Annotated in this window: 199 protein-coding genes, 1 tRNA gene and 1 riboswitch (2 of these 201 running past the window's edge); of the genes, 96 read left to right on the forward strand and 104 right to left on the reverse strand. The window is 34.6% G+C overall.

Annotated features, from left to right (window positions below):
* The 6 genes from HM983_RS11445 to HM983_RS11470 all read left to right on the forward strand — a co-directional run.
* Positions 1-599, forward strand: the 3' portion of a protein-coding gene (locus HM983_RS11445; protein ID WP_179345573.1) for a BT_3928 family protein. Its footprint begins 496 nt before the window's first position; only the last 599 of its 1095 coding nucleotides appear in the window; its start codon lies beyond the left edge, outside the window; the stop codon is at positions 597-599.
* A 47-nt stretch (positions 600-646) separates the two neighbouring features.
* Complete coding sequence (locus HM983_RS11450; protein WP_179345942.1) at positions 647-1723, forward strand: ABC transporter permease; 1077 nt, start codon at positions 647-649, stop codon at positions 1721-1723.
* 130 nt (positions 1724-1853) lie between these two features.
* Positions 1854-2603, forward strand: coding sequence for a triose-phosphate isomerase (gene tpiA, locus HM983_RS11455; RefSeq protein WP_179345574.1), 750 nt, complete (start codon positions 1854-1856; stop codon positions 2601-2603).
* A gap of 207 nt (positions 2604-2810) precedes the next feature.
* Complete coding sequence (gene prmA / locus HM983_RS11460; RefSeq protein ID WP_179345575.1) at positions 2811-3647, forward strand: 50S ribosomal protein L11 methyltransferase; 837 nt, start codon at positions 2811-2813, stop codon at positions 3645-3647.
* A 254-nt stretch (positions 3648-3901) separates the two neighbouring features.
* Positions 3902-4939, forward strand: a complete 1038-nt coding sequence (locus HM983_RS11465; protein ID WP_179345576.1) for a M57 family metalloprotease — start codon at positions 3902-3904, stop codon at positions 4937-4939.
* Between the two features lie 187 nt (positions 4940-5126).
* Complete coding sequence (locus HM983_RS11470; RefSeq protein ID WP_179345577.1) at positions 5127-5402, forward strand: ATP-dependent Clp protease adaptor ClpS; 276 nt, start codon at positions 5127-5129, stop codon at positions 5400-5402.
* A 60-nt stretch (positions 5403-5462) separates the two neighbouring features.
* Here HM983_RS11470 and HM983_RS11475 read toward each other — a convergent pair whose 3' ends face one another.
* The 5 genes from HM983_RS11475 to HM983_RS11495 form a co-directional block, all read right to left on the reverse strand.
* Positions 5463-6869: an MBL fold metallo-hydrolase gene (locus HM983_RS11475; protein ID WP_179345578.1), complete on the reverse strand. Its 1407-nt coding sequence runs from the start codon at positions 6867-6869 to the stop codon at positions 5463-5465.
* 66 nt (positions 6870-6935) lie between these two features.
* A complete protein-coding gene (locus HM983_RS11480; protein ID WP_179345579.1) occupies positions 6936-7739 on the reverse strand; it encodes a sulfite exporter TauE/SafE family protein in 804 nt (267 codons plus the stop codon).
* Entirely contained in the window at positions 7740-8156 is a 417-nt protein-coding gene (locus HM983_RS11485; protein WP_179345580.1) for a DUF6691 family protein, read from the reverse strand.
* 1 nt (position 8157) lies between these two features.
* The gene (locus HM983_RS11490; protein ID WP_179345581.1) at positions 8158-8715 is read right to left on the reverse strand and encodes a YeeE/YedE family protein; all 558 of its coding nucleotides are present in this window, start codon (positions 8713-8715) and stop codon (positions 8158-8160) included.
* Between the two features lie 58 nt (positions 8716-8773).
* On the reverse strand, positions 8774-9409 hold the full coding sequence (locus HM983_RS11495) for a Crp/Fnr family transcriptional regulator (RefSeq protein WP_179345582.1): 636 nt from the start codon (positions 9407-9409) through the stop codon (positions 8774-8776).
* 85 nt (positions 9410-9494) lie between these two features.
* Between HM983_RS11495 and HM983_RS11500 the strand changes: the two genes are divergently transcribed.
* Positions 9495-9568 (forward strand) — tRNA-Arg (locus tag HM983_RS11500).
* Between the two features lie 205 nt (positions 9569-9773).
* On the opposite strand, the gene manA is transcribed toward HM983_RS11500, so the two are convergent.
* The gene (gene manA, locus HM983_RS11505; protein ID WP_179345583.1) at positions 9774-10985 is read right to left on the reverse strand and encodes a mannose-6-phosphate isomerase, class I; all 1212 of its coding nucleotides are present in this window, start codon (positions 10983-10985) and stop codon (positions 9774-9776) included.
* A gap of 407 nt (positions 10986-11392) precedes the next feature.
* Here manA and HM983_RS11510 point away from each other — a divergent pair, with 407 nt between their 5' ends.
* Together HM983_RS11510 and HM983_RS11515 are read left to right on the forward strand one after the other, a co-directional pair.
* Positions 11393-12292, forward strand: a complete 900-nt coding sequence (locus tag HM983_RS11510; protein ID WP_179345584.1) for a hypothetical protein — start codon at positions 11393-11395, stop codon at positions 12290-12292.
* An 8-nt stretch (positions 12293-12300) separates the two neighbouring features.
* Positions 12301-15504, forward strand: a complete 3204-nt coding sequence (locus tag HM983_RS11515) for a caspase family protein (protein WP_179345585.1) — start codon at positions 12301-12303, stop codon at positions 15502-15504.
* Here the strand turns inward: HM983_RS11515 and HM983_RS11520 are convergent, their stop codons facing one another.
* The 8 genes from HM983_RS11520 to HM983_RS11555 form a co-directional block, all read right to left on the reverse strand.
* The gene (locus tag HM983_RS11520; protein WP_179345586.1) at positions 15505-18495 is read right to left on the reverse strand and encodes a caspase family protein; all 2991 of its coding nucleotides are present in this window, start codon (positions 18493-18495) and stop codon (positions 15505-15507) included. It abuts the gene before it with no gap.
* A gap of 16 nt (positions 18496-18511) precedes the next feature.
* Positions 18512-22384, reverse strand: a complete 3873-nt coding sequence (locus HM983_RS11525; protein WP_179345587.1) for a CHAT domain-containing protein — start codon at positions 22382-22384, stop codon at positions 18512-18514.
* 3 nt (positions 22385-22387) lie between these two features.
* Entirely contained in the window at positions 22388-24454 is a 2067-nt protein-coding gene (locus HM983_RS11530; RefSeq protein ID WP_179345588.1) for a caspase family protein, read from the reverse strand.
* A gap of 3 nt (positions 24455-24457) precedes the next feature.
* Positions 24458-26437, reverse strand: a complete 1980-nt coding sequence (locus tag HM983_RS11535) for a caspase family protein (protein WP_179345589.1) — start codon at positions 26435-26437, stop codon at positions 24458-24460.
* 14 nt (positions 26438-26451) lie between these two features.
* Positions 26452-27888, reverse strand: a complete 1437-nt coding sequence (locus HM983_RS11540) for a hypothetical protein (protein WP_179345590.1) — start codon at positions 27886-27888, stop codon at positions 26452-26454.
* A gap of 25 nt (positions 27889-27913) precedes the next feature.
* Positions 27914-29377: an alpha/beta hydrolase gene (locus HM983_RS11545; RefSeq protein ID WP_179345591.1), complete on the reverse strand. Its 1464-nt coding sequence runs from the start codon at positions 29375-29377 to the stop codon at positions 27914-27916.
* 42 nt (positions 29378-29419) lie between these two features.
* A complete protein-coding gene (locus tag HM983_RS11550) occupies positions 29420-30946 on the reverse strand; it encodes a trypsin-like peptidase domain-containing protein (RefSeq protein ID WP_179345592.1) in 1527 nt (508 codons plus the stop codon).
* A 160-nt stretch (positions 30947-31106) separates the two neighbouring features.
* Positions 31107-31259 carry an SsrA-binding protein gene (locus tag HM983_RS11555; protein ID WP_179345593.1) on the reverse strand — a complete coding sequence of 51 codons (153 nt, stop codon included), beginning with the start codon at positions 31257-31259 and terminating at the stop codon, positions 31107-31109.
* A 648-nt stretch (positions 31260-31907) separates the two neighbouring features.
* On the opposite strand from HM983_RS11555, the gene HM983_RS11560 reads away from it, so the two are divergent.
* Positions 31908-33908: an endonuclease gene (locus tag HM983_RS11560; protein ID WP_179345594.1), complete on the forward strand. Its 2001-nt coding sequence runs from the start codon at positions 31908-31910 to the stop codon at positions 33906-33908.
* A gap of 59 nt (positions 33909-33967) precedes the next feature.
* On the opposite strand, the gene HM983_RS11565 is transcribed toward HM983_RS11560, so the two are convergent.
* Genes HM983_RS11565 through HM983_RS11575 form a run of 3 tightly spaced genes read right to left on the reverse strand, consistent with a single transcriptional unit; the run spans position 33968 to position 37804 of the window.
* Complete coding sequence (locus HM983_RS11565) at positions 33968-36427, reverse strand: M56 family metallopeptidase (RefSeq protein ID WP_179345595.1); 2460 nt, start codon at positions 36425-36427, stop codon at positions 33968-33970.
* A gap of 1 nt (position 36428) precedes the next feature.
* On the reverse strand, positions 36429-36788 hold the full coding sequence (locus tag HM983_RS11570; RefSeq protein WP_179345596.1) for a BlaI/MecI/CopY family transcriptional regulator: 360 nt from the start codon (positions 36786-36788) through the stop codon (positions 36429-36431).
* 8 nt (positions 36789-36796) lie between these two features.
* The gene (locus tag HM983_RS11575) at positions 36797-37804 is read right to left on the reverse strand and encodes an AhpC/TSA family protein (RefSeq protein ID WP_179345597.1); all 1008 of its coding nucleotides are present in this window, start codon (positions 37802-37804) and stop codon (positions 36797-36799) included.
* Between the two features lie 143 nt (positions 37805-37947).
* Here HM983_RS11575 and HM983_RS11580 point away from each other — a divergent pair, with 143 nt between their 5' ends.
* Positions 37948-38898 (forward strand): calcium/sodium antiporter, encoded by a 951-nt coding sequence (locus HM983_RS11580; protein ID WP_179345598.1) that lies wholly within the window; start codon positions 37948-37950, stop codon positions 38896-38898.
* A gap of 50 nt (positions 38899-38948) precedes the next feature.
* Here HM983_RS11580 and HM983_RS11585 read toward each other — a convergent pair whose 3' ends face one another.
* A complete protein-coding gene (locus tag HM983_RS11585; protein WP_179345599.1) occupies positions 38949-39971 on the reverse strand; it encodes a glutamine synthetase beta-grasp domain-containing protein in 1023 nt (340 codons plus the stop codon).
* Between the two features lie 173 nt (positions 39972-40144).
* On the opposite strand from HM983_RS11585, the gene HM983_RS11590 reads away from it, so the two are divergent.
* The 10 genes from HM983_RS11590 (at position 40145) to HM983_RS11635 (ending at position 50920) form a co-directional block, all read left to right on the forward strand.
* Positions 40145-42331: a glutamine synthetase III family protein gene (locus tag HM983_RS11590; protein ID WP_179345600.1), complete on the forward strand. Its 2187-nt coding sequence runs from the start codon at positions 40145-40147 to the stop codon at positions 42329-42331.
* Positions 42332-42562: 231 nt separating this feature from the next.
* Positions 42563-42700: a hypothetical protein gene (locus HM983_RS11595; RefSeq protein ID WP_179345601.1), complete on the forward strand. Its 138-nt coding sequence runs from the start codon at positions 42563-42565 to the stop codon at positions 42698-42700.
* Between the two features lie 224 nt (positions 42701-42924).
* Positions 42925-43548, forward strand: a complete 624-nt coding sequence (locus HM983_RS11600) for a Curli production assembly/transport component CsgG (protein ID WP_179345602.1) — start codon at positions 42925-42927, stop codon at positions 43546-43548.
* Positions 43549-43589: 41 nt separating this feature from the next.
* On the forward strand, positions 43590-44768 hold the full coding sequence (locus HM983_RS11605) for an AIR synthase related protein (RefSeq protein ID WP_179345603.1): 1179 nt from the start codon (positions 43590-43592) through the stop codon (positions 44766-44768).
* 15 nt (positions 44769-44783) lie between these two features.
* A complete protein-coding gene (locus HM983_RS11610; protein ID WP_179345604.1) occupies positions 44784-45791 on the forward strand; it encodes a DUF3078 domain-containing protein in 1008 nt (335 codons plus the stop codon).
* Between the two features lie 303 nt (positions 45792-46094).
* Positions 46095-46637 (forward strand): hypothetical protein, encoded by a 543-nt coding sequence (locus HM983_RS11615; protein WP_179345605.1) that lies wholly within the window; start codon positions 46095-46097, stop codon positions 46635-46637.
* Positions 46638-46652: 15 nt separating this feature from the next.
* Complete coding sequence (locus HM983_RS11620) at positions 46653-47402, forward strand: CsgE family curli-type amyloid fiber assembly protein (protein ID WP_179345606.1); 750 nt, start codon at positions 46653-46655, stop codon at positions 47400-47402.
* 12 nt (positions 47403-47414) lie between these two features.
* Positions 47415-47828: a curli assembly protein CsgF gene (locus HM983_RS11625; RefSeq protein ID WP_179345607.1), complete on the forward strand. Its 414-nt coding sequence runs from the start codon at positions 47415-47417 to the stop codon at positions 47826-47828.
* Between the two features lie 38 nt (positions 47829-47866).
* Positions 47867-49321 (forward strand): CsgG/HfaB family protein, encoded by a 1455-nt coding sequence (locus tag HM983_RS11630; RefSeq protein WP_179345608.1) that lies wholly within the window; start codon positions 47867-47869, stop codon positions 49319-49321.
* Between the two features lie 93 nt (positions 49322-49414).
* A complete protein-coding gene (locus tag HM983_RS11635; protein ID WP_179345609.1) occupies positions 49415-50920 on the forward strand; it encodes a carboxypeptidase regulatory-like domain-containing protein in 1506 nt (501 codons plus the stop codon).
* Positions 50921-51237: 317 nt separating this feature from the next.
* Here the strand turns inward: HM983_RS11635 and HM983_RS11640 are convergent, their stop codons facing one another.
* Positions 51238-53742 (reverse strand): hypothetical protein, encoded by a 2505-nt coding sequence (locus HM983_RS11640; protein WP_179345610.1) that lies wholly within the window; start codon positions 53740-53742, stop codon positions 51238-51240.
* A gap of 502 nt (positions 53743-54244) precedes the next feature.
* Complete coding sequence (locus HM983_RS11645; RefSeq protein ID WP_179345611.1) at positions 54245-55390, reverse strand: hypothetical protein; 1146 nt, start codon at positions 55388-55390, stop codon at positions 54245-54247.
* 560 nt (positions 55391-55950) lie between these two features.
* On the opposite strand from HM983_RS11645, the gene HM983_RS11650 reads away from it, so the two are divergent.
* The 5 genes from HM983_RS11650 (at position 55951) to HM983_RS11670 (ending at position 60579) form a co-directional block, all read left to right on the forward strand.
* Positions 55951-56649, forward strand: a complete 699-nt coding sequence (locus HM983_RS11650; protein ID WP_179345612.1) for a hypothetical protein — start codon at positions 55951-55953, stop codon at positions 56647-56649.
* Positions 56650-57089: 440 nt separating this feature from the next.
* On the forward strand, positions 57090-58166 hold the full coding sequence (prfA, locus tag HM983_RS11655) for a peptide chain release factor 1 (protein WP_179345944.1): 1077 nt from the start codon (positions 57090-57092) through the stop codon (positions 58164-58166).
* A gap of 36 nt (positions 58167-58202) precedes the next feature.
* The gene (pyrF, locus tag HM983_RS11660) at positions 58203-59030 is read left to right on the forward strand and encodes an orotidine-5'-phosphate decarboxylase (RefSeq protein ID WP_179345613.1); all 828 of its coding nucleotides are present in this window, start codon (positions 58203-58205) and stop codon (positions 59028-59030) included.
* Positions 59031-59101: 71 nt separating this feature from the next.
* Positions 59102-59896, forward strand: coding sequence for an ABC transporter substrate-binding protein (locus HM983_RS11665; RefSeq protein WP_179345614.1), 795 nt, complete (start codon positions 59102-59104; stop codon positions 59894-59896).
* Between the two features lie 173 nt (positions 59897-60069).
* Positions 60070-60579 (forward strand): hypothetical protein, encoded by a 510-nt coding sequence (locus HM983_RS11670; RefSeq protein ID WP_179345615.1) that lies wholly within the window; start codon positions 60070-60072, stop codon positions 60577-60579.
* 4 nt (positions 60580-60583) lie between these two features.
* Here the strand turns inward: HM983_RS11670 and HM983_RS11675 are convergent, their stop codons facing one another.
* Positions 60584-60793, reverse strand: coding sequence for a Lacal_2735 family protein (locus tag HM983_RS11675; RefSeq protein WP_179345616.1), 210 nt, complete (start codon positions 60791-60793; stop codon positions 60584-60586).
* Between the two features lie 102 nt (positions 60794-60895).
* Positions 60896-61600 carry a DUF4197 domain-containing protein gene (locus tag HM983_RS11680; RefSeq protein ID WP_179345617.1) on the reverse strand — a complete coding sequence of 235 codons (705 nt, stop codon included), beginning with the start codon at positions 61598-61600 and terminating at the stop codon, positions 60896-60898.
* Positions 61601-61642: 42 nt separating this feature from the next.
* On the opposite strand from HM983_RS11680, the gene HM983_RS11685 reads away from it, so the two are divergent.
* The 3 genes from HM983_RS11685 to HM983_RS11695 all read left to right on the forward strand — a co-directional run bounded on the left by HM983_RS11685 (position 61643) and on the right by HM983_RS11695 (position 66965).
* Positions 61643-62611, forward strand: coding sequence for an MBL fold metallo-hydrolase (locus HM983_RS11685; RefSeq protein ID WP_179345618.1), 969 nt, complete (start codon positions 61643-61645; stop codon positions 62609-62611).
* Positions 62612-62693: 82 nt separating this feature from the next.
* Entirely contained in the window at positions 62694-66128 is a 3435-nt protein-coding gene (locus HM983_RS11690) for a methylmalonyl-CoA mutase family protein (protein WP_179345619.1), read from the forward strand.
* A 222-nt stretch (positions 66129-66350) separates the two neighbouring features.
* Entirely contained in the window at positions 66351-66965 is a 615-nt protein-coding gene (locus HM983_RS11695) for a DEAD/DEAH box helicase (protein ID WP_179345620.1), read from the forward strand.
* A gap of 4 nt (positions 66966-66969) precedes the next feature.
* Here HM983_RS11695 and HM983_RS11700 read toward each other — a convergent pair whose 3' ends face one another.
* Entirely contained in the window at positions 66970-67365 is a 396-nt protein-coding gene (locus tag HM983_RS11700; RefSeq protein ID WP_179345621.1) for a hypothetical protein, read from the reverse strand.
* Positions 67366-67486: 121 nt separating this feature from the next.
* On the opposite strand from HM983_RS11700, the gene HM983_RS11705 reads away from it, so the two are divergent.
* Positions 67487-67933 (forward strand): Lrp/AsnC family transcriptional regulator, encoded by a 447-nt coding sequence (locus HM983_RS11705; protein ID WP_218841858.1) that lies wholly within the window; start codon positions 67487-67489, stop codon positions 67931-67933.
* Here the strand turns inward: HM983_RS11705 and HM983_RS11710 are convergent.
* The 4 genes from HM983_RS11710 to HM983_RS11725 are packed head-to-tail and all read right to left on the reverse strand — an operon-like array spanning position 67930 to position 72559.
* Positions 67930-69489 carry an amidohydrolase family protein gene (locus HM983_RS11710; RefSeq protein ID WP_394366250.1) on the reverse strand — a complete coding sequence of 520 codons (1560 nt, stop codon included), beginning with the start codon at positions 69487-69489 and terminating at the stop codon, positions 67930-67932. The two genes, HM983_RS11705 and HM983_RS11710, sit on opposite strands and share 4 nt — an antisense overlap.
* Before the next feature lie 54 nt (positions 69490-69543).
* Complete coding sequence (locus tag HM983_RS11715; protein WP_179345623.1) at positions 69544-70311, reverse strand: DJ-1/PfpI family protein; 768 nt, start codon at positions 70309-70311, stop codon at positions 69544-69546.
* A 15-nt stretch (positions 70312-70326) separates the two neighbouring features.
* Positions 70327-71298 carry a YpdA family putative bacillithiol disulfide reductase gene (locus tag HM983_RS11720; protein ID WP_179345624.1) on the reverse strand — a complete coding sequence of 324 codons (972 nt, stop codon included), beginning with the start codon at positions 71296-71298 and terminating at the stop codon, positions 70327-70329.
* A gap of 37 nt (positions 71299-71335) precedes the next feature.
* Positions 71336-72559: an MFS transporter gene (locus tag HM983_RS11725; RefSeq protein ID WP_179345625.1), complete on the reverse strand. Its 1224-nt coding sequence runs from the start codon at positions 72557-72559 to the stop codon at positions 71336-71338.
* Between the two features lie 324 nt (positions 72560-72883).
* Here HM983_RS11725 and HM983_RS11730 point away from each other — a divergent pair, with 324 nt between their 5' ends.
* Entirely contained in the window at positions 72884-73483 is a 600-nt protein-coding gene (locus tag HM983_RS11730; RefSeq protein WP_179345626.1) for a DUF1684 domain-containing protein, read from the forward strand.
* 129 nt (positions 73484-73612) lie between these two features.
* Here the strand turns inward: HM983_RS11730 and crcB are convergent, their stop codons facing one another.
* Entirely contained in the window at positions 73613-73978 is a 366-nt protein-coding gene (gene crcB / locus HM983_RS11735; protein ID WP_179345627.1) for a fluoride efflux transporter CrcB, read from the reverse strand.
* A 33-nt stretch (positions 73979-74011) separates the two neighbouring features.
* On the reverse strand, positions 74012-75031 hold the full coding sequence (locus tag HM983_RS11740; protein WP_179345628.1) for an SRPBCC family protein: 1020 nt from the start codon (positions 75029-75031) through the stop codon (positions 74012-74014).
* A 99-nt stretch (positions 75032-75130) separates the two neighbouring features.
* Between HM983_RS11740 and HM983_RS11745 the strand changes: the two genes are divergently transcribed.
* On the forward strand, positions 75131-77158 hold the full coding sequence (locus HM983_RS11745; RefSeq protein ID WP_179345629.1) for a dipeptidyl-peptidase 3 family protein: 2028 nt from the start codon (positions 75131-75133) through the stop codon (positions 77156-77158).
* A gap of 180 nt (positions 77159-77338) precedes the next feature.
* Here the strand turns inward: HM983_RS11745 and HM983_RS11750 are convergent, their stop codons facing one another.
* From HM983_RS11750 to HM983_RS11780, 7 genes are all read right to left on the reverse strand, one after another.
* Complete coding sequence (locus HM983_RS11750; protein ID WP_179345630.1) at positions 77339-77746, reverse strand: response regulator transcription factor; 408 nt, start codon at positions 77744-77746, stop codon at positions 77339-77341.
* Between the two features lie 118 nt (positions 77747-77864).
* A complete protein-coding gene (locus HM983_RS11755) occupies positions 77865-81932 on the reverse strand; it encodes a T9SS type A sorting domain-containing protein (RefSeq protein ID WP_179345631.1) in 4068 nt (1355 codons plus the stop codon).
* Positions 81933-82068: 136 nt separating this feature from the next.
* Positions 82069-84078, reverse strand: a complete 2010-nt coding sequence (locus HM983_RS11760; protein WP_179345632.1) for a T9SS type A sorting domain-containing protein — start codon at positions 84076-84078, stop codon at positions 82069-82071.
* A gap of 101 nt (positions 84079-84179) precedes the next feature.
* On the reverse strand, positions 84180-85007 hold the full coding sequence (locus HM983_RS11765; protein ID WP_179345633.1) for a hypothetical protein: 828 nt from the start codon (positions 85005-85007) through the stop codon (positions 84180-84182).
* A 19-nt stretch (positions 85008-85026) separates the two neighbouring features.
* Positions 85027-85647 (reverse strand): response regulator transcription factor, encoded by a 621-nt coding sequence (locus tag HM983_RS11770; protein ID WP_179345634.1) that lies wholly within the window; start codon positions 85645-85647, stop codon positions 85027-85029.
* A complete protein-coding gene (locus HM983_RS11775) occupies positions 85644-87479 on the reverse strand; it encodes a sensor histidine kinase (RefSeq protein WP_179345635.1) in 1836 nt (611 codons plus the stop codon). Before HM983_RS11775 ends, HM983_RS11770 begins: the two co-directional genes overlap by 4 nt.
* Complete coding sequence (locus HM983_RS11780; RefSeq protein WP_179345636.1) at positions 87476-88009, reverse strand: hypothetical protein; 534 nt, start codon at positions 88007-88009, stop codon at positions 87476-87478. Before HM983_RS11780 ends, HM983_RS11775 begins: the two co-directional genes overlap by 4 nt.
* Before the next feature lie 484 nt (positions 88010-88493).
* Here HM983_RS11780 and HM983_RS11785 point away from each other — a divergent pair, with 484 nt between their 5' ends.
* Entirely contained in the window at positions 88494-88880 is a 387-nt protein-coding gene (locus tag HM983_RS11785; protein WP_179345637.1) for a pyrophosphohydrolase domain-containing protein, read from the forward strand.
* Positions 88881-88941: 61 nt separating this feature from the next.
* Here the strand turns inward: HM983_RS11785 and HM983_RS11790 are convergent, their stop codons facing one another.
* On the reverse strand, positions 88942-90009 hold the full coding sequence (locus HM983_RS11790; RefSeq protein WP_179345638.1) for a branched-chain amino acid aminotransferase: 1068 nt from the start codon (positions 90007-90009) through the stop codon (positions 88942-88944).
* A 115-nt stretch (positions 90010-90124) separates the two neighbouring features.
* Between HM983_RS11790 and HM983_RS11795 the strand changes: the two genes are divergently transcribed.
* The 9 genes from HM983_RS11795 to HM983_RS11835 all read left to right on the forward strand — a co-directional run bounded on the left by HM983_RS11795 (position 90125) and on the right by HM983_RS11835 (position 101066).
* The gene (locus HM983_RS11795; protein ID WP_179345639.1) at positions 90125-90628 is read left to right on the forward strand and encodes a DUF4920 domain-containing protein; all 504 of its coding nucleotides are present in this window, start codon (positions 90125-90127) and stop codon (positions 90626-90628) included.
* 3 nt (positions 90629-90631) lie between these two features.
* Positions 90632-91330: a tRNA (5-methylaminomethyl-2-thiouridine)(34)-methyltransferase MnmD gene (gene mnmD, locus HM983_RS11800; RefSeq protein ID WP_179345640.1), complete on the forward strand. Its 699-nt coding sequence runs from the start codon at positions 90632-90634 to the stop codon at positions 91328-91330.
* Positions 91331-91456: 126 nt separating this feature from the next.
* Positions 91457-92362, forward strand: a complete 906-nt coding sequence (locus HM983_RS11805) for a TIGR01777 family oxidoreductase (protein ID WP_179345641.1) — start codon at positions 91457-91459, stop codon at positions 92360-92362.
* A 51-nt stretch (positions 92363-92413) separates the two neighbouring features.
* Positions 92414-94039 (forward strand): CTP synthase, encoded by a 1626-nt coding sequence (locus HM983_RS11810; RefSeq protein ID WP_179345642.1) that lies wholly within the window; start codon positions 92414-92416, stop codon positions 94037-94039.
* Positions 94040-94198: 159 nt separating this feature from the next.
* Positions 94199-96103, forward strand: a complete 1905-nt coding sequence (yidC, locus tag HM983_RS11815) for a membrane protein insertase YidC (RefSeq protein WP_179345643.1) — start codon at positions 94199-94201, stop codon at positions 96101-96103.
* Positions 96104-96316: 213 nt separating this feature from the next.
* Positions 96317-96994, forward strand: a complete 678-nt coding sequence (locus HM983_RS11820; RefSeq protein WP_179345644.1) for a toxin-antitoxin system YwqK family antitoxin — start codon at positions 96317-96319, stop codon at positions 96992-96994.
* A gap of 191 nt (positions 96995-97185) precedes the next feature.
* Positions 97186-98373, forward strand: coding sequence for a tRNA 2-thiouridine(34) synthase MnmA (mnmA, locus tag HM983_RS11825; RefSeq protein ID WP_179345645.1), 1188 nt, complete (start codon positions 97186-97188; stop codon positions 98371-98373).
* Positions 98374-98783: 410 nt separating this feature from the next.
* Entirely contained in the window at positions 98784-99725 is a 942-nt protein-coding gene (locus tag HM983_RS11830; RefSeq protein WP_179345646.1) for an NAD(P)H-dependent flavin oxidoreductase, read from the forward strand.
* Positions 99726-99758: 33 nt separating this feature from the next.
* The gene (locus HM983_RS11835; protein ID WP_179345647.1) at positions 99759-101066 is read left to right on the forward strand and encodes an MFS transporter; all 1308 of its coding nucleotides are present in this window, start codon (positions 99759-99761) and stop codon (positions 101064-101066) included.
* Between the two features lie 98 nt (positions 101067-101164).
* Here the strand turns inward: HM983_RS11835 and HM983_RS11840 are convergent, their stop codons facing one another.
* Entirely contained in the window at positions 101165-101662 is a 498-nt protein-coding gene (locus HM983_RS11840; RefSeq protein ID WP_179345648.1) for a hypothetical protein, read from the reverse strand.
* A 129-nt stretch (positions 101663-101791) separates the two neighbouring features.
* Here HM983_RS11840 and HM983_RS11845 point away from each other — a divergent pair, with 129 nt between their 5' ends.
* The 4 genes from HM983_RS11845 (at position 101792) to HM983_RS11860 (ending at position 104643) form a co-directional block, all read left to right on the forward strand.
* The gene (locus HM983_RS11845) at positions 101792-102298 is read left to right on the forward strand and encodes a DUF3124 domain-containing protein (protein ID WP_179345649.1); all 507 of its coding nucleotides are present in this window, start codon (positions 101792-101794) and stop codon (positions 102296-102298) included.
* 37 nt (positions 102299-102335) lie between these two features.
* Positions 102336-103721, forward strand: a complete 1386-nt coding sequence (locus HM983_RS11850; protein ID WP_179345650.1) for an MATE family efflux transporter — start codon at positions 102336-102338, stop codon at positions 103719-103721.
* Positions 103722-103805: 84 nt separating this feature from the next.
* Complete coding sequence (locus HM983_RS11855) at positions 103806-104033, forward strand: hypothetical protein (RefSeq protein ID WP_179345651.1); 228 nt, start codon at positions 103806-103808, stop codon at positions 104031-104033.
* Positions 104034-104043: 10 nt separating this feature from the next.
* Complete coding sequence (locus tag HM983_RS11860; RefSeq protein ID WP_179345652.1) at positions 104044-104643, forward strand: phosphatase PAP2 family protein; 600 nt, start codon at positions 104044-104046, stop codon at positions 104641-104643.
* A 4-nt stretch (positions 104644-104647) separates the two neighbouring features.
* Here the strand turns inward: HM983_RS11860 and HM983_RS11865 are convergent, their stop codons facing one another.
* The 5 genes from HM983_RS11865 to HM983_RS11885 form a co-directional block, all read right to left on the reverse strand.
* The gene (locus tag HM983_RS11865) at positions 104648-106264 is read right to left on the reverse strand and encodes an ArnT family glycosyltransferase (protein WP_179345653.1); all 1617 of its coding nucleotides are present in this window, start codon (positions 106262-106264) and stop codon (positions 104648-104650) included.
* Positions 106257-106880 (reverse strand): lipid-A-disaccharide synthase N-terminal domain-containing protein, encoded by a 624-nt coding sequence (locus HM983_RS11870; RefSeq protein ID WP_179345654.1) that lies wholly within the window; start codon positions 106878-106880, stop codon positions 106257-106259. The genes HM983_RS11865 and HM983_RS11870 overlap by 8 nt, the downstream gene beginning before the upstream one ends.
* Positions 106877-107593, reverse strand: a complete 717-nt coding sequence (locus tag HM983_RS11875) for a glycosyltransferase family 2 protein (RefSeq protein ID WP_179345655.1) — start codon at positions 107591-107593, stop codon at positions 106877-106879. Before HM983_RS11875 ends, HM983_RS11870 begins: the two co-directional genes overlap by 4 nt.
* A gap of 78 nt (positions 107594-107671) precedes the next feature.
* Positions 107672-108757 (reverse strand): methylmalonyl Co-A mutase-associated GTPase MeaB, encoded by a 1086-nt coding sequence (gene meaB / locus HM983_RS11880; RefSeq protein ID WP_179345656.1) that lies wholly within the window; start codon positions 108755-108757, stop codon positions 107672-107674.
* A 13-nt stretch (positions 108758-108770) separates the two neighbouring features.
* On the reverse strand, positions 108771-109346 hold the full coding sequence (locus HM983_RS11885) for a DUF2911 domain-containing protein (RefSeq protein ID WP_179345657.1): 576 nt from the start codon (positions 109344-109346) through the stop codon (positions 108771-108773).
* Positions 109347-109606: 260 nt separating this feature from the next.
* On the opposite strand from HM983_RS11885, the gene HM983_RS11890 reads away from it, so the two are divergent.
* The 5 genes from HM983_RS11890 to HM983_RS11910 all read left to right on the forward strand — a co-directional run bounded on the left by HM983_RS11890 (position 109607) and on the right by HM983_RS11910 (position 114212).
* Complete coding sequence (locus HM983_RS11890; RefSeq protein WP_246277512.1) at positions 109607-110104, forward strand: RNA polymerase sigma factor; 498 nt, start codon at positions 109607-109609, stop codon at positions 110102-110104.
* Positions 110088-110666 carry a hypothetical protein gene (locus HM983_RS11895; RefSeq protein ID WP_179345658.1) on the forward strand — a complete coding sequence of 193 codons (579 nt, stop codon included), beginning with the start codon at positions 110088-110090 and terminating at the stop codon, positions 110664-110666. Before HM983_RS11890 ends, HM983_RS11895 begins: the two co-directional genes overlap by 17 nt.
* A 195-nt stretch (positions 110667-110861) precedes the next feature.
* Entirely contained in the window at positions 110862-112430 is a 1569-nt protein-coding gene (locus tag HM983_RS11900; protein WP_179345659.1) for a YggN family protein, read from the forward strand.
* A 100-nt stretch (positions 112431-112530) separates the two neighbouring features.
* Positions 112531-113217 (forward strand): peptidoglycan DD-metalloendopeptidase family protein, encoded by a 687-nt coding sequence (locus tag HM983_RS11905; RefSeq protein WP_179345660.1) that lies wholly within the window; start codon positions 112531-112533, stop codon positions 113215-113217.
* Positions 113218-113282: 65 nt separating this feature from the next.
* Positions 113283-114212, forward strand: coding sequence for a lipid A deacylase LpxR family protein (locus HM983_RS11910; protein WP_246277509.1), 930 nt, complete (start codon positions 113283-113285; stop codon positions 114210-114212).
* 91 nt (positions 114213-114303) lie between these two features.
* Here HM983_RS11910 and HM983_RS11915 read toward each other — a convergent pair whose 3' ends face one another.
* The 4 genes from HM983_RS11915 to HM983_RS11930 all read right to left on the reverse strand — a co-directional run bounded on the left by HM983_RS11915 (position 114304) and on the right by HM983_RS11930 (position 117912).
* Positions 114304-114912, reverse strand: coding sequence for a porin family protein (locus HM983_RS11915; RefSeq protein WP_179345662.1), 609 nt, complete (start codon positions 114910-114912; stop codon positions 114304-114306).
* Positions 114913-114965: 53 nt separating this feature from the next.
* Positions 114966-115493: a nuclear transport factor 2 family protein gene (locus tag HM983_RS11920; RefSeq protein WP_179345663.1), complete on the reverse strand. Its 528-nt coding sequence runs from the start codon at positions 115491-115493 to the stop codon at positions 114966-114968.
* Between the two features lie 2 nt (positions 115494-115495).
* Positions 115496-115912, reverse strand: coding sequence for a hypothetical protein (locus HM983_RS11925; RefSeq protein WP_179345664.1), 417 nt, complete (start codon positions 115910-115912; stop codon positions 115496-115498).
* A gap of 191 nt (positions 115913-116103) precedes the next feature.
* Positions 116104-117912, reverse strand: a complete 1809-nt coding sequence (locus HM983_RS11930) for a serine hydrolase (RefSeq protein ID WP_179345665.1) — start codon at positions 117910-117912, stop codon at positions 116104-116106.
* 187 nt (positions 117913-118099) lie between these two features.
* Between HM983_RS11930 and HM983_RS11935 the strand changes: the two genes are divergently transcribed.
* Genes HM983_RS11935 through HM983_RS11960 form a run of 6 tightly spaced genes read left to right on the forward strand, consistent with a single transcriptional unit; the run spans position 118100 to position 121957 of the window.
* Positions 118100-118732 (forward strand): tetratricopeptide repeat protein, encoded by a 633-nt coding sequence (locus HM983_RS11935; RefSeq protein ID WP_179345666.1) that lies wholly within the window; start codon positions 118100-118102, stop codon positions 118730-118732.
* An 18-nt stretch (positions 118733-118750) separates the two neighbouring features.
* The gene (locus HM983_RS11940) at positions 118751-120100 is read left to right on the forward strand and encodes a histidine kinase (RefSeq protein ID WP_179345667.1); all 1350 of its coding nucleotides are present in this window, start codon (positions 118751-118753) and stop codon (positions 120098-120100) included.
* 11 nt (positions 120101-120111) lie between these two features.
* Positions 120112-120441: a 2TM domain-containing protein gene (locus HM983_RS11945; RefSeq protein WP_179345668.1), complete on the forward strand. Its 330-nt coding sequence runs from the start codon at positions 120112-120114 to the stop codon at positions 120439-120441.
* Positions 120442-120444: 3 nt separating this feature from the next.
* The gene (locus tag HM983_RS11950; RefSeq protein ID WP_179345669.1) at positions 120445-120789 is read left to right on the forward strand and encodes a 2TM domain-containing protein; all 345 of its coding nucleotides are present in this window, start codon (positions 120445-120447) and stop codon (positions 120787-120789) included.
* A gap of 50 nt (positions 120790-120839) precedes the next feature.
* Positions 120840-121181, forward strand: a complete 342-nt coding sequence (locus tag HM983_RS11955) for a 2TM domain-containing protein (protein WP_179345670.1) — start codon at positions 120840-120842, stop codon at positions 121179-121181.
* Positions 121182-121201: 20 nt separating this feature from the next.
* Positions 121202-121957, forward strand: a complete 756-nt coding sequence (locus tag HM983_RS11960; protein WP_179345671.1) for a LytR/AlgR family response regulator transcription factor — start codon at positions 121202-121204, stop codon at positions 121955-121957.
* A 39-nt stretch (positions 121958-121996) separates the two neighbouring features.
* Here the strand turns inward: HM983_RS11960 and HM983_RS11965 are convergent, their stop codons facing one another.
* Complete coding sequence (locus HM983_RS11965; RefSeq protein WP_179345672.1) at positions 121997-123172, reverse strand: LETM1-related biofilm-associated protein; 1176 nt, start codon at positions 123170-123172, stop codon at positions 121997-121999.
* Between the two features lie 142 nt (positions 123173-123314).
* On the opposite strand from HM983_RS11965, the gene HM983_RS15960 reads away from it, so the two are divergent.
* From HM983_RS15960 to HM983_RS11985, 4 genes are all read left to right on the forward strand, one after another.
* Entirely contained in the window at positions 123315-123968 is a 654-nt protein-coding gene (locus tag HM983_RS15960; RefSeq protein WP_179345673.1) for a DUF4331 family protein, read from the forward strand.
* 32 nt (positions 123969-124000) lie between these two features.
* A complete protein-coding gene (locus HM983_RS15965; RefSeq protein WP_179345674.1) occupies positions 124001-124555 on the forward strand; it encodes a DUF4331 family protein in 555 nt (184 codons plus the stop codon).
* 148 nt (positions 124556-124703) lie between these two features.
* Positions 124704-125984, forward strand: a complete 1281-nt coding sequence (locus tag HM983_RS11980) for a tetratricopeptide repeat protein (RefSeq protein ID WP_179345675.1) — start codon at positions 124704-124706, stop codon at positions 125982-125984.
* A 1-nt stretch (position 125985) separates the two neighbouring features.
* Positions 125986-128208 carry a TonB-dependent receptor gene (locus HM983_RS11985; protein ID WP_179345676.1) on the forward strand — a complete coding sequence of 741 codons (2223 nt, stop codon included), beginning with the start codon at positions 125986-125988 and terminating at the stop codon, positions 128206-128208.
* 315 nt (positions 128209-128523) lie between these two features.
* Here the strand turns inward: HM983_RS11985 and HM983_RS11990 are convergent, their stop codons facing one another.
* The 6 genes from HM983_RS11990 to HM983_RS12015 all read right to left on the reverse strand — a co-directional run bounded on the left by HM983_RS11990 (position 128524) and on the right by HM983_RS12015 (position 135003).
* Positions 128524-129054: an RNA polymerase sigma factor gene (locus HM983_RS11990; protein ID WP_179345677.1), complete on the reverse strand. Its 531-nt coding sequence runs from the start codon at positions 129052-129054 to the stop codon at positions 128524-128526.
* A gap of 173 nt (positions 129055-129227) precedes the next feature.
* The gene (locus HM983_RS11995; RefSeq protein WP_179345678.1) at positions 129228-130031 is read right to left on the reverse strand and encodes an anti-sigma factor; all 804 of its coding nucleotides are present in this window, start codon (positions 130029-130031) and stop codon (positions 129228-129230) included.
* Between the two features lies 1 nt (position 130032).
* Positions 130033-130563, reverse strand: a complete 531-nt coding sequence (locus HM983_RS12000) for an RNA polymerase sigma factor (RefSeq protein ID WP_179345679.1) — start codon at positions 130561-130563, stop codon at positions 130033-130035.
* A gap of 95 nt (positions 130564-130658) precedes the next feature.
* On the reverse strand, positions 130659-131246 hold the full coding sequence (locus HM983_RS12005) for a superoxide dismutase family protein (RefSeq protein ID WP_179345680.1): 588 nt from the start codon (positions 131244-131246) through the stop codon (positions 130659-130661).
* Positions 131247-131304: 58 nt separating this feature from the next.
* Entirely contained in the window at positions 131305-131793 is a 489-nt protein-coding gene (locus tag HM983_RS12010; RefSeq protein WP_179345681.1) for a YdeI/OmpD-associated family protein, read from the reverse strand.
* 9 nt (positions 131794-131802) lie between these two features.
* The gene (locus HM983_RS12015) at positions 131803-135003 is read right to left on the reverse strand and encodes a WD40/YVTN/BNR-like repeat-containing protein (RefSeq protein WP_179345682.1); all 3201 of its coding nucleotides are present in this window, start codon (positions 135001-135003) and stop codon (positions 131803-131805) included.
* A 273-nt stretch (positions 135004-135276) separates the two neighbouring features.
* On the opposite strand from HM983_RS12015, the gene HM983_RS12020 reads away from it, so the two are divergent.
* The 6 genes from HM983_RS12020 to HM983_RS12045 all read left to right on the forward strand — a co-directional run bounded on the left by HM983_RS12020 (position 135277) and on the right by HM983_RS12045 (position 147664).
* Positions 135277-136083: an acetoacetate decarboxylase family protein gene (locus tag HM983_RS12020; RefSeq protein WP_179345683.1), complete on the forward strand. Its 807-nt coding sequence runs from the start codon at positions 135277-135279 to the stop codon at positions 136081-136083.
* A 3-nt stretch (positions 136084-136086) separates the two neighbouring features.
* The gene (locus HM983_RS12025) at positions 136087-138213 is read left to right on the forward strand and encodes an NAD(P)-binding protein (RefSeq protein ID WP_179345684.1); all 2127 of its coding nucleotides are present in this window, start codon (positions 136087-136089) and stop codon (positions 138211-138213) included.
* Positions 138214-138228: 15 nt separating this feature from the next.
* A complete protein-coding gene (locus HM983_RS12030) occupies positions 138229-143328 on the forward strand; it encodes an adenylate/guanylate cyclase domain-containing protein (RefSeq protein ID WP_179345685.1) in 5100 nt (1699 codons plus the stop codon).
* Positions 143329-143375: 47 nt separating this feature from the next.
* Positions 143376-144698, forward strand: a complete 1323-nt coding sequence (locus tag HM983_RS12035; protein ID WP_179345686.1) for an OmpP1/FadL family transporter — start codon at positions 143376-143378, stop codon at positions 144696-144698.
* A 280-nt stretch (positions 144699-144978) separates the two neighbouring features.
* Positions 144979-146121: a vWA domain-containing protein gene (locus HM983_RS12040; RefSeq protein ID WP_179345950.1), complete on the forward strand. Its 1143-nt coding sequence runs from the start codon at positions 144979-144981 to the stop codon at positions 146119-146121.
* An 85-nt stretch (positions 146122-146206) separates the two neighbouring features.
* Positions 146207-147664: a MoxR family ATPase gene (locus tag HM983_RS12045; protein WP_179345687.1), complete on the forward strand. Its 1458-nt coding sequence runs from the start codon at positions 146207-146209 to the stop codon at positions 147662-147664.
* Between the two features lies 1 nt (position 147665).
* On the opposite strand, the gene HM983_RS12050 is transcribed toward HM983_RS12045, so the two are convergent.
* From HM983_RS12050 to HM983_RS12065, 4 genes are read right to left on the reverse strand one after another with little or no spacing between them, the layout of a single operon-like run.
* Positions 147666-148238 carry a YdeI/OmpD-associated family protein gene (locus HM983_RS12050; RefSeq protein WP_179345688.1) on the reverse strand — a complete coding sequence of 191 codons (573 nt, stop codon included), beginning with the start codon at positions 148236-148238 and terminating at the stop codon, positions 147666-147668.
* A 58-nt stretch (positions 148239-148296) separates the two neighbouring features.
* Positions 148297-149931, reverse strand: a complete 1635-nt coding sequence (locus HM983_RS12055; RefSeq protein WP_179345689.1) for a M1 family metallopeptidase — start codon at positions 149929-149931, stop codon at positions 148297-148299.
* 47 nt (positions 149932-149978) lie between these two features.
* Positions 149979-151325 carry a M28 family metallopeptidase gene (locus HM983_RS12060; RefSeq protein WP_179345690.1) on the reverse strand — a complete coding sequence of 449 codons (1347 nt, stop codon included), beginning with the start codon at positions 151323-151325 and terminating at the stop codon, positions 149979-149981.
* A gap of 13 nt (positions 151326-151338) precedes the next feature.
* Positions 151339-153543, reverse strand: a complete 2205-nt coding sequence (locus tag HM983_RS12065) for a bifunctional alpha,alpha-trehalose-phosphate synthase (UDP-forming)/trehalose-phosphatase (RefSeq protein WP_179345691.1) — start codon at positions 153541-153543, stop codon at positions 151339-151341.
* Positions 153544-153600: 57 nt separating this feature from the next.
* On the opposite strand from HM983_RS12065, the gene HM983_RS12070 reads away from it, so the two are divergent.
* The 3 genes from HM983_RS12070 to gntA all read left to right on the forward strand — a co-directional run bounded on the left by HM983_RS12070 (position 153601) and on the right by gntA (position 156919).
* On the forward strand, positions 153601-155421 hold the full coding sequence (locus HM983_RS12070) for a glycoside hydrolase family 15 protein (protein ID WP_179345692.1): 1821 nt from the start codon (positions 153601-153603) through the stop codon (positions 155419-155421).
* A 128-nt stretch (positions 155422-155549) separates the two neighbouring features.
* Positions 155550-156041, forward strand: a complete 492-nt coding sequence (locus HM983_RS12075; protein ID WP_179345693.1) for a YciE/YciF ferroxidase family protein — start codon at positions 155550-155552, stop codon at positions 156039-156041.
* Between the two features lie 191 nt (positions 156042-156232).
* Positions 156233-156919 (forward strand): guanitoxin biosynthesis heme-dependent pre-guanitoxin N-hydroxylase GntA, encoded by a 687-nt coding sequence (gntA, locus tag HM983_RS12080; protein ID WP_317166966.1) that lies wholly within the window; start codon positions 156233-156235, stop codon positions 156917-156919.
* A 40-nt stretch (positions 156920-156959) separates the two neighbouring features.
* Here the strand turns inward: gntA and HM983_RS12085 are convergent, their stop codons facing one another.
* The 13 genes from HM983_RS12085 to HM983_RS12145 all read right to left on the reverse strand — a co-directional run bounded on the left by HM983_RS12085 (position 156960) and on the right by HM983_RS12145 (position 175606).
* Positions 156960-157154: a hypothetical protein gene (locus HM983_RS12085; protein ID WP_179345695.1), complete on the reverse strand. Its 195-nt coding sequence runs from the start codon at positions 157152-157154 to the stop codon at positions 156960-156962.
* Between the two features lie 9 nt (positions 157155-157163).
* Entirely contained in the window at positions 157164-158741 is a 1578-nt protein-coding gene (locus HM983_RS12090; RefSeq protein WP_179345696.1) for a nuclear transport factor 2 family protein, read from the reverse strand.
* Between the two features lie 93 nt (positions 158742-158834).
* A complete protein-coding gene (locus HM983_RS12095; RefSeq protein WP_179345697.1) occupies positions 158835-160643 on the reverse strand; it encodes an acyl-CoA dehydrogenase family protein in 1809 nt (602 codons plus the stop codon).
* Between the two features lie 27 nt (positions 160644-160670).
* Positions 160671-161861 carry an acetyl-CoA C-acyltransferase gene (locus HM983_RS12100; RefSeq protein WP_179345698.1) on the reverse strand — a complete coding sequence of 397 codons (1191 nt, stop codon included), beginning with the start codon at positions 161859-161861 and terminating at the stop codon, positions 160671-160673.
* 84 nt (positions 161862-161945) lie between these two features.
* Positions 161946-164354, reverse strand: coding sequence for a 3-hydroxyacyl-CoA dehydrogenase/enoyl-CoA hydratase family protein (locus tag HM983_RS12105; protein WP_179345699.1), 2409 nt, complete (start codon positions 164352-164354; stop codon positions 161946-161948).
* A 1-nt stretch (position 164355) separates the two neighbouring features.
* Entirely contained in the window at positions 164356-164811 is a 456-nt protein-coding gene (locus tag HM983_RS12110) for a MarR family winged helix-turn-helix transcriptional regulator (protein WP_179345700.1), read from the reverse strand.
* A 108-nt stretch (positions 164812-164919) separates the two neighbouring features.
* Positions 164920-165951 carry a response regulator transcription factor gene (locus tag HM983_RS12115; RefSeq protein WP_179345701.1) on the reverse strand — a complete coding sequence of 344 codons (1032 nt, stop codon included), beginning with the start codon at positions 165949-165951 and terminating at the stop codon, positions 164920-164922.
* Positions 165952-165992: 41 nt separating this feature from the next.
* A complete protein-coding gene (locus HM983_RS12120) occupies positions 165993-166430 on the reverse strand; it encodes a hypothetical protein (RefSeq protein ID WP_179345702.1) in 438 nt (145 codons plus the stop codon).
* Positions 166431-166547: 117 nt separating this feature from the next.
* Positions 166548-168320, reverse strand: a complete 1773-nt coding sequence (locus HM983_RS12125) for an AMP-dependent synthetase/ligase (protein WP_179345703.1) — start codon at positions 168318-168320, stop codon at positions 166548-166550.
* 319 nt (positions 168321-168639) lie between these two features.
* On the reverse strand, positions 168640-169446 hold the full coding sequence (locus tag HM983_RS12130; RefSeq protein WP_179345704.1) for a helix-turn-helix domain-containing protein: 807 nt from the start codon (positions 169444-169446) through the stop codon (positions 168640-168642).
* Between the two features lie 59 nt (positions 169447-169505).
* The gene (purL, locus tag HM983_RS12135; protein ID WP_179345705.1) at positions 169506-173189 is read right to left on the reverse strand and encodes a phosphoribosylformylglycinamidine synthase; all 3684 of its coding nucleotides are present in this window, start codon (positions 173187-173189) and stop codon (positions 169506-169508) included.
* A gap of 138 nt (positions 173190-173327) precedes the next feature.
* Positions 173328-174386: an endonuclease gene (locus tag HM983_RS12140; protein WP_179345706.1), complete on the reverse strand. Its 1059-nt coding sequence runs from the start codon at positions 174384-174386 to the stop codon at positions 173328-173330.
* A 5-nt stretch (positions 174387-174391) separates the two neighbouring features.
* On the reverse strand, positions 174392-175606 hold the full coding sequence (locus tag HM983_RS12145; RefSeq protein WP_179345707.1) for an RsmB/NOP family class I SAM-dependent RNA methyltransferase: 1215 nt from the start codon (positions 175604-175606) through the stop codon (positions 174392-174394).
* A gap of 706 nt (positions 175607-176312) precedes the next feature.
* Here HM983_RS12145 and HM983_RS12150 point away from each other — a divergent pair.
* Together HM983_RS12150 and HM983_RS12155 are read left to right on the forward strand one after the other, a co-directional pair.
* Positions 176313-177689 (forward strand): vanadium-dependent haloperoxidase, encoded by a 1377-nt coding sequence (locus tag HM983_RS12150; RefSeq protein ID WP_179345708.1) that lies wholly within the window; start codon positions 176313-176315, stop codon positions 177687-177689.
* Positions 177690-177775: 86 nt separating this feature from the next.
* Positions 177776-178861, forward strand: a complete 1086-nt coding sequence (locus HM983_RS12155; RefSeq protein ID WP_179345709.1) for a WD40/YVTN/BNR-like repeat-containing protein — start codon at positions 177776-177778, stop codon at positions 178859-178861.
* A gap of 31 nt (positions 178862-178892) precedes the next feature.
* Here the strand turns inward: HM983_RS12155 and HM983_RS12160 are convergent, their stop codons facing one another.
* The 7 genes from HM983_RS12160 to HM983_RS12190 form a co-directional block, all read right to left on the reverse strand.
* Entirely contained in the window at positions 178893-179333 is a 441-nt protein-coding gene (locus HM983_RS12160; RefSeq protein WP_179345710.1) for a hypothetical protein, read from the reverse strand.
* A gap of 6 nt (positions 179334-179339) precedes the next feature.
* Positions 179340-179900: a hypothetical protein gene (locus HM983_RS12165; protein WP_179345711.1), complete on the reverse strand. Its 561-nt coding sequence runs from the start codon at positions 179898-179900 to the stop codon at positions 179340-179342.
* A 14-nt stretch (positions 179901-179914) separates the two neighbouring features.
* Positions 179915-180457, reverse strand: a complete 543-nt coding sequence (locus HM983_RS12170; protein WP_179345712.1) for an RNA polymerase sigma factor — start codon at positions 180455-180457, stop codon at positions 179915-179917.
* 373 nt (positions 180458-180830) lie between these two features.
* Positions 180831-182657, reverse strand: coding sequence for an ABC transporter ATP-binding protein (locus HM983_RS12175; protein ID WP_179345713.1), 1827 nt, complete (start codon positions 182655-182657; stop codon positions 180831-180833).
* A 3-nt stretch (positions 182658-182660) separates the two neighbouring features.
* Positions 182661-184388, reverse strand: coding sequence for a phospho-sugar mutase (locus tag HM983_RS12180; RefSeq protein ID WP_179345714.1), 1728 nt, complete (start codon positions 184386-184388; stop codon positions 182661-182663).
* Between the two features lie 76 nt (positions 184389-184464).
* Positions 184465-185415: a glycosyltransferase family 2 protein gene (locus HM983_RS12185; protein ID WP_179345715.1), complete on the reverse strand. Its 951-nt coding sequence runs from the start codon at positions 185413-185415 to the stop codon at positions 184465-184467.
* Positions 185416-185459: 44 nt separating this feature from the next.
* The gene (locus HM983_RS12190; protein WP_179345717.1) at positions 185460-185990 is read right to left on the reverse strand and encodes a DUF4199 domain-containing protein; all 531 of its coding nucleotides are present in this window, start codon (positions 185988-185990) and stop codon (positions 185460-185462) included.
* A gap of 160 nt (positions 185991-186150) precedes the next feature.
* On the opposite strand from HM983_RS12190, the gene HM983_RS12195 reads away from it, so the two are divergent.
* From HM983_RS12195 to HM983_RS16045, 4 genes are all read left to right on the forward strand, one after another.
* Complete coding sequence (locus HM983_RS12195; protein ID WP_179345719.1) at positions 186151-186402, forward strand: type B 50S ribosomal protein L31; 252 nt, start codon at positions 186151-186153, stop codon at positions 186400-186402.
* Between the two features lie 148 nt (positions 186403-186550).
* Positions 186551-187726, forward strand: a complete 1176-nt coding sequence (locus HM983_RS12200; protein ID WP_179345721.1) for a GlmU family protein — start codon at positions 186551-186553, stop codon at positions 187724-187726.
* Positions 187695-187853 (forward strand): hypothetical protein, encoded by a 159-nt coding sequence (locus HM983_RS12205; protein WP_179345723.1) that lies wholly within the window; start codon positions 187695-187697, stop codon positions 187851-187853. Before HM983_RS12200 ends, HM983_RS12205 begins: the two co-directional genes overlap by 32 nt.
* A gap of 241 nt (positions 187854-188094) precedes the next feature.
* Positions 188095-188793, forward strand: coding sequence for a lysoplasmalogenase family protein (locus tag HM983_RS16045; protein WP_179345725.1), 699 nt, complete (start codon positions 188095-188097; stop codon positions 188791-188793).
* Positions 188794-188820: 27 nt separating this feature from the next.
* On the opposite strand, the gene HM983_RS12215 is transcribed toward HM983_RS16045, so the two are convergent.
* Positions 188821-190437: an ABC transporter substrate-binding protein gene (locus HM983_RS12215; protein WP_179345727.1), complete on the reverse strand. Its 1617-nt coding sequence runs from the start codon at positions 190435-190437 to the stop codon at positions 188821-188823.
* 45 nt (positions 190438-190482) lie between these two features.
* Between HM983_RS12215 and mtaB the strand changes: the two genes are divergently transcribed.
* The gene (mtaB, locus tag HM983_RS12220; protein ID WP_179345729.1) at positions 190483-191814 is read left to right on the forward strand and encodes a tRNA (N(6)-L-threonylcarbamoyladenosine(37)-C(2))-methylthiotransferase MtaB; all 1332 of its coding nucleotides are present in this window, start codon (positions 190483-190485) and stop codon (positions 191812-191814) included.
* 54 nt (positions 191815-191868) lie between these two features.
* Here mtaB and HM983_RS12225 read toward each other — a convergent pair whose 3' ends face one another.
* Positions 191869-192165, reverse strand: coding sequence for an N-acetyltransferase (locus HM983_RS12225; RefSeq protein WP_179345731.1), 297 nt, complete (start codon positions 192163-192165; stop codon positions 191869-191871).
* A 182-nt stretch (positions 192166-192347) separates the two neighbouring features.
* Between HM983_RS12225 and HM983_RS12230 the strand changes: the two genes are divergently transcribed.
* Genes HM983_RS12230 through cls form a run of 3 tightly spaced genes read left to right on the forward strand, consistent with a single transcriptional unit; the run spans position 192348 to position 195463 of the window.
* Positions 192348-193010, forward strand: coding sequence for an alpha/beta hydrolase family protein (locus HM983_RS12230; RefSeq protein ID WP_179345733.1), 663 nt, complete (start codon positions 192348-192350; stop codon positions 193008-193010).
* A gap of 50 nt (positions 193011-193060) precedes the next feature.
* A complete protein-coding gene (locus HM983_RS12235) occupies positions 193061-194011 on the forward strand; it encodes a lytic transglycosylase domain-containing protein (protein ID WP_179345735.1) in 951 nt (316 codons plus the stop codon).
* A 3-nt stretch (positions 194012-194014) separates the two neighbouring features.
* On the forward strand, positions 194015-195463 hold the full coding sequence (gene cls / locus HM983_RS12240) for a cardiolipin synthase (RefSeq protein ID WP_179345737.1): 1449 nt from the start codon (positions 194015-194017) through the stop codon (positions 195461-195463).
* 4 nt (positions 195464-195467) lie between these two features.
* On the opposite strand, the gene HM983_RS12245 is transcribed toward cls, so the two are convergent.
* Positions 195468-196046, reverse strand: a complete 579-nt coding sequence (locus HM983_RS12245; protein WP_179345739.1) for a tetratricopeptide repeat protein — start codon at positions 196044-196046, stop codon at positions 195468-195470.
* Between the two features lie 162 nt (positions 196047-196208).
* Between HM983_RS12245 and rpmH the strand changes: the two genes are divergently transcribed.
* The 3 genes from rpmH to HM983_RS12260 all read left to right on the forward strand — a co-directional run bounded on the left by rpmH (position 196209) and on the right by HM983_RS12260 (position 200079).
* A complete protein-coding gene (gene rpmH, locus HM983_RS12250; RefSeq protein WP_091426250.1) occupies positions 196209-196370 on the forward strand; it encodes a 50S ribosomal protein L34 in 162 nt (53 codons plus the stop codon).
* A gap of 98 nt (positions 196371-196468) precedes the next feature.
* Positions 196469-199321 carry a carbamoyl-phosphate synthase large subunit gene (gene carB / locus HM983_RS12255; protein WP_179345741.1) on the forward strand — a complete coding sequence of 951 codons (2853 nt, stop codon included), beginning with the start codon at positions 196469-196471 and terminating at the stop codon, positions 199319-199321.
* A 122-nt stretch (positions 199322-199443) separates the two neighbouring features.
* Entirely contained in the window at positions 199444-200079 is a 636-nt protein-coding gene (locus tag HM983_RS12260) for a T9SS type A sorting domain-containing protein (RefSeq protein ID WP_179345743.1), read from the forward strand.
* Positions 200080-200145: 66 nt separating this feature from the next.
* Here the strand turns inward: HM983_RS12260 and HM983_RS12265 are convergent, their stop codons facing one another.
* The 8 genes from HM983_RS12265 to HM983_RS12300 form a co-directional block, all read right to left on the reverse strand.
* Complete coding sequence (locus tag HM983_RS12265) at positions 200146-200691, reverse strand: acyl-CoA thioesterase (protein WP_179345745.1); 546 nt, start codon at positions 200689-200691, stop codon at positions 200146-200148.
* Positions 200684-201400 carry a DUF3307 domain-containing protein gene (locus HM983_RS12270; protein WP_179345747.1) on the reverse strand — a complete coding sequence of 239 codons (717 nt, stop codon included), beginning with the start codon at positions 201398-201400 and terminating at the stop codon, positions 200684-200686. The genes HM983_RS12265 and HM983_RS12270 overlap by 8 nt, the downstream gene beginning before the upstream one ends.
* Entirely contained in the window at positions 201397-202008 is a 612-nt protein-coding gene (locus HM983_RS12275; protein WP_179345749.1) for a SatD family protein, read from the reverse strand. Before HM983_RS12275 ends, HM983_RS12270 begins: the two co-directional genes overlap by 4 nt.
* 105 nt (positions 202009-202113) lie before the next feature.
* The gene (locus tag HM983_RS12280) at positions 202114-202380 is read right to left on the reverse strand and encodes a hypothetical protein (RefSeq protein ID WP_179345751.1); all 267 of its coding nucleotides are present in this window, start codon (positions 202378-202380) and stop codon (positions 202114-202116) included.
* On the reverse strand, positions 202373-203695 hold the full coding sequence (gene rmuC / locus HM983_RS12285; RefSeq protein ID WP_179345752.1) for a DNA recombination protein RmuC: 1323 nt from the start codon (positions 203693-203695) through the stop codon (positions 202373-202375). Before rmuC ends, HM983_RS12280 begins: the two co-directional genes overlap by 8 nt.
* A 71-nt stretch (positions 203696-203766) precedes the next feature.
* Positions 203767-204561 (reverse strand): ABC transporter ATP-binding protein, encoded by a 795-nt coding sequence (locus HM983_RS12290; protein WP_179345754.1) that lies wholly within the window; start codon positions 204559-204561, stop codon positions 203767-203769.
* 104 nt (positions 204562-204665) lie between these two features.
* Positions 204666-205688 carry a FecCD family ABC transporter permease gene (locus HM983_RS12295; protein ID WP_179345757.1) on the reverse strand — a complete coding sequence of 341 codons (1023 nt, stop codon included), beginning with the start codon at positions 205686-205688 and terminating at the stop codon, positions 204666-204668.
* A gap of 65 nt (positions 205689-205753) precedes the next feature.
* The gene (locus tag HM983_RS12300; RefSeq protein WP_179345759.1) at positions 205754-206908 is read right to left on the reverse strand and encodes an ABC transporter substrate-binding protein; all 1155 of its coding nucleotides are present in this window, start codon (positions 206906-206908) and stop codon (positions 205754-205756) included.
* 78 nt (positions 206909-206986) lie between these two features.
* Positions 206987-207247: riboswitch (cobalamin riboswitch) on the forward strand.
* A gap of 68 nt (positions 207248-207315) precedes the next feature.
* Here HM983_RS12300 and HM983_RS12305 point away from each other — a divergent pair.
* Positions 207316-209247: a TonB-dependent receptor plug domain-containing protein gene (locus HM983_RS12305; protein WP_179345760.1), complete on the forward strand. Its 1932-nt coding sequence runs from the start codon at positions 207316-207318 to the stop codon at positions 209245-209247.
* A gap of 30 nt (positions 209248-209277) precedes the next feature.
* On the opposite strand, the gene HM983_RS12310 is transcribed toward HM983_RS12305, so the two are convergent.
* Positions 209278-210708 (reverse strand): S41 family peptidase, encoded by a 1431-nt coding sequence (locus HM983_RS12310; RefSeq protein ID WP_179345762.1) that lies wholly within the window; start codon positions 210706-210708, stop codon positions 209278-209280.
* Between the two features lie 165 nt (positions 210709-210873).
* On the opposite strand from HM983_RS12310, the gene HM983_RS12315 reads away from it, so the two are divergent.
* Genes HM983_RS12315 through HM983_RS12330 form a run of 4 tightly spaced genes read left to right on the forward strand, consistent with a single transcriptional unit; the run spans position 210874 to position 213035 of the window.
* Entirely contained in the window at positions 210874-211383 is a 510-nt protein-coding gene (locus tag HM983_RS12315) for an RNA polymerase sigma factor (RefSeq protein WP_179345764.1), read from the forward strand.
* A complete protein-coding gene (locus HM983_RS12320; protein ID WP_179345766.1) occupies positions 211370-211867 on the forward strand; it encodes a hypothetical protein in 498 nt (165 codons plus the stop codon). The genes HM983_RS12315 and HM983_RS12320 overlap by 14 nt, the downstream gene beginning before the upstream one ends.
* 32 nt (positions 211868-211899) lie before the next feature.
* A complete protein-coding gene (locus HM983_RS12325) occupies positions 211900-212487 on the forward strand; it encodes a DUF4252 domain-containing protein (protein WP_179345768.1) in 588 nt (195 codons plus the stop codon).
* 2 nt (positions 212488-212489) lie between these two features.
* Positions 212490-213035: a DUF4252 domain-containing protein gene (locus HM983_RS12330; RefSeq protein WP_179345770.1), complete on the forward strand. Its 546-nt coding sequence runs from the start codon at positions 212490-212492 to the stop codon at positions 213033-213035.
* 21 nt (positions 213036-213056) lie between these two features.
* Here HM983_RS12330 and HM983_RS12335 read toward each other — a convergent pair whose 3' ends face one another.
* The 3 genes from HM983_RS12335 to HM983_RS12345 form a co-directional block, all read right to left on the reverse strand.
* Complete coding sequence (locus HM983_RS12335; RefSeq protein ID WP_179345772.1) at positions 213057-213287, reverse strand: hypothetical protein; 231 nt, start codon at positions 213285-213287, stop codon at positions 213057-213059.
* Complete coding sequence (gene purB, locus HM983_RS12340; RefSeq protein WP_179345774.1) at positions 213284-214627, reverse strand: adenylosuccinate lyase; 1344 nt, start codon at positions 214625-214627, stop codon at positions 213284-213286. The genes HM983_RS12335 and purB overlap by 4 nt, the downstream gene beginning before the upstream one ends.
* Positions 214628-214732: 105 nt before the next feature.
* Complete coding sequence (locus HM983_RS12345; protein ID WP_179345776.1) at positions 214733-215299, reverse strand: adenylosuccinate lyase; 567 nt, start codon at positions 215297-215299, stop codon at positions 214733-214735.
* A gap of 207 nt (positions 215300-215506) precedes the next feature.
* Between HM983_RS12345 and HM983_RS12350 the strand changes: the two genes are divergently transcribed.
* The 3 genes from HM983_RS12350 to HM983_RS12360 all read left to right on the forward strand — a co-directional run bounded on the left by HM983_RS12350 (position 215507) and on the right by HM983_RS12360 (position 217882).
* A complete protein-coding gene (locus tag HM983_RS12350) occupies positions 215507-215893 on the forward strand; it encodes a hypothetical protein (RefSeq protein ID WP_179345777.1) in 387 nt (128 codons plus the stop codon).
* On the forward strand, positions 215890-216582 hold the full coding sequence (locus tag HM983_RS12355) for a helix-hairpin-helix domain-containing protein (RefSeq protein WP_179345779.1): 693 nt from the start codon (positions 215890-215892) through the stop codon (positions 216580-216582). The genes HM983_RS12350 and HM983_RS12355 overlap by 4 nt, the downstream gene beginning before the upstream one ends.
* Before the next feature lie 64 nt (positions 216583-216646).
* Positions 216647-217882, forward strand: a complete 1236-nt coding sequence (locus tag HM983_RS12360; protein WP_179345781.1) for a glycosyltransferase — start codon at positions 216647-216649, stop codon at positions 217880-217882.
* 525 nt (positions 217883-218407) lie between these two features.
* Here the strand turns inward: HM983_RS12360 and HM983_RS12365 are convergent.
* The gene (locus HM983_RS12365; RefSeq protein WP_179345783.1) at positions 218408-218779 is read right to left on the reverse strand and encodes a hypothetical protein; all 372 of its coding nucleotides are present in this window, start codon (positions 218777-218779) and stop codon (positions 218408-218410) included.
* A 208-nt stretch (positions 218780-218987) separates the two neighbouring features.
* Here HM983_RS12365 and HM983_RS12370 point away from each other — a divergent pair, with 208 nt between their 5' ends.
* Together HM983_RS12370 and HM983_RS12375 are read left to right on the forward strand one after the other, a co-directional pair.
* Positions 218988-219431 carry a hypothetical protein gene (locus tag HM983_RS12370; protein ID WP_179345785.1) on the forward strand — a complete coding sequence of 148 codons (444 nt, stop codon included), beginning with the start codon at positions 218988-218990 and terminating at the stop codon, positions 219429-219431.
* Complete coding sequence (locus HM983_RS12375; protein WP_179345787.1) at positions 219431-219631, forward strand: helix-turn-helix transcriptional regulator; 201 nt, start codon at positions 219431-219433, stop codon at positions 219629-219631. Before HM983_RS12370 ends, HM983_RS12375 begins: the two co-directional genes overlap by 1 nt.
* Before the next feature lie 23 nt (positions 219632-219654).
* Here HM983_RS12375 and HM983_RS12380 read toward each other — a convergent pair whose 3' ends face one another.
* Positions 219655-220332, reverse strand: coding sequence for an SIR2 family NAD-dependent protein deacylase (locus HM983_RS12380; protein ID WP_179345789.1), 678 nt, complete (start codon positions 220330-220332; stop codon positions 219655-219657).
* 152 nt (positions 220333-220484) lie between these two features.
* On the opposite strand from HM983_RS12380, the gene HM983_RS12385 reads away from it, so the two are divergent.
* The 3 genes from HM983_RS12385 to HM983_RS12395 are packed head-to-tail and all read left to right on the forward strand — an operon-like array spanning position 220485 to position 222113.
* Positions 220485-221141, forward strand: a complete 657-nt coding sequence (locus HM983_RS12385; RefSeq protein ID WP_179345791.1) for a TrmH family RNA methyltransferase — start codon at positions 220485-220487, stop codon at positions 221139-221141.
* 43 nt (positions 221142-221184) lie between these two features.
* The gene (locus HM983_RS12390) at positions 221185-221715 is read left to right on the forward strand and encodes an SRPBCC family protein (RefSeq protein ID WP_179345793.1); all 531 of its coding nucleotides are present in this window, start codon (positions 221185-221187) and stop codon (positions 221713-221715) included.
* Positions 221716-221750: 35 nt separating this feature from the next.
* Positions 221751-222113, forward strand: coding sequence for a VOC family protein (locus HM983_RS12395; protein WP_179345795.1), 363 nt, complete (start codon positions 221751-221753; stop codon positions 222111-222113).
* An 11-nt stretch (positions 222114-222124) separates the two neighbouring features.
* On the opposite strand, the gene HM983_RS12400 is transcribed toward HM983_RS12395, so the two are convergent.
* The 9 genes from HM983_RS12400 to HM983_RS12440 all read right to left on the reverse strand — a co-directional run.
* The gene (locus tag HM983_RS12400; RefSeq protein WP_179345797.1) at positions 222125-222946 is read right to left on the reverse strand and encodes a carboxypeptidase-like regulatory domain-containing protein; all 822 of its coding nucleotides are present in this window, start codon (positions 222944-222946) and stop codon (positions 222125-222127) included.
* A gap of 164 nt (positions 222947-223110) precedes the next feature.
* Positions 223111-224982, reverse strand: coding sequence for a DEAD/DEAH box helicase (locus tag HM983_RS12405; protein ID WP_179345799.1), 1872 nt, complete (start codon positions 224980-224982; stop codon positions 223111-223113).
* Between the two features lie 220 nt (positions 224983-225202).
* Entirely contained in the window at positions 225203-226411 is a 1209-nt protein-coding gene (locus tag HM983_RS12410) for a porin family protein (RefSeq protein WP_179345801.1), read from the reverse strand.
* Positions 226412-226711: 300 nt separating this feature from the next.
* On the reverse strand, positions 226712-227095 hold the full coding sequence (locus tag HM983_RS12415; protein WP_179345803.1) for a VOC family protein: 384 nt from the start codon (positions 227093-227095) through the stop codon (positions 226712-226714).
* A 32-nt stretch (positions 227096-227127) separates the two neighbouring features.
* A complete protein-coding gene (locus HM983_RS12420) occupies positions 227128-227964 on the reverse strand; it encodes an alpha/beta hydrolase (protein WP_179345810.1) in 837 nt (278 codons plus the stop codon).
* An 83-nt stretch (positions 227965-228047) separates the two neighbouring features.
* Positions 228048-228554 carry a YlmC/YmxH family sporulation protein gene (locus tag HM983_RS12425; RefSeq protein ID WP_179345812.1) on the reverse strand — a complete coding sequence of 169 codons (507 nt, stop codon included), beginning with the start codon at positions 228552-228554 and terminating at the stop codon, positions 228048-228050.
* 4 nt (positions 228555-228558) lie between these two features.
* Positions 228559-229176: a hypothetical protein gene (locus HM983_RS12430; protein ID WP_179345814.1), complete on the reverse strand. Its 618-nt coding sequence runs from the start codon at positions 229174-229176 to the stop codon at positions 228559-228561.
* A 155-nt stretch (positions 229177-229331) separates the two neighbouring features.
* Entirely contained in the window at positions 229332-229910 is a 579-nt protein-coding gene (locus HM983_RS12435) for a non-canonical purine NTP diphosphatase (RefSeq protein ID WP_179345816.1), read from the reverse strand.
* 83 nt (positions 229911-229993) lie between these two features.
* A protein-coding gene (locus tag HM983_RS12440; protein ID WP_179345818.1) for a hypothetical protein crosses the window boundary here: on the reverse strand, positions 229994-230686 show its 3' portion. The gene runs 90 nt beyond the window's last position; only the last 693 of its 783 coding nucleotides appear in the window; its start codon lies beyond the right edge, outside the window; its stop codon occupies positions 229994-229996.

A 230686-nucleotide genomic window follows, 5' to 3' on the forward strand; every position in this document is an offset into this window, starting at 1 on the left:
ATCATGTGCTTATGCATTTGCCGGTAATAGATTTTAGAGCTTATGCTATTGGCAAGAATATTCAAAAACAGATGGAAGTTCCAGAAAATGCTCAAAAACCTGTTCTAGAATACACATGGACTTTTAATGTCAATGGAGAAGAGAAGGAATTTGTAACCAATGGTAGTTATCCAAATGTTGATGGTGAATATGTGGGTGTAGAGACCAAAACTATTGATGAGGGATATATTCCACCTATCCAAGATTTTTCCATTGAATCTGATGATGAGGACTTAACTAATTATTTTTTAGAGAAAGAAAACTTGGTAATCATTGCAATGTACGACATCAATAAAGCTGAATTAGAAGGCTTAAAAATGTTAAAATCCTTTTCTGAAAGAGCGTTGAAAAAAGGCTATACGGTAATTGGATTAACATCGTCTGGAGCGCAAGACAAGCAACAATTAAAAGAAGATTTCAACCTTAATTTCGATTTTTATCTTTGTGACGAAAAGGTGATTAAAACTATTGTACGCTCAAATCCAGGTATTGTAATTTTAAATAAAGGTACAATAGAACAAAAAGCTCATTGGAATGACATTGAAGATGTAGAATTATAATTTTGCATAAATAGAAAAAAGAATTAATTCTCAAGAACCCATAAACTCTGATCAACTATCTTCTAAATAAAATTTTTTACGCTTTTATCACATTATTGGGTGTAGTTACTGTCATTTTCTTTTTGTTTACCATTCTGCCAGGTGATCCGGCCAAAATGATGTTGGGTCAGAATCAAAATTCAGAACAAGTCGAAGCTGTAAAGAAAAAATATGGTTTTGATAAGCCAATTAGCACACAGTATTTGTACTATTTAAACGATTTGTCGCCAATTTCATTTCATTCTAACTCAACAGAAGATTATACCTATCTGCGAGACAATAAATATACAGCTACAGAATTGTTTACCATTGGAAATACCACAACAGTAATCAAAACTCCTTATTTACGTGAGTCATTCACTAAACAGGGCAAAAAAGTAACCGAAGTCATTGGAGAAACCATTCCGAATACATTCGTTTTGGCGGTTTCAGCTATTGTCATAGCTATAAGTCTTGGGATTATATTCGGTATCATTTCGGCATTATTTAAAGACACATGGATCGATAAATTAATTCAAGTGCTGAGTACTTTTGGCATGAGCGTACCTTCATTTTTCAGTGCCATATTATTCGCTTGGCTGTTTGGTTTTGTATTGCATGAATACACCAATCTAGAAATGACAGGCAGTCTTTACGAGCTTGACGATTTTGGCGAAAAAATGACTATCCAGTGGAAAAATTTAATACTTCCTGCCATAGTCTTGGGTATTCGTCCATTGGCTGTAATTATTCAATTGATGCGTAATTCTTTATTGGATGTCATGAATCAAGATTACATCCGGACTGCTAGAGCAAAAGGCCTGAGCGAATTTCAGGTTATTAAAAACCATGCTGTTAAGAACGCCTTAAATCCAGTTGTTACTGCTATTTCAGGATGGTTTGCGTCTATGTTGGCTGGAGCCGTTTTTGTGGAATATATTTTTGGGTGGAACGGTCTTGGAAAAGAAATCGTAAACGCACTCAACACTTTAGATCTACCAGTAATAATGGGAGCCGTTTTAGTCATTGCTATCGTATTTATCACCATTAATATTCTGGTAGACTTTATTTACGCTTGGTTGGACCCAAGAGTTAAGTTGTCCTAGTAATTTAGTTTTTTGAAATTTTGAGTTCCTCATTCTTAGAAAGCTTAGGATAGGAATAATATCTTATTTTTGTTATTCAAGTTTAATGTTAACCAAAAAAATCCCTTCATTCAAAGAGGTACCTATAATAATGAGAAAGAAAATTGTAGCAGGAAACTGGAAAATGAATAACGATTTGGCCCAAACCGAACGGCTAATTACTGATTTAAGAAAACAGAGCAAAACCTCAAAAGCAGAGGTGATGATTGCGCCAGCATTCACTAATTTGTGGCAAGCCTACCAAACCTTAAAAGAAAGTAGTATAGAAGTCATTGCACAGAATATGCATTTTGCTGAAAATGGTGCTTACACAGGAGAGGTCAGTGCTAGTATGCTTAAAAGTATAGGTATCCAAACCGTTATATTGGGACATAGCGAACGTCGCGCGTATTATAATGAAACCGATGAGTCACTCACCAAAAAAGTAGATGCAGCATTGGCTAATGATATGCGGATTATTTTCTGTTTTGGCGAGGAATTGGAAGACCGCAAGTCGGGTAATGAGGAAAAGATTGTCGGTGACCAAATCAAAAATGCACTCTTTCATCTCAAGGATTCTGCATTCAAAAATATTATTTTGGCATACGAACCAGTTTGGGCCATCGGAACCGGAGAAACTGCGAGCCCGGAACAGGCACAGGATATGCACAAATTTATTCGAAAAACACTAACCGACGAATACGGTAGTGACGTATCGGATGCTGTATCCATTCTTTACGGAGGCAGTGTAAAACCAAATAACGCTAAGGAGATTTTCGGAAAACCAGACGTGGATGGTGGCCTAATCGGTGGAGCATCCCTAAATGCCGAAGACTTTTTTGCTATCGTTAACGCATTTTAAAAAAAATATATGGGCGTTTCCCAGATGACGCAGCGTCATCTGGGTCGCGCTATTCACTATATCTTTTTTTCTTTAAAGCTCTCAAACGTCGAGGTATATTAAAATATTTAATTCAAAATTGATAGTTAATTCATTCCAAGCCACTAAAAAAAAGGATATCGTTTCTATCGCTAACGCACTAATCAGCTCAATAAAAGTTAAACATCCATGTCCAATCCAATTTATTTAGGTTACCACTTTAAAGTTTCGCCATTACAGCCAGCAACAGAAATCTTAATTGCCGAACTGGGTTATGCGGGTTTTGAGAGTTTTGTAGAAACTGAAGATGGTGTTACGGCATACATTCAGAAAGAAGAGTGGTATGATGAAATTCTTAATGATATTCAGATTTTAAAATCGGACGAATTTGAAATTACTTATAGTTCAGAAGAAATAAAACAAACCAACTGGAATGAGGAATGGGAAAAAAACTTCACACCTATTGAAGTAGACAATCTGGTAACTGTACGAGCACCTTTTCATAAAAAACCTACTACGAAGTACGATCTTATCATAGAACCAAAAATGAGCTTTGGTACTGGTCATCATGAAACAACGCATATGATGATTCAGCATATTTTAAAAAATGATTTTAAAAACAAATCGGTTTTAGATATGGGTTGTGGCACTGGCGTTCTCGCTATCCTGGCCGAAAAAGTAGGAGCAACAAAACTAGACGCTATTGATATAGATAATTGGTGCTATTTGAATAGTTTAGAAAATGTGGAGCGTAATCATTGTGAACATATATCAGTTTTTGAAGGTGATGCGTCCGTAATTAAAAATTCTTATGATGTTATTATTGCAAACATTAATAGAAATATTCTCTTACAGGACATTTCGACCTATGTAAATCACTTAAACAATAACGGAATATTGTTCTTAAGCGGTTTTTATGATGATGATTTTGAAATTATTAATAGAAAATGTCAGGCAAACGGACTTAATTTTATCGATAAACTGCATAAAAATAAATGGAATGCCGTAAAATTTGTTAAAATTTAAGTATTTCTCAATATATATTCTAATTAATTGTGTTATTGTCAATAAGTTAAGATAAATTAACATAAAAACCGAAAAAATGTGCGGTTTTTCCGTAATCCAAAACCACCTCCGATCCGTACCTTTATATAGATAATATTATTCAGTCTTAGTGTATTTTTTAGTCGATGTTTCACAATATGTCGACCGTGGAAATCCTATATCCAAGTTTATATAAACGACTTAATCAAAGTATTAACAATTTAAATTTTTCTAAAATGAAAAAAATAATAAAATATTTCGCATTTGCCATACCTGTGTTCGCACTGTTGTTTACAGCATGTGAAAAAGAAGAGGCAATTGAAGATGTTTCAAACTTTAGTGAGGAGATCATCATCAATATGAACCAACTGGAAAACAGAACGCTCGTTGACGATAAGGAATTATTAGATGCAATTAAGACTTTAGATATTGATGTCGGAATCGTTTCTAAAGGCGAATTTCACTTACCAGATGGAACAACTGAAGAAAGGATTTTTATTGGTAGCGATATTACCTTTACCAGAGCAGAGTTAGATCAACTTATTGATGGAACTGATCCCAATAGCCGTCAGTACAGAACCTTTAATTTAGTAGAAGGAAACAACCGTACTATTGATATACTAGGTTATACCGGTGGAAGCCAGGCATTGTCCACAAAAGCTCGAACAGCTTTACAAATGGCGGTGGATAATTTTAATAATTTAAATATCACTTTACAATTTAATCTCACTTTTGGTACCAACTATCAAGCGGCCGATATGGTTGTTTATGATAATTCTGTAAATAATCCGAATGGTACAGGTGGTGTTGCTGGATTCCCAAATTCAAGTGGACAAGCCAATAAGTTTGTGCAGATTTATGGGATTGAGCAATTTTCAACAAATGTAAACGAACATGTGATTACTCATGAAATTGGTCACTCTGTTGGTTTTCGTCATACAGACTGGTTTGACCGTTTGAGTTGTCCGTCTTCATCTCAAGGAAATGAAGGCTCTGGATCGGATGGAGCTGTTCACATTGCTGGTACTCCAACGGGTAGGGATGTGTCTTCGGTAATGCAAGCATGCTTTTCGACGAGTGCAAATGGAGAATTTAACGGCAACGATGTTACAGCATTGCTGGCAATGTACCCTCAAAGTACAGCTGGTCCTTGTGATGGAGTAGACGAGTGGCAAAGTGGTAGAAGCTATAATATTGGTGACCGTGTTACATATTTTGGGAATTTATACGAGCGCGTGTCAGGTGGATGGAGTAATTTGGGTCCTTGTAATTAATAACGAGCTAGATTAATATACCAATCAATTAAAATGGATTGTTTGATTTTACTCAAACAATCCATTTTCTTATGTTTTAATTTCAGGATTATATAAATAAAAAAATGATTTTTTTAAAGATTTGTATATACTGCTCTTTTTTATATTTACTTAATATTTTTTAACTTTACATAAATTCCGATATATTATGAGCACTAAAGAAAAAGTTGAATCTGATGTTTTGCTTGCAGAGGAAATTGTAGAGCAGAATGAAATTGTTTTGTTCAATGATGATGTCAATACGTTTGATCACGTTATTGATACCTTAATTTACGCTTGCGATCATATGCCGGAACAAGCAGAACAGTGTGCTTTATTGGTGCATTATAAAGGCAAGTGTACGGTTAAAACTGGTGAATATGATGATTTAAAGCCAAGATGCTCCAAGCTATTGCAAGCTGGATTAAGTGCAGAAATTGTTTAATCAATATAATTTATAACATACAAAACCTCACAGGTATTTCACTTGTGAGGTTTTTCTTTTTTATAATGTTGACGGACAAACAAAATCCGTAGTGGGCAAATCTGTTTTTTTTATGGCGCCAAAACCACCTGCAATATCTACTAATTTATCATAACCTCTAGCTTTTAGAATAGATGCTGCAATAACCGAACGATAACCGCCTGCACAATGTATGTGGTAGGTTTTGTTTTTATCGATTTCATTCATTTTCTCATTGATAAAATCCAAAGAAAAATGTTGTGCATTTTCCAAGTGCATAGATTTATATTCGCCATCTTTTCTAACATCGAGGACGTTTAGGTCATTAGACTTTGCGCGATGTGCAAATTCGTTAGCCGAAATAGATTCAAGTGTGTCAATGTCTTTTCCAGCGGCTTTCCAAGCTTCAATTCCGCCATCCAGATACCCTAAAGTGTTGTCATATCCCACTCGTGATAATCTTGTTACAGCTTCTTTCGATTTTCCTTCTGGAGCCACTAATATAATGGGCTGCTTAATATCTGTAATCAATGCTCCAACCCAAGGAGCAAACGAACCATTTAATCCAATAAATATAGAATTTGGTATATGACCTTTAATATATTCAGATTGTGGTCGTACGTCTAATACCAAAGCTGATTCATGGTTTGCCATTGCTTCAAACTCCTCTGGGTTTAATGGTACGTTGCCTGTTTTCAGAACATTATCAAAAGTATCATATCCCATCTTGTTCATCATTGCATTTTTTGCGAAGTATTGTGGAGGAGGAGCAATTCCATCCAAAACTTCTTTTACAAATTCTTCTTTGGTCATATCCTCTCTAAGCGCGTAGTTGGTTCTCTTTTGTTCTCCCAAGATACCGACCGTTTCTTTACTTAGGTTTTTTCCGCAGGCAGAACCTGCACCATGAGCAGGATAAACAATTACATCATCTGCCAAAGGCATTATTTTGTTTCTAAGGGAATCGTAAAGCATTTCTGCTAAATCTTCTTTGGTCAAATCAGACTTAATGGCCAAATCAGGTCTACCTACATCTCCTAAAAACAAAGTGTCTCCAGAAAAAATAGCGTGATCCTTTCCGTTTTCATCTCTTAATAAATAAGTGGTAGATTCCAAAGTGTGGCCTGGAGTATGAAGTACTTTCAAAGTGACTTTTCCGAGTTTTAATTCTTCACCATCCTTAGCGGAATAAATATCATAATCTGTAGAGGCGCCAGGACCGTAAACAATCTTAGCTCCAGTTTTGTTGGCTAAGTCTACATGGCCTGAAACAAAATCTGCATGAAAATGAGTCTCTAAGATATATTTTATTTTAGCATTGTTTGACTGCGATTGGTCAACATATTGCTCAATTTCACGAAGTGGATCAATTATAGCAACTTCACCTTCGGATTCAATGTAGTAAGCACCTTGTGCCAAACATCCTGTATATAATTGTTCAATTTTCATCTTAATATGTTTTATACGAAGTTACAAAACTTCAATTTTTTGGTCTGTTACAATTGTCACAAACTGTTAAATCAGTTCTTTATAAATGATATAGATAGCCATAACTAGGGTAAAATATCCAAATCCTGTCTTTAATTTTTTGCCACTGAAATATTTTGAGACATATCCACCGATAATTATTCCAATAATCGAAATTGACGTAAAAATCACTAAAAAAGTCCAATCGATATCTAGATTTGAAACATCTCCTAAAAATCCGATTAGTGATTTTATAGCAATAATTAATAATGATGTGCCAACGGCTTTTTTCATTGGTAACTTTGCCAATAGTACCAAAGCAGGAATAATTAAAAAACCTCCTCCAGCACCAACAATACCAGTTAAAACACCAACTATAAAGCCTTCAGCGGCTATCAAGAGGTAATTAAATTTGGGTTTAATATCTTTAGAATTTTCAATATCTGTACGCTTATCTCTGATCATTGAGAAACTGGCCAATAACATAATAATGGCAAAAAGCACCATGATAAATATGCTATTGGTTACCTCAAAATCACCTATGCTAAAAACCACATCGGGAATCATGTGTACCAAAAACCGTCGCGTCACATAAACTGCGATAAATGCAGGAATAGAGAAAATAATGGCTGTCCTTAAATCTACCAACCCTTTTTTAAAATTTTGAAATGCGCCAATAATCGCCGTGATACCCACAACAAAAAGGGAATATGCTGTCGCAACTATTGGGTTAAGGCCAATAAAATAAACTAAAATAGGAACAGTTAAAATTGAACCACCACCACCAATGAGTCCTAGTACCAAACCAACAACTAGCGCACCTAAATATCCTAAGATTTCAGTCATTTCCATTTAATGAGGTAATTTATTTTTAAATATTCCATATACAAAGGTGCCTAATAGAGCTGCTGCAATAACAATTAGTATTGAAAATGCGCCAGTGCCTAATAAAATGTACATAGGTCCAGGGCAAGCGCCACAAAGTGCCCAGCCCAAACCGAAAATTGTACCTCCCAATATATATCGTGTAAAACTTCTGTCTTTTAATGGGACATTAAGTTCTGAACCTTCTATTGTTTTTATGTTTTTCAGTTTTGATACCTGAAGCAGTACAACACCTGTTAAGATTGCTGTACCAATAATCCCATACATATGGAAGGATTGAAATTTAAACATTTCAAAAATGCGATACCAGGATACGGCTTCGGATTTTACTAAAACTATTCCGAATAAAATACCAACTAAAAAGAATTTTATATACTTGCCCATATTAAAATAGAATTGGATAAATTAAATGAATCATAATAAGGCCACCTAAGAAAAAGCCAATTACGGCAATAAATGACGGTATTTGCAAACTACTTAATCCGGTTATGGCATGGCCAGAAGTACAACCACCTGCGTAGCGTGTACCGAAACCAACAAGAAATCCTCCAATAATAAGAATCAATAGCCCTTTTAAGCTAAGCACATTGTCCCAACTAAATAATTCTGGTGGTAAAAGACTTTGACCTGCATTTTCAAAACCTAAAGCGTCCAAATCCTTTACGGTATTTTGGTTTAAATCAATGTTAATAGGATTTGATAACAGAAAATACGCGATAAACCCTCCAACAATTGCTCCGAGAACAACAATTAGGTTCCAACGTTGTGATTTCCAATCGAATTTAAAAAAATCAGAATGCTTGCCTGCACCACCAATGGCACATAGTGTCCTTAAGTTAGAGGACATGCCGAATGTTCTTCCAAAATAGAGTAGAAGATACATAACGATAGCTATCAAAGGCCCAGAAACGTACCATGGCCATGGCTGTAAAATATAATCCATAAGTTTAATTTGACACAAAAGTATGATTCTAGAGTTAAATCTATGTGACTAAAGTTACTTAGAAGTCTACAACTGTAATTTTATTTCTTCCCAATTCTATTTTTGCTTCATTTTCTAATTGCTTAAGAAGCCGTGAAATTACAACACGTGAAGTATGAAGATCTTCGGCAATTTCTTGATGGGTAACAGTTAAAACGGTAGAACCTGATAATTTTACGAGGTCGGTTAAATGCTTAAATAAACGTTGGTCCATTTTCATAAAAGCAAGAGTATCTATGGTTTCCAGCATTTCATCAAAGCGAATCTGATAACTTTGCAAAATGAAATTTCTCCAGCTCTCATTAGTATCAAACCAAAGTTTCATATTTTCTATTGGAATCATTATTACCGTAGCATCTATATCTGCAACCGCACGTATTTTGCTCATAGAGTTTGCCATACAACACGTAAGAGACATAGCGCAAGTGTCACCAGATTCCAAAACGTACAGTAAAAGTTCGTCGCCATTATTGTCCTCTCTTAAAACCTTTATATTTCCTTTTATTAAAAGTGGAATGAAATTTAAGTCCTGTCCAATATCTATAATAATATCATTTTTCTGAAAAGATTTAAGAAAAGCAACATGAGTGATGTTGTCAATAATTTCTGAATCAAATAGATAGTGAAAAGGTTGAAGCGTTTCTGTAGAAATCATACTTCAAAAATAATCATTTACAAATTTGAAATAAATAGTTTGGTAGATTTTTAATTTATGTAGTATATTTGCATCCCAATAAAAAGGCCTCGTGGCGCAACTGAATAGCGCACTTGATTACGGCTCAAGAGGTTACAGGTTTGAATCCTGTCGAGGTCACGAATAATTAGTTTCAAAAAGAAAAACGCCAAGCTAGCTTGAGCGTTTTTTTTGTTGAAACTATTTTTAAAGCGGAGCGCAATGGATGCGATAGCAATCCTGGGTGCTCCGCTTTGTTTTGAATACAGGTCTTGCTATAATCTAAAATAGTTATAACACTGTGCTTTCTGTGATTAACTGTTTTAGTTTTTAACAGTATCTATTTTTAGGTGATCGGTGCGCTAGCTTTATAAATAACGGCAGAATTGGGTGTTGATATGCTATATCGGCTTCCTGCAATTAAAAATGCAGATTGGCCTTTGTGCAAACTCAATGATGTAGTTCCCTCAATAATTTCTACCGTACCTTCAATAACGATTAGTATCTCAGCTGTCTTGGTTTTAGTTTGATATACATCTATTGCGGAAATAACTATTTGGCTAAGTTCAAAGTCTGGAACAGGGCTTTTATAAATACGCTCTAAATGATTCTTTTGTATTTGCCCAGACAAAATATGTGGTTTAGTTTCTTCAAATTTAATATGCTTTAATAGCTCAGGTACATCAACATGTTTTGGTGTTAAACCTCCACGCAATACATTGTCTGAATTGGCCATTAACTCCATGTTCTGACCTTCTAAATAAGCATGCGGAATTCCTGCATCCTGAAAAAGAGCTTCACCTTCATCCACTTTCACGATATTAAAAAAGTAAATGGAATAGATTCCTTTGTCTAAAATAGTTTTGTCTTCTGAAGTATCTACCGCTTTGGCTGACCAATAATCTGCACTCGATTTTTCTAGTTTTCCAGATAAATAAAGTGGCATTATTCGATCAACTAACGGTTGCAATATTTTATTGCTTTCCTCTTGGGATTGTTCCATCACATGTTTATAAAGACCCAAATATCCTTTTTCTTCAAAAACAGTTAAAAAATGATTGAACTCTGGCGTGCTTCTTAATACTTGTACCAACTTTTCTTTGGGCAAAAAACCATGTAATAACCAAAACTCACTAAGTGCCACCATAATTTCTGGCTTATGGTTATCGTCTTTATAATTTCTATGTGGTGCAGTTAAAGGTATTCCCTCTTCGTTTTCGCGTTTATATCCTTTTTCAGCCTCTTTTTTTGAGGGATGTACTTGTATCGATAGCATGTCATTGACATCCAAAACCTTGAATAAAAACGGCAATCTCCCAAATTTCATCGCGATTTGATCTCCCAAAGTTTGATGGAGATTTGAATTTATATAATCATTTAAGGGTTGATCCCCTTTTGATGTTTTTAAGATTGAAGGCGCATTCACGTGAGCACCAAGCCAATATTCCGCTTTTGGTTCTACGTTTGATTGTAGTCCTAACAACTCAGGTATAAAGTCAGTTCCTCCCCAAGCATAATTTTGTATTACTCCCTTTACTTCAAATAATCTTTGAGTCATATTTGTCCTTCTTTCTGCGATATTAATAATTTATTTATAAATGGTAATTATTTCTTTCAACCTAATATTTTCGCTTGTAATCCCAATCTAAATGCAAAATCTTTTAGATTTCAAGATATATTGGAGAAATGCATCAACATAAATAGTTCCGGATTTTGCTTCACCTTGTTCGATATTGACAAAGTTACCAAATGCACAAAACGATAGCTCATTTAAACCTATCTAGTTTTAGTTAATTTGAATTCTCAGTTTAAATCACTCAATACTCAATAGGAAGTAGCTTTCTTAGACTTCAATTTTAATGACACATGTCTTAATATGTTTTTAATTGCTGAATTAGGGCACTCGACTTATTTATTTCGCTATTAAATTAATAAATGATATTTTTCAACATTAAAATTTTGAAAATGAAAAAATGTTTACTACTACTTGCATTAATAATATTAAATTCATGTGCAGTACACCAACGCTCAAACATCCAATCTAACGAAGAGTTTGTTGTGGAAATGAAACGCGCCAATACCAGAGGTGGACTCGTAGAAGCAGTGCTACAAGGTGTGTTTTTTGGTGCATCTTATTTGGCAGAAAAATCGTCAAAATCCTTAACGAGTACTTACTCACAATCCATATCGATCAATAACTATTATAACACAGATTTAGGCGACGTAGAAAAGACCTATAACGAAATTCATATTAAAAAATTCTCAAAACCGACAGACCTGAACGAAAAAGAAAATATGAAAACTCTTATTACGGAAGAAGTGAGTAACATGCCAAAATCCCGTGGTAATAATGCAGCTTTAAGCCTTAATGATGTTATTAGGATTGAACAAGATGATTTATTGAATTTTCATGCCGTAATTGAATTAATCAGCGATCCTCAAAATCCAGGAATTACAAGATTGAGTTTTAATCAGCTGCGTGTGTTTTTCTCAAAGACAAAAGTTTATAGTGATGAGGATCTAAATGCAAAAATTTCAATTGCTATAGAGGGACAGTGGCGTGGTGAGGACGGAACTCCAAAAAATGCCACCTTAATTGAACAGGAATACGATTTTAAGAAACTAAAATACGGGGTTAAAAATCTTATAGAAACACCAATTTTATCTCCATGGTACTACGATATTCCAATTACAACTCAATTGGATAAAAACGATAAATATGGAGTTGTAAAGGTAAATGTAAGATTAGAAGAGTACGAAGGTAATAAGAGCAAATACATCAATAAACTGCCAAGTATGCTCAGTGATAACAAAGATGCTATTATAAGCGATGGTGCTTCCGCAATTGAGAAAATCGCAAATTAATTTGCCTTATGAGATATTCTGTTTTATTAGTATTTTCTTTAATATGTAGCCTAGTCTCTTCGCAGCAGAATGAAACAATAAAGTTAGAGTTCACAAAACTTAATTCTACAGACCGAAGTATTTCTGCACCCCAAACCGAAAAATACATTCAACTTTCAAAAGCTACTTTTTTACCAAAGGATCATTGGATGGTTTTTAATACTGCTATCGGAAAAAATGGTCTTGCAGGATACAACCATCAAATAAAACTATATAGTCCAGGTACGTTTCAAAATCGATTTTCAAAATTGGGCTATAAAGGATATTTGGAGGCCAATCACCGAATAGTTGATTTTGGATCTTCCACTTTTAAATACAATAAAACTAATGGAATCCATCCGTTTTATGGTTATAAAATCGCAAAAAGCAATGAGTTTGTCTACGGATTTTATGCTTACGATTTGGTGGAGGATAAAATTAGAGCCATCAGTAACTTTGAAACTTCCCAACGTCAAATATTAGACTATAATGCAAGCGATAATCAATTGCTTCTGAGCTTGAAAGAATTTTATAATTCAGGTTATACCGAACCTCAGGAATTTGTTTTGCTCAAAGGAAATGAAATCACCAAAATCGAAGGTAAATACAAATTCGGAAAATTTTCAAATGATGGTGATTACCTGCTATTGATTTCGGATAAAAATGAATTGCTTTTAAAAAAATTGGATAGTTTAAAAACGATTCTAAAAGAACAATTGGTAGATGGAGAATACTACATTAACAGTTTTGGAGAGAATGAATTTTCCGTTGGAGTCGATTTTTATACCATAGATTTCGGTAAATGTAATCAGGAATCCATTATTATATTCAAAAATGAAAAAGGTGAACACCAAGCACAAAAAACAGATTGTGCCTTAATCACAGATATTGCAACAAAAGGTGAAGATAAGGTTTCAATGATTTCTAAAGGTCTAGGTCTCTTTTTGGAAAATAAAGTGATGCCTTACGAGCTGACCGAATTCCCCGAACAGATTTCTTACAATAGTGATGGCTCAAGGTTGATACTCAGCTTCAATAATGGTAAAATTGAGGTGTTTAATCCACAAACAAAAACTGTTTTGGGAGCTATGCAACATCCTACTCCAGACAGTCACGTCTATTACGATGCTCAAGGTAATTATTTTAGCAACGTTGACCCTGAAGATTATCTAAAAGCCATCAAGAATGACAAATCGATATCATTTAAAACTATTGAAAACACTTATTTCAGACCAGAAAAAATACTAAAAATTTTTGGCCATCCAAACCCTGAATATGTTGCTTTATTAGAACGAGCAATGGCATTAAAAGCCAAAAACAAATTTGAAATTGCCAATGTAGAATCTAATGAAAGTAAACAAATACCTGAAGATAAAAAGGGAGATTTGTATTTGCTTTCGGTCGGAGTTTCGGAGTATGAACAATCTGATTATAATCTCACTTTTGCAGACAAAGACGCATTGGATATGGCTAAAATATATGGTAAGTTATCCGAAGATGATTTAGCTGAATACAAAACCAAGTTTTATGGTAATCAATTCATTTTACATAACACCAATGATGCTATCGCAGAATTAAGAAAGTACTCTGGCAAGTATAATAGTTTACATGAGTTACATCCTTTAACAACTGACGGCAACTATTGGCTTGAGGCATCGAATGACTCATTCTTAATTTGGAATTTTAAGTCAGAAAGCATCCAACCTATTGCAATGCCAAAGGATTTTAGTATGGGTGTTTATAATTTTGAACCTGTGCTTTTTGCCAATCCAGATAATGATGGATTTTATCTGAAGACTAATAATAATGAGTTTTTTGAATATTCGTTTTCAAAAGAAAGATTCAATAAAATAGAAATCCCAAAATCTTTGGCCGATCAGGATATTTCCACAAATGATTTGGTGCTGCTAAAAAACAATAGATGGGCACATTTTGCATCCAATTTTGATGGAAGTAAAAATGAAATTCTAATAACATTTGGAGAAATTGATAAAGAGGATGTAAAATATCAAGCATTTAATCCTAATGTATATAAGTTAAATCCACAAGATAATAGCAAAGTCATTGATTCGGCCGATATATATTCTACACAAATTAAAGCACTCTCAACAAATGGCGCACATTTGGTTTATGGGGATTTAGAAGGGCATTTGTTCTATAAGGATTTAAGAATAGAAAATGAATTACCTCAAAAACTAAATATAGAAAATCTGGAATCTTCGGATGAGGTTTCAATTTCTGATGATGGTCAAACCCTTTCAGTTATAAGAAGAAACTCAAAAGTCTCTGGATTCAAAATTGAGAATTATGATAGAAAGGGCGATTTGCTCGATACTAGTATAATAAAGGAAAATGTAGTTGGTTTTTCCAATTTTGATAATAATCCGAAGTGGATTTCTATGACGGATGCTTTGGTGAAAGAAGAATTTATAAATCCCGATGATTTACTGGAAAAGGCGCAGCCAGTTTCATTTACTAGTGTAACTGTGAGGCATTTAGTTAATGAGGGGGCAACTTCAAAATCTATAGTAAAAGAAATTAAAGAGGTTTTTAAAAATGCAAAACCTGAAGATCAAATAGTTCTATTTTTGGCTGGGCACGGTGTCTTGGATCGAGAATTAAATTACTACTATGCAGCTCACGATATGGATTTTAACGATGTAAATTCTAATGGTTTGGGTTTTAGAGCTATAATCGAAAGCCTTAATAGTTCCAAGGCCAACAATAAATTATTGCTTATGGATACTTGCCATTCGGGTAATACTCTAGATATGGAATCTGGTCAGGAAATTTCGGCAACTGGAAATAATGGAATAGGGCAAAGAGGTTCTAAATCCAGAAGTACTGAAGATCCAAAACCTGAATTTAAATTATCGGATATTGTGTCGGATGTTTTTGAAGATTTCTTGTCTAAAAGCGGTATTACCGTAATTTCCGCATCATCGGGAGAAGATGTGGCCTATGAGAATAAGGCCTTAGGCAATGGAGCGTTTACAAGTGCATACATTGGTTTGTTAAAAACTAAACTTAAAGCTGGCGGTTTTGTGATTACTAAGGAAGAATTAAACAATCCAATAACACTGACCGATACCGATATTACTGAGCTTTTAAAACGGGTCAATATTTTAACTAACGGCAAACAAACACCAGATTTGCGTGAATTAAATAGTGAGAGTACGCTAAAAATGTGGTAGTTATTGGGATAGTATATATTTGTCAATTGTATTTTGGGTGTAAAAATCCTTAAGTTTGTTTGAGCGTAGTAAATTTTGGTCAACTCGCCTTCGGTAATTTTCACTGCTATTTAAATCGCCAATAAATTGTGCATAAACAGCAGCTAAAAGCATATCAGGATTGTTATCTAATTTCGTAAGATTTTGATAATAATAATTGGCATTATCTCCAGCGTCTGCATCAATGGCGGCTTTCACCATAGTTTCTAAAAGAGCAATATTCAATTTATTGGAATTGTCTTTGTGCAGTGCTGGTAATGCAACCTCCAATGCTCTTATAGGTTCGCCTTGTAAGTACAGAAAATTAGAATAGACTACAGCAGTTTCCGCTGAGTTGTCAATCGTAAATGCTATGCCGTAGAGTTTTTTTGCTTCTGCAGGAGTACCAAATTTTAATTTGTTTTTTGCCATGGTTAAGACAAATTCAGAAATTTCTTTTTGGCGCTTACCAAAGACGTCAGAATTTGATGAACGTACTAAATTATGTTGTGCATCTTCAATTTGATTAGTTTCCAGTTGGCTGTAACCAAGGTTTTGAGAACTCTTTACGTAGGTAGGATCAATTTCAGCTACTTTTTTATAGGCCTTTATAGCTTCAGAATAATTGCTTTTAGAAAAATAGGTTTGTCCTAAAAGATGATAAAAATCTGGAACATCATTAGTCTTTGCAATAGCCTTGTTTAAAAGGGCTATTGTTTTTTCCTGCTGGTTTTCGGAGTTGTAAAGATTGACCAAAGCTTCGTAAGCCGGAATGAAATAATCGTTTTTTTCTATAGCTTTAAGATAAAATGCTTGCGATTTTTCAGCATCATTAAGTTGTTCCTTGTTATAGTTGGCGTAATGAAAGTAAGGTTCTGGACTATCTTCATTAGCGTCTATGGCTGCTTCAAAAGACTTCTTAGCACCCAAAGGCTTACGCATTGAAGATAGTAGCCAACCACGACCAGCATAAGCTTTAGCATTAAAAGGATCTATGCTTATTGCTTTTCTGTAAAGTGAATCCGCAAGACGTAATCGAGATAGTTTAGATTTTTTCAACCTTAAAAAATCAGCATATTCAAAATATACTATGGCATTTTCAGGTTCATAATCTATGGCGTTGAGTAATAATAACTCTGCTTTGTCTTCTGGTATTTGGTTGTCGGTGATATAATTTAATAGACCATACCCAATAAAAGTATTTATGGAGTCTGTCTTTACCGCTTTGTTGTAATATTCTAAAGATGCTTTTGTATTACCTTTTAATTTTTGGATGTTGCTCAGTCTTTGTAACGTTTGTGTGTTATCCTTATCCAATGCTAAGGCCTTTTGGTAGTAAGTTTCTGCAATGGCATATTTGCCTTGTTTTTCGTTGATTTCTCCTAGTTTTAAATTGGAGTTTAAACCCTTTTCACCTAAAGCTATATTGAGGGTGTTTTTAGCATCTTCAAACTGATATTGATCCATAAAATTGTCGCTGATACTAGTAACAGGTTTCTCCCATGTACCAATTAAATTTTTCGCTTTGTTGTAATGGTAATATGCACTGTCGTAAACTTTTAGTTGATTGTAAACTTCACCTAGCGCATTGTGGATATAAGCTGCTCTAGGTTCTAGCTTTATGGCTTGCTGAAGCTGACGTTTTGCCCTTGGAAATTTTGAATAATTCTTGGTGCGAATAATAGCATAAGCTTCTAATAGCAATTGTGAAGCTTTAATCCGTTCTGTTAAAAAACCATCTTCACCCATCAGTTCCAAACAAATTTCAAGATGTTTGGATTGTTTTGTAAACTCCTTGCTAGAGGGTAAATTTTTGGTTCCATCTATATATAAGTTGATTAACTCTTGCGCTTCACTAGATAATAACTTTAGTAACGTACTTTTCATTTTGTCGGTAACCGTCTCTGGAACTGAGGCATCATTTACCGAGGATTTATAAATTTCATAAGAGCTAGAGCTTTTTCCATAGTAAGATTTTCGTTCAATGGCATCTTTAAATTTTTTAATGGTTGTACCAGCGGTTTTATCTTTTAAATCTGTTTCTGTAATGCCTCTGGCAGCCAGTTTCTTGGTGTTTTCTATAGCCTCGCTCAAGGTTTCAAAAGCGATGATGTTATCACTTGGTTGAACAGTTTTAAAAACGGCCCTATCATTTTTGGTTCTTACAACAGGTGTTTGGGTTTTATTGTGTTTTTGAGCCACTGTTGTATTGACGTTGTCATAGAGATAATCATCAATTTCCCTAAAAATAATGGTGTTGTCTGTATTGGCATCTGCATTTCCAGCCAATCCTTTGACCAGATAATAGGTGAAATATCCATGTTTTAAATCGCCACTTTCGTAAGACAGTTCATTAGAACCACAACTTAAGAATTTTGAAGAATTCTCAAACATCGCCTGTATCGTTCCCATATTTTTTTGGGTTCCGTCTTCAAAAACAAAACCAGATCTACAAGCATCTAGAATAAGATAAACCTTAACGCCTTTTGTAGAAAGATTGTTAATCACGGTATTGAGTAAATTGAGCGTAAGCACACCACCAGAATAATACTCTTGGTGCGCGTTGGCATCTGATGCTAAAAGAAAACCTTCCTTTTGCCCAAAGTCGTCAACCACATCACCATGACCTGCAAAATAGAGGTAAAGCACATCATTTTTTTGTGAACTATTGAAAAGCTGCTTGAGCTCTTGTACAATATTTAGTGCAACGGCATCTTCATTAATAAGGAGTGTGATGTTGTCATCTTTTATGCCTTCTACATCACTTAAATAATTTTTAAAAAGAGCGGCATCGTTGTCTGCATACTTAAGTTTTAGGGCATCTTCCTTGTAATCTGAAACACCAATAACCAAAGCTCGTTTAGTGCCTACAACATCAATTTCTGTTGAGGTCGCTTTAGAACCGCGAGAATCTTCTTGGGAAAAAACTGCGGTTGCGAGAAATAAAAATGTATAAAGTAGGGCTTGTTTCATTAGTTAAATATAGATATTATTCAAATAGTACAAAAGCAGCCCATTTCTCTGGGTTGTTTTTGTATTTGGTTGACATTTCTAGTTGTGTATTTCTAAACGCAGTTCTTATGTCTTGTCCGCTAAGCCAATTGCTGTAAAACTGTTGCATAAACTCTGAGGTTTCTTCATCTGGTACTTCCCAGAGGCTCATGATTATGATATCCACACCAGCCATTTTAAACGCACGTTGTAGGCCATAAACCCCTTCGCTACCATCTATATCGCCAAGACCAGTCTCACAGGCACTTAAAACCACTACATCCGTTTTGGATAAATTTAGATTAGAAATTTCTAAAGCGGTTAAAATACCATCATCATCGGTATATGGGTTGTTTCCATTTTTCCATGCATAATTTGCCCCAGCAAACAATAATCCTGAACGTAGTAATGGGTCTTCGGATACTTTATAAAGATTGTTTTGTGAAGAAATTATAACATCGTCTAAATCATTTTTTGGATTCTCAAAAAAGAAACCATGAGTCGCAATATGAATAATATTCGGGCTATTGCCACTTAGTGCTTTAAAAGCTGTTTCGGTGGCATCTTTACCAATTAGATTTGAATAGATTTTTCCACTTTTTGAGAACAGGTTCTCTACGGATTTTACTTCTTCAAGTGTACCTTGTAAGTACGACCAATTAGAACCTAAACTCCGTGTGCCTGACGTATTTCTAAACGCAGGTATATTAGACGTACTTTTTGTGTTATCTATTTTTTGATTGGTCGGTACAAAATCGTAATCTACGCCACCGATAAATATCGTGTTTTCTGGTGTTGGTTCAACCATTTTTTCAGTGAGATGATACGTGTTACTTAACTGTATCAGATTATATTGGCTTGCCAAAATCGGTTGCTCTTCGGTATCTAAAGCTGCAAATGGAATTTGATTCAGCAAACCGCTTGGTGAATAATAGATGGTTTCAATACCAACTAAATGCTCCTCAATCGGCGCCCAAATAAGTTCGTATAATCCTTTAGTAGTTGAGGTGCTTTTGGCTTTTGATCCTCTGGTTTGGTAGAGAATGTTGGGATTTTTACTTTTTAATATGGCTTTTAAATCTTCTTCTTTAAAGAGTTCTACCACCTTTGGCTGGTCCCAATTTTTATGAATAAGGTAGACACTATAAACTATTTTATTAGTTATATTTTTACCATCACGTTCTTTATAATTCACAAATTCCAGAGCAATTTCTTTTTCAGATAAATTGGATTGAATCGATTTCCAATCTTTATCAAAATTGTCAACATCACCTTTTCCCTCCTTGCTATAAATTTTTACCAATTCTGTTTCCAGATTATTGATTTGGTTTTGTATTTGACTTAGATTTTTGTCTTCTTTTTCGGGACTTCTATTTAATAATTGATCCCTTTGCAGTCTTAAAAGCCTATAATTTTCAACTTTTTTTTGAATGTTTTTATCGGTGCTTTTGGATAATTCAGTTAAAACGTCTTTAGTGGAATTTAAAAGCAATCCTTTAAATAATAATTGATTGTTTAAACCCAGCGAAATTAAGTTGGGATTCCTAAAATTTTCGTTGAATACTGAGTTATTTAACCATGAAAGTGTGGTTTCGTAACGTTTTATAAAATCCTTCTTTTCTTTTTCGCTTCTATAGGTGAAGATGTCTTTTAATTCTACTATAAAGCCAGAATAATAGGCGTTATAATACTCTGTGGCTAATTTTTCGTCTTTCAACAATTCATAATTAACGGCTAAATGAAATAATAGCTGATTGTATATGTCGCTATTTTTTTTGTTGAATTTTAACAAAATTGGCTCAGCTGTTTTCAACAAAGTCAACGCTTTTTGAAAATTTCCACTTCGCATCAGAGCCACTCCTTGTTGTATCAGTGTAGTAGAGTAATAGTAGCTTTCAATACCATAATTATTCTTAAAATTATCCAAGGCAACATTTAAATTGTCGATTGCGGCTTCATTTTCTCCCAGATAAATTTGTGCTTCGGCAATATTGGTTAGCAAATTACCATAGAGATAGTGTCCGTCTTTTAAGGATAATTTATATGATTCTAAAGCTTTTTCAAAATATGCTAAGGCAGTACTGATATTATTTTTCATGTAGTAACTCAGTCCAATATTGGTGGCTATTTTTCCGTAATCAATATGGCCTTTTCCTACTGTGTTTTCAAGTATTTTAAAACTCTGTAATTGAATTTCTAAAGCGTTATCTACTTCGCCTAAAAACTGTAACGTAAGACCTTTACCAGCTAAAGCCAGTGCCATCCCGTAAGTTGTGTTTGCATTGTTGATGTTGTATATATCTATGGCCTTATTGAATACATCCAAACTTTTTTTAGATTGTCTTGTGGTATAATAAAATTGGCCAAGGTTTAGTAATTGTTTCGCATAGGCTAAACTTGTTGGGCCTAATGTGTTTTCAAAAACATTCAAAGAAGCATTGAAGATATCTTCTGCTTTAAAATAGTTGCCCAATTCAATTTGCAGATTACCATAATTCATTAACGTCATGGCATAATCGGGATGGTTTTCACCAAGAATTTCCTTTTTTCTATCGAGGATATTTTCATAGATTTTTTCTGCTTTTTGATAATCGTCGCCTCCTGTGTTTTGATAGACCAATGCGAGATTATTTTCTACATTTATTGCATTTATCGGCATTTGATCAGGTAGGGTTGAGTGCAGGTTAATGGCTTCTAAGTAATAATTTTCAGCTTCTTCGTAATTTCCTGTAAAATAGCTGAGTTGGCCTAAATTATTTAATAGTTGAAAGTAATTAAGCGTGTTTTTGCTATTGATATTGTCAAATGTGTTTTTCGCAATATCCAGATGGTGCTTCGCATCTTTTAAATTTTCACTTTCCAAATAAAACAGACCAAAATTATTCTGCTGGTTGGCGTAAATCTCATTGTTTGTTCCTAAGGTTTTAGAAATAACTTCAATATTTTCAATATAAAGTTTTTTTGCTTTTTCTGGTTGATTGGTTTTGAGCAAGGCATTGCTATAATAATCAATTAAGGTGGCGTAGAGTTGTAAATTTTCAGGTTGCTTGTAATAAGGTTTTTCAACAATGGTTTTCAATTGAGAAACGGCATCTTTGTAGTTTCCAAGCCTTACTAAAGCTACGCTGTTTAAGTATATAATGTCCGGAAGATTTATGCTTTTATCGTTTTTTAAATAATCAATGAGTGCCGTGGCTTTAGTTAAATATTTACTGGCCAATTCGTGATTGTTAATGTCAAAATAGTAGTTGCCCAAATGATAGCTTATGTAAGCATAGTAGTCATTTTCGGTGCTGTTTATATTACTGAAAACAAGAGCGGTATTAACAAGTGTATTGTAAAATTTATCTTCTAATCCTGAATTTCTATAGTGAAACGCCAGGCTAAAAAGCTGTTGACCATAGGTTAGGCTTTGTGTTTGTCCGTAAGTTTTTAGCTTGTCGATTAACTCTATACGAATATTAATAGCTTCTTGCAAATCAAAAAAAGCGAGACTTGTCGCCAGATTAGCTGTTGCTTCAGTGATAAATTCTTCATAATCACCATTGAGCTGTTTTATTTGTTCGATGGCACCTGTAAAATGAATAGATGCTTCTTTGTATAGGTTCAGATTAAAAAGCACCAAAGCCAAATAATACTCATTATCTACGGGATAAAGTTGGGTTTCTGCATCAGTGCTAAAATCAATTTGGTCTATAACCTCAAAAGCCTTTTTAAAGTGAATTGCGGCATTAGTATAATCTTCGGCTTCCATTAGATTATAGCCTGAGTTGTATTCTTCTAGCCAATAATCAAAAATATTTTTTTCTTGTGCTTGAAGGTTGCAAACACTTAGAATTAAAATGAATATGATTTGAGAGAGCCATTTCATAATTTAGTCACGTTTTAAGAAGATGAATTCTCCTCCCTCATGATTGGCATTTTTTATGACACCATATTGCGGAATGTTGTCCGTGTTTGAAAGTACTACTTCTTGTATGATATTAAATAGGTCACTGGCCTTAATATAGCCTTCTATATTTTCAGAAAGTGCTTTTAAAATATATTTAATAAATACACTTTCATCAGGTACTGGTTTATCTAAACCGCTGGTCATAGCATTTCGACCATTTTTGGTCAATAATTTTTTTATAACGGGAGAGGTTTGATCAAGAGTTACATCTCTGTTGTATTCAAAAATTGAACCGCTAAAACACGCATCGCTAATTAATAAAGTGTGTTTTGTCTTTATGTTGGTGATGTAGTCTTTAATGTCCAAATTGGACATCCATGAACTTTTATTATCCATTTCTGCATCAGATGGTAACCAATAACCACGTTTAAAGCCAGCATCGTAAACACCATGACCTGCGTAGAATATGAGCAAATGATCAGTAGGTGAGCTAATTTCGTATAAATTATGTAAGGCTTTAAAAATTTCCTTTCGTGTAGGATTTTCAAGAAATGTTACGTTTTTTTGGTCAAATGCGTAGTTTGAAGTCAAGATAGTTTCCAGTTTTTTTGCGTCTGCAATAGGGAAACTTAAATCTTTAATCGCATCGTCATTATAGTCTTGCTCTGCGATAATCAATGCACGATAAGTAAACTCAGATAATGGATTTTTTTTAATCAACTTCGGTTCTGAGCCTCGTAAGCCTTTACCAAAACTACTGTTTGAGTTTTGGTTTTTAAGTTGTGCCTTTAGTTCTAAAATTTCAGTTTTTAAAGCATTGATTTCAAGCGTTTTTTCTGTGTTTTCTTTTCTAAGAAATGCGATTTTTTCTGCATCGGTCATTCGTGCAAACCGTTTAGCTTTTTCTGCTGCCTCATCTCTTTTTTTAAATCCGCTTAATTTCAGGCTTTCGTCGCTTTTTTCTTTATTTATGAAACTTGAACGTAATAATTTCTTGTATTGTTCTAGAAATTCTTCCGCTTCATCATCATTGCCTAAAGCAATATGTAAGTCTGCAACTTCTTTGAGCTTGTTCATGTATTCCTCATTGAGCGGATCGTTTTGGGACATTAAAACTTTTAGTTCTGAATAAGCGGACTTTAACTCTGGTGAAGTTTTTGGTTGATAATGGTCTATAGAAACATCGTAGGGCATATGTTGATTTGAGTCAACAATATTATAGGTGAATTGATAAGTGAACATTTCCGTATAATAGTCCTTTACAAAATCGAGAGAAGCATCATCTTCGTTTTGTATAATAGGATTAAAATTAATAGGCTCTGCGGAAGCAAAACCTTTAAGTATAAGTGTTTCATAAGGTGGGCCAAATTGAAAAAGGCAGGATTCAACAGTTAGTGTTTCACCGGCTTCAATGCGTCGTTCGCTGCCCAATAGTGCACAGTTCACGTTGGGTACAAAAGAGCTGATTTCACCTCTGGAATTAATCTCGATAATACTGAAATATATAGGATGATCGGATAAATTAGAAACTTCAAGAATGGCAGCGTCTCCATTGGTGTTAAAATTGATATTTCCGTTGGTTTGTGAAAAATTCTCAATAGGAATTTCGCCGCCCATATCACCATTTTCATAATATATGGGTTTGATCCTGAAGCTGAATTGATAATCCGTATTTTTTAAATTGAGTTTTTTAATTTTGAAACCATTGGCAAATTGCGAAATGCTCTCGTTAATGAGCTGTGCTGTTTTTTCAGGTTTAGAATTATCTAATTTATAAATAACTTGATTTTCTGGCAGCTTGGTCAATGCGTAGTAAGAATTCTCAAAAGATAAGGACAAGTGGCTTCCATTAGGTTCATCTTTTAACCCTCCTAAGTAATTGCTTCTTAAATGTTTTTTGATGTCAGACTTTAATATTGGATCTTTAACGGACTCACTAAGATGCACTTTTAAACCTACTGAATTGTATGATGGTGCAGGGGCAGCTACATCCTGACCATAACATATTACTCCTAAAAATATTAAAAAGTAGGCTACTGTATTTTTCATGATTTAATCTTTTGTTTTTACAATTTCATAAACAAATTCAGTGCTAAATCCATCAATTGGACCACTGACCGAACTGCCGCTACTGCCGCGGGTTTTGGTATAAGTTTGCCCTATAAAACCTTCAAGCGGGTCTTTTGTGCCACGAGTTCCAGAATCTGCACCTCTAGATTGTACCGTTGGTCTAAAATTAATCGGTGAGGTGGTTGCAAAGCCCTTTAAAATCAAAGTTTCATAAGGATCTCCAAAAGTATAAATACAATTATTGAAAGTCATTGTCTTTCCTGCAGGAATAAGACGTTCATTATCATTAAGTGGGCACTTGTCATTTGGCATAAATGGAGCAATTTCCCCTTTTGAGTTGATTTCTATTATACTAAAATACAATGGTCGATCACTTTTGTTGGTGACTTGCAAAATAACTCCATCGGTAGTCGTATTCACCTGGAATTTTCCAGCTTCGTTAATAAAGGCGCCTCCTTCTAACATTGTAATTTCTTCAGTATACTCATCTACTTTTGCTGGTAATAATTTGAATTCAAATTCATAATCCAAATTATCCAATTTTAGTTTTTTGAGATAGCTTCCTTGAGCATAGTTAAAAATAGCCTCCGTTACCGATTGAGAGCTATAATCGTTATCTGCCTGCGATTGTTTATAGATTTGATTACCACCGTTTTTGGTGATAATAGAAAGTTCAGAATTGGTATTAACTTCTTCAATAATTAAATCGGCCTGAGTCGAATCTTTTACAATTTCTCCTAATTTGTTTTCTTCCAAAAACTGGCTAACGTTGTCCTTGACACCTTTTGATTTTAAAGATTTGTCGAAGTAAATATTTATAGACAAATCACCGTAAGCGGCTTGGTCTATAAATACCCAAAATTCCTTTTCGTTTGTTGAGGGTAGGGGTGTATCGAGTTTTATAATAGATTCATTAAACGTTGCTCTGGTAATAGTACCCTTAGAAATCACATCTGCCGATTCAACATTGGTAGTACCTGCAGGTAAAATACTAACCGTTGTACCATCGAATAAGCGTTGCAGTTTTCCTGCGTTTATTTTTACGATGTCTGCTCGCGGGACTTGTGAAACTTCAAAGTAAGGTTGCTGTTTTACATATTCACCTTTAAATAGTTTATAATCGGCATCACCTTCAATGGTTGGATTTTGTTTGGGCGAAATCACATTCATATTAGCAGCAATGGCTGAGAATAATTTTCGATAAGTGAAGTCACTTCCCAATTCATTCATTGCTTTTGAGAAAGCAAAGCTTAGTGAGCCATAACCTTCGTACTCATAATTTAATTCATTGGCAGATGCACCAGAAAGCATTACAAAGGATGAAGCATCTGTGTTAACTTTAACATTTTCAACTAGTCCACTACCATGTGTATCCTTGTCTGATGTTGGCGTCCAATTAGGTGGTGCAAAAGTACCTTCTCCACCACGAGCTTTTCCACCACGAGTCGATGAACCAGAATGGCAACTGTCCAAAAGCATTAATAGCTGACCGTCCTTTCCTAGAGTGTTTCTGAAATTTGCAATAATGTTTCCCAATTCGTCATCACGAATATGGTTTTCACCTTTATAGTTAGAAGTGTAGCGCACCAATGCATCGTAAGGCACAATTGCCTCGTCTTTACCATCGATTTCATCTCCGTTGTTGTCAAAAATTTGTTGACCATGACCTGAATAATGAATTACGACAATATCTCCTTTATTCAATTTGGCTTGTAAAGCTTCAATAGCGCTTAAAATACCTATTCTTGTAGCTTGCTCGTTTAAAAGAACAGTTATGTTTTCAGATTTAAAATTTTGATTTAATAAGGCATCTTGAATAATAGATACATCATTGGCCGAACTTATGGAAGACCAACCTGTCCTTGCAGGATAGTCGCCAACAGCAATGATTAAACCATATTTTTCTGCCGCAGCAGTGAGACTAAATGTTAGAGCAAGCGTCAGTAGGATAATACGTTTCATGAGGTGTTATTTTTTTAATTTAAATCGAATAAACTGAAGGAAATACCAAAGTAATATCCAAAATCATAGACATTTTTGGTAAAACTGTCCACATCGTTAAACGAAGTGTTATCGCCAACTTCAAAGCCATTGGTCAATTTTTTTACAGGACCGTAAGCAACTCCGCCAGACAAAGCCAATCTACTTTTGCTGCCAAAAAACAGGGAAGGGCCAAAAAGAAAATTGATGCCATTTACGCTATCGTTTCCGGAAATGGGAATAGACAGCCCAAAACTTCCGCCAACGTTAAAGTTCTCACCCATATAAGGATAAAAATTAATCATGGTACTTAGGTTGGGCACAAAGAAATCATTTTCGTCTGCTCCAATGACTCCGTCTTCATCAATAAAGTAATCGTTGGATTTAGACCCAAAATTATTCAACGTCATGGCCACGCTTGTGTTAATTTTAAAACCACCTTTTGAAAACATTTTAATATTTCTGGTTTTTAAGGTGTTTTGTGAACCGTCGTTTTCCAATTCGTTTGAAAAATCGCTTTGTACAAATTTTAATTCAATATTCACCTTGTCGGCAGACAGCTCATAGTCATAGGTCTGTTCAAAATTTGATGCTTCTAAAATTGTATATAACGAGCGTAACTCTTCTAAATTAGATAAACTTTGATTGGTAGATTGGTTAAGGTTGGCCATTAACCGTTGTAAATCGCCAAGTGCCATATTTCTTGAAACCAATTGGCCACGTGAAAGCTCTTGGTCGGTGATATTGGTACTCTCAATTTCATTAGACATTGTTTTGAGATTGCCCTCTAATTGCGACCGGCTTTCTTTTATGGATTTTTCGACCTTTGCCAGATAGACATAAAAATTATCTTGAGCACTCGGCAAGCGCACGTCTTGTTCTGCATCTGCAGTTTCCATTAAATTCTGAAGAATGGTTTCCTTATCTAAATTTGGATTAAGCAAGTTAGAAACCAATGTAGTTTTTAAAGCTGAAACATTGGTAATTGTATTGTTCAAATCTTGAAAATTACTTGTTGCGGAAGCGCTTCCTCTAGTGCCAGCTTCAGATTGAAACATATCGGATTCTGGTAAATTTGAGGTGTTTAAATCTATGTTATCTCCTGAAAACGAATTGATGCCACCCAGTAGAGAACTAAAGTTGAAACCCTGTCCGGAAGAAATTAAATCTTCTTCCTTGACATCTGTTTGTACCTGAACTGCAAAGGGATTTACATTTTGAAGCTTGAGTTCAACAAGACTGTTTCTTTTCAGTTTTGGATTTTCGAGCGTGTCTACGACTTTATTGTTTTTGTCCAGTTTCAGGTAATTTACCTTTTCTGTTTTATAGTCATAAACAATACGATAACGCTCTTGTGCAGTTGCCACAATTCCGAAAAATAAGAATCCAAAGAGGCTTAAGGTTTTAAGTTTAATATGGTAATTTTTTTTCATGATTGTAAATTTGAGTTGATAGCATTTATTTTTTTACCTTCCAGTAAATATCACTTTCATTCTTAATAATTAATAGTCTTTTTCTATTTAGTGCGCGCTGTCCTGTTTGTATAATATCAAACATATCAGAAATAATAGAAGTGGTATCCGCAAAATAAGAATGGCTTAAAAAACTAGTATCAATACCAGTTGCATCAATGGTCTCAACTCCATTGAGCAGTACCATTTTTTCACCTGCATCGCCAGCTCTTGGATTACCGTGCAATAATTTTGAAGCTTTTAAAGCCAAATCATCTGAGGATACATAAAGTGTAATTGGTTTTTTGGTTTTAGATACCATTTGTGGAGCAATTTCGTTTTTAAAAACATCAGCATCGATATCTGGCGCGGCAAGAATGATTTCTTTTATTTTTGATCTTAGATAAGGTTTGTCATTCATAACTTCCACAATAGCTCTTGTTAAACCTCTGTTGCCCATACTGTGAGCTACTAGATAAATATCCTCAGCACCTGATTTTGAGAGGTAGTCTTCTAAAAAGACTCTCATGTTTTTTCTGGACCATTCTATGTTTTCTTCGTCTGTTCCATATCTAAATGTTGAAGCTTGCGAAGGCCAACTGTAAAAAACGGCTTTACCATCAAATTTTAAATCATAAGAGATTTGAGCTGTTCTCTTTGCAGCCTCACTAAAGGAGGTATTGTAGCCATGAACAAAAAGAAAGGTGCTTTTCTTTTTAGATTTCTTGATGTCAGAAGCCAATTTGTTAAAGAATTCACCTTTGTCCAATAGGTTGATATCTTGGAGCATTACATGTTTTGAAGGGTCTTCGGAAAATTCAAATTTCCAAATAGATGGACTTTCGATTTCTCCAACTCTGTGGTCGTGTGGTATGCTGACCTCCACGATGCCATATTTTAAGGCGGAACGTTCAACGCCAAAAGCGTCGTTGAGGTCAGAAGATTTGGTATAATTTCTATCGGTTCCAAAATATATGGGCAATTTTACATAGTCCGGATTTTTTCTTTCGCCTCTGCTTTTTTCTTCTTTTTTGTCATTTGCATTTATAAGCTCAATAAAAGCTTTGCAAATGCTGTAGTTTTGTTCTTGTGCAACACCATTGATTAGATAGGTAATTTTAATGGTTAAATCACCTTGTTTTTTAAAACCGTTGTTGGAAAGCAGCCAGAATTTAAAATTGAAGAGGTTAAAACGTTCTATTGAGTTGAATTCTTCAGCTTTATAACCAGATTCAACTTGAATTTTTAAATTATCTAAAACAGTAGATTCCGATAATTTTTTCAGTTTAAACTTGTCGAAATCACTTTTGTTTGTGACACAAGAGTCACGTTTTGCATAAGCTTCATTTTCAAAGATGACGTATTCATTGTTCTGTGCAAAAAGGTTTGTCGAAACCATAAATAAGCACAGAAATAAAATCTGAAAACAGATTTTTGATTTGGTCTGTAAAGATTTTTGAAAAGGAAGCATAATGTTTTGTTTTGAGGTTAAACGACTCTTTTTTTAGTCAAACTATAATCTTCCCTTTCTAGCATTTTTTAGATACTTAGCTAAATCTTTATGGCCTGCTTTTTTAGCTATTTTTTCAGGATAATTTTTATCATTGTTTTTGTCACCAGCACCAACTCCTTTTTCAACAAACAACTTAGCCATGGTCTTGTTGCCTTTTTTGGCGGCAAGATGCAGCAAGTTATCGCCAGATTTTGTTTTTATTTTGGCATCCGCACCATGATACAATAGCAATTCGGCCATGTTTGTTTTGTTCTTGATTACGGCATTTTGTAGTGCAGTGTTGGTTGAATTTAACCCAGCATCTGCCAATACATTATTTTCCAAAAGTATTTTAAGCGCATCGCCATTGTTATTACTCATCGTAAGATCAATAAAATGTCGTCCTTCATCATCAGAAATTTCATTAGACGTATGTCTTAGAATGTCGGCTAATACTTCATTGCTTTTGTGTTTAATGGCTAGTGGCTCGAGTCTTCCTTTTTCCTTGGTATATTTATGATTGAATATCCAATTGTAAATGCTCCAAGACTTGAACCTATCCATTAAATTATTTTTAATGGCATATTCCATATTTTCATAAACGGCCATGATCAAAGCATTCGAGGGCACAGAAGTAATTTTATGTGCTTGGCAGCCCGCTGTAAAGGCAACACTGTTCCATTGCACCGTTTTTACACAGTCGCAATCTTCATCGTATTTGTAGTCGCCAGTATATGATCCATCAGAATATTCTACGGCACCTCTCACCAAAATGCCTTCAATAAAACCATTTTGGTCAAAAACTGGTCCGCCAGAATTACCAGGAAATGAATCGATATTGCTTTTAAACCAATTGTTTGGTGATGTGTCTACCACGACAGCATTTGTAGAAAATTTTAAGGGCAAACCCGTTGGGCTGCCTATCGTATTGATGGCTCCATTTTTTAAAACTCCTCCGCTGGTCCTAAAACGATAAGGTGCTCTCTCTGATGCTCTTGTTAGTTTTAAAACTGCATAATCATCTTTAGATTCATCATCTAATTTGGAAGCGATAATACTTTCGACCTCATAAATGTTTTTAGGATCAAATTTGAGGTACATTCCGTCTATAAATTTAGATTCGCTTGTATAATCAAAAACCCATACGTAACTATTAGCATCTTCCATTGAGTTGATGCAATGGCCAGCAGTAACCATCATATCGGGTGCTATTAAAAATCCTGTGCACGATCCGATAGCTGGTTGGTCTAGGTATTTAACATTGTCATCAAATTTATCTGTTCCAAATTGTGATTTTAATCGATCGCTAAGAGACCAACCGTAAACTTCGTCACCATAGATTTTATCTTTTGGTATCATCACTGCGGTGGCTCTTACAAAATCCTCGTAGCCGTGGGCATCTTTAACTTCTTTACGATCGTCTGCACCGAAGACGCCTCTAGAGACTTTTGTGCCAGGTTCGGCAAAAGGATATTCAATTTCCTTGTCTTGTGCAGTAACGGAATAACTAAATATTCCTAATAGCAATAATAGATAGTTTATTTTCATGTTGAGTGTTAATTAATAGCGAGTTAAAGTTATTCATTTTTATGATTTTAACAAGTAATGTGCCAAAATGATAAAATTATTTCTGCTATTTTAATCTTTATATGAAAAATTATCAAGAGGATTAATAGGCTAGATTATGGTGTTCTGTTAGCCATTAAGGCTAATCAAGCGCATTTTTTGTCACATAAACACGCCAACCGACAATAGCCTTTTGAAAATTGGAAGCCTTGCTAAGGTCTAGTTGTTTTTTTGTGTAAGAAGGGAGAAGGGCCTTATTGATTTTGGCTAAAGCTTTAAAAAATGCTTTTTTCATTTGCCTTAAGTTAAACAATAGGCTTTTTTGCCTAATGCTGGTTACATACAAAAATAGTAAAAGTTACGAGTAAAGTTGTGATGTAAAAAAAATCTATACCTAGAGGTCGAAAATTGGATAAAAAACAATCCCGCTATTTTAGCGGGAATTTAATTGTATCGATTTTTTGATTGATTTTAAGCTATTGAAAAGATTGTATCAATAATTAGTTGTACTAATGTCATCATAGTTTTCTGGTTTTAAAAGGTTAATATAATTCTCAGTTTTTTGATTGAGTTTTCAATATATAGGCTTAGCCATTTATTCTCCAAGAAAATTTATAGATTTCAGCGAATCTGCATTTAAATTCATAACTAAAATGATAGATTATATTTCGGTATAATATAAACTTCCTATACTAATGTTTTAAATTAATATTAATATTTAAAATTTTGTTTCAATATGAAATTATTCAAGAGGGTTTTTGTATGTTTTTTTTAAACGTAGGGGCAATTCGTCATAAAAGTGACCATTTTTAGATAATCCGTTGTCAAATAAAAAAAATACACCTTTAAAAATTATAACAGAGGCTGTGTTGATTATAGTATCACTTTTATATTTTTAAGTTTAACTGATTTTATAAACTTATCTTTGAAAAAAAATTAGAAAATGAAAAAGAATTTTACCCTAATCTTATTCTTAGTTGTTTCAATTTCATCTTTTTCGCAAGTACTTGTTATTAATGAATTGGACTGCGACAATGTAAGCGCGGAACTTGAAGAAATTGTTGAAATAAAATCCCAGACACCAAATTTTCCAACCGATGGCTATATTATAGTCTTTTTTAATGGATCCGAAAATGGTGGAGATTCTAGTTATTATCTGGTAGATTTAGATGGATTTCAGACGGATAATAATGGTTTGTTGGTAATTGGAGGCGAAGGCGTATCTCCGTATCCACAAATTACAATTCCTAATAATATTATCCAAAATGGAGCAGATGCTGTGGCTATTTATCAGGCATCTCCAGATGATTTTCCTGAAGGCACGGTTGCCACTATTACTAATTTGGTAGATGTTTTAATATATGATACAAACGATGCTGACGATACAACGTTAATAGATATATTTAATGATGATCCCAATTTTATGGACATTCAACAAATTAGTGAAGGTTCCGGAGATAATCCAAATTCCATTCAACGAAACAATGATGGGACTTATTTTGTGGATACACCAACTCCAAGACGTCTTAATGATGGTTCGGGAATACCTATAAATCCAATTACAATAAGTGTTTTGGAAGATGAATATAATGAAGGCGATTCCTTTGAAATTACTTTTGTCGCAGAATCCAACGTGGCTTCAGACGTAAATTTCACTATAAGTTTAAATCGCTTTGGGTTTAATACAGCGGATTATACAGGTAATGTTAATCTTACTATACCAAATGGTCAAAACACGATAAGCACCACCATTACTTTGCTAGATGACGCAGAGTCTGAAGGTGAAGAGGTACTGAACATTCGATTTTTGGATTTAGAAGAGCCTATAGTTGCATCTAACAACAATATCAAAATTAGAGTGGTAGACAGTACTATTGAAACATCACCATGGGGAACACCTGTCAATCCAACATTTAACCAGGTTACAAGTTCGCAACCCAATAATTATTATGATAGTTTGGATGGTTTATCTGATGCAGATTTAAGAAATGCACTTCAGAATATAGTTGCAGATCCTAACATAGTAAGAGCGCATACTTATACGGATGTTATTGATATTCTGACAAATGCCGACGAGAACCCGGAAAATAACAGCGAGGTTTGGTTGGTATATTTAGAAAAAGGGCGTTCTAAATTAGATAGGCAGACTGGTTCAGTGCTAGAGGGTAAGTGGAGTAGGGAACATACATTTCCACAGGACCGAGCCGGATATTTTGGTATTGAAGAAGATCAAATCGGCGATGGAATAGATGTATTTTGGGATACAGAAGCAGATTCGCTTCGACATGGATTTTCAGATGCTCATGCATTAAGAGTTGTAGATGCAAGAGAAAATAGTAGTCGTAATAAAAAGCATTACGGACCACCAAGTTTAGGAGGCTATGCTGGTCCAATTGATGATACAACAATGGAGCTTGATACGGAGGGAAGTTTTTATGGTGATGTTGCCAGAAGTGTACTTTATTTGGAAATAAGATACAATGGTTTGCAAATTGTAGATGGTTACCCTGAAGTCGATGGACAACTAGGTGATTTAGCCACACTGCTCGATTGGCATAGAAATGACCCTCCGGACGATTTTGAAATGAACCGAAATAACGTCATTTACGAGTGGCAACGGAACCGCAACCCGTTTATAGATCAGCCTTTGTTGGTAGAATATATTTGGGGTAATAATGTTGGCGATACTTGGATGCAATCTTTAAGTATAGAAGATGAAACTCTATCTGAGATAACAATTTACCCGAATCCAACTTCGGGCAGAATATACATCAGAGGGTTGAAAAGTGAAAATACTGCAGAATTATTTTCAATCGATGGTAAACTTTTAAAGCGCTACAATGCGGTTGAAGATTACCTGGACTTGGATTTAACTACCGGCATTTATTTACTAAAGCTCAATAATGGAAATGGCTCGGCGGTTAAGAAGATTGTAATTAACTAAAATAATATGTTTGTTAAAAATTAAAAGCCAAACTAAGTTTTAGTTTGGCTTTTGTTGGGTTAATCTTCTGACATAATTTTTTGCATCTCTGGACTACTGGTTCTAATGATTAGATTTCCATTTGCTACTCCAAATTCAATGGTGGCAATACCATCATCGTTTTTGTAAGTTGAAATTGTTTCCTTTCCATTTTTGTCTGTAAGAGCAATTTTTATCCTAGTAATTTCATTTAAATTGTTTCTTTTTACTTTTGAATATTTAACATTAATACCTATTTTTTTTAATTCCGCTTTTTGATGGTCTAAAACAAAATCTTCACTTTTTTTTGTGATATAGACTAATGTTCCATTTTTGGAAGGATTTTCTTCGTCTACATAAGATGAGCTCACAGACATTGACCAAGGTCCATCAGATTTTTTAGTATCTGATTTGGTGGTCCATGTATTATCTTTTTTAAGATCAATTACAACTACGCCATTTTTACCTTTTGCACCATATTTGTTTATAGCTTCTTCTCCTTTAATAACATGGATTTGGTGAATTGCGTTTGGTTCAATATCCTTAATATGTTCTTTTTCGATAGCCTTTCCGTTTATGATATAAACAGGATCATCAGATATGGTTCTGATTTTTATGATTGTATTTTCGTTTATTCCTGGCTCATGTAACGTCTGGTGCTCAGTTATTATTTTTACTGGTTTATTACTTTCATAATAAATGTTGGATTTTAATTTGGTAAGTTTTTTAATTTCAGCGGAATCTAAAGTGTTGTAATAAATTGTATCGTGATTTTTTATTTTATTCTTAATTCTATCTATTACAATAGTACGTTGATCGTTATACTGTTTGGCTTGAGTTGAATCAACAGCATATGCCTTATTATTCTCATTTCTAAAAATGAAAGTTTTAGGTTTAGATACGGATTTGTGGTTCAAACTGTCAACAATAATTTCTTCAACAATAATTATTTCTTCATCTTCGAGCCCACCAACTCCAAAACTGTTTTTGTCCATTTTGAAATAAAATGGTTTTATAGGTTCTGAGCCCGAAATTCCATAGTTGGCAGAATTACCATTGGAGCTAAAATCAACACTAATGTCCGTAATTTCGTTTTTATTATTTCGCTTCAATTGCTTAATAGTCATATTGACATCGTTGGATTTTAGTTCTTCTTTGATGTCGTCCAGCTCTTTATCGGTCATGTCTTTGTTAAAGGTGACTTCAATATATTTTTGATCGGTCTTTTTTGTCTCAAGTGGAGTAATTATTTGTTGTACGTTGTTTTTTAAAATAACCTTACTAGCTCTTTCTACCAAAGCATCTATACTTTCTTGATGATTTGTATCATCATCAAAATGCAATGTCGCTGCATTGATTCTGCCAACATATCCGCCACCTCTACCAAAAAATTCTTTATAGATAATAAATGAATCAATTGGTTGTCCGAAATCACCACCATAACTATGGTCGTTAAGTTTTACTAAAATTCCTGTAAGTTCATTGTTACTGTTTCTTTTAATTTGGCTAAAAACTAGACTTCCTCCCTTGGACTCAACAAGGTCAGACATTTTCTTTAGTTCGGCATCTGTGGTAAGTTTTGAAACCACAAAATCAATTGTGCTTTCTATTGAATTGATTGGGTTCGATTCTGCTTCGACATAAACTTTTTCTGTGTTCATACTAATTAAAAGTCCTGCCAACAAAGGCAAAATAAGTAAGTAGCGCCACTGCTTTTTTTGTTGTGATTTTGATTTTTGTAACATAACGATTCGTTCTTTGATTAATGAATTATATAAATTATTTGAAAGTGGGATATTCTGGTTGCCCACACTTGTCTTTAATAATAAATGCTGATATTCCTTTTCGGAATTTGAGATGTGTTGTGTTTTGGCATCAGCTATATACTCTAGGTTTTGACGAATTTCTTTTCGGTATAACCATATGAGTGGGTTAATCCAAAAGACAATACAGGTCAGTTGGGACAGTATAATATCAATAGAATGCAATTGATTTACGTGAACCTTTTCATGAGTGAGGATCAGATCTAATTCATCTTTATTGTAAGTATCTGGGTTGTAGACAATCCATTTAAAAAAAGAAAATGGAGAGATGCTATTCTTAACCGTTACGTAGGTGTAAAATCCATCTTTGTTCTTGGGGTTTTTTACTAGTAAAAGGATAAGAGAGCCAAATTGGAATAAAAACTGAATAAGAAAAAAGGTCAGTCCTATACCATAAATAATGGAGGCGAGGGTGAGCCAATCAAATGGCTCTTTGACAACTGCATTTGAATTTGTTATTGGTCCGGTATCCTGTATAGTATAAAATAATTCCTGTGTTGGAGCAGGTTCGACTATAATTTCTATAGGTATAATTACCATCGGAAAAATTAAGGATATTACAATACCAGTAAGCAAGAACAAGCGGTTATGCTGAAAAAACGTTTCTCTTTTTAAGAGTAAAAAGAAACAAATGTAGAAGAGTGCGACTACGGCAGATGCTTTAATTAAATAGTCCATATCATTTCTTTTTTTCAATGAGTTGGATAATTTCTTTGAGCTCATCGACACTAATTTTTTCTTCCTTTGCGAAAAAAGACACCACATTCTTATAAGAGCTATTAAAATAATTTTCAATAGCGGTATTCATAAATTTGGTTTTGTAATCTTCTTTAGAGACAATAGGGTAGTATTGATGCGTTTTGCCATAGGCATTATAGCTCACATAACCTTTATCTTCCAAATTTCTAATTATTGTTGAAAGCGTGTTGTAATGGGGCTTATCCTCTTTAATTTCCGCTAGCACGTCCTTAACGAAAGCCTTTTCAAGCTTCCATAGAATATGCATTATTTCTTCTTCTTTGTTTGTTAGTTTTTGCATTTGTAATTTTATTTTGTTGAAGTCTTTATCAGTTCGTCAAGTTTATTGTCTAATTCCTTACCTCTTAGATTTCTTGCCACGATGATTCCGTTTTCGTCTATTAAAAAACTGTCTGGTATGCCATTGATGCCATAAATTAATGATGCATTATCGGCCTTGCTTAGTTCACTCACATGAGTCCAAGGCAGTTGATCCTTTTCAATAGCCTTGAGCCAATTCTTTTTATCTGTGTCTTGGGATACGGCAAAAATTTCAAACCCTAAATTGTTGTATTTTTTATAGGTTTTAACGAGGTTTGGATTTTCTTTTCTGCAAGGTGCACAATTTGAACCCCAAAATTCCAGAAGTGTTATTTTGCCCAGATGGTCAGAAAGTGAGATCTCTTTGCCAGCTGTATTATTCATTGAGAAATCAACATATTCTTCACCAATTTTAGGATTTTTATTTAAATGAATGTATTTGGCAATGTCTTGGCCATACGTTGTGTTTTTATTCTGTGCAGATAAATTATTGAATAGCTCTTCTGATTTCTTTTTGCCCCAAGTTGTGTTGTATACCGAAAGCAAGTAAGCGCTGTGTATACTATTTGGGTTTTTAATTATAAACTCTTGATATAGTTTGTGTCGCTTAGATCTAGGAATACTATTAAGCTCTGAATTCAATTTTTGGCTTAATCTTTCAGTTTCTGAGCCTGTAACCATTGCATTTTTAAAGTCAGTAGATCTAGCGTCAAAAATCATTTTATTCTGTTCCAGCCATAAATACCTGTATTGAGAAAAGTCTTTGGTGTGTATGATCGCTTGAGTTATTGAGTCAGATAATTTCGTGTTTAACTTAAATTTATTATCCATCACTTTTACAGAATCAATAATCTTTCTGTCTTCAATATCTTCTAGATACAGTATGGTATTATCATTCAAGTTTGATGTATTGCCAATTAAAGAAAATGAGCGCGCATTTTCATCATCGCAAGCGATAAAAATCAGTAAACAAACGATAGTAATAAGCTTTTTCATAAAAAAATTGAAGGAATATCAAACATACAACTATTTTCATAGTTATAAAACTAAAATAGTAGTTATTTAACGGAAATTATAGTTTTTACTAAATTTTGAAACTAAACCTTATCTTCGCAAAACATTATAATTGATTAAAGTTTATGAGTGTTTTTCTTGTTATTGCTGGTTTGGCATTATTAGTAGTGGGTGGTGATTTTTTGGTTAGGGCCTCTGTCGGTTTGTCGTTTAAATTTAAGATTTCAAAATTAGTAATAGGTATGACTGTGGTGTCTTTTGCAACTTCTGCGCCTGAATTGTTGGTGAGTTTGCAGGCGGCCTTAGATGGAGTCTCCGATATAACTTTAGGTAACGTAATAGGGTCGAATATTGCCAACATCGGTTTGGTTCTGGGCATCACGGCAATTATTTCGCCTTTAGTAGTTGATGGCGAATTTTATAAGCTCAATTGGCCAATGATGATGCTAATTTCCTTCGCGCTTTATTATTTTTTAAAGAACGATCAAGTGCTAACCCAGCTGGAGGGTTTGATTATGTTGGTTGCCCTTATTATTTTTCTTTTCGTTCTAATTAGGAATTCCAGAAAACTAACAAAATCTAATATAGAGGAAGTTGATGAAGCCTTGGCACAAGTTTCAAATTTTAAAATTGTAGCTTGGTTGATGATTGGAGCAGCTGGACTCTATTTTGGGTCAGAATGGTTGGTTGAAGGGGCAAAACAATTGGCATTGTCTGTAGGAATAAGCGATTATGCTATTTCTGTTACTGTTATTGCAATTGGGACAAGTGTGCCCGAACTTGCAGCTTCGGTTATAGCGGCACTGAAAAGAGAAAAAGCGATTTCGTTAGGAAACCTTATAGGTTCTAATATATTTAATATCGCTTCAGTCCTTGGGCTAACGGCCATGATAAAGCCTATAGTGGTTAATCCGGATACTCCAGAGATACTCTCAACAAATATTTTTTGGATGATTGCATTTGCAGCTGTTTTGATTCCACTGGTTATAATTCCAAAACGATTTGTCATCGGAAGATATAAAGGTATGTTGCTCTTTGGTGCTTATCTGGTATTTATATACTTAACGTTAAAATAAAAAAGCTCCGATAATTATCGGAGCTCTATTTCTATTCTATTATAAATTGATTAAGAAGTAATGTTCGCACTTTTAACAGTCTTAACAATTCTTCCGGCAATTTTATAAGGATCGCCATTAGAAGCTGGCCTTCTATCTTCTAGCCAGCCTTTCCAGCCTTTTTCTACAGTAATAATTGGAATTCGTATAGAAGCACCTCTATCAGAAACGCCATAGCTAAAGTCATTGATTGAGGCAGTTTCGTGATCACCAGTTAAGCGTTGATCGTTAAATTCACCATAAACTTCAATATGTTGTTTTACAACTGGTCTGAATGCCTCACATATTTTTTCGTATACTTCTTTGCTGCCACAAGTTCTCAATGTTGTATTAGAGAAATTGGCATGCATTCCAGAACCATTCCAATCCATATCTTTACCTAATGGTTTTGGGTGATATTCAATGTAGTAACCATATTTTTCAGTTAAACGATCCAATAGATAGCGCGCTACCCAAATTTCGTCACCAGCTCTTTTGGCACCTTTTGCAAACAATTGAAACTCCCATTGTCCAGAAGCCACCTCTTGGTTGATGCCTTCAAAATTCAAGCCGGCGTCAATACATAAATCAGCATGCTCTTCTACTAAATCTCTTCCATGAGTATTTTTTCCGCCAACAGAACAGTAATACATTCCCTGTGGAGCAGGATAACCACCAACAGGGAATCCTAAAGGCAATTGTGTTTTTCTGTCCATTATAAAATATTCTTGTTCAAAACCGAACCAAAAATCGTTGTCCTCATCTTCAATTGTAGCTCTACCATTAGAAACGTGTGGTGTGCCATCTGCGTTTAAAACCTCGGTCATTACAAGGTAACCATTTCTCCTTGCTGGATCTGGATAGATTGCAACAGGCTTAAGTAAACAGTCAGATGAACCGCCTGATGCTTGCTTTGTTGAGCTCCCGTCAAAAGACCATACAGGGCAGTCTTCTAATTTACCACTAAAATCATCTTCGACTTTAGTTTTGCTTCTCATGTTTTGGGTAGGGAAATAGCCGTCTAGCCATATGTACTCCAATTTTGATTTACTCATTGTTTTGGATTTAAAAATTTAGCACTGCAAATATTGTCTTTTTTTTCAAACGGTCAAAAAAAATAGGGTATTTTAGACAAAAGGTTATTAATTATTGTTAATAACCCTATTTTTTTAAGGGGTGGCCTTGATATTTTTTAATTATTCGTATTTTTGCCACAAATAATTAAGATATGTCAACATTGAGATTTCATGCAATTAAAGAATCCTTATCTAGGACACCGATTAAGGTTAAAGAGCTAAAACGTAGATCAGAAGTATTTGGATCTAACGTATTTAACGAAACCGCTATGCGCCAATACTTAACGAAAGACGCCTTAACTGGTGTGATGGAAGCGATTATAAAAGGTTCAAAAATCGATAGATTAGTAGCTGACCACATATCGACCGGAATGAAGGAATGGGCTATTAATAAAGGAGCTACCCATTATACGCATTGGTTCCAGCCATTAACAGGCGCCACCGCAGAAAAGCATGACGCTTTTTTTGAAACTATTGGTAATGGTTTGTCCATCGAAAAATTTGGTGGGAATCAACTAGTGCAGCAAGAACCGGATGCTTCCAGTTTTCCGCATGGAGGAATAAGAAATACCTTCGAAGCAAGAGGGTATACTGCATGGGACCCAACGTCTCCGGCCTTTATTTATGGCACAACCCTGTGCATACCAACAGTTTTTGTTGCATACACGGGTGAAGCATTAGACTATAAAACACCTCTTTTACGAGCGCTCCAAGCTGTAGATAATGCAGCGGTAGATGTTTGTAAATATTTTGATAAAAACGTTAAGAAGGTTAACGCATCTTTAGGTTGGGAACAAGAATATTTCCTGATAGACAATGCTTTAGCTTCTGCTCGTCCTGATATTGTTTTAACAGGTAGAACTTTGCTTGGGCATTCGCCGGCAAAGGGTCAACAGCTAGATGATCATTATTTTGGGACGATACCCAACAGAGCTATGTCCTATATGAGGGATTTAGAGAATGAATGCATGTTGCTTGGTATTCCTGTTAAAACTAGACATAATGAAGTTGCACCAAATCAGTTTGAATTGGCGCCAATTTTTGAGGAAGCCAATTTGGCCGTTGATCACAACTCCTTATTAATGGATGTGATGCACAAAGTTGCCGAACGTCATAATTTTAAGGTCTTAATGCACGAAAAACCGTTTGCAGGCGTCAATGGATCTGGCAAGCACAACAATTGGAGTTTAAGTACGGACACAGGAATCAATTTGTTGTCGCCAGGAAAGACACCGATGAGTAATCTTCAATTTTTAACGTTTTTTATAAATACTATTAAGGCGGTTCAAACTTATGAGGAATTGCTAAGGGCTGCAATCGCGTCGGCAAGTAATGATCATCGTTTAGGCGCAAATGAAGCACCTCCTGCCATTATTTCGGTTTTTATTGGCGCGCAACTCACTAAAGTATTAGAAGAGCTGGAAACAGTTACCAAAGGAAAATTATCTCCACAAGAAAAAACTGATTTGAAACTGAATGTTGTTGGTAAGATTCCAGAAATATTGTTAGACAACACAGATAGAAACAGAACTTCGCCATTTGCTTTTACGGGTAACAAATTTGAGTTTAGAGCAGTGGGCTCTAAGGCTAATTGTGCCAATCCGATGACTGTTCTAAATACTATAGTAGCAAAACAGCTAATTGATTTTAAAGCTGAGGTGGATGCTTTGTTAGAGAAAAAATCGATGAAGAAGGACGATGCTATTTTTAATGTATTAAGAGAATATATCAAATCTTCGAAAGAAATTTTGTTTGAAGGTAATGGTTATAGCGAAGAGTGGGAAAAGGAGGCCAAAAAACGTGGTTTAAGTAACAACAAAACTACGCCCGAAGCATTGAAGGTTAAAATATCGAAACCAGCAATACAATTGTTTGGGGATTTGGGTGTGATGAACAAAGTAGAGGTAGAGGCACGATATGAAATTGAGATGGATGAGTACATTCTTCATATTCAAATTGAAAGTCGTGTATTGGGAGATATAGCTAGAAACCATGTTGTGCCGACTGCAGTGCGTTATCAAAATATTTTAATAGAGAACGTAAAAGGGCTAAAATCAATTTATGGAGATCAGTTTAGAGATTTGGCAAAAGAGCAATTAGCTCTAATAGAAGAAATTTCAGGGCACATAGAAGCCATTAATTCTTTAGTGACCAAAATGACAGATGCTCGTAGATCGCTCAATAAAGAAAACAATATCGAAAAGAAAGCTGGTGGTTATTGTAAGAATGTAAAGATGTTATTTGATGATATTAGATACCATTGCGATAAATTAGAGCTTATGATTGATGATGAACTTTGGCCTTTGACTAAGTATCGGGAATTGTTATTTACAAAGTGATGATTCTAATAATTAAATTTTTAACTCTATTGTGTTAATTTTATGTATGTTAAATCATACGTGTATATACGTACGCCTTGGACCTTGAAAGGGCTATTTTATGTCGTTTGTCGATGACATTTAACGAGTTGTCGAAAAGGTGTTGAAATAGTGTTAAAAAAAGGGCTTTGAGCATTCGAACAATGAGATTATCCCTTATCTTTGAAGGGCTATTAATCAATACTTGTAAAAATGAAGAAGTTACTACTTAGTGTAGCGATACTTGTTGGTGCAACGTTAATATTGTCTCAGGAAAACTCTGATGAGATTAACAAAGTTTCAACAGATGATGTTGTGAATGTACAAACAAAGCTACAATTAGATTCTTAATATTAATTAAGACATTAAAGATAAGCCGTTAAAGGCTGTTTAATTAGAGATAAAATCATAATAATGGTTTTATCTTTTTTTTTTGTCGAAAATGTTCATTTCTAAAGTACTATGGCAATTATTTTGGTATATTGGTGCGCTTCAATTAATTTTCTTTAAAATTTTATCCCAATAAAATGGTTTATAGATATAAAAAATATCTGTCAATTTTCATCTTTTCTGTAGTGTTTACAACTATATATGCACAAGAGCAGACAGAACAAAAAAGTGCAGAAGATTTTGAAAAACTTTCATTCTTTGATTATCGTGGTACAAATGCCTTGGATGTAGCAATTGGTACCGCAACAATTATTGGTGGTGATGTGCCAAGTCCAGATTATGGAACATTTTTTAGGATAGGTTATAAAAGAAGTATCGTGGAAAATCTCTCCATAGGGTTATTATTCAATAAATATACACTTCCGTTTAACAACATAGAAATAGATCTTGTCTCTATAGACCTTGGGTTAGAATTTATGGTTCTTCCATTCGATGATTTCTCCCCTTTTGTATATGGCGGATTTGGTTATAATGCCACGGATGATTGGGAAGCAAATACCGTCAAAGTTCAGGGTGGAATTGGATTTGAGTATATAATCACTAATGGAATTGGTCTCAAACTATTCGCTGAATACAACAACAGTTTCGAAGATCAAGAGCAATTCTTAATTTTTGATGACAACGACGACAGTTTTTTAAGGCTTGGTTTAGGGGTTAATATTTATTTTGGTGGCGAAAAAGAAAGAGAAGAACGTCTAAAGAATATTCCAACCTATATTAAATCCAAACCAATATTGTTTGATAATTGATCACAATCCTTACTTTTGCATTACCAAAACCAAACTTGTAAATGAGTAATTCGGTTAGCAAAAGATACGCGCAACGAGGTGTTTCAGCTTCAAAGGAAGATGTTCACAACGCAATAAAGAATATTGACAAAGGGTTATTTCCTAAAGCATTCTGCAAAATAGTACCCGATTACCTTACTAACGATGAGGAATACTGCTTGATCATGCATGCCGATGGAGCTGGTACAAAATCTTCTTTAGCTTATATGTACTGGAAAGAAACTGGAGATATTTCTGTTTGGAAAGGTATCGCACAAGATGCACTTATCATGAATATCGATGATTTGTTATGCGTTGGTGCTACAGATAATATCATGTTATCTTCAACTATTGGTAGAAATAAAAACTTAATTCCCGGTGAAGTTATCTCGGCTATTATAAATGGTACAGAGGAACTTATAAACGATTTAAAATCTTTTGGTGTGACCGTCCATTCTACTGGAGGTGAAACGGCCGACGTTGGCGATTTAGTGCGTACAATAATTGTAGACTCAACAGTTACAGCACGCATGAAGCGTAGTAATGTTATAGATAATGCTAATATTGTTGAAGGTGATGTGATCGTCGGTCTGGAATCTTTCGGTCAAGCAACTTACGAAACCGAATACAATGGCGGTATGGGAAGTAATGGACTCACTTCTGCAAGACACGATGTGTTTTCGAAATATTTAGCAAAAAAATATCCTGAAAGTTTTGATGCAGCTGTCCCTGATGATTTGGTGTACTCAGGTCAGGTGAAACTTACTGATAATGTTGAGAATTCACCCATTGATGCTGGGAAGTTAGTATTATCTCCGACACGAACTTATGCGCCAATTATCAAATCTATCTTAAATAAGTACAAAAGTGATTCTGTACACGGAATGGTACATTGCAGTGGTGGTGCGCAGACAAAAATTTTACATTTTATAGACCGCCTTCATATTGTAAAAGATAATATGTTTTCAGTTCCTCCGTTATTCAAACTTATACAAGAACAATCAAAAACCGATTGGAAAGAGATGTATCAAGTTTTTAATTGTGGTCATCGCATGGAGCTTTATGTAACACCAGAAATTGCGGAGGATATCATCTCCATTTCAAAATCGTTTAATGTCGATGCTAAGATTATAGGCAGGGTTAAAGCTTCAGACAAAAAACAGCTTACAATAAAAAGCGAGTACGGCACTTTTTCCTATTAAAATTTTTATTTCAGTATGCACAAATATCTTAGATACGCCATCATCGTATGTGTTGCGTTTATGTCTAATTTGATTATAGCACAACCAGATTCATTATATTTTCAAAAGGAAAAAGTTGAAGAAATTCAATTAGGTTGGCGCACTAAAAAAGAAGCTGGTTTATATCTTAACCAGGTATCATTTACCAATTGGAATGCAGGTGGTACAAATTCCATTTCTGGTATAATTTCGGCAAAAGGCTCTGCTAAATACAAACAGTCCAATTGGTTTTGGAATTCCAATATCAATTTGCGTTATGGGTTAAATAAACAAGAGGGAAGGGATACACGTAAAACAGAAGATGTAATTGAAATTACATCTAACATAGGTCTCGAGAAAAACCCTCAGAGTAATTGGTTCTATTCTGCTAGATTTAGTTTTAATACACAGTTTGCCAACGGTTTTAATTATCCAAATAGGGATGAAGCCATATCCAAATTTATGGCACCTGGATATATGTTTTTTGGTTTGGGTATGGAATATGGTAGGCATATTGACGAAATGTCTTTTTACGCATCACCGTTTACATTTAAGACAACCTTTGTTCTGGACGATGATTTGGCCAATCGTGGCGCTTTTGGTGTGCAACCTGCGATTTATGATTTAGAAGGAAATATTCTAAGAGAAGGAAAAAAAGTAAGACAGGAACTGGGAATTTTATTGACACATCAAGTAGAGGGAGAATTATTCGAAAATATAAAGGCGAGCAGCCTTTTGCGTCTTTACACGGATTATATTAATAATTTTGGTAATATCGATGTGGATTGGGAATTAAACATTGATATGAAAGTCAATAAATATGTTAGAGCCACCTTAGGCTCACATTTGCGCTATGATAATGATATCAAGTCAGAAGTCGAAACCAATGATATGACCAATGAGGAAATTATCATTGAAGGTCCAAAATTGCAATGGAAACAAATTCTTGGTGTAGGAGTTGTTGTGGATTTGGATAGTTTGATCAACGTCAATACAAGTCCTTGAAACCACATAAATATATAGTGAAAGCCACTATTTTATGAAACTATTATAAGTTATCTTAACTGTATATAAATGTATTATTCTAGTTAATAGTGATTTATATTCAGATATTTTAGATTTTTTTCGATAAAAACTCTAAATACTCGTTCATTAACTTTTTTATTCTATTTAATATCTCGTGATTTGTATTATCTTTATATACAACCTTTTGGATTACGATAGGAAGAAACTTATTTAGTCAACTTAGCGGATTTTTAAATCTCATTGACTTTTCTTTAGCTTAGTTCCAAGAATAATTAACATTATATGAAAACTCTTTCTCTTAGATTCTTAATGCTTTTTTTTATCATTTCTTCCATTTCTTTTTCTCAAGAGAAAAAGGAGTTTGATAATAGTAAAACAAAAACAGTATCAGAGATTTTTGAATATAAAGAAGGGGTGTCTGACTATTTGCAAATTTCACAGATTGAGAATTTAAGCACGAGAAATGATTTGTCTAACGGTCAGACCAATAGAAATGTAGCTATAATTCAGCAAGTTGGATTTGGAAATAATGCTTTAACTAATACGATTTCTGCTTCTAGCAACATTAATTACCTGCAAGTTGGCGCTAAAAATTTTATCAATAGTCAAAACATAGTTGCTAATACCAATGAAAAGGTATTGCAGACGGGCATAAACAATTCACTTATCAATTTTTCATTCGGAAATGTAAGCACATCAAATCTTGACGTTATTCAGGTAGGAAATAATCTGAAATTTGAAAAATTTGGTTCTAATGCCCAGACCAACGCATTAAAATTTAGAATGACAGGTAAAAATCAAACCTTGTTTGTAAGAAGTTTCTAAAAAAAATCTAAAAATTTGTTTCCAAAAAAAATAATACCAGTTATTCTTTGCTTTTTGTCTTCTTTAGTTTCTCTAGGACAGATAACTAATAAAGAAGTAGTTGCTAAAATTAAAACAGAAAAGATTTTAGATTTAATAACTGTTACAAGTAATGTAGAGAGTAAGACTCAGGTTATAAAAAGCTTGAAATATGTCATGTATGTCTACAAAAAAAATCCTGACAATTCAAATGTTTCTAAGAATGAACAGTCTGGAAGAATTGTTCTTAATCCAAATGAAAATAAGGAGCTTTCTAAAACTACAATAAATCAGAATTCTAAAGATAAAGTTACAGTTCTACTTTTGGTATATGATTCAGAAGACAAATTGGTAGCCAAGGACAGGTTAGTTGTGCTTAACGATGATGAGTCTGGCGAAAAAGTGATAAAGGTAGAAAATGTGGCATCAGAAGATGAATTTGTTGGATTTAGAGGTATAGTAATTGAAGAAACAAAGACAAAACCTGGAAGGGATTTTTATATAGAATTTTACTCTAATTATCGCTTAAAAGGAATAAATGGAAGTAAAATTGTAAAGATTACTGAACAGTTTAGTTTTGGTCGTAATACAATTATGGAGATATTTGTAGACAATGAAATCGTTTATAGATTTTTTGTACAACCCACAAAAGATTTCATAAAAAAACAATCTGACCAAGCCATTGTTGCAGTGACGAGAAAACTCATTGCCTTAGAAAAACAAAAAAATCAAATTAGACAATATTAATTTCAACTATTCATGAAAAAAATCCTTATCTGTTTCTGTGTCATTTCTTTCTTTGGCACCACAAAATTATTTTCACAACAATTGGTTTATACTCCTATTAGTCCTTTTTTTGGCGGTGATACTTTTAATTATCAGTTTATATTACAAAGTGCGCAAGCCCAAAATTCTTTTACCGCAGATAACGATGATCGTTTTTCCCAGCAGAGTGATCTAGAGAGGTTTACCGAGAATCTTAATAACCAGTTACTAAGTCAAATTTCTAGAACTCTTTTTACTCAGCAGTTCGGTGCTAATGGCGAATTAAGGCCTGGCACATTTACTTTTGGCACATTGTCACTAGAAATATTTGAAACAGCTGAAGGCTTGGTAATTGATATTTTGGATACCAGTAACGGAGACCAAACTCAGATTATAATTCCTAATTAGAGGTAATAAAAAAACGTTCAATTTTCCCCTTATCTAATATGAAAAATTTTAAAGGAGTAGCTTTTTTGTTAATAATGATGCTCTTGTCTAGTTGTGGCACTTTCTTTAACCAACCTGTAAGTGAAGAAAAAGCCCGTCTAGGTGAAAGCACTAGAGTTAGCAAGATATTATCTCAATTACCCGAGCCAGATCAAAAGGTAGTGGTAGGTGTTTATAATTTTAGAGATCAAACGGGCCAATTTAAACCCACAGAGAATGGTAGTACTTTTAGTACTGCAGTTACTCAAGGTTCTACGGCCATTTTACTTAAGGCATTAGAAGATTCAAAATGGTTTATTCCAACAGAAAGAGAAAACCTTAATAATTTACTAAACGAGCGGCAGATTATTATATCTACTAGGCAAGAATATGCTCAGGTAAATGGCACAACTCCAGAGCGTTTGAGACCACTCTTATTTGCGGGAATTTTATTGGAAGGCGGTATTGTATCCTACGATACAAATATTGTTACCGGTGGCATTGGTGCTAGATACTTTGGCATTGGAGGTTCTACAAAATACAGACAGGACAGAGTAACTATATATCTGAGAGCAGTTTCAACTTCCACTGGTGAAATATTAAAAACAGTATATGTTTCTAAAACAATATTGTCTCAAGCTTTAGATGCTAATTACTTTAGGTTTGTTAGTTTTCAAAGACTATTAGAGGCCGAGACGGGTTTTACGCGTAATGAACCGATACAATTAGCGGTAACTGAGGCAGTAGAAAAAGCAGTACATTCTTTAATCATTGAGGGTATCTCAGATAATCTTTGGAGTCCAAACGCAGATAGTAAAGAAGAAGCTGAAGAATTAGTGGAAAGTTATTATGAAGAGAAAAAAGTCGCCGATGATACAAAGTTATATGACAGACTTTATAGAAGGCGACGCGCAAAAAATGTTTTAAATAATAGTATTGGTATTGCAGCAATAGATGGAGATTTACCCAATTCTACAATTAACATTTTTGGTAGGATTGGTTATAAGCGTTTTTTGGGTCCCTATTTAAATCTAAATTTTTCACTTAATCAATTTAAATTGGAAAATGAGGAAATTTTTGAAGAGACCTTTACTTCGGTTGACCTCAATGCCGAATTTGTTATTTTACCGTTCGATAATTTAACTCCGTTTATATATTCTGGTGTTGGATTTAACGGTCAAAATGGATTAACAGATACAGATTTAAAGTTTCAATATGGAGCTGGACTTGAATATTTGGTATCAAAAACTATAGGTCTAAACATTTTTGCGGAACACAATGTGATGTTTAATGATGAACTTGATGGCGTTATTAATGGTAAGAGAGATGATTTCTATTATAGGGCAGGATTTGGAGTTAACTTTTATATAAGCTCATCAAGAGATAAAAAGAGAGAGGGTGAAAACTTAGAAGAAATAGATCAAGAGCTTGAGGCATTGAAAAATTCAGAAAGTAAAGATCAAAACAATCAATAAGTTTTAGAATTTTGTCTCACGAAATCTAAGCGATTAAAAATCTAAAAATAATTAATATTGAAGCTGGTAGCGGCAATTCAAATTTCAAAAAAAATGAATTATAATATAAAAAATATACTTGTCGTATGTTGTCTCTTAATTGTGGCAATGGGTTGTAGCGAGGATACTATAGACAATTTTGATCAAGGTACATTGACAGGTATTGTAGTGGCTGAAGGCACTAATCTTGCACTAGAAAACGTAAAAATTTCCACTAATCCAAATACAAGTACCGTTTTTACAAATGAAGATGGAGAATTTATTATAGAAGAGATTTCTGTTGGTCAGTATTCTGTACAAGCGGAAATAGATGGCTTCCTAACAGCTTTTGAAGCTGCAGAAATACAATCCGGTTCTACCGTAAATGTTGTTTTTGAACTTGATGTAGAAACAGCAAATAACAGACCTCCAAATACACCAATTTTAATAAATCCAACAAATAACGAAAATAATGTTCCGTTAAATACCACTTTGGTCTGGACGGGAAGTGATCCTGATGATGATGATATAAGTTATACAGTTGAATTAAGAAATAGCTTTGATGATGAGATTTTATCATTTTCTACAGTAAACGACACAATGGTAAATGTGTCTGGTTTAAGATTTGGCCTTAAATATTTCTGGCAAGTCGGTGCTGAGGACGATATTAATGATGAAATTAGCCAAAGTGAAGTAGGCGTGTTTGAAACTATCCCTTTCCCGGAAAACCGCTATGTTTTTACGCGTAAAATAGAGGGGAATAACGTTATTTTTTCTACTGACACAGATGGAAATGAGCTAATGTTAACTTCATTAACATCTAATAGTTTTAGACCGCGTCAAAATAATATCGACGATAAAATTGCGTTTCTTTCAAATTCAGGATCAGAAACTCATATTTTCATAATGGATAAAGACGGTTCTAACAAGACACAAATTACTTCACAAGTTCCTGTAAACGGCTTTAAATTAGATGAAGTAGATTTTACGTGGACACAAAATGGCGAACGTTTAATCTATCCTAGTTTTGACAGGTTATTTTCAATAAACATAAATGGTGAAGGTCTTCAACAGGTATATGAAACTACAGACGGTAGTTTTGTGACTGAAGTAGTTATCAGCGAAGACGAAAGTATTATGGCACTAAAAACCAATAATATAAATGGGTACGATGTGTCTATATTTACAATAGATACGAGTACAGGGACTATATTAAACAATGTGCTTTCTGGTGTAGATGGAGCCGCTGGAGGTCTTGACATTTCTGTGGATAATCAATCTGTGCTATATTGGTATGATGTTTCAGGATTTGAAAGTGCAAATTACAGACAATTGAATTCAAGAATATTCTTATTCGATAGAAACACCAATACCGCAGTAGATTTGTCTGATGATAAGATTAATGGTACAAATGACTATGACTGTAGATTTACACCTAACGAAGCTCAGGTGATTTTCACTAATACATCTAATGATGGAATTTCTCAGAAAAACATCCTAATAACAGATACGGAACCTAATGATGTGGGGTTTGAAAGAATTTTGTTTATAGAAAATGGGAAAATGATCGATTTTGAATAAACTTTAAATAATTTTTTAAAAGGCTCCAATTTAGATTGGAGTTTTTTTTAACAAATTTCAAATGATTAATAAAGTTAAATTCGATTATGCTAGGTATGTACTCAAAAAAAATGCTGTCAAGAAGAACGACATATTATAAAGTGAAATTGTGTTTTTTTATTTTTGTGGGGTCATATTAAGATAAGACATTTGGTATTAATTACGTTTTATTCAAATTATTTTTAATGTATTGAGTTTACAATTTCAAAAATAAATAAAAGCCGTTCTTTTAAGAACGGCTTTTATGATTAATACTTTCTTTAACGCAATATATAATATTAATTAGATTGAGTCACGGTAGAAGTATTCAGGTTACCTGTCTGTGTAACTGTACTGACATGACTCATTCCGGTTTGAGTTACCGTACTCATATTAGTATTTCCAGATTGAATAACAGAACTAGAAGACCCCATACTTAAGATGCCAATTAAACCTTGGTTAGTAGTAGCTGTATTTCCATTGCCAGTTTGTAAAACATCAGACATGTTGCTATCACCAATTTGGTTAGATGTAACAAAGTTACCATCACCTGTAGTGCGCCCTGCGGTCATGTTATCATTACCAATTTGTAAAAAGTTATAGGTGTTATTATCTCCTATAATATTTGCACCTTCACCTGGTAAGAAATCATCAGTGGCATTGTTATTATTTCCTTCCTGTGCCCAAGTCACTGTATTGGTGTTTCCAGTAACATCGATTAATGAACTATTATCGTTGCCATCTCCAAAGATATTAACCCCTTGCCTCATAGTTACTGTGTTACCATCACCAAGAATTTCAGTGACATTATTGTTTCTGTCACCAAATTGCCTTACCGCTGTGGTATTGCCGTCCCCATTTATGCGATTCACCACACGGTTATCCAAGGCGCCACCAATTAAATCTTGATTAACACCTGAAGTATTATTGTCCCCTACCTGTCTAACAAAGGCTTCATTATCTGTACCGTCTTGATTTGTAAAAACCTCATTATCATCACCTATCTGTCTTTGTTCTGAATCATTATTCCCTGTAGCTTCAAAGGCATTTTGATATGTAGTTGCAGTATTATTATTACCATCTTGGTACTGAATATTTGTATTATCTACTCGTTCCTGATCTACGAAAGTGTTATTTCCGTCTCCTAATTGAGTTTGAGAAGAAGTATTATTCCCACCAAAAGATCCAAGATTTTGTACTGCTGTCGCATCGTTTCCGTCACCTTCCTGATACTGAGTACTGGAGTTTACATCTTCTTCTTGATTAGTAAAAGCAGTGTTTCCGTTACCAATTTGATCTTGGTCTACAGTACCACCTCTTGATTCGAAGATAGTAGTACCTTGCTGTGATGTTGCAGTATTGCTATCACCTGTTTGGTCTTGGTTTAAGGTGTTGTCTGTACCGTCTTGTTGTCCATTAGCGTTATTACCATTACCTGTAGTACGGCCTGCCATCATATTATCATCACCGACTTGAGAGTAATCATAGGTATTACCATCACCAATAATATTAACACCCTCACCTGGTAAAGTGTCATCACCTGCATTATTACGGTTACCTACTTGTTCCCAGGTAACACTGTTATCATCACCATTAACGTCAATTAACGAACTGTTGTCGTCACCAACTTGGTCCATATCAACCTCGTTTCTGTCACTATTACCACCTACTTCCGTAACATTGTTATTACGGTCACCGTCTTGCAATAGATCAGTTGTATTATCATCACCATTTATTCTTAATCTATAACGGTTATCATTTCCAGCTTGCACCGCATCAGAATCATTCATGTTTCCAGTTTGACGCATGTTGGCATCATTTGAGTCACCAGTTTGAGTAAGATCTAAATCGTTATCATCGCCAACTTGGCGACCAAATCCATCATTGTCATCACCTGTTTGAGAAATTCTCATTTCGTTCCCGTCTCCAATAACATTAGCACCGTTTCCAGGTAAAAAATCGTCACCTGCATTATTACGGTTACCATTTTGATCAAAATCAACAAGATTCATGTCACCATCTATATCAACCAATGCACTGTTATCGTCGCCAACTTGATCTACGTAAGCTTGGTTCGTATGACCTGTAATTTCGGTAACATTGTTATTGCGATCACCAAGCTGACTCAGGGTTGTGATATTGTCGTTACCAAACATTCTTGTTCTAGCTCGACCGTCATTACCCACTTGAGAAACTTGAGAATCATTATCATTTCCATTTTGTGTTAGTTTAGAATCATTGAAATCTCCGTCTTGCAAATTGCCTGTTGTGCCATTATTACCGGCAAAATTATTATTCCCTGTTTGTGTTGCCTCAGAGATATTATCATCACCAAACTGTTCTGTCTTTTGGCTGTTATCGTCTCCAGTTTGAGAAACTATTGAAGAATTGCGCTCAGCAACAAGTGCTGGTAAATCCCATTGTAGCACAATCGATCTGTTGGTATTACCTTCTTGTGTCACTTTACTTTCGTTGTCATAACCAAGTCTAGAAGTACCTCCCAAAGAATTGATTTGTCCCTGACTCACCCTTGAAAGGTTGTTGTTTCCCCCACACTGAGTCACGGTGCTCATATTCAGTTCATTAACTTGAAATACTTTCGACCGGTTGTTTCTTCCGTCAGAATTAACAATACTTGTGTTTAAATCACCACGTTGTCTTACTGTAGAATTGTTGATCTCACCTGTTTGGGTAACCGTAGAGGTGTTGTCGGCACCTTCTTGCTGCACATCACTTTCATTAGTTTGTGCGAACATTAAAGCTCCACACATTAGTGTTGCTGCACTTAAATAAATTTTTTTCATTATAAAAAATTTTTGGATTAATTAATAGCTTTTCAATTATGCCATTTTCATAAACTAAACTAACTGACAAATTGTATAATTGTTTGAGATGTATATGAGTATAATAGCATAATTATCAATAAGATACAGCATGTGTCGCTATTGCTAAATTCTATACGTCATATAGCAAAAAACGATGTTGAAATGCACTAGTTCTAAGGTCCAGTTTTTGTTTTAGAATTACGTTCAACAACAATTGAAAAAAAGTTGATTAAAGAAGACTTTTTAGATTTTCTATTTACGATAGTATAAAGCAGATATAGGTAAGAGAACTATCTATTAAATTTTTACGGGCTTATATTAAGATAAGAAGCTTGGTTTTAATCAATTTTCAATTAAATGATTTTTAATGAATTGGGCTTACAATTTAAAAATAGAATAAAAAAAAAGCCGCTCAAAAGAACGGCTTCTTCTTATTTCAACTTAAAATATTCTTTGGATATTTTAAGCTAAAATTTCCATTTTAGTTAGACTGTGTAACTGTAGAAGTATTGGAGTTACCTATTTGACTAACAGTACTCATATGTCCATTTCCTGTTTGTAATACAGTATTTGTGTTTATGTTACCCATTTGTAAAACTGTACTTGTTGACATGTTGCTTAGGCTACCCATTATACCCTGATCTACATTAGACATGTTACCATTTCCAGTTTGTGTTAAGGTAGAAGTATTGCTGTCACCCATTTGGTCTGTGAAAGAAGTGTTTCCATTACCCGTTTGAGTAGTGAATGCTTTATTCAAATTACCATTAATACGAGCAAAACCATCATTGTTGTTTCCAGTTTGCAAGATTTCAATCTTATTGTTATCTCCAAATATGTTTGCTCCATCACCAGGTAAAAAGTCATCTCCAGCATTGTTGCCGTTGCCTAGTTGTACAACATCTATATCGTTGTCATTACCTTTTTCTACATCAACAAGTGCACTGTTATCGTTACCTTGCTGATCTACCAGTATATTGTTATCGTTACCAAAAGCTTCTGAAACATTGTTGTTGCGATTTCCTACTTGATTGACAAAAGTAATATTGTCATCACCATTGAGTCTAACAATAGCACGTCCATCATTTCCTTGCTGAATTAAGTCAGAATCGTTACCGTCTCCTATTTGTCTCAAAAGAGTTTCGTTTCTGTCACCTTCTTGGAAAACATCGTTAAGGTTTCCATCACCTTTTTGGTAAACATCAGACTCGTTTAGTTTTCCAATAGTAGTATTAGAATCCCATTGTAAAACAACCGATCTGTTAAGATTACCTTCCTGAGTTACAGTACTGGTATTGTCACGTCCTGTTCTTGAAGTGCCACCGCTACTACTAATCTGTCCTTGGCTTACTCTAGATGAATTGTTATCTCCACCGAATTGAGTTACGGTACTAACGTTGTTTCGATCTACCTGACCAACCTTGGATCTGTTGTTTCTTCCTGTAGAATTAACAGTACTGGTATTGGCATTACCACGTTGTTTAACTTCGGAGTTGTTGATAGATCCAGTTTGAACCACAGTTGACTGATGATTGTTCCCTTCTGATTCAACAGTGCTTACATTGGTTTGAGCAAAAGTCACTGCTCCGATCATTAGTGCTGCTGCACTTAAATACATTTTTTTCATAATAAAAAATTGATTAATTAATAAATAATTGCGGTTAATAAATTGGGTTAATAGCATACTATAGCAGGGTCAACGTTGTTGATCTATAGTAACAATAATGCAAAAAAAATTTTGCGGGTAAAAAAACAGTAGTACTAAAATTCTTTCAATTAAAGCTACTTAAAACATTGGCAATTAATTATTTAATTCGATGAAAAGCTAAAATATTTGATTAAGTTCAATTTATTTAACGATTAAGCAAAATTCTATACATTGGAAATTTATTTTTTCAAAAATGTATAATAGATTTAAAAGAGATTAATTACTACGTTATCGTTGAAACATCATTTAAACTACTTTATTTCAGTCAGTTAATTTCCATTTTTGATAATACAATCTGTTATGTATTAACCTTTAATTTGCAGAATAAATTTTGGCATTCTGGTAGTCACTGAATATTGATGCAAGAATAAAGGGTAAGTTATAGACTTTAAAAAATATAAATTGACTATTAATTCTGAAATTAGTACATTTAATATTATAATAAATTCATATTTATAATTGTCACCGCCTCAACTACCATGCTAAAGAAAATATTAATAGGTCTAACTCTAATATTATTATTAGTTAATTTTTATACCGTTAGTGAGTATACGGCTTACGATAGGCGATTGGTAAACTTAATTTCCTTATCATGTTACTTTTTGATTTTTATTGTTACTGGCGGCACAAAAAAAATTCTACTTTTATACAGTATGCTTGCATTTGTAGGAACAGACTACCTGCTTTTATATTACGAAACTAATGACGTAATAGCTAAAGTGATTCCAGTATTAAAAATAAGTGTATATTTTATGTTAACCGTAAGTGTTTTTGATAAAGTAAGATTACTAAACCACAAATTATCTATTACAGTTGCTTTTGTCTCCATAATAGTTTTAAATCTTGTATGGATGTTTAATTTAATATGGGATAAATCAGAGAAGTTTAATGATAGTTTTGAATTCGCGTTGCACTTTTTATATGGGCTAATTATGGTTTGGATGTGTACTATAGCTATTAATTGTTATCTAAGATTTAAGACAAATAGATCACTCTTTTTCTTGATTTTTATTCTCGGTTTGGTTTTATCTGACGCTGCCTGGTTTATAGCCTATTATTATAACTTTAATTTCTTTTTCTATGTGTATACCATTTTTTATTTAGTAGGACTGGCTTATTTAATTAGATATGCTGAAACTGAAAATAAAGAAGATGATGCATTTATGGCAGTACTATAGCCTTATAATATGATTTTCTGGAAACCATCTTTTGTTTTTTAAATAAAACCTTTTATCAGTAAAAGGAAAGTACAAGTTATTAAGCTATCGAGTATAAAAATAACGCTAAAAAATTTTAAGTTAGATACACCACTGATTTTGTAGAATCGGATACTTTGTCTCAACTTTCTGTCGCTTATCATTATCCAGAGTATAAAGACTAAAAAGAATTTTGTACTTATGGCCAATAACAATTCCGGATTTATTATAGTAACCGTTAACGTTACCAAAAAAGAGTATAAAGCTATTGATTTGTAGTAATTGAATATAGATGCCACTTGTCTCCGCATGTAACCTAAAACGTTAATTTCTAAAAAAATATTTTCTTCGCACTAAAGAAATTCTCAAAACTATAAAATCCATAAAATATCGTACTTTTGAAATTCAATTTCAGAAGATACATGCTAGAGAAAATTCAGATTATAAAACAACGCTTTGATGAGGTAAATGACCTAATCATTCAGCCAGATATTATATCAGATCAACCACGTTACATAAAATTAAGTAAAGAATATAAGGACCTAAAAAAGGTTGTGGACAAAGGTGAAATTTACAAAGATGTTTTAGAAAACATTTCTGAAGCCGAGCAGCTTATAGCCAATAGTGAAGACGAGGAAATGGTAGAAATGGCAAACATGCAATTAGAAGAAGCCAAGGAAGCCTTGCCAAAACTCGAAGAGGAAATCCGCTACATGCTCATTCCTAAAGACCCAGATGATGCTAAAAACGTTGTGGTTGAGGTACGTGCCGGAACAGGTGGTGACGAAGCCAGTATTTTTGCGGGAGATTTATTCAGAATGTATTCTAAGTACTGTAGCGACAAAGGCTGGCGGGTTGATGTGGTGAGCCAAAGTGATGGAACATCGGGTGGATTTAAGGAAATAATTTTCGAAGTTTCTGGTGAAGATGTCTACGGAACATTAAAATTTGAAGCGGGTGTACACCGTGTACAGCGTGTGCCACAGACCGAAACCCAAGGTCGTGTTCATACAAGCGCAGCCACCGTAATGGTATTGCCTGAGGCTGAAGAAATTGATTTTGAATTGGATATGACAGAAGTACGTATTGAGCGTACTACTTCAACAGGTCCAGGAGGTCAGTCCGTAAACACTACATATTCTGCGATTAAATTGCACCACGAGCCAACAGGTATGATTGTGAGTTGCCAAGATCAAAAATCATCTCACAAAAATTTAGAAAAAGCCCTTAAAGTTTTGCGTTCTCGTTTATATGAAAAAGAATTGGAAAAACAACGAGAAGCGGATTCTGCAAAGCGTAAGAGTATGGTAAGTTCAGGTGACAGAAGTGCTAAAATTAGAACTTATAATTACGCGCAAGGACGAGTTACTGATCATAGAATAGGCTTAACACTCTATGATTTATCGAATATTATAGATGGCGATATTCAAAAAATAATAGACGAATTGATGTTGGCTGAAAATACAGAGTTATTAAAAGCTAACGACGACGTAATTTAAAACACAAGCCTCTTTTGAGGCTTTTTTCATTGTATAATGACAACAAACCAACTAATAACTCAAATAAAAAAAAAGAAATCCTTCCTCTGTATAGGGCTGGACGTAGATTTAAATAAAATCCCAGAGCATTTATTAGTGGAAGAAGATCCAATTTTCGCATTTAATAAAGCGATTATTGATGCTACACATCATTTGTGCGTAGCTTACAAACCTAATACTGCATTCTACGAAGCTTATGGGATAAAGGGCTGGCAAGCTTTAGAAAAAACGATCAATTATCTTAACGAAAATTACCCTGAACTTTATACTATAGCAGATGCCAAACGTGGAGATATAGGCAATACAAGTTCCATGTATGCCAATGCATTTTTTGAGGATTTAGGTTTTGATAGCGTAACCGTTGCACCATATATGGGAAAGGACTCTGTCGAGCCTTTTTTAGCTTTTGAGGATAAACATACTATACTTCTGGCATTGACTTCCAATGAAGGAGCTTTTGATTTTCAGACTAAAAATATTGATGGAAAAGAACTTTATAAACAAGTTTTAGAGACTTCAAAAAACTGGAAAAATTCTCAAAATCTAATGTACGTGGTTGGAGCAACCAAAGCTGAATATTTAGCAGATATAAGGAATATAATTCCAGATAATTTTTTGCTGGTGCCAGGCGTTGGAGCACAAGGTGGAAATCTTCGAGAAGTTTGCAAATACGGAATGAATGATTCGGTTGGACTATTGATTAACTCTTCGAGAGGTATAATCTACGCATCTCAAAATGATGATTTTGCTCAAGCTGCGGCAAAGAAAGCTGAAGAGATGCAGTTACAAATGAAAGCTGAATTAGAAAATCATTCGCAGGAATGATAATGACGCGGGAATCTCAACAACCTGCGCTAAAATTAGCAGATTGCCACAGAAAATAAATTTTCTTCGCAATGACTCATATAGACCAACTTAATCGTACCATTAAACTTAAAGGGACTCCGAAGCGAATAATTTCATTGGTGCCTTCCCAAACGGAATTGTTGGTAGATTTAGGTCTTGAAAATTCAATCGTTGGTGTTACAAAATTCTGCATTCATCCAGAAAATCTTAGAAAAGAAAAGACGGTAGTTGGAGGTACTAAACAGATTAAAATTGAAAGAATAAAAAACCTTCAACCTGATATTATCCTTTGTAATAAGGAAGAAAATACCAAAGAAATAATTGAGCAACTTTCTGGTGTAGCTCCAATTCATATTAGCGATATATATAATCTAGACGATTGTTTTGAACTTATTAACATGTATGGAGGCATATTTCAAGTTCAAGAAAAAGCACTTAAAGTTATTAATTCTATAAAGAATGAAATACAAAAGTTTAGGGCACATTTCCAAGATAGAATTAAACAAAAAGTAGCTTATTTTATATGGAAAAATCCTTGGATGGTAGTTGGTAGTGATACATTTATAGATTTCATGGTAACAGAAGCAGGATTTGAAAATGTTTTCAAAAACAAAGCTCGATATCCAGAAATTACTCTCGATGACACTATGCTAAAAGAAGCTGATGTAATCTTTTTATCAAGTGAACCTTTTCCATTTAATGAAAATCATGTGGCTGGACTCCTGGAAAAATTCCCGAATAAACATATAGTAATTGTAGATGGCGAATTGTTTTCGTGGTATGGAAGCAGATTGCTTAAATCTTATGAATTTTTTAGGGTGTTGAGAAATAAACTTAGCTCATAAAAAAAAAGCCAGTATTCTCCAATACCGACTTTTTAACTAACGTTTTTAAACTAACTAAAGACTTAATATCTTCTTTTGCATTACAAATATGCTATCTTTTTTAAGTTTCAATGTTATGTTAACTTTAGCAGATAATTAAATGTAGTTTAATAACTTAGTTAAAATTTGTTGTCATGAGAGGTTTTGTTTTACTGTTTTTTACAGTTATATGTTTTTCATTTTCACCAGCACAATCACAACAATGTGTTTGTTGTAACGAGAAGCATGCTGAATTCGATTTTTGGCTTGGCACGTGGGAAGTAACCAATCCAGATGGCTCTAAAGCCGGAACAAATGTTATCGAAAAAATTCAGGATAAATGTGTTTTGCAAGAAAATTGGACGAGTGCTTCACCTGGTTATACAGGAACAAGTAATAATTTTTATAACCTGAAAACCAAACAGTGGGAACAAATTTGGGTTGACAATAAAGGAGCGACACTCCACATGAAAGGCAACAAGATTGGCAACCAAATGATAATGACAACTGAAGATGAAACCAACAAAGAAGGTAAAGTGTTTTTTCATCGTATTACCTGGACAGACATTGAGGATGGGACAGTACGTCAACTCTGGGAAACTATTACTGATAATACTGAAGTAACCGTAGCTTTTGACGGTTTATACAAAAAGAAAAAAGATTGAAAAATTAAACCAAGACGGATGGAGATACGTCTTCTTCAACTATAAAAGATAATTTATTGAGTTCGTTAAGGACCTTTTTGGCTTCATATTCGGATATGTCGCTTAATGCATGATCAGTTTGCCTCAGATTATAGGCACGTTCCATCAACCGTAAATAGCGGTTTTTTAGTTTTTGCCTTTTTAGGACAAGTTTATTTAAAATTTTAGATGACAAAATGATTGATTTTTTTAAACCATTAAGCTAATAAAAAAAATCTATTAGACTGCTAATAATATTTTATACAGCAAAAAATAAAATTTTTTAAGTGTAACAAAATCAATCTTGTAGAGCAAAAACCCTCCTTAATAAATCTGTTGTTCTAGAAGATACTTTGTTTCGTATTTCCTTTTCTTCAATCGCAATCATAGTATAAACACCTTTTAGTGCTTCATTTGTAACATAATCCGTTAAATCTGGATTAACATTATTGGTAAATGGAATTGAGTTATATCTATTAATGAGATTCTCCCAGATTTGGTCTGCACCAACTTTAGAAAATGAATTGTCTATAACTGGTTGGAATTTATTATAAAGTTCTGTTTGTGTTCTGGAGGTCAGATATTGTGTTGCGGCATCATCAGCTCCAAGTAATATGTTTTTAGCGTCGTTAAAAGTGATGCCTTTTACAGCATTTACAAAAATAGGAGTTGCTTCTTTTACGGCATCTTCCGCAGCTCTGTTTAACACTTTTAAGCCTTCATCAGCAAGATTATCCAAACCAATATCTCTCAACGCTTTATCTACTTTCTGCAGTTCAGCTGGTAATAGTATTTTTACCAGTTCATTTTTATAAAAGCCATTTTTTTCTGTGAGCTTGGTCACTTGTTTGTCAATACCAAAATCCAGAGCTTGTCTTAGGCCAGCTGCCATATCGGCTTCACTTAAAACTCCACCTTGCGGTAATTGTCCAATAACATCTTGTAGCTCTGCACAGGCCGTTAAATTAAAAACGATAAGTAGGGCAAAAATTCTTTTAATCATGACTTTAGGTTTTCTATATTTATCAAAGATAAATTATTATAAATGAAACTTTTTCAATTATTGTACCTATTGTTTATTGTGGTTTTTTTCGGCTGTAATTCTTCTAAAAAGGAAAATGAAATTGAAGATCAAGCCAATAGAAATAAATCATCTGAGCAATATCTTACTATTCTCGGTGTCGCTCAAGACGTAGGTTATCCACAGATAGATTGTGAGAAAGAATGTTGTAAACTTGTTTATAATGGAGTCGACGATAAAGAAATGGTTTCAAGCTTAGGTTTGGTAGATTTGAAGTCGAATAAGAAGTGGTTATTTGATGCAACACCAGATATAGCCCAGCAACTTCATAATTTAAAGAAAAATCATCTTGATAATGGTAATGTCATTGATGGTATATTTTTAACCCATGCGCATATAGGCCACTATACAGGTCTAATGTTTTTGGGAAGAGAGGCTTTGGGCGGAAAACAGATTCCGGTCTATGCAATGTCCAGAATGAAAAGTTTTCTTGAAACTAATGGTCCTTGGGAGCAGTTGGTAGAACTTGAGAATATAAAGTTGAATGCACTAAAAAATGATTCAACTATAATATTAAATAAAAATCTAAAAGTCAAACCTTTTAAGGTACCACATCGCGATGAATATTCAGAAACTGTAGGTTACAAAATTGAAGGGAAAAAGAAATCTGCACTATATATTCCAGACATTGATAAGTGGAATAAATGGGAAAGAAATATTATAGACGAAGTTAAAAAAGTAGATTATGCATTCTTAGATGCGACATTTTTTAAAGAAGGGGAGTTGTCAAGACCAATGAGCGAAGTGCCACATCCGTTTATTCAGGAAACTATTAATTTATTTGAAAAGGAATCAGCAGAAACAAAATCTAAAATTTATTTTATCCATCTAAATCATACCAATCCTGCACTTCTGGACAATAGTAAGTTAAAAGATAGCATTCAAAATCTTGGGTATCACTTTGCGAAACAGGGAGCAAATTTTGAACTATGAGGATTTATATAATTCCTAATTAATGCTATAATTTTTTCGATATTCCGTAAATTTGCCACTCTTAAAAGCAAGAATAATACGGATGGAACAAATTGCACCATATAAGCCAAAACATAAAGTAAGAATAGTAACTGCAGCATCACTTTTTGATGGTCACGACGCAGCGATTAACATCATGCGTCGTATCATACAATCTACAGGTGTAGAGGTGATTCATTTAGGTCATGATAGAAGTGTAGAAGAGGTTGTAAATACAGCCATTCAAGAAGATGCAAATGCGATTGCCATGACCTCTTACCAAGGTGGTCACAATGAATACTTTAAGTATATGTATGATTTACTTAAGGAAAAAGGTGCAGGACACATCAAAATCTTTGGTGGAGGTGGAGGTGTAATTCTTCCTGAAGAAATAAAAGAATTGATGGATTATGGGATTACCAGGATCTATTCACCAGATGATGGAAGAGAAATGGGATTGCAGGGCATGATTAATGATTTGGTAAAACAGTCTGATTATGCAATTGGAGATGAGCTTAACGGAGAAGTGAAAATCTTAAATGAAAAAAATCCAAAAGCTATTGCAAGGGTCATATCTGCTGCAGAGAATTTTCCTGACGTGGCTAAAGATGCTTTAGAAACCATCCATGATAAGAATAAAAATTCAACAACTCCTGTACTCGGAATTACAGGAACTGGTGGAGCAGGTAAATCGTCCTTGGTTGACGAACTTGTTAGGCGATTTTTAATTGATTTTCCTGAAAAGACAATTGGTTTAATATCAGTTGATCCGTCTAAACGAAAAACAGGAGGTGCATTGTTGGGTGATAGAATTCGAATGAATGCCATCAACTCGCCACGCGTTTATATGCGCAGTTTGGCAACTCGTCAATCGAATTTGGCGCTTTCAAAATATGTCAATGAAGCAATTGAAGTATTAAAGGCCGCGGAATACGATTTAATCATTCTTGAGACTTCTGGAATCGGCCAGTCTGATACAGAAATAATGGAGCACAGTGATGTGGCTTTATATGTTATGACGCCAGAATTTGGAGCTGCCACACAGCTTGAAAAAATTGACATGCTCGATTTTGCAGATTTAGTGGCCATAAACAAATTTGATAAACGCGGCTCGTTAGATGCGCTTCGAGACGTGAAAAAACAATATATGCGTAACAATAATCTTTGGGATATTCCTCAAGATGAATTGCCAGTATATGGAACAATTGCTTCACAATTCAATGATCCAGGAATGAATACGCTTTACAAAGCTATAATGGATAAATTGGTTGAAAAGTCCGAAGCTGATTTAAAATCAACATTTCATATATCTGATGAAATGAGCGAAAAGATTTTTGTGATTCCACCATCACGTACACGCTACCTTTCTGAAATCGCAGAAAATAACAGAGCTTACGATAAAACAGCAAGCGAACAAGTTGAAGTCGCACAAAAGCTCTACGGAATTTATAAAACGATTTGTTCAATAGCTGAAATATCAAATGAAAGTGAGAAATCTCTTCTTGATAAACACGGATTGAACAGTGATGAAATACTGAATCAAACTCAAGACGATAAAAAGGATTTTATTAAGTTACTTATTGCCGAATTTGACCGAGTAAGGTTAGACTTAGACCCTTATAATTGGGAGGTCATTACAGGTTGGGACGAGAAAGTCAACCGATATAAAAATCCAATTTATTCTTTCAAGGTAAGAGATAAAGAAATAAAGATTGAAACTCATACCGAATCACTATCCCATACACAAATTCCCAAAGTAGCGTTACCGAAATACCAAGCTTGGGGTGATATTTTAAGATGGTGTTTGCAGGAAAATGTTCCTGGTGAATTTCCATATACAGCAGGATTATATCCTTTTAAAAGAACAGGCGAAGATCCAGCCAGAATGTTTGCCGGCGAAGGTGGACCAGAGCGTACCAACAGACGTTTTCATTATGTCAGTGCAGGCTTACCTGCAAAAAGGCTTTCTACAGCTTTTGATAGTGTAACACTTTATGGAAATGATCCAAATTTACGACCAGATATTTACGGTAAAATCGGTAACGCAGGTGTTTCTATTTGCTGTTTAGACGATGCAAAAAAACTGTATTCAGGATTTGATTTAGCAAGTGCTATGACTTCTGTGAGTATGACTATTAATGGTCCTGCGCCAATGCTCTTAGGCTTTTTTATGAATGCAGCCATTGATCAACAATGTGAAATTTACATTAAGGAGAACGGTCTCGAAAAAGAAGTTGAAGCTAAAATTGAAAAGCTTTATAAAGATAAAGAACGTCCAAAATATAATGGTGAATTACCTGAAGGAAACAATGGCCTCGGCTTAATGCTTTTGGGATTAACGGGAGACCAAGTGTTACCTGCGGATGTTTACAACGAGATTAAAACAAAGACCATAGCTCAAGTTAGAGGAACGGTCCAAGCGGATATCTTAAAAGAAGACCAAGCGCAAAACACGTGTATTTTTTCAACTGAGTTCGCATTACGATTAATGGGAGATGTACAAGAATATTTCATTGAGAACAATGTTCGAAATTTCTATTCAGTTTCCATTTCTGGTTATCATATTGCAGAAGCTGGTGCAAACCCAATTACGCAATTAGCATTGACGTTATCAAACGGATTTACTTATGTAGAGTACTACCTTTCAAGAGGTATGGACATCAACAAGTTTGGACCAAACTTATCATTTTTCTTTTCAAACGGTATCGATCCAGAATATGCGGTCATTGGTCGTGTAGCACGTAAGATTTGGTCTAAAGCCATGAAGAATAAGTATGGAGCCAACTCACGAGCACAGATGCTTAAATATCATATTCAAACTTCTGGTCGTAGTTTACATGCTCAGGAAATTGATTTTAATGATATAAGAACTACGCTTCAGGCACTTTATGCCATTTACGATAACTGTAATTCATTGCACACAAATGCTTACGACGAAGCCATTACAACGCCAACAGAAGAGTCCGTAAGACGTGCAATGGCAATTCAATTGATTATCAATAAAGAACTAGGACTGGCTAAAAACGAAAACCCGATTCAAGGTTCATTCATTATCGAAGAATTAACTGATTTGGTAGAAGAAGCAGTTTTACTTGAATTTGACCGAATCACAGAACGAGGTGGAGTATTGGGAGCTATGGAAACCATGTATCAACGCTCTAAAATACAAGAAGAAAGTTTGTATTATGAAACCTTGAAACACAATGGTGAATTCCCGATTATTGGTGTCAATACCTTTTTAAGTTCCCAAGGATCACCAACAATACAACCAAAAGAAGTCATAAGAGCTACCGAAGAAGAAAAGCAATTTCAGATTAAGACCCTTGAAAATCTTCATGATGCCCATGATACAGATGAGTTGTTGAAAAATTTACAAAATAAAGCCATAAATAACGAAAACATTTTTGAAGCCTTAATGGATGTTTGTAAAGTATGTTCTTTAGGTCAGATTACTTCAGCATTATTTGAGGTAGGTGGTCAATATAGACGTAACATGTAAGCAGGATTCCAATTTTGGAAAGCTTGCGCATTCAAAATTGTGAATATCGCTTATCCCGAACTAGCTTCGGGATCTCAGAGAACCACTTTTTCCTTTTTGGAAAAAGGTGTTTGAATTGCTCATTGTGATACTTATCGAAGGATCACAAGATTTCAAAATTATAAATTCTGGTGTATAATTCTAAAATTGAATGAGCATTCATAATTACTAAAAAATCAATTTATGTCATTCAAAAAACTTCATCCGTTATTAAAAGAATCTTTAGAGAATGAAGGTTTTGAAAACTCCAACGCTTTTCAGAAGAAAGTGCTACCGGTTTTAAAAGGTGGTAGTGATACATATATCATCGCACCAAAAGGAAAAGGAAAAACTACAGCACTCATCATTGCTACGATTCATAAGTTAAAAGCCACGGCTTTTGAGGATTCGCCACGAGCCATAATTGTTGTAAAAGATAAAGCGGATGCTTTAAATTTAAAAGATGAATTTGAAAGATTTACCAAAAACACAGATTTAAGGATTTATACGCTTTATGACGAATACGATATTGAAAAGCAAAAAACTGAAATTTATCCAGGTCAAGATATTGTTATTGCAACACCAGCTAGATTGAGCAAAATTTATTTTTTAAATGGAATTCATTTAGGGCAAATTCAAATTTTCGCGATTGAAGATGCAGATTATTTGGGCAGAAATAATGCCTATAATCAGATACTACGTCTTTCTGAGAGCCTAGATAAAGGCCAGTTTGTAATTACTGCAGATGAAATGAATTCTAAAATTCAAAATTATCAAAATTCATTTATGGGTAATGCGCGTTTAGTAAAAGCAAAATAGCTGACTACAATGTCATCATCCAACTACGTTGCAATTTTCTGAATTTTTTGAGTTCGCCTTTAAGAATAGGTAAATAATCCTTGCCGTTACTATTTGAGCGTTCTAGCCTACGACAATTGCTGTAAAGTTTGGAGGTTAGACGATCTAAACTTTCTAAATGCTTATGTTTTTTATCTGAAAAGCGTTCACGTTCAGCATTGACGATTTCTGGAGCAAGACAATTGGATTGCTGCACAATATCTCCAGAAAAATAAATGTTATTATCTTCTGTACCATCTTCGCTCAAATATGACAAATCCTGATTAAGATATGTTGATATGCTTCGGGAGAGCACAATAATATCCATTGCCTTTCTATATATTGGCAGATCAGATAGATGAGATGGAAGATTGTAATTCATTTTTCAATAGCAATTACACGAAATTACTAACAAGAATTCTTATCTAACTTTTTTATTTAAAGCAAATGACTATATTTACCTTAAATTATATGTTAATTATTGTTAATTGGTTTAAATAATTATGGATAATCAAAACTGGAAAATTTTAAAGTTTCTACAGCAAAATTCACGCATGTCTAATGCGGAAATAGGTAGACGTATTGGTATGAGTTCGCCAGCAGTAGCAGAGCGCATTAAAAAAATGGAGGATGCCGAAGTGATTGAAGGCTACACAACATTTGTATCTCCGTTTGAAGTTGGTTATCAACTAAAGGCATTAGTTACTTTACGCGCTTTTATGGGAATGCTAAAGCCATTTTTAGAAAAGGTTAAAACCTATGATGAGGTAGTTAATTGCTATAGAATTACTGGCAACGAAAATATAGTTATGGAGGTGGTGCTAAAAAATCAAAAACACCTAGAGGCTTTTATTGATCAATTAATTATCTATGGAGAAACCAAAACACAAATAGTATTATCCCATGTGGTAAAACATAGTGAGGTAAAGCCTTTAAATAAAAAGCACTAATTTTTTACACCAGGTTGTATTAACTTCCAATTGGTTTTTGCTTTCTCATCATCGACCATTTTTTTTACATCTGCAAGTAGTTGCTTCGCGTCGTAAATAATTCCATCCTTAATTGTGTATTTTACTCCACCAACCCTAACGACTTCATTGTCTTCAGTAAGTTTAATTGCTCCAGTGCCGTAAAGTGATTTTAAATTCAATAAAGGGTTCTCTTCTACAATAACAAAATCAGCTAATTTCCCTATTTGCACACTTCCGATTTTATCGTCCCAGCCCAAAGCTTCTGCACCATTTAATGTTGCGGCTCTAATGACTTCCAACGGATGAAAACCAGCTTCGCGAAGTAATTCTAACTCTCTTATGTATGCAAAGCCGTAGAGTTGATAAATAAAGCCAGAATCTGAACCTGTCGTGACTCTGCCACCTCTATTTTTATATTCACTAACAAACGTCATCCAAAGCTTAAAATTCTGTTTCCACTCAATTTCTTGTTCGGTTCCCCAATAGTGCCAATAACTACCATGACTTACCTTGCTGGGTTCGTAAAATTTCCATAATGAGGGTAGCGTATAATCTTCATGCCATTCTGCACGTCTTGCGCGATGCAAATCTCGACTTGCCTCATAAATATTGAATGTTGGGTCTAAAGTAAAATCTAATTCCAGCAACTCGTTCATGACCTTGTTCCAATGTTCAGAATATGGTTTTGCAGCTTGTTTCCATAGTTTACCAGCTTCCTCAAAACGATGTTGTTCATTTTGGTAATTGTAATCTAACGGATAGTCTTGAACTGTTCTATCATCAAATAAAGCTTCTGGAAGACCGTACCAATGTTCCATCGATGTTAAGCCAGCTCTTGCAGAATGCAGAACATTCCATCTCGCAACACTCAATTGAGCATGATGACACGCAGAACCCAAACCTAACTTTTTGTTTTCATCTAGTGCGGCAGCCATAATTTCTGGCTCAGCTCCAAAAAATTTAATACCATCTGATCCTTTTTTGGCATTTTGTCTAACCCATTCACGAGCCATTTCCGGAGTGGTTATTGGCTTATTACTTCCAGATCCGAAGCCTTTGTATTCAAATATTCGAGGAGCTACAATTTCATTTGCTGCACTTTGCTTTTTTAATTCTAAGGCATCGCGTCCACTAGGTTGTCTCACGGTTGTAATGCCATGTGCCATCCAGAGTTTAAAAACATATTCAGGATCAGCTCCTTGGGCATCGCCACCAATATGACCATGCATATCAATAAAACCAGGTAAAAGATACATTCCAGATGCGTTTAACTCTTTTCCACCTGATTTAAGTTTAGGTCTTTTGGTTTCATCAATCTCAACACCAGGATATCCGACCACCTGAATATTTACGATTTTATTATTCTCAACTACTACGTCTATTGGACCTCTTGGCGGAGATCCATCTCCATTAATTAAAGTTACTCCTCTTATAATTAATTGGCCGAATGGACCTTCTCCATTGCTACTGTTTTGTGCAAATGTGTCATTAATAAAAAAACAGAATACAATTAGCCAAATTGAGGATTGAAGCATTTTCATAAATGGTCTTTTTAATACGTTAGTTCTTTTAAAAATAGACAATTAAAATTATTCGATTACTAAATGTGGTGCATTCTCTAATTTCCAATCAATCACCAATCCACCAGCCAACGATTCAGCTATTTGTTTTCCATATAAATACTCACATAAGTAGAGCGCAGCCTCAAATGATTTTGCACCACCAGCTGAGGTGATATATTTTCCATCGTGAACGAAAAGCACATCTTTTCTAATATCCAAATTAGGAAACATAGTTCGCATTTTATCAATATCACTTGGGAAAGTCGTGGACACTACATTATCTAACAATCCAGCTTTTGCCAATACAAATGAGCCATCGCAATGTGAGGTAACGAACTGTGCTTCTTTATCGGCTTTCTTTACAAAATTTAACATCGTCTCATCTTCCAAATCTGAATCTAAATGATGTTCTGCACTTGGTACGACAAGTATATCAATCTTTGGAATCAAGTCAGTAACGTAATTAAAATCTGGTAATATGCGGATGCCTTCAAAAGTCATAATAGCATCGTTGGTATTTGCAACGGTGAACACATTCATCGCCTTAATGCTATCTCTAAAAATCGTATGCTGAAAAATATCGTAAGGTGCCGTCAATTCTGTATTATAAGTGCCATCCATAATTAGGAAAGCGACATTGTAGCGGTTGGGTTCTATCTTTTGTAACTGTCTATTATCCTGTCCCGAAAGTTTTTGGGATTGTTTCTGGATTTCATCAGTTGATTCACTTTTTTCTGTTGAATTGTTACAACTGATAAGTGAAAAAAGAGCGAGGCATAAAATTAAATTTTTCATGTTAATGATTCAAATTTATAATTTACTATCAATATGGTTTCCAATAATTTTAGCATGAATTCGTGAATTCTCAATAAACCATTTGTGTGTTTCCATACCACCACAGATTACACCTGCGAGATATAAACCTTCTACATTAGATTCCATGGTTTCGGGATTATATTTTGGGATGTGTTTTTCATCTTCAGAAAATTCAATTCCAGCATCGGCTAAAAATTTAAAATTTGGTCGGTAACCTGTAAGTGCTATAACATAATCGTTAGGTAAGGTTAATTCACCTTTTGGTGTTTTAATTATAATTTCGTTAGCCTTTATTTCTTTGATTTCAGAATTAAAATGAGCTTTAATACTACCTTCTTCTATACGGTTTAGAATATCTGGTCGCACCCAATATTTTACGCGTTCTCCAACTTTTTTATCTCTTATTATCATGGTAACGTTTCCACCTTTTCTGTAAATTTCAAGCGCAGCATCAACTGCAGAATTGCTCGCGCCAACAACAACAATATTTTGCAATGTAAAAGGATGTGCTTCCTTATAATAATGCATCACCTTTGGTAAATCTTCGCCAGGTACGTTCAGATAATTTGGGATATCGTAAAACCCTGTGGCAATGATTGTTTTTTTGGCTTTGTATTTAGATTTGTCCGTTGTAAAATTGAAAAGATTTTCAACTTTTTTTAAACTGATAACTTTTTCGTAGAGATTAATTTTCAATTCGTTTGAAGTCGTCACACGACGATAATATTCCAAAGCCTCATTTCTGGTCGGTTTAGGATTGTTGCTGATAAATGGAATACCGTCAATTTCCAATTTCTCAGAGGTTGAAAAAAACGTCATATTTAGCGGATAATTAAATAAGGAATTGGTCAACGCTCCTTTTTCAATAACCAAATAGCTTAAATTTCGTTTTTTACATTCCAAAGCACAAGCAATGCCAATTGGTCCTGCGCCAATTATCAATACATCTAAATCTGTTTTTGTCATAGACTTTAAAATTACAAGTTTTGATTGGGATTAAATCTCAATAGCTTTTATAATTTGGTGATTTTTTGAGGTACTTTAATAACACTAAGGTTAATCCAGCTGCTAAAACCAATACGATGAATAGTATAGTCCAAGTATTAAAATACCCAAAACTATAGATTGCATTTAAAGTGGCATTATGTCCAATGATGTGCGACAATGAAAAACTCATACTAAATAATCCCATATAACTACCTTTTCGGCCTTTTGGCGCCATATCTAAAGCTAACGAGCTTGCGAATGGTGAGCCTATCATTTCACCTAAAGTCATCAAAACCATACCTATTATTAGAATACCAAACCAGTCGGAAACGTTCAGAATTATAATGCTTAAAGCCAAGAGAACAATGCCCCAGAACGTTGCCATGGTTTTGCTTAGTTTCCTCCTCTCCAACCAACTAATTAAGGGCATTTCCAAAATAACAATCAATGCTCCGTTTAAGAAAAGGAGCCAACCTATAATATCTGGTGATAAGCCATGGTGTTCCTTATAAAACAAAGGAATAGATGAAAAATACTGAACAAATACAACGCTGTTGATAATCATAATTAGAAAGAAAAGTAGAAACAATCCGTTTTTGTATGGTGAAACACCTTCTTTTTTTACAATAATCTTTTCATCCTTTTTATCTGCTTTTTTAGGTCGTAACAGTATGATCAATAAAATTGAAGCCAAAATACAAGTGACACCATCTACCCAGAAGATAGAATTATAGCTCACTTTGGCAATGAGTAGTCCGCCAATTACCGGACCGATTGAAAAACCTAAGTTTATAAATAAACGGATTAATCCAATATTTCTGGTAGCGTCACTTTCTTTTCCGTATGCACCAGCAGCCACGAAAACGCCAGGTCTATAGGTGTCAACCGCAGTCATAAGAACAAAAACGCCAATACACATACCTATATATGAATCTATAAACTGAAGACCAATAAAACCGAGACCACCAAAAAATAGACTCATCACTATAATTTTATAAAACCCGATGGTATCGGCAAGTATGCCACCAATGTAATTGCCAAGTAACGACCCAAGACCATAGCAGGTCATGATCATGCCAACTTGCGGTAAAGTAAAATCTTTGCCACTTACCAAATAGATGGACAAAAATGGAATCACCATAGCACCAGCTCTATTGATAAAGGTGACGAAAGACAAAATCCAGATTTCTGGCACTAAGCCCTTAAATGAATTTACGTAGTTGGCATAAAGTCGCTTCATATTCATTTCTCACGAAAGTGGGAATCTTATTAAATTAGATCCTGATTTTCATCAGGAAAAGTTCAGTTAGTTTAATTCAAATATTTATTTGAATTAAAAGTTTCACTAAAGTAAAAAGTCCGACGTTGGTGTCGGACTTTTAAATATTGTTAATTAGAATATAGGTATTACTACAATAGATAATGCGTCCGCACAATTTCCGAAAAATTGACCGTGGTTTGCTTTGTATATCTAATGGTTTGTAACATTGGTTTTTAATCGTTTCGCATAAATCTACAATAAAATCTGATAAGTTGTATTTTTGAAATTCAAAATATATAAAGAATGAAGAATTTTATACTGCTATTAATATTCATAATGTCAGTAAGTTGTGCACAGGAAAAACAGACTTTAAAAGGAGAAACCGAATGGCAAAAAGAACAGAATGCCAACTTTAAAGATGCCACAAAATCACCTTTAAAAGATAAAGATCGGAAAACATTTACTGGTTTGGATTTTTATAAGTTCGATTCTACTTATGTTATAAAAGCTGTTTTGAAACGGACACCAGATTCTAAATGGTTTAATATGAAAACTACAACAAACGAAGTAACGAAGGAACGTGTTTATGGAGTTTTAAATTTTGAATTGAAGGGCGAATCGCATCAGCTTAATGTATATCAAGGTCAAGAGTTAATGGAAACAAATGATTTTAGAGATTATCTCTTTCTGCCTTTTCTGGACGATACAAATGGCGAAGGATCTTACGCTGGTGGAAGGTATGTCGATTTAACAATTCCGGAAGGTGATGAAATAATTGTGGATTTTAATACAGCTTATAATCCATATTGCGTCTATAATGAAAAGTATTCTTGCCCAATAGTACCACGCGTAAATTATATATCGACAAAGGTTGAGGCTGGTATGAAGGCTTTTGAAAAGTAGTAGGCAGAATACAGGATACAGTTTCAGTCTCAGCAATTAGTAATTTACGTATAGTGACAGAAAACTAATCAGAAAAACTTCGTAAATAATTTATGAAATTCTTGGTTTGTGAAGATTTCAAATGGACTTTTATTTCACCAGATACAAACCCGCAAAAACAGCCAAAAATCCAACGACAAAACTAGCAATCGTATAAACTGCAAAACTGGTAAAATCACCTGACTTTAAAAACACGTGATTTTCATAAGCAAAAGTCGAGAATGTTGTAAAACCACCACAAAAACCTGTAGCTAAGAGTAAGGTTTGGCTTTGTGAAAGGGTATCGTTTTTTGCAGCAAGCCCTAGAATGATCCCAATTAATAAACTGCCAATAATATTTGCTGCAAATGTACCGTAAGGTATTCCGGTTTCAGAATTGTTTAGCCATTTTCCAATAACAAACCTAAGTACACTGCCAAAACCACCACCAATAAAGACTAAAATAAGTTGTTTCATATTTCTTAAAACTCCGAGCTTGGTTCTTTCAACTTATTCTACTTCAATATAAATCTCAGTTTTCCAGTCAGCCGGATTTGGTGTTTGAGAAGGGTCGGTAGGATATATTTCTATCCGTGCACCACCTTCAACAATATTTAACCCATTATTTTCAGCGTAGGTCATAGTTTTTTCCCAGGCTTCTTTTAAATTGTCGTAGTCTCCAATAAGTATGGTTTTTATGGCTTTAAACGATTCTAATTGTCCTGTGAGAATTTCAGGATCGTTAGAGATTATACGTGAATTTGTAGGAATACAAGTAGAGAAAATTACGGCGTTATTTTCTTCATCCCATTTTTCGTAAAGAACAAATGGCGCACCAGCAAATGTAATGTTATGTGATATGGCGTAGGCTCCAACTTTTGGAAATTCCTGTTGCATCACTTGCTGAAAGTCGCTCATTTTACAAGATGTGGTTTTATATAAGTAATAGCCACCACTGTGTTGTGTGACACCTTCAACATTAATGGAATAAACTTTCATTTCTTTTTGTATTACGCTATCTAGCATTACCAAACCTCTTTCAAAATGAGGACCAATTTGTTTTTCCATGCCTCCCATTAAGGCGGAGAACATTTTGAATTGAAATGGTAAATTATCACCAGAAATCGTCCATGTAACTTCAGTAGTATTATTTCCTTTTGATTCAAAATTCCACTCCACATCTGAACTTGGAAAATCTCCAAATTGCATTTCCTGGGATATGAAGTTAAAGGGATCGGCCGCTGTAGTTGTCATCTTGCCAACGCCGTCATCATCTTCCCAAGTATAAGATCCGCCCACACCTTCTGTATTTTCAGGTAATGTTATTACGGTTTCAGGATTTTCTTCAACCCACGAAGACCAAGATTCCCAGTTTTTGAAATCGATGACGTTGCTATAAACAACAGGTTGAGGCGCATTGATTGTTCGTGTTCTCGTTACTTCAAAAGAATTGGGCTGCACTGCTATATATATTGCAAATCCAATAACTAATATAAGTAAGAGTAAGAGAATGTATTTTAAGGCTTTCATAATTAAGTTGGTTCATTAGTTTGGTTGTTCATCAAAGATAGCAATTTTATGATATGTTAGATAAATGTTACATTTGTGTAGAACATAAAATTTACTCAAATGAAAATCAGAACTATACTTCAAATTTGCTTGCTTTCACTGCTCATTTTGGCTTGTAAAAATGATAATAAAGAGGAATCTGTAGAGGTTGCAGAAACGTCTTTTGATTATAATGTAGAACAATTTGCGGATATCAAAATATTACGATACCAAGTCCCTGGATGGGATAATCTCACTTTAAGAGAGCAAAAGTTGGTTTATTATTTAACTGAAGCTGGGTTGGTAGGTAGAGATATTATGTGGGATCATAACTATCGCCATAATTTAAAAATTAGAAGAGCACTAGAAAATGTGTATACCAATTATAGAGGTGATAAGGATGCGGAAGATTGGAAATCTTTTGTGACTTATCTTAAACGAGTTTGGTTCAGTAATGGGATTCATCATCACTATTCTAACGAAAAATTGAAGCCCGGTTTCACCAAAGATTACCTCAACCAATTATTCGTAGAAACAGATACCAAGTTAGATGGTGAAGCGTTTGACGTTATTTTCAATGATAAAGATTCTAAGAAAGTAAATCAGGCAAAAGGGGTAGATAATGTGGCGCTTTCTGCAGTGAACTTCTATGGCCCAGATGTTACCAATGCTGACGTCGAAAGATTCTATAGATCTAAAAGATCACCAAATCCAGATAAACCTTTAGCATATGGCATTAACACGAAACTTGTAAAGGAAAATGGAAAGGTTAAGGAATTAGTATATAAGTCTGGTGGTCTTTATGGTTCTGCAATAGATGAAATTGTTAAATGGCTAGAAAAAGCCCAAACTGTTGCTGAAAATGACCAACAAGGAAAGGCAATAGGTCTGTTAATAGATTATTATAAAACCGGTGATTTACAGACGTGGGACGATTATAATGTAGCTTGGACCAGAGCAACCGCAGGCAATGTAGACTATATCAATAGTTTTATTGAAGTTTACAACGATCCATTGGGTTATACAGGTTCTTACGAAAGTATCGTACAGATTAACGACTTTGATATGTCAAAAAAAATGGCGGTACTTTCTGAAAATGCTCAGTGGTTCGAGGATAATTCGCCGTTATTGGAAGAAAACAAAAAAGACAGCGTTGTCGGAGTAACTTACAAGGTAGTTAGTGTTGCAGGTGAAGCAGGTGATGCTTCCCCAAGTACGCCAATAGGAGTAAACCTTCCTAACTCAAACTGGATTAGAAAAGAAGTTGGAAGTAAGTCAGTTTCCTTAGGAAACATTATTAATGCCTATAATAATGCAGGCAGTACTGGACGATTAAAAGAATTTGTACATGATGATGAGGAAATGGCATTGGAAGAAGAATATGGTCAATTGGCAGATAAACTGCATACTGCATTGCACGAAGTAATTGGCCATGCATCTGGACAATTAAATCCAGGTGTTGGAGAAACTAAGGAAACTCTCAAAAATTATGCATCAACTTTGGAAGAGGGACGAGCTGATTTAGTAGGTCTTTATTACCTGTATAGTCCAAAATTACAGGAATTAGGTTTGGTAGAAGATTGGAAAAAAGTAGGAAAGGCTGCTTACGATGGGTACATAAGAAATGGATTGATGACCCAATTGATACGCTTAAATCTAGGTGATGATGTAGAAGAGGCACACATGCGAAATCGTCAATGGGTAAGTGCCTGGGCTTATGAAAGAGGAATGGATGATAATGTGATCGAAAAGGTGACGAGAGACGGTAAAACATATTTCAATATTAATGATTATGAAAAACTACGTGAGATTTTTGGAGAGTTGTTGCGAGAAACACAACGAATAAAGTCAGAAGGTGACTATCAAGCGGTAGAGGATTTAGTTGAAGGATACGGAGTAAAAGTGGACCAGAAAATGCACGAAGAAGTGCTGGAGCGTAACAAACAGTTTACCTCTGCACCATACAGCGGATTCGTAAATCCCGTTATTGTGCCTGCTAAAGATGCAGAGGGCAATATAACGGCATTTAAGATTGAACAACCGCAAGGTTTCCCAGAGCAAATGTTAGAGTATAGCAAAAAATACAGCTTTTTACCATCGGTAAATTAATCTTTCAAAAATTTAGATTTAAAAAAGGCAGTCATTGATTATGACTGCTTTTTTTATGAATAATAGACTAAGCTACTTTTTGTTAATACTGAATTTTAAAAGCAGAAAATTTATCAACATTAGTATAGCTAGAATAATCATAACAAGTAGTTTTAATTATATCGAAAATTTTAAAATTTCTCACAAAACTGGTTCTTGGTTTTGTAAACTATAGATCAAAGCACAAACATGAAGATTGTCTCTATTGTTTAAATTCAATTTTTTTCGAATGTTCTTTCTGTGGGTTTCTATGGTATGTTTACTGAGCCCAAGTTTACTAGCGATTGCCTTGTTTTGCATACCATTTCCAATAAGTATGAGTACATGTTTCTCTCGATTGGTTAGTGTTTCTTTTTTTTCAATATTACCATTATAAAGCAATTTTGATAATAACACTAAAAGATTTATAAGATCATGATTACTGTACAGTGATTTGGATGCTTCTAAAATGGTAATAAAATCTTCGTAGCTTAATAGCTGCTTACTATTTTCTAATTGGGAAATGAGTTTAAGTAATTCGTTTTTAGCAGTTTTTCGATTGATGACCATAGATTAAAATTAGCTTAAATGAAGCGTGAAAAAAATCCCCAATAATGGGGATTTTTAAATGGCCAGAAGTAAATTTCCCCTAGATTAATAGCTACCCAGCCAATTTTAGTTAATGTTTTTATTGTTTTATGAAACGTTTAGTAGTTATAGATTCTTCGTTCTCTGCTCTTAAGATATAAATTCCTGATTGAAGGTGTTCTACATTTATACTACTTAGTGAAGTATTTAAAATTTGAGAAAGGGTTAAGCGTCCATTAAGGTCAAAAACAGATATCTTAAATTCTGAAAGTGAGGATATTTTTATATTTAACCAATTCCCTACTGGATTTGGATAAATTAATAAATCGTCAAATTCTCGGTTTTCAACGCTCAAATTCTCATCTACAACAAGTGTGATGGGCGCACGCACAATGGTTAGATCTGGCAAAGTGTTATTTGTAATTTCACAATGATATGTACCACTATCACTTTCTTGAGCATTGGTAATGGTAAAGTTTGATGCGTTTGCACCAGATATTTCTACATTATCCTTAAACCATTGGTACTGATTGTTCATTGCGGTATCATTACCAACTTTATTTAAGTTGGTATCATTGACATTTAGTGTGATGTTTGCACCTACACCAGATTCTATGGTCTCTTCGATGTCCATAGTGCGCTGAGGGGAATAATTTAAAATCTGATAGCCATTAGATTGTGCTAAAGGTTCTAAGTCATTAAAATTAAATAGGTTATTCGTAATATTAAGTCTATAATTCCCATTAACATTTAAAATTTCATCAGGGATGGAACCTTCAAAATTATTACTATCGGCATATATGTCATCGATTAATGCAAATTCTGGTGGTAATGTACCAGTTAAACCACAACCTTGAACGCGAAGTCTTATTAAATTGGGTAAATTAAAAATTTCAGGTTGTAATGGCAGAGTTAGAGGTATACCCGCTAAATTCAGCCATTCTAAATTTTGCATATTACTTATGTTAGTTGGAATACCGTTGGCTAATTCAAGAGGATTAGTACCTAGGAGCAGCGATTTTAAATTGGTTAGGTTCCAAATTTCAAATGGGATTTGTCCTTGTAAATCGTTATTCTGTAAAAAAAGATTTTCTAATTCTGTTAATTCTCCTATCTCTGGTGGTAATACACCTGAGAGCCCTGCGTTAACGTACTCAATCGATGTAACTCTATTGGTAACGTCATCAAACTGAAGACCATATGACGTATCCCAAAATTCAATTGGTTTTGTAATGTTCCATGGGTTGTCCCAATTTGGACCATCAAGTGAATCATAAAGTGCGATTAAGGCATCATAGTCTGGATGTTGGCTCGGTGGTTCGCCTATTGTGATTGGTTGACTTTGTAAACCAAGTTCAGACACAATACCACTTGTAACATAGTATAGATATTGACCGTAATCATCTACAGTATCAATAGGGATATCAATAGAGTTACCAGAACCAATATAATCGAATGTGTCACCTGTATACCAGTCTATCGTAAGCTGTGTGCCTAAATCTTGTAACGGCACTAATGTTATGGTATCACCTAAGTTTGCTGCAACTCCATCTTCTTCATCAATAAATTTTTGCGGAGAATAAACAAAGCCAGTGCCCAAATTATTAACGTATGTATTGAATTGATTTTCAAAATCTGAGAATACAAATTTATTGTTATCAATTTTTAATAAGCTTAATATACTAAATGGAATTGTTGTTAAATCTGGAATCGTTCCATTTAAATTGTTATTCGATAACTGTAACCATTGTAAACTGGTTAAATTAAGAATGCTACTAGGTATTACACCTTCAATATTATTGTCACTTAAGTCTATGAATGATAGATTGTTAGTATTTCCTAAGTTAGATGGTAATGTGCCCGAAATATTATTTCCCCGTAACGTTAAGTTAAAAAGAAGGGATAAATTTTCAATAGATTCTGGAATTGTACCAGTTAAATTATTAAATGGGAGATTGAGTTGTGTTACACGTCCAGCTCCTTCTGTAATTCCAAACCATGTTGATACTGGTTGATTGGGATCGAGCCAATTTGTATTATTGACCCAAAAATCACCACCTGTTGCGTTGTAAAAATCTACTAAGGCATCATAATTTGGATGACCAGTTGAACTACCGCACGCTGAGCTAAAGGAAGTGGAGCCAATATTCCAAATTGTGTCAGAAGAGTTGTAAAGATGCTCATAAGCCTCTGTCGCATCATCAACTTCGATACAAGTTAAGTCTGGATTATTAATTGTTCTCAATACAGTTAAATTGGAAAAATTCCCATTTTTAATATTTAAACTTTCTAAATTATTATCCGTAATACTAAGTTTCTTCAAATTCGAATTTGCTGATAAATCTAAATTAACCAGACTATTATTATCCATTATTAATTCTTCAAGTGCATCGGTATTATTAATATTTAAATTTGAAATTGAATTATTTAAGGTAGTGATTACTTTAAGTGAGGTAGAATTTTCGACATTCAATGTTTCTAGATTAGCGTTCCACATAAAAACTCGGTCTAACTGAGTGCAATTCGAGGCATTTATTGTGTGTAAATTCTGATTACCACCAGCTTTCAAATCAACAATTTTTGTGTTAGAAACATTTAAGACTTGCAAAAATTCATTTAAAAATAAAATAAAACTTAATTGAGTATTGCTCGATGCATCAATTTCGCTTAAAATATTACTGCGACAATCTAAATATTCAAGATTTGGTAGGACTGCTAAATTCAAATTAGTTAAACCTAGAGATGGACAAGTTAAAAATTTTAAAGAAGGAGTATTTGATATGATTAAATCGTTTCCAACATTGGAAAAACTTTCTTCAAAGTTGGAACCCAAAACTAATCGCTCTAAAACTTGGCAATTTTGAATATCTATAGTGCTAAAATTTTGAGATTGTATTAGTAGTTCAGTTATAGCATTACAATTTTGAGCCTTAAAATTTAATAAATTAATGAAACGGATAGGGTTCCCATCCAAATTATTATGTTTTAAACGAGTCAATTGAGTATTTGATATATCTAAACTCTCCAAATATGGATCAGGATTAATATTATTGTCATTTGTAGAAATACGCAAGTTCGACAATAATGGATTTAGAGAAAAATCAAGATTAGAAATTTGATTACCATCACATATAATATCTGTTAGTAACGGATTATTACTTACGTTTAAAGAAGTTAGATTATTATTCTGAACGTTTAGATCTCTTAATAGAGCTAAATTTGTAAGGCCGATTGAGTCTAAATGATTGTTCGCGATAAGTAATTCTTCAATACTTAAAGAGCCATTAATTTCAAATGTATTTGTACCGAGAAAATTATTTCTTAAGTCTATTCTAGATAAAAAATTACAATTATTTGCTTTAAAACTTTGCAATATTCCACTATTATGTAAAAATGAACCAATATTGGTATTGCTTATGTCTATGAATTCTAAAGTAGCATTATTTCCATTAAAATTAAAAAAAGAATAAATATTATTAGATGCATCTAAATTTTGTAATAAATTATTGCTACAATCTAAATATTGCAATGGAAACTCAGATAATTCTAAGACCGAAATAAGATTATTAGCACAATTTAAATATTCTAAATTATAAGAATTAATTAAGATTGCTAGAGAATTGATCTGGTTATTGCTACAGTCTAAACGCTCTAAATTCCTAATATTCAGGTCAGTTATTAGGTTATTACTACATTCTAGTATCTTAAGATTATCATTATAAGTTAAATCTAGAATTGCATTATTGTTTACGTATAGTTCTTCTAAGGAACTGTGAAATACAAGTAATGGGATTTCAGAAACTAAATTGTCATTCATTCTTAATATACGTAAATTCTGAAGGTCATCTACAAAAAATGTACTCCCAATTCGATTGTTATCAATATTTAAGATTTCAAGATTTATAAAAGCTTCTATTCCATCCATTGATGTTATTTTATCAGTATCCAAAGTTCCTATCGGATTAGAAAGATTTAGGCTAGAAACTTGAATTGCATCACTACATAAAATGTCCCCTGTCATGCCATTTGAGTCAATTCCAGAATTAACAAGTCGTTGTTCTAGTGATGAATTAATGTTAAATGTTTCATTAGGATCATTACAGATCTGTGAAATAAGAAAATTTGAATTTAGAAGTAATAAAGAAGTGAGAATTAAAAGTCGTTTCATCACAAATGGTTTAAATTAATAGCACTGTAAACCTACAGATTGATTAAGCATAAAAAAATCCCCAGTAATGGGGATTTTGAATACCTGAACAAGGTTAATTTAGATTAATAGCAGGTCAGCCTAAATTTTTCCGATATTATTCCTTAATGAATCGTTTTGAGTTTACGATGTTATTTTGTTCTAATTTTAGAATATAAATTCCGCTTTGTAATCCTTCAATATTTAGAGCGGTCAAATTATTGTTAAGTTGCCGTGATTGAATCAATCGTCCTTTAATATCATAAATATTAATCTCAGCGTTCTCAAAGTTTTTTACATTAATATTAAGCCAGTTTTTTGCTGGGTTGGGATACATTGAAAACTCTGTTTGATTTTCATCTTCTAGACTTAAACTAGCATCAACCGAAACCGTTATCGGTGCTCGTACAATAATTAAATCAGGGAGCGTGCTATTGGTTATTTCGCAATGATATTCTCCACTATCGCTTTCTTGTGCATTGGTGATTGTGTAATTCGATCCATTGGCATTAGTGATTTCTACATTGTCCTTAAACCATTGGTACTCATTATTCATTACTGTGTAATTTGCGTTCCTATTGATATTGGTGTCATTGACGTTAAGCGTTATTGTTGCTCCTATACCGGATTCAACAGTTTCGGTTTCATCAGGTGTGTTTTGAGGTGAATATTGTAAAAATGCAAAATTACCTGCGCTAAAATAAGGCTCAATATCACTGAAATCGAATAGGTTATTAGTTATAAAAACATTTGCAATTGGAGTATTAAAGGGAATTGTGCCCTCAAATCTATTCGAAGCTATATTAAGTTGAGTTAAATTTTGTAATGCGTTTAAACTTGAAGGCAGAAGACCCTCGAAATTGTTGAGGGAAATATCCAGCCAGGTCAAATTAATAAGGTTGCCAATCTCTGAGGGTAAATTTCCCGACATTAGATTATTGCCAATTGAAAATATTTCCAAACTTGATAGATTGAAAATTTCAGTAGGAATACTACCTACGATGGTATTATTATTAATTCTAAACTCCTTTAATTGATTAAGATTGCCAAAAGTCGTCGGTAAAGATCCGCTGAGTAAGTTATTGGGGAAATTGATGTTTTTAAGCTCAGTAAGATTACCAATTTCTACCGGAATATTTCCAGATAAATTGTTGTTAAATAAATTTAGACCATCAACTCTGTTGTTTTCATTACTCACTACTACACCGTGCCAAGAAGATAAGGGCTTCGTAAAATCAAACCAATTGGTATTATTATTCCAGTTATCACCATTTGTATTATTGTAAAAAACAGTTAACGCATTAAGGTCTGGACTATCACTAGGGTCGATAAATTCAGTTTCTATCCTCGAAACCTTTTGGTCAGTCTGTTGTGCAGCTAAAATAAAATCATTTTCAATTATTAAATCCCATATAAGAGAAACTCCAGAAAGAATTGTTTCAGGCATTGCATTGCTATCTAATAAATCTAATTTAGTGAGGTAATCGCTGCTATAATACAAAACATTGTCTTGTACTTCGACTTCTAAAACTCCGTTTGCTGTAACAATGTCTTCAATAAAAAGATCGCTTTGTGTCACATCTATTCTAGATACTAAATTGGATTCACCTCTTGCCATATAAAGAAAATCGTTATGTATAGTAATATCGCTTAAAAAAGATCCCAGTCCGGATACGACTGGCTCAACTGTTGGATTTGGCGCTGTATAATCAAATTTTACAATACTCCCTTCAGATCTTAAACTAACATAAATAAAATTGTCCTTTAAATCTATTCCGTAGGGTTGGTTGAGCCCAGATACTACTATTTCGTATTGTGGATTGGAGGCCGTGGTATTAACTTTAGCAACTCCACCAATTGACAAGGAAGTGAAATAGAGCTCCTCACCAATAAGAATCATCTTTGATGGAAATGGAACATCATTTAAAAAGTCTTCTACAACCAGATTGGGTTGTGTAAGGTCAACTTGATATATCTTGGAATCACTGACACTGGCAATGAATAAAGTAGTTTCATTTTGCACAATACCAACGGTATTTCCTACGCCTGTAACATAATCCGTGATTTGAGCACTTAAGTTTGTAAATGAGATCAAACAAATAGATAGGAATAGTAATAACTGTTTCATAATTATAGTTTTAAATTAATAGCACAGTAAACCTACAAAACCAAAAAATGCTATAAAATCCCCATTATTGGGTATTTTAAGAATGTATCATCAATTAGTTTTTAATCTTTTATCGCATCAGAAATAGCTTTGAACAGATTAGCTAGATCGTCTTTATTATCAGTTAATATTTTTTCTAAATTTTCTAAGGAAACTTTTTTTGGGTTTATTTCTGTGATTTTTACTTCAAAATCTATAATGCCTTCTGTAGAAAAAGTATCTGAAAAATAAGTTTTATAATCATCTCTTTTAAACCATTTATAATCACCAACCTTGTGTGTTATTATCATTGGTTTTGCAATTAGTTCCTTTTTTGCATTTGTGCTATCGATTGTAGTTGCCTTTATCTCAATAAGCATATTCACGATAGGATAATCCTTGGTTAATTTAGCTTTAGAGTAGTTAATTTCTAAATCTTCAATAGTAAAAGCAAGAAATTTTGATTGTACTAAATGTGGTTTTAAAATTATGCAAGTTGCTGGTATGTTTTCAAAATCTTTACCTTCTTTCACAAAAGATTTAGTTAAGGTTATTTGCGGTAGATAAAAGTGTTTTTCTCTACTCTCGATATTCTCTTTCAATGAATTTCTCGCTTTATATGTTGCTGTATATCTTTGTTTTTCGGTTTCAATAAATTGAGTAACATATTTTGGGATGTTACCAACTAAACTTACTAATGCTGTGCTCAGACTATTGGCTATTATAAGTTCTTGAGAAGAATTAATCTCTAATTTTTGGAACGGTACGGCCACCATGTCAATTTCTAATTTGGTATAATCTGATACGCTCTTTATTTTCTCGACATCTTTATTGTTGTTGTACGTATAATATTTTGTTGATTTACAATTGAACAATAAGAGGAATCCAAAGACTATTATTATTTTATTCATGTTGTCTATAGTTAAACTTTTAAAATTTATATTTTTTCTCCAAAGCATACCGCATCAGCTCTCCCTTGCCTTGTAGCTCAAGAATACGGATCATATTTTTTCGGTGTGTATCTACAGTATGGATCCCAATAAAGAGTTCGTCCGCAATTTCACGAGAGGTTTTTCCTTGCGCTATTAGACTAAGGATTTCATTTTGACGTTTGGTGAGTAAGCCCTTTTTCCTTTTATAACCGTTAGAATCATCATCAACTTGTATATTGGCATCGTAAAACATTTCTCCTTGATGTACAACTCTTATGGCTTTTAACACTTCTTCTAATGGCGAATTTTTTAGTAAATAGCCAGATGCACCAGCATCGAGCATTTGCTTAATTGCTTCAGTTTGGTCAAACATGGTAAAAGCCAAGACTTTGGTGTGTTTAAATTCTTGTTTGATATTCTGAGTGGCAGTTATGCCGTCCATTTTGGGCATTCTTATATCAGTGATGACAACATTGGGCTGTTTAAGTCGCACTAAATCCAATAGCTTTTCTCCATCATTGGCAGTACCTACGATTTCGATATCTTCTTCGTATTCTAGTAACAGTTTAATGCCGTCTATAAGAGATTGATGGTCTTCTGCTATGGCTAATCGTATCATAATGGCACATCAATTATTATAGTGGTTCCTTTGTTTTTTTCGGACTCAATGGTCATTGTTCCCTCCAAATGCTCTACACGTTTATCTATACTACTAATACCCATTCCTTTATTTTTTTTGGTAATTTGACTGGCATCAAAGCCTTTTCCATTGTCTTCTACCATGATATTTATGCTATGCTCATGATTAGTTAGATGAATGGTTGCTTCAGTTGCATTAGCATGTTTTATAATATTGGTAATTAGTTCTTGGGTAATTCTAAATAAAGTGAGCTCCAGGCTATTTTCGAGACGGTTATCGAGTCCATGGTCAATGACTTCAATTTGTATTTTATTGGAAGTTGAGACTTTGTCTGCCATTTGCTGTACTGCCCTCAAAAGACCTTGTTTAGCAATAACTCCTGAGTTTTTGGCATGTGCGACTGTCCTAACTTTTTGATAAGCCTCCTCGATAAGCCTATTTGTTTTGTCAAACAGATCAGGTGAGTTATGGTCCTTAAGTGCGTTAAAATGTAGTTTTACCGTAGCCATGAGTCCACCAAGATCGTCATGAAGGTCGTTGGCAATACGCTGCCGTTCCTTTTCTTGTCCTTCTATCATGGCATCAATAGCGGTAAGTTCTTGCTCTTTTAGAGCATTAGCCAGTTTTTGGGATTCAAGTACTTTTTCTTGCTCTGCTAATTTTTGTTTTCTTTTGGTGTTTTTGTATATCAATAAAGCAAAAATACTGCCAACAGCTAAGCTCCCTCCGAGTCCTAACGCGATGTTTTGTATTTTTTTTCTACTCGCTTCAGTTGCTTTATTTTGCGATTTTAATTCTTTGTTTTCATATTTGGCAATACCTTTAGCCAATTCTCTGCGATTGATACTATCGGTAAGTTCTGTGTATTTAATCGAATTTAAATAAGCATTTTTGAAATTTCCCCTTTTGGCATAGATATCGGCTAAATTTTGTCTAACAATTGATTTTCTGCTGGCTACATTTTCTGCAATGGGAATAGAATCTGCTTTCAACGTGTAATATAAGGCCAATCCCAAATCGTTTTTATAGTTATATGCTGTACTAATATTAAGGTAACAATTAAAGTAATTATTGGTGTTTTGTAATGTTTTGTTTTGGTCTAGGATATCGAGCATTTTTTTATAGTAGACTAGGCCCGAATCAGGTTGTTTTAAATCTTCAGTGAACATCACACCAACGCTTGAAAGTGTTTTAAGATAAAATGAGCTATCTAGCTTTGTGAAATTTTGGTTTAAAACATTCTTAAAATGTTTAATGGCCATAGTATCATTTTCTCTATGGAGATAAAAGTTGCCACGTAAATAAGGAGATATAATTTTAAATTTAGAATTATTATAAAGTTGGGTTGTTCTCTCGAGCTCGTCTAGATAATCTAATCTATATGGTCTGTCATCTTCATAATTATAGGATTGTGCAAGTGCAGATAAAGCATAAAGAACAGTTGATTCATCATTAAGTTTTCTTGCTTTATTTAATGCTTCAATATGATATTGGAAGCTTAAATCGTCGTTTTGGGTAATTCTTTTTTGATAGGCTTTAAAGTATAAAAATTTGGCAGCAAGGTATTCTGGTAAATTTTTCTTAGCTTCAATAGAGTTAATATACCATAGCATTGAATCTGTATGACGTTTTTTACTATGATAAACCAATTTGTAATAATCTTTTAAAACAGGATTTTGGGCGGATTTAATTCTTTCTAATATGTTTTCAACAGGACTAGTCCTATCAAAATAATAATAAGTAGAGTCATTCTGGCCAAAGCAGAATAACTCTACAGAAATAATGATTAATAATGTTAATGTATTTTTCAATCCTCTCTGAATGGTTGTCCTTGAACTTCAGATTTTTTCTTTTTTTCCTGAAACATTAAATTATTGTTACAAGTACTTCCATCAAAATTTTTATAAACGACACTTACCCAGATAATGTGACCTGTTTTTCGAGGAAGGTTGAGTGCTATTTTATTGTCTTGAAATAAATTATCACTTCCATATTTTACTTTTCCGTAACCGTTACAATTATAGTATAGGGTGTCTCCTTTTTGTTCTAAAAAACTAAGATTAGATCCCTTTGGGATTGGAATAGAAAATTGGGCAATTCCTGTTTTTGTATTATAATCAGTTTCAGGTAGAACAGCTTCTGTTGTTTCACAAAAATTGAACTTCGAAGGCATTCTTTCTTCAAAATTAAAAGGTTCGTCCAAAAAGGATGTCAATTCTTCTAACTGCTGTTCACAAGAAGGGTCCGACTCTTTTGCATTAGTCTTTTCAGAATCACCACAGCCATTTTGGAGTAGTAAAAAAATTAGAACAGCACTGATTTGTAATAGTTTAGTTTTCATGTTTTAGAAATGTTTAGTTAGTTATAGAGGTACAAATATGTGGTATACGTTCACACAGGAACATACCCAATAGTGGGTATAATTATGTAATTAAGTTAGAATATTTAAATTTAATTATGAGGAAATTTCGGACGAAATACCTAAAAATCAGATAACTACATGAATATGAATTTAACAGCAGCAATCATAGCTATAAATCCAATAAAGGCAATGAGTACCCATACAGTACCTTTATAGTACCTCTTGTGAAGCTTTAGGTCTTTCTTGTATTGGAAGCCAATGATAATAGCAAAAGCGATAAAAAATAATAAACCAAAAATCAATTGACCGTTACTGAACATATCTTTATTTTTATACAAAAATAATTAAACCTTAGTTATTGTTTTAATCAATTGCAACGAATTATAAGCTGAATAGCTCAATCTTAACAGGTTGATTATTTTATTTACGAAAAAACAAGGTTTTAAGTTTTAAATAAAAAGATATGCAAGATAAAATCAATGCGGTAAAAGAATTTCATACCGCTTTTAAAATTGGACACAGAGAAACACCAAAGGCCGATTTAGGGATTGAGAAAAATATGCTGCGATATAAACTAATGCGCGAAGAGAATGAGGAATACCTCGAAGCGGCTAATGATAATGATCTCGTTGAGGTGGCTGATGCATTAGGCGATATGCTCTATATCTTATGCGGAACAATTATAGAGCATGGATTACAACATAAAATAGAAGAGGTATTTGAGGAAATTCAAAAAAGTAATATGAGTAAATTGGGTGACAATGGAGAACCAATTTATAGGGAAGATGGTAAAGTCTTAAAAGGGCCAAAATATTTTAAGCCCAAAATAAAAGAGGTTTTAGAATCTTAATTTTTGTTTCCAAAGTTTAAAGTTTGGATTCTAGTTTCTATACTTTAATTGTTTATTGGATCTAGCGCACCTCATACCTCCAACCGTGTTTGTCTTCTGCTAAATTGTGCTGTATATTTAATAAGGTTTGTTTAAATAATTGACCGTACGAACCTTCAATTTCGCTAATTTCAAACAATTCCTCAGCATGCTGAAAAGCAGAAACCGGACTAATTACAGCCGCAGTGCCAACTCCAAAAATTTCTTTTAAGCTACCATCTCTCGCAGCATTTTTTATTTCTTCTACAGACACTTGTCTCACCTCACAGTCAATCCCCAAATCTTTTGCTAGTTGTATCACACTTTTTCGAGTCACACCATCCAAAATTCTATCATTTGTCGGTGCAGTGATTAATTTATCATTTACTCTAAAAAACACGTTCATTGTTCCTGCCTCTTCCAAATATTTATGGGTGTTGGCATCTGTCCAGATAATTTGTTGAAATCCATCTTTCTGCGCCAAACTCGTAGGGTAAAATTGAGCTGCATAGTTTCCGGCTGCTTTTGCAAAACCAACACCACCATTTGAAGCTCTGCTATATTTTTCCGCAAACAATACGCGCACAGGTGTATTGTAATAAGATTGTGCTGGTGAACAGATTATCATAAATCGATAAGTTTGCGCAGGTGATGCCGAAATCGCCGGCTCCGTAGCAATAACAAAAGGTCTTATATATAGAGAGTTGCCTACACCTGGCTTAATCCACTTATTATCCAATTTCAATAAAGCGACTAAACCCTTAAAAAAATCGTCCTTTGGGAACTCTGGCATCGCCAATCGCGCGGCAGACCTGTTTATTCTTTCTAAATTTGCTTCAGGCCTAAACAAAAAGATGTTTCCATCATCGTCTTTATAGGCTTTCATACCTTCAAAAACTGCTTGACCGTAATGAAACACTCGTGCCGAGGGCTCTATTGTCATTGGTCCGTAAGGCTTAATTGTAGGTGTCTGCCACTTTCCGTCCTTATAATCACAAACAAACATATGATCCGTAAAAACCCTACCAAAATTCAATTTACCAAAATCAACTTGATCAATTTTTGATGTTTTTGAAGTTTCAACGATAAGTCTGTCTGTATTGGTCGTCATAATAATCTAAAATTAAGCCACAAAAATACGTAATCAATAGCGTTAAAAAAAGGTAATATTCCCTTAAATTCCCTAAATTCGCAATTCAAAATAAATAAAATCAAACTCAAAAAAAATGAAAAAAATACTGTTTTTAACAATCCTTAGTTTGGCTTTTGTGGCTTGTAAAAATGAAGTCAAAATTTCTGATAATGAAGTAAATGAATCAGAACAGGAAATTGCATATGCCTCCTATGGGATGGAAATAAATGATGCAGATGCACTAACTGCCGAGCGAATGATTGAGCATTACAAAGGCATGGAGGTAGGTGACACAATTAATGCTAAAATGAAAGGGAAAATTATGGAAGTCTGTTCTAAAAAAGGCTGCTGGATGAAATTAGATATGGGCACTGACGAAACTGTAAGAGTTACATTTAAAGATTACGGCTTTTTTATGCCTTTGGATTCAGATGGTGAAGTAGTTATTAATGGAAAAGCTTTTGTTTCTGAGACTTCTGTTGAAGATTTAAAACATTATGCTGAAGACGCAGGAAAATCAGAAGAAGAAATTGCTGCCATTAATACACCAGAAAAAACCTATGGTTTTGTAGCTGACGGAGTGTTGCTAAAAGAGTAATTTTTGAAACGAAAAATAATCACCACATCAGATGGTTCTAAAACCATACAGATAGAGGAGTGGAATGAGCAATACCATTCCATTCATGGTGCAATAAACGAAGCAAACCATGTTTTTATAAAACATGGTTTGCTTTTTTGTTTTGAAAATATTTTGAAATCCCAAAATCCTAATGAATTTTCGATTTTAGAAATAGGCTTTGGTACTGGGCTAAATGCATTTCTAACATTAATCGAAGCGAAAAACTTAAACATAAACATCAATTACGTTGGGGTAGAGGCTTATCCAGTTGAAAAAGACGAAATTATTCAGCTTAATTATGTCCCGCTAATATCAAAAAATAACAAGGAAGAATTCAACCAACTTCACGACGTATCTTGGGAATCCAGACACCAAATTACACCTAATTTTCAACTCGAAAAACAACAAAAATTCTTCAAGGATATCAATGCTGAAGATAGTTTTAACCTCATTTATTTCGATGCCTTTGGCGCCAGGGTTCAACCAGAACTTTGGACGGAAGAAATTTTTAGCATTATGTTCAAAGCACTAAAAATTAATGGAGTGTTGGTAACCTATTCAGCCAAAGGAAGTGTAAGAAGAGCCATGCAGGCTGTTGGTTTTGAAGTTGAACGGCTGCCTGGTCCACCCGGTAAGAGGGAAATGTTGAGATCGGTGAAACTTCAGAAAAGTAAAAGATAGTTATAGATATTGCAATTGCATGAATGTCAAGGCAATTTCTGTAGGTTTGAATGTTAAACGTTAAATCAAAACTAAAGTCCATTTCTTAGCCTGAGACCTTTTGTATCTTTAATAAAAAGTACACGAATGACAGTATTGATTACAGGTGCAACAGGATTAATTGGGCAAGAGATTGTGAAACAATGTCATAACCAAAATATCAATGTTCATTACTTAACTACTTCAAAATCAAAGTTAGAGAAGCAGTCTAATTATAAAGGCTTCTATTGGGATCCAAACAATAATGAAATTGATCACAAATGTTTTGAAGGTGTTTCTGCCATAATCAATATGGTCGGTGCTAGTATTTCTGAGCGTTGGACAGACGATTACAAAGAAATAATCCTCAAAAGCAGAACTGAAACTGCACAACTCTTGCAAGATACGATTAGGGCTTTTGATTATAAAATTGATTATGTAGTTTCTGCCAGTGCCATTGGTATTTATCCAACTAGCCTGGTTAACTACTACGATGAAGAAAATAACGAAATTGCTGGAACCTTTTTAGGAGAAGTTGTAGAAAAATGGGAAGCAGCAGTAGACGATTTTAAATTGTTGGGCTGTAAAGTCGCTAAAATTAGAATCGGATTGGTACTGGCAGAAGATGGAGGCGCACTGCCACAAATAGTAAAACCAATTAAATTTGGTGCTGGTGCTGCTTTCGGTAGCGGTAAACAATGGCAAAGTTGGATTCATATACATGATTTGGCACGTATATTTGTTCATGCTTTAGAAGATAAATTAAAAGGGGTTTATAATGGTGTCGCACCTAATCCAACTACTAATAATGATCTTACAACAACAGCTGCCAATGTTCTTAATCGTCCTTTGATTCTGCCTAATATTCCAAGATTCGCAATGAAATTGGCATTAGGTGAAATGCATATCCTTTTGTTCGAAAGTCAACGTGTCAGTTCGCAAAAGATTGAAAATACTGGATTTGCCTTCAAATATATTCATCTAAAACCTGCACTAGAAGATTTACTACAATAGATGGCTTAAGTGATAATTTATTGTAAATTTGCCTGCGTTTAAAAGCGCATCATGACCACAGATCCTAAATACATTTTTGTAACTGGCGGAGTATCCTCTTCATTGGGAAAAGGTATTATCGCTGCATCATTGGCCAAACTCTTACAGGCACAAGGTTACAGAATTACCATCCAAAAATTAGACCCGTACATTAACATAGATCCGGGAACACTTAATCCATACGAACATGGCGAGTGTTATGTCACCGATGATGGTGCTGAAACGGATTTGGATTTAGGACATTACGAACGTTTTTTAAACGTGCCAACGTCACAAGCTAATAATGTTACAACTGGTAGAATTTACCAAAGTGTCATTGATAAGGAAAGACGAGGTGAGTTTCTTGGGAAAACCGTACAGGTTATTCCGCATATTACAGATGAAATTAAACACCGTATACAAATATTAGGTAATTCAGGTGATTATGATATTATCATTACTGAAATTGGTGGGACTGTAGGTGATATTGAGTCTTTGCCATATATTGAAGCTGTACGTCAATTGCAATGGGATTTGGGCGAAAATAATGCATTAGTTATACATTTAACGTTAGTGCCATATTTGTCTGCTGCTGGAGAATTAAAAACCAAACCAACCCAACACAGCGTAAAAACATTAATGGAAAGCGGTGTGCACGCTGATATTTTGGTCTGTAGAACAGAACACGAGCTCAGTGATGGTCTAAAAGCAAAATTGGCACGTTTTTGTAACGTGAAACAAGAAGCTGTAATTCAATCCATAGATGCTTCCACAATTTATGATGTGCCAAACTTAATGCTCGAAGAAGGACTTGATAGAGTAGTTCTGGACAAGCTAAAACTCAATAGTGACGTTCCGGATTTAAACCGTTGGAACGAATTTTTAAAACGTCATAAAAATCCTAAAAGTGAAGTCACCATTGGATTGATTGGTAAATACGTAGAACTTCAGGATTCTTATAAATCTATTTTGGAAGCCTTTATACATGCTGGAGCAGAAAATGAAGTTAATGTAACCGTAGAGCCGATACATTCAGAATATTTGAACGATTCCAATATTGCATTCAAGCTTGGACATTTGGATGGTGTTTTAGTGGCACCTGGCTTTGGTGAGCGTGGTATCGAAGGTAAAATTGAAGCTGTAAGGTATGTGCGCGAACAAAATATCCCTTTTTTAGGTATTTGTTTGGGTATGCAGATGGCAGTGATCGAATATGCCAGAAACGTCTTAAAACTAAAAGATGCCAATTCTACCGAAATGGACGAAAATACACCAAATCCAGTAATTGATTTAATGGAGTCCCAGAAGGATGTTGTCAATAAAGGTGGCACAATGCGTTTGGGTGCTTGGGATTGTAAAATCAAAAAAGATACCATCGCATATAAAGTGTATGGTCAGGAAAATATAAAAGAGCGACACCGACATAGATATGAATTCAATGACGATTTTAAATCACAAATTGAAGATGCTGGTATGGTAGCAACTGGTGTAAACCCAGAAACAGGATTGGTGGAAATTGTAGAAATTCCGACTAACGATTGGTTTGTTGGTGTTCAGTACCATCCTGAATATAAAAGTACTGTAGCTGGTCCGCATCCGCTGTTTGTGGCATTTGTTCGTGCTGCCGTAAATCACAAAAAGAAAAATAATAATAAATAATTACCATCATTTTAATTAATAAATGTGCCACTTTGGCGCAGATTTAATTTTTGGACAGCTTTTTGGGCTGTGCAACTAAACTAATATATAAGATCTATTTGATTTTAAAATCTTGGCAGATCTAAAATTTAAACATTACCGTTTTCACGGCAACTAAATATGGAAGAAAAGAAGTTCGATATTAATTCTATCATTGGCTTTGTGCTCATTTTTGGAATTTTACTGTACATCATGTACCAAAACCAACCAACTGAGGAAGAAATTGAAGCACAGAAAATTGCGGATCAAGAGCAGGTTGAAGCTGAACAAAAAGCGAACATGCAGAATGAAACCCTTGTGACTACAGAGGATGATTATACCAATATTCAAAATTTGGATTCAACGCAACGCGTTGCTGCACAAAACAAGGTTGGGGCATTTTCTTATGCATTAAACCAATCTTCACAAGGAAGTGGAGAAACGACAGTAGAAACTGATGTTTTTCAATTAAAATTCAACAATAAAGGTGGCCATTTATCCGAGGTAAAACTTAAAAATTTCGTGGCATACGATTCTGTACCTATTTATATAGTAAAGGATGGAAACAGTGCTTTCAATATTACATTCAGTACTTCAGATAACCGAACTTTAAATACCCAAGATTTGCCGTTTCAACCTAAGGTGACTAAGAGTGGTGAAAATACAGTGGTTTCGATGAAACTTAAGGTTTCGGAATCAGAGTTTTTAGAATATAGGTATGAGTTGAAGCCGAAGGATTACATGATTGATTTTTCAATCAAATCTCAAGGTTTAAGTGGTGTATTTAATACGTCTCAACCTATCGTTTTAGATTGGAAACAAAAGGGAATAAGACATGCCAAAAGTATCAGTTACGAAAACCGTTATACTAGGTTAACATACATGCATGAAGAAGATAAGGTCGATAAATTATCACAGGCTGGTTCGGATGAAGAGACAATTGAAGACGTAGAATGGCTTTCTTACAGGCAGCATTTCTTTAGTTCTATTTTAGTAGCGGATGATGCATTTAAAAAAGCAACAATTTCATCTGAAGATTTGGTTGAGGATGAAGAAGTCGATACACTTTTTACCAAACTCTATACTGCTAAAGTGCCTTTGACTTATAGTGGTGGTGAAATCAATAAGGATTTGGGTCTGTACTACGGACCAACGGACAGTAAAATTCTGAAAACTTACGAAGCAGGATTGGAAGAAAGTATTCCGTTTGGTTGGGGAATATTTGGGTGGATCAATAAGGCGATATTTATTCCTTTGTTTGGATTTTTGAGTGGATTTTTACCATACGGTATTGCAATTATTGTGATGACCATATTGGTTAAAATCATGTTGTCTTTTGTACAATACAAACAATTCCTCTCTCAGGCTAAGATGAAAATCCTAAAACCTGAGTTGGACGCAGTCAGAGCTAAATATAAAGACAACAAATTAAAGGCACAGCAAGAAACAATGGCCATTCAGAGCAGGGCAGGTGCAAGTCCGCTCAGTGGGTGTTTGCCAGGTTTGATGCAGATTCCAGTGTTTTATGCCTTATTTATGTTTTTTCCAACGGCATTTGCATTAAGACAGAAAAGTTTCCTTTGGGCAGACGATTTAAGTTCCTATGATTCTATTGCAGAGCTACCTTTTAATATTCCGTTTTATGGCGATCACGTAAGTTTATTTCCAATATTGGCAGCGGTAGCGATTTTCTTTTATATGAAAATGACTACAGGGCAGCAAATGGCACAGCAACCAACGCAAGAAGGTATGCCAGATATGGGTAAAATGATGAAGTATATGATTTATTTCTCACCATTATTAATGCTCGTATTCTTCAATAATTATGCATCAGGTTTAAGTTTGTACTATTTTGTTTCTAACTTAATTAGTATTGGGATTATGTTAGTCATTAAAAACTATATTATAGACGAAGAAAAAGTGTTGGCTAAAATAGAGGTGAGCAAAAGCAAGCCAAAGAAACAAAATCGTTTCCAACGCAAAATGAAAGAAATGATGGAGCAAGCAGAACAGCAAAAACAAGCGCAACAAAAACGAAAAAAATAGAATTTTAATAACTTTTAAAATAGAGAAACCCAGACAATTGTCTGGGTTTCCTACTAACTAAATCAATCAATATAAAAAATGAGGTAATCACTCCTCGACTTTTTCAATTTGTATGATTATTTGTTTTAAACTTTACTAAAAAATAAATTCTATTTTTTCGAGTTGTATTGTTATAATCATAAGAATTTTTATTCTGTTTAATAAAAATAATAAATGTTTAAACAAAAATTTATATTTTCGTCTATTTTTATGATGCTTTTAACAGTTGTTGTAGCTCAAGAATCTGTTAATCAACTTGATAGCGATGGAAAAAGACATGGATTATGGACTAAGAACTACGATAATACAGATCTCGTCAGATACAAAGGTGTTTTTGAGCACGGCAAGGAAATAGATACTTTTAGTTACTATAAAATCTCAAATGGCAAAAGTGTTTTAAGCGCTATACGTGTGTTTAATAAAAATAATAATCGAGCCGAAGTAAAATTTTACACTTCAAATGGGAAAGTGGTCAGTGAAGGTAAAATGGACGGTAAAGACTTTATTGGTCAATGGGTTTACTATCATAGGAATTCCGATAAAAAGATGATTGTCGAAAATTACAACGATGTTGGGCAACTTGAGGGAGAACGAAAGGTTTTTTATGAAAATGGTGTAATGGCAGAACATGCTAATTATAGAAAAGGAAAACTTGAAGGAGAGGCTAAGTGGTATTCAGATAAAAGTGTCCTCATCAAAGTTGCTAATTTTAAAAATGGCGAATTTCACGGGCCATATAAAACCTTTGACAATCAAGGAAACATTACTACAGAAGGTAACTACGATGAAGATAAAAAAACAGGCACTTGGACGTATGTTGAAGATGGAGTTACCAAAACTGTAGATTATTAATGTTTAAATCATCTTTAAAAACAATAGTTTTTAGTTATCTAATGCATTCAATTTCGATATGGCAATCTTCAACAGATTGCCTTTTTTATTTTGTAATTTTGCGGAAATTTTTAAGACAAAGATTATCCAATTCTTTATCTCTTTTAAAGTAGAGTTACAGGATAGTTGAGAAGAAAACATCAGATAAAAAAATGAAACGAGTTATCGTAGGACTTTCAGGAGGAGTAGATTCCAGCGTCGCAGCCTATCTTTTAAAAGAGCAAGGCTATGAAGTTATAGGCTTATTCATGAAAAATTGGCACGATGATTCCGTTACTATTTCAGACGAATGTCCATGGCTAGAAGACAGTAATGATGCCATGCTGGTTGCAGATAAATTGGGTATACCGTTTCAAACTGTAGATTTAAGTGTTCAATATAAAGAACGTATTGTCGATTACATGTTTAACGAATATGAAAAAGGACGTACTCCAAATCCAGATGTATTGTGTAATCGTGAAATAAAATTTGATGTGTTCATGGATATTGCGATGGAACTTGGAGCTGATTACGTGGCTACTGGGCATTATTGCAGAAAAGGCACAATTGAAAAAGATGGCAAAGAAATTCATCAACTTTTAGCAGGAGTTGATAATAATAAAGACCAATCTTATTTCTTGTGTCAATTATCACAACAGCAATTGGCAAAAGCATTGTTTCCGATCGGAGAGCTTACTAAGCCTGAAGTTCGGGAAATAGCAAAAGCCCAAGACCTAACAACGGCTGAAAAAAAAGACTCTCAAGGGCTGTGCTTTATAGGTAAAGTAAGATTACCAGATTTTCTTCAGCAACAATTAAAACCAAAAGAAGGTGTCATTATTGAGGTTGATAATGATTTGGAAACTTATAACATAAAGACTCCTCAGTTCAATTCAAAAGAAAAAGAATTGTCTTATTTAGCCGCAAAACCTGAATATTCTACATCAGATGGAAAGGTAGTCGGTACACACCAAGGTGCTCACTATTTTACCAAAGGTCAACGTAAAGGTCTTGGCGTGGGTGGAACAAAAGAGCCTCTTTTTGTGATTGAAACCGATGTTGTGGAAAACGTGATTTACACAGGTCAAGGAAAAAATCATCCAGGACTCTATAGAAATGTCTTATTTGTAAATAATGAAGAACTGCATTGGGTTAGAGAAGATTTAGCTTTGGTTTATGGTGAATCGCTAAAGGTTTTGGCAAGAATTCGATACCGACAGTCTTTAGAAAATGCAACTTTGTATAAAGTGTCTTCTGGAATTTACGTCGAATTCGAAAACCAACAATCCGCTATAACCGAAGGCCAATTTGTAGCTTGGTATTCCGGTGATGAATTATTGGGCTCAGGAGTTATTTCTTAATAAGATTATAGAGGACTAAACCTCAAAAGTGAGGTTATCGCAATGAAAAGTAGGCTCTTTTATATGATTTTAATTTTTTGTTACTTCCGTAAATTGCAATAAAAAAAGCTTAGTTAAAAAATACAATTTAATTTTTATCAGAAAGCGATTCGGCTGAAATATTCAATCTTCAACCAATTTGGTGATCTTGTTATGGAAAATGAGATTACATCTAACAATAACAATACAAATATATTACAGTGAGCAACGGGGATTTATTATGTTGAGGTAGCATCTAAGAACACTATGAATACATTCAAATTCATAATAAATTGAATTCCATTCCAAGATTATTTCCTTTAATTTTATCGAAATAAATTCTTTACCTTAAAAAATAGAAATAGGTGTATGAATTTTTCAAAGTAAATAACATGACTAACAGAATAACTAAACTTTTTAATATAAAATATCCTATAATCCAAGCCGGAATGATTTGGAACAGTGGCTGGAGATTGGCTTCTGCTTCGAGTAATTCTGGAATACTGGGTTTAATTGGCGCAGGCTCAATGTACCCTGATGTATTGCGAGAACACATTCAAAAATGTAAAAAAGCCACTGACAAGCCTTTTGGAGTCAATGTCCCAATGTTATATCCCAATATTGAAGAGATAATGGATATCATTGTTGATGAAGGTGTGAAAATTGTATTTACTTCTGCCGGTAACCCAAAAACCTGGACCAAGTGGTTGCAGGAAAGAGGTATCACGGTTGTGCATGTGGTAAGTAGTGTCAAGTTTGCCTTAAAAGCACAAGAAGCCGGAGTAGATGCGGTAGTAGCTGAGGGCTTTGAAGCTGGTGGTCACAATGGACGTGATGAAACCACAACCTTAACCTTAATACCAATGGTTAAGGAGCAGATAAAAATTCCACTGATTGCTGCAGGAGGTATTGCTACCGGGAAAGCCATGTTAGCATGTATGGTATTAGGTGCAGATGCAGTGCAAGTGGGTAGCCGTTTTGTAGCGAGTGAAGAATCCTCCGCACACCAATCGTTTAAGCAAGTGGTGGTTGATGCTAAAGAAGGTGATACACAGTTAACATTGAAAGAGCTTGCACCAGTAAGGTTGATTAAAAATAAATTCTTTAACGACATCCAAGAGCTTTATAAGCAATCACCAACACCAGAACAATTATTAAAATTGTTGGGAAGAGCCAGGGCCAAACGCGGTATGTTTGAAGGTGATTTGGACGATGGGGAATTAGAGATCGGACAAATCTCTGGATTAATTCACGATATTAAACCTGTATCAAAAATTGTTTCGGAAATGATTGCTGAGTATAATGCTGCTAAGTCGGAAGTGTCATCACTTTAAAAACCTTAAGCTAACTCATACTAAATAAGTGTAATGTCAAACTCAATCATAGAAAAACTTTATAGATACCTTAACAATGAAAATGGAAATCGTGTTTGCAAGGACATCACTGAAGAGGCTTGTGAATATACTGTTTCTAATTTTTTTAAAATTCTGCTCACGCACACTTCAACCAAATTAGGTGATACCCTTAGCAATCCTAAAACAGTATTGACATGGCTTATGAGCTATGTTAACGCTCCAGTATATCTTATTAGTCTTATTGTACCAATACGTGAGTCGGGAGCTATGATTCCGCAGATTGCAATTTCCAATTATATCAGCAAAAAGCCTATAAGAAAATGGCTTTGGGTAGTGGGTTCTGTGCTGCAATTTTTTTCTATTGCAACTATTGGTCTCATTGGACTTAAATATGAAGGTGCAACCGCAGGTTGGCTTATGGTTGCTAGTCTCGTGATCTTCAGTTTGGCTCGGAGCCTGGCTTCTGTGACTTCAAAAGACGTTATCGGAAAGACAATTCCCAAAACGCGTCGCGGTAAACTTAGTGGTTATACAGCTGCTCTATCTGGTGTTTTAGTGTTGGCGGCAGGCCTTTTCATTACATACAAATCCGAAACCGATGCCTCTGTAGATTTCTATACCAATTTAATCTTCTTTGCTTCTGTTATGTGGTTGATAGCTGCTGTTATTTATGCCACAATTAAAGAATTTCCAGGAGATACCGTAACTCCATCGGACGATGAAAACGCAGTCGTAAGCAAATTTGGACTATTAAGATCTAATACCCAATTCCGAAATTTTGTAATTGCACGTGCTTTATTACTTTGTTCATCGCTTTCTGCACCATTTTATGTGCTACTGGCTCAGGAATATGTTGGTAAAGAGAGTTTTTTGTTGGGTCTGTTAATTATTGCCAATGGCATTGCGTCTATTATAAGCTCGCCTTTTTGGGGAAAATTGGCCGATAGATCTAGTAAAAACACAATGGCTTGGGCCATTATTGTAGCATCTACAATGGGTGTTGCATTATTTCTGATTGTGACTTTTATGGAAGAATTTAGAACACACTTGTGGTTATATCCAATAGCCTTTTTTGTATTGGGTATTTCGCATGGTGGAGTACGTGCAGGGCGTAAAACGTACGTGCTGGATATGGCAAACGGCAATGAGCGTACCAATTATGTGGCCGTAAGCAATACCGTAATTGGGATTATTTTGCTAATTACTGGTGGACTTAGTGCATTGGCATCCATTCTGTCTATAGAGGGCGTTATTTTGGGCTTATCAATTTTAGGATTTATTGGTGCTTATCGAAGTTATAAGTTACCTGACGTGGAGTAAATTTATTTAAATGATTAATTTGAACTTTTTCAAAACAAAAAAACTCCATGGTTTAAGATAGCCATGGAGCTTTTCCGTTTTAAGATTGAATCACTTGTCTAACTCTTTTCTTCTTCCATCTTCATATTCAAATTTTCTTTGATATTTCTATAAGTAACCTGCATTTTTTCATGTTCATCTTTCATGAGATCATGATCGTTCATAACTCTGTCGTGCCAATCTCTCATTTCTTCAACCTTATCATTGAATTCAAGTGTGCTGATTTCATCAAAATTTGGTGGGTTGTTTTTGTGTGCATCTATAATTTCTCTATGGCTTTTAATAATGGCGTCGTGCCGCTCTATCATAAGACCAAATTTTCTAAGGTCTTCCATAACTGTAGAATCCTTAACTTCCATACTTGCAAGTTGTTCTGAAAATTTTTGATGTTCACTCAACATTTTGTCATGTCGATCCTCAAATTCATTGTGTGCCATATGTATACTGTCACTTTTCTTTACAAAAGCGTCATATTCGGCCTTTAATTCTTTTTTTTCATTGTTACAGCCCAAAAATATTAAGGCTGTTATGGATAATAGGATACTTAATTTTTTCATGATTTGATTATGTGTTTCTCTAAATATAATAAATAAGATCTAGAATTTTAAAAATTACTTTAAAAATATAATTAACTCTTCAACCCAAAAAACCACTACTTTTGTTAAGAGACTATATTTTCTATTAGTATGAAATACTGTGTAATCTTTTTTATTGCCTGCTTGTCTTTTAATTCTTGTGAAAATAAAAGAGAAGAAGATCCAATAAAGGTTGATTGGAAAAAAAGGACGGTTTCCCATACGATTAGCGATTCGTTAGAAACAGGAAAATCTTACCTTTCTATTTATTCGCAAATTTACAGTCTGTCTCAACACAAAAAATATAATCTTACGGCAATGGTGAGTCTAAGAAACACCAGTGAAAAAGATACTATATACTTGTTAAAAGCCGATTACCACGGTACTCACGGCGAAATGATAAAACAGTATATCAATAAACCAGTGTACTTATTACCGATGGAAACTTTGGACATTGTTATTGAAGAATCTGATGTATCTGGTGGCACAGGATCTAATTTTATATTCGATTGGAAAATGTCAAAAAACGCTCCAGAACCAATTTTTGAAGCTGTTATGTCATCAACGGTTGGCTCACAAGGTCTGTCCTTTACTACACAAGGAAAACGCATCGATTAATACTTGAAACTAAAACCAAAACCGCTACTTTTGCGCCATGGTTTTGAGTGACTATACTAAAGAATTTAAATACAATCTTAAACTGGCTTCACCGGTTATTTTAGGTATGCTTGGGCATACCTTTGTCAGTTTTGTGGATAACGTTATGGTTGGTCAGCTGGGTGCTGCAGAACTTGCTGCCGTGTCTTTGGGCAATAGTTTTATCTTTATTGCCATGTCTTTGGGTATTGGTTTTTCTACAGCTATAACACCATTAGTGGCAGAAGCCGATACCGAAAAGAACTTCGCTAAAGGAAAATCCGTTTTTAAGCATGGTCTTTTTCTTTGTACTGTTTTAGGATTGTTACTGTTTGTCCTATTACTATTTGCTAAACCTTTAATGTATGTTATGGACCAACCAGAAGAAGTTGTAGAGTTGGCCATTCCGTATTTGGATTTAGTCGCGTTTTCTTTAGTACCATTAATAGTGTTTCAGGCATTTAAGCAATTTAGTGATGGTTTGTCTTTGACAAAATACCCAATGTACGCGACTATTGTGGCGAATGTAATTAATGTGGCTATTAACTATGTGTTGATTTTTGGTAAATTCGGTTTTCCGGAAATGGGTATTGTCGGTGCAGCGGTGGGTACTTTAATATCACGATTTGTAATGCTCTTTCATCTATGGTGGCTATTAGCCAAACGTGAAAAGTCTAAAGCATTTGTGACTAACATAAAATTCTTTCAATTAGGCAAACAACCGTTAAAAAAACTGACCAATTTAGGTTTGCCAAGTGCTATGCAAATGTTTTTTGAAGTTGCTATTTTTACGGCAGCTATATGGCTCAGTGGAACATTAGGCGCCAATCCACAAGCTGCCAACCAGATAGCACTCAACCTGTCGTCAATGACCTTTATGGTAGCCATGGGCTTGAGTGTGGCCGCAATGATTCGCGTGGGAAATCAAAAAGGATTGAAAGACTTTAGAGCTTTAAAGCGTATTGCGGAATCTATATTTTTAGTTGGCTTTTTCTTTGCTGCGATTTTTGCTTTGCTATTTGTAATATTTCATCAGTATTTACCGGAGTTATATGTCAATTTAGACGACCCTATAAATGCGGTTGATACCACAGAGGTGGTACAAATTGCCGCTACTTTACTATTGGCTGCTGCGGTGTTTCAAATTAGTGATAGTCTTCAAGTAATAGCTCTTGGTGCTTTACGTGGGTTACAGGATGTAAAGATTCCGACTATAATTACATTCATATCCTATTGGGTAATTGGTTTTCCTATAAGTTATTTTTTGGGAAACGAAGATGTCTATGGGAGTCTTGGTATTTGGTTGGGCTTACTTGCGGGATTGAGCGTTGCGGCGCTTTTGCTCTATTTAAGATTTAGATATTTGACTAACAAGTTAATCGCAAAGAGTGCTTTACATACTTAATATTTTAACTCAATTGTATTTACTATTTTTGCGCAACCGTATTAAAACACTAAGTTTTAGTATTCATAATTTTTAACTCATACCATGGAACTACCAAAATTCATTTTAGGCGATAACACGGATTATCCAGATGCTATTTTTATCATTCATACAGAATTCCCTAGGTTTATCATCAACTTAGAAAACGATGAGGTAGAGTGGTTCGAAGAATTTGACCAACACGACCAAAAAGAGTTGGAGTCTGAGATGGAAAATTATATTCAGCAGGCAACGGACTTTTATGATAGGGAAGTAGCGCGATACGATGATTAAATAGCAAAGCATGATTGAACAACTTATTGAATTAGATCAAGAACTATTTTTATATCTCAATGGGCTTGGTAATACATACTGGGACGCTTTTTGGTTAACTTATACGGCAAAAATTCACTGGATTCCATTGTATGCTACCTTAGCTTATCTTATTTATCGAAGACTAGGTACTAAAATGGTTGTTTTAACACTTATTACGGCCATACTAATGGTGTCATTCACAGACCAAATAACTAATTTATTTAAGCATGGTTTAGAACGACTGAGACCTTGCCACGAAGCAGGTGTGGCAGAAGTTATGCGCCTGGTAAAAGACGGTTGTGGTGGTCGATACGGTTATTTTTCGGGACATTCCAGCAACTCTATGGGTGTCGCTGTTATAGTAGGTTTAATTTTGAAGAATAAATATAAATACTTGCTCCCAATGTTAATTGTTTGGTCGATTCTAATGGGTTATAGCCGTATTTATATTGGAGTACATTACCCTTTGGATGTTGTTTCCGGTCTTACCTTTGGTGCAATTTCAGGATTTGGTTTTTACAAATTAGACAAATATTTACAGTCTAGATTCACACTAAATGAACCAGACCAAGAATTAGATAAAAATTAAAATTCTATTTTTTAGTCAATCTGTAAAAGTTATTGACGAGACGCGGTTTATGACCTTTCGCATTTTCATCTGCCATGTTTAAATCATAGGTCCCAATTAGCTCTATGTGATAGTATTGTGACAACTCTTCCAGCGACTGTGAATTGTCAGAATTTACCAAAAGGTTAAATTGTGATTCCGCAGGAATTAGATAACCGTCTTCAGTTTTTAAACTCGGAATTTTTTTGCCAAAATCGTAAACAGTTTCTGGTGCTACGTTCAAGCTATAGGTTGTAAATCCATTTTCATCAAGGTTTGAAACTGAATTAAAATTTTCTTGAATTTGGGTTTTCACCAACGGCACAGCAAGGAATCCTAAACTCAACATAAATAATAAAGTCAGGTAAAACACTGATTTAATTTCCTTCGCTTTTAAATATTTAAATATGACAATCCCAATAATCATTAATGTAATTACTGTTGCGACCCATCTAAATAGCATCCAACCGAACAAATCATCTGCTAAAAAAAAGTAGCTTAAACCAAAAGCACAGGCTAAAAAACCTATCAATCCAAATTGGAAATAAACAGGAATAGTTTCTTTTTTGGATGTCAGATTTTTAAATTCTCGAAATAGATAATTAATGTAAAAGCCAATATTAAATGCCAGTGGAATAAGAACAGGCATTAGATAGCGCGACTTTTTTTCAGGAATAATAGATAATAAAATCACGGCAAAAATCGTCCAGAAGAAACTGAATCTATAGGCTTTTAAATTAGTTACACGCGATTTCATATAAGGATAAATCAAGCTAATTAAAGCAGGAATAGTCCATATGCCACTTTGAACAAAAAAGCTCCAGTAATAATAGAATGGTCTAACGTTGTAACTGCTCCAATTGGAAGTTTCGCGCTCTGCTATAGCAGTAAAAGTTTCTGGATCTGCTATACGCACATGAAAATACCACCAACCACCTAGAACAATCCCGAAAACTAAAAGACTTAATACTTTCAAAAAATGTATGGGTTTCCCCTGGAATTTATAAGCTATACCATAAGCAATAACAAATGGTAAAAACAATGCATATAATGAAACAGGTCCCTTGGATAATACCGAAAAAGCTAAAAATATAACGAACAAACCACTGCTTATAATTCTTGTTTTTTCAATCTGAAATAGCAGAAATAATTGATACAAAGCCATTAGCATAAAACCGTGTGCATAGATATCCCATGGTGCTTCAATGGTAATACCGATGACATAAAATGAAGTAATCGCAATAAAACCATTAGCCACGCTATGCGAATGCTTCAATTTCATTTTGTTGGATAAGAGATAGGTTGAAATTCCAATACTAGCAACAAAAAGTAAAGTAGGAAAACGCAACGCCAAAACAGATTTTATGCCAAAAATCATCCCAAATGCAGCTGTAATCCACGTAGGCATAGGTGGTTTTTCGTAACGCGCTTCGCCATTCATCGTGGTTAGAATCCAATTACCGTCAGTTAACATCTCTCGAGCAGAAATAAAATTACGAGCTTCCATAATGCTTACGGGAATCGAGTCAATGGTAAAACCAAGCATAAGTATCACAAAAAAGAACAGACTTAAAATAGGATATTTTTCAATCAGTTTAATCATTGTTCTGTCTTATTAAATAAGTGTTTCTTGTATAAATGACTACACCAAAAAGATGACCGATAAAAAGTACGGGATCTTTTCGAATAACGGCATAGGTTAAGATCAAAGCGGCACCGATTAAACTCAACACCCAAAATCCCATTGGTAATGTCGATTCTTTATGACGCTCAGCATGAATCCATTGGTAAACAAAACGTAACGTAAAAATCACTTGCGCAAAAATACCTAATGCTAACAACCATGTGGGAATAGCGTCATTCTTAAAAAGTAATGCTACGTCAATTTGATTATTATTGTAATAAAAAACAACAATCAGAATAGGTGCTATCAACAATAAAAAACGAATTGGCTTAGGAAATTTTTGCCATTGTCCTTGCAATTGCAGATTGCGTATGTAAATAAAATAGGTTAAACCTTGCCCAAGCATAATCGCAAAATCAAGTCGTAAATAGCCATAGATAAAAAGTAAAAAAGATGCCACTAAACTTAACGTCCAGAATGTTGTTGGAGTAATAACCTTACGCTGTTTTTCTGAAGTGACCCATTGAATAATAAGGCGAGATGAGAATAATATCTGCGCTAAAAATCCGATGCCGTAGATAATCCAGTCTTTCATTTACTGCTTTTAGCAACCTCGTAGTTAATATATTTTTTCTTCATCCATAGATAGGCAAAACAATCCATCAGTGGTCCTAAAAGTCGGTTCCAAAGTCCAAATTTAGCTGTACCTGCCATCCTTGGAAAATGTTGTATGGGTATTTGAACTATACGTCCGTTTTGAAGTAAGATCATAGCTGGTAAAAACCGATGCAAACCTTTAAACATTGGGATACGTTTAGCGTAATCTGTCTTTATTACCTTAAGTGGACAACCGGTATCATCCATACCATCATGCGTAAACGCTCGTCGGATACCGTTTGCAATTTTAGACGACATATTTTTTACAAATTTATCCTTTCTATCCGCACGTACGCCTGTTACCAATTCGTGATTGTGAATATGTTGAAGTAATAAATTAAAATCTTCAGGTGCTGTTTGTAAATCGGAATCGATATAACCCACCAATTCACTGTCCACATGGTCAAAACCCGCTTTTATAGCTGCGCTCAAACCTCTGTTTTCTTTGAACGAAATGTAGTCAAAGGCATTGTTGTGATTACAAATAGCTTCGATTAAAGATTGACTATTATCTGTTGAGCCATCATTAACAAATAAAATAGAAGTTGAAACGGAAGCAATCTCAAGATAATTTAAAAGCTCAGTTTCTACGCGCTTTAAGTTTTCTTCTTCGTTATAAACAGGAACTACGATCGTAAATTTATATGTCATGCTTCGGTTGACTTATTGGGTGCAAAAATATTGTTTTTTTAAGTTATGACGAATGTTTATGACATAACCTTTCACAAATCACCGTGTCTTGCTTAACAAGTATTCTGCGGCTGCAAATGGTGTGGTTTTTCCAGCCTCAATCAGTTCAATTTGGGATTGTAATTCGGTTTTTATTTCTGGTGAATTATAGAAATTTGATTTTAACCGTTCTTCAATAGTTTGAAGCAACCAAAACTTATTTTGATTGTTGCGATGTGACTCAAAGTAATTATTCTCTTTTGTGCTCGTGAGGTAATCGCCAATCATTGCCCAAATGTCCTCAATACCTTCACGTTTCAATGCGCTTGCCAATAAAACTCGAGGTGACCAACCCGATTCCTTTTGAGGGTAGAGGTGCAATGCTCTGTTGAACTCTACTTTTGCGGACTTTGCTGCTTTAATATTTTTGCCGTCTGCTTTGTTGATCACAATAGCATCTGCCATTTCAATAATACCACGTTTTATACCTTGTAGTTCATCTCCGGCACCAGCGAGTTTCAACAATAAAAAGAAATCGACCATGCTATGTACTGCCGTTTCACTTTGTCCCACACCAACCGTTTCAATAATTATAGTGTCAAAACCTGCAGCCTCACAAAGTATTATCGTTTCTCTTGTTTTACGTGCCACACCACCTAAAGAATTACTTGATGGCGATGGTCTTATAAATGCGTTTTTGTCCTTGACCAGGTCTTCCATTCGGGTTTTATCACCCAAAATACTGCCTTTACTTAATGAGCTGCTTGGATCTACAGCAAGTACAGCCACTTTTTTACCAATGGATGTTAAATGAGTTCCAAAAGCCTCGATAAATGTGCTTTTTCCCACGCCAGGAACACCAGTAATTCCAAGCCTAACAGAATCATTGGCATGTGGTAAACAGGCTTTAATAATTTCGTTTGCTTTCTCTGTATGTTTGAGGTTGGTACTTTCTGCCAAAGTGATAGCACGGCTCAGACTTGTAATATTGCCGGAAATTATACCTGCCACTAAATCTGAAACCGAAGGTTCTTTTTGTCGATTGGCCTTAATCAGTTTTGCGGCATCTGAGCTTAAGGAATCAGGTGGTGATACACCTTCTTTTTCGTGCAAAGCAGATTCGTATTTTGGTGTTTTTTTGGCCACTTAGCGATTAGATTTACTGATTTTTGATCGGTGCTTCTTCGATAGGTACTTCAATTTTGGTCGCGTCCCAAGCCATAGTGAGTTTTAAATTACCAGTGGTATTATCAAATGCAATGGTAAATTTTTCGACTGTAGTGTCAAGTGGAATAGTCGGTGTTTCAATTTCCAAAACGTCGTAGTTTGGGTCCCACATAGGTTCCATTTTTTCATTAACACCCCATTTATACTGTCGTGAGTTAAACATCACTCTCCAGGAATCCTGCATTGGTACTGTCCAAATAGTGTATTTTCCTTTTGGTAGTTTAATTCCATCGATAATTAAATCCTTGTTGGTCTCAAAAGTAGTAGCTTCGTTAGCTCCAGTTCTCCAAACTTTATCAAAAGGTACTAACGCCCCAAAAACATCACGTTCGCGCTTAGAGGGTCTGTTATATTCTACAGTAAGGTTTAAATCATTTAGCTCTAATTTTGCGGAATCCTTGGGACTTAAACGTGGTGAGAAAATATTTTCGACAAAAGTAGAATATAAAAATAAACCTAAAGCCACAATGGCCAGAAGGATAAGTAGGCGCTTTAAAAAGGTGTTCATGTAATTTTAAAAAATTTTATAATTCAAACTGTTCCTTACGGACTATAAAGTTAAATATAATTGAAATCCCTAAATTTAGAGCATGTAACGTTGAAAATTAAGTAAATCTTATCAAAGTGAAATTTTTTTGAAAATTTTTGCAACACTCAACTATTTACCTCGTCTTTAAAGTGACACCAATCAAAAAAACCAAGACCAAAATCAATACGTTTCAGATTCATATTGTTGAAAAGTGTAAGCAAAACGATAGGCAAGCACAAATGCAATTGTATAACCAATATTGCGATGGTATGCTCATTGTGGCGAGTCGTTTCATAAAAAACACAATGGAAGCTGAGGATATCGTTCAGGAAGCGTTTATAAAGGCGTTTTCAAAACTTGAACAGTACAGGGCAGAAGTCAGTTTTGGAGCATGGCTAAAACGCATAGTAATCAATAATTGTCTCGATGTTCTTAAGGCCAAGCGCCAACGTGAAATTGAGTTGGAAGAGCACCACTTAAATGTGGTCGATGCAGATTACGAAAGCGGATGGACGGTTGAAGATGAAGTAAGTATAGATGAGGTAAAAGTAGCGATTGAGCAATTACCAGAAAAGTATAAATACGTAGTAATGCTTTATTTGGTAGAAGGTTACGATCATCAAGAGATTTCAGAAATACTTGATATTACTGAAGTCGCATCGCGGACACAACTGTCCAGAGGCAAGCAGAAATTAAAAAACAAACTAAAGTTTATAAAAAATGGCACAACATCTTAGAGATTTATTTGAAGCCGAAAAAAAGAAGGACAAAGCCAAAATGTCCCAAGGTCACGAAGCACGTTTTTTGGAAAAGCTTGAAAAAGAATTACCGCAGCAAAAATCGAGAAATAGATTTAACTTTTTCAGTATTGCAGCAAGTGTAGTGATTTTGTTAGGATTAAGTTACGGAGCGTTTCAGTTTTATCAAAGTCCAACAGATAATGCAATGCCAACTGAAGTTGCAGATTCGGATTCCAATTCAGAATTAAAAACTCTGGGAGATGTGTCACCAGACTTCAAAAAAGTTGAAGATTATTATTTGGCGAGTATTAATTTAGAATTATCCAAAGTAGAATTAACGCCAGAAAACAAAGAGTTGTTCGATGGCTATGTACAACGTCTTAAGGAGCTCAACGATGAGTACGTAAGATTATCTAAGGAACTGACCAAAAATGGACCTACGCAAGAAACATTGGATGCACTAATAGATAACTTAAAATTCAGGTTGAATTTAGTAATGAGAATGAAGGAAAAATTGCAAGAGTTTAGTGATGATTCCTTTGAGCAAACGACAGTATAATTAAAATACAGCTGTCACATTGTGCGCTTCGACCAAACTCAGGATAAACTAGAGTCGAATGCTTTAAAACTTAAATATTTCAATTTTAAATAAATAATTCATTAATCAAATCAAAAGATGCTGAAATAAATTCAGTACAAGAAAAACGAACAGATTTTACTCAGCTCGACTGGGTATCTCTAAAATTAAAAAATCATGAAAAAAACAATTAAAATTATCGCACTCTGTTTATTGACATCATTGGGTTACGCACAACAGAAACAGACTAAAGTCTCGCAATCTATTAAAGTGAATAAAGACGTTATCGTAGATTTAAATACAAGCCATGTAGAAATTCAATTAGAGACATGGAACCGAGATATTGTTGAAGTGGAGGCCTATGTCGAAAGTTCAAAGCTGTCAAAAGAAGAATTAAAAAAAGCACTAGAATCTTGGAATTTAAAGGTTGATGGCGCTAATAATCAAGTGACTATCTCATCAGATGGCTCACATCGTTTAAGCTTTTTTGGCAATAATGATTATGCAGGATTATTAGAAGATATGGAAATGCAATTGGCAGATTTACCTGAAATACCTCAAATGCCGGCAATGCCTAATATGCCTCATATGGGGAAAATGCCAGAGGTACCAGAGATGCCTGAAATGCCTGAGATGCCGGAATTACCAGAATTGCCAAAAGGTGTTAATAGCGTAAGTTTTGATTATGAAAGATACCAGAAAGAAGGCGAAAAATACATGAAAGAGTGGAGCAAGGAATACGAGAAAAAAGGTGGTAAAGAATTGCAGAAAAGTATGGAGAAATGGGCGAAAAAATTCACTGAATCGGGTTATCAAGAAAAGATGGAAAAATGGGGAGAAGAGTACGGTAAGCGTTTTGAAGGCCAGTGGGCAAAGGATATGGAAAAATGGGGCGAGCAATTTGGAAAGAGCTTCGGAAAAGATATGGAAAAATGGGGAGAAGAGTTTGGTAAAAGTTTCGGAAAAGAATGGGAGCAAAAGATGGAAGCTTGGGGAGAACGATTTGGTAAACAGATGGAAGAACGTGCCAAAATTATGGAAGAAAGAGGTGAAGCTATGGGAAAACACGAGGAGAAAATGGCAGAAAAACGTGAGAAGCTTGCTGAGAAAATGGAAGAGCGCAGAGCATCTATGCAAACCAGACATTACGAGTCTGGTGGTAATAGCCAAGTAAAAAAAGTTATTAAAATTAAGATACCAAAAAAGGCAATTCTTAAAACCAATATTAGGCATGGTGAATTAAAAATATCTTCGGTGATATCTAATATGAAAGGTGATATAGCGTACTCATATTTTGTAGCAGAACACATTGATGGAAGTGACACTTCCATCAATGTATCTTATTCGCCTGTGATGATAGATACTTGGGACATGGGCACATTGAATTTAAATTTTGTAGAACGTGCACAAATACAAGAAGCTAAAGATTTGGTGCTTAACTCAAAATCATCCAATATCAATATTACCAATCTTAAAAATACGGGATTAATAGATGGAAGTTTTGGTGATTTAACAATCAGTAATCTTGCGGATACGTTTAAGAATTTGAATCTCATTTTGGAGCATAGCGATGCGTTAGTTTACCTTCCGAAGGATGTTGATTATAGTTTGAATTTTAAGGGAGACCGATCAAAATTCAATAATAAGGCGACGACTCAGAAATCAGTTAATACAACAGCAGATGGTACAGCCTCAAATAAAGTAATTAGCATAAATGCTAAATTTAGCAGCGTAATCATGAATTAAAAATTAGTTTATCATATCCGAGATTTAATATAAATTCTCAATTCAATTCTTTCCGAAATTCCATAAAATCAATTCGTATTTTTGTGGAAATTTTTAATTAATGGCCCTATTTAATTTTGAAACTTTTCTAAAATCGCTAGAAGTCCATACTGTAATTGATGCTTCTATTCCTACGACTCAATATATTCCTATTGATTTGTCCAATCAAAATCCCGAATTGCAAAAAGTAGATTTTTCGTCTTCCGAAGACTTGGAAAAATTTATTTGGGATTATATGAACCAAAATGATGCGAAAGCCGCTTACGGTGGGTATTTAGAACAACGCGGTATCTATAGAAGAAGTTTGTACTTTAATCAAGAAAACTTAGATACCGAACGTAATATCCATTTGGGTTTGGATATTTGGATAGATGAACACGCACCTATTTTTGCACCTTTAGAAGGCAAGATCCATAGTTTTGAGAATAATACTAATCATGGTGATTATGGCCCAACCATAATTTTAAAACATGATATAAATGGACTTTTGTTTTATACACTTTACGGACATTTGAGTTTGTCCTCCATTGAAAATTTAAAAGTTGGTGCAAAGGTGAGGCAAGGACAACAATTCGCTAATTTAGGTTCGGCCAAAGTAAATGGGGATTATCCGCCACATTTACATTTTCAAATTATAAGAGAGATTGGAAATTTTGAAGGTGATTATCCAGGAGTAACGTCAAGACAAGATCTGGATTACTATAAAAACAATTGTCCTGACCCGAATTTGCTTCTAAAATTATATTGATCCGAAACCGGTTTTAACATATTCTCGTAAGTAATGGTATGCAAATATGGCTATTAAGACTATTTATGTTTTGTCCTATTTTTTTGTTCGCGCAAAAAATAGAACATACGGTGTCTTACCGATCTATTGAAAGCGAAAGTTACTTTAGGTTCAACTATGACAATGATTATTTTGCCGCAACGGACGAAAACTATACACAAGGTTATAATTTTGAATTGGTTTTGCCGAGTTTAGAAAAAAATCCGGCGAATCATCTGTTTTTCAATTTTGACGGTAACAAAACACAATACGGATTATCAATTGAGCATATTGGTTTTACACCTAATGATTATGAGAGCGAAGACATTCAATTTGGCGACCGACCATTTGCAGCTGCAATTATGTTAAAGAGTTTTAAGATGGAAACCCATACTCCAAATAAAACAAGATTGTCACAATCTTTGAGTTTGGGACTCATTGGTCCTGGTGCATTTGGTAAAGAAATGCAAGTGGGCATACATGAGATTACTGGTAATAAAGTACCTGGTGGTTGGGATAACCAGATTAAGAACGATGTTGTGCTTAATTATAGAGTAGATTTTGAAAAGCAACTTTTTAAATTGGAAAATCTGTTTGCTTTTCAATTTGATGCTTCAACTCAAATAGGAACGTTATTCACGAATGCTTCCATTGGGTTCAATACCCAAATCGGTATAATGAATTCGGTTTTTGATAATGTTAAAACTAATAGAAAATTCCAGTTTTATCTTTATGGACAACCTAGGGTGAGCCTTGTGGGTTATGATGCCACATTACAGGGAGGACTACTTAATAGGGATAGTCCATACACCATTTCATCAGAAAATATTGAACGATTTACGGCACAATATAACTATGGGATTGTGCTTAAGACAAGAACGCTATATTTTGAATATACGAGAAGTGCGATAACTCGAGAGTTTAAATCTGGTGCTTCTGCAAAATGGGGAGGGATTAGAATCGGTTTTACTTTTTAAAAACGGAAATAAAAGGCCATCAAAAATTGGTGTAATAAACTAATTCTAAAAAGATGTTTCAATTTCTAACAGCCTTAAATCTTTTCTAATGTTATTGTAAAAAAGTATACAGCAATGTCAATTGCAGTGCATATTGCTTTAAACTATCGGCATCAACATCCACATCATTCAATTTCGAGAAATCTGAGGTAAAACGTAGTCCTGCTGCCAAACCATTTGTAACCATATCTAACTGGTAGGATGCACCGATGGCAAAGCCAAGAGTGCCAGATTTGTAGAATTCGGTTAAATCTTCAAAACCGTTTCCAGATTCTTCAATTTTCTGTTCAATGGATAGTAAAAAATTATATTGTAAACCTGCTTCGAGAAAGAGGCCATTCGTAATATTATATTTAAGTAAAACAGGAAGGCTAATCAAGCTCGTTTTTATTTCACCAGTGGTTGCTCCATCATTAAAATCCCAATTGTTACCTCCAGTACTGTAGAAAACTTCGGGTTGGACGCTTAGCTTTTCTTTGATTTTGTAATTTAAGAAACCGCCTACTAAAAAACCTATTCTTGGTGAGGTAGAATAATCTGAGCTTGAAAAACTTATGCCAGCAATATTGAGTCCGGCTTTAGCTCCGTAATTTAAATCTTGCGCTTCAACTGATGTAATTGTAATTGTAAAAATAAACAGTGATAAAAAAAATCGTTTCATGATTATAAGTTATGGTTATATACTATAATCGTGAACGTTTTAAAATGTCATCACTAATTACTCAAAAAAGCATTAAAATCATCAATGGCATGAGCTTCTCTAAATTCTTCTTGATCAATTTTACCGTTCTCGGTAGAATCGTAGTCCATAATAATCTTCCATTTACCATCTATTTTTTTTAAAAGCACATGAAATTGACCGTAAAAAATTTGTTCTTGAGGAGTGTTTTTATTGCGTATCATTTTATAAACACCTCGTTCGCTGGCTTTTGTTGAGGTATTGATTCGTTCAAAAAAACGTAATTCAATTTCGTTAGTTTGGTTTGTGGTTTTATCGTTAGTGAATTGAAGATTGTAATTATTAATATATGTTTCATAATCCAAAATTCGGTTGCCACCAGGAATTCGCACTAGATCTTTAGAATGTATTTTTTCCATATATGATATATCTAATGAATCAAAAGCTTTGTAGAAATCTGCCCAAACTAAATTTATAGCTTTTAGATTATCCAAGGGTTGTGAATGGCTGATGTGGCTAAACAAAGCCAGGGAAAAAATTATAATACTAAATTTTTTGAGCATTATTATTGTAATTTATTCTTATTCATCCGATTATTGGCAAAGGATTTACCCAAAAAGAAACCAATAATTGCCAATATTGCATCACCAATGGCAAACCACGTGTCTTTTGGAAGCATAATAATTACGAAGAGTGTTGCAGCTAACATAATACCACCTACAATGTAAGAAGGTATCATGCTGGTTTTGGAGATGACAGCAGCAATGAACATCCCGGAAACAATTCCCATAAAATGTGCAATTATTACAAAAAGTTTTGATCCCAAGGGTATGAGGTCCATATTGTTTTTAATCCATTCCATATCGGTTGGATCTGCACCTTCAGGTAAAGGGAAAAGTGTATGTCCAATTAGGCTTTCAAAAATATAAACAACAAAGGAGGCGACAAATATGCCAACAACTGTGGCCAAAACGTTTTTCATGATATGCTTTTTTTAGTTGGTTGTTCTAAGGTATGAAAAAAAATATTATCACTTGTTTTAAGATGCTATAGAGAAATTCTCTATAACAAAAACTCAGTTTTTTTCTCAGAAAGGAATTTTATGTTACAGGCTCTGTTATATTTTTTGAATATATAGAGTGTTACGGCACCAACAAAAAATTATAAAAGATTTTACTCCTCCTTTCGCGTAGCGACAAAAGTACCATTAGGCTGAATAAACTTTACCTGGTCGATCGCGCCATCGTCGCTTTCAAGAAATTCTACCTTAAAACCCTCAAGGACTTTAAAATTAAATTTATGCTCAGCTGTTGGGACAAGTTCGTATTCTGGTTGACCAGGCACAAATACATAAAGCATATTTTCGTCTTTTATGTAGGCTTTAATTTCCGTTCCTGCAAGATCGTATTTGCCAACATAGGATTGTAATGTTTCTGCATCCACATCAATTGAGTTTGGTGTACGTTTAAATTCAATCGCGTCTAGAGTAGGCTCTATGCTCATTTTTGCATAATCTATATCACCAGCCACATTAGTGGTGAATGAGATTTTTAAGGATTTACCAATACCTGTGGTATCTACCTTGCCTTCAACGACATCTAAAAATTCAAATGTATCGTAATGGAAATGGTTTAGAAATAGTTTTTCATCATTCAAAGTGGCATAGAGCGAATCGTTTTCTAGTACTATATCAAATTTACCATACCCTTCGTTTTCAAACGTGCCTGTGTAATCTAGTTTTATATGAGATGGTTGTGTGTTTTTTACATTTGAGATTTCCGCATCCTCCTCAACTTCTGCTTGTGCTCGTAAAGCTTCCTCAATGTCTTCCTTATACTTTTTTGCCCATGCGGTTTTGTCAACCTTTAACATGTAATCGGCAACTGTATTTCTAACTAATCTTGGTACGGCAGAGCCGTTTTGGTTGGCCAATACCACAATGCCTAAACTGTCCGTGGGAAAAAATCCAACACTTGCCGAAAATCCATCTATATTTCCACCATGTTCCACCAGATAGTGTCCTTTATAAGAGTGCAAAAACCAACCATAACCGTAATTAGCAAAATGCACATTAGGCAATTCTTTATTTGGTACACCTCCAGCAACCACCACTTGTGAGGTCATGGCTTCCTTTACATAATTTGCCGGAATGATTTGCTCGTCCTTATATTTTCCGTCGTTTATCCACATCATTAGCCATTTGCTCATATCATTTACACTACTATTAATGCTGCCTGCTGGAGACATACCTGCAATGTCGTAGTAGTCCATTTTTTTAATGTCTTTATTATCTTTAAGTTCATAGCCTACAGCAATATTGTTGCTTTCTTTCATGCCGTCAATTGTGGTTTTAGAACGATCCATGCCCAAAGGTTGAAAAAACTGTTCTTCTATATTTTCTTCCCATGATTTACCCGTAATTTTTTCGGTGATAACTCCTTGTGCCAAAAACCCGAAGTTGTTGTAAAACCACTGTTGACGAATGCCTGTAAACGGTTCCTGATGCTTCAGCCTCATAATTAGACTATCCTTATCATGACTCGGAAAAAAGTACCAAGCACCATCGTGTCTTGGCAGTCCTGTACTGTGGCGCATTAAATCTTTAATTATGACGTTATTGTTAAGATCATTGTTGTAAAATTCGAGTTCTGGAATATGTTTCCGAGGATTGTCATCAAAAGAGAGTTGATCCTTTTCTCTTAAAATTCCCAATAAGGCTGAAGTAAATGCTTTGGTGGAAGACCCAATGGCAAAAAGGGTGTTGCCATCTACAGGAACTTTATTTTCGTAATCGCTATAACCAAATCCATTGGAATAAATGAGCTTGTCTCCTTCAACAATGGCAACGGCAAAACCTGGTGCTTTTGTGTTTTCTAGAATAGAATTGAGTTCTTTTTCTATGCCTTTGAGGCGTTTATCACTTTGAGAGAATGATATGGTCGCAAGTAATAGGACAACGAGGGTAAGGATGCGGTTTTTCATAAGATTAATTGGTTTGGTTAAAAAGCTAATTGCTCTATTGGTATGTAAAACAGACTAAAAGTTACGATTTTCTCTTCATTATTTTGAAAAAGTTACAATTCGTCATAAGAATTTTACAGTTCGGTAAGTACAATTTCGAGATAGTGAATTCTTAAGGGATATTTGTCTCAAACAAACACCAACAATCATGAACACGTTAATTAGAATAATTGTAGCGCTGGTAATAACTACGATGAGTACCAATACTGAGGCACAAAACAATTTTGAAAAAGGAATGGCACAAGCTTTTGAACTTTGGCAATCGAATAAAACAGAGGAAGCTGAAAATCTATTTGAACGTATTGCCAATGCTGAACCCAATGAATGGTTGCCACATTATTATATAGCACAAATCAATAGCTTAAAAAGTTGGAATTTAAAGGATGAAGCCATTTTGAAAAGCCAGTTGGATAAAGCTCAAAAGCATTTGGATAAAGCAATGGCTATTAGTGAAAACAATTCAGAATTACTAGTAATGCAGGCACAGGTTTTAACCAATTGGGTAGTTTACGACGGCATGACCTATGGTATGAAATATGCTGCAAAAATCAGCGAGCTTTATGCAAAAGCTAAAGCTATAGATCCTGAGAATCCGCGAGCGGTTTTCGGAAGGGCAGATTGGGATATGGGAAGTGCTAAATATTTTGGAAAGGATACTGCGCCGTATTGTAAAGACATTGAGGCGTCAATAAAACTTTTTGATACCTTTAAGCCAAAGAGTGATTTTCATCCAAATTGGGGAAAAGAGAGAGCTATTCAGGTTTCAGACTCTTGCAAATAATTTTAGATTTAAGAAAAGATGACAAAATCAATTAAATATATAATCGTCACATTCATTATTGGGTGTCTAGTTTTTGTAATTGGCAATCTATTGTCCAATGGATTTAATTATAAGAGCACAAACGATTTTTTAATCAATTTTTTCTTCTATCAGTTGTACACCTTTGTGTTAAGTTATACCAATACTCTGTTTTTTGAATACATGAAAAAACGCCAATTTCAGAATTATGAGATTGTTAAACGTATTGGTTATGGTATTTCTGGGGCTACGGTAATTTCAATTATTTGTATTTTCTTTTTAAGGATTTTGATTGAAGTGCTCATTTATAAAATGCCTTTTAATGAATTTATTGAAAACGAATCTTGGAGCGGCTATTCATTTGGAATTTGGATTACACTTAGTATTATTTCTACATTTTATGTGGTCTATTTCTATAACCGTTACCAGAAAAATAAACTCAAAGAGCAAAAGGTCATTGCAGGTGCAGCAAGTGCCAAATTTGATGCTTTAAAAAATCAATTGGATCCTCATTTTTTATTTAACAGCTTAAATGTACTTACCAGTCTTATTGAAGAAAATCCAGATAATGCACAAAAATTCACAACATCATTATCTAAAGTGTATCGTTATGTTTTGGAACAAAAAAGTAAGGAATTGGTGACTGTTGATGAAGAGTTAAATTTTGCAAGAACCTACATGTCTCTTTTAAAAACCAGATTCGAAGACAGTATTGTTTTTGAAATTCCGGATCAAGCTTCAAATCCTGAAAGTAAAGTAGTGCCTTTGTCATTGCAACTGTTATTAGAAAATGCGGTAAAACATAACATGGTTACATCCAGTAAACCATTGCATATTAAAATTTATGAAGATGGTAACCATCTAGTGGTACTCAATAATTTACAGCCCAAACAAATTGTAAAAAAGAGTAGTGGAGTTGGGTTGGAAAACATTAAACAACGCTATAAGCTGCTGTCAGAAAGAAAAGTCATCATCAATCAACGAGAAAAGGATTTTGCAGTAGCAATCCCTATGCTCACAAAACAGGTTACAGTAATGAGAAATACACGACAATCACGAGCTCAAATGAGCGATCAATATGTAAAGGCACGTAAGCGTGTCGAAGAATTAAAAGGGTTTTATTATAGCCTAATATCTTATTGTTTCGTAATACCATTCTTAATATTTATATGGTATCAATATTCAAGGTTTACGATACAATGGTTTTGGTTTCCCATAATTGGTTGGGGTTTAAGTTTAGTTTTTCAAGGCTATCGGGTTTTTGTAGACGATCGTGCTTTTGGAGCAAAATGGGAACAGCGTAAAATTGAAGAATACATGCGTAAGGAAGATGAAAGACGTTGGAATTAAAACAAACAATCATGGAAAAAAAAGACACACATTTAAAATACCAAAGGGCAAAAAACAAAGTAGAAAAACTAAAGCGTTTTTACTCACATCTAACGGTCTATTTGATAGCAAATACGTTAGTATCAACCTTTAAAATTATTCGAAATATAAAAAATGGAGAAACTTTTAACGAAGCTTTTTTCGACTTCGGCACTTTCTTCGTTTGGACGGTTTGGGGACTGGCCATAGCTATACACGCTTTTTCTGTATTTATCATGCCACTTTTGGTTGGTGAAGATTGGGAAGAGCGAAAAATTGAAGAAATTATGAAAGAGGAAATGTCTAACAAATCAAAATATTAAGTCATGGAAAAGTATAGTTTAGAACCATATAAAGAAGAAAAGGAAACGCACGATTTTAGAAAAGAGGAAGCCTACATCAGGGCAAAAAAACGAGTTGATAACATCATTGGTTTTTATTGGCATCTGGCAGTTTATGTGGTCGTGAATATCTTTTTGATTTTATTGATCGCTTTAAATTCTCAAAATGGATTTTTTAACTTCGGGACCTATGCGACCGCATTTTTTTGGGGCATTGGTTTAGCGTTTCATTTTTTAGGGGTTTTTGGACCAAATTTTTTCTTTGGTAAAAATTGGGAAAAGAAAAAGATCGAAGAGTATATGGAAAAAGAGCGCCAGAACTGGGAGTAGTTTTAAAGAAATAATCAAATGGCTCATATAATTGATAATGGCTATAACTAATGAATCAACAAACAATGGAAGAAAGGCTAAGTAAAAAGGAACACTATTTTAAGATACAAAAAAAGCTTCGCAGAAGACGTTGGTTTTTTATCCATCTTGCAGGATACATTGTTGTAATAGCATTGATTGGCCTAAATTTTTACGTATTGGAAGATGGGCCATATACCTATAGCATCATAAGTTTAAATTTGAGTGTAGTTGTGGCTTGGACATGTGCTATTTTAATTCATGGTATAATCATTTTTAAGAGCGACAAAATATTCAAGAAAGATTGGGAAGAAAAGAAAATCAAAGAATATCTAAAAAGAGAAGAACAATCTCATACGAATCTTTGGAAATAGATTTTTTAAAATAGAAAAGCATGAATGTTATAATTATAGAAGACGAGAAACCATCAGCAAGACGTTTACAGCGCATGCTAAATAAACTCGATATTGATGCTGAGACCATGTTGCATTCCGTGGAGGAATCAATAGAGTGGTTTCAAAACAATCCACATCCTGATTTGATATTTTTAGATATTCAGCTCAGTGATGGATTGTCATTTGAGATTTTTGAAGCTATCGATATAAGTTCGGCAGTAATTTTTACAACGGCTTATGACGAGTATGCACTTAAAGCTTTTAAGCTTAATAGTATCGACTATTTATTGAAACCTATTGATGAGGATGAGCTCGAAACGGCAGTGGTAAAATATAAAAATAGAACATCGCTAAATCAGTCGGTGACGTTAGACTTTAACGATATCAAAAAATTATTGGTTAATCCAATTGAGCGAGAGTACAAAAAAAGATTTTCGGTTAAGGTAGGTCAGCACCTCAAACTTATTAATATTGAGGATATAGAATGTATTTACAGCGAGAATAAAGGCACCTATGTTTATACTGTGGAAAGAAGAAATTATTTGTTGGATATGACGTTGGACCAATTAGAAGACGAGCTTGAACCAGAAACCTTTTTCAGGATAAGCCGCAAATTCTATGTCAATATAAATGCCATTAAAGATATGGTAAGTTATACCAATTCGCGCTTACAAATAAAATTGAATCATTATAAGGAACAGGACATTATCGTTGCTAGGGAGCGTGTAAAGGATTTCAAAAATTGGTTAGAGTAAATTTTACTGATATAACTGGTTGTAGCAGCTCACCAACATCTATTCATCTTTACCTATTCTATTTTCATCAAAAGCAGAAGGCAGCAACTTCGGTATAAATTTTACAAAGAGAGGCAATAGTATCATACCACCTGGCAATAAAAATATAGCCAAGCTTGGTATGGATTTAAAAATATCCAAAAGCTGATCCTGGACTTTTTTTTGTTCTTCAATTGTAAGATTACGCTGAGTGGACTTGGTTAATAGTAACATTGCTTCTTTGCTCTCTGATAGTTCTTTTATAAGACGCTTGCTGTTTCTTTTTATCAATTTAATTACCACCTTGCTGCTATTGTCATAAAAACTTTGTGCAAGGTTTTTGGATTTAAGAAAAGCAACCTTATTCTTATAATCATTATAAAATTGATTGATATCCTTAAGGGAAGTTGCTATTGCTTCATTATTTAAATCGAGATCTGTATTCAATTGATTTAAAAATTTGAGCTCTTCAGAATCGATTTTTTTGTCCGTCCAAGAAGCCATACAGACTAAATCTACGGCATACAATTTTTCTAAGGGCTCTACAAAAAAAGAAATGGCATCTGTATAAGTAGGTAGATTTAAGTTTTTGTGACGTATAGAGCTTTCAAAAAGTTTAATAAGGTTATAATCGTATTCTGTCTTATCTTTTTTAGAATCTATTACAGAAAAAACGATAGTTTCTAGGGCAGACTCTAAATTGTTAACATAAATCTTAGTGTCTTGTTTTGAACTTAGAAAGTGTTTGTATCCCAATACATCTACAAACAACAAAGCGTTAATTAAAAAATAATTGAAATTCTTTGAAAATAAATTATCGTCTATATGGATACGTTTATGTATCACCTTTTCCAAAATACTGTTTTGTGAGTTAGCACCAAACAAGCCGTCGAAAACCGAACGTTTTTGATTTCCTATAAGTTTATAATAGTTCACTAGACTATTTATAAAATCATTATTAGGTTGTGAATGTTGATGTATAGAATAAAAGGATAAGAATAAATTAATTTTCGTTTTTTCTTCTTCAGTAAAATCAAAAGGCTTAACTAAATTTAAAATAACACTCACGTTGCTACCGTAGATAAAGCCTGTTTGCTTTAGACTTTTGTAAAAGCTGCTTTGGTCGGATTGACCATAGGCCATATCAGAAATGTCTTTGAGTAGTTTTTTTATCCAGCCGCTTGCTGATGGATTCATAGTTTCTTCTTAAGATTCAAAGGTAATTTTTTTATCGATAAGACGCATATATTTACGTTAACACAAGTTTAACAAAACCGCAAGTATGATTTTCCCGTATGTAATATAGAGACACAAACAAATTAACAAAATCTCAAAAATTATGAAAAAAACAAAAATTTTAATCGCGAGTGCCATATTAGGTATTGCGACTTTCGTTGCAATTGCTGCGGATCACATTGATGCTCCTGCTGTAACTGGCACCACTAGTGACATTACTGATTATTATGCCTTTAGAGGTGAAAATACCAATAACATTGCTTTTGTAGCAAATGTTCAAGGTCTTTTATCTCCAGGGGATACGGGTAGTGCTTCCTTTGATGAAAATGTTATGATAGAAATTAACATTAGTACAAATAACGATTTGCAAGAAGAATTAGTAATACAAGCCATACCAAGAGATGGAAAAATGTACTTTTTTGGACCGGTAGTGGCAACATCTACAGGCTTAAGTAGTACTATTACTTCTAATGCAATTACTCAAGGTTCCGTTGATATTACTCCTTATGGACAAAGTGCCATAATAGAAAATAATAATGGTATCCGAATGTTCGCAGGACCAAGAGATGATCCATTTTACTTTGACTTTACTCAATACAATGAAATCATTGCTGGGAATGCAGGTAGTTTTAACGATCCAGGTAACGATACGTTTGCTGGAACAAATGTAATGTCTGTTGTAATTGAAGTACCAAAATCTTTAATCGGTGGTTCAGGTTCAATAAACACTTGGGTAGAAACCAAAAGAAGACAATAATAAAAATCTCAAAAAATTTAAAATTTAAAATTATGAAATTTAATAATATAAAATTATTTGCCATTGCAATATTAGCGTCAATGACAGCTTTTACTTGTAACAATGACGATGACAATAATGATGGCTTCGACGGTCCAGATTTTTCTGGAACGTATGTAACACAAGATCAAATGGCTAGGCCAGCTATAAATACAGTTTTTGTAAATGATGGAATGAAAGACCAGTTTAATACAACTGTTCCTGCTAATCAAGGAGCAACTTTTCAGCCATTATTTGAAGACAAACTATTGGCTTTAAACCCTGGATATACTACTAATGCTTTAGGATTTGATGCAGCAACTTTTACTGGTGCATTAGCAACTGACGTATTAACAGTAAGTTTAGATGGGGAAACAACATTTGCAAATGCAGATTTGTCAACTGTTTTAACAGGAAGAACTTTAATGGATGATGTTATTGATATCGAATTAACGTTGATCTTTGGTGGGCCAATGGGTACAGATAACCCAGGCTTAACAAGTGATGGTGTCGATTCAAATGACAAGGCATTTTTATCATCATTTCCTTACTTAGCGTCTCCTTTCTAAGGATTTGATTAAATAGTCTGAAATGAGGTGGTTTAAGACCTCATTTCAGATTTTTTTTAACTAAGACAAAAATTTTGCTCAATTCAATTGTGCAAAAACTATGCGTCAATCTCAGACGCTGTAAAAAAACTCACAAAACATTATAACCATGATACTAAAAAAAATCTTTCCACTTATTTTATTAGTATTAGCATTTAATTGTGCTAAAGACAACAAAGTAACTAATTCACAAGATTACGATACATTTTTAACAACATCAATTGATAGTTCAGAGTTATTTGCTAATGCAGAATTTTGGACAAAAAAATTAGATGGTAATTCAAATCAATTTCCCTATTTGGCTAAAAGGTCCGGAGCATATAACCAGATTTTCAATTCAACAGGTAATATTGATTATTTGATTAAAGCTGAAAAAGATTTAATTAAAGCCAACGAATTAACTCAAAATGACAATGCGGGACTTCTTAAGGCCCTAGCAGCAAATTATATTTCTCAACACCGTTTTAAAGAAGCTTTAGAATTATTAAAAAAGGCTGAAGTAAATGGAGAAAAACTAAATGGAACAAAGAAAATGTTGTTTGATGTGCATTTAGAATTGGGAAATTACATATATGCAGAGTCTTATCTCAATGAAATAAAAAATACTTCAGATTTTGATTATTTGATACGATTGGCCAAATGGGAAGATCATAAAGGAAATCTAGATGGTGCGATTGAGAATATGGAAAAGGCAATGGAAATTGCAGAGCGATCCAACTTGAAATCCTTAAAACAATGGTCTTACACCAACATTGCAGACTTTTATGGTCATGCTGGTGAAATTCAAAAATCTTATGATTACTTTTTAAAAGCCTTAGAATTAGATCCAAATGATGCGTATGCTAAAAAGGGCATTGCCTGGATACTGTACTCACACGAGAATAATCCTGAAGAGGCGCTCAAGGTCCTAGACCATATAAATACTTATTATACATCTCCAGATTACAATTTGCTTAAATCTGAAATTGCTGATTTTTCTAAGAATGAAGGTTTAAAAGCAGAGTCACTTCAAGCTTATAGTGAGGCAATAGAGAACAATCAATACGGCGAAATGTACAACAAATACAATGTTATGGTATACACCGAGGATTTACCGGATCATGATAAGGCCATAGCCATTGCAAAACGTGAAATTGAGAATAGACCAACACCACAATCGTACGATTTATTAGCGTGGAGTTATTTCAAAAAAGGAGATATCGATAAAGCCAACGAAATTGTTGAAACATATGTCGAAGGCAAAACGTACGAACCAGATGTATTATATCATATAGCAGAAATATACAAGGCAGCCGGAAAAACAGATAAGGTAAAACCGCTAAAAGAAGAGTTGATTGCAAGTTTGTATGAATTGGGACCAACTATGAAAAGTAAAGTAAAGAGCCTCTAAAATGAACAAACAAATTTTAGCATTGCTAATTTTTGGTTGTATCATGATTTCTCTTAAAGCCCAAACCCTTAAGGGCTCAGTAGTGAATGAACTTAACCAACCATTGGAGGCAGCTTACGTATATAACATGACTTCAGAAACGCATGCGCATACTACTGAAAATGGCGTTTTTGTAATCATGGAAACGAAAGTCGGTGATACGCTTAGAGTAGGGTTATTGGGATACCATAACTTGATTTTTAAGATTGAGTCATTAGATTATTTAACATTGACCTTAAAAGAGAAGACCTTTCAGCTAGACGAAATGATGATTACAGAAGAATTAAATACAGTCAGCACAATCTCAAGATTAGACTTGAGTGTAACACCTGTAAATTCATCTCAAGAGGTATTGAGAAAAGTACCTGGATTATTCATCGGTCAGCATGCAGGAGGTGGTAAAGCAGAGCAAATATTTCTTCGTGGATTTGATGTAGACCATGGAACCGATGTTTCTATTTCAGTAGATGGCATGCCAGTAAATATGGTATCTCATGCACATGGACAAGGTTATAGTGATCTTCATTTTATAATACCTGAAACCGTAAGCAAAATTGACTTTGGTAAAGGTGCATATTATGCTCAAGAGGGTGATTTTAACACGGCTGGTTATGTCAATTTTAATACAAAAGATTATTTAAAGGAAAGCAGTATTTCTGTTTTGGCCGGACAATTTAATACACTTAGAACAGTAGGATTGTTCAATATATTGGATCGCACAAAGAATCAAAACGCCTATGTGGCAATGGAATATATAGCAACGGATGGTCCTTTTGAATCGGCTCAGAATTTTAATCGCGTGAATCTATTTGGTAAATACGTTTATTTCTCACCCGAGAATGATAAATTGACCTTAACGGCTTCACATTTTACTAGCCGCTGGGACGCCTCTGGCCAAATTCCACAACGTGAGGTTGATAACGGAAATATTTCTCGCTTTGGTGCCATTGATGATACAGAAGGTGGCAACACCGAAAGAACAAATTTTAATGTAGCTTTTGATAAATATATATCTGACGAAACCGTGTTAAAGGCTAATGCATTTTATTCACATTACGCTTTTGAACTGTATTCTAATTTCACCTTCTTTTTGGAAGATCCTATAAATGGTGACCAAATTAAGCAGAAAGAAGATCGAGAGATATTTGGAGCAAATGCTTCATTGAAACACACAACGTATTTGGGTAATACTGAATTGACACTGACATCCGGAATAGGATTAAGGCATGACATCGTTGATGATGTTGAATTGTCTAGAACGCTCAATAGAAAAGAAACATTAGAAATAATTCAGTTGGGTGATATCAATCAAACAAATTTGGATGCCTTTGTAAATGCTGAATTTGAATTTGGAAAATGGAAAATAGCTCCAGCTTTAAGATTGGATTATTTTAAATTTTTATATAATGACCAGCTTCTTGCTAACTATGAAACGCAATCTGAAACAAAAACAAGATTCAGTCCAAAACTGAATTTCTTCTATACTGCTAAGGATAATTTAAAACTGTTTTTAAAATCTGGTGTTGGTTTTCATTCTAACGATGCTAGAGTGGTAGTAGCAAATAGTGGTGAAGATATCCTACCAAGATCTTATGGTTTGGATATAGGAACAGTGTGGAAACCGTTTCCAAAACTAGTGATTAATTCTGCTTTGTGGTATTTATTTTTAGAGCAAGAATTTGTTTATGTGGGTGATGCAGGTATTGTAGAGCCAAGTGGTAAAACCCGACGTTATGGAGTAGATTTAGGATTAAGGTATCAGTTTACGGATTGGTTGTTTTTGGATTCGGATGCAACATACACAAATGCCAGAAGTACAGAAGATTCCGATGGAGAAAATTTTATTCCGTTAGCACCAGATTTCACATTAACCAGCGGATTGTCCGTTGATGACTTAAATGGGTTTTCTGGTGGGTTAAGGATAAGATATTTAGATGATAGACCAGCTAATGAGGATAATTCTATTGTAGCTGAGGGTTATTTTGTTACTGATTTTAACGCTAATTATAGATTTAATGATATCATACTAGGCATAGCAATAGAAAATCTATTTGATGTAGATTGGAACGAAACACAATTTGCGACGGAGTCTAGATTGCGAAACGAATCGCAACCAATTGAAGAAATACATTTTACGCCAGGTACGCCTTTTTTTATTAAAGGATCTGTAACCTATACATTTTAAAGACATAATCGACGCTTAATTTGAGGGAAGCAAATTAAGCAATGTTGATTGGTTGCTAGCAAGAAGGATTGATCAATTGATTAATCTATATCATGATTGTTCATGATGTTTTTTTGAGTTTTTTGTTAGTTGAGGCATCTGTTCATTTTGAGCAGATGTCTTTTTTGTATTAATGCCCAAAAGTATATATAACATTTAATTGTTGTTTTTATTGCAAAAATTGAAGCTCTAATATTTTTTATTCGAATTAGAATGAAATAAAAAAAACCGCTAGGAATATTTCAGAGCAGTTTGTTATTTATTTTCTTAGGCTAATTATAGCATCATACCTCTTAATTCTCTAATAGAATCTCTACTTCTCGTTTTTACCGTACCGATGGGTATTTTTAAATGATCGGAAGCTTCCTTTTGGGTAAACCCCTTAAAGTATAGTAGCTCTATTATTTTTAATCGTTTAGGTGTTAATTTTTTTATAATATCCTTAATGCCAATTGCATCTGTTTCGGAATCAAGGCTCTCATGACTGGTTATTATATGCTCAAAATTTTTGGCATCAAGATTAGCGCGTGATTGCTTAAAAGATTTGGATCTTATTTTGTCAATTGCTGTGTTTCGCGCGATATTTAAAATCCAGGTAAAAAATCGACCTTTTTTGGCGTCGTAGGTCTCTGCATTGTTCCAAGCCTTGATGAAGACATCTTGTGTAAGGTCATCTGCCACCTTGTTGTTTTTAGCAATATTTAAAATCACACCATGTATACTCGCATGATACATGTAATATAATTTTTCAAAAGCAACTTCATCCATATTTTTAAATTTGGAAATTAGAGCGTCTAGATCTGTCATTAATAAGTTCTTTTTCTTTTTTGTATAAACTTATTATATATCTGCCATAACCTGTGGTGCAAATGATTTTTATATTAACTCTTAAGATAACTTGAGGTCATTGAAAATAAAAAATCATCCAAAATTGATTGGATGATTTTCAAATATATAAGATGATAAATTATTAATACTCTTTATGGTGCTGTAGGCACTACACCAAGTGTATAGAGCTGTTCCATTGTAGGACTTTCGCTCCCACCTTCTGGTTCTAATGTAATTCCAAAAGCTTCACTTTCATTAGCGTTGGCAATAGCAAAAATCTTATTGTCGTCTGTATTAAAGTCATCAATAGTTCCTAAACTAGTTGGAGTAAGTGGATTGAGTTTTAAAGACCAAACCTGCCATACTTTGCCTTCTGGAGCATCCGGCAGCCCTTGTCCATCTAAATAAATAGTGTTGTCCTCCTTGTTCCAGTAAACTTTTGCATAGCTATTCGCAAATTTGCCCTGTCCACCAAGTGGTACAGCCAAAATATCCTTATCTCTTAATGTATTGAGCAAATCTTTAGTTGAGGCCAAGTCTGTTCTTGCATCTTCAATTTGTTGCTCTAAATAGGCATTTTCAATTTCAGCAGTTTGTATTTCTAATTCTAGTTCTTTATTATTATTTAACGTCCAAAGTAAACCTCCAGCCAAAAGGATAGATGCTGCCCAACCGGTATAAGATATCCAGTTTGGTTTTTTAGGTTTCATTACTACGACTTTCTTTTCTGAGTTGTCGGTAGAAGTTAATTTTCCTTTAAACGAATCAAAATCTATAGAATGTGGTGATACTGCTGCTGTTAATTTCACAACTGCCGCTTCAATTTCCAATACTTCTTGCAAAAGTCTTGGGTGCGCCTGGAGCAGTTCGTAAATTTCTTGGTTTTCTTTTTCAGAAAGTTGTCCGGCTACGTAAAGCTCTAATATACCTGATTCTATGTAAGCGTTTATATCCATATTATAATACCATATCCCTTAATTCCTTAATACAGTTTCTGTTTCTTGTTTTTACTGTACCAATTGGCATTTCCAATGCTTCCGAAGTTTCTTTTTGAGTATAACCTTTAAAATAAAGTAGCTCAATAACCTCTTTACATTTTTTTCCTAGTTTCTTAACAAACTTTTTGATTCCAATGGCATCGGTACGACTGTCCAAGTTATCATTGCTTGTTATTATATCTACGAAAAAATCGGCATCAAGGTTTTGTCTAGACTGCTTAAATGCCTTGGATCTAGTCTTGTCTATAGCAGCATTACGAGCAATGTTTAAAATCCACGTAAAAAAGCGTCCTTTTTTACTAGAGTAGGTGTCAGATTTTTTCCAAGCTTTAATAAAAACATCTTGCATGAGTTCATCTGCAATAGCATTATCGCGTACAATGTTGTAAACTACACCGTGAATACTATCACTATACATGCTGTATAATTTCTCAAAAGCAACATGGTCCTTCTTCTTAAATTGTGCAACTAAAATATCCAATTCGGCCATAATATTTTGAATCCTAAGATTTGATTTATCGAAAATACAAAAAAGCTATCATTATTAGGATAGCTTTTTTATGATTAAAATGTTAACTACAATTATTATTCAATGATACCACCACAACTTACACGGCTTCCTGCAGCACCAGACGGTTGGGATGTGAAATCATCAGTGCCTTCGTGAACTATAATCGCTTTACCCATTATATCTTTTGTATCATCACCGCAGCCAATGCACCATTGGTCTGTAGTAAATTGAACCATACCCGTTCCATCGTCTCCAACCTCAAAGTTTCCAATGTCTCCCTTGTGATAACCGGCTTCATCTCCCCACTTACCGTGAGGTTCTGCTGTTGGGTTCCAGTGACCACCTGCAGATGTACCATCTGTTGCAGAACAATCTGCTTTTTCGTGAATGTGAATAGCGTGTGTCCCTGCCGTTAAACCACTCATGTTCGCGGTCATAGTAACTTCATCCCCGTTTTGTCTAAACATGACCTGTCCAGAAACACTACTATCGCTTTTTGGACTTAAATTAAAGGACAGCTCTTTGCTCATTTCATTGTCTTTATTCATGGTTTCCTCCATTTCGGTTTCCATCTCCATGTTTTCGGATTCTTTGTTGTTTTCTTTACATGCTGTAGCAAATATTATCGAAAATGCCAGAGCCATTAATTTTATATGTTTCATTGGTTTTATTATTCTTGGTTTCTATAAAGTTAAGTAGATATTTTCCCAATTGCAAGTGCTATTGAGGCTTGAACCACATTTTTGGGTCTTTTATACCTTTTTTTAGGTTTTGAGTTAAAATTAATGCTTTTTCGACACGCATCTGGGACGATTTGTACCTTGAGATTGCATAAATGATGCTTCTTTTGCGCCCAGGCGTCAGGTCTTCAAAAATTTTAAAAGCATCATAATCCGTTAATAAAACAGCCTCCAATTCCTCAGACATTTCAACACCATATTTTGATGTGTCCTCAAAAACTTGAAGTGTAAAGTAATCGTTCATAAAAACACCAAGTTCTTTTTGTTTTGCTTTACTAAAGTAAATGCGGTGCAATCCTGATTTTTCTTTTTTTAACGCAGCATAAAATTCTAACGATTGTTCCTCAAAGAACGCCTTAACTTTGATTCGTTTTTGATTTTTTTTAATAAATTCTGAAATGAATGACTCTAGCAGAATAACACTTTGTTTATCTGCTAGAGTCACTTCAAATGGTACACTTTTTAACATTTTGGTGGACTAATCAATGCCAAAAGTTTGGATCTCTTTAAAAGGATCTGTTTTTACTTGTTTCATTTTTAATTGATATTCTGCCCATTCATCATTAAAAAATGCATTGGTTTCACCTAATAATTGATTCAAGGAATCTTTAGCATGTTTTATCAAAGTTGTTTCAGTTGAGGTAAGCCCTTTCTGACTACTGCCAACATAACCTCTGGCTGTACCTAAACGCTGTAAAGGCGTAACTTCAGGATTTCGGGTGATACCTTGGCGTTTATCAATTTTGCCTAAGTATTTATCGATAAGGCTATCAATTGCTTTTACAACTTCTTTTGAAGCTTTTATCTCTTCTTTATAAGCTTCTTTATCCAATTTGGTTAAATCTTTCTTATAATTTTCAGCAATCATTTTACTTTCAACCAACTGTTCTACCGCATCTGCGGCAGTCTGTTGCATTTGCTCCAGTTGTTTTGAAGCCGTATAAACTTCATCGATATTCTTTTGCGAAACTTCTAACCTTGGGTCAGACTCAACAGTAACCATAGTTTCAGCCATTTGGTCTCCATAATGCAAAACGGCTTTGTAAGTTCCAGGTTTAACAGAAACACCACCGCGTTCACGATTACTTTCTCTTATGCGTCTTGATGGATAATCTACACCAGCTTCGTCCATATACCATGTCCATTTATGAATGCCGTTTTCTTTAGGTGCTTTGGTTTTCATGGTTCTGATTAATCGATCTCCATCGTAAATTTTAAGTTGCAAGGAATCCCAAGATACTTTGGCTTCTTCTTTTTCTGAATCTTCATCTTCCATTTCCTCATCCTCTTTTTTATCTGATTTAGGCTGCTCTTTCGCATTAAACAAATAAGTAAAGCGAGCACCACCTCCACGATTTTCACCGTGGTACATAGCGTCTGCACCAAATCTGCTTCCAGTTGGTTGTTGATAAGCAGCTTGATATGCTGTTGGCGGATCAAACAATTCGATATTAGAACTCATTACAGAATTATTCTTCGCCATTTCGCGTAACGGTCTAATATCATCCAAAACCCAAGCAGCACGTCCAAAAGTTCCAATAACTAAATCATGTTCTCTTGGGTGAATAACTAAATCCTTAACTGAAGTTGTTGGGAAACCTTCCGTCCACTTGGTCCATTTTTCTCCTGCATCGAGCGATACGTACAAACCATCATCGGTTCCTAAAAACATTAGGTTAGATTCTTCAAGGTCTTCAACAATAGCTAGCGCGTAACTTTCTACATCATTTTCATCCACAAGGCGTTCCCATGTTTTACCGTAGTTTTTGGTTCGGTAAGCATAAGGTGTGTAATTAAAACGTCTGTAATCATTGGCAATTAAAAGGGCTTCGCCTTTATTTTTATTGGAAGCTTTTATCTGTGCAATCCAACTGCCCTCAGGTAAGCCTTTGATGTTTGAAACGTCTGTCCAGTTTTGCCCACCATCTCTGGTGTAATGTACACGACCATCATCAGTCCCAACCCAAAGCATATCTTTTTCTAAAGGCGAAGGTTCAATGACTAAAATCGTGGTATGGTTTTCGGCACCAGTAGCATCCATGGTTAATCCACCACTTTCGGATTGTTTTTGTTTTTCAGGATCGTTTGTGGTTAAATCTGGAGAAATGACTTCCCAAGTTTCACCTTTATCCGTGGATTTATGTACATACTGACTTCCGAAGTAAATTGTACTATTATCAAAAGGATCGATGTTTATGGCTGAATTCCAGTTGAACCTTAATGCTACATCTGGATCTGGATGTGTTGGTCGTACACCATAATTATTACCGGTTTTCCAATCGTAACGACTTACATAACCTTGTTGGCTCATGGACCAACCATAACGACTGTCGTCTTTATCCGGAACAACATCAAACCCATCTCCAAAACTTATTTCCTGCCAATAGCTATTTCTAATCCCTTGCGCACGCCACACATAAGCTGGGCCTCGCCAAGAGCCATTGTCTTGCATGCCTCCATATACATTATATGGGAACTCATTATCAACAGCGATATGATAGAATTGTGCCACTGGTAAATTGCCGATAAAACGCCATGTTTTTCCACCATCTTTGGTAATGTTCATACCACCATCGTTGCCATCAATCATAAAACTGCCATCATCTGGGTGAATCCACCACGAATGGTGATCTGGATGCACGCCATTATTTGCTCCATACGCTGGCATAAGTTCTTCAAAATTCTTTCCGCCATCTTCTGAAACATTTACATAGGTAAATACTGAATAGACTCTATTTTCATTTTGTGGATCGACATAAATTTCAGAATAATAGAAAGGACGATTTCCAATATCGCTCTTATTGTTAATCATTTTCCAAGTGAAACCACCATCTTCACTTTTATAAAGCGCATTCTTTTTAGCTTCGACTAAAGCGTAAACTATATTTGGTTTACTTGGAGCAATCGCAACTCCTATACGTCCTAGTTCCCCTTTTGGAAAACCATCTTCGTCTGTAATTTCTTTCCAAGTTTCGCCACCATCGTGAGTTATATGTAGACCTGAGCCTTCACCACCTGAGTTAAAGAACCAAGGATCACGTTTATGTTCCCACATAGCTGCAATTAGCTTATTGGGATTGGTCGGGTCCATTATTAAATCTGCGACACCAGTTTTATTATTTGCGAATAAAATTTTATTCCAAGTTTTTCCGCCATCGGTTGTTTTAAAAACACCACGTTCAGGATGTTCGCCCCAAGGAGAGCCAATAGCTCCAACATAAACCACATCAGGATTAGTTGGATCAACTATTATACGATGAATATGTCTCGTCTTTTCAAGACCCATTGCCATCCAGCTTTTTCCGCCATCGAGCGATTTGTAAACACCAAATCCACCATTGAGTGAGTTACGAGGATTACCTTCGCCTGTGCCGACCCAAATAACACTTGGATTGGATTGTTGAATTTCTACAGCACCAATTGAAGCCGTCAATTCATTGTCAAAGATTGGATCCCATTTAATGCCGCCAGAAGTCGATTTCCAAAGTCCGCCTGAAGCAGTACCAACGTACATCACATCAGGATTTGTAGTTACAACGTCAATAGCCGTAACACGACCAGACATTCCACCAGGACCTATATTTCGCGGCGCCATATTTTTGACCATGTCCATTGAAAATTCTTGTGCAGAGAGTAACGCTATGCAGAACAGCATAACTAGCGTGGATATTTTTTTCATTTTTTAAAAGTTAGTTGAATAATGCTTAAAAATAATGAAAAGATATGATCCATTTGTAAAACTGATGTTAATGCTATTATTAAATTCTGTAAATAGAAACAGACTGATATTTCAGAGAATATTGGTAATTCTTATTTAATAGTTACTCATGCTAATTAAAAAAAGAGTATATTTATCTCACAACCAACTACTACCGAGCGTTTTAATACCTATAAATTGTTTAGTTAACCAATATCAATAAAGATTTCTTTATTGATTTAAAACAAATAGGTGATGAGCAATAAAGTAAATCAAGAACGCAAACCAATTACTCAAAATTCTATTGACGAAAGTGAACCGCTGTATGGAAAATGCGATGGACGTTTTGTGTTTATAAGCGTAACTTCAGCTTTTGCGCAAAGTCTTTTACCGAAAGATCTAACATTAGCATCTCAAGATTATACTCCCGCTGGAAAACATCCTTTGCTTCTCATGTACAATGATACATGGTTGCATAGCAATCCATTTTTAGAAAAAATGGCTAAAAAACATAATCTCGACCTTGATCTGCATTATAATGAATTTATAGTAATGCTGCCTTATGTGAAATTTAAGGACGATAACTATAATGAAGATGCGCCATTTTGTTTCTTACCGGTTCTTTATTTAGATAGTTGGCTAGCGGTATTGGGAGGCAGGATATTTTGGGAGTTCAATAAAAAGTTAGCGCGTTTTACTACCGATGGACCTATTTATGAAATACGTCATGAATTATCAAAAAACTTATATCTAACATCCGAATTCACAGATTCTGCAGAACCACCAGTATTGGGAAGAAGTCTCTCAAATTTCGAAGCTATTACTCCAATATTGCAATTACCGGTTTTAGAGTACGGAGTTATTGGCTACATCACATCTATATATAAGGTAGGATTTGAGAACCAATATATTTCCCCTTTTAATGTCAAAGGTACAAATCACACTAGCTCTTACTTGCCCAAAGGAATGTTTCAATCCTCATCCATAGAAAGTAATGTTATGGGATCGTTTATTATGCAATATCAATGGTCACTATCTTATGCTAAATTCATTAAATTTTAAATTATGTCTATAAAGAAAATCGCTGTTTTAGGAGGAGGCATTGGGTCTCTCACCTCAATTTATCAATTGACCTCAGATCCAGATTGGAAATCTAAATACGAAATTACACTCTACCACATGGGATGGCGTTTGGGGGGAAAGGGAGTTAGTGGTAGGAATCAACAAGAGGCAGATAGAATAGAAGAACACGGTTTGCACCTATGGTTTGGGTTTTATGATAATGCTTTTAACATGATACAGCAATGTTATAAGGACAATAATAGGCCTGCAGGAGCGCCTTTAGCGACTTGGGAGGAAGCGTTTACAGGTTATAATATGATTTGTTTAGAAGAAAAAATTAAAGGTAAATGGTTGCATTGGCCATTTAAAATTCCGACCAACAAAGCAACGCCCGGTATCGGAGATGCGCATCCCAAACCAACCGAATATGTGTACAAATTATTGGAATGGCTCAAGACCATTCATAAAGATTACCATGATGAAAAATCTGAGAAAGTCAAGTCAAAGATAGATGAACATAAGAACTCTGAGCATCACTCTTTAATCAAGGATATTCTTGATGATGTTGTAAAAAGAGGAGAGCACATGTTTCATGATGTCGGTGCCTATATGATTCATGGTGCTTTAAAGTTAGCTTCAAAAAACAATCATGGTTTGCTCAATAATATTCTAGTGAAATTTAAGCATTGGCTAGAATTCATTGCGAAAGGTTTAGTGGATAGCGATAATAAGTTAAGGCGATATTTTATTATAGCGGATTTAGTCGTGATTCATATCATCGGAATGATTAAAGATAAAGTTATAACCGAAGGATTCGATATCATAAACGATATTGATTATCGCGAGTGGTTAATAAAGCACAATGCCGCAGAAATATCCTATAATTCAGCACTTGTACAGGGTGTTTACGGATTAGTTTTTGGCGGAGACAAACAATATACGTTCGAAGCTGGTGTAGCTTTAAGAGGATTGCTAAGAATGGGATTGACTTATAAAGGGCACGTTTATTATCGTATGATGGCCGGAATGGGAGATGTCATTACCGCACCTATGTATGAAGTGCTTATAAAAAGAGGTGTGAAAATTGAATACTTCAACAGAATCACTGATATAGCCCTTGATTCAACAAAACAAAATATTTCTACAATAACTATTGATGTTCAGGCAAGTTTAAAACCAGAATACGACATTTATAATCCATTGATAAATGTAAAAGGGTTACCGTCTTGGCCAAGTGAGCCGCTTTATGAGCAATTGGTGCAGGGAGATGAACTACAAAGTAAAAATATAAATCTCGAATCTTACTATCAAGAGTGGGATTCTGGGATTCCTAACAATGTATTAAAAGTCGGAATCGATTTCGATGAGGTGATTTTAGGTATTTCTATTGGTGGATTGTGGACTGTCGCAAAAGAGTTAATTGACAATAGCACAGCATGGCAAAATATGATGGCAAATGTCATCCCTATTTCTACAATCGCATATCAAATGTGGTTAAAACCGGATGCAACGGATTTAGGTTGGCCATATGTAAAAGATGGATTAGGGCTTTTAGGATCCTATCAAGAACCTTATGACACCTATTGTGATATGACAGATTTAATAGAGCGTGAAAGCTGGCCAGAGGATCACAAACCAAAAAGTATTGCATATTTCTGTGGTCCTGCACCAGAACCAAATGCAGAGGAAATTTGGCAAAATGTAAAGGACAGCAATTTTATAAATTCAAATTTTCCTCAGGAACAATCTGAGATGGCCAAACAGCATGCTCAAAATTACATTCAGAAACTGACTCCACATATTTGGCCAAAGATTTGGGAAGGACAAGAGTCATTTGATTATAATCAATTGGTAGATCTCAAAGATGAAGCAGGAGAACAACGTTTCGATTCACAATTTTTCAGAGCCAATATAGACCCAACTGAACTCTATGTGATGTCATTTGTCAATAGTTCTAAATATAGAATTAAAACAGACGAAACGGGCTATGACAATTTATACATTACAGGAGATTGGATAGATAACGGTTTCAATGCTGGATGTATAGAAGCAACCGTTATGTCGGGTCTGCAAACTGCCAGAGCAGTATCTGGTGAGGATTTCAAAATACCTGGAGAAAACGATTTTTAATTTCAATTTACTATAATGCTTAAGGATTATATTGAAACTGAAACTATAGCAACTACGGGTTACTATACTTTGCAAAAAGTTAAGTGCCAGAAAGAGGGTAAACCTTATTTGCTTAAGAAATTTCTAAAAATGGATAACCAAGGTGTTGCCTCTTTAAAAAGTGGTGTCGCCTTGGCAAAACAGCTTCAGTTAAATATTATTCTAGAACCCATTGAGGTTATTGAAGGCTCAACACAACCTTCAATACTCTACAAATCTTTTGATGGTATAACTTTAAGGCAATTCTTGAGACAAAATAAGGAACTAACTCCTCAGGATTTTATAACTATTGCCAAGTTGATTTCGACTTTAATTATCGATTTTCATAATAGAGGTTGGATACTCAAAAACTGCACTCCTGAAAATATCTTAATTAATCCCATAAGCAAAGAGTGCCGTATCAGTGATCTGCGTAAAGTCACGCGAATTCAAAAGAATGAAAAGATAGATTCTTATAGAAATGCTGACTTATCAGAACTATTTTACATCAGTCCAGAACAGACCGGAAGAATCAGCCAAATTACAGATTACAGATCAGATTATTATGCACTGGGTGTCATATTTTATGAAATGCTTACTGGCCAATTACCGTATAAAGCTACCACAACAATAGATGTAATTCATGCCCTTCTTACACAATCTATTTTACCTCCTAAGGATATCAATCAATCTGTTCCAAACGTTTTAAATAAAATTATTCTGAAGCTTATTTCGAAATCTTCAGAAGAACGCTATCAAAGTGGTAAAGGGCTCATGCACGATTTGGCCATTGCGGCTCAGCATTTAGAGAATGGGGAAGATTTTATTCCGGGTAGCAAAGATGAGGTGACCAAAATAATTCCTACCTCTAAATTAATTGGTCGTAATGATGAATTAAATACCATTGATCAGGCTTATAAAATGGTTAAATCGGGAAAAAAGCAAGCTGTTTATATCAGTGGTTATTCCGGTGTTGGGAAAACACGAATAGTTGAGGAATTTTATCACAATAAGCTGGGTGATAATATTCCAATGTTGGCAGCTAAATTTGATGTTTTGCGAAAAGCGACACCGTACAGTGCGTTACTGGACGCTATTTCTGGTTTGGTTTCAAGAATTTTGAAGGAAGATGATGAGGAATTATTGTATTGGAAAAACAGATTGCAAAATCACCTTAATGAAAACACTCCGATTATCACAGAAGTTATCCCAGAACTTTCAGCCTTAATGGGTGAGCAAGATCGTATTGATGATTTACCTCCTGAGGAAGAACAAAAAAGATTTCAACAAACATTTTTAAGTTTCATTTCGGCATTTACAACAGACGAGCATTATCTCATTGTATTTCTAGATGATTTGCAGTGGGCAGACATTGCTTCGATACGTTTGCTTGAAATGATGTTGATTAATGATACAATTAAGAATCTGCTGTTTATTGGAGCGTATCGTGATAATGAAGTCGATCCTACCCATCCACTCAGTATATCAATCAAGAAATTGGAGAATTGGATCAATCTACACGACATTAATATTACTGGCTTAAATAAAGATAATACCAAAGAGCTTATTGCAAAATCGCTTCATTACCCAATAGAAAAGAAGCATGAATTTACTGAAATCCTTTATCAAAAATCAGATGGTAATACGTTTTATACGCTGCAACTGCTCACTTCTTTATTTGAAGAAGGTGTGCTTTACAGAAATGAAAATGGCTTTTGGACTTATGACGAAAAATTAATTTCTAAAGAATCGGCATCAGAAAATGTCGTGGAGCTTCTCGTTAAGAAAATTGAAAATTTAGATGAAGATATACAATTGCTTCTTAAAATTTCAGCTTGTATTGGTGATGTTTTTGACCTTAAGATTCTTTCGCTTTTAGCGGGAAACAAAATGAATAATGTTGCCAATTCGCTATCAGAAGCTATAAATATGGGCTATCTCATATCTATGGATGAGAATGTTGATGCGTATTTTAAAATGATTTCAAACATCGATGATAACGAACTTAGTACATTTCAGAATACCAATTTCAAGTTCGCCCATGATCGTATTAGACAAGCATCTTTGGTTTTAGTTGATGATACTGAATGTGCCGAACTAAATCTTAAGATTGCGCTGATAAAATTAGAGCATTTCTCAGCGGGCCAAATTGAGGAAGACACTTTTTTATTGGCAAAATACTTCAATGAAGCAACCTCGATTATTGATGACAAAGACACTATAATGAAACTGGTTCATTATAATTACAAAGCTGGTATAAAAGCAAAAAATGCCACAGCTTATGATTCGGCCATTGAATATTTTAGAGTTGTAAAAAAATACATCAATTTTAAAGATGACTATAAAAGGCTTTACGATGCCAGTCTTCAGTATTCAGAGTGTTTGTATTTGATTGGTGAATATGATGAAGCGGCAACAGAACTGGATAAACTTTATGAAGCCAGTAAAACACGTTTAGATAAATTAAATAGCTTATTTACAAAAGTTTATCTCTACAATATTCAAGATAAAAAATCTGAAGCATTAGAAGTAGGCAGATTGGGTTATAGCTTGTATGGCATAAAAATGCCAGTTAAAAAGAGCACTATAATGGCATTGTTGCTAAAAGATGTTTTGGTGGCACGAATAAAGTTGCCAGAAAAAAAGATTGCATCAATGATTGATAGACCTTTGATGCAAGACGAAGAAAGAATTCGTTTTCAGGAATTTTTATTGGCAATAGCACCAACAATTTATCAGATAGACCAAAATCTCTTTGCCTGGAATTTTATGAAGATGTTAATGGCAACATTAAAATACGGCAATAACGGCATTTCTTCATTCAGTTTTATTGGTTATGGAATGCTTATATCCCAACTCTTCGGTAAATATAGAGCTGGTCAAAAATTGGCAGAACTGGCAATTGATCTCAATACAAAACTGGGATATACCGCATTGAAGTGGAAAGTAAGACTTTCTTACTACAATTTTGTCCATCATTGGACAGAACCGGTAAGAAGAGATATGGATAAGATTTTGGAGGTCGAAAATGGAGCCCATGCCAATGGAGATCCAATTTTTGCCAGCTATGCCATTTTTATTTATCTGCAAGCCAAGTTTGCGCTTGGTTTTAATTTGGAAGATGTCTGCAACTCATTTGAAGACTATTTAAAAGTCATAGAAAAAAGAAAGGATTTAGAAGCTAGGCATTTTGTTGAAGGCTATTATTATGCCATTCGGTGTTTGATGGGTTTAGAAAAAAATACAATTATAATGGGAGACGCTTATAATGCTCCTATTAAAATTGAAGAAGCCAAAGAAACTAAGAATTTCTCTGTTGTTGCTGATAATGGCATAGCTTACATGATAACTTTGTATATGTTTGGGCACTATAAAGAAGCGCTTGACAGTTATTTTGAAACTTCAAAATATATTGATTTTGTTCAGCAGCGCTACGAGTTTGCCGAGTATAATTTCTATGCAGTTTTAATTTGTGCTGAGGCCATCGAAACCAATTTGCCTGCAAAAAAGAATTTGAAGAGCTTAGCCAAAAAACATCTCAAAAAATTAAAAACTTGGACCAACCTCTGTCCAGATAACTTCCAGCCTCAGTATAGACTCGCAAAAGCAGAGCTTGCAGCAGTTTCAAAAAATAATGCTAAAGTAAATGCACTTTATGAAAATGCCATTGAGAGTGCAGAGAAGTATGGCTTTATTAACTATAAGGCACTAGCTGAAGAATTAGCGGGAAAGCGACAATATAATGACGGCAACCGGATTACGGCTACCACCTTTTTAAATAATGCAAGAGGAGATTATTTGCAATGGGGAGCAATAGCTAAAGTAGAACATATAGAGTCTGAATATCATCATATTTTAGAGGGCACTATTTTGCAACCAAAAGAAAGAGATGAAACTCAGGAAGCAGTAATTTCCAATGCTGATCTTAATTTGATGTTTCAGGCAAATCAAGCCGTTAAAAGTTCGAAAGATGTAGATAGCTTGGTAGAACAATTAATGGATGTTATCATCAAATACAGTAGTGCAGATCATGGCTATTTATTGATTAAAAATAATGCTGAACTTATTGCTAAGGCAAGATACAATCCTGAAAGGGGTTCAACTTCTATAACGGAATTTGCAGATAATGAGATTCTACCAATGAATGTTGTTAAGTACGTCATTAGGGTAAAGAAAATGCTCATTTTAAATAATCCTGCACATTTACCCGAATATATGAACGTGAAATATTTTCGTGATCACGACCCTAAATCAATGATCTGTTATCCAATTATGAAACAAGGTGAAGTATTTGGATTACTTTATTTGGAAAATTACTCGCATCAAGGCGTGTTTGATGCAAAAAAGGTAAACCTGCTAAATCTCATCGCCTCCCAAGTTGGCGTTTCGCTCGATAGTGCTTACCTCTCTGAAAACCTTGAAAGCTTGGTGCAAAAACGTACTGAAAAGATAGAAGCAGAAAAAGGAGTAGTAAGCGAAATGTTAGAAAACATATTACCAAAAGCCGCAATTGAAGAATTAAAACGAACAGGTAAGACAACGGCTCAAAAGTTTGATGGTGTTACCGTGCTAATGGCAGATATAAAAGGCTTTACAAAACTTTCCGAGCGCTTATCACCCGAAGAATTAATCGCAAAATTGGATTTTTATTTTAGATCCTTTGATGAAATCATGGCAAATTACCAATTGGAGAAAATCAAGACCATTGGAGATGCTTATATGGCAGCAGGTGGCTTATTGGGAAAAGAAAAAGAAAACGCTATAAATATGGTAAACGCTGCTTTAGAAATGCAAGAGTGCATCGATAGAGAAAATGAAAAAACACCAGACGAGGAAAATCTCGAAATGCGCATAGGCCTCCACACGGGGCCAGTTATTGCTGGTGTTGTAGGTATTAAAAAATACCAGTATGATATTTGGGGAGATACGGTTAATATTTCAGCGAGGATGGAGCAACAATCAGAACCAGGTAGAATAAACGTCTCAAAGGAAACATTCGAACTCACAAATGAGTGCTTTGATTATTTCTATAGAGGAAAGATAGAAGGTAAAAACAAGGGGTTGATGGACATGTATTTTGTGGAATCAAAAATCTAAAAGCATCAAACCAATATTTAAACTAATCAATTACTAATTCAGCTATTATGAAAAAAAACCTCTTTATTTTCGGTATGATTATTTTTACATCTGCTACTATCGCCCAATCGGCACACATTCTACAAGGAGCTGGATCTGTAAATTGGTCCATGGGAGGAGCGGCAACTGGTCAGCCCATTGATATTTCTGGCGCACTTCAATGGAATCCTGCTGCTATAAGCGTTTTTGACGGTACTATTGTAAATTTGGATATAGGTATTTTTTCATCGTCACCAGAATTATTTTCCACAGTTCCCGAAGTCGATTCTGACGGAATGCCAACGGGTAACTTTATTACTGGCAATACAGAAGATGACAGGCCACTTATTCCGTTACCTTCCTTAGCCATTGTGTTTGGAAAATCTGATAGCAAACATAAATTTGGTGCTTCAATATTTGGTATAAGTGGAGCAGGTGTAGACTTTCCTGAGAGTACAACCAATCCTATCAATTTTCCTCAGAGTTTAGGAGGTTTTGGTGGTGTAAAATCAGAATATGCCATTATTCAACTTGGTTTAACCTATGCTTATAAAGTTTCAGAAAACTTTTCTATTGGCATAAAACCAGCTTATAATCTTTCGACATTAGAGTTGGCACCTAATCCCACTGCACCCCCAACAAGTGCAGGTTATCCATCAACAGACACGGCAACTGCAACTGGTTTAAATGCGCAAATAGGTTTGTTCTATGATACCCAAACTGGCTTTAAAGCTGGTGTCTCTTATAGTACAAAAATTAAATTTGATGATTTTGAACTCGAGAATACCTATTTAGATGGTTCTACAAGTACTAATAATTTCAATATTGAATATCCAGCAATCTTTTCAGTCGGATTGGGATATTCCAAAAATGATTTTGATTTAGCTTTGGATTATCGACATGTAGCGTTTAAAAACACTGAAGGTCTCGCACCTGTCGGATGGAACCAAGACGGAACGGTCAAAGGTTTTGGTTGGCAAAATATAAGCATAATTTCTGCTGGTATACAGTATAAAGGAATAGACCGTTTGCCTTTACGTCTAGGCTATACCTACAATAATAATCCCATAGAAGATAGATTTGCTTCTTTTAATGTATCTGCCGCGGCAATTATACAGAATGCGTTTCAATTTGGTTTATCTTATTTGGTGAATTCACAACTGGAATTACGAGGAGTATTCCACTATGGCACGAGTAGCGGAAAAACATCTGGCGAAATTTTCAGCCCTGCGTTTATACAGGATAATCCACCTTTTGGCGCTATACCAGGTAGTAATGTTTCTTATGATATGACAACGTCGATGCTCATGATGGGACTTAGTTATAAATTTCGAAAACAAAATAGTCAGTAATTAGTCTCTAAGATATTCACCTGATTTTAAAAAGGTCGAATCGATTTACGGTCAAAATTCAAGTTTCATAAATAACTTTGTTTTTTGAAAATTTTGATATTGTTGTGATGGTAGTAGTACGATTAAACTTAACCGTAAAAACTTTTTCAGTCTTTCAAACCACATAGCTAAATTCAACCTGTTTTCTAAAATATAATATTGGTTTAATTTAAAGTTAACAAAATGTTAGAATCAGAAAATAGTTAATTATTAAGTTGAAATGAATTATTTTTATAGTGCTATGAATGAAAAAAGAAAGAAATCCGGTTTCGTTTTTAAAACCTACGAAGCACCAAATCAATCTCCATTTGAAAAACTTTTCGAGATTTTTAAGGAATTGATTACATACACCTCTGGTGATTTTGACGAGGCCATTGATTGGTTACGTCAGTTGGACAAAGAGTACGAACTTACCACACCAGAGTACACTATCGATGATTTTATAGAAGACCTTAAAAATAAAGGCTATATACGAGAAGAAATAGAATTTGGCGATGATGGTGAAGGCAGCGGCAAAGGTAAATTATCAATTACTGCCAAAACCGAACGTGCCATCCGTAAACAGGCTTTGGAGCATATCTTTGGAAAAATAAAACGAAGCGGTTCGGGAAATCACAAAAGCAAGGGTATAGGTATTGGCGATGAGCACACTGGCGATTTTAGAGCTTACCAATTTGGTGATGCTTTGGAAAAAGTGTCGATGACAGAAAGCTTACGCAACGCACAAATTAATAATGGTATTGGTGATTTCAATTTAACTGAAGATGACTTGGTAGTTGAAGAAACGCTTCACAAAAGCCAGATGAGTACGGTGTTGATGATTGATATTAGTCACAGTATGATTTTATATGGTGAAGACCGAATCACACCAGCCAAAAAAGTGGCCATGGCCTTGGCCGAATTAATCACCACACGTTATCCAAAAGACACTTTGGATATTTTAGTGTTTGGAAACGATGCTTGGCCAATTAAAATCAAGGATTTACCTTATTTAAAAGTTGGTCCATTCCATACCAATACAGTTGCTGGGCTTAAGTTGGCAATGGATATGCTGCGCAGAAAACGAAACACCAACAAACAGATTTTTATGATTACAGATGGCAAGCCAAGTTGTTTAAATATGCCAGACGGTCAATATTATAAAAACAGCAATGGACTTGACCCATTTATAACAAACAAATGCTATGCGATGGCACAACAGGCGCGACGTTTGCATATTCCCATCACCACATTTATGATTGCCGAAGATCCATACCTAATGCAATTTATTCGAGAATTTACCCAAGCCAATAGAGGTAAAGCGTTTTACACAGGACTGAAAGGATTGGGAGAGATGATTTTTGAAGATTACGAGAATAATAGAAAAAAAAGAATTAAAGGATAAAAAACTGCTGTTAGCTTTTAGGTATTAGCCTTTGGCTCAAATCTAGATTGCTAATAGCTAAAGGCCAAAAGCCAAAAGCTATAAAATGAAAGAAATAAAAACACTTAAAGAATTAATAGAATCAGGTTACCAATCCAAATCTATCAAAGATGAATTGCGTAATAACCTAATTGATAACATAAAGAATAAAGTCACCTCATTTGAAGGGATTCACGGATACGAAAACACAGTTATCCCTGAATTGGAACGTGCCATTTTATCACGACACAATATCAATCTTTTGGGATTGAGAGGTCAAGCCAAAACGCGTTTAGCACGTATGATGGTCAATCTTTTGGATGAGTATATTCCAATTGTGGAAGGGTCAGAAATCAATGATGATCCTCTGCAACCTATTTCAAGATATGCTAAGGAATTAATTGCTGAAAAAGATGACGATACACCAATAGCGTGGCTTCACAGGGAGGAACGTTTTGCAGAAAAACTCGCCACACCAGATGTAACCGTTGCGGATATAATTGGTGACGTCGATCCAATAAAAGCTGCGAATTTAAAATTGAGCTATGCGGATGATCGTGTGATTCACTACGGAATGATTCCACGAGCCAATCGTTGTATTTTCGTGATTAACGAGTTACCAGATCTTCAGGCTCGGATTCAAGTAGCCTTGTTCAATATTTTGCAAGAAGGGGATATTCAAATTAGAGGATTTAAGTTACGATTGCCATTGGATATGCAATTCGTGTTTACTGCAAATCCTGAAGATTACACCAACAGAGGAAGCATTGTAACACCATTGAAAGATAGAATCGGTTCACAGATTTTGACCCACTATCCTGAAACGGTTGAAACCGCTCGAACCATAACTTCGCAAGAAGCAAAATTGGATGAGCGCCAATCAGCTTCAGTTTATGTTCCGGATTTAGCAAAAGATTTATTAGAGCAAATTAGTTTTGAAGCACGCGACAGCGAATATGTTGATGTAAAAAGTGGTGTAAGTGCCAGAATGAGTATCACGGCATTTGAAAATTTATTGAGTACCGCAGAACGTAGAGCATTACTTGTTGGAGATGAAGAAACAACGGTACGCTTATCTGATTTTATTGGTGTTATTCCAGCAATAACAGGTAAGGTGGAATTAGTGTATGAAGGTGAACAGGAAGGTGCTGACTTTGTAGCGAATGAATTAATGAATAATGCGATTAAAACTTTATTCCCAGAATATTTTCCAAAAATTGAAAAACTCGAAAAGCAAGGAGAAGAGACACCGTACGATGATTTAATTTCGTGGTTTTTTAATGGAGAAGGTTTCGAACTGTTGGATGATTTTAATGATGAAACCTACAAGTCAAAATTAGATGAGATAAAACCATTGGACACTTTACTGGCAGATTATCAACCAGAAATAGATCCAAAAGATGTTTATTTTGAAAAGGAATTTATTCTTTGGGGTTTGGTACAATTCAAAAAGCTGAGCAAGTTTAGATATGCTGAAGGTTTACAGATTAAAGACCCTTATGGAAGTTATATTAGTGGACTTTAAATCACCAATTGCCACGACTTTTAATATTAGCATCGCAGAGTTTTATAATCTCTGCGATTCTTTTTTGTCGAGTTGCTTCACGTTTCGCATTGTGCAACCAGTATAAATAACTTTTCCTGTAACCTTTAGCAAAGTTTTGATAATTCTCAAAGGCAGTCGGGTTGGCATTAAAAGCTTGTTGTAATTCGGTAGGAATAATACCATTTTCGACATGGTCGAGGGCAGACCAACTTCCGTTTTTCTTTGCAACTTTTATGGACTCGAGACCTAAGGGCTGCATCAGGTTTTCTTCCTTTAATTCTTTAATGTATTTTTTATTTAGTGCACTCCAATCGCTTTTTGGATTGCGAGGACAGAAGTATTGTCTGCGTTTTCCATTGCCCAAACTTTTTACTGTGGAATCAATCCACCCAAAACACAATGCGACTTTAACGGCTTCTTCCCAGCGCATCGAAGGCATCGGATGGTCAACTTTGTAAAATATTAGATAAACTGCATTGTGTTTATCACGGTTTTTTAGTAGCCAGTCGTACCACTCTTTGTCACTCTCAAAATAAAGTTCTGGGATGTCCATTTATTATATTTTTTGTCATTCCTGCCTTCGCAGGAATGATAAACAGATTTAACATTTTTTAAAGTTGTTTTGTATCTATATAAAAATCCATATCGATTTCTATATCATCAGCATCAATTGCTTTAGTCTGCCATTTCGCTTTTGGGAACAGCCATTCATTTTTTTCATCAATCTCAATTTGAATTGGCATGTCAAAACCTTCAACAATATTTATCCAACGGTATTTTAGTTCACCGTCCTGAATTTTGTATTCCAAAGTCGGAATCATTGTTGTTCTCAAATACTGATTAAAAAATTCAGTTAAATCGATACCTGATTTTTGGCTGATGTAATCTTCAACTTGTTTTGTGGTCACGGTTTGATGATAAAATTCTGAATTTAATCCTCTAAGAATTTGCCTCCATTTTTCATCATCTTCAATGAGTTGTCTTAACGTATGAAGCATGTTCGCTCCTTTGTAATACATATCACTTGAACCTTCTTTATTTACATTATAGTAACCGATTAACGGTCGGTCATTCTGAATATTAGCTCTAGTGCCGATAACATAATCTGCAGAAGCTTCTTTTCCGTAATAGTAGTCTAAAAAAAGATTTTCAGAATAAGCTGTAAACCCTTCGTGAATCCACATGTCTGCAACATCTTTATTGGTTATGTTATTGGCAAACCACTCGTGGCCACCTTCATGAATAATGATAAAATCCCATTTAAGTCCCCAGCCAGTTCCGGATAAATCATTGCCCAGATAACCTTTTAAATATTTGTTGCCGTACGTGACGGAACTTTGATGTTCCATGCCCAAATATGGTACTTCAACCAATTTAAAGCTATCTTCATAAAAGGGGTAAGGCCCAAACCAATGCTCGAATGCTTTTACCATTTTTGGTGCGTCCTCAAAATGCTCTTTTGCTTTTTCCAGGTTATATGACAGCACCCAATAATCCATATCGAGTTCACCTTTTTCTCCCTGGTATGTTTCGGAAAAATTAACGTAATCTCCAATATTTATATTGACTCCATAATTGTTGATTGGGTTAGATACAAACCAATGCGATTTTACTTTGTCTCCTAAATCTTCGAGTTTGCGTAAACGACCGTTGGAAACATTAGTCAATCCTTTTGGAATGGTAACACTGATTAGCATACTATCCACTTCATCGTACATGTGGTCCTTGTTTGGCCACCAGACACTTGCACCCAATCCTTGATTTGAGGTTGCAATGAAGTGTTTTCCATTTTTATCTTTCTTCCAAGAAAATCCACCGTCCCAAGGTGCGCGTTTTGCTTCTCTTGGATACCCTTTATAATGCACTTCTATGGTATTTACGTCACCAATATTTTGATTTTTTTCAAGTTTAACAAAATGTGCATTACCATCATGTTTTACTTCGAGTTCTTTTCCATCTTGAAGTACATTTAGCATCTGCATTGGTTCTTGGAGATCAATTTGCATTAGCTGATGAGGTTTCAACACTTTATATTGAATGGTGTTTTTACCTGAAATGAATTTCTCATCTGGTTTGACTTCCACATCCAAATGGTAATACGTTAAATCCCACCATTCGCGTTCTGGTGTGATGCTGCCTCTCAAAGTGTCTTGTCTTGTGAAATCGGTTTTATCTTGAAGAAGTTGCGCGTGAATAGTTAAACTAAAGCATGATGCAATTGCTAACACCAATAAGTTTTTAATCATATTTTTTTAAACTTTTTAGATTCCTGCCTTCTCAGGAATGATAATATCTACCTAATTATCGTATTAGGGAAAACGACCATACTTTCATGACCATCTTTACCAACTGAAGCCACACCGAATAAGAAATTGTCAATTACTATACCCTCTAAGGTAAATTCTGTTACGTCACCAACATACCGACTGTGGTCCCACGTTGCTGATGTTGTATCTCTCCAGTAGATTTTGTATCCAGTGGCACCATCGACATTACTCCATTTTAGTTTTGCCGAAGGCTCTACAATACCACCAATCCCAACTTCATTTGGAGCAGGTGGAGCAGAGGCAAGACTCGCCATGGTTATGGCATTGACTGCGGTTAGTTTTTTAGCATAACCAAAATTAACGTGTTCAAACGTATCTCCGTAATTGATACCATCTTCGGTTCTGATGTCTTGATGCTGTTGGGTGTAATTTTCATGGGCTTCCATAATTCTGATGCCTGCAAAACCCGCATCGTTAAATGGTCTGTGATGGCCTCCACGACCAAAACGATCCAATCTGTAAATCATCATTGGGTTCATTTCTGGCATATAAGTTTCAGTGGTTTTGTGTACATATCTTGCCAATTGACGAGAAATGCCGTCAACTTCACCACCATAAAATCGTCTGCCTCTAGCTTGTCTTGCTAGTCTTTCAGGATCGGTTTCTGCAGTTGTTATAGGTTCTGAAAAGATTCTAAAAGCTCTGTTGTCAATGACTCCGTCAACTCCCGTTATATTTCCAATCATATCGTTATTTAACACTCCAATAATATCCCAATTGTTTTCCTTGGCATATTTTGCCATGCCTTGCCCACCAAATAAACCTTGTTCTTCGCCCGATAATCCTAAATAAACAATACTGCTTTCAAATTTATATTTAGATAAGACACGAGCAGCTTCAATAGCTCCAGCCATACCTGAAGCATTATCATTGGCGCCTGGTGAATCAGAGGCGAAATCCGTTGGATCTGACACTCTCGAATCTATGTCACCACTCATAATGATGTAGCGGTTTGGATATTTTGTACCACGTTGAATAGCAACCACATTAACAACATTCACATCTTTAACGATACGTTGGTTGGTGCCTTTTTCTACTAAATTATTTTGGTAGAAAACTTCCAAACAATTACTGCAATCCTTCGAAATATTATCGAATTCAGATTTGATCCAGCGACGTGCAGCACCAATACCTCTGGTGTCGGATACTGTATCACTTAATGTGTGCCGCGTTCCAAAATCAGCTAAAGTTTTGACATCATCTCTAAGACGTTCTTCAGAAACGGCATCAATGATATCATAGATTTTTGGATCGGTTTGCGCGCTTAAGTAAAAAGTGAAAAATAAAAATAAAGAAGTAATGACGTTTTTCATTTGATTTAAGTTTTTAAGTAAATTTAAGTAATAGTTCTCTAACTCTCGATGAATCTTTAATTTGATATTTGGCTTTTGTCTTTGTGTAGCCAATTTTAATGGTATGTGCTGAGTCTGGTGCAGCTTCAAACATATATTCATCGGTCCAATCATCTCCCATAATTAAAATAAAGTCATAATCTTTTTTCATAAATAATTGGTTGGCCGCACGACCTTTGTTTACGTTACTGCTTTTTATTTCAATGACCTTATTTCCTTTTAAAATGGATAATTCGTTATTGGCGACTAAGCTTGTTAAAACCGTATTCAGCTCCATAGTTCTAATTTGAGCCAATTCTGGATCTGCTGTTCTGTAATGCCAAGCTAAGGAAAATTCTTTTGTTTCAATAAATGTGCCTGGTGTACGATCTACAAAGGTTTCTAAAATTGGTTTAATGTTGACCATCCAATCAGTTTTAACAACCTCTAATGGTAACCAATTCTTGTTTTCGCGTTTCCAAACACCATGATCGGTAATGAGATTGTAGGGTTTGTTTCCAAACCAATTCTTAAAAGTATCTTTGTCTCGCCCACTGATAAGACAGAGATCTGTATTTTTTTGAGACTCGAAGGTGTCGAGTAATTTAAATAATTCTAAATCTGGTTTGGCATCCTGAGGATTGTCCTTAAAACCAACTAATGTACCATCATAGTCCAATAAAATAAGTCGTTTTTCTGCATCATTGAATTGCTTTACAATCTCATTTTCATCTTCTAGGGTCATTTTTTTGGAAACCACAACTTCTTGCATATGATTTGTGGCATCGAGTGATTTTAAGAATTCAGAAGCCCATTTTTCTACGTCATAACGTTTTAATCTTTTTTGAAGAATCTGCATTCTTTGTTTCTGTTCTTCTAACGGCATAGTCAAAGCACGTCTGATGGCAGAGGCAAAATCATCAAAACTATTTGGGTTAATTAATATTGCTTCGTTCATTTCCTTTGCTGCACCTGCCATTTCACTCAAAATCAAAACTCCATCTTGATTGGTGCGCGTTGCTACATATTCCTTTGCTACCAAATTCATCCCATCTCTTACAGGTGTAATTAATGCAATAGCTGAGGATGTATATAAATCGATGAGATTCTCAAACGGTAGCGACCTATAGAAATACCAAACGGGTGTCCAGCTTACGGTTGAAAATTCTCCATTTATCCGACCTACCAATTCATCTGTTTCCCGTTTTAATCTTTTATATTGTGGTACATCTGATCGTGATGGTACTGCGAGCATCACCAAGCGTACTTTTTCTTTGTATTCAGGATATTTGTTTAGAAAATATTCAAAAGCACGTAATCTATTTGGAATACCTTTAGTGTAGTCCATTCGGTCTATGGACAAAATGAACTTTTGATCCTTATCTGCCGATAAATGTTTATCTAGTCGTTGTTGTAGTTCGGACTTTTCCGCTTTTGGATTGTTATGGTTTAGAGCGGCCTGACTAAATTTTTCATAATCTATGCCCATAGGAAAAGAATCAACTTTTATAATTCTGTCATAATAGGAAATTTCGTTAAAATTTACATCTAAACGCAGAATTCGCTTTATGGAACTGAGGAAATGCCGCTCATAATCATAGGTGTGAAAACCAATTAAATCTGATCCCAGCATACCAGTTAATATGTCTTCTCTCCATGGAAATGTTCTAAATATTTCATTGGATGGAAATGGTATGTGCAAAAAGAAACCGACGGTCACATCTGGTCTTTTATCTTTTATCAATTTTGGCAAAAGCAATAATTGATAGTCGTGTACCCAAACAGTATCCCCTTCTTCAATAGTGTCTAAAACAACTTCTGCAAATTTTTCGTTAACACGTTTATAAGCTTCCCAATGTAGATTGTCAAAATCGGTATATTCCATAAAATAATGGAATAGCGGCCAAAGTGTCCTGTTGCTAAAGCCTAGGTAATAATCGTTAATATCATCTTCCGTTAACTCAACAGCTCTGCATTTTTCTTCCTCTATTTTTTGCTTTACCTTTTTTTTAAGATTGTCATTTAAATCTTCGTCTGTAATACCAGACCATCCAACCCAAACACCATTCCCTTCGGAATGGACAGATTTCATTCCAGTAGCAAGTCCGCCAATACTAGGAGATACTACAATTTCATTTTGGTTTGTTGAAATTTGCAATGGCAGCCTATTTGAGACTATTATAGTTTTATTAACGCTCATAGTTTTGTTATGCAGTTGAGTTTTTGTTAATTTAAAAAAAAATGAGTCCTTATCAGTATGAATAAAGAAGAATTAACGAATAATTTACATTACGGAATTATAGGTAACTGCAGAAGTGCAGCCTTGGTATCTAAAACAGGTTCTATTGATTGGTGCTGTCTGCCAAAGTTTGATGCTCCATCGGTATTTGCAAAACTTTTAGACGAAAATATCGGTGGAAGTTTTGGGTTTGAGGTTGATGATAGTTACACTATAAAACAAGCCTATACTGACGATACGGCTATTTTGGTAACTACGTTCAGTAACGGACTGGATATGTTTGAGGTTCATGATTTTATGCCTCGTTATAGAAAAAATGGAGGTGTTTATCATTCACCTCCGGAGGTAATTCGATATATAAAATACATTTCGGGTAGGCCGTCATTCAAAATAATATACGACCCAAAATTAGAATATGCCAAGGGTAGTACCGCAACATTTATAAAAAATGATTTTATAGTAAGTATCAATGATGAAGAAACCTACGACACGCTGTTTTTGTACACGGATTTGAATAAAGAAAGTGTAGTTAATGGCGATACCATTGAGCTTACAGAAAATAAGTTTGCCTTATTTGGTTATAACGAAAAACTTTTTTTGCCCACGTTAAAAACTTCTTATATAGAATATGAGCGTACTAAAGTTTATTGGTTGGATTGGATGGAACGTACGCCAACATACAACCGCTACAATGATTATATAGCACGTAGTGCCATGACTCTAAAGCTGTTGAGCTACGATAAAACTGGTGCTGTTTTGGCGGCTGCCACGACATCACTGCCAGAAACCATTGGTGAAGTCAGGAATTGGGATTATAGATTTTGTTGGATTCGAGATGCATCAATGGTAATAAAAGTCATGTCTCAATTGGGTCACAAAAATATTGCCAGACGTTATTTAAAGTTCATTATTGATTTAATACCCGACAAGGACGAAGAACTTCAGATCATGTATGGGATTAACCGTGAAAAGAAATTGACGGAAGAGTCGTTAGGACATCTATCAGGATACAAAGGCTCAAAACCAGTGCGTGTGGGCAATGCCGCTTATAAACAAAAACAGAATGATATTTATGGTATCCTAATGGATGTGATTCATCAACTGATAGTCAATTTTAAAAATGACATTGAAAATGGCGAAGAACTTTGGAGTATAACAAAAGGTATCGTTTGGGTAGTAAGCAAGCATTGGGAAGAGCCTGATAAAGGTATTTGGGAGTTTAGGGAAGGTGACCAACATTTTACGTTTTCTAAAGTACTGTGTTGGACGGCTGTAGATAAAGCATTAAAGGTTGCGCGCATTCTAGGCAAAACTTCTAAAATTGCACGATGGGAACTTTTAGAGGAAGCCATTCGGGAAGATATTATGGCCAACGCTTGGAACCCGAAAGTACAGGCGTTTACACAAGCCTACAATTCAGAAGATTTAGATGCTTCGGTATTACTAATGGAATCCTATGGTTTTATTGACGCTAAACACCCAAAATTTGTAAGTACCGTAAAAGCCATTGAGCGAGATCTTTGTTTCGAAGGATTGTTGTACCGCTATAAAACTCAGGATGACTTTGGGTTGCCATCTTCGTCATTCACCATTTGTACCTTCTGGTTTATCAATAGCCTGTATAAGATAGGAGAGGAGAAGAAAGCTGCAAAACTCTTTGACCAATTATTAAAATATAGTAATCATTTAGGTCTCTTCAGTGAGGATATCGATTTTAAGTCTAAGCGTTTGTTAGGTAACTTTCCTCAGGCCTATTCGCATTTGGCATTGATTGAAACAGCCATCAATTTGTCTAACGTTACAGTTGAAGAGAAAGTGAAACATACGTTGGATAATTAGTTAACGCAATAAATTTTTTATAAGGCAGTAAAAACAAATTTTTTGAGTCAATCAATGCGTTTAAAAAGCAATTATTTCCGTTAATTATCTAATAATTTTGAGAGTAGAATTAGCAAAAATTCAACTCAATGGAAAATTTAAAAGATTTACTTTGTCACCAACTAAAAGCGCTTTATTGTGTTGAGGATTTAACTATCAATTATTTTCCTCTAATTATTGAGAAAATTGATGAACCCAAATTAAAAAATGCACTGAAATTTCATTTAAAAGAAACTAGAGCGCAAATATCTAGATTAGATGCTATATCTAAAGATTTAAAGTTTAATAATAATCGAGCAGAATTTACCGCTATAAGTGGCCTATTTGATCAAATGAAAGAGTTTATGATCAATGTTAAGAATTCTAATGTATTTAATGCAGGATTGATTGCTGAGCTTCAGCGTATTGAACATTTTGAAATTTGCGCATATGGTACGGCTGTTTGCTATGCCAAAGAACTTGGACTTTACAGAATTGCTTCCCTATTACAAGAAACCCTAAATGAAGAGTATGGCACTAATGACAAATTAAGTTTGTTGGCTAAGGTTTTTTTAAACTATAGAGCAGTTGAGCAGGTATAATTAAGAATTTGCAATAATGTGTCAACATATTTAATTATCGTTGAGTGATTAATTTGATTCAATCATAACATTACGATGCTCTTTTAAATAAAAAAAATAGCCTATTCGTTTAGGACTAACTAATGATTGTTTTACGCAATTACCATATCTATTTTTGAATTATTATTATAAAAATTGTAAAAATTTGAATTATGGGAATAAGGAAAAAACTAAAAAGATCTTTTAGTAATCTTTATATGAGTAATAGAAAATTTTCGGTTAAAAAGGATCTCCATAAATTTATTTTAAAGAGTGACCATCCCTGTTTTGCGGCACAAACCTTGGCTGAACAAAAGACATATGATTTCGATATATATTCAAAAATAGAATCTTCATTTACTGCTCAGCAGATACTAGAAAATATTGAAAACTTTTTAGAAAATTACGACTTTGAGAGTGATAGATATAGAACATATATAGCTGTATTTCCGGACGAATATTTCAGCTCAGAAGAAGAATTTGAGAATGCTTTATGGCAATTGCTCAGTTTCATTAATATGTATGATAATGTACCTTGGGATGATACAGTTTCAAAAGACCTTGGAAATAGTAATTTCAGCTTCAGTATTAAAGGTAAAGCGTTTTGTATTGCAAGCATGCATCCTGAATGTTCAATAACAGCGCGACGTACCAAGTATCCAATATTAGTTTTTAATTTGAACTGGCAATCTGAACAGTTGAGAAAACATAATTTATATCGTAAAAGTCGAAATCATATTCAAGAAAGGGAGATGAACTTATTTGGTAACGTAAACCCTGTGTCTAGTAAATTGTTACAGTTTTCGAGTGTAAAGCCTCAAGAGAATTGGGAAGGCCAATTTAAAAACAAGGAAAAATGAACATAATTTAATTTAAATCAAAGAGAGCATTTAATCTACATTAAAAATAGTATTTAATGGTCGAAGTTGTTGAGGATAAGCAAAAGTCTGATATCTCTTCGGTTTTTCCTCCAAATGCTTCACCATGCCAAGTGCCAGCGATCAATGCGATGTTATTCAGTTTTGGTTCTTGGGTTTTGGATTGTGCTGTACAACTGAAATAGGTAAGCGACAATAAAATGATGAATATTCTCATTAAATTGAATTATTGAATGAAAGTAACTCTTTGAATTAACTTATTTCTAATTTCATATATGGCAATAACATAAACAAATTCGCCATTTATTTTTACTTTTTCTTTGTCAATGACTTTGTCACCAATAATTATTCTGTTTTCAACTTCTGCATATAAATCAGGTGCACTTTCAAAAAGGGTTATGTAGTTATTTCTTAGTGCATCACGTCCTTCAATTACTAAATTACTTGGGTAATTATAAACTTTTACATTTTTAGCATATGTTCTACCAAAGGCTTTAATATCTTTTTCGTTATATCTTACTAATTGCTCGTTTATAAGAATTTCGGACTTCTTTTTTGATTTTGAATTTTCAATAAATGTCATGGAACTTATACCATTGTCTAGAGTCTCATAAATAGTAACTTGCCGTTTTGTTGCATTGTCAAGGGTTACAAGTTCTTCGTCCACAACAACATTTTTTAAAATCATTCGATTTAATACTTTCACATTTGAGTTTTTAACTCGTTTAAAAAACTCCTTATAATTTTCTTTCAGTTTATCGCGACCTGTGTACATATTTTCATCAGGAAACCGATTTACAGTTACATTTTCCGTAAAAGCATTAGCAAATTTATCTAGGTTTCTGTCGTTAAATGGCCCAATATGCTTTTGTACAATCTGTGCGGCTTTATCGGAAGTTAAATCCTTACTTGAATCAGTAATATTCGAATCGACTGTATTTGCTGGTACATCTGCGGTGAGCAGTAATTTTGATGCATCTTTGTGTGCAGCCAAACGGGTAATATTGGTGATTCCCTTGTTTGACAAATCAGCCACTTTTTTCCAATTATAATCTTTATTTAACCTTAGTTTATATAAAATGCTACCTCTTCCAGAAATTAAATTTTGACTATTGAGCCAACAGATATCCTCAACACCCTTTAGAGTGTTAGCAATTAGCTTGGTTTTACCGGTTGTTGGATTAAGTGATTTTATTTGCCAAAGTTTATCATTTTCCTTGGAAATAAAACTTATAAGATTGGAATTTGGGATACTGTGAAATGAACGGCCAACATTGTTGGCTATTTTTTGATGCGTTCCCTGTTCAATATTAATACTGTATAAATTTAGTTGTTCACCCTCGATTACTGCAGCAACAATGATATCTTTATTAAACCATGTATAATATGCAATGACCAAATCCTTAATGAGTTCGGTCGATGTTCCATTGTCTATTTGATATGAGTACAGTCGTTGTTTGCCGTCTGGATCTAGTCTAACAGCAGAAACTTGATCTTTATTAGGAATTTTGAGAGGTGAATATTCGCCACCATCTGTGTTACTCACATAAATTTTACTGCTGTCTCTAAGATTGTAAATAGCAATATCTGTTTGATTGTTTCTAGTGGAAGAAAACAAAATTTTATAGTCCTCTAAAAATGATGGTTGGTTATCGTAACCCGTGTTGTTTGATATGTTTTTACCATTTTTAATTGAAATTTTTGAATTATTCACTTCTACATCAAAAAGAAAAATCTCCGTATCAGTTTGAGAAAAAACAAAAGAAGTAAAAAAGATAAGTAGGTATAATAGTTGAGTTTTCATGATTTGGTTTTGAGTGAGTTAAATATAGTAAAATTTAAAAAGCCAATTCAAAAAAATGAATTGGCTTCTTTCTCAACTTAAACTTAACCTAAACTAAAAGCAGTACTTATTTTCTGCTTTAACCTTTTCAGCAATCTCAATACGTAAATCAACAATATCTGGATAGTTCTGATATTTTGTAAAACGTTTAAGACCCATTAACATCATGCGTTGTTCGTCACCTTCTGCAAAAGAAATAATACTTTCTTTTCCTTTTTCTTCAACAATATCAACGGCATGATACAAATATAATTTTGACATTGCTATTTGAGCCGATTGAGCTTCTTCTCCAAAACGCTTAGCGTTCTTTTCTGTTCTTAAAATTGCGGATTCTGCCATATAGATTTCAATCAGAATATCAGCAGCAGCAATCAAAAGTTGTTGGTGTTTTTCCAAGTCTTGACCATATTTTTGAACTGCTCCGCCAGCAACCATTAAAAATGTTTTTTTAAGTTTTTTAATCATGTCCTTTTCTTCAGCAAATAACTCAGAATAATCAGGTGTTTCAAACGACGGTATTCCCATTAATTCTTCTTGTACTGCTTGTGCAGGACCCAATAAATCTACATGACCTTTCATCGCTTTTTTAACCAGCATTCCAACGGAAAGCATTCTGTTAATTTCGTTTGTGCCTTCGTATATGCGTGCAATTCGGGCATCTCGCCAAGCTGCTTCCATTGGTGTTTCTTCTGAGAATCCCATACCGCCAAAAATTTGGATTCCTTCATCTGCACAATTCTGAACATCTTCGGAAACTGCTACTTTTAAGATTGAACATTCAATTGCATATTCTTCAACACCTTTCAATTCTGCTTCTTGATGAGAATTTCCGGCAGCTTCGCGCATTGCAATGCGATCTTCAATATTTTTTGAAGCTCTATAAGTTGCAGATTCGCCAGCATAAGCACTTGCTGCCATTTCGGCTAGCTTGGTCTTAATGGCACCAAAATCTGCAATCGGTGTTTTAAATTGTTTACGCTCGTTGGCATATTGAACGGCAGTTGTCAAAATTCTACGCTGAGAATCTAAACAAGCAGCAGCTAACTTGATACGGCCAACATTTAAAGCATTCATGGCTATTTTAAAACCTTCCCCACGACCGGCTAACATATTTTCTACTGGTACTTCTGTATCATTAAAGAAAACCTGACGGGTAGAACTTGCTCTAATTCCTAATTTATGCTCTTCTTCACCAAGCGTTATACCGTTTGGATTTTCGGCATCATACTCAACAATGAACCCAGTGATGTTTTTATCGTCTTCAATACGTGCAAAAACAATCATCAAACTACAGAAACCTGCATTTGAGATCCACATTTTTTGACCGTTGATTTTATATGTTTTTCCATCTGAAGATAATTCCGCGATTGTTTTTCCGGAATTTGCATCAGAACCTGCACCTGGTTCGGTTAAGCAGTAGGCTCCAAACCATTCTCCTGTTGCCAATTTAGGAACATATTTTTTCTTTTGCTCTTCGGTTCCGTATAAAGTAATTGGCATAGTACCAATACCTGTATGAGCACCAAAGGCTGTACTAAATGACCCAGTTCCTGAAGAAATATAATCACAGGTTAATACTGTTGATACGAAGCCCATACCGAGACCATCATAAGCTTCTGGTACGGCTACACCCAAAAATCCCATTTCTCCGGCTTTGCGCATCACTTCTTCTGTTAAGGCAAAATCCCGAGCTTCGAAACGTGGTTTGTGTGCAATGATTTCACGTTCGTTGAATTCCATTACGGACTCTTTCATCATTTGTTGCTCTTCTGAAAAATCTTCAGGAGTAAAAACGTCCTCACAATTTGTTTCTTTTACTAAGAATTGACCTCCACGTAGGATGTCTTTTTCAACTGTTTCCATTTATATAATTGTATTAAGTTCTTTTATTTAATTTAAAAATTCAAATATTCCACAAGCACCCTGACCTGTACCAACACACATGGTTACTGCACCATATTTTCCTTTCATGTCCTGCTTACGCATTTCATCAAAAAGTTGTACGGATAGTTTTGTACCTGTACAGCCTAGGGGATGGCCTAAAGCTATTGCTCCTCCATTTACATTAATAATATCTGGATTAAGATCTAACTCTCTAATTACTGCAATTGACTGTGAAGCAAAAGCTTCGTTTAGTTCAATAAGCGCTAAATCATCTTGTTTTAAACCTGCTTGTTTTAATGCTTTCGGAATGGCTTTTACTGGTCCAATACCCATAATACGAGGCTCAACACCTGCCGCAGCATAGTTTACCAATCTTGCGATAGGCTCCAGATTTAATTCTTTTACCATTTCTTCGCTCATAATCATAACAAATGCAGCTCCATCACTCATTTGTGAAGAGTTACCTGCAGTTACACTTCCTTTAGCAGCAAATACGGGACGTAATTTTGCTAAAGCCTCTAAACTTGTTCCTGCTCTTGGTCCTTCGTCTTTACTTACAGTATAAGATTTTGTTGCTTTTTTTCCATTGGAATCAACAAACGTTTCGTTAACTTCTATTGGAACAATTTGGTCTTGAAAACGATTTTCGGCTTGCGCCTTTAAAGCCTTCATGTGTGAATTGTAAGCGAATTCATCCTGGTCTTCTCGAGACACATTGAATTGATTGGCAACCGCTTCTGCAGTGTTGCCCATTCCCCAATAATAATTTTCGTGACCCGCTTTTACGGTTTCGTAATTGAGTTCTGGTTTAAAACCTGTCATAGGTACACTACTCATACTTTCTGCTCCACCTGCGATTATACAATCTGCCATTCCTGCTTGAATTTTTGCCGCAGCAATTCCGATTGTTTCAATACCAGAGGCACAAAAACGGTTTACGGTTACACCAGGAACATCAACACTATTTAAACCAATTAATGATATAAATCGTGCCATGTTTAATCCTTGAGAGCCTTCTGGCATGGCGTTACCAACGATAACATCGTCGATACGTTTTTTGTCTAAATTTGGCAGTTCCTTCATCATATGCTGAATGGTTTCTGCTGCTAATTCATCTGTTCTTTTAAAACGAAACACGCCTTTAGGTGCTTTACCAACTGCGGTTCTGTATGCTTTTACTATATATGCTGTTTTCATTTTATTCTTTGTATTTAGTTGTTAGTAATTAGTAGTTAGTGAGCTACTTGCCCTTGATTACTAATTCCTTATTACTTTTCGCAACTAGTTGCGAAGTGGTTTCCCTTTAGTTAACATATGTTGGATTCTTTCCAATGTTTTTCTTTCTGTACAAAGAGACAAGAAAGCTTCACGCTCTAAGTCCAATAGATATTGCTCGCTAACTTCGGTCGGTTCAGATAAATCTCCACCTGCCATGACATATGCCAATTTATTAGCGATTTTTTTATCGTGTTCACTAATGTAGTTGCTGTCTTCCATAGAATCCGTACCAACTAAGAACATACCCAACGCTTGTTTACCAAGAACTTTGATATCGGTTCGTTTTACAGGTTGTGTATAACCCATATCCGACATTAACATGGCATGTTGTTTAGCGACTGCGATTTGTCTGTCTTTGTTAACCACCACAATATCTTTTCCTTTTTGAAGAAGTCCCAAATCGTAAGCTTCGTAAGCTGAAGTTGCCACTTTTGCCATCCCTATAGTTAGAAAATACTCTTGAAGCGTATTTAGCTCAACATCTCCTTTTCTAAAAGTGTCTTGTGCTCTTAAGGCCATTTCCTTAGAGCCTCCGCCACCAGGAATTACACCAACTCCAAATTCTACGAGTCCTATGTAAGTTTCTGCTGCTGCAACTACTTTATCTGCATGCATTGATAATTCACAACCACCACCAAGTGACATTCCATGAGGTGCTGCTATTGTTGGGATAGAAGAATATCGCATACGCATCATACTATCCTGAAAATACTTAATGGCAGCATTTAGCTCATCATATTCTTGCTCGGCAGCCATCATAAAAATCATCCCGATATTGGCACCAACGGAAAAATTTGCTGCTTGATTACCAACAACCAATCCAGCGAAATCTTTTTCAGCGATATCAATAGCTTTATTGAGTCCTGAAAGAACATCACTACCAATGGTGTTCATTTTCGATTGGAATTCTACGTTTAAAATACCATCTCCCAAATCTTCGACTACAACTCCAGAATTTTTAAAGACTTCTGAGGTTTTTCTAATATTATCTAAAATGATAAAGCTATCCTGTCCAGGGATTTTTTGATGTTCTTTAGAAGGAATGTCATAAGCGTAAGTTGCTCCATCTTTAACTGTGTAAAATGATTTGGTTCCAGACTCTAACATTTCTTTAACCCATGCATTAGGTTCTAAACCTTCTGCTTTCATCATTTCGATACCTTTTTCAACACCGATAGCATCCCAAATCTGAAATGGACCATGTTCCCATCCAAATCCAGCTTTCATAGCATCGTCAATCTTGTATAAATCATCCGTGATTTCTGGAATACGGTTTGAAACGTATGCAAACAAAGCAGAAAAACTCTTTCTGTAAAACTCACCTGCCTTATCCTTTCCTTTTACAAGGATTTTGAAACGATCAGCAACCTTATCAACGGTCTTGGTCAATTCTAGAGTGGCAAATTTTGCTTTTTGAGCAGAGCGATATTCCAAAGTATTTAAATCGAGAGAGAGTATCTCAGAAGAGCCATCGTCTTTTCGAACCTTCTTATAAAAACCTTGTCCTGTTTTGCTACCCAACCATTTGTTTTCCATCATAGTGTTGATGAAGTCAGGAAGCACAAACAGTTCATTACGTTCATCTTGTGGACAGTTTTCTTTTATACCATTTGCCACGTGGACTAATGTGTCTAAACCAACCACATCAACGGTTCTGAACGTTGCAGATTTTGGTCTACCTATTACTGGTCCAGATAATTTATCGACTTCCTCAATGGTTAGATCTAAATCCTTTACAGTGTGAAATAAACTCATTATTGAGAATATTCCAATTCGGTTACCTATAAAAGCTGGTGTATCCTTGGCAATAACCGAAGTTTTACCTAAGAATTTTTCACCATATTCATTTAAGAAATCCAATACCTCTTGGTCTGTCTTTGGGCCAGGAATAATTTCGAATAACTTTAAATAGCGAGCTGGATTAAAAAAGTGGGTTCCACAGAAATGCTTCTGAAAATCTTCACTACGACCCTCATTCATAAATTTAATTGGAATCCCAGATGTGTTTGATGTAATCAACGTACCTGGTTTTCTATGTTTTTCAAGTTTTTCGAAGACTTGTTTTTTAATATCAAGTCGTTCAACAACTACTTCCATAATCCAATCGACATCCTTAACTTTTGCAATATCATCTTCTAAATTACCAGTTGTGATTCTATTGGCAAATGATGGATGATAGAGTGGAGCAGGTTTCGATTTTATCGACGCTGCAAGGGCTTCATTAACCAAGCGGTTTCTTACTGCCTCATCTTCTAAAGTTAGACCTCTTGATTTTTCTTTCTCGTTTAACTCTCTTGGCACGATGTCCAAAAGCAAAACATCTACACCAATATTGGCGAAATGACAAGCGATACCACTTCCCATAATTCCTGATCCTATAATGGCTATTTTTTTTATTCTACGTTTACTCATCTTATTTTAAACTATGTTCTTTTTGGTTGTATATCTGTTTGTTTGAAATCATATTGTTGATGACTTCTGTTACTTTGTAAAAATTATTTAATTCCTCACTTGAAACATTTCTTTTAATGGTTTCGTTGAAAGTGAGCACTTTTTCTCTTGAGTAGGCTCTTTTTTCCCTTCCAAATTCAGTTAGAAAAATTAAAACGCCACGACCATCTTCAGGATTTGGCTTTCGCTCAATTAGTCCTTTCTCTTCCATAGTTTTAAGAGTACGAGAAAGGCTTGTAGCTTCCATGCCCATTTTTGGACCTAGCGATGTCGACGGAGTACCATTTTCTGGGTCAATACTTAATAAAGCAAAACCAGTGGCCATGGTTGTACCAAATTGTGCGGCTTCTTCATTATACATTTTATTTACGGCTAACCAAGTGGTCCTAAGCACGTAATCAATAGTTTTGTCTTTCATTATTCCTAAAATAGTGTTTCAAATATACTAAAAAAATACTATGCATGCATAGTATTTAGCAAAATTTTATGTGTTGACTAAATTAGGATGTGGAGGAACTATATAGTTTTATAAGGGAAAATTTATAGCTTCTTTTCTAGATTTAACGCTAAGTTTGGAATATATGTTACTGACGTGCGATTTTACCGTACTAACACCAATATTTAATTCTTCTGAAATTTCTTTATTGGATTTCCCTGCTTTTAATAATCTATAAACTTTGCGTTCTTGAATACTTAGTGTTTTAATTGGATTATTTTTTTCTCTTTTCTTTCTGTTTAATAACGTATTTAATAAAAAGCCTAATCCAAAGGCAATAAAACTGATTAAGACAATATAGCTGTTCTTACCAGATAAGGTCTTACGAGCTGGTACCTTGTTTTTGAAATTTTGAAAATAAACTGAATTCACATTTTGCTGTTTATCCAAAAAATCTTGATAAAATTGAGTATTATTTTTTATGTCTTGTTCAAATTTACTTTTGTGCAATGCGTAAAGTGATACCAAAGGGTAGGAGCACGTATCTGCAATTTGCCTAAGTTGTTCGTTGAAGGCATTGCTAACAAAGTCACTTTTAATTTTAGTTGAATTGAAATTGGTGCTATCAATCAACCTAACAATGTCGTCTATTTCACTTAAGATTTTGTTTTTTTCATCCCTTATAAAAGTCACATTATTAAAAATTTTGCTATCGTTTAAAATTTTAATTTCAGATGATTTGTTTGCAATTAAGAAAAAATGATTTTCATCCTTACCACCAATGATTATTGATGCTTCTGAAGAACCTTTCTTAGATACATGAATACGATATAAGTTGTTCTCTATTGGTAAAAAATCAGTTCTAAATTTGAAAAAGCCTAAACTATCAACCTTAGACTCAGCTATAATCATACTTCTGGACATGGTGTACATTTTGCTGAAATCAGAAATATGGGATAGATAGAGTTTCTTGTTCCAGATGGAATCTAACTTTATATGCCCTTCAATTTGTGTATTATTATTACTGGTTTGTCCATGTGTATAAATATTAAAATAAATAAGTATAATTAATAGAAAATAACGTTTCACATTTATTGAAAAGAATAGGTTGGTTTGTTTCAATTTAGTTAATTTTTTTTTCTGATTTAATTAACCTTAATCGATTATTGCAGTTGATATGAAATTATTTGGATTCTGCCAGTTGCTTTTTTTGGAATAAATTTTACCACCCATTTGCCTAATTCTGGCTCATAAACTGCTTTTTTAATTTCTCCTGATACACCGTCGGCTATAGCACTGAATAATGATACTTCACCATCTGAATCTGATTGAGACTCTATACTCTCAACTGCAAATTCACCTTGTTTATGACCAGATGGGTCATAAATCTCCACAGTTACATTACCCTCCTTTACCTTACATAAAATCTCAAACGTTAGATTAGAAGTTTTTTCCTTAATATTTATAGTGATTTCTTGTGTCTTAGATGAATCTTTAAATCCTAGATTACGTGAAGTTTTAAATTCTGTTGACTGGGCAAGCGTGCTTAGTGAAAAAGTCAGTGTTAAAATCAATGACATGATAAATTTGAATAGTTTCATAATGATACATTTTAAAAATTATATTACAAAGCTACATAGAGCCAGTTAAGATTTAATAAGAAATCAGTATGAAAAAGGATCGAATAAAGGCTTAAAAACGTGCTAAACCTTTGTTTATTAAGATCGATAGATCTTTTCGTAAAGATCATTGTATTTATCACGTATAATATTTCGCTTCATCTTCATCGTAGGAGTGAGGTGACCTTCGTCAATGGACCAAACTTCTGGAGTCAGCTCAAAACGCTTAATTTGTTCCCATTTGCCAAAGTGAGAGTTGCATTTATCTACATCACTCTGTATCTGCTTTATCACCAATTCTGACGAGGCGATGGCTTCATGAGTCTTGTCTATCGACTTACCCTCTTTTGAGATCCAATCTTCAATGTATTCAAAATTTGGTTGAATTAGTGCTGCTGGCATTTTTTCGCCTTCTCCAATTACCATTATCTGTTCTATAAAAAGAGATTGTTTTAGTTCGTTTTCTAATAATGTAGGAATTACATACTTTCCACCAGAGGTTTTAAACATTTCTTTTTTACGACCAGTGATTTTTAAAAATCCTTCATTATCTATCTCTCCTTTGTCTCCAGTGTGAAAATACTCGCCTGTCATAACTTGAGCTGTCTTTTCAGGATCTTTATAGTAGCCTAGCATAACGTTGGGCCCTTTTATTAATAGCTCGCCATCGTCAGCAATTTTCACTTCAACATTGTCAATAGGTTTGCCAACTGTTCCTATTTTAAATAATTTACCTTCATATTTTTCTACGGAAACTACAGGCGAGGTTTCAGTAAGCCCGTAACCTTGCATGACTCTCATCCCTGCCGCGCCGAAAATTCGAGATAATCGAGGCTGTAATGCGGCACTACCAGAAACCATTGTGGTAAGTTCTCCACCAAGTGCATCTCGCCATTTATTAAATATAAGTTTGTTGGCTATTTTTAGTTTAAACTCATACCATGGACCGTTTTCCTTGTAAGGTTTCCATTTTTCCCCAAGTGCAACCGCCCAAAAGAACAATGATTTTTTTATTCCAGTAAGATCAGAACCTTTGGCCATTATTTTGTCATAGACCTTCTCCAATAATCGTGGTACAACGCTCATAAGATTAGGTTTAATCTCTTTTGCATTGTCACCAATCTTATCTATACCTTCAGCAAAATAGATCGATGTTCCGGCATATTGGTATATATATATGAGTACACGCTCAAAAATATGGCAAATCGGTAAAAAGCTTAAAATTTTAGTGTCCTGCCCCATATCAGGCAGTCTTTTTGATGCATCCAAAGCATTGCTGGTAATATTCCAATGAGACAACATAACACCTTTGGGTTTGCCTGTGGTGCCGGATGTATAAATTATAGTCGCTAAATCCTCAGGTTTTACGGCTGCTTTTCGGTCTTCAACTTCATTTTGATTGCTGGAGTCCTCGCCGAGCTCAAATAATTCAGAATAATGCTTACAACCTTCAATTTGATTGAAGGAATAAACTTCTTTAATTTTTGTTTTACTCTGTATTTTTCGAACTTTTTCAAGCACTTCGGTATCAGATACAAAACAGTAGATCGCCTCACTATGATTAAGAACGTATTCATAATCATCTGCAGAAATTGTTGGATATATAGGTATATTTTGAGCACCCAATTGCAAAATACCTATGTCCATGATATTCCATTCAGTTCTATTGGTTGATGAGATAACAGCAATCTTATCGTTTTTCTTAATTCCTAAACGTAAGAGTGCTCTACTAACAGCATTTGATTTATCTAAATATTCTTTAGTGGACATTGGTGTCCATTTACCATTGTATTTAGTTACTAATGCAGCATCGTTTGGCTGATTCTCTAATTGATAATAAGGGAAATCAAAAAGGCGAGTAATCTCTATCATATGTATTTAGCAATAATTAGTGTGGGATGCTACGAAAATATAAAAATAAACCTTAATTATCCTAACTATTATTAATTTGAAACATCCTAAGTTATAGCAATTGAATAAAACCTAGTGTAAAAATTATAAAATCACTACAATTTTAAAATCAAAAAAGGACTTTGAAAAAAGTCCTTTTTTACTAATGATGCTATTAATACCCCTCTGTGCTGTATTTTATAAAATTAATAACCCTAAATAATTAATTTATAGAAACAAGCGGATAGCATCTTGGCGAATATATCAACAAAATTATTATTACTCGTGTAAAAAATCGAAGCTACTTGGAAAGGTACTCGTTGAGAAAAAAATTGTCAGTCTCAAAATAGTCTCTTGGGGATTGATTCATAAAATACTTAAAATCTTTACTAAAGTGAGAATGATCGTAATAATCGTAGCTGTAGATAAGATCTTTTAAATCAATTTGATTGCTTTCAAATTTTCTCATCAAATTTAAAAACCGGTATGTTCTAATATATTTTCCTGGTGTAAGGCCAACAATTTTTTTGAATTGGGTCTCCAATGATTTTTGGGATTGGTCGTATTCCTCTGATAAATCTGTGGCATTGAGCATACCATTTTTAGCATGTATACTTGCAATTGCTTGGTCAATTTTTTGTACTTTTTTATCTATTTCTAGAGGTATTTTGAGTAACATTTTGCAAAGCGAATGATATAAATTATCAAAATTGTTTTCATGCTTCACAAAAATAGGATTGAGAATTTCATGAAGCATTTTGGAAAAATCCAGTAACGGTAAATGTTTGTTATTAATTTGAGAAATGTCTTGCTTAGTTAATTTGTAAAGCGCTGTAGGCTTGAGGATAATTCCAAATGACGTACCTGTTTCTTTAACTGAAAATTCATAGGACTTATAAAATTGGCCAGTTAGCATAAGTCCATTTAATTTTGTCTCTTGTTTTTTAGAGGTTACGCTCTGTTTTTTCCCATATATAAAGGTTAATGAGGTGTTACAGTTAGGCAGAACATGAGATTCAAAAGGTAGAACTTTTTCGCTAAAACACAAGGAAAATATTTCAAACGCTAAGTGGCTTAAAGAATTAGTGTCATAATATTTTAATGTCATACTTAAAAATTAATGTAGGTAAAATACGACAAAAAATCAGTAAACAATAATGGTTTTCATTAATTGTGGTGATTGTTTTTGTTTTCTATCCACATTCGAGCATTAACAAAAGCCTGTAGCCAAGGTGAAACTTCATCTTTTCTTTCTTTTGGGTAATGTGCCCAATTCCATTGAAAAATAGAACGTTCAATATGTGGCATAGTGACTAAATGTCTTCCGGTATTATCACAAAGCATTGCAGTGTTAAAATCAGAGTGATTAGGATTAGCAGGATATGCCTCATAACCATATTTACCAACAATATCATACCTGTCTTCCGAATATGGAAATTTAAATTTTCCTTCTCCATGAGAAATCCAAACACCCAGTTTGCTGCCTTCAAAACTTGAAAGCATCACAGAATTATTTTTCTGTATTTCTACAGATGTAAAAACACTTTCATGTTTACCAGAATCATTATAGGTTAGTTTCCCATGCTCATCGTGATCTGGATTAACTAAATCTAATTCCATCCAAAGCTGTGCTCCATTACAAATACCTACAGACAAAGTGTCTTTTCTGTCAAAGAAATTTTTAATGACTTTGTTAGCTTTTTCGTTGTATTTAATGGCACCTGCCCAACCTTTGGCAGAACCTAAAACATCAGAATTACTAAAACCGCCAACAGCTCCTAAAAATTGGATATCCTCCAAATTTTCACGGCCCGAAATTAAATCGGTCATGTGAACGTCCTTAACATCAAAACCTGCCAAATACATGGCATTTGCCATTTCACGTTCCGAGTTACTTCCTTTTTCTCGAAGGATTGCGGCTTTCGGACGGGATTTTTCGTCTGTGCTAGAAATGACTGGAAGTTTCCCTTTGAAATTTTGAGGAAAGTTATATTCTAAAGGTTGATTTTTATAATTCTCAAATCGTTCTTTAGCTAATCCGTTTGCTGTTTGTTTCTGGTCGAGTAAATATGAGGTTTTATACCACATGTCTCGTAATCTTGAAACGGTCATTGTAAATACCTCACCGCCATTAATAATACCTAAGACGTCACTTTTCATCACACGTCCAATATTATAGAACTCAATGTTGGCATCTTTTAACACAGTTTCAACTGAATCATCTTCAGACTGAAATACAATACTTGCATTTTCAGCAAATAAAATTTTAAAGGAGTCTTTTTCACTTAAACTCGATAAATCAATTTCAGCGCCAATATTATTATTAGCAAAACACATTTCTAAAAGCGTTGTAATCAATCCGCCCGAGGCGACATCGTGACCAGCAACAATTTTATTGTTTCGGATTAATTTCTGAATTGTGTTGAAAACATTTTTAACGTAATCTGCACTTTTAATATTCGGAGTTGTATTGCCAATTTTATTATTAATCTGTGCAAAAGAACTGCCTCCCAATTTATAAGAATCCTGTGATAGATTAATATAATAAATCGATCCCTTATTATGTTGAAAAACAGGCTCAACAACATTATTGATATCACTACAGTTTGCAGCTGCCGAAATTATTACTGTGCCGGGCGCGATTACGTCACCATCAGGATATTTTTGTTTCATGGAAAGTGAATCCTTTCCTGTCGGTACATTTATACCCAAATCAATAGCGAATTCTGAAATTGCTTTTACAGCTTCGTATAATCTCGCGTCTTCGCCTTTATTGTTGCAAGGCCACATCCAGTTAGCTGAAAGTGATACACTTTGCAGGCCGTCTTTAAGTGGAGCCCAAATGATATTGGTCAATGCTTCGGTAATGGAATTTCTGCTACCAGCCACTGGATTAATTAAACCTGAAATAGGTGAGTGGCCAATACTTGTTGCTACGCCTTCTTTTCCTTTAAAATCGAGTGCCATTACTGCAACATTATTTAAAGGTAATTGCAAAGGTCCAACACATTGTTGCTTTGCAACACGACCACCTACACATCGGTCTACTTTGTTGGTTAGCCAATCTTTACAAGCTACAGCTTCAAGTTGAAGTACTTGATCTAAATAATCATAAAATTTATTGTTGTTATAAGAAATCTCGCTGTAGTTTTTCTCTACCGTTTGGTCTTTCATTATAGTTTTGGGAGAACTACCAAACATATCGTCTAAATCTAAATCCATTGGTTTTTCTCCTGTGGTTTTCGATTCGAAACAAAAGTGTTTATCGTCTGTAACATCACCAACTGTATATAGTGGAGAGCGTTCTCTTTGTGCTATTTTGTCAATGTGGTCTAGATTTTTTTCGGCAATCAAAAGTCCCATACGTTCTTGGGATTCGTTACCAATTATTTCTTTATTGGAAAGGGTTGGGTCACCAACAGGCAATTGGTCTAAATCGATGCAGCCACCAGTATCTTCAATTAACTCGGAAAGACAGTTAAGATGTCCACCAGCTCCATGATCATGAATGGAAATGATGTCGTTTTGATCATTTTCAACCATACCACGTATCACATTTGCGGCACGTTTTTGCATTTCAGGATTAGATCGCTGTACTGCGTTAAGCTCAATTCCGGATGCAAATTCACCGGTATCCGCAGAGGAAACTGCTGCTCCTCCCATGCCAATGCGGTAGTTGTCACCACCTAAAACCACGATTTTATCACCTGCTTTTGGAGTCTCTTTTATAGCTTGATCTAATTTTCCATATCCAATACCTCCAGCTTGCATAATCACTTTATCGTATCCAATTTTACCATTTTCGTCTTGATGTTCAAACGTAAGAACCGAACCGCAAATTAACGGCTGACCAAATTTATTTCCAAAGTCAGAAGCTCCATTACTGGCTTTGATTAAAATATCCATTGGAGTTTGGTATAGCCATTTTCGTTCTGGAAACGCCTTTTCCCATGGTCGTTCGTTATTTAATCTTGAATAAGATGTCATGTAAACCGCTGTACCTGCTAATGGTAAAGAGCCTTTTCCTCCAGCCAATCTGTCTCTTATTTCTCCACCAGAACCGGTTGCTGCTCCATTAAAAGGTTCAACCGTTGTTGGGAAATTATGGGTTTCGGCTTTAAGTGAAATTACAGACTCAAAATCTTGGGTTCTGTAATAATCCGGTATATCAGCCCGTTTTGGTGCGAATTGCTCCACTTTAGGACCCTTTATAAATGCGACATTATCTTTATAAGCCGAAACAATATCATTTGGATTTTTTCTAGAGGTTTCTTTTATCATTTTAAATAATGACATCTCCTTTTCCTCACCATCAATGATAAATGTTCCGTTAAAAATTTTATGACGACAATGTTCAGAATTTACTTGTGAAAAGCCAAAAACTTCAGAATCGGTTAAAGGTCTTCCAATTCGATTTGAGACACCTTTTAAATATTCTATTTCTTCATCATTTAAGGCTAAACCTTCAGCTTCATTATATGCTGAAATATCTTCGATTTGTTTAATATCTTCAGGTTGAATATCAATGGTATAAATATCTTGATTAAGACCATCGTATTGTTCAGAAATCATTGGATCGTAATCCTTAAAATCTTTAGAACGAGCTTTAAATTCTTCAATTCTCATTATGCCCTCAATACCCATGTTTTGGGTAATTTCAACCGCATTGGTGCTCCAAGGTGTTATCATTGCAGCTCTTGGTCCAACAAAAAAAGCATCGATGGATGCTTGTTCAATTTTTGATTGGTCACCAAATAGCCAAGTCAATTTTGAAATGGTATCGGTCGATAATTCTTTTGTGGCTTGAACAGCAAAAACGGTGCTGTTTTGGTTTCCAAAGAAATGAATCATTTATAGTCTGATTTTGATGTGAAAAATAAAATACAAAGTTAACTTATTTTGTTTTATTGATTCGATATTCTGAAAATAGAATCTAATACTTATTCAACAGGTTTTGAACAAAAAAAAGCAGCCTAAAGCTGCTTTTAATTACTGTACAATTAATTTTTTTGTTGTCGTTTTATCGTTTTGAATAAATTTAAAAAGATATAGTCCAGATTTTAGACTCCTAATATCTAATCGCATAGACTCATTAATTTTTCGAACAAAGACACGTTTACCTAGAACATCGTAAATTTCGATACGTGTTACAGCACCGTTACCAATACTGACATTAACAAAATCTTTGGCAGGATTTGGTGAAATATTTAAAGTCGCGTCTAACTCGGCAGTTTCGTACGACAATGTTCCCCAACGATCTTCGGCTTCGGGTCCACCCCAAATTACAGTAGCAATATAAGGGTTGTCTATAAATGGGTTTCTGTTTTCGTAAACGACTTCTAATCGGTTGTTTCTTGCATCTTCGACGAGTGACACTGGGTCTTCGACATTCCATTGTAACAGAACTTGAAGCATGTCTGTAGAGCCTTGTTTTGTACCAACAGCATTCAATTCTGGTAAGCAGCGGTCTCCATAGCGGGTATACATGTACATCATAATGCGAGCAATATCCCCTTTCCATTCGTCACCAGGATACCAGTTTCCGCTGCCAACATCTCCTGAATTACCAGTTCCGTTAGCGAATTTTTTACTGCCTCTATTGCCATTTCTTTGTACATCTGTAGCGCGCAAATTATGAGGGTCTGCAACAATACCAGTAAAGCTATTGCTAGTTGGTCCCATACCAGGATTCGCATTAGACCTTGCAAAAACGTGTTCACGATTATATTCACAAGTACCACCTCCAAAAGCATCTTTATCTCTAAGTCTGCGATCTGTTTGACCAGAAGAGCAGCTCACTGAATTCACAAATCCGTAAGTTAATAATACATTCGAGTTTGTGTTATCTTGAGGATCTAATTCCATGATTTTGAAGTCATCTCTAATATCACCGTAAGTGTAGTTTTCGTTAGCATCGTCAATTAACTGACCTAAAAGATTTTTGAGGTTATCTCCAGTTTGGCTAAAGTCTATACCATCATAATAGGGCTGCTGCTGTGCTAGAGTAAATGAAGTTATAAATAAAAAAAGAAGGTAAATTTGTTTCATAATTTTTAATTTTTCTTTTCCAAAAGCGCCATATAAAATCCATCAAAACCAGATTTGTGCGCCAATATTTTTTTGTCCTTTACGAAGTTAAATTCTTTTCCGGCTTCGGATGTTAAGAATTTATCAATTTGTTCTTGGTTCTCAGAAGGTAGTACGGAACATGTTGCGTAAACCATTTTTCCTCCAGGTTTTACCATTTTAGAGTACTGCTCTAAAACCTCTTGTTGGGTTTGTTTGATGCTCTCCACAAATTCCGGCTGTAATTTCCATTTAGCATCAGGATTTCTGCGTAGAACACCTAAACCAGAACATGGAGCATCAATTAATAACCGATCTGCTTTACCATGTAATTTTTTAATTGGTTTTGTAGAATCGATGACTTTCATTTCAATGTTATGAACACCATTTCTTCGCGCTCTGATTTTGAGCTTTTTTAATTTACTTTCATAAATATCCATGGAAATCACTTGGCCCTTATTTTCCATTAAGGCCGCTATGTGTAATGTTTTTCCTCCAGCTCCTGCACAAACATCTACAACTTTCATGCCTGGTTTTACGTCTAAGAAATCTGCAACCAACTGTGAAGATGCGTCCTGTACTTCAAACCAACCATCTTTGAACGCTTCGGTCATAAAAACATTCGCACGTTCTTTTAATTTTAGTGCCGACGGATGATTTGGTAAAGACTCAGTTTCAATATTTTCAGATTGAAGCTTGAGCTGTAAATCCTCTTTATTGGTTTTTAACGTGTTGACACGTAGTATGACATCGGCTTGCTCGTTTTGTTTAGCGAGTTCTTTGGTCCATTCGGTATCGCCAAGTTCTTTCTCACCGAGTTCATCAATCCAATCTGGTACAGATTCCCGAAATTTTCTAATTTTAGAAAGTTCGTCGAAACGTCCTTTTATTTTTCGTGTTGGAGTATCTGTAAAGTATTTCCAATCTGGTAATTTTATACCTTTCAAGGTTGCCCAAACGGCGAAAATGCGCCAAAGGTTGTCTCTATCAAATGGTTCTTTAACGTCGGCAATTTCCGCATATAATCTTTTGTACCGAACGATTTCGTAAACCGTTTCTGCAACAAAGCCTCTATCTCTGCTTCCCCAACGCTTATCGCGCTTTAACAGTTTTTGAATCACCTTATCGGCATATTCACCTTCGTTAAAAATTTGGTGTAAACCATCTATAACGGCAAAGCATAAGTTTCTGTGTAATCTCATAATCAGTTTTCAGTAAACAGTCCTCAGTATTCAGTAAAAATCGCGTACTAAAAAAGGACGTGCAAAGGTACGTTAAAATGTTTATTTGTGCATTTGTTTATGGGTTAATAGCGAAGCTTTTATATTTTTATGGTTTAACACAAGTTTTTGTTGAAAATTGCATCGAAATATAATTAAGTAAGATGAATCATCAACAGTTGACAGAAAATTTACTCATAGAAGAACTAAAGTTAAAAAGCCACAGCGTGTTTTCAACCTTGTTGGATGATTATCGGCAAAAATAATTTAGCATATGTATGTCATTCATTCTAAATACGGAAAATAGAGAGGATTTAGTGTAGGTGAGATTTTTATACTTTTGAATTTTTCAGGAGCTTCCGTTTGATGATTAATAGAAGAAGTTTCAAAAAACTATAAGGGATGAATTTAGGTAAAGGGATTGTGCAATTGACCACCAAAAATGAAAACGATTTTAGAAAAGCCCCAAAACTCAAACGAGAGGAGCACAATAAGTAACAATAAAAATAAGAACTTGAGTTGTATTTGTCTTCACGTACAATGAACTAAAAAGTTTGAATTATATTGCTAATTAAATGATGATTGGAGTTGATTTGAAAATTATTTATTTTGACTAATTGTTTCAGAACTTCGGAAGAGATTTCAAGATTTTTAATGGTTGTGCGGAATAAAAAAAATACAATAAAATATGAAAAGTCCAAAATTGAAAATAGTATATCCAATTCTATTGGTGTTCTTGGTGCTTCAATCATGTTCTAACGATGATGCATCTCAAATTGATGACGATACCATTATTCAGACCAATAGAACAATGGAGCTCATAAAGGATTGGAACACTCTATGGTTGGACTTGGACCAAGCAACAAATGGCATGAGACCAAATTCTACAGCAAGAGCTCTAGCCTACATTCATTTGGCTGGTTACGAAACCGCTGTGGCAGATATGGCTAGTTATACCTCAAACCGAAACAGGCTTCAGGGCTTTAATATTAATCCGGATGAAAGAAGTGAAAATGTTAATTTGGATTTGGCTTTAAATACAGCTTATGCTCTGGTTTTTGATCATTTTATGTTTTATTTGGCGCCAAATGCACAGGCCGGAATTTCAATTTTGCATAACGAAAAGGAAACTGAATTATCAACTGGCCTGTCACAACAAGAAATAGAAAGCTCCGTGGATTGGGGCACGTATGTTGCTCAGCAAGTGATAGCTTACAGCCAAACCGATAATCAGGCTGAAGCTCAAATTATTGACCAAACCCCAGAGTCTTTTGTGCCACCTGTAGGTGATGGATTATGGGAGCCAGTTGACGGCGAAGTCGCCTGGTTTCCTTATTGGGGAGAAGTGAGAACTTTTGTAATCTCACCAAATGAAACTCTGAGTATTGCTCCACCTTTTGTGTATAGCCATGATGAATTTAGTGATTACTACGCAAAAATGAATGAGGTAAATACCATTGCAACTGCGGCAAGATTGGAAGACAATGAAGATTTGTGGATTGCCGAATTTTGGTCAGATGACGTTGAAGGACTTATGATGAGTCCGCCAGGACGACAATTTTCTATTGCTGTACAACTCGTGGAGCAAGCAGAATTAGGTTATGAAAAAACTTTAGAACTATTCTTAAAGTTGGGTTTCGCAATGAATGATGGTGTGGTTTCTGCATGGGCAGATAAATATACTTATAACACTGAGCGACCAAGTACCTATATTGAGCAGCATATTAATCCAGATTATGTGACAAATTTGGCAAGATTGGTTGCCATTCCAAATCCATCTTTTCCAAGTTATCCTTCTGGCCACGCAACGTTTGCAGGTGCAGCAGCTGGAGTTTTTATAGATATATTTGGTGGCGACAGTATACATTTTCTTGAAAGTACCCATGAAGGCAGAACGGAATTTAGAGGCAGTTCAAGACAGTTTAGTTCATTTAGCGCTATGGCAGAAGAAAATAGCTATTCTCGAGTGCTTTTGGGTGTACACGTTCAGGCAGATAGCGATGAAGGTTTACGATTAGGTTATGAGGTTGCTGATGCCATAAATAATTATAATGTATTTGAATAATTAGGTTCATTGATGGATTATTGTTAGTATGAAAAGCTTTGCGTTTTATCGCTAAGCTTTTTCTATTTTTAGGAAAATTTTTATTTATGAAATATTTAATCATCAGTTTGCTTTTATTAGGTATAACCTCTTGCCAAGACGATTATGTCAGACCGCCAAATGTTTCTGAAGTAGTTATAGAGCCAATAGTTGAAGACTCATTGTTGAGCATAAGAGCATTAGAATTTAACGATGAGTATATTTTATATGGAAGTAATGACCATATTGGAAAACATGCCTTGAATTCACAATTTAAAATTAATTTAAACGATTTGTCTACAAATAATGGTAAGGAACACTTTAAGAATGTTATTACCTTTAATGACCAACCACTTCATTTTAGAGCAATAAAAGACGTTAAAGGTATTTTGTTTGCAATATCGATTGGTAATCCTGCAAGACTTTATAAACTATATAGAAAGTCAAAGACACCGAAACTTGTTTATGAGGAGAGCGATGAGAAGGTGTTTTATGATTCTATTGACTTTTGGAACGAAAAAGAAGGTATAGCAATTGGTGACCCAACCGACGATTGTATGAGTATAATAATAACCAGAGATGGTGGCGAAACTTGGAAAAAGTTATCTTGTGAAGATTTACCAAAAGCCAAAGAAGGTGAAGCTGCATTCGCCGCAAGTGACACCAATATCGCTATTGTTGGCGATAATACTTGGGTTGCCACTGGAGGTAAGGCGAGCCGAATTTTATATTCTCCAGATAAAGGAAAAACCTGGGAAGTTTACGATACTCCAATCATTCAAGGCAAGGAAACCACAGGTATGTATTCCATTGATTTTTATGATGAAAAGAACGGTTTTGCAATAGGTGGAGATTATACCAAACCCAATGACACATTAAATAATAAAATAAAAACGAGTGATGGAGGAAAAACATGGAAAGTTGTTGCAAATGGTGAAGGTCCTGGTTATAGAAGTTGCATACAATACATTCCAAATAGAAACGGAAAAGAATTAGTAGCTGTTGGTTTTAAAGGCATTGATTATACTAACGACTCGGGTAATAGTTGGAAGCATTTAAGTGATGAGGGCTTTTATACGATTCGGTTTTTAAATGATTCTGTGGCATACGCTGCTGGAAATGGTCGTATAAGCAAATTGACATTTAAAGAATAAAAAAAGGAAGCTATTTAGCTTCCTTTTATTTTTAATTACGTCTATTTCTCGAGTGTCGCGACTTATATTCTTCAAACATTTTTCGCTTAAAGGAACGCTCTGCTTGCAAAAGTGCTACAATTTTTTTTGCCGGTAATACGGTAAGCAAATCGTTTAAATATTTGGACTCTAATTCTACTTCTTCTCTTTCGAGACTTATTAAATCCATTAAAAGTGCTTTAGCTTCATTTTCCGAAAGCTCATCGGCTTTTTTTCTTTTGCGCCTTTCGTTCGTTTTTGCTCTTAATTTGTTTTCTGCTTCCTCGTTGGCATTATAAACTGGCCAAAACTGTTGCGCTTCCTGCTTGCTTAAATCCAATTGTTCGGTTATGTGCGCTACTTTCAACGCTTTAATTTTTTCTTTATCTGGTCGTTGGGCAAATACGCTTGCCGAGACAAATAGTATAACTAAAAGGGTATGTAATTTCTTCATGTTTAATTAATCTAAAATAAGGTCTTCGGTTTCAATTGTATCAAGATATTGGTCTAACGTTTCTTCACTAATTTCAAAATTTATAAAATCGGTTTCCGATATATCAACAGATTGAAATAGTGCAGCCAAATCCTCGTTAGAGTATTCCTCTTGATACAAATAACTCTCAATTGCAACTGTATCTAAATTGTCAAATGAGATGTTATTTCTATTGGTATACAAAATACTAATAAGTAGTACAATGCTCGCTGCAAATCCTGCAACATAAAACAAAGTTCGTTTAGGTCTTAGCTTAACGACTTTTGTTTCACTTTGAGCCTCGATATTTTGCAACACACGAGTTTCTAGCGTTTCAAAATAGTTTTCTGGAATTTTATATCCCGTTTTTTCAATACCAATAGCTTCTTTTTGAGATAAGCAATCTAAGAGCTCGGCTTCAAAAGTTTCAAAGTAATTTTCAGGTGTTTTAAAACCTGTATTCTTAATGTTATGTAAATTTTCTTTTTTCACGTTGTGCTGTTCCGATTTATATCGGGATGTTTCAGTATCTATTATATAAGACTTCAAATTATCAAAAAGGTTTAATCTGAAGTTAAATACGCCTCAATCTTCTTTACTGCGATATGATACGAAGCTTTTAGTGCGCCTTCACTCGTATCAAGTATTTCGGACATATCTCTGTATTTTAAATCATCAAAATAGCGCATATTAAAAACCAATTGCTGTTTTTCTGGTAATGTGGCTATCGCTTTTTGCAATTGAATCTGAATTTCATCTCCTTCAAAATAGACATCTGCTTTAAGATTGTTTATAGCCCTGTTTTGATGCTCTTCATTACTAATGTGCAATCGTTTTGCATTTTTATTGATGTGTGTAATAGCTTCGTTAGTGGCTATTCTATAAAGCCATGAAAACAATTGACTATCGCCTTTGAATTTATGAATATTACGATACACCTTAATAAATGTATTCTGTAATACATCGTCTGCATCATCGTGCGAAATCACAATATTACGTATATGCCAATACAAGCGCTCTTTGTAAAGCTGTAAAAGCTCTCTAAAGGCACCGTCTTTAGACTTTGTATCTTGTAATTGCTTTATAAAATCTACTTCGTTCTCCAAAAAGGGTATTTCGAATTTAGACTGCTGAAGTTATAAAAAGTTTAATTTATTATTTAAGAATTTTTATTAACAAAAAATGGTGTTGATTATCAGTAAGTTAAATAATTACTAATCGTTTAAAAGCAAAAATAATCGATAAAATACATTTTTTTCTTGTTTGGTATATTTAATTGTTATATGTTTACACCGCTTAACCTATTAACCGTTATCAGTTTCCCCAAATCTGATAACAAAAGAAAAGGATGCATCGCGAGATGCATCCTTTTTCTATTTAATAAAAGATTGCGAGTCAATCTTATTTTTTGTCGGCTTTTGACAAACACGATTTTAATGTCGATGTATATAGCAACTGTAAATTTTAATGAATAAAGGTTTACTCAAAACTCTGCATCTCAACCAGCTTTTTATACACGCCATTTTGGGCTAACAATTCATTGTGCGATCCTTGTTCTGCAATTTCACCTTTTTGCATGACGACAATTAAATCTGCATTTTGGATGGTTGAAAGTCGATGTGCAATGACAATAGACGTTCTGTTTTTCATCATTTTCTCTAGTGCATCTTGTACCAAACGTTCGCTTTCTGTGTCCAAAGCAGAAGTGGCTTCGTCTAAAATCATGATTGGCGGATTCTTTAAAACCGCTCGAGCAATACTTAAACGTTGTTTTTGTCCGCCAGACAATTTTCCGCCAGAGTCGCCAATATTGGTATCAATTCCATTGGGTAAATCTTTTACGAATTCCCATGCATTCGCAATTTTTAGGGCTTCAATAATCTCCTCTTTCGAAGCATTTTCTTTTCCTATTCTGAGGTTGTTGGCTACCGTGTCGTTGAATAGTATCGAATCTTGGGTCACTAATCCCATGAGTTGTCGTAAGGAATGTTTAGTTAAAGTTCTAATATTTTCTCCGTCGATAGTGATTGTGCCTTCATTTACATCATAAAATCGTGTAACTAGATTGGCAATTGTACTTTTTCCACTTCCTGATTGCCCAACTAAAGCAACACTTTTTCCTTTCGGAACCTTAACTGAAAAGTTTTTGAGTACCAAGGTATCTTCATATTTAAATGAAATATTATTGATGCTTAATTCATTATTAAAATCTACTTTTTCCTTCGCATTAGATTCATCTTCCAAAGCACTCTTGGTTTCGAGTACTTCAAGAACACGTTCTGCCGCCGCGTTACCGGATTTAACTTGGTAACTTGCTTTACTTATCGCTTTTGCAGGTGTTAGAATTTGATATGCCAAAGCCATGTAACCAATAAACGCACCTCCTGATAAGGTCTGGTCTACCATCACCATCTTACCACCATACCATAGAAGAGCTGCAATAGTCGCAATACCTAAAAATTCACTCGTGGGTGATGCCAAATTCTGGCGATTCATCAACGTGTTTGAAAAATTATAAAACCGATTGGTGGATTCTTTGAATTTATTGGTGAATCGTTTTTCGGCATTAAACCCTTTAATAACTTTTAATCCGCCAAGTGTTTCTTCTAAAGTAGAAAGAAACAATCCTTGTTCACGCTGAACACGGTCTGATTTTTTCTTCAAACTCTTTCCTATTCTCGAAATAATAAAACCTGCTACAGGAATAAAAATAAACACAAAAATGGTGAGCTTTGTTGAAATCGTGAACATCGCAACTATCGCAAAAAGAATGGTCAAAGGTTCTTTTACAATGAGTTCTAAAACCGAAAGCATGGAATTTTTAACTTCGTTGACATCACCAGAAATACGTGCGATGATATCTCCCTTTTTCTTTTCTGAATAATAGGAAATAGGAAGCGTGACAACTTTATGGTAAATTTCATCCCTTAAGTCTCGTAATACACCGTTCCGTAAAAATGTGATAAAGAATAAAGCCAGGTAATTGAAAAGGTTTTTTAATAGAAATAAGCTTATTATCAATATAATCATATAAAGCAAAGCACGTTGTGGACCGTTGGCTGTAGTCGTTGTGGTTACCACATAATTGAGATAACTTTCCAAATAATCCTTTAAGTCATTGATGCCTTGATAAACTGGTTTTTGGTATACTTTTTCGCTTTCACCAAATAGCACATTAATCATAGGCATCAATGAGACCATGGCTAATGTGCTAAATAGAGCATAAAAAATATTGCAAATTATATTGAGTATCGCATACCTTTTATAGGGTATTATGAAACGGGCTAGCTTTTTTATATAATCCATTAATTACAAATTCATATCCGCAAGGATAGCGTCAATTCTGTCTTCCAATTGTTGTTCCGTTTTTTTGAAGTCGGACACATTGTCAAGATCCGTGTTAACACTGATATAGAATTTTATCTTTGGCTCGGTACCACTTGGTCGTAATGCAATTTTGCTGCCGTCTTCCGTGTAATAGATGAGTACGTTGGATTTTGGTATAAATAGCGTTTCCTCTTTTAGATTTAAAACATCTTTTGCGATGGACAGTTGGTAATCCTCAATGCGTATTACTTTTGAACCATTGACTTCCTTCAAAGGATTTTCTCTTGCATCAATCATCATTTGCCTGATCTCTTCTGCGCCAGATATGCCTTTTTTAGTTAAAGAAATCAACCGTTCTTTGTAAAAGCCGTGTTTCACATAGAGGTCAATCAATTTTTCATACAACGTTTTGCCATTGGCTTTAGCCTGAGCAGCAATTTCGCATGCCAATAGGGTAGAGGTTACTGCATCTTTATCACGCACAAAATCACCTACCATGTAGCCAAAACTTTCTTCACCACCACCAATAAAATCCTGTTCTGGAAAGTCTTTAATCATTTTGGCAATCCACTTAAAGCCTGTCAGTCCTATTTTGTACTCAACATCATAAGCATCTGCCAAAACAGCCATCATTGGTGTGGAAACAATTGTAGAACCTACAAACTGATTGCCGTTTATTTTATTAGACTTTTTACATTGTTGCAATAGAAAATCAGTCATAAGTATCATAGTTTGGTTACCGTTAAGTATTACCAATTCGTTTTCTAAGTTTCTAACAGCAACACCTAGACGGTCGCAATCTGGGTCAGTACCTATAACAATATCTCCATCAACTTTTTCTGCCAATTCCATGGCCATTTTAAGTGCTTCGGGTTCTTCTGGGTTGGGTGATTTTACTGTTGGGAAATCGCCGTTAGGTTCACGTTGCTCTTCAACAATATGTACATTTGTGTAACCAGCACGTTTTAAAGTTTCAGGAATTGCGGTAATAGATGTACCGTGTAAAGATGTGAAGACGATATTGAGGTTTTTTCGAGCTTCGGTTGAAGTATCAAAACTTCCGTTTTCAACAGATTTGTCAATGAAAATGTCATCGACTTCTTTACCTATATATGCAATTAAATCTTTGTTGGCATCAAATTTTATTTCAGAATATTCCAAATTATTTATTTCGGCAATGATTTCACTATCCTGAGGTGGCACTAACTGTCCGCCATCCTGCCAATATACTTTGTAGCCATTATATTCTGGTGGATTGTGAGATGCCGTAAGTACTATGCCACAATGACAATTGAGATGTTTGAGGGCAAAGGATAATTCTGGTGTGGCTCTTAAATCTTCAAACAAAAATACTTTTATGCCATTTGCTGAAAATACATCTGCTACTACCTTTGCCAGCGATTTACTGTTATGTCTGCAATCGTAGGCTATTGCAACTTTTACAAGTTCATTAGGAAATGACTGATTTAAATAATTACTTAAACCTTGGGTGTTTTTCCCTAAAGTATATTTATTGATTCTGTTAGTACCAAGACCCATGATACCACGCATTCCACCAGTTCCAAATTCCAGATCTTTATAAAAACTTTCTTCGAGTTCTTTTGGGCAGGAAGCTATAAGGTGTTTAATCTGCTCCTGGTCATCTTTATCAAAAGAAGGTGTGAGCCAAGTGTTGACGCGTTCTAATATTTCGGGTTTTATGTGAAGCATAATTCAATAATTGGTTAGATAAAAATAAGAAGAATGAATAGAGGAATTAAATTACTACAAATTTTTCTTTTTAAAATTAAGACAAATTTAAATCTTCTTTAATAAAATAGCGTTGTTGCTGCCGTTTTGATCGTAAGATAAGTTCACCCAAAAAGCCAGCAATAAAAAATTGAGAACCAATAATCATGGTAGAGAGTGATAAATAGAATTGAGGTCTATCTGTAATGAGTCTTCCTGATGGATTAAAAAACAACTTATCCAGTCCGAGGTAAAGCGCAAATCCAAAGCCGATGATAAACATAATAACTCCAAGCGCACCAAAAAGGTGCATTGGTCTTCTGCCAAAACGTGAGATGAACCAAATTGTCAGCAAATCCAAAAACCCATTGATGAAGCGGTTCATTCCAAATTTTGTTTTTCCGTATTTTCTAGCCTGGTGTTGAACCACTTTTTCACCAATTTTGGTAAAACCTGCATTTTTTGCCAATACAGGAATATATCGGTGCATTTCTCCGTACACATCAATGTGTTTTACAACTGCGTTACTGTAAGCCTTTAATCCACAATTAAAGTCGTGTAATTTGACACTAGAGGTGCGTCTCGCAGCCCAATTAAATAGTTTTGAAGGTAAATTTTTGGATAAAACCGAATCGTAGCGTTTCTTTTTCCAACCAGAAATCAAGTCAAAATTCTCTTTGGTAATCATGTGATATAACTCGGGAATTTCCTCAGGATTGTCTTGTAGGTCTGCATCCATAGTAATAACCACATCACCTTTAGCTGCTGCAAAACCAGCGTGTAATGCTTGAGATTTACCAAAGTTTTTTAAAAACCTAATACCTTTAACATCAGGATCAGTTTTAGAAAGTTCATGAATTACCTGCCAAGAATTGTCCGTACTGCCATCATCAATAAAAAGTATTTCGTAAGAAAACGAATTGGATTGCATCACTGATACAATCCAATCGTATAATTCCCTTAGGGATTCGTCTTCGTTAAGTAGTGGTATAACTACTGATATGTTCATATTAATGTGGTCTAATTTCTAGACTTCAAAAATAGAGAAATTTTTTAAGCGTGTGGGTCAGTTTTTTTAACTACCAAGGCTACAATTAATCCAACGACACTAAAACCAACAAGTTGGTAGGCAATAGATTTTAGAGAATTGGCAATTGAGAAAAAGTTTTCTTCAGCTCGCATCTGTTCCATAGCTGCATCGATTGATTCTTGAGGTGCACCAAAATTTTGCATCATTGCAATTTGAGATTCAATAATTTTGTCCTGCAGTACTACTGCGGCATCAGGGTCTACAAAGTTGAATATAATTAATCCCACGAGCGCAGGTATTGTGATTCCAATGGCTATAGTAATAAAAAATGCTGTGAATGCATTCTTAAAACTGATGTAACCACCCATTATTTTTCTGGCCTTCATTGAAGATATGATACCAAATATTACTACCAATAATAATTGGCCGATGCCAAACCACCATTTTGTAAATAAGTCTAGGTAAACGGCATATCCAATTATTGTTAGAGAGGTAAGAATCAGTGCTAAATAAAGTCCGTAGCTAGTTGCTGATGATTTTAATGATTTTTCCATAATTTAAGTTGGTTTTATTAGTTAACTGTTTAGTTAGTAACTAAAGATAGTAAAACGTTACACATTTTTTTAAAATAAAAAAGAATAAAAAGATTGTGATTTTGTAAAAAATACTTAAATTTGCACCTCGAAAAAATCGAAATATTTAAAGCATTTAGTGATGAAAGCAGGAATACATCCAAAAAATTATAGAGTAGTAGCGTTTAAGGATATGTCTAACGAAGACGTGTTTTTAACAAAATCTACAGCAGATACAAATGAAACTATTGATGTTGATGGTACTGAATATCCGTTAGTAAAACTAGAAATTTCAAGAACATCACACCCATACTATACAGGTAAATCTAAATTGGTTGATACAGCTGGTCGTATTGATAAGTTTAAGAACAAATACGCTAAGTTTAAGAAATAAGCTCAGCTTTAAGATAATTTTACAAAGCCTTTCTGAAACGGAAAGGCTTTTTTGTTTTCTATAATTAGGCTATTTTTGATATTGTAATTATGGTTGAAATTTAGTAGGGACAAACTTCTGATTTCCAACTTTTAACTTCTTACTTTTTATGAACTACATTCTTTTTGACGGACCATATCGCGATAATCTTTTGCCATTCACTTATACTAGACCGGTTGCAGACATTCGTATTGGTATTTTGACTATTAGAGAAAAATGGGAATCGTTCTTAGAGTACACTACGACCACAGTCACTGAAGACTATCTTGCTGAAAAATTTCCGATGGTAGAGATGGAAGAAAATATTATGATTAATGCCTCGTTTTTGCCAAATAAAGAGATTATAGAATTTGTAAAAGGACTTAAGAACAATCAAGCATTGTTTAAGGGTGAGGATGTGATTGCATTTTTTGTCAAAGAAGGAGAAGAAGTTAGTGATTTTTCGAAATTTGAAGCTGTTGAGTTCAAAGGTGATATTCTAAAAGTTGAAAATACCTGGGATATCTTCTCAAAAAATGCCGAGGCGATAGCTGAGGATTTCAACCTTATAACCAAAGACCGAGAATCGATGCCTATTCCAACAACAGTCAATACTGTTAATCCAGAAAACATTTTTATCGAAAAAGGAGCGGTATTAAATTTTGCAACTCTTAATGCTAGCTCTGGTCCCATTTACATTGGTCGAGATGCTGAGGTCATGGAAGGTACTGTGGTGCGTGGTCCTTTGGCACTTTGCCATAATGCCACATTGAAATTAGCAACCAAAATTTATGGAGCCACGACTATTGGACCTCATAGTAAAGTTGGAGGTGAGGTGAATAATTCGGTATTTTTCGGCTTTTCCAATAAAGGACATGACGGTTTTTTAGGCAATTCCGTTTTGGGTGAATGGTGTAACCTGGGAGCCGATACAAATAATTCCAATCTAAAAAATAACTATGCAGAAGTTCGTCTGTGGAACTATAAAACTGAAGGGTTTGCTAAAACCGGATTACAATTCTGTGGTCTCATGATGGGAGACCATAGTAAATGCGGAATCAATACCATGTTCAACACAGGAACCGTTGTCGGTGTAAGCGCTAATATTTTTGGAAGTGGTTTCCCTCGAAATTTTGTGCCAAGTTTTTCTTGGGGAGGGAGTAAAGGTTTCGTTACCTATAAAACGATTAAAGCGTTTGAAGTTGCTGAAGTTGTCATGGCAAGACGAAAAGAAGAATTTACAGAAGCAGACAAGGCGATATTAGAGCATGTTTTTGAAGAAACCAAAAAGTACAGACGAGAATAAAATGGTGTTACGTGCCCAATTAACCTTAACCTATGGATTTCTTCAAAACAAAGTCGTTGATATGAAAAAGCTTAACTATACAGAACTTAACCATTTATTAACTGGTGTTATCGGTGATAAATTATAATCCAGTCAACGCTTGATAATTAAATGAGTCTATAAGATTAAGGATAAGGGACGGAAGCTTCATTAATAATAGGTGAATATGCTGATGACTTTAAATATTTTTAGAATATCATTAATGAAATGGTTCTAAACCGATTTGAAAACCATACTGGATACATTGTAAATATCTGGAAATTAAATTTGTGAACGTATTTAAATAAGCTGGTCAAATTGTTTTACTGTGCTACAAAATACCTTATGCTATGCGTAAATTATTGTCTTATCGTATAATTGGCTATATAACTTTAATCATTGTTGTCTTGCTTGTTAATATTGCTTTGAAATATAGTGATAGCCCTATCTACTATCGGTATTTCATAAAACCTATTGCTCCAGCACTTATTTTACATTTCTTTTTTAAGCATATTCAAAATTATAAAAGAGAAAAGTTTGTGCTCGTAGTTTCAGGGATACTTTTATTTTTATTTGGGGACTTATTTTTCCTGGACCGCTATTCTGTTTTCAGTTTTAACATGGCTGTAGTCATGTTGATTTTCGCTAAAATTTGTTTTATAATTCGTTTTTCGCATCACGAAGATTTTAAATTTAAGCGTATAATTCCGTTTCTAATTTTTTGTATTGTATATATGCTGTTTATTTTTACATCCATAATCAACAATATAAAGGATATTTATTTTGTGCAGGTTTTAGTGTATTTATTTGTAACAATATTATTTGGATTATTTTCATATATCAGATACAGAGTCGTTAATAAAGCCAGTTTTATCTTAGTTTTAATTGGGTTTTTATTAATGTTAATTGTAGACGGTTTAACAGCCTTAAATATGTTTTCGCCTGAATATCAATATGGTATATTTAGCAGCATTATTATCGCCTTTGCATTTAACTTATCGCAGTTTTTTATAGTATTGGGATTATTAAAAGAAAATCTCGAATTGTGATAGGTTAAACCTAATTCCCCTACCCATTTAGTTTTTTCGAACATACTTTAGGTCTAATAAATTGGTTGGGTTAATTCCCAATCCTTTAATATCTTCTCTGGTAAATCGTACCACTTCGTCATAAAATAAAGGTACAATGGGAGCGGAACTTATAACTAAAGAATCCATTTTAGTGTATAATTCTGCACGTTTCTCTTGGTCTGTTTCTAGATATGCTGATTCGTATAATGCATCAAAGTATTCATTCTTAAAATGCGTGTAATTAGGACCGTTTGGGGCAAAATTTTTACTATAGAACAGGGATAAATAATTTTCGGCATCAGGATAATCTGCAATCCAACTGGCTCTAAAGAAATCAAGTTGTCCATTAGCTTTGCCATCTTTTAAACTTGAAGCTGGTATGACATCCACATTAACTTCCAGTCCCGTTTTTTGAAGTTCTCGTTGAATGAACTCGCAAAAACTTAGGTAATTACTTGTTGTTGTTAGCGTGATTTCTGGATTAGTGATACCCGTTTCTGATTTAAATTCTGCAACTAATTGTTTAGCCTTTTCTGGTTGATAAGCAAAACCTATTGAATCATCAAAACCAGGCAGGCCTTTTGGAATAAACCCTCCGCGCGCAGGTATGCCAATACCATTACGCAAATAGGTCATCATTTTATGCCTGTCAAAACCGATATTGATTGCTTTTCTCAACTTTAAGGATTGCAATTCTGGTACATCAGTTGCCATATAGAATCCTAAATATTCTGTATTTAGATATGGACCACGAATCATGTTTACGTCATTGGCATAGCTGGGCTTCAGTTTGCCATCAGATGTTAAAACTTCATCCTTGTACGACCCATCCAAGCCTGAAATAAAGTCTATATTTCCTTGGGCAAACTGTAGGAACTCACTTTGTTTGTCCGGTAAAAAAGTAATAGCTACGGCTTCGAGAAAAGGTAATGGGCTGCCATTATCATCAATTTCAAAATAACTGTTATTGCGTCTGAAGACCAATTTTAGATTTTCTTCCCAACGTTTAAACTTAAAAGGTCCTGTGCCAATAGGATTTGATCTAAAATCGTTACCGTAATGTTCAACAATTTCCTTTGGTACCACAGAACAATATTTCATCGTGAGTAGACCCAAGAACGCAGGAAAAGGTTGTTTCAGCTTAATTTGAAAAATAGAATCGTTTATGGCCGAAAAACTTTCAACTTTCTGTAATACCCAACTTCCTGGCGATGCAAGTTTTTCATCTTTCAACCTGTTGAAACTATAAACAAAATCTGAGGCTTTTACTGTTCGTGTGGAATCTTTAGTAAACAATTCGTGTTTATGAAAAAACACATCTTTTCTAAGATTAAATATGTACGTTTTTGCGTTATCTTTAATGGTCCATTTTTTAGCAATACACGGCTGAATATTTAATTGGTCGTCCATCTGTACCAAGCCATTAAATAATTGATTCGTAGCCCATATGTCTGATAAATCCTTAGAAAACGCTGGGTCCAAAGAACCAATATTCTTATGCTCATTATATCTAAATACCAAATCCTCTCGTGCTGAATTATTCTCGGATTGACAAGAATAAAACATCATAAAAACTAAAATTGTTCTAATTCCGGTATACGTTAATTCTCCAAGTTTGAGCATATAATTTATAAGTTGTAAATTTGCAAACTTGGTAAAAGTACGAGAATGAATCCAACAAAAAAAGTCGCTTTTTATACTTTGGGCTGCAAGCTTAATTTCTCTGAAACATCTACAATTGCTAGGGGTTTTAAGGAAGAGGGATTTGAGCGTGTGGACTTTAGTGAAAGGGCAGATGTTTATGTCATAAACACCTGTTCGGTAACTGAAAATGCGGATAAACGTTTTAAGACCATCGTTAAACAAGCGCAGAAAGTTAATGCTGATGCTTTTGTGGCTGCGATTGGTTGTTATGCACAACTAAAACCAGAAGATCTAGCAGATGTAGATGGTGTGGACTTAGTATTAGGTGCCACAGAAAAATTTAAGTTAACGAGCTACCTAAACGATCTTACAAAAAATGAGCATGGTGAAGTACATAGCTGTGAGATTAATGAAGCTGATTTTTATGTTGGTAGTTACAGTATTGGGGACAGAACAAGAGCATTTTTAAAGGTTCAGGATGGTTGTGATTATAAATGTACCTATTGCACGATACCATTGGCAAGAGGTGTTTCACGAAGTGACACAATGGACAATGTACTTAAAAATGCCAAAGAAATTTCAGCCAAAGGCATTAAGGAAATTGTACTTACTGGTGTTAATATCGGTGATTACGGTAAAGGCGAATTTGGGAATAAAAAACACGAGCACACGTTTCTGGATTTGGTTACTAAACTAGACAAGGTTGCAGGAATTGAACGATTAAGGATTTCTTCCATAGAGCCCAATCTTCTTAAAAATGAGACTATAAAATTGGTAGGAGAGTCACGAGCGTTCGTACCCCATTTTCATATACCACTACAAAGCGGAAGCAACGATGTTCTTAAAAAAATGAAACGTCGCTATATGAAAGAACTTTATGAAGATCGTGTAGCTAAAATTAAAAAGACCATGCCCCACGCTTGTATTGGGGTAGATGTAATTGTAGGTTTTCCAGGTGAAACGGATGAGCGCTTTTTGGAAACATATAACTTTCTGAATGATTTAGACATTTCTTATTTGCATGTTTTTACATATTCTGAACGTGACAATACCGAAGCTGCAGAAATGATTGATGTGGTGCCAAAACATATTCGCACAAAGCGAAGTAAAATGTTAAGAGGTCTTTCTGCTAAAAAGCGAAGAGCGTTTTACGAAGAGCAATTACATTCGGAAAGAGCAGTTTTATTTGAAGGCGAAAATAAGCAAGGTTATATTCACGGTTTCACCGAAAACTACGTAAAAGTAAAAGCCCCGTGGAATCCTGAATTGGTTAACACTATACAAACGGTTCGTCTAAATGAAATCGACGAAGACGGCTTGGTTAGATTTGATTTTGTTGAAAAGCTCGCTATATAAATCAAAAAACCCGAAGTTTATAAACTTCGGGTTTTTCGATAAAATTGTCGAGAATTAAATACGGATACCAACTGGTAGCATGCGCTTATATTTTCTGTTTCTTTTTACAAATTTCGCAATTTCAGGACTTGTTGGCACTACGCTAATATTTCGTTCCTTAATATTGCTAAACACCATATCAATGAATTCAAGTTCAAACTCATCGGTTTTAATAACATCAGGAATTGCCATTTTGGTCAGAAAAATTTTCCGTTCTTGAAGAGAATACTCAATAATAGCCATTTCTTCTCCAACCTTTAATTCAAATTGACGTAGGAATTCATTGTCAATCAATTCAGCAGTTTCAGTCATAATTCTTTATTTAAAGTTCAGCGGTTGGTGCGGTAGATGCTATAAATTATATAGCTTTGTAGTGCAAAGGTACAAAAAATCAACTAAACTTTTAGGTCGGCTATTGTTAAAACCTTAAAATGTAAGAATTTAAAGAGCGTTCTGCTTTAATTGATAATTTGATTTATTAAGAAGGTAAATAAATGGATTCAGAAATTATACATGTTTATTTAATGCCTGGTATGGCTGCAAATCCATCGATTTTTGAATACATTAAACTACCAGAAGACGAATTTCAAATCCACTGGTTAGAATGGCAAATCCCAAATAAAAATGAAAGTTTATCAGATTATGCCAGACGAATGTGCCAATTTATTTCAGAAGATAACGTTGTGCTTTTGGGAGTGTCTTTTGGTGGCATGCTGGTACAAGAAATGAGCAATTTTATTAAGTTGAAAAAGCTTTTTGTGGTTTCTAGTGTAAAGTCTCACCATGAGTTGCCAAAGCGTTTAAAGCTACTTAAATATACAAAGGCCTATAAAATTTTACCAACAAGATTAGTCTCAAATATAGACCTTTTGGCCAAATATGCATTTGGTGAGACCATTACCAAAAGGATAGAGTTATATAAAAAGTATCTTTCAGTTAATGATAAACGTTATTTAGATTGGGCTATAGAACAAGTAGTTTGTTGGGAGCAGGAAGAGCCACATCCCGATGCTATTTACATCCACGGTGATAGTGATGCCGTTTTTCCACACTCGTGCAAGGGAAATTGTATCGTGATTAAAGGCGGAACACATATTATGGTCATAAATAAATACAAATGGTTTAACGAAAATTTACCTAAACTTATTAAGGATTGAGCTTGAAAGACATCAATAGATTACTTACATTTATAAAAAAAAGAAACGATATGAAAATTATAAAAAATAGTTTAGCCGCAGTAGGAATGGTCTGTGTATCAGGACTATTTATTTTTGCTATGCAAAAAACACCAGTAGAAAAAGCTGAGCAGGACAATACCTTGGGTAAAGAAAAACCATTGGTTAATGATTATAATGTTTATGCTTTGGATATGCCAGAAAACTTAAACTTTGCAGGTGAAGCCGTCCCGATTAATAATCCTGATATCTACGAACGTATGGACCGCGAGCTGTTGGTAAATACTTATTGGCAGTCTAATGGTTTATTGATGTTTAAACGTGCCAATAAATATTTTCCGATTATTGAGCCTATTTTAGAAAAAAATGGCATTCCAGAAGATTTTAAATACCTCGCACTAATTGAAAGTGGTTTGACCAACGCAGTTTCACCAGCTGGCGCTACAGGTGTGTGGCAAATCATGAAAGCCACAGGACGAGAAAACGGATTAGAGGTCAATAGCAATGTAGATGAGCGTTACAATCTAGAATTAGCAACAGAAGTAGCATGTGAGTATTTAAAAAATGCCAAAGAAAATCTTGGATCGTGGACCTTAGCGGCTGCGGCATACAATGCAGGGAATGCAGGTGTATCAAGGCGTCTAAAAGAGCAGGATGTTACTGGCTACTATGATTTGTTGCTAGGCGAGGAAACTGGACGTTATATTTTTAGAATTGTTGCGTTGAAAGAGATCTTGTCTAACCCTGTTAAATATGGATTTAACTTTAATCAAAATCATTTGTATCAACCAGTCCCAACCTACAAAGTAGAAGTTGATACCGCTGTTACAGATTTTTCGCAATTTGCTAAGCGTTTTGGTATTAATTATAAAATTTTAAAAATTCACAACCCTTGGTTAAGAGAGCCTCATTTAAATAATTCATCGAGAAAATTATATAAGATTGAAATCCCTGAAGAGGGCTTTTATTCAGCAACACCATAACATTTGGATTTTATAAGAAGTAATATTTGGCTCATTCTAATTGTTCTCAATTATACCCTTGCGCTCTCTGCAGTGGTGACCATTTTACTCAAAAAACTAAACCCAACAAAGGCCCTAAGTTATATTATAGGGCTTTTGGCTTTTCCGGGTCTTGGTTTAGTAGTTTATTATCTTTTCGGAAAGGAGTATAGAAAGACAAAAATCTTCAGTCGTAAAAATGTTCTTAATCAATCGGTCATAAAAAAAATACAAGACCAATTAGAACTTGATAACAAAAAAATTGATGAGGTTGATGAGATACTGGACGAAAAATCCAAACTCATCCCATTGCTCTACAATAATGAAAATTCCAAACTCACTATTAATAACGAAGTTAAACTCATTAAAAATGGTGACAAGAAATTTGAATTACTTTTTGAAGATTTAAAGAAGGCAGAACATCACATTCATCTAGAATATTTTATTATTAAAGATGACCAAATAGGAACGGAACTATTTGATATACTATGTGAAAAAGCTGAAGATGGAGTAGAGGTAAGAATTGTTATTGATGATGTAGGTAGCTCAATTACATCCAAAACAAAAACCAGATTAAAGGATTGTGGTATAGAAATGCACTCCTTTATGCCTGTATTGTTTTCGAGATTTACAGGTCAGATGAATTACAGGGACCATAGAAAAATAATTGTTATCGATGGTAAGATTGGTTACGTTGGTGGTGTTAATATTTCAGACCAGTATGTCAATGCAAACAATAAAAGATATTGGAGAGACACTCACTTGCGAATGGTTGGTGAAGCTGTAAAACAATTACAAATACTTTTTTTTACCTCATGGGATTTTGCCAGTGGTGATGAACTGGAAATTTCAAAAACGTATTTTCCAGATCATGACTGCGAAGAAAATGTACCCTTGCAAATCGCTGCCAGTGGTCCTGATACCGATTGGTCCAATATCATGGAGGCCATTTTCGTTGCCATTACTAATGCAACCGATTATATCTACATTACAACACCTTATTTTATACCAAATGATGAAATCATAACCGCTTTACAAGTTGCATCACGAAGTAATATTAAAGTAAAAATCATAGTACCAAAAAAATCAGATTCTTGGATTGCAGAATACGCCACTAATTCATATTTAGAACGTTTACTTGAAGCCAGTATTGAAGTTTACCAATATACCAAAGGGTTTATACATGCGAAGACTATGGTTATAGATGGAGTATTTAGCTCAGTAGGCACAGCCAATATGGACTATAGAAGTTTTAATATTAATTTTGAAGTCAATGCACTAGTCTATGACAAAGAATTAAGTAAAGAACTCAAAGCGTTATTCAATGATGATCTCAAAGATACAGAGAAATTAGATTTAAAATCATGGACCAACCGACCTAAACGAGTTAAGCTAGTAGAGGCAATAGCTAGACTAATGGCTCCACTTTTATAATTTTTTATCTCCTACTTCTTCTATTTTGCCTTGCGGATGTTGGTTGCCCATAATGCTGCTTAGGTATGGAAGCTTTTTTCATTTGCTGTCTCATCATTTTAATTTGTTCGCTCAACATATCCCGTTTGTCTAAATCATCTGCCTCTTGCAACAATTTTTTAGCTTCTTGTTTTCTTCTTTTGGAAAATGCAATTCCCGCTAAGTTTAATTTTGCCATAGCCAAATCATGATCCATAGATAAACCTAAGCTAATGGCTTTTTTAAAGTATTTCTCGGCCTCGTTCATATTGGTTTGTGATACCATGATGCCATTGAGGTAATTGAGGTATCCTTGCTGCTTTTTTACCAACGCAGCTTCAGGGTTTTTAATTTTATCCAGCCATTTTTTGGCACCTTCAAAATCTTGTTTTCTTAATCTTAGAAATGCAATTAGAATCAATTCGTTTTTAAAATAAAGGAAAATAAAGATAAGTGATAATAATAGAAACATGATGCCATTGCCTATTTCACCTTCGGTGAACTGGTAGATACCGTAACCAATAATTAAGGCGGCAATGACTAATTTTATATTTTTATTGAACATATTTTCGTGTGTATTTGCAGTGCGCAAAGGTAATAAAAACAATTCTAAATATTTTTATTTTGGGTCTTGCAAAAGTAAAAAGATGTTGTATATTTGCACGCAGTTTTGAGGGAGGCCTCAATCATTTAAAAAAAAGAATATTAGTTTTTAAAAAATAAAGCAATGCCAAAAAGAACGTTTCAACCGTCAAAGAGAAAGAGAAGAAACAAGCACGGTTTCAGAGAAAGAATGGCTTCTGTAAACGGAAGAAAAGTCTTAGCACGCAGAAGAGCTAAAGGAAGAAAGAAATTGTCTGTATCAACCGAAACAAGACATAAAAAATAATGATTAACAATTGTTAATATTTTAAAGGTGTTACTTAGGTGTAACGCCTTTTTTTGTACCCAATAGATAACTATTTTTGCAAACCAAAACATTATCAAATGCCAAAAAACAAAGACATCAAATCCATTTTACTTATCGGCTCTGGTCCTATAGTCATTGGCCAGGCCTGTGAATTCGACTATTCAGGTTCTCAAGCTTTACGCTCGTTAAATGAGGATGGAATAGAAACGATACTTATCAATTCTAATCCTGCAACTATTATGACTGATCCTTCTATGGCAGATCACGTCTATTTGTTGCCTTTAACCACGAAGTCGCTTATAAAAATATTGAAAGAGCACCCTCAAATTGACGCAGTGCTTCCAACTATGGGTGGGCAAACGGCATTGAATCTTTGTATTGAAGCAGATGAAAAAGGAATTTGGGAAGATTTTGGAGTTGAAATTATTGGTGTAGATATTGATGCGATCAACATAACAGAGGATAGAGAAAAATTTAGAGAATTAATGCTGAAAATCGGTGTTGGAATGGCACCTCAAGAAACGGCAACATCTTTTTTAAAAGGAAAAGAAATAGCTCAGGAATTTGGATTTCCTTTATGTATTAGAGCGTCATTTACTTTGGGAGGTGCAGGCGCATCTATCGTTTATGATGAAAAAGAATTTGATGAGGCCTTAACTAGAGGATTGGAAATTTCGCCAATCCATGAAGTAATGATCGATAAGGCCATGATGGGCTGGAAAGAGTATGAGTTAGAGTTATTACGGGACAGAAATGACAATGTTGTTATTATATGTACCATTGAAAACATGGATCCAATGGGAATCCACACAGGTGATTCTATTACGGTGGCACCTGCGATGACACTTTCTGACAAAACATATCAAAGAATGCGAGATATGGCCATCCACATGATGCGAAGCATTGGTGATTTTGCAGGTGGTTGTAATGTGCAATTTGCGGTGAGTCCAGACGAAGACGAAGAAATTATTGCTATTGAAATCAATCCTCGTGTATCACGTTCGTCAGCGTTAGCGAGTAAAGCAACGGGTTATCCAATTGCAAAAATTGCTGCTAAATTGGCATTAGGTTATACTCTGGATGAATTAGATAACCAGATAACAAAATCGACTTCGGCTTTGTTTGAGCCTACACTAGATTATGTTATAGTAAAGATTCCGCGTTGGAATTTCGATAAATTTGAGGGCTCGGACAGAACATTAGGTTTACAGATGAAAGCTGTTGGAGAAGTGATGGCCATTGGTCGTTCTTTTCAAGAGGCACTGCATAAAGCCACACAATCTTTAGAAATAAAGCGAAATGGATTGGGAGCTGATGGTAAAGGATATAAAGATTACGATCAAGTAATTGATAAGTTAACCCACGCAAGTTGGGACAGGGTTTTCGTGATTTATGATGCCATACAAATGGGTATTCCATTAAGTCGTATTCACGAGATAACTAAAATAGATATGTGGTTCTTAAAGCAATATGAAGAATTATTTCATTTGGAAAAGGAAATTTCAACCTATAAAATAGATAATATTGATAGGGAATTATTGTTAGAAGCGAAACAAAAAGGTTATGGTGACCGTCAAATAGCTCATATGCTAGGCTGTTTAGAGAGTGAAGTTTATAATAAACGTCGCGAGCTGAACATTAATAGAGTATTTAAGTTGGTCGATACTTGTGCGGCCGAATTTAAAGCACAGACACCATATTACTATTCTACTTTTGAAAGTGAAATGGAAACAGCCGATGGTAAAGTTTCCGTGCATAACGAAAGTATTGTAACCGACAAAAAGAAAATTATTGTATTAGGTTCAGGTCCAAATAGAATAGGACAGGGTATTGAATTTGATTATTGCTGTGTACATGGCGTTTTAGCTGCGGCAGAATGCGGTTATGAAACTATTATGATTAATTGTAATCCCGAAACGGTTTCTACAGACTTTGATATTGCAGATAAGCTTTATTTTGAACCAGTGTTTTGGGAGCATATTTATGACATCATTCAACATGAAAAACCTGAAGGTGTAATTGTACAATTAGGTGGCCAGACGGCTCTAAAACTTGCTGAAAAATTGGATCGCTATGGTGTTAAAATCATGGGTACTAGCTACGAGTCCTTGGATTTAGCTGAGGATAGAGGTAGTTTTTCTAATATACTGAAAGAAAACAACATTCCTTATCCTGAGTTTGATGTAGCAACCTCTGCAGATGAAGCATTAGCGATTGCAGATGTTCTCGACTTTCCAATTTTGGTAAGACCTTCATACGTTTTGGGAGGTCAAGGCATGAAAATTGTTATTAATAAAAATGAGTTGGAGGCTCATGTCATCGATTTACTCAAGTCCATTCCTGGAAACAAATTATTGTTAGATCATTATCTTGATGGAGCTATTGAAGCTGAGGCAGATGCTATTTGCGATGGCGAGAATGTGTACATTATAGGTATTATGGAGCATATTGAACCTTGCGGAATTCACTCTGGTGATAGTAATGCAACTTTACCGCCATTTAACTTAGGTGAATTTGTTATGCAGCAAATTAAAGACCATACTAAAAAAATTGCTTTGGCCTTAAATACCGTTGGGTTAATAAATATTCAATTTGCAATTAAAGATGATGTCGTCTACATTATAGAAGCTAACCCAAGAGCGTCACGAACAGTGCCATTTATCGCGAAAGCATATAATGAACCTTATGTGAATTATGCAACAAAAGTTATGCTGGGTGTGAATAAAGTGACTGATTTTGACTTTAATCCGCAGTTGAATGGCTATGCTATTAAACAACCTGTATTTTCGTTCAATAAATTCCCTAACGTGAATAAAAAACTAGGACCAGAAATGAAAAGTACTGGTGAAAGCATTTTGTTTATAGATAGCTTAAAGGACGATGAATTCTATGATTTATACTCGCGACGTAAAATGTATTTGAGTAAATAATACGGGACAAAAAGCGGACTAAATGTCGATTTTTCCGATAAAATACATGTATTTCGTCGGATATATTTAATATGAGTGATTTTGTAATGAGATTTGTCGTACCTTAGATTAAAATTGATTGTATGATGAAAAAATTACTTTTTACAATAAGTTGTATTATAATAACAACTTCAATATCTGCACAAGATACCTACGATATCGATTGGACATTTGGATCGAATTCTAACGTAACTCCAGCTTCTGCTTCAAATAATGCTGACAGGACTATCGAGGTTGGTGACATGGTGAGGTGGACATGGTCTGCAAGTGGAAATCATAATGTTGTTAGCAATAGTGGTAGCCAAGAGAATTTTATGAGTGGAACCTCTGCTACTGATACTCAACCGCCAGGAACAGTGTTTTCGGTTACTTTTAATGAAGTTGGTGTGAATGACTATAGATGTAATCCTCACTCAGGCAGTATGTTCGGAACAATTACCGTTGTCGCTGAGGGTACTTTAAGTTCAAAGAAATTTGAAGATGATACTACCTTTAGTATCGCACCAAACCCAAGTAAAAATTGGTTAAACATTACATTACCTTCATATAATTCTGAATTAAATATTGAGGTATTCGACGTATTGGGAAAACGAGTGCATAAAGGTAAAATCACGCAAATGAACTCTGTAATTAGTGTGTCTAATTGGAACAAAGGTGTTTATTTGGTGAGGGTTTCTAACGATAAAACTACCCAAACCAAAAGATTCATTAAGCAATAGAAATCACTTCTATCTAAACATAAAACTAAATAGCGACCGATTAACTTTGGTCGCTTTTTTTTGTGATTACTTATTTGGTAGCTCAATTTTTACTCTATAATTTTTGAGCTCTTCGAGATAATTTTTAATTGAAAAATCTATATGGTCAAATTCTTTCTGTCTCATTTTTTTAGTGGTTTCTCTTTTTATAGCTTTAAGAAACCTTAAAACTTCAGTCTTGTCATTGATAATAAGTCCAGGAACTTCACTGGATTTACCATTTTCATTTTTAGCAACCATAGTAAAGTAAGACGAATTGCAATGCTTCTTTTTTCCGGTCTGTATATGCTCGGACTCTACGCGTATACCTATAACCATAGATGTTTTTCCTACATAATTAACAGAAGCTTTCATGGTAACAAGTTCGCCAACTTCAATGGGATTAATAAAGTCTACAGTGTCAACAGATGCTGTAACGCAATACATGCCAGAATGTTTGGACGCACAAGCAAATGCAATTTGATCCATAAGATTTAAAATAAAGCCACCATGAATTTTGCCACTAAAGTTAGAATGTGAAGGCAACATAAGTTGAGAAATGCTTATTCTAGATGAGTCTATGGTTTTATACATGAGATACAAGATTTAAATAAAGCAGGCTAGTGAGAATGGCAATACCAAAACTGATGAGTGTACCTATTAATATATATTCCGTCAGTTTTCTTTCTTTTGAGGCCGTCAAGTCACCAAACCTGAAAACAGATTTAGCGGTAATTAAAAACCCGACCGCCTCCCAATGGCCAACTACGATAAAAATAAATACAAGTAAACGCTCTAAAATCCCAATATACTTTCCTGCATCTTTAAGAGATTCATTGTCTTTAGTGAGTTTTGAGATGTTCCATTTAGAAAAAATAGTTTTCATTATTATTGAAGTTGGCATGGTCAAAAAGCCAAAGCAAATTATTAATAATAAATAATTGGGTTTTATGGTGATAATAAACTCATAGCCTTCTTTAAAGAATAATGGTGTCAAAATAAAAATCACTGCAAAATGTAAGAGCTGATCAATAAAAAAAAGCCAACGCTTATTTTTTTTGTTTTGAATTATAATTTTACAAGCATCAATGATAAAGTGAATTAACCCAATGCTCAAAATTAATTTCCAGTGAGACAAGTCCCAGATAATAAGAAACATCAGTGCTACATGAACAGTAATATGGGCATAAAGCCAAATTGATTTGAGCTTCTTCTTTTCTTTGTTTTTTACCCATTTTTTGGGTTGTAAAAAAAAATCACCAATGAGGTGGGAAGCAATCAATTTCAAGATTAGTAATGTCATAATTGGGATGTTTTTGATCTAAATAATTCTTCTAGCTCTAAAATTTCATCAAGATAAGCACGTTTTTGTCTTTTACTCACTGCATCTTGACTAATGCCAATAAGTTGGGCCAATTCCGCTTGAATCATTTTTGGATTTTCTAAACTTAACCTTACGACTTCAGCAGAATTGCTGGTCCAATTGTCCATTGCAATTAGAGCCAACTTAAAATACAAATTCATCTTCCTATCAAAATCCACATGTTTAGACATTATTTTTAAGTTCACTTTCTCTGATAGAAGTGTTTTAAATGCTTGGCCAGAATAAACAAAAGCTTCACCGTTGGATTCGCTGACATTTGTACCTATGTAATTTTTATCGCCTATTCCAATTGCTAGCCTAACGTCAAAGCCTTTTATTGATTTGATGCAAGCTTTGAGATAAATAACCTTTTTAAAACTACTCGGAATATCTTGCACTTCTACTTGAAAGCTATCACCTCGGAAAATTTCATATTTCGTGTTATTTTTTGATATATGTTTTAGTGCTTCTTTTAGTGGATTTAACCAGATACCTTGATTAACAACACGTCTTGAATTAATTATATCACCCGTAATAACGCTAGTCATAACTTTGTTTATTTTCTCAAATATATGCCTTTATAGTGGAATAAACTAATATATGCCTTAAAAACGGAATATATTTAATTATGCCTTTTTAATGGAATAAAAACACTAATCTAAATCATTCTCATGTTTTTTATCTCTAATTCCGATTTCGGTATGGGCTTGCTGAAGTAACCCAACAATTAAGAAAACTATACCCAAAATTGCCAATAGAATAATTAAAAATAAATTTAAATCGGGAAGCTCAGAGACTTTATAATCAGTAATTAGTAAGGTAATGCTAAAACATAACATTGCAATTCCGATGAATAAAATTCTAAGGTAATAAAACCTAAGCGTCCATTTATAAATAATATTAATGGTGTTCTTATTCAAAATCTTCAGTCGCTCGTTTTACGATGTTTTCAGGCAGCGCTTTCTTAGCCTTTGCACCCATTTTTTTAATTTTTTCAACTCGTGAAATTAAGTTGCCCTTTCCCATAACCAATTTGTTCATGGCAGAAGAATAATCACTTTTGGCAGAGTCTATTTTTTTGCCAACACCAGTTAAATCAGTAACTAAACCTTCAAATTTATCATAAAGTGCTCCAGCTTGTTTGGCTATTTCAATGGCATTTTGTTGTTGTTTTTCATTGTTCCACATAGTATCAATGGTGCGTAAAGTGGCCAACAGGGTAGAGGGAGTAACTATAACAATATTTTGTTCAAACGCTTTATTGTAAAGTGAGTTGTCGTCGTTTATAGCCACTGCAAAGGCTGGCTCAATGGGAATAAACATGAGCACAAAATCTGGAGATGCAATATCATACAAATCCTGATAGTTCTTGGCAGATAGTTGGTCTACGTGTTTTTTAATGGAATTTACGTGTGCTTTTAAGAATAAAGGGCGCTGTTCTTCTTCGGCATTAACAAATTGCTCATAAGCGGTTAAGGAGACTTTAGAATCTATAATCATTTTTTTGCCATCAGGAAGATGTAAAACCACATCTGGCATCACACGTGTGCCATCTTCACGCTGAAAATTCTGTTGTACAAAATATTCTCTGTTTTTCTCTAGTCCAGATTTTTCCAGGACACGCTCTAATACTAATTCACCCCAATTTCCTTGTGTTTTACTATCACCTTTCAACGCTCTAGTAAGGTTTGTGGCTTCTTGAGCCATTTGCTGGTTCAAGTCTTTCAAGCCCAATAATTGCTCTTTTAAAGCGGAATGCATACTGATGCTTTCTTTTTGAGTGTCTTCGACCTTTTTCTCAAAAGTTTTTATTTTCTCTTCAAGTGGATTGAGAATGTTTTTGATGTTCTCTTTGTTTTGAAGTGTGAATTTCTCAGATTTTTCATCCAAAATTTTTGAAGCCATCAATTCAAAATCCTTGCGTAATTGTTCTTGTTGCTTGGCAAGTTCTTCGTCACGTTGTAAATTTTGTTTTTGGAGATTTTCAAATTCGGAATTTCTCCTGGAAAGTTCGGCATTTAAAAAGTCCTTTTCGCTTCTAATGGTTTCGCGTTCGGTTTCAACTTTATCAATATTCTGTTTTAATTCAGTAATACTATTATTGAGCTGAAGTTGACGTTCTTCGAGTGTGCTTCTGTCGCTTTTACTTTTTAACTGGGCAAATTTAAGTCCTATAAAAGCACCAATACCTGCTGAAATAATGATGGAGATAAATATAATAACGGTGTCGTTCATATTTGTATAAAGAAATTTGTTAAAGATACATTTTTAGCTTTAAGTTGAAAAAATGAAATCGAACTTGTAACCTATTTTGTGACCCTAAAACTTCCTGTAGTATCATCAAAAGAAATCAGATCTTTTGGAAATAGCGTTTTAAAAACACCATTTGAAATTAAACGACAAGGTTGGTCACAAACAACTTCATTTTCTTTCATCACAAGCATAGTATCGCAAAGTTGAATCGCCAGATCTATTTCGTGGGATGAAAACAGGATGGTTTTACCCGTTTCCTCTGTTAGTTTTTTAAGCAATTTTAAAATATAAGCTTTGTGATACATGTCTAAATGGGTAGTAGGTTCATCTAGAACAATCACGTCAGTATCTTGCGCAAGTGCACGCGCAATCATTACTTTTTGAAACTGACCATCGCTTAACTCGTAACATTTTTTATACTTTAAATCTGAAATATTTACTTGGTTTAAAGATGTATTTACGATAGTGATATCTTTATCTGTAAGATTCCCGACCCAATTTGTATAAGGATGTCTTCCCAAAGCGACAAGTTCGTATACAGAAAGGTTTTTTGAGATGAGCTGTTCGGTCAATACGATGCTCAATTGTTTTGCCAATCCTGATGTCGAAATGTTTTTCAACTCTTTGTTATTAAGTAATATGGATCCAGATAAAGCAGGTTGTACTTTAATCAAGGTTCTTAGAAGCGTGGATTTTCCAATTCCGTTAGGACCAACAAGTCCAATTAATTGGCCTTTTTCGAGTTCAAAATTAATGTTTGAAGCAACAACCTTGTCAGCTTTCTTTGCTTTGTAGCCAATAGAGAGGTTTTCTGCTTTTAAAATTAAATTTTGAAATTTATCTTCCATTCTTTTTAAGAGGTTAGTCCACTTGATTCACTTGCTTAAGGTTTTGATTCATTCTTTTAAAAGATGCCAAATTTAGTGTAATATGACAACTCGATTAAATTATATCAAAACATCATTTTCCGCTGTCTAACTAATAACCAAATCACAACAGGTGCTCCAACTAAAGCGGTAATGGCATTAATTGGCAAAGTGTAATCGCTTCCAGGAACTTGGGAAATACTATCGCATATAAGCATAACGATGGCACCAAACAAAAATACGGCAGGCAATAGGATTTTATGGTTTGAAGTTTTAAAAATTTGACGTGTTAAATGCGGAATCGCCAAACCAATAAACGCTATAGGACCTGCAAAAGCAGTTATTGTTCCAGCAATTAAACTGGTCGAAAGAATAATGATCAGTCGGCTTTGTTTTAAATTAAGGCCTAAACTTTTAGCGTAATTGTCACCAAGCAACAAGCTGTTAAGGCCTTTTATAGAAGTGACAGTCAGAATAATGCCCACAGAATAAATCCCGAAGAAAATCAACAGTTCATTCCATGAAAGGTTACTTAAACTTCCAAATCCCCAAAAAATGTATTGCTGAAGTTGTTCGGCAGAACTAAAGTAAGATAGCACGCTAACCACTGCGGCAGTAATGCTACCAAACATAAGTCCAATAATTAGAATAGCCATTGTATCTCGTACTCTGTGCGAAACTGCCAAAACAGCCAAAAGCACTAAAAAACTGCCCAAGCTCGCAGCAATAACGATACTCCATTTAGAAATTAGCGCTGTTGCAAATAAACCTCCAAATAATCCTGAACCCAAAATAACCAAAGCAACACCCAAACTAGCTCCAGAACTGATTCCCAACACAAATGGACCTGCCAACGGGTTGCGAAATAACGTTTGCATCAACAATCCTGATGTTCCTAAGCCAGATCCAACTAAAATAGCTGTAAGTGCTTTTGGTAGCCGATATTTTGTGATGATGAGTTGACTGGTCTCATTTTCTGTTGTACCAAAAATACTTTCAATAATTTCGGTCAATGGTATATGTATAGAACCTAAACTTATATTTGCTAAAAAGCACAGCAGCAAAATTGCTGCCAATATGATAAATGAATATTTATGGTTGCTTTTCATAATTTAGAAACCTTTTAAGCTTGAGTCCGATACGTTTACCATCAGATCCTGGAAGTCTTGAACTGCTATTTTAATTCATTAAAAAAATAAGGTTTATAATTTTTTAATAGTTCTGGATGTGCAATTTTAATCAAATCTTTCAAGACCAAATCAGGTCTTGCGGTACCCAATTCGTAATAGAGTACACCACCTGTTTCACCAGTTGTATTTGAAAACGTATAAATATTTCTGTTCTTAAAGGCTTTAAAATTGTTGTAGAGTGAATTAGCTTTTTCTAATTGATCATAGCTACTGTAATAAGAAGGGCTTATCCATAAATCGGCATCTTTGGCTTTTTTAAATACAGATTCAAAGCTTAAGTTTAAACTTCCATTTCCTGAAGTTTCGCTCCAAAGGTAGTTGACTCCAGCATCTTTCATAAATTGTGATTCTGGACTAGAACCATATGGTAAATACCAGATATCACCTTGCATCGCTCCACTTAAAACTGTTGGTCGGTTTTTTGCGTTTTGAGCAATGGATTTAGCTTCTAAATAATCAGCTTCAATCTGATTAAAAATTGAATCAGCTTCTTTTTCCTTGTTAAAAAGAACTCCAAAAAACTTAATCCATTCCGCTTTCGCCAATGCAGAAGACTCTACCCAATCTCCGTTATAAATAACTGGGATATTGGCTTTTTTTATGGTTTCGAATGTCTTGTTGACTCCGTCTACCCCAAAACCCACAACCACGTCAGGATTCACCTCTAATAATACTTCAGTATTTATACCTTCATTTTTTCCTAATTCTCGTATTGTTCCATTATCAATGTGTTGTCTGGTATTTTGAGAAGAAACGTAATCTGTACCTGGGAATCCAACAAGTTTATTTGTTACGTTCAGCAGTTCCAATGCTGGAATATGTGTAGTTGAGGTGACTACAATCCGTTCAACAGGATTGATGATGATACCATCATAAGCATCTTTCAAGAACGTAGTTTTGGCCATATTCTCTCTAGAGATTAAAACATAGCGATACGACTTTTCTGCTTCGGGCCATGGGTTGGTAATAGTCAAAACCTTATAATTACCATTGTCGTTTACAGAAAATCCTTCAGCATATTTTAATTGAACTTGTTCTGTTTTATTGGAATTCGGAAATTCTGGTATTTCTTGGTTTTTTGTTTCGTCTTTGCACGATACGAAAGCAAAAATGATTAAAAAGTAAAACGATAATTTCATTTTTAATAATTAAGTGTTCATTATAGATTCAAAAATAAGATTAAATAATTTTGTTGTGATGCTATAATCAAAATGATTATTTTCGCTGCGAAATTTGGTTTGGCTTTGACTGTATTTTCAAAGCCGATTAAAAGGGAATCTAGTGCGATTTTAAAATCAACTCTAGAACTGTTCCCGCAACTGTAAGCTAAGTCACATTTTGTGATGCTTGTTATTACACTTCAAGTCACTGAAGAGATTAGTTGAAAATCACGCTTTCGAAGTGATTCTCAATGACATCTTCGGGAAGACAAATAACAAGACGCAAGTCAGGAGACCTGCCAATTTCAACAAAGAAGTCAAACTTTCGGGATAAAAGTTTACGTATAGTTCGCTGTATGTTCTCTCGAGCAAATTAATTTTAAAAAATGAACAAAACAAAACTGTTTTGGAGCAGCCTTTGTATAGGTGTGCTGTGTGCTGGCAATGCGCAAAAAAAGCAAGATTCGTTAGCCACACAACAATTAGAAGAGGTGGTTGTCACTGATTCACGATTTAATCTCAAACTCGAAAATTCTGGGAAGGTGGTGACCAAGATCACTTCAAAGGATTTGGAAAAAATGCAAGGTCAATCCGTTGCAGAAATTATTGGACGCACAGTTGGCGTAGAAATTAACGGAGTACGAAGTAATGCTGGGCAAAATTTAAGTTACTATATACGAGGTGGGAGAAACCGTCAAGTGTTAGTGATGATTGATGGTGTTCAGGTTACCGACGCTTCCCAAATAGCTAACGATTACGATTTGCGGTTGTTGAGCGTAGATCAAATAGAGTCCATAGAAATTCTAAAAGGTGCATCAAGCACGCTCTATGGTACTGGCGCAGCAACAGCTGTAATTAATATTAAGCTGAAGGATGCTTCAAAAAAAGCGTTTAATCTGAATTTGAGAAGCACTTTTGGTACTAATCAATCTGCAGACGAAAATGACTATGTTGTTGAGGATTTTAGAAATAGTGTATCTGCCAACGGAACTATTAAAAATTTCAGCTATTTAGCAAGTTTTTCCCAGCAATATACAGACGGCTTATCTGCGATTGAAGATGGCAATGAGTCTGACCCATACAACAGCTATAATGCCAATATTAAATTAGGATATAGATTTGATAATTCCTTTAAGCTGAACGCTTATGCCAACTACGATAACTTTAAGTCTAATTTTGACGATAGTTTTGCTATGATGGATGCCGATAATATTTCGCTGTCAAACCAATACCGTATTGGAATATCACCGGAGTTTAGTTATGCTAAAGGAAACATAACAGTTAACGCTGCTTATAATGATGTGGACCGTGAGATCGTATCAAGTTTTCCTTCAAAATTCAATGCGCAAAATGTGGTTATTGACGCTTTTAATCGCTACAATATTAACGATAAGTTTTATACCGTTTTAGGGTTGAATTTTCAGGATAATCAAATGGAAAGTTTTATAATTCCTTTTGGAGAAACAGAGTTTAGCCAAAGTATAGATTCTGAAGAGGCTCAGTTCACCATCACAGACCCGTATGCCAATGTGGTCTATGTGTCTGATTTTGGTCTAAATATTAATGCAGGTCTTAGATTAAACAACCATAGCGAATATGGGAGTCATTTGGTGTATAGTATCAACCCATCATATACATTTGATACAGATTTTGGATACCTTAAAGGACTCGCAAGTTATAGTACAGCTTATATTACACCCTCTTTATATCAATTATTTGAACCCAGTTTTGGAAACCCGAATTTAGAACCAGAGGAAAACAGCACTTTTGAAATAGGAGCAGAGGTTGTCTTTGACAATAACGCACGTGTTAGCTTAGTGTATTTTAATCGTGATGAAGAAAATTTTATTGATTTTGTAGATACTGGAAATTTTGTATTTCAATATCAAAATACAGAAGAATCTTTTACGGCAAGTGGACTTGAGTTGGTAGCACAAGTAGATATTTTAAAGCATTTAAATTTGAATCTTAATGCTACTTACACATCTCTTGAGGAAGATTTGAGTCTAAGGATTCCTGAGATAAAAGTGAATGCCAGATTGGATTATCGTCTTTCTGACAACACAAATTTAGGTTTGTCGTACCAATATAATGATGAAAGAAACGATTCGGTTTTCAATAGCACTACGTTTGAAAATGATACCATTACTCTTGAATCTTATGGCTTATTGGATTTTTATATCAGCCATAAAATTATAAATAATAGAATGACGGTTTTTGCAAACGTCACTAATATCCTTAATGAAGATTACCAAGAATTATTTGGGTTTGCAACACGAGGAAGGGGATTAAATTTAGGGTTTAACCTCAAGTTGTAAAAATAGAAAAGCCGCATAAAGCGGCTTTTTTTATTGTTCTAAATACATCTCCTGTTCAAAAGCAGGGATTAACTTTTTGCTTTTGATTAAGCGAGGTAAATCACTGAACTTCATATTAGGAAAGGACCGGTCCGCATTGTTAATATCGGCAATAGCAGCTGCCAAAAGTGGCTCGTTTACATTGCCCAACATATTAAAGGTATTGGGTGATTCTGTTATTTCAATGGTTGGATCTATACCATCAGCTGGTACTAATTGATCATTTACATTAGATGAATTAGCCACCAAAGGTTGCATAGCATAAGTATGGTTTGGATTTACATTTTCAAAACTTAAATTAGGAGAATCGTAAATTGTAATTGAGGCTTGGGTCTTTCCAACCGTATTCTCACCAATAACCACTACATCAATATAAGGTTGTAGACTATTTATTACCAATTCACTTGCTGAAGCCGTTCTTCTATTAGTTGTCAATACATAGACCTTTGAGAGATTAAGACTGTTAATTGCTCCTCCACCTTCAATACTATTGGTGAACAAAAAATCCCTATTGCTACTTTGTAAATTTTCGTTGTAGAAAAGCTTAGAGTAAACTTGACCCGTAAACTGTCCTGTAATCATACTGCCCAAATAAGCAGCAGTTTGCACGGATCCGCCTCCGTTGTATCTTAAATCTAGTACTAATTCATTTGCGCCTTCAGCTTGAAATTGTGCAAAAGCACTATTTAGAGCATCATTAAAATTACTGTTAAAGCCATTGTACATTAAATAACCAACTTTTACATTGTTGCCTACATCTATGGTCTGAGCTATATGTACAGGATTCTCCGTATAAGCCACACGTTCTAATTCTGCAGACATTCCGTTGGGTGCTAACGTATCGTCATTTGTTTCTGGTGTGCCATTATCATTATAATCAGCGAAATTTAAGGTATATGCATCTTGATTCAATAGATCTACAAAGTTCCCAGTATTGAGATTCGTACTGTTAACGGCTCTAAAAATTTGGCCACGTTCCAAACCTAAATTATCTGCTAAACTGTTATTTAGCACTAAAGTTATTGCTCCAAAGACTTCGGTCTGACTTCCAGGAACAAGATACAAGTTAAATTCTATACCATTACTCAAAGAGGTTCCCTGTTGTTGGCTCTGAAGATCAAAATAGTTGTCGGTGATTCTACTGAATTTATCTACCGTTTCGGGCAAATACAATAAAGATTCAAATAAAGATTCTGGCGTACTAAAACTGTTGAGATAATCTCTATAGTCTTCATCACCATTAAATCTATCATTAGCTAAATCCGGAATTTCGGATTTATAGAGGTAAACCGCATTCATTCCTTTCCAGACAAAATCATTAATATCTATTGAGGCAATGTTGTTATCATCTAAATCTTCATAACAACTTATAAAGGCAAATCCTACGAATAGGGTTAGGAGTAAAACTTTTATTTTTTTCATTTTTCAAACTTTTCTTTTATAAATAGCAATCTTTTTTCTTTAGTTAGTAAACTCTAAATTTACTTACATTATTGTTAACTAAAAAACTTTGTAACAAAAAGTAAAGTAGTTCGTCGTAATAGTGAAGGAGGTTAATAACCGACTTTAACCACCAACCAAAACGTAATGAAACAAGCAGATTTTGTGACATTAGTGATGCCATTTAAGGATAAAGTATATCGACTGGCAAAACGTTTACTCGTCTCTCGTGAAGAGGCTGAGGATGCCACGCAAGAGATTCTATTGAAATTATGGAGGAATAAAAAGAAAATTGGTGACTATAATAATGTGGAAGCCTTTTCAATGACGATGACAAAGAATTTTTGCTTGGATCGACTAAAATCAAAACAAGCACAAAATTTAAAAATCGTTCATAGTAATTACACGGACAACAGTTCGTCTTTACAAAAACAAGTTGAAGCAAGAGATAGTGTGGATTGGGTGTCTAAAATAATCGAAGATTTACCAGAACAGCAAAAAATCATCATTCAGCTTAGAGATATAGAAGAATATGATTACGCAGAAATAGCAAAAATGCTCGATATGAATGAGACCGCTGTACGTGTGAATTTATCGAGAGCAAGAAAAACAATAAGAGAAAAATTAACAAATACGCATCAATATGGCATTAAATGATATTGAAAAATTATTAGAAAAGTATAATAATGCTGAGACATCACAGCAAGAAGAAGCGCAATTAAAAGCGTACTTCGCAAGTGATAATGTAGCATCACATTTGGAGCATTACAAACCATTGTTCCAGTACTTTTCGCAATCGCAGCAAGAACAATTTACCAAAGACGTTCCATTAAAAACGAAGAAAAATACAAAACTGTATCAATGGATTTCTGTCGCTGCAGTAATTGTTCTAATGCTAGGATTTTTAATTCCGAGTTTAAGTCAAGATCAAAAAACAACATGGGCAGATTACTCAGAAGAAGAGCAACAAATGTATTTAGAGACCAAGCAAGCCTTGGCTATGCTTTCAAGTAATTTTAACGAAGGCACATCAAGTTTAAACGCTTTGGAATTAGCATCCGAAAATTTTAACGAAGGGCTGGAAAGAGCCAGTTTCGTTACAGAATTTAGTGAAACAACAAACAAATTATTAAAGAATTAAAACCTAATAACAAGAATTAAAAACAAGAAATCATGAAGAATTTTAGAAAATCAATAATCGTTTTAGCAGTAATGCTTTTATCGGCAACCGGATTTAGTCAGGGTGTATTTGACAAATTTGAAGATCAAGAAGATGTGACCTCAATCATTTTAAACCCTAAAATGTTTAGAATGTTAGCGACAATGGGTATCAATTTAGATGATCCAGAAGCACAGGCTTATGTAGATATGGCAAAGAAAATCACAGGCTTTAAAGTGTTTACAACAGGAAACGAAAGGATTTCTGCAGATATGGAAGCAACGGTAGAGAAGTACCTTAAATCTTCATCGCTCGAAGAATTGATGAGAATTAAGGATGGAGCGCAAACGGTTCAGTTTTATGTAAAGGAAGGTAAAGACGAAAACCATGTAAAGGAACTTTTAATGTATATCACAGGTCTTAAAGAATTGACCAAAGATGAAAACATAGAAATCAATGGTCAAAAAAGAGAGTTTGAAACTGTAGTAATGAGCTTAACCGGTGATATAGATTTGAGACAAATCTCTAAACTTACCAACCAAATGGATATCCCAGGTGGAGATCAGCTTAAAAAAGCAGGTGATAAAAAGAAAGGCAAGTAATTATGAACACATCAATCAAAAAATCAATGGTAGTGTTGCTTTTGGCTGTGGCTTTTATAGGCTGCAACCAAGGGCCAACATTACAAACTTACTACGTAGATAACGAACTTAAACCTGGCTTTTCATCTTTTGATGTGCCAACGAGCTTTGTAAATGTTGATAACATTAACATGACCGAAGAGCAAAAGGAGGCCTACGAGTCAGTCGACAAACTGAATGTACTCACGTTTATTTTAAATGAGGAAAATAAGACAGATTACAAAGTAGAATTAGAAAATGTTAAGTCCATATTAGATAATCCTAAATACGAAGAACTTATGCGTGGTGGTAATAGCACTGATGGCAAATTTATAGTCAAGTTTTTAGGTGATGTAGAAAATATAGATGAGCTTATTATTTTTCTAAGTTCAACAGACAAAGGTTTTGCTGTGGTTAGAGTTTTGGGTGATGATATGAATGCTGGCGAACTGATGTCCTTGAGTTCCGTGTTGCAAAATGCACAAATCGAGGATTCCCAATTAAACAAGCTTACAGAATTTTTTAAATAACTGACACTTATTTATTAAATGTTAATTAGAATCGTCCTGAGGTAAATCTTCAGGGCGATTTTTTTGTTCGCTACTTTTTGAAACTTGAAGAAACCCGTAAATTAAAACTGCAGCATAACCAAAGAAAAGAAGAATTTTAAAAATTAAATAATCCAAAATTTCAAACAACCCACCAAAAAAGAAACCAAAGGTTACAAGCCCGGTGATTGATAATACAATCGTGTTTTTATTTAACGGAAAGGGCAATTTCATATTCCTGTATAGTTGCGTGGTGTAATGGCTTTAAGCTCAGATTTGATTGGGTCCGATACGTCTAATGTATCTATAAAATTTGAAATAGAACTTTGGGTAATTGCTTCGTTAGTTCTTGTCAATCCTTTAAGTGCCTCATAAGGATTTGGGTAATTCTCACGTCTCAAAATGGTCTGTATCGCCTCTGCCACAACAGCCCAATTGTTTTCTAAATCCTGTTCAAATTTAGCTTCATTCAACAACAATTTCCCCAAACCTTTAACGGTAGATTTAAAAGCAATTAATGTGTGTGCAAAAGGGACACCAACATTTCTCAATACTGTACTGTCAGTCAAATCACGCTGTAGTCTCGAAACTGGTAATTTGGCTGAAAGATGCTCGAAAATGGCATTGGCAATACCTAAGTTGCCTTCACTATTTTCAAAATCTATAGGGTTGACTTTATGTGGCATCGCAGAACTGCCAACTTCTCCTTTTTTGATTTTTTGTTTAAAATAATCCATGGATACATAGGTCCAAATATCTCTGTCGAGATCTATTAAAATAGTGTTGATACGTTTAAGCGCATCAAACAAAGCGGCCATATGGTCATAATGTTCAATCTGTGTGGTAGGAAACGAATGCTGCAATCCTAAATTTTCCTGAACGAATTTAGTTCCAAAAGCTTTCCAGTCAATATTCGGGTAGGCTACTTTATGTGCATTGTAATTTCCGGTTGCACCACCAAATTTTGCGGCACTTGGTATATCGTTTAATAAATTAAATTGTTCTTTCAATCGAACAACAAAAACATCAATTTCTTTTCCCAATCTTGTTGGAGAAGCAGGCTGTCCGTGAGTTCTTGCCAACATTGGAATATTTTCCCAGTCTTTTGCCAACCCTTGGAGCTTCTCTAAAACTTTTTGGTATTCAGAAACATAAACATCGTTCATGGCTTCCTTGATGCTTAGGGGAATTGCAGTATTATTAATGTCTTGTGAAGTCAACCCAAAATGAATAAATTCCTTATGGTCGGAAAGATCCAATTGGTCAAATTTCTCTTTAATAAAATATTCAACAGCTTTTACATCATGGTTAGTGGTCTTTTCGATGTTTTTGATGGCAGAAGCATCATCAGCCGAAAAGTCTTTGTAAATTTTTCTTAACTCGCCAAAAACCGAATCAGAAACTGATTCCAATTGTGGTAAGGGCAATTCGCAAAGAGCAATAAAATATTCCACCTCCACTAAAACACGGTATTTAATTAAGGCTTCCTCAGAAAAATAGTTGCCTAAAGCATCAACTTTAGAACGGTATCTGCCATCGATGGGTGAAATTGCATTTAGTGGTGAAAGTGCCATATTTAGTTTAGTTTTTTTAAAAGCTGCTAAGATAGGAAAGTCGGTTAAAAGTAAGAAGCGCGAAGCACGAAGATTTTTTTATTTCGAACCTAGGACTGCGTGCTCTTACTGTTTGTTAAGTTTTTTCAAAATATGCCGAGCACGAGCTTTAAAAGCCGCACTCTGAGAAGCAAAATCTCGCTCCAATATTATTTTTAATTCAGGGTGTACCCAATCAAATTCTTTTCCCAATAAAAATAAGGCATTCATGCTATAGGCTTTTGGTGCAACGTTTATATCGTTAATCATCCAATCAAAACAGGCTTCGATCATACGTTCTTTATGGACTTGTGTTAAATGACTTTTTATTTCAGAATCGGACTTGCCATAATATGCTGTTGACAATAGTTCACAAATTTTAGCAACAGGCCTCATGGCAGGTTCCTGGTGTACTTGGGAAATATTTTCTGTAAAATAATTTAAATGCGGAATTATTTCATCGAGCTTTTCGCTGCACATAAATTCAAAAACCCATGCTGCCCGACAAGAAATTTTATCATCTACTTCAAAAAGAATTTCTAATAAAGGCTGAATTAATTCAGGATTGTCAATGACCAGATTGGCATATTTCAATCGTTTCTCTCGCGAATGGTTCACGTAATTTAATTCGTTGTAAAGTTGGTCTCTTGTCAAAATTAAATTCGTATTATCATTTAAGACATTAGCTATAAGAGCTAAATTAAATAATTTATAACTAAATAATCTTTTTTGCAGAAGGATGGTCAAAAATTATTTAGAATTTATCTAAATAATTTTTATTTCCAATGTTTCGTATGTAATTTTGTGGCTTCATTTTAGCAAAAAAATACGATAAAGCATTTGAGTTTAAAGAAAGTTATTTTGTCGGCCCTTATTATTATAACAATCGGCACGGTGTTGGAATTGTACCTGCTAGATCATTACGAAGATACGCTACAGCTCATTCCAATACTTTGTATTGGCCTGGTTATGTTAACTGTAATTCTTTTGATTTTCTTGAAATCAAAATTAATTAAGGTTGCCTTTAAGGTTATATTGCTTATTACAGCTTTAAGTGGCATTTATGGAGGTTATTTACATCTTCTTGCCAATTATGAGTTTGAAATTGAGATGAGGCCGACCGCAAATAATTGGGAGTTACTTTCTGAAAGCCTATCTGGAGCTTTACCAGCGTTAGCACCATTCAGTATGATCGTTTTAGCGCTAATTGGATATTCATATTTAATAATCATAAATCAAAAACAATGAAAAACACAACAAAATTATTAATCGTATTTGTTTTAATGGGAGCGAGTCTTACGTCCTGTAAAAATTCAACTGAAGAAAAACAAGACTTAAACAATTCCATGGAGACCACGGATAAAGAAATGGATACTGAAGTTGATACTGAGGCTAATAAAGTATTAAATGCTAATTTAGCAACAGAAGCCGATCTTAATGGTTTAGGTCTTTCTTCAGAAATCGTTTCCCAAATACTAGAAAACAGACCATTTCTTGATATGAAGGATTTAGATGGTGTGCTTCAGGTAGCAAATAAGGAAGAACTATATAAGAAAATATTTGTTCCATTTAACTTAAATACCACTGCAGAAGCTGATTTTAAAATGATACCTGGTGTTGGTGACCGAATGGCACATGAGTTTGAAGAATACAGACCATATACAAGCGTAAAACAATTTAGGAGAGAAATTGGGAAGTATGTAGATGAAAATGAAGTTGAACGATATTTGAATTACGTTTTTGTTCCTGTTGAATTAAACACAGCGTCAGAAGAAGATATTTTGGCACTTCCAGGAGTGGGGAAACGTATGGCTCACGAATTTGACGAATATAGACCTTACACGAATATGAATCAATTTAGAAAAGAAATTGGCAAATATGTAGATGAAAAAGAGTTAGCTCGTTTAGAACGTTTTGTTTATTTGAAGTCTAGGTAACATCAAAAAATGCATCTAAATATTAGTCATTTTAAAATTATAACTCTTAACATAAAAGGTTGCTATGGCTCATAGCAACCTTTTAATTATTGGGTTTGTTTGGCCAGAGCCTAAGAGTTCTGCAGCTGGTAGCAGGATGCTGCAATTAATTAAACAATTCCAAAATCAAGGCTATCAGATTACCTTTGCTTCGGCAGCCAAAAGGTCTGAAAAGTCGTTTGATTTATCAAAAATTGAAGTTGAAACGAAAGCTATTTTCTTAAATGACGATTCGTTCGACATTTTCATTTCCAAGCTTAATCCTGATGCCATATTATTCGACCGGTTTATGACTGAAGAGCAATACGGTTGGCGTGTTGCAGAGCAATGCCCAGATGCAATAAGGATTTTAGATACCGAAGATTTTCACGGATTGCGAAAGGCTAGGGAAGTGGCAGCTAAAAAGAATGAGACTCTTGGTATTGAGCATTTACAAAATGATGTAACCAAACGTGAAATTGCGAGTATTTACCGATGCGATTTAAGTTTAATCATTTCAGAAGCTGAAATGGAAATCTTAACTTCTCAATTTAAAATAGACCCAAGTTTACTTTATTATCTTCCATTTTTGTTAGACCCAATTGAAGAAACTCAAATAGCACAACTTCCAAATTTTGAATTAAGAGCAGATTTTGTAACTATTGGTAATTTTCTACATGCGCCAAATTATGATGCAGTTTTACATTTAAAACAATCTATCTGGCCACTCATCCGAAAGGAGCTGCCAAAAGCGGAATTACATATCTATGGAGCCTATGAATCCAAAAAGGTATCTCAACTCAATAACGAGCATGAAGGATTTTTAATAAAAGGTTTCGCGCAAGATGTATACACGGTAATGCAAAAAGGAAAAGTATGTTTAGCTCCATTACGTTTTGGTGCAGGTTTAAAAGGTAAACTGATTGATGCGATGCAGAACGGAACGCCTTGCGTTATGTCTCAAATTGCGGCAGAAGGCATGTTTGGTAGCTGTGAAGTCAATGGGTTTGTAGAAAATGACCCAAAGCGCTTTGCTGAAAAGGCTGTTTTACTATATAACAATCTTGAAGTTTGGAATAGCAAACAACAAAACGGTTTTGAAATTTTAAACGAGCGATTTAAAAAAGAGGATTTTAGTTCTGATTTTGAAGCAAGAATAAAATTCGTGGTCAAAAATTTAAGAACCCATCGACAAAACAATTTTATTGGGCAATTGCTGATGCACCATACGTTGCAGAGTACTAAATATATGAGTAAATGGATTTCTGCTAAGAATAAATGATATTTTCTTTTTCTTTATTAATGCAAAACGCCAAATTTATCAATTTGGCGTTTTTTTAAATATATCTGAATTTTTATTGATTAAACAGTTGATTATTAATCGAATAAATCTTTATGTGCAGTGCTACTTGCAAATTTTATTTGTATAAACCTCTACTGTTCGGTAATCTGAATCACTAATTTCAAATCTCCTAACATCTTTATTCTTTGGGAAAACATATATGCGGTACTTAAATGTTTTATTTAATTTGAGTCCTGTGCCTTCATGTCTAATACTTCCAGAAAAATCAGATGATTTTGTAGTTATATGATTCCAGCGATTATTGTATGAGTCATATATACCAATTAGTGCTTTACAAGGACCCTCGCAGTCTATATCAATATTCACAGATGTAATTGAACTAGAATTACAAAAAGTAACAGGGTTAACTGATGTTTTTACCGAGTAATATTGGGCATGTGAAGTAATACAAAAGGTTAAGCCAAATATGGCTGTAAGAATTAAGTTTTTCATATCTATATGGTTTTAGTTATAACATTTATATTTAAATCTAGCGTATGTTGGTCTCACTCCAATTCCTTTTCCTCTATCGCGACTCAACAGGTTATTTCTATCCTGTTCAGCTTCTGAAGGTGAATTGAAAAATCTAACTTGAGAATAATGATTATCCCATTCCTTAATAAGTGGATTCATATAAATGTCTAGTTTGCTTTTAATTTGCTGTTTTGAAGCATCACAACGTAATTCATTAACTTCTGTGAAGTAACTAAATTGAACCAAATCGCCATATACAGATGCGTTACCATATGTGTAAGTCCAATAATAAGTCCTTTGGCCACTAGCAAATAATGGTATAATGACAAAGGTCATTACAATTAGAATAGTTTTTGTTTTCATCTTTAAAGGATTTAATAGTTTTATCAAAAATCTGAAATCCTTATAGCCGGCACAATACCTAGTAAAGGGTATTATTCCTAGCAATTGTTAACATGCTATTTCAATTATAACCGTTCGTAAATCTTAACAAGATTTGTGAAATTAAAAAATGTAAAGTATATTTGTCATATAGTAAAGATAGTTTTACTTAATATAAAATATATTTGTCATGAATTTTAAGAAGGTACAGGAATGTGAACGTACAAGAATTGAGAAGTGGTCTCAATTTCAATTGCATAATCGTTGGAAAAGCTACGGAGCCATACTCTGTTTAATTTTGTTTGCAACTGCAATGGTGCTAAAGTTTAGTGATTTAGAATTAGGCTGGTTTAAAGATGTTGTAAGGCGTGGTATTTTAGTGTGTTTACTGGTTGTTTCATTATCAAAAGAAAAGGATGAAGACGAAATGGTAGTATCTTTAAGAGCCAAGTCCTATACGCTAGCTTTTATATTTGGTGTAGGCTATGCTATAGTTCAGCCTTTGTTCGAAATTGTAGTACATAACATAGTGTTTGAGCCAAATCCAGAAAACACATTCAGTTATTTTGAAATATTGTTTTATATGCTCTTCATTCAAATTATGTTTTTTGAAGTTTTAAAACGTAACAGGTAATGGAAAATACAATAAAAGTAGAGCGGGCCATTTTAAGTCTAACTCAAGACGAACTCGCTAAAAAAATTGGTGTTTCCAGACAGACTATCAATTCCATTGAAGCCAATAGGTATGTCCCTTCAACAGTTTTGGCTTTAAAACTCTCAAATGTGTTTGGAAAACCAGTTAACGAATTTTTTAAATTAAGTGAAGATGATTAGTTTAGTTCTCATGTTGATGCATTTTATTTTAGGATGTCTTTAAGTTTGGCCATTCCATTTGTAGCTGTTTCAGAAATGACGTTAAAATTTTTACCTCCTTCTATTGCAGGTTTAGGATCAATGTAATATATGGGTGTTTTTGACGGTACAAAATCCATTAAACCTGCTGCTGGATACACTTGCATACTTGTTCCAATAATAACTAATATGTCTGCTGTGCTGCAAATTTCAGCTGCTTTTTCAATCATAGGAACCTCCTCCCCAAACCAAACTACATGTGGTCTTAATTGGTAGCCATTCTCACAAAGGTCACCAATATGTATATCTTCGGTCCAATCCCTAATATCATTTTCATCACCAGAACTTCTAATCTTACAAAGCTCTCCATGTAAATGAATGACTTCTGTACTACCTGCACGCTCATGCAAATTATCAACATTTTGAGTAATGATACTTACTTTGTAATCCGTTTCCAGTGCGGCTAAGTCCCTATGTGCTTGATTGGGATCAACTTCTTTGAGCTGTCGTCTACGTTTATTGTAGAAATCGAGCACCAGTTCAGGATTGCGCCTAAACCCTTCTGGAGTTGCTACTTGCATAACATCGTGCCCTTCCCATAATCCATCATGGTCCCTAAAAGTCTTTACGCCACTTTCGGCACTCATTCCAGCTCCAGTTAATACGACAATGTGTTTTTTCATAGTTTAAAAATAAAAAATATACTGTCATAGTCGGTAGAGTAATGAAATCTTTTGAATTGATTAATATCATAACATGAAAATTGTCACGTCTTTTGTCCCTCGATCCTTGCAATGACCAATCAATTGTAATTTAGGTTTATTATTTTTGAAATATGCCAGACCTAAAACTTCTCAATCATCTGGAATCTTTTTTGACTGAAAATCGAAGAACGAGATTCGAAAAAGTGCTATCCCAACGTACCAAACATTTTACGGTAGCTACGGAAGACGTATATCAACTTCATAACACCAGTGCAGTCCTGAGGTCGTGTGATGTGTTTGGTATTCAGGAGGCATATATTATTGAAGAAATCAATTCTAAAGAAATTGATAAGGAAATAGCAATGGGTGCGCAGAAGTGGGTAGATCTCAATCGCTATAATAATGTAAAGTCTTGTATTTCAGACTTAAAAACTAAAGGCTACCAAATTGTGGCGACCTCACCACACATAAATAGTGGTGAGTTAAATGATTTTGACATCACTAAAAAATCTTGTTTCTTTTTTGGACGAGAAACCGAAGGATTGTCCCAACAAGTTTTAGATGAGGCAGATTGTTTTCTCAAAATACCGATGGTTGGATTTACCGAAAGTTTGAATATTTCAGTATCTGCAGCTATTGTGCTCCAACATGTGACTTCAAAATTGAGAACCTCAAATGTCAAATGGGAGCTCTCTGAAAATGAAATTATAGAAAAACGTTTTGATTGGATTAAAAAAACACTTAAAAATTACGACGCTATTATAGAGCGGTACCAATCTCAAACATAATTTTTTGTAAATTGAAAGACTAAATTTAAAAAAATAAGATGTTATGTTGGTAGTGCTTTATATTGTTTTAGCCGTTATTGGGCTTGTAGTTCTATTAATGTTGATTGCTCCCAAAACCTACGATATTAGCCGAAATGTAATTGTAAATAGACCAATTTCAGAAGTGTTTGACTATCTGAAATTCGTTAAGAACCAAGACGCATGGTCGCCATGGAAAAAGAAAGATCCAAACATGAAACAAGAGTATTTTGGAACAGATGGTGAAGTAGGCTTTGTGTCAAAATGGGAAGGTAATAAACAGGTAGGTACTGGAGAACAGGAAATCCTTTCCATTACAGAAAATAAATCAATAAACAGTCGACTTAGATTTTACAAACCTTGGAAGTCACAATCTGATGCCTATCTATCTGTTAAAGCAATAGATGCGAATACAACACATATAGTTTGGGGATTTTCTGGTGTTAATAAACCACCTTCAAATATTTTCTTTCTTTTTTTTAATATGGACAAAGCTGTTGGTAAGGATTTTGAAGAAGGTTTAGCAGAGTTAAAACGTATTCTAGAATCTAAATAACGTGTGTAAATAAATAACAATTAAACCTTATAACTATGGTCGGATGGTTTGAAATTCCAGTAAATGACATGAAACGCGCGAGAAAATTTTACGAAACGGTTTTTAATGTCGAAATAAAAGAAATGGATTTTGATGGTATTTTAATGGGCTGGTTTCCTAATAATAATGATGGCTATGGTGCCACAGGGACTTTAATAAAACAAGAGACTTATGTACCTAGTAAAGAAGGCACTTTGGTTTATTTTATGTCAGAAAATGTTCAGACAGAATTAGATAGAATTAAAGCTGCTGGTGGTACTATTTATCAAGAAAAAACCAAAATTTCTGACGAATATGGTTATATGGGTGTTTTTATAGACACAGAAGGTAACCGAGTTGCGCTACATTCAAAAGACTAATTGAAATCTATTTAAGCTTTATCTTTTTTGTTTTTGCCTCTGTCTTTATTTCGACTGATCACTTTGTACTCTTCATAACATTCACTTATGGCATCAAGCATCTGAAGGTCATTGGCAGTATTTATAAAGTCTTTAGAATAATTGCATTGATTCACAATTTCATCTAAGTCGTACTTAGTAACTTGTAATAAAACCATGAGCATTTCCCGGTCAAAACGTTTGGCGAGTTGATTTCTTATTTCGTCATCCTCTTTCATTTTTCTCAGCTTTCGCATTTCATTTGGCTTTTTACCAAACATATTATATAAGAAATCTGCAGGATTAAAAATTGCACCTAAAACTTTGGTTGCTATATTAGGTTGTCCCGCTTCATAGCCTTGACCTGGCAGGCCAGAAATACGATAACGGTTGTTGGATGTGATAGGAATTTGCTTCATGTCCACTTCCAAATAACCAGTAAGTTTTAGTTGGTTTACGGTCACTTCTTCTAGAGCTAATGCTAATTCGGTCATTTCTATTTCAGTATTCCCAAATTTTAACCAGTCATTGGTTACTCGTACTTTTATTGATTTATAACCTAAATACGAAAGATGAAGTGTATCATTAGCTTGTGCTCTTATTTCAAACTCACCATTGTCATTGGTGGAAGTTCCGACGACTTGATTAATGTTCACGATATTCACTTCACTTAAAGGTTGGGTAGTCGTAGAACTGATGATGGTACCTTTAACTCTAGTGGGATTAGTCGTGTTTGTACTGTCTTGACCATAACCGTAAGTTGTAGCAAAACATAAGAATAAAATATATAAATAGCGCATTTTTCTCTCTAACATCGTAAAAGTAATAAACTAAACGGATTTAGCATATTGCTATGTAAGATTTGACTTAATATTAACAAGACTAAAGCAAAGACCAAACCAAAAATTCCAAATTCCAAAACAATGAATAACTTCAATGTCTTTAGAATTTGGAATTTATATTTTTAGTATTTTAAAAATTACTTTCTTCTCGAACGTCTCGGTCGATCCGAACCAGAGTTGCTCGTTTCCGCAGAGCGTCTTCCTCCTCTAGAATCTCCAGAATCAGAACGTCTGCTGCGTCTATCGCTTCGGTTTCCTGAACCTGAATTAGAGCTTTCGCTTCTACGGCTGCGTCTTTCGCCTCTAGGCTTGTCATCGCGTCTGCGACCTCCACCTCCAGAGCGTCTATCGTTTCCACCACGACCGCGACCGCGTCCGCCACTTCTGCCACCACGACCTTTGTCTTCGCTAACTTCTACGTTTACAAAGCGACCTTCGTGCTTAAAGTCCGTAAAGTATGCCAAGACTTTTTCCTGCAGCCCTTTTTCTGTGTTGAAAAATGAAAAACTATCCTTTACATCTACTTTAAAGACATCATCTCTGCCTAATTCTAATTGTTCTTTTAAGAAATCTTTCAACTTCATCCAATCGAAACCGTCCTTACTTCCAACATTAATAAAGTATCTAGAATCGTTTGACGACTGGCCATAATCACGTCCACCATCTCTTTCGCTTCCGCGAGAATCCACCGTGCCTAAATCTTTCGATTTGTCGTAATAGTTAAAGAAACGGTCAAATTCCACTGAGAAGAATTTTTTAATCAAATCTTCTTTTTCAGTATCCTTAAAGAGTTCATTGATGCTTTCAATGTACTTGTCAATCTCTTCGCTTGGTTCTGTTGTATGGATTTTATTTGCTAAAGACATCAACTGAACTTCAACAATAGCCATTCCCGAAGGAATTTCTTTTTGTTCAAACTGCTTTTTAATGATGCGCTCAATACTTTTTATCTTGCGCAATTCACTTTTTGAAACTATCACCATGGAAACACCTGTTTTACCAGCACGACCTGTACGGCCAGAACGGTGTGTATAGGTTTCAATTTCATCTGGTAATTGGTAGTTGATCACGTGCGTAATATCATCCACATCAATACCACGAGCAGCAACATCTGTTGCAACCAGCATTTGTATTTGTTTGTTTCTGAAAGACTTCATCACCAAATCACGTTGGTTCTGACTTAAATCTCCGTGTAATGCTCCAGCGCTGTATCCATCTTCCACCAATTTTTCAGCTACTTTTTGGGTATCGCGTTTTGTTCTACAGAAAATCACTGAAAAGATATCAGGATTAGCATCTGCCAAACGCTTTAACGCTTGGTAACGGTCTCTGGCATTTACTAAATAATACTCGTGAGAAACGGTATCTGTACTTTCGTTTTTGTTTCCTACTGTGATTTCAATAGGGTCAAACATAAATTTCTTTGCAATGGTCGATACCTCTTTTGGCATTGTTGCCGAAAACAACCACGTACTCTTACCTTCTGGAGTATGCGATAAAATATCTGTGATATCCTCATAGAATCCCATATTCAACATTTCATCAGCTTCATCTAAAACTGCATATTCAATTTTAGAAATATCAACCAATTTACGGCTAATCATATCTTTCATACGACCAGGAGTCGCAACGATAATCTGTGCTCCACGCTTTACTTGTCTGGCTTGGTCTGTAATACTTGCACCACCATAAATAGCGGTAACGTTTAAGCCTTTGCAATATTTACCATATTGCTGAAGCTCGTTAGTAATCTGAAGACAAAGCTCTCGTGTTGGTGATAAGATTAATCCTTGTGTGGTTCTGCTATCAATATCGATTTGTTGCAACATCGGAAACCCGAATGCTGCTGTTTTACCAGTTCCTGTTTGTGCTAACGCGACTAAATCACGTTCTTTTTCCAATAAAATAGGAATGGCTTTTTCTTGTACATCACTTGGAGTTTCAAATCCAAGATCGGTAATGGCGCGCAATAGGTCTTCATTGAGACCCAATTCTTTGAATGTGCTCATTGTTTAATTTAAGTATTCGATTATGTTATGCAGTGTTGCAATAGAAGGGAATCGACATACTTAAACCTAAACTTCTGGCAACACATCCTCACGCTGAGGAGTATTCAAAATTCAGTCTTCTGAATTTCAAGCCGCAAAGGTAAGTTATTTAATTGGATTAATCACTATTAACTAATTGTGTTGAATTTCAGCAAGTTATATGGAGTGCAGTTATAAACTTTTAAAATATTGTATAACCAAGAAACAAAGAAATGTTGGTGAATTTAGCCTTTGTTGTTGCTCCATTACCACTTAAGGTTCTGTTAAAATGATATCGAAGTTCTAAACTATACTTATCATCCAATTTATACCCTGTGCCAACTGATGCGTTTGAATGAAATTCTTTGGCGCTAAATCTTTCTACACCATCACTTTTAAAAGAGGTGTCCAAATTATAATCAAATACAAAAGCGGCATTGATAAATATTTTGGAAGAGTTGCTAAGAAAAAAATAATGCTTAATGCCAAGTGGTATTTCAATGGATGTGTATTCTGCCGAAACAGAAATCTCTCTTGGGTTTGTAGAGTTGGTTACTCTTATATCTTCCGAGTTGAAACTCTGGTAAGTGGGTTCCGCAAAAATTGCCCATTTGCTGTTATTAAATGGGAGCACAAACTCAAACTCTACTCCAAATTTGAAGTTCAAATCGTCTTTAAAAGTAAAGTTTCCGATAGAGGATATGCTAGTATATTCTAAACTAGAGTTGCCCAAACCAGGCTTTAAAATAAGGTTAAATAATCCTTTGTGTGTATTCTCTTGAAAATTAGTGATTGTCACATTTTTACAGCTGTTATAATCTACAAAAAGAGAAACTAAGCTATTCTTTTTATACTTTAAATTTTCAATTCTATTAAAATTCAAATCCTCGCACAATAGATCGTTAAGTAATTGTTGTTTGAATCTTACATTCTCTGCGATTTTACCATCATCTGTTTTGTATCTTTTATAAATTAATTGCTCTATATCTGAGCTATTGAGATTATAAAAAAACCGTTCTAAATTTCCTTCATTGTAAACGTATAAACTAGCTTTTCCTTCGACTAAAACTTTTAAGAATAATTGTTCGGTTCTAAATTTTGGGTTTCTACTTTCGTCAAAATTTCCACTAATATCACCAGACCTATCGATCTCCACAGTACTTCTTAGATACTTTGAAGTATTAATTATCCCAAATTCTTTTACGGATTCAATCTTCTTTGTCTCAATTTCATCATTTTTTGATAATTTATATTGAAAGCTTTTGGGATTGTTTGCCCAATCTTCATTTTTTATTAAACATTCTGTTTTATCACCAGAATTAGTTACAAAATATCCTTTTTCGAATGTTATTTGTGAATACGAATTTATACAGCATACTATCGCTATAATAAGTGTTAGCTTTTTTTTCATTGTTTTAGAGCGTAATTGATTTGTTGAATTGAATTTTATAATAGTTGTCTACTTCCTGGTGATTTAAAAAAATAAACAAGAAGCAAAATAGATAATTATTATCATGTAGGAGGTAAATCTTACATTTTTTTTAAATATCTCTTGCGTCAATTTCTTAACTCGATGATCAGGATTTGTAATTATTAAAGAAGAAATACCTGGAATTTATTTATTATAACCTTGGTGTTAATATTGATTTTATTTTCAGCTAATCTTTTGTGTTGTCCGAATATTATTGAATCAATGATTTCAATAATTTGATTAACCCGCATTATTAACCTCAACCCAATACCCATCTGGATCTTTAAAATACACTTGTTGGATGCCATCCTTTCTTACATAAACTTTGTTCGGGATGCCAGGCCAATCTGAATATTCTATATTTAAAGTTTCTAAGTGTTTTACAAAGGAATCAATATCAGAAGTTGATAAAGCAAAATGAACGGCCTTATCTGTTTTGATTGCAGAATCCGGTCTAGGAATCAGGTGTAATTGTTTATTTTCTCCTAAAGAAAGCCATCTGGTTTTAGAGTTGGAAGCTGTATTTTCAATTTCCTTGAGATGAAATACTTTTTGGTAAAATTTAATAGAGATGTTGACATCTTTTACAGAAAGCGCAATATGGTTGAATGAAAAAGTAAGCATGCAGGTGAATTTTTAGTTTAAATCATGACTTATTAATTGGCTTGCTTCTCAAACAACATTTCAAAAGCCTTATAAACTGCCAAATGTAAAGCATCACCATGATCCTGTTTTTCAAAAAACTTGAAGTGTAATTTGGTGTTTTCTTTAGCGTTAGCTTTTAATGTTGTAAAAAGAGTTTTTGCATCACGTTCCATAATATCTCCTTCTTTGCCCACTCCAATAAAAATTTTCTTTTCAGTTATATGTTCTTTGGGTTTCAATTTTAGAATGGATTGGTTATCCCACCATAAACTAGGACTAACTATAATGTAATTATCAAATAAATCTGGTGTTGTATAGAGTATTTCTGTTGCCAACAAGCCTCCCAGAGATTGCCCAATGATGGTTTTTTCTTCAGTGACTTTGTAATTTGCATCAATATAGGGCTGCAGCTCGGTTTCAATAAACTCAATAAATTTTTTTGAGCTTCCAGTACTTGGAAAATCTTTTTTGTCTTGTGCTATTGTTGTCGGATAAGTAAAATCACGTCTTCTATCAACGTTGGCTATGCCTACAACGATAGATTTTGGTAACATATTAACCCAAGAAAATGAACCAAATTGTACGATACCAGTTATATGAATAAAATCCTCCTCTATTGAGCCATCGAGCAAATAAATAACAGGATAGGTTGTGGTAGCATTAGCTTTATAGGTTTGGGGTAGGTAGATGTTTAGTATTCGATCTTCATCTAAAATATTTGAATGTATCGTTACAGTTTCACCAATGGTAAGTGGTTGTTTGGTGGTTTTTCCTGTTTTGGCTTGCCCATTTATTTGATGTACTATCAAAAGCTGTAAACAAATGAAAAAGTAGATTTTAAACTTCATTATTTAGTGGGTATATAATGCTAAAATATACAAAAAGCGAGTTTAAAATGAAACTCGCTTTTCTTAAAGTGAATATATGTTGTCTAGTGGGCAATAAATTCATTTCTATCATAATAGGCGTCGTCTTGAGGATATTCCCTGTCGTTTTTGTCACGGTTGTAAGAATCCATCACGGCTATTTCATATTCTCTATAAATAGGTACGCCTTTTTTAATGCGTTTTGTTTCCGCAAAAGTTTTGTGGTCAATACTTTCTGTAAAGACAATTTCGCTCTCTAGATTAAGATGTGCTAAGCCAATTGGTAATATTAAATGGTTTTCGCCATCCTTATTGATAAACTCGTGAACGCCATCTGTTGCTTTTTTTCCATAAGGTTTATAGTTCGCTTCAACAATTGAAGAATCTACCTCTACATCCAAATAGACGACGCGCTCTGTGTTTTTGTTAACAAGCAGATTATCCACCTTACCAATAACTCTTCCGTCTTTGTCTTTAACTACCCAGCCTCTTGCATCCTTGTCGTTATTCTCAACTTGATAGCTGGAAAGTTCATCTAAATAATAGATATTTTTTTCTTTATTTGAGTCCATAGTTCTATTGGTTTTTCATCTTGGTTAATAATTCGCCTGCCTGTTCAAAAAAATCCTTAACGTCTTCTTTTTGGTTTAACGTTTCTGTGCCAGGCTCTATCTCCATTATGGAATTTTGAAGTTGGGTGCAGCTACTCGCTAAACTAGGGTATTTTTGAGATTGTATTTTTCTCAATGCCCTTACGACCGTGTTTCCGGCTTTCATAATTTTATTTGCATGATCAGTCTCTATTGGATCTTCCTTTATTGAGGCCGTTTGTGTACGTGCTTCATTTAAATCAGCATCTATATTTACATCAACGGAATTAGCCAGTGCTTCAGTAGCGTCGATGAGCTTTGACAGTACAGCGAAAGAATATTCGTGATCTATACCCATTTCCCCATTGTCTGATAAGTATTCATTGTATGCTGAAATTTTAGATGCAGCCATATCAGATATCATAACAGTATCGTTATTATCCATAGTGTTATCATCGTCTATCATTTCTACATCGTCGTCATTGATGTCGTCTGTAACATCGTCATCCCCTTGCATGAGGAAGAAAATCAGTGCCAAAATAAGGAGCGCCAATAATATCCACGGCCAAATGGGTTTCTTCTTTTCAATTTTAATTTCTGCCATTGTTTATTTTTTTAATGATTAGTAACTTATTTTTAATGAATTTTCTCATTAAGATTTCAACCATTATAAAAATAAAAAGACAGGGAAAGAATCGGTTGCCCTAAAACATATGAATTTAACGCTTTAGCAGTATGTGTACTCAAAATTTGACATTTCTATGCCTGTTGTCCGAGAAATTTAATCAGTTGCTGTACAGCCTTTCCGCGATGTCCAATTTTATTTTTTTCTTCCAGGGAAATTTCAGCAAAGGTTTTGTCGTATCCTTCTGCCTTAAAAATTGGATCGTAGCCAAAACCTTTTTCGCCATGTTTTTCTGTGGTTATTTCACCTTTGCAAATACCAGTAAAGGTGTGTAATTGACCATTTAAGTGTAAAGCAATAACCGTTTTAAATTGTGACTTGCGTGAGTCTTTATCAGCCAATTCGGATAATAATTTATTCATATTATCGTCCGCATCACGTTTTGGTCCCGCATATCTTGCAGAGAAGACACCTGGTTCTCCATTTAGTGCTTCAACCTCAAGTCCGGTATCGTCGGCAAAACAATCAAAGCCATAATTATTTTTGATGTATTCAGCCTTATGTATCGCATTGCCTTCAATGGTAGGTTGTGTCTCAGGTATATCTTCGATGCAAAGAATATCTCCCAAACTTAATAGTTGAATGTGGTTGGGCACTAAACTTTGTACTTCTCTTAATTTGTTTTGATTGTTTGTGGCGAATACGAGCTGCATAATCTATAATTGATGTTTAACAAAGATACATCTATAATAGACGGTCTAGAAAAAAATGAAATCAAAAAGAATTGAATAAAAAATTACTTATTTGTTTTCTTCAAGTTGTAAACAATACCTATGCTATAGGAAGGTCCTTGAAATGTATTGCGCCCTTCAAAGATGTTGGCGTAATTTATGTAAGCCCCAAAGTTTCTATAGATTGTAGTGTAGAGTGTTCCGCCGATTTTGTGGTAGTCAACACCTAATTTCCTAAAATTTTGCGGTGCAGGTGTGCCTCTATAATCGATACCGCCCAACGCATATTGGTAATCGTAAAACACATCAAAATACCACTTGCTCGATGCTAGTCCTGTCTTAAACACCAGCGGAATGCTACTCGGAACTTCTTCAAACTTATGGCTATAACCACTTTGTAGAGTTGCAAACCAGTTAGATTTCCATTGATAGTGGAGTATGGCTCTGGTATCAAGAACTGTTGCTTGTTGGCCAATGTCAAATAGCCCGCCAATGGCATAATCACTGATGGGAGTAGAAAAACCGATTGCAAAACTAAGTTCTAATTTTGCATTAGAATGTTCTCTATTAAGAAATCGATATTTTGAAAAGAAGCCTATGTCTTGAAAATCCTTATTTTCATTACTTTCTATATAAGGCAATGATATTTGAAGGTCCAAATCATCTAAAACGCCATAAGAAGCAAAAAGATTAAGATAGGTTACTGTTCTGTTCAAGTTAGATTCCACTTCACCTATCAAATAATTTTTATTGTCCTC

It is taken from the genome of Winogradskyella ursingii (assembly GCF_013403975.1).
GTDB lineage: Bacteria > Bacteroidota > Bacteroidia > Flavobacteriales > Flavobacteriaceae > Winogradskyella > Winogradskyella ursingii.

Excerpts from the sequence above, each read along its gene's own strand:
- tpiA (WP_179345574.1), top strand. The coding sequence starts at position 1,854 with ATGAGAAAGAAAATTGTAGCAGGAAACTGGAAAATGAATAACGATTTG.
- prmA (WP_179345575.1), top strand. The coding sequence starts at position 2,811 with ATGTCCAATCCAATTTATTTAGGTTACCACTTTAAAGTTTCGCCATTA.
- HM983_RS11465 (WP_179345576.1), top strand. The coding sequence starts at position 3,902 with ATGAAAAAAATAATAAAATATTTCGCATTTGCCATACCTGTGTTCGCA.
- HM983_RS11470 (WP_179345577.1), top strand. The coding sequence starts at position 5,127 with ATGAGCACTAAAGAAAAAGTTGAATCTGATGTTTTGCTTGCAGAGGAA.
- HM983_RS11475 (WP_179345578.1), bottom strand. The coding sequence starts at position 6,869 with ATGAAAATTGAACAATTATATACAGGATGTTTGGCACAAGGTGCTTAC.
- HM983_RS11480 (WP_179345579.1), bottom strand. The coding sequence starts at position 7,739 with ATGGAAATGACTGAAATCTTAGGATATTTAGGTGCGCTAGTTGTTGGT.
- HM983_RS11485 (WP_179345580.1), bottom strand. The coding sequence starts at position 8,156 with ATGGGCAAGTATATAAAATTCTTTTTAGTTGGTATTTTATTCGGAATA.
- HM983_RS11490 (WP_179345581.1), bottom strand. The coding sequence starts at position 8,715 with ATGGATTATATTTTACAGCCATGGCCATGGTACGTTTCTGGGCCTTTG.
- HM983_RS11495 (WP_179345582.1), bottom strand. The coding sequence starts at position 9,409 with ATGATTTCTACAGAAACGCTTCAACCTTTTCACTATCTATTTGATTCA.
- manA (WP_179345583.1), bottom strand. The coding sequence starts at position 10,985 with ATGACTCAAAGATTATTTGAAGTAAAGGGAGTAATACAAAATTATGCT.
- HM983_RS11510 (WP_179345584.1), top strand. The coding sequence starts at position 11,393 with ATGAAAAAATGTTTACTACTACTTGCATTAATAATATTAAATTCATGT.
- HM983_RS11515 (WP_179345585.1), top strand. The coding sequence starts at position 12,301 with ATGAGATATTCTGTTTTATTAGTATTTTCTTTAATATGTAGCCTAGTC.
- HM983_RS11520 (WP_179345586.1), bottom strand. The coding sequence starts at position 18,495 with ATGAAACAAGCCCTACTTTATACATTTTTATTTCTCGCAACCGCAGTT.
- HM983_RS11525 (WP_179345587.1), bottom strand. The coding sequence starts at position 22,384 with ATGAAATGGCTCTCTCAAATCATATTCATTTTAATTCTAAGTGTTTGC.
- HM983_RS11530 (WP_179345588.1), bottom strand. The coding sequence starts at position 24,454 with ATGAAAAATACAGTAGCCTACTTTTTAATATTTTTAGGAGTAATATGT.
- HM983_RS11535 (WP_179345589.1), bottom strand. The coding sequence starts at position 26,437 with ATGAAACGTATTATCCTACTGACGCTTGCTCTAACATTTAGTCTCACT.
- HM983_RS11540 (WP_179345590.1), bottom strand. The coding sequence starts at position 27,888 with ATGAAAAAAAATTACCATATTAAACTTAAAACCTTAAGCCTCTTTGGA.
- HM983_RS11545 (WP_179345591.1), bottom strand. The coding sequence starts at position 29,377 with ATGCTTCCTTTTCAAAAATCTTTACAGACCAAATCAAAAATCTGTTTT.
- HM983_RS11550 (WP_179345592.1), bottom strand. The coding sequence starts at position 30,946 with ATGAAAATAAACTATCTATTATTGCTATTAGGAATATTTAGTTATTCC.
- HM983_RS11555 (WP_179345593.1), bottom strand. The coding sequence starts at position 31,259 with ATGAAAAAAGCATTTTTTAAAGCTTTAGCCAAAATCAATAAGGCCCTT.
- HM983_RS11560 (WP_179345594.1), top strand. The coding sequence starts at position 31,908 with ATGAAAAAGAATTTTACCCTAATCTTATTCTTAGTTGTTTCAATTTCA.
- HM983_RS11565 (WP_179345595.1), bottom strand. The coding sequence starts at position 36,427 with ATGGACTATTTAATTAAAGCATCTGCCGTAGTCGCACTCTTCTACATT.
- HM983_RS11570 (WP_179345596.1), bottom strand. The coding sequence starts at position 36,788 with ATGCAAAAACTAACAAACAAAGAAGAAGAAATAATGCATATTCTATGG.
- HM983_RS11575 (WP_179345597.1), bottom strand. The coding sequence starts at position 37,804 with ATGAAAAAGCTTATTACTATCGTTTGTTTACTGATTTTTATCGCTTGC.
- HM983_RS11580 (WP_179345598.1), top strand. The coding sequence starts at position 37,948 with ATGAGTGTTTTTCTTGTTATTGCTGGTTTGGCATTATTAGTAGTGGGT.
- HM983_RS11585 (WP_179345599.1), bottom strand. The coding sequence starts at position 39,971 with ATGAGTAAATCAAAATTGGAGTACATATGGCTAGACGGCTATTTCCCT.
- HM983_RS11590 (WP_179345600.1), top strand. The coding sequence starts at position 40,145 with ATGTCAACATTGAGATTTCATGCAATTAAAGAATCCTTATCTAGGACA.
- HM983_RS11595 (WP_179345601.1), top strand. The coding sequence starts at position 42,563 with ATGAAGAAGTTACTACTTAGTGTAGCGATACTTGTTGGTGCAACGTTA.
- HM983_RS11605 (WP_179345603.1), top strand. The coding sequence starts at position 43,590 with ATGAGTAATTCGGTTAGCAAAAGATACGCGCAACGAGGTGTTTCAGCT.
- HM983_RS11610 (WP_179345604.1), top strand. The coding sequence starts at position 44,784 with ATGCACAAATATCTTAGATACGCCATCATCGTATGTGTTGCGTTTATG.
- HM983_RS11615 (WP_179345605.1), top strand. The coding sequence starts at position 46,095 with ATGAAAACTCTTTCTCTTAGATTCTTAATGCTTTTTTTTATCATTTCT.
- HM983_RS11625 (WP_179345607.1), top strand. The coding sequence starts at position 47,415 with ATGAAAAAAATCCTTATCTGTTTCTGTGTCATTTCTTTCTTTGGCACC.
- HM983_RS11630 (WP_179345608.1), top strand. The coding sequence starts at position 47,867 with ATGAAAAATTTTAAAGGAGTAGCTTTTTTGTTAATAATGATGCTCTTG.
- HM983_RS11635 (WP_179345609.1), top strand. The coding sequence starts at position 49,415 with ATGAATTATAATATAAAAAATATACTTGTCGTATGTTGTCTCTTAATT.
- HM983_RS11640 (WP_179345610.1), bottom strand. The coding sequence starts at position 53,742 with ATGAAAAAAATTTATTTAAGTGCAGCAACACTAATGTGTGGAGCTTTA.
- HM983_RS11645 (WP_179345611.1), bottom strand. The coding sequence starts at position 55,390 with ATGAAAAAAATGTATTTAAGTGCAGCAGCACTAATGATCGGAGCAGTG.
- HM983_RS11650 (WP_179345612.1), top strand. The coding sequence starts at position 55,951 with ATGCTAAAGAAAATATTAATAGGTCTAACTCTAATATTATTATTAGTT.
- prfA (WP_179345944.1), top strand. The coding sequence starts at position 57,090 with ATGCTAGAGAAAATTCAGATTATAAAACAACGCTTTGATGAGGTAAAT.
- pyrF (WP_179345613.1), top strand. The coding sequence starts at position 58,203 with ATGACAACAAACCAACTAATAACTCAAATAAAAAAAAAGAAATCCTTC.
- HM983_RS11665 (WP_179345614.1), top strand. The coding sequence starts at position 59,102 with ATGACTCATATAGACCAACTTAATCGTACCATTAAACTTAAAGGGACT.
- HM983_RS11670 (WP_179345615.1), top strand. The coding sequence starts at position 60,070 with ATGAGAGGTTTTGTTTTACTGTTTTTTACAGTTATATGTTTTTCATTT.
- HM983_RS11680 (WP_179345617.1), bottom strand. The coding sequence starts at position 61,600 with ATGATTAAAAGAATTTTTGCCCTACTTATCGTTTTTAATTTAACGGCC.
- HM983_RS11685 (WP_179345618.1), top strand. The coding sequence starts at position 61,643 with ATGAAACTTTTTCAATTATTGTACCTATTGTTTATTGTGGTTTTTTTC.
- HM983_RS11690 (WP_179345619.1), top strand. The coding sequence starts at position 62,694 with ATGGAACAAATTGCACCATATAAGCCAAAACATAAAGTAAGAATAGTA.
- HM983_RS11695 (WP_179345620.1), top strand. The coding sequence starts at position 66,351 with ATGTCATTCAAAAAACTTCATCCGTTATTAAAAGAATCTTTAGAGAAT.
- HM983_RS11700 (WP_179345621.1), bottom strand. The coding sequence starts at position 67,365 with ATGAATTACAATCTTCCATCTCATCTATCTGATCTGCCAATATATAGA.
- HM983_RS11705 (WP_218841858.1), top strand. The coding sequence starts at position 67,487 with ATGGATAATCAAAACTGGAAAATTTTAAAGTTTCTACAGCAAAATTCA.
- HM983_RS11710 (WP_394366250.1), bottom strand. The coding sequence starts at position 69,489 with ATGCTTCAATCCTCAATTTGGCTAATTGTATTCTGTTTTTTTATTAAT.
- HM983_RS11715 (WP_179345623.1), bottom strand. The coding sequence starts at position 70,311 with ATGAAAAATTTAATTTTATGCCTCGCTCTTTTTTCACTTATCAGTTGT.
- HM983_RS11720 (WP_179345624.1), bottom strand. The coding sequence starts at position 71,298 with ATGACAAAAACAGATTTAGATGTATTGATAATTGGCGCAGGACCAATT.
- HM983_RS11725 (WP_179345625.1), bottom strand. The coding sequence starts at position 72,559 with ATGAAGCGACTTTATGCCAACTACGTAAATTCATTTAAGGGCTTAGTG.
- HM983_RS11730 (WP_179345626.1), top strand. The coding sequence starts at position 72,884 with ATGAAGAATTTTATACTGCTATTAATATTCATAATGTCAGTAAGTTGT.
- crcB (WP_179345627.1), bottom strand. The coding sequence starts at position 73,978 with ATGAAACAACTTATTTTAGTCTTTATTGGTGGTGGTTTTGGCAGTGTA.
- HM983_RS11740 (WP_179345628.1), bottom strand. The coding sequence starts at position 75,031 with ATGAAAGCCTTAAAATACATTCTCTTACTCTTACTTATATTAGTTATT.
- HM983_RS11745 (WP_179345629.1), top strand. The coding sequence starts at position 75,131 with ATGAAAATCAGAACTATACTTCAAATTTGCTTGCTTTCACTGCTCATT.
- HM983_RS11750 (WP_179345630.1), bottom strand. The coding sequence starts at position 77,746 with ATGGTCATCAATCGAAAAACTGCTAAAAACGAATTACTTAAACTCATT.
- HM983_RS11755 (WP_179345631.1), bottom strand. The coding sequence starts at position 81,932 with ATGAAACGACTTTTAATTCTCACTTCTTTATTACTTCTAAATTCAAAT.
- HM983_RS11760 (WP_179345632.1), bottom strand. The coding sequence starts at position 84,078 with ATGAAACAGTTATTACTATTCCTATCTATTTGTTTGATCTCATTTACA.
- HM983_RS11765 (WP_179345633.1), bottom strand. The coding sequence starts at position 85,007 with ATGAATAAAATAATAATAGTCTTTGGATTCCTCTTATTGTTCAATTGT.
- HM983_RS11770 (WP_179345634.1), bottom strand. The coding sequence starts at position 85,647 with ATGATACGATTAGCCATAGCAGAAGACCATCAATCTCTTATAGACGGC.
- HM983_RS11780 (WP_179345636.1), bottom strand. The coding sequence starts at position 88,009 with ATGAAAACTAAACTATTACAAATCAGTGCTGTTCTAATTTTTTTACTA.
- HM983_RS11785 (WP_179345637.1), top strand. The coding sequence starts at position 88,494 with ATGCAAGATAAAATCAATGCGGTAAAAGAATTTCATACCGCTTTTAAA.
- HM983_RS11790 (WP_179345638.1), bottom strand. The coding sequence starts at position 90,009 with ATGACGACCAATACAGACAGACTTATCGTTGAAACTTCAAAAACATCA.
- HM983_RS11795 (WP_179345639.1), top strand. The coding sequence starts at position 90,125 with ATGAAAAAAATACTGTTTTTAACAATCCTTAGTTTGGCTTTTGTGGCT.
- HM983_RS11805 (WP_179345641.1), top strand. The coding sequence starts at position 91,457 with ATGACAGTATTGATTACAGGTGCAACAGGATTAATTGGGCAAGAGATT.
- HM983_RS11810 (WP_179345642.1), top strand. The coding sequence starts at position 92,414 with ATGACCACAGATCCTAAATACATTTTTGTAACTGGCGGAGTATCCTCT.
- yidC (WP_179345643.1), top strand. The coding sequence starts at position 94,199 with ATGGAAGAAAAGAAGTTCGATATTAATTCTATCATTGGCTTTGTGCTC.
- HM983_RS11820 (WP_179345644.1), top strand. The coding sequence starts at position 96,317 with ATGTTTAAACAAAAATTTATATTTTCGTCTATTTTTATGATGCTTTTA.
- mnmA (WP_179345645.1), top strand. The coding sequence starts at position 97,186 with ATGAAACGAGTTATCGTAGGACTTTCAGGAGGAGTAGATTCCAGCGTC.
- HM983_RS11830 (WP_179345646.1), top strand. The coding sequence starts at position 98,784 with ATGACTAACAGAATAACTAAACTTTTTAATATAAAATATCCTATAATC.
- HM983_RS11835 (WP_179345647.1), top strand. The coding sequence starts at position 99,759 with ATGTCAAACTCAATCATAGAAAAACTTTATAGATACCTTAACAATGAA.
- HM983_RS11840 (WP_179345648.1), bottom strand. The coding sequence starts at position 101,662 with ATGAAAAAATTAAGTATCCTATTATCCATAACAGCCTTAATATTTTTG.
- HM983_RS11845 (WP_179345649.1), top strand. The coding sequence starts at position 101,792 with ATGAAATACTGTGTAATCTTTTTTATTGCCTGCTTGTCTTTTAATTCT.
- HM983_RS11850 (WP_179345650.1), top strand. The coding sequence starts at position 102,336 with ATGGTTTTGAGTGACTATACTAAAGAATTTAAATACAATCTTAAACTG.
- HM983_RS11855 (WP_179345651.1), top strand. The coding sequence starts at position 103,806 with ATGGAACTACCAAAATTCATTTTAGGCGATAACACGGATTATCCAGAT.
- HM983_RS11860 (WP_179345652.1), top strand. The coding sequence starts at position 104,044 with ATGATTGAACAACTTATTGAATTAGATCAAGAACTATTTTTATATCTC.
- HM983_RS11865 (WP_179345653.1), bottom strand. The coding sequence starts at position 106,264 with ATGATTAAACTGATTGAAAAATATCCTATTTTAAGTCTGTTCTTTTTT.
- HM983_RS11870 (WP_179345654.1), bottom strand. The coding sequence starts at position 106,880 with ATGAAAGACTGGATTATCTACGGCATCGGATTTTTAGCGCAGATATTA.
- HM983_RS11875 (WP_179345655.1), bottom strand. The coding sequence starts at position 107,593 with ATGACATATAAATTTACGATCGTAGTTCCTGTTTATAACGAAGAAGAA.
- HM983_RS11885 (WP_179345657.1), bottom strand. The coding sequence starts at position 109,346 with ATGAACACCTTTTTAAAGCGCCTACTTATCCTTCTGGCCATTGTGGCT.
- HM983_RS11890 (WP_246277512.1), top strand. The coding sequence starts at position 109,607 with ATGCAATTGTATAACCAATATTGCGATGGTATGCTCATTGTGGCGAGT.
- HM983_RS11895 (WP_179345658.1), top strand. The coding sequence starts at position 110,088 with ATGGCACAACATCTTAGAGATTTATTTGAAGCCGAAAAAAAGAAGGAC.
- HM983_RS11900 (WP_179345659.1), top strand. The coding sequence starts at position 110,862 with ATGAAAAAAACAATTAAAATTATCGCACTCTGTTTATTGACATCATTG.
- HM983_RS11905 (WP_179345660.1), top strand. The coding sequence starts at position 112,531 with ATGGCCCTATTTAATTTTGAAACTTTTCTAAAATCGCTAGAAGTCCAT.
- HM983_RS11910 (WP_246277509.1), top strand. The coding sequence starts at position 113,283 with ATGTTTTGTCCTATTTTTTTGTTCGCGCAAAAAATAGAACATACGGTG.
- HM983_RS11915 (WP_179345662.1), bottom strand. The coding sequence starts at position 114,912 with ATGAAACGATTTTTTTTATCACTGTTTATTTTTACAATTACAATTACA.
- HM983_RS11920 (WP_179345663.1), bottom strand. The coding sequence starts at position 115,493 with ATGCTCAAAAAATTTAGTATTATAATTTTTTCCCTGGCTTTGTTTAGC.
- HM983_RS11925 (WP_179345664.1), bottom strand. The coding sequence starts at position 115,912 with ATGAAAAACGTTTTGGCCACAGTTGTTGGCATATTTGTCGCCTCCTTT.
- HM983_RS11930 (WP_179345665.1), bottom strand. The coding sequence starts at position 117,912 with ATGAAAAACCGCATCCTTACCCTCGTTGTCCTATTACTTGCGACCATA.
- HM983_RS11935 (WP_179345666.1), top strand. The coding sequence starts at position 118,100 with ATGAACACGTTAATTAGAATAATTGTAGCGCTGGTAATAACTACGATG.
- HM983_RS11940 (WP_179345667.1), top strand. The coding sequence starts at position 118,751 with ATGACAAAATCAATTAAATATATAATCGTCACATTCATTATTGGGTGT.
- HM983_RS11945 (WP_179345668.1), top strand. The coding sequence starts at position 120,112 with ATGGAAAAAAAAGACACACATTTAAAATACCAAAGGGCAAAAAACAAA.
- HM983_RS11950 (WP_179345669.1), top strand. The coding sequence starts at position 120,445 with ATGGAAAAGTATAGTTTAGAACCATATAAAGAAGAAAAGGAAACGCAC.
- HM983_RS11955 (WP_179345670.1), top strand. The coding sequence starts at position 120,840 with ATGAATCAACAAACAATGGAAGAAAGGCTAAGTAAAAAGGAACACTAT.
- HM983_RS11960 (WP_179345671.1), top strand. The coding sequence starts at position 121,202 with ATGAATGTTATAATTATAGAAGACGAGAAACCATCAGCAAGACGTTTA.
- HM983_RS11965 (WP_179345672.1), bottom strand. The coding sequence starts at position 123,172 with ATGAATCCATCAGCAAGCGGCTGGATAAAAAAACTACTCAAAGACATT.
- HM983_RS15960 (WP_179345673.1), top strand. The coding sequence starts at position 123,315 with ATGAAAAAAACAAAAATTTTAATCGCGAGTGCCATATTAGGTATTGCG.
- HM983_RS15965 (WP_179345674.1), top strand. The coding sequence starts at position 124,001 with ATGAAATTTAATAATATAAAATTATTTGCCATTGCAATATTAGCGTCA.
- HM983_RS11980 (WP_179345675.1), top strand. The coding sequence starts at position 124,704 with ATGATACTAAAAAAAATCTTTCCACTTATTTTATTAGTATTAGCATTT.
- HM983_RS11985 (WP_179345676.1), top strand. The coding sequence starts at position 125,986 with ATGAACAAACAAATTTTAGCATTGCTAATTTTTGGTTGTATCATGATT.
- HM983_RS11990 (WP_179345677.1), bottom strand. The coding sequence starts at position 129,054 with ATGACAGATCTAGACGCTCTAATTTCCAAATTTAAAAATATGGATGAA.
- HM983_RS11995 (WP_179345678.1), bottom strand. The coding sequence starts at position 130,031 with ATGGATATAAACGCTTACATAGAATCAGGTATATTAGAGCTTTACGTA.
- HM983_RS12000 (WP_179345679.1), bottom strand. The coding sequence starts at position 130,563 with ATGGCCGAATTGGATATTTTAGTTGCACAATTTAAGAAGAAGGACCAT.
- HM983_RS12005 (WP_179345680.1), bottom strand. The coding sequence starts at position 131,246 with ATGAAACATATAAAATTAATGGCTCTGGCATTTTCGATAATATTTGCT.
- HM983_RS12010 (WP_179345681.1), bottom strand. The coding sequence starts at position 131,793 with ATGTTAAAAAGTGTACCATTTGAAGTGACTCTAGCAGATAAACAAAGT.
- HM983_RS12015 (WP_179345682.1), bottom strand. The coding sequence starts at position 135,003 with ATGAAAAAAATATCCACGCTAGTTATGCTGTTCTGCATAGCGTTACTC.
- HM983_RS12020 (WP_179345683.1), top strand. The coding sequence starts at position 135,277 with ATGAGCAATAAAGTAAATCAAGAACGCAAACCAATTACTCAAAATTCT.
- HM983_RS12025 (WP_179345684.1), top strand. The coding sequence starts at position 136,087 with ATGTCTATAAAGAAAATCGCTGTTTTAGGAGGAGGCATTGGGTCTCTC.
- HM983_RS12030 (WP_179345685.1), top strand. The coding sequence starts at position 138,229 with ATGCTTAAGGATTATATTGAAACTGAAACTATAGCAACTACGGGTTAC.
- HM983_RS12035 (WP_179345686.1), top strand. The coding sequence starts at position 143,376 with ATGAAAAAAAACCTCTTTATTTTCGGTATGATTATTTTTACATCTGCT.
- HM983_RS12040 (WP_179345950.1), top strand. The coding sequence starts at position 144,979 with ATGAATGAAAAAAGAAAGAAATCCGGTTTCGTTTTTAAAACCTACGAA.
- HM983_RS12045 (WP_179345687.1), top strand. The coding sequence starts at position 146,207 with ATGAAAGAAATAAAAACACTTAAAGAATTAATAGAATCAGGTTACCAA.
- HM983_RS12050 (WP_179345688.1), bottom strand. The coding sequence starts at position 148,238 with ATGGACATCCCAGAACTTTATTTTGAGAGTGACAAAGAGTGGTACGAC.
- HM983_RS12055 (WP_179345689.1), bottom strand. The coding sequence starts at position 149,931 with ATGATTAAAAACTTATTGGTGTTAGCAATTGCATCATGCTTTAGTTTA.
- HM983_RS12060 (WP_179345690.1), bottom strand. The coding sequence starts at position 151,325 with ATGAAAAACGTCATTACTTCTTTATTTTTATTTTTCACTTTTTACTTA.
- HM983_RS12065 (WP_179345691.1), bottom strand. The coding sequence starts at position 153,543 with ATGAGCGTTAATAAAACTATAATAGTCTCAAATAGGCTGCCATTGCAA.
- HM983_RS12070 (WP_179345692.1), top strand. The coding sequence starts at position 153,601 with ATGAATAAAGAAGAATTAACGAATAATTTACATTACGGAATTATAGGT.
- HM983_RS12075 (WP_179345693.1), top strand. The coding sequence starts at position 155,550 with ATGGAAAATTTAAAAGATTTACTTTGTCACCAACTAAAAGCGCTTTAT.
- gntA (WP_317166966.1), top strand. The coding sequence starts at position 156,233 with ATGGGAATAAGGAAAAAACTAAAAAGATCTTTTAGTAATCTTTATATG.
- HM983_RS12085 (WP_179345695.1), bottom strand. The coding sequence starts at position 157,154 with ATGAGAATATTCATCATTTTATTGTCGCTTACCTATTTCAGTTGTACA.
- HM983_RS12090 (WP_179345696.1), bottom strand. The coding sequence starts at position 158,741 with ATGAAAACTCAACTATTATACCTACTTATCTTTTTTACTTCTTTTGTT.
- HM983_RS12095 (WP_179345697.1), bottom strand. The coding sequence starts at position 160,643 with ATGGAAACAGTTGAAAAAGACATCCTACGTGGAGGTCAATTCTTAGTA.
- HM983_RS12100 (WP_179345698.1), bottom strand. The coding sequence starts at position 161,861 with ATGAAAACAGCATATATAGTAAAAGCATACAGAACCGCAGTTGGTAAA.
- HM983_RS12105 (WP_179345699.1), bottom strand. The coding sequence starts at position 164,354 with ATGAGTAAACGTAGAATAAAAAAAATAGCCATTATAGGATCAGGAATT.
- HM983_RS12110 (WP_179345700.1), bottom strand. The coding sequence starts at position 164,811 with ATGAAAGACAAAACTATTGATTACGTGCTTAGGACCACTTGGTTAGCC.
- HM983_RS12120 (WP_179345702.1), bottom strand. The coding sequence starts at position 166,430 with ATGAAACTATTCAAATTTATCATGTCATTGATTTTAACACTGACTTTT.
- HM983_RS12125 (WP_179345703.1), bottom strand. The coding sequence starts at position 168,320 with ATGATAGAGATTACTCGCCTTTTTGATTTCCCTTATTATCAATTAGAG.
- HM983_RS12130 (WP_179345704.1), bottom strand. The coding sequence starts at position 169,446 with ATGACATTAAAATATTATGACACTAATTCTTTAAGCCACTTAGCGTTT.
- purL (WP_179345705.1), bottom strand. The coding sequence starts at position 173,189 with ATGATTCATTTCTTTGGAAACCAAAACAGCACCGTTTTTGCTGTTCAA.
- HM983_RS12140 (WP_179345706.1), bottom strand. The coding sequence starts at position 174,386 with ATGAAACAAATTTACCTTCTTTTTTTATTTATAACTTCATTTACTCTA.
- HM983_RS12145 (WP_179345707.1), bottom strand. The coding sequence starts at position 175,606 with ATGAGATTACACAGAAACTTATGCTTTGCCGTTATAGATGGTTTACAC.
- HM983_RS12150 (WP_179345708.1), top strand. The coding sequence starts at position 176,313 with ATGAAAAGTCCAAAATTGAAAATAGTATATCCAATTCTATTGGTGTTC.
- HM983_RS12155 (WP_179345709.1), top strand. The coding sequence starts at position 177,776 with ATGAAATATTTAATCATCAGTTTGCTTTTATTAGGTATAACCTCTTGC.
- HM983_RS12160 (WP_179345710.1), bottom strand. The coding sequence starts at position 179,333 with ATGAAGAAATTACATACCCTTTTAGTTATACTATTTGTCTCGGCAAGC.
- HM983_RS12175 (WP_179345713.1), bottom strand. The coding sequence starts at position 182,657 with ATGGATTATATAAAAAAGCTAGCCCGTTTCATAATACCCTATAAAAGG.
- HM983_RS12180 (WP_179345714.1), bottom strand. The coding sequence starts at position 184,388 with ATGCTTCACATAAAACCCGAAATATTAGAACGCGTCAACACTTGGCTC.
- HM983_RS12185 (WP_179345715.1), bottom strand. The coding sequence starts at position 185,415 with ATGAACATATCAGTAGTTATACCACTACTTAACGAAGACGAATCCCTA.
- HM983_RS12190 (WP_179345717.1), bottom strand. The coding sequence starts at position 185,990 with ATGGAAAAATCATTAAAATCATCAGCAACTAGCTACGGACTTTATTTA.
- HM983_RS12195 (WP_179345719.1), top strand. The coding sequence starts at position 186,151 with ATGAAAGCAGGAATACATCCAAAAAATTATAGAGTAGTAGCGTTTAAG.
- HM983_RS12200 (WP_179345721.1), top strand. The coding sequence starts at position 186,551 with ATGAACTACATTCTTTTTGACGGACCATATCGCGATAATCTTTTGCCA.
- HM983_RS16045 (WP_179345725.1), top strand. The coding sequence starts at position 188,095 with ATGCGTAAATTATTGTCTTATCGTATAATTGGCTATATAACTTTAATC.
- HM983_RS12215 (WP_179345727.1), bottom strand. The coding sequence starts at position 190,437 with ATGCTCAAACTTGGAGAATTAACGTATACCGGAATTAGAACAATTTTA.
- mtaB (WP_179345729.1), top strand. The coding sequence starts at position 190,483 with ATGAATCCAACAAAAAAAGTCGCTTTTTATACTTTGGGCTGCAAGCTT.
- HM983_RS12225 (WP_179345731.1), bottom strand. The coding sequence starts at position 192,165 with ATGACTGAAACTGCTGAATTGATTGACAATGAATTCCTACGTCAATTT.
- HM983_RS12230 (WP_179345733.1), top strand. The coding sequence starts at position 192,348 with ATGGATTCAGAAATTATACATGTTTATTTAATGCCTGGTATGGCTGCA.
- HM983_RS12235 (WP_179345735.1), top strand. The coding sequence starts at position 193,061 with ATGAAAATTATAAAAAATAGTTTAGCCGCAGTAGGAATGGTCTGTGTA.
- HM983_RS12245 (WP_179345739.1), bottom strand. The coding sequence starts at position 196,046 with ATGTTCAATAAAAATATAAAATTAGTCATTGCCGCCTTAATTATTGGT.
- rpmH (WP_091426250.1), top strand. The coding sequence starts at position 196,209 with ATGCCAAAAAGAACGTTTCAACCGTCAAAGAGAAAGAGAAGAAACAAG.
- carB (WP_179345741.1), top strand. The coding sequence starts at position 196,469 with ATGCCAAAAAACAAAGACATCAAATCCATTTTACTTATCGGCTCTGGT.
- HM983_RS12260 (WP_179345743.1), top strand. The coding sequence starts at position 199,444 with ATGATGAAAAAATTACTTTTTACAATAAGTTGTATTATAATAACAACT.
- HM983_RS12265 (WP_179345745.1), bottom strand. The coding sequence starts at position 200,691 with ATGTATAAAACCATAGACTCATCTAGAATAAGCATTTCTCAACTTATG.
- HM983_RS12270 (WP_179345747.1), bottom strand. The coding sequence starts at position 201,400 with ATGACATTACTAATCTTGAAATTGATTGCTTCCCACCTCATTGGTGAT.
- HM983_RS12275 (WP_179345749.1), bottom strand. The coding sequence starts at position 202,008 with ATGACTAGCGTTATTACGGGTGATATAATTAATTCAAGACGTGTTGTT.
- rmuC (WP_179345752.1), bottom strand. The coding sequence starts at position 203,695 with ATGAACGACACCGTTATTATATTTATCTCCATCATTATTTCAGCAGGT.
- HM983_RS12290 (WP_179345754.1), bottom strand. The coding sequence starts at position 204,561 with ATGGAAGATAAATTTCAAAATTTAATTTTAAAAGCAGAAAACCTCTCT.
- HM983_RS12295 (WP_179345757.1), bottom strand. The coding sequence starts at position 205,688 with ATGAAAAGCAACCATAAATATTCATTTATCATATTGGCAGCAATTTTG.
- HM983_RS12300 (WP_179345759.1), bottom strand. The coding sequence starts at position 206,908 with ATGAAATTATCGTTTTACTTTTTAATCATTTTTGCTTTCGTATCGTGC.
- HM983_RS12305 (WP_179345760.1), top strand. The coding sequence starts at position 207,316 with ATGAACAAAACAAAACTGTTTTGGAGCAGCCTTTGTATAGGTGTGCTG.
- HM983_RS12310 (WP_179345762.1), bottom strand. The coding sequence starts at position 210,708 with ATGAAAAAAATAAAAGTTTTACTCCTAACCCTATTCGTAGGATTTGCC.
- HM983_RS12315 (WP_179345764.1), top strand. The coding sequence starts at position 210,874 with ATGAAACAAGCAGATTTTGTGACATTAGTGATGCCATTTAAGGATAAA.
- HM983_RS12320 (WP_179345766.1), top strand. The coding sequence starts at position 211,370 with ATGGCATTAAATGATATTGAAAAATTATTAGAAAAGTATAATAATGCT.
- HM983_RS12325 (WP_179345768.1), top strand. The coding sequence starts at position 211,900 with ATGAAGAATTTTAGAAAATCAATAATCGTTTTAGCAGTAATGCTTTTA.
- HM983_RS12330 (WP_179345770.1), top strand. The coding sequence starts at position 212,490 with ATGAACACATCAATCAAAAAATCAATGGTAGTGTTGCTTTTGGCTGTG.
- HM983_RS12335 (WP_179345772.1), bottom strand. The coding sequence starts at position 213,287 with ATGAAATTGCCCTTTCCGTTAAATAAAAACACGATTGTATTATCAATC.
- purB (WP_179345774.1), bottom strand. The coding sequence starts at position 214,627 with ATGGCACTTTCACCACTAAATGCAATTTCACCCATCGATGGCAGATAC.
- HM983_RS12355 (WP_179345779.1), top strand. The coding sequence starts at position 215,890 with ATGAAAAACACAACAAAATTATTAATCGTATTTGTTTTAATGGGAGCG.
- HM983_RS12360 (WP_179345781.1), top strand. The coding sequence starts at position 216,647 with ATGGCTCATAGCAACCTTTTAATTATTGGGTTTGTTTGGCCAGAGCCT.
- HM983_RS12365 (WP_179345783.1), bottom strand. The coding sequence starts at position 218,779 with ATGAAAACAAAAACTATTCTAATTGTAATGACCTTTGTCATTATACCA.
- HM983_RS12370 (WP_179345785.1), top strand. The coding sequence starts at position 218,988 with ATGAATTTTAAGAAGGTACAGGAATGTGAACGTACAAGAATTGAGAAG.
- HM983_RS12375 (WP_179345787.1), top strand. The coding sequence starts at position 219,431 with ATGGAAAATACAATAAAAGTAGAGCGGGCCATTTTAAGTCTAACTCAA.
- HM983_RS12380 (WP_179345789.1), bottom strand. The coding sequence starts at position 220,332 with ATGAAAAAACACATTGTCGTATTAACTGGAGCTGGAATGAGTGCCGAA.
- HM983_RS12385 (WP_179345791.1), top strand. The coding sequence starts at position 220,485 with ATGCCAGACCTAAAACTTCTCAATCATCTGGAATCTTTTTTGACTGAA.
- HM983_RS12390 (WP_179345793.1), top strand. The coding sequence starts at position 221,185 with ATGTTGGTAGTGCTTTATATTGTTTTAGCCGTTATTGGGCTTGTAGTT.
- HM983_RS12395 (WP_179345795.1), top strand. The coding sequence starts at position 221,751 with ATGGTCGGATGGTTTGAAATTCCAGTAAATGACATGAAACGCGCGAGA.
- HM983_RS12400 (WP_179345797.1), bottom strand. The coding sequence starts at position 222,946 with ATGTTAGAGAGAAAAATGCGCTATTTATATATTTTATTCTTATGTTTT.
- HM983_RS12405 (WP_179345799.1), bottom strand. The coding sequence starts at position 224,982 with ATGAGCACATTCAAAGAATTGGGTCTCAATGAAGACCTATTGCGCGCC.
- HM983_RS12410 (WP_179345801.1), bottom strand. The coding sequence starts at position 226,411 with ATGAAAAAAAAGCTAACACTTATTATAGCGATAGTATGCTGTATAAAT.
- HM983_RS12415 (WP_179345803.1), bottom strand. The coding sequence starts at position 227,095 with ATGCTTACTTTTTCATTCAACCATATTGCGCTTTCTGTAAAAGATGTC.
- HM983_RS12420 (WP_179345810.1), bottom strand. The coding sequence starts at position 227,964 with ATGAAGTTTAAAATCTACTTTTTCATTTGTTTACAGCTTTTGATAGTA.
- HM983_RS12425 (WP_179345812.1), bottom strand. The coding sequence starts at position 228,554 with ATGGACTCAAATAAAGAAAAAAATATCTATTATTTAGATGAACTTTCC.
- HM983_RS12430 (WP_179345814.1), bottom strand. The coding sequence starts at position 229,176 with ATGGCAGAAATTAAAATTGAAAAGAAGAAACCCATTTGGCCGTGGATA.
- HM983_RS12435 (WP_179345816.1), bottom strand. The coding sequence starts at position 229,910 with ATGCAGCTCGTATTCGCCACAAACAATCAAAACAAATTAAGAGAAGTA.